The sequence below is a fragment of the Phyllobacterium sp. CCNWLW183 genome (assembly GCF_037203775.1).
In the GTDB taxonomy this organism is placed as follows: domain Bacteria; phylum Pseudomonadota; class Alphaproteobacteria; order Rhizobiales; family Rhizobiaceae; genus Phyllobacterium; species Phyllobacterium ifriqiyense.
Map to the genome: position 1 here is coordinate 115,343 of NZ_JBBCBN010000007.1, position 230,686 is coordinate 346,028.

Sequence of the window (230,686 nt, forward strand, 5' to 3'; positions counted from 1 at the left end):
TTATGGTAGCGGAGCTGGTTTATCTTCGCATCTTCCAGAGCCCTGACTGGGGACTTGGCGCCGCAATCAGCGTGGTACTGGTGCTGTTTATCGCGATTTTGCTGGCACTGCTGCGGCGCTTTATCAAACCCGCGCATATGGTGGGGTAGAGTCATGCAATCCTCACGCCCCGGTCCCGTACTTCTTATTCTTGCTACAGCCGTCGCACTCTTCCTGCTGATGCCGCTTGTTGCGGTGATACCGGTTTCATTCACCCCTGCCCGATTTCTTTCTATGCCAACCGGCAATCTCTCGCTTCGCCATTATCAGGCTCTTCTCGATAATCCGGCCTGGCTCCAGAGCATTCTGCTCAGTCTGCGCATCGGCATTGTGTCGAGCATTTTAGCAACAGCATTGGCGACCATGTTCGGACTTGGAATCTGGATGTTCCAGCCACGTTTTTCAGCCTTGCTGATCGGCTTCGTGCTGTTGCCGCTCATTGTTCCGCCAGTTGTTTCAGCCATGACGCTTTATTTCCTGATGACCACCCTGTCGAGCTTTAACAACTGGATCGGATATGATACCTGGCTCGGCGTTGCCCTCGCCCATGCTGTGATGATAACGCCCTTTGCGGTCGTCCTCATTCTTGTTTCCCTGTTTCAGGTTGACCGGCGCATAGATCTTGCGGCTCGCGGTCTCGGCGCCAATCTGGCCACCCGCGCATTCAAAGTCATCATCCCCAATATCAAATTTGGCATAGCGACAGCGGCGCTTCTGTCCTTTGTCCTTTCTTGGGAGGAAATCGGTGTCACCCTCTTCATTACCAGCGTCAATGCAATCACCCTTCCCCGGCTGATGTGGATGGGTCTGCGTGACAATATTGATCCATCCATTGCCGCGATTTCGGTTCTTCTGATCCTTGTCACTGCCGCCATACTTGCCTTGAGAATTATCATTGACCGGCGCAAGGCCACGGACCCTCAATGATACCCGAAAATATCCTTGCCAAACTTGAACTCATCGTGGGTGCCAGCGGGCTAAAGACCGGAGAAGCCCTCGCCATGATCCATCCGGGTTCCGACGAGCGTAATCTCGATGCCACCATAATGGTGACACCCCGAACCACCGGGGAAGTTTCTGCTGTCCTTCGTTTGTGCAACGAACAGCGGATTGCAGTTATTCCCCATGGCGGGCGGACAGGATTAGTGGGTGGAGCCGTATCCCTGGTTGGACAGATCATCCTCTCTTTATCATCAATGAACACTATCGAAATGGTGTCTGCATCCGCTGGCACAGCAATCGTTCAAGGCGGTGTCACATTGTTTGCGCTACAGGAAGCGGCGGCACATCATCATCTTTCCACAGGCATAGACATTGCATCACGCGGCACTGCCACGATAGGCGGAATGATCTCGACCAATGCCGGCGGCATGGAGGCTTTCCGGCACGGTGTCATGCGCCAGCGCGTACTCGGTCTTGAAGTGGTCCTCCCCGACGGGCGCGTCATGAGCGATATGGCGCAAGTGCCGAAATCAAATGAGGGATATGACCTAAAACAATTATTCATTGGCGCGGAGGGCACGCTCGGCATCGTAACGCGTGCGGTGATTAAACTTGCGCCTCCCGACGCATTGACCGCAACTGCGCTCGTCGCCTGCCAATCGGCGGCTGCCGCGGTTTTACTGTTCCATCAATTGCAAGCGAATCATGACGTGCATTTGCTGCGGGCCGAATTCATGGCGCAGGACTATTTCGTGGTGGCAGTCGATCATCTTGGACCGCCCTCGCTCGCTTCTATCGCGCAGGCTCCCATTTACCTGATCATCGAAACCGATGCTGCCGATCAGGCATCGGCGCAATCTGCTCTGGAAAATGCTCTGGCGCTGACCATAGAAGACGGCTTGGTTCTTGATGCAATTCTTGCGCAGAGCGTGAAGGAACGCCGTGAGATCTGGAACATACGCGAAGACAGCAGTGTCATTGATCGCGTCCACCCGAACGGTCACTGGTTTGATATTTCCGTCCCACTACAGCATCTGGAATCCTGGCTGAAACAATTCCACGAAGGAATTGCGATGCTCGGGCCAAATGTTCACGGTTTTGCCTTTGGCCATCTGGGAGACGGAAATCTGCATATTGGCGTCGCCGGAATATCCGACAAGAAAGCAGTAAAGTCGCTGATCTATGCTACCTTGCGGGAAATGGGCGGATCGTTTTCTGCGGAACACGGAATTGGACTGGACAAGAAAACGGAGTTGGCGAGGCTTGCTGATCCGGTCAAGCTCGATCTGATGCTTTCACTCAAATCTCTGCTCGATCCCAACGGCATCATGAATCCCGGCAAGGTGATCTGAATCAGCGGGGCTTATTAGCTTCACATTCGAGGCTGTTGGGCAATTAAACTTCGCTCGGCGGGCTCCTGCGGCACGCTGACCAACGCAAAGATCATCAAAACAATCCCTTATAACCAATTATTTTATTTATCTTTTTCTGCAAATTACAATCCTCCAGTTTAAGTCGCTCATCATCTACTTTAACTAAAAAGCCTAACCGATCAGAAATCCCAGTCCTCATCTTCCGTGGCGATCGCTTTGCCTATGACATAGGAAGAGCCGGAACCGGAAAAGAAGTCATGGTTTTCATCAGCATTCGGGGATAGCGCTGAAAGAATTGCCGGGTTGACCTTGCAGGCTTCCGCAGGAAAGAGAGCCTCGTAGCCGAGGTTCATCAGTGCTTTATTGGCATTATAATGAAGGAATTTCTTCACGTCCTCGGTCAGGCCGACGCCATCATAGAGTGTCTCGGTGTATTTTGCCTCATTGTCGTAGAGTTCAAGCAGAAGATCGAAAGCGAAATCCTTGATTTCCGAACGGCGCTCCTCACCAAGACGTTCCAGTCCGCGTTGAAACTTATATCCGATGTAATAGCCATGCACAGCTTCATCCCGGATGATGAGGCGGATCATGTCGGCAGTATTGGTCAGCTTGGCGCGGCTCGACCAGAACATCGGTAGATAGAAGCCGGAATAAAACAGGAAGCTCTCCAGGAACACGCTGGCAATCTTGCGCTTGAGAGGATCGGGATTGCGGTAATGTTCGAGGATCAGCGCGGACTTCCTCTGCAAATGCTCATTTTCCTCGGACCAGCGATAGGCATCATCAACGTCAGGTGTCGAGCACAATGTGGAGAAAATGGACGAGTAGGAACGGGCATGCACGGCCTCCATGAAGGAGATGTTGGAATAGACTGCTTCCTCATGGGGAGTGATCGAATCTTCCATGAGTTTTGGCGCGCCAATGCTGGTCTGGATTGTATCGAGCAGGGTCAGCCCCGTGAACACACGAATGGTAAGCTGCTGTTCCTCGGGTTTGAGTGCAGCCCAGGACGGAATATCATTCGACAGCGGCACCTTTTCCGGCAGCCAGAAATTTCCGGTAAGCCTGTTCCAGACCTCAAGGTCCTTGTCATCCTCAAGGCGGTTCCAGTTGATGGCGCGAACGGCTGCAGGAAGCTTTACAGCTTTATTCTTGATTTGAATGTTCATTGTTTCCCCGGAAATCAAAGCGTGCAGGATACGCAGCCCTGCACTTCCGTGCCGGACAGAGCCATTTGACGAAGACGGATATAGTAGATTGTCTTGATGCCTTTCTTCCAGGCATAGATCTGCGCCTTGTTGATATCGCGCGTGGTCGCGGTATCGCGGAAGAAGAGCGTCAGCGACAAGCCCTGATCGACATGCTGCGTTGCTGCAGCATAGGTATCGATGATCTTTTCCGGGCCAATCTCATAGGCGTCCTGATAGTAATCAAGATTATCATTGGTCAGAAACGCGGCCGGGTAGTAGACGCGGCCGATCTTGCCCTCCTTGCGGATTTCGATCTTCGACACGATCGGATGGATCGAGGAGGTTGAGTGATTGATGTAGGAAATGGAGCCCGTGGGCGGCACAGCCTGCAGGTTCTGATTGTAAAGACCGGATACCACCACAGCCTCTTTCAGTGCCAGCCAGTCGGCCTGTGTCGGGATCGCAATGCCAGCTGTTTCGAACAATTCGCGGACCCGCTCAGTTGCTGGCAGCCATTCCTGCGCCGTATACTTGTCGAAATATTCTCCAGATGCATATTTCGAGTTCTCGAAGCCCTTGAAGCTTTGGCCGCGTTCAACCGCTAGGCGATTGGATGCGCGAACGGCGTGATAGGTCACGGTGTAGAAATAGATATTGGTGAAATCGATACCTTCGTCAGAGCCGTAATAAATGCGTTCGCGGGCCAGGTAACCATGCAGATTCATCTGCCCAAGGCCGATGGCATGGCTGTCATCATTACCCTTTTCGATAGAAGGCACCGACGAGATATGGCTCATGTCCGAGACGGCGTTCAGCGCCCTGATGGCCGTTTCGATGGTTTTGCCAAAATCCATTGAATCCATTGCGGCGGCAATATTCAGCGAGCCGAGATTACAGGAGATATCCTTGCCCATATGGCTATAGGACAGATCGGCATTGTATTCGCTCGCCTCGCTGACCTGAAGGATTTCCGAGCACAGATTGCTCATGGTGATGCGCCCTGCAATCGGGTTGGCGCGGTTCACTGTGTCCTCGAACATGATGTAGGGATAGCCGCTTTCGAACTGGATTTCGGCCAAGACCTGAAAGAAGTCGCGAGCCTTGATTTTCTTTTTGCGGATACGCGAATCTGCGACCATTTCACGGTACTTTTCTGTCACCGAAATTTCCGTAAAGGCCACGCCGTAGACCCGCTCTACGTCATAGGGAGAGAACAGATACATATCCTCATTGTTCTTCGCCAATTCGAAAGTAATATCCGGCACGACAACGCCGAGCGACAGCGTCTTGATACGGATTTTCTCATCCGCATTTTCGCGCTTGGTATCGAGGAAACGCATTATGTCGGGATGATGTGCGTTCAGATAGACCGCACCTGCCCCCTGTCTTGCACCAAGCTGGTTGGCATAGGAAAAACTATCCTCCAAAAGCTTCATGACTGGAATGATGCCGGATGACTGATTTTCAATCTGCTTTATCGGCGCGCCCGCTTCACGGATATTGGTGAGCGACAACGCAACGCCTCCCCCGCGCTTGGAGAGCTGCAGGGCCGAGTTGATACCCCTCGCGATTGATTCCATATTGTCTTCAATTCGGAGCAGAAAGCAGGACACCAGCTCGCCGCGCTGTTTCTTTCCCGCATTGAGAAAAGTGGGAGTTGCAGGCTGGAAACGCCCGGAAATGATCTCGTCAACCATATCCCGCGCCAGGGTTTCATTTCCTTGCGCCAGCGTCAGCGCCACCATGCAGATGCGGTCCTCGTAACGCTCAAGATAGCGTTTTCCGTCAAAGGTCTTCAGCGTGTAGCTGGTGTAATATTTGAATGCGCCAAGAAATGTTGGAAACCTGAATTTCTTGGCATAGGCATGGTCAAACAGATCGCGCATGAAATTGAAGGAATATTGATCAAGCACCGCGCGCTCATAATAGCCTTCGGTTACCAGGTAATCGAGCTTCTCGCGCAAATTGTGAAAGAACACCGTATTCTGGTTCACATGCTGCAGAAAATACTGCTTCGCCGCCATACGATCCTGATCGAACTGGATGTTGCCCTCCTCATCATAAAGGTTCAGCATCGCGTTCAGCGCGTGGTAATCCAGCACTGGTTCGTTGGCTTTCACTGGTCGTTCGAGCGTGAGCGTGTCCAAAATCGTTCCAATCCATGTTTGACGTTTACGACATCCTGCTCCGTGCCGATCAGCTCGAACCTGTAAAGGTAAGGCACCTGGCATTTGGCAGAGATGATGTCGCCGGCAATCCCGAAGGTCGCTCCGAAGTTACTGTTACCCGCGGAAATCACGCCGCGGAGGTTTAAACGGTTTTCCGCCTGGTTGAGGAAGCGGATCACCTGTTTTGGAACGGCACCCTTGCCGCCATCGCCGCTATATGTTGGCACGATCAAAATATAGGGTGCGTTGATCTTCAGCTCCTCACGAGAGCTGATCGGTATCCGTTGTGAGGTGAAGCCCAGCTTGGAAACAAAACGGTGGGTATTCTCCGACCTGCTCGAAAAATAAACGATCCCACTCATGACACCCATCCCTGTCAGGCAAGGGTGCTAATCATATCCGGGCGGAAACCGGCCCAGTGTTTTTCGCCGGCGACAACCACAGGTACCTGGCGGTAGCCGAGGCTCTGAACCAGTTCGAGAGCATCCTGATCGTTGGAAATATCAATAACGTCATACTCCATACCCTGCCGGTCAAGAGCTCGGGTCGTGGCGGTACACTGGACACAGGCCGGCTTGCTGTAAACGACAATATTCATGACTTCCTCATTTGATTTTGGTCGTGATAACATGGTCTGGCAGCTCTGATTGCTGCCAGCTAGTTTGGTTTAAAACTGTATGACTTACTCAAGTGCCGCCCGATTTACGGCGGGTCACCCACAATCAATGCGCTGGATAGGTTTCTCATGCACTTCACCCTGTAGCTCGCTCGTGGAGGGGCAGGGAAGCGTTTTACACGGAAAATCCCCGTGCATTGGCGCGACCGCTCCGGCACCCCGCCGGTGGACTCATCAGATCAAGGCAGGTCTCCTGGCTCGCAGATCAACGCACTTATTCTTGCCTTCCCGGGGCCTAGAGCCCCAGTGACAGTATCGAACACGTGCTAGCCGCTTACAGTTGCGGGGGCAGCTCCGGCATCACAGTACCTTATTGGCACCACTCACCGTATTCCCGTCTTAGCTTCCCACTCTCGCGAATCGGAAGAACCTTGAACACTATATATAGTAGTGGATGTTAAAAATCCGTCAACAGCTAGATCAAACCAAAATTGAAACTATGCACAGCTGCCAATCAATTTGGCGCTGCGCACGAAAATGGAATGAGTGAGGAAGGGACTACACGTCCTGATTGTCGGTCTGACGATTCAAGCTGAGGGCTATAAGCGTGCACACAGCACCGGAGAGCAGATAGCCACCCGCAGCTATCAGGCCGAAATGGCTGGATAGCAGCAGCGCGACCAGCGGTGCGAAACCCGCCCCGAACAACCATGCCATATCGCTGGTCAATGCCGAGCCGGTATAGCGGAACTTCTTTGAGAACCGCGAGGCCACTGAGCCGGATGACTGGCCGAAGGACAGACCAAGCAAAATAAATCCGAGGATCATGAAGATCAGTTCGCCGATGTCGCCGCCATCAAGCAATTGAGGAGCAAATCCACTGAACACGGCAATGGCTATGGCGGTGCCGCCCAGCAGATTCCGGCGTCCGACGCGGTCGGCAATCGTGCCCGACGCAAACACGGTAATGACGCCCACAGCCGCTCCGAATGCTTCAATCAAAAGAAAGCGGGCCGGGCCCTGATCCGTAAACAGGAAGACCCAAGACAGTGGAAATACCGTTACCATATGAAAGAGCGCAAAACTCGCAAGCGGTGCAAAAGCACCAATGACCACGTGGCGACCTTCATGCTGTAATGTGTTGGCCACCGTCGTTGGCTGCAGTTCTCTGCTTTCATATAATTTTGCATATTGCGGCGTAACAACCATTCGCAACCGTGCAAACAGCGCCACCACATTAATAGCGAAAGCAACGAAAAACGGATAGCGCCAGCCCCAGCTCAGGAAGTCTTCTGCGGAAAGATTGGCAACGAAAAATGCGAACAGCCCGGCCGCAACCATAAGCCCCAAGGGAGCACCGAGTTGCGGTATCATCGCATACCAGCCACGGCGTTGCTTAGGTGCATTGAGCGCCAGAAGCGATGCGAGGCCATCCCACTCACCGCCTAGCGCAAGCCCCTGTCCTATCCGGAACAGTGCCAAAAGCGCTGCAGATGCCCAACCGACCTGGGCATAACCGGGTAGGAACGCCACCGCAACGGTCGAGCTACCAAGCAGGAACAGGGCAATCGTCAATTTTACGCCACGGCCATAAGTGCGATCGATCTGCATGAAGATAACCGTGCCGATCGGCCGCGCAAGAAAGGCCAGCGCAAAAATACCGAACGAATAGATCGTACCCGTCAGAGCATCAACATAGGGGAACACCAGTTTCGGAAAGACCAGCACAGAGGCAATAGCATAGACGAAGAAGTCAAAGAATTCGGACGTTCTGCCGATAATCACGCCGATGGCAATCTCGCCAACGTTAACGTCGTCATGTCGCGAGTGAAGGCGCGTTGCGTCCTGCTCAAGCGTTGTCGAAGATGCCGCTCCTGTTTTCGCGCTCATTGCCCGGTGCGCTCCTCGATCAAATATTGAAACCGTTCAGGTCTGCTCGTTTGCGGTCACTGCTAGCGTATCCTTTATCATTGTGACACACTACGGGAGGATTGGGCAAATTGTCCAATGTCGCTCTGACTATGGTGCAGCTAGTGATGGCGCAACTAGGCGCTGTTTCCATTGACAGGAAGTCTCTTGAACCGTTTTTTTGCCATCGCCCTGCTTCCACTGCTTGCATTGCTTAGCGCGTGCAATGCCGTTGTCATGAGCCCGTCAGGCGACGTCGCCGTGCAACAGCGCGACCTGATCATTATTTCTACCGTCCTCATGCTTGTCATTATCATTCCAGTGATGGTGCTCACCGTGTTCTTTGCCTGGAAATACCGGCAGTCAAACACGGATGCGCCTTATGACCCGGAATGGGATCACTCCACCCAGCTGGAATTGATCATCTGGGCGGCGCCGCTGCTGATCATCATCTGCCTTGGCGCGGTCACCTGGATGGCGACACATTTGCTCGATCCCTATCGTCCGCTTGGACGCATTTCCCCCGGCAAAGCAGTTTCCGAAACGGTCAAGCCATTGCAGGTCGAAGTGGTCGCGCTGGATTGGAAGTGGCTCTTTATCTATCCGGAATATGGTATCGCCAGCGTCAATGAAATGGCCGCTCCCGTCGATCGGCCCATCGCTTTCCGGCTGACCTCCTCGGCGGTGATGAACTCGTTTTATATTCCTGCGTTAGCCGGGCAGATATACACTATGCCGGGCATGCAGACGAAGCTGAGCGCCGTCATCAATCACCCCGGCGAATATGAGGGCTTTTCGGCCAATTACAGTGGCGCCGGTTTTTCCGGTATGCGCTTCGCTTTTCACGGCCTGCCGGATGAGGGTTTTGAAAAATGGATTGCCGACGTCAAGTCAAAAGGCACCACTCTTGATCGGATGACCTATCTGCAACTGGAACAGCCCAGCGAAAAAGTACCGGTACAGCATTATGCAAGTGTTGATCCGGAACTGTTCAGCGCAGTTCTCAACCGATGTGTGGAACGCGGCAAGATGTGCATGAGCGAGATGGATGAAATCGATGCCAAGGGTGGTCTTGGCATGGCCGGCATTTATAATACTCGTTCACTGGAATACGATAAGTACACAAGGCGTGGCGGCGCTGTCTTTGGCCCTGATCCTGCATTTGTTGTTGGCATCTGCACCACGGAAGAAGCTCTGCAGGCGAGCATGAATATACAGACGCTGCCGTCCTTGAATACCTCTCCGTTTATTGGTGCGGGCCTTCCCCGCCCTTCGTCCACCCAACTGTTCGGTCTACAGCGCCGACCGTCTAATAGCTGAACGAAACGAGCCCGATATGTTTGATAATCCCGAACTTATAAAGCTGGTTTTCGGTAGGCTCACGCTGGAATCCTTCCCGCTGCATGAACCTATCCTTGTTGTGACCTTTATCGTGGTCGCGCTCGGAGGCATCGCCGTGGTCGGCGCGCTTACCTATTTCCGCCTTTGGGGCTATCTTTGGCATGAGTGGTTCACAACAGTTGACCACAAGCGCATCGGCATAATGTACATGATCCTCGGCATCGTCATGTTGCTGAGAGGCTTTGCCGACGCCATCATGATCCGATTGCAACAGGCAATGGCGTTTAATGGGTCCGAAGGATATCTCAACGCCCATCATTTCGATCAGATATTCACCGCGCATGGCGTGATCATGATCTTCTTCGTGGCAATGCCTCTTGTTACCGGCTTGATGAACTTTGTTGTCCCATTGCAGATCGGTGCCCGGGACGTATCTTTTCCATTCCTCAACAATTTCAGCTTCTGGATGACTGCCGCTGGCGCGGCACTTGTAATGATGTCGCTGTTTGTGGGCGAGTTTGCCAGGACCGGCTGGCTGGCCTATCCGCCGCTTTCGGGTATCGGATACAGTCCGGACGCCGGTATGGACTACTACATATGGGCGCTGCAAATAGCGGGCATAGGTACGCTGCTGTCGGGCGTCAATCTGCTCGCAACCATCGTCAAGATGCGCGCGCCGGGCATGACCATGATGAAGCTTCCGATCTTTACGTGGACCGCTCTTTGCACCAACGTTCTGATTGTGGCCGCCTTCCCTGTCCTGACGGCAGTGCTGGCTTTGCTCACTCTCGATCGCTATGTCGGCACGAACTTCTTCACCAACGACTTTGGCGGCAATCCGATGATGTATGTCAACCTCATCTGGATTTGGGGTCATCCGGAAGTCTATATTCTCATTCTGCCCGCTTTCGGCATATTCTCCGAAGTGACATCGACCTTCGCCAGCAAACGTCTGTTTGGCTATACCTCGATGGTTTATGCCACCATCGTTATTACCATTCTTGCCTATCTGGTCTGGCTTCACCACTTCTTCACCATGGGTTCGGGTGCGAGCGTGAACTCGTTCTTCGGCATCACCACGATGATCATTTCGATCCCAACCGGGGCGAAAATATTCAACTGGCTCTTTACGATGTATCGCGGGCGCATTCGATTTGAACTGCCCATGATGTGGACGATTGCTTTTATGCTTACCTTCGTGATTGGCGGCATGACAGGCGTTCTGCTCGCGGTGCCTCCGGCTGACTTTGTGCTGCACAACAGCCTGTTTCTTGTTGCGCATTTCCATAATGTGATCATCGGCGGTGTTCTGTTCGGGCTTTTTGCCGGTATCTATTACTGGTTCCCGAAAGCTTTTGGTTTCAGGCTCGATCCATTTTGGGGCAAGATGTCTTTCTGGTTCTGGGTCGTGGGATTCTACTTCGCCTTCATGCCGCTTTATATACTGGGCCTGATGGGCGTGACACGACGCCTGCGCACATTCGAAGATCCGTCCTTGCAGATCTGGTTTATGATCGCTGGTTTTGGTGCATTTCTCGTTGCTATCGGCATTCTGTCATTCCTCATCCAGATCTTTGTCAGCATTCGTAATCGCGAAGCGTTGCGCGATTTGACTGGCGATCCTTGGGACGGTCGCACCCTGGAATGGTCCACTGCCTCACCCCCTCCCGCCTATAATTTCGCTTTCACGCCAGTCATTCACGATCTCGACAGCTGGTACGACATGAAGAAACGCGGGTACAAACGCCCTGAAAAAGGTTTCCGCGCCATCCATATGCCAAGCAATACGGGCACCGGAATAATCCTGGCCGGAATAAGCATCGTTTTTGGATTTGCGATGATCTGGTACATCTGGTGGCTCGCGGCAGTAACGGCTATCGCATTGGTGGCGGTATCGATTGGGCATACATTCAACTACAAGCGCGATTTCCACATATCGGCAGATGAGGTTGTATCGAGTGAAAATGCCCGTACCGAACTTCTTGCTGCAGGGCTGAAATCATGAGCAGAGCAGCCGCGCATGTGACCACTGAAGATCCTGTGTTTTATCTGACTGACGAACATGACCATGCCGAAGGCGGCAGCACCATGTTCGGCTTTTGGATTTACCTGATGAGTGATTGTCTCATCTTTGCTGTGCTGTTTGCGACCTACGGCGTATTAGGCGGAAACTATGCCGCCGGTCCTGCGCCAAAAGATTTGTTTGATTTGCCACTGGTCGCGGTCAATACGTCGATGCTGCTCTTTTCATCGATTACTTATGGTTTCGCCATGCTCGCCATGGCAAAAGGCCGGGTGGGTTCCACACAAGCGTGGCTCGCCCTTACGGGTCTGTTTGGTGCGGCATTCCTTTGCATCGAACTTTACGAATTTGCCCATATGATTCATGAAGGTGCCACGCCCCAGCGCAGCGCCTTTCTCTCTTCCTTTTTCACATTGGTCGGAACGCATGGGCTTCACGTCACCATTGGCTTGATTTGGCTTGTTACCTTGATGGTACAGGTTGCCCGCTATGGGCTGATCCAAGCGAACATGCGGCGCCTGATGTGTCTTAGCATGTTCTGGCACTTTCTTGATGTCATCTGGATTGGTGTCTTTACGTTCGTTTACCTGATGGGAATGCTACGATGAGCACAAAGGCAAAGACCCACCACGACAGCCACAATCACGATGAAGCCCATTCTCACGGCTCGCTCAAATCCTATTTGATCGGGTTTGGCTTATCCGTGATCCTGACTGCCGTACCCTTCTGGCTTGTCATGAGCGGTGCGTTGGATTCCAAGCAAACCACCGGCCTCGTCATTATGGCATTCGCCGTGGTGCAGATTGTCGTTCACATGATTTTCTTCCTTCATATGAATGTCCGCTCCGAGAATGGATGGACAATGATGGCACTGATCTTCACGCTTGTGCTGGTCATTATCACGCTCACCGGTTCGCTTTGGGTTATGTATCATCTGGATACGAACATGATGCCCAGCATGGATATGAGACAGATGCCATGAAAAAAGCCCTGACCGCGCGCGGGCTTGCCGCAAGCGGCGAGCGGGTCGGGGAGACAGACAATTCGCGCGAAGACGATAGGCGCCTGCCCTCAATCAAACTGGCATTGATCGGCGGCCTTGTCCTTTTCTGCATCATCGTGCTTACCAGCCTTGGTATCTGGCAACTGCAACGCCGTGTCTGGAAGCTTGATCTGATCAACCAGGTTGAGCAAAGAGTGAATGCTCCGGCTACGGCGGCCCCCGGCCCCGATATATGGGCCGGGATCAATGCCAAGGATTTTGCATATCGCCACGTCACGACCAGCGGAAAATTTCTCGACAAGCCGGCTGCGCTTGTACAGGCGGTAACAGCGCGCGGCAGCGGATTTTGGGTGCTGAGCCCTTTTCAAAGTACAGATGGATTTACCGTTTTCATCAATCGTGGCTTCGTTCCAACGGATAAAGCGCGTGATGAATGGCGGGCGGACCATCTGCCGCCAATCACCATAACCGGACTGTTGCGCTTAACGGAGCCCAAGGGCGGATTTCTGCGCAACAATGACCCGGTCGGAGACCGTTGGTATTCGCGTGATGTCATGGCTATGGCAGCAGCTCACAATATCGGCCCTGTTGCTCCATATTTTATCGATGCCGATGCAAATCCTGATCCAAATGCGCTTCCGATTGGGGGGCTTACTGTCACTTCCTTTGCCAACAACCATCTGGTCTATGCCCTGACCTGGTTTGGCATGGCGCTTTTGCTGGGCGCTGCCTCGACTATTATCGGGCGAAATGAATGGCGAGCCCGGCAGCGCCCAGAATACAGATCGGGTTGAAACCATGAGCGAGACCAAGACGACTCCTATCGCTACACTGCCGGATCAATCCGACATCAGTGCTTCTATTTTTCCTCCCGCCGATCACACAGCAAACTGGAAAAACATGACGCTGCTGGTGCAGCTGCGCTGGATCGCTGTCATTGGCCAGATCGTCACCATTACCGTGGTGCATTCGGCTATGAAAATAACCCTGCCCATTGTCCCGATGGGTGTCGTTCTGTGCGCTTTGGTCGTTCTCAATCTTGCAAGCATATTGTGGCTGCGTCGGCGTCGGAGCGTTACGGCGGCAGCCTTGTTCATTGCTTTAGTCCTGGACGTTGCCGCCCTCACCGTGCAGCTTTACCTGAGCGGCGGGGCAACCAATCCATTTATCTTCCTCTATCTTCTTCAGGTGACGCTCGGCGCAGTGTTGCTTGATGCAAGATTGACATCCGCCATCGTCGCCATCGCCAGCGTAAGCTTTGCCGGGCTGATAATATTCTACAGGCCATTGCTCTTGCCGGGTCATGCGCCTGATGAACTGTTCCGGCTCCATATATTCGGAATGCTTTTATGTTTCATACTTGATGCCGCGCTTCTTGTTGTCTTCATTGCCCAGATCAGTCGCAATTTGCGTGAACGGGACGCCAATCTTGCGGCGCTCAAACAACATGCTGCGGAGGAAGACCATATCGTCCGCATGGGCCTTCTCGCATCGGGTGCAGCGCACGAGCTGGGTACACCATTGTCTTCGCTATCGGTGATATTGGGTGACTGGAGACGTATGCCTGCTTTGTCCCGCGACCCTTCAATGTTGCAGGAGATAGACGAGATGCAGGCTGAGGTTCAGCGCTGCAAAGCAATTGTGACCGGTATCCTGCTATCTGCCGGAGAGGCGCGGGGCGAGTCTCCCAAAATCACGACGGTAAATACTTTTCTCGATGAACTTGTCAGTGAGTGGCGAGCAGCCAGATCCGGCGCGAGGCTGTCTTATGGCAACGCATTTGGGCTTGATATTGCCATTGTGTCCGACTCCGCATTGAAACAGGTCATCTATAACATTCTTGACAATGCCTTCGACGCCTCCCCCAATTGGATAGGTTTTATGGCAGAACGCGATGGCGATACCCTTGTGCTGCGTATCAGCGATGCCGGACCTGGATTTGCCGCCGAGATGCTGGCACAGTTTGGCAAGCCCTATCAATCAAGCAAGGGCAGGCTTGGCGGCGGGCTTGGTCTTTTCCTCGTGGTCAATGCGGTGAGGAAACTTGGAGGTGTCGTGTCCGCCAGAAATCTGCCGCAAGGTGGGGCCGCAGTAACAATGAGTCTGCCACTCGCCTCGCTTGCAATTGGAGCACGTTCCCATGTCCGATAAGCGTCGGTTGATTATTGTCGAAGATGACATCGCTTTCGCCAAGACGTTGAAACGTTCCTTCGAACGACGCGACTATGATGTCCTGCTGGCGTCCAGTCTGGAGGAGCTCACCGAGATTCTGAAAGAGAATTCACCCGGTTATGCGGTCGTCGATCTGAAGCTGGCGGGCGCATCTGGTCTGGCATGTGTCGAGGCATTGCACAGCCATAACGCATCAATGCTGATCGTTGTCTTGACCGGGTTCGCAAGTATTGCGACCGCTGTCGAGGCCATTAAGCTTGGCGCCTGTCACTATCTCGCCAAGCCATCCAATACGGATGATATTGAGGAGGCGTTCAGCAAGGCGTCGGGCAATGCCGATATAGCACTGACTGCTCGCCCCACCTCAATCAAGACGCTGGAATGGGAACGTATTCATCAAATGCTTGTTGAAACGGACTTCAACATTTCCGAAACAGCCAGGCGGCTGGGCATGCACCGGCGTACCTTGGCCCGGAAGCTGGAAAAACGGCGCGTGACCTGAACGGCGTCAGCAACATTTTTTGCGCTGTCGTGAAAATAATTTTGTAGCTTTGTCGAATCGGACCTTCCCCAAACGATTATGGGTGTTCAACAAGCTAACTGAAGGAAATCAGATTATGCGTTACGCCTGTCTCATCTATTACAATGCAAAAACACTCTTTGGCGGAAGTCCTGAAGCCAATGCCGCACTTTCCGAATGCGCCAACTATGATGAAAAACTGAAGGAAAGTGGCCATTTCGTCATGGGTGAAGCCCTTGAACTGCCTGAAAATGCCATGACCTTACAGGTCCGCGATGGCAAAATGTCAGCAGTCGATGGGCCTTTCATGGAAACCAGAGAAATGCTGGGCGGGATTATCCTTATTGAAGCCAACGATCTTAATGACGCGGTGCGTGCCGCATCGGGACATCCCTTGGCAAAGATCGGTTCCATCGAAGTCCGCCCGGTTGTCGACTTCAGCACGCCGCCGCCAGAACTGTGAACCGGCCGGGTGCAAACGCCGCCTTTGAAACCATCTATCGTTCCGAAAAGCGCCGCGTCCTTGCAACATTGATCCGTCTTCTCGGTGGATTTGAAGCGGCGGAGGAGGCTTTGCAAGAGGCCTTCACCGCCGCCGCAGAGCGTTGGCCGCGCGATGGTATTCCGCAAAATCCCTATGCCTGGCTCGTCTCTACGGGACGATTCAAGGCCATTGATCGCTGGCGCAAACAGGCGCGGCTCGCTGCTGCCATGCCCGAGCTTACTGCCCTTTCCGACGAACTCTATGAACCTGCAGTGCCAGAAGATATCAGCGATGATGAACTACGGCTGATCTTCACCTGTTGTCATCCGGCACTTGCTGCCGACGCACGTATCGCCCTCACCTTGCGCGAAGTTGCGGGACTGACGACGGAAGAGATTGCCCGGGCCTATATCGCTCCTGCCCCAACCATCGCCCAGCGTATTGTCAGGGCAAAGAGTAAAATTCGTGACGATGCTATTCCCTATGAAGTGCCAAGCCATGCCCAACTTCCAGAACGCCTCGAAAGCGTTTTGCGGGTTATTTATCTCATCTTCAACGAGGGCTATGCCGCTACTGAAGGACCGGGGCTGACACGGGCCGATCTCTGCGCCGAAGCAATTCGGCTCGGTCGACTTATGGTTGATTTACTGCCAGACCCGGAAGCTAGGGGCCTGTTGGCATTGATGCTTTTGCATGAAGCACGACATCACACCCGTATCGACCAAGCAGGAGATATCATATTGCTGGAGGACCAGGACCGGTCGCTCTGGGATCGTCGCCTGATCAACGAAGCTGGAGCACTGGTGGAGCAGGCATTTGCCGCCCGCAATATAGGTCCCTACGTCCTTCAAGCTGCCATTGCTACCGTCCACGCCAACGCATCGACAACCGAGGGCACGGACTGGGCGCAGATCGTTACGCTATATGATGTCCTGCTGCGTGTGGACCCATCCCCTATAGCAGCCTTAAACCGTGCTGCAGCACTTTCAAAACGTGATGGACCTGAAGCGGGCCTTGCTGCCATCGAAGCAATTATCCAACAAGGACAACTCCAGAATTATCCATTGGCCTATGCAGCCCGTGCCGATATGCAACGACAGCTAGGGATGGTGGAAGCCGCCGTCGATTCTTATCAGCGCGCCATAGCGCTGACGCGTCAACCTGCAGAGTTGCGCTTTCTCAAGTCGCGCCTCGCAGCCTTGTCATCAGGATAAATTCTCAAAACCCAAATGACTGCTGGGCTGCAGGTGGAACACCAAGATGGACGCCCTCCAATTCAAGCATATGTGCCTTCGCGACCGAACCGCCAGGCGCTGAAAAGCCACCGACCTTACCTCCGGCGGCCAAAACCCGATGGCATGGGATAATCAGAGGAATCGGGTTTTTCGCCATGGCCTGACCAACGTCTCTTGCGGCTTCCGGGCCTGCTCCAAGTTCTTTTGCGATTGTGCCGTATGTGGTGGTATTGCCCCAGCCAAGCCGTCTCGTTTCCGTATAGACCTGCTCGAAAAACGGCTCCTGATCACCAACGTCTACTGCAACACCGGAGAAATCTGTTTCTTCTCCCTCAAAGTATCGCTTTACAGCAGCAATTACTTTCGCAACCTGCGCTGTCGGTTCGCTGGATAGTGCTTGGGGCAAGCGACGAAGCAGAATGCGCTCTGTCGCCTCGGCGCTTTTCGTCGGCAACTGAAACCGCGTAATACCAATATCGTTCCAGGCGATACCGCAGAATCCGCCTGCGGTATCAAAAACACAATAGTGATGTATCGTCTCGTTCATGGAGGCAGCCTCAAACTTCGTTCTGCCTAAAGAATCGTGGACTTCGACAAGAAATTCAATCCGATTCTTGCATGCGCTGCCAGCAGACTTAGTCAGTCGGCAGCGGACATAACAATATCGCAGAGTCCTTTGCGCACGATTTTTTCCGACGTTACCTGCCCCTGCTGGATGTTGAACATGGCATCGACCCGTGTACCCGCGCCCTTCTTGCGAGCCACTATCCGCAAGGTTTGTTCGCGACCGGAGCCCGTGGTCTCTTGGTAAGCGTCAATTGCGCCCAAGGACTTGTCGACCTGTATTCCCAAAAAACCTTCCGCAGCTACCGCCTGAGCAAGTGTTTTCAAAACCTGATCTGCTTTGACCTTTGGAAAAACATATGAGGTTTTGTAATTCATTGCCGTTATTAAGGGAACTCCTGTCACCTTAAAGTTACTTTCGCAAGTTTGCGCATGACTTGCCGAAACACCGACTACCGCAAACAGTAAAGCCAGAACAACTTGTTTTTTCAATGGTAGGACTCCCCCGAGTATGATGAAAAAGCTTGCTAATCTCAATCTGAGAATTTTGCCCTAAAGTAAAGAAGCTTTTTCATCATTATACCAGGAAAGCAAAAACGGGATCGCTTCCCTGGTAACTCTATGGAACTGACGACACGTCAACAGCGTGGAGAAATGCCGCTTTTCCGGTTGCTTATGCTGCTTTGCGAGTGGCTCTCAGGGCATCGTCAAAACTTACATGTCCTGCAAAGCCACCAGCGGAGACTGCCTGTTCTTCATGCTCGATCGCATGGGCGAACCTTACGCCTGCATCAGCTTCCAATCTTTGGTGAAGTGCGCTCAGACCGGGATAGTTAGCGTAGCTTGCTGTCTTGTGAAAATCGCTCCAACGGGCGATTCCCATAAAGTATGCATCTGCCAATGTCCGGTTATCACCCAACAGCCATGGCCGGTTTCCAAGCAGGAGTTCCAAGTCCTCATGAGCCTTGGCTACCTTTGTCTTACCATAAGCAACCAGCACCTCCCTTTCGTTTTCATCGCTTGCATGTTCAAGTGCATACCAAAGCGATGCATATGCGTTGAAAAAGGTGGTGTTCAAAAACGCCAGCATCTGGTTCAGGCGATCAAAATCTTTCGTGCCCTGCCTGAAGGCTATTCCCTGTTCAACAGCTCCGGCTCCGATATGGTTGAGGATTGCCATGCTTTCGCTGATAAACTCGCCGCTTGCCGTACGCAGAGTCGGTGTCTCCCCAATAGGATTGATCTGCCGGTAAGCCTCGCTGGTAACGGTTTCCGGCATTGCAATGCGCGAGAGTTGATAGGGTTGCCCAGACCATTCCAGCGCGACAATCGAACCGAAAGAACAGCCCTCGGGTACCCCGTAAAAAAGTATTTGTGTCATGATTATTTCCTGTTTTTCCATTCAAGGCTCTTCCGCCTTCACGCCTATTAGTTATTATTATTGGACGATCTTTCGGTAGGCTGCAATTTTGCAACCTATCGTCTACATATGTGGACTATGGGTGATGCGGATGATGAATCTCAATGATCTTTATCTTTTTGTTCAGGCCGTTGAAGGCGGGAGCTTTTCGGAAGCCGGGCGACGTCTCGGTATTCCCAAATCGACAATCAGCAAGCGTATAGCCGAGCTTGAAAGGGAGCTGGGTGCGCGCCTCATCCACCGCACATCGCGCAGTTTTTCCTTGTCAGACGCTGGCCGTGACTTTTTTAATCATGCCCGTGGTGCGTTGATTGAAGCGGAAGCGGCAGAGAATATCGTTCGAAGCCGCATGGCCGAACCGAGCGGCACGGTAAGGCTGACGGCCTCCATTCCTGCGACACAGTTTTATCTGGCAGACTTCCTTCCTGTAATCGCCGGCAAATACCCCAAGATAAATCTGGAAATGCATGCGAGCGACCGGTTTGTGGATATTGTCCAGGAAGGCTACGATTTGGCAATTCGCAGTCATTTTGCACCCCTGCCGGATTCGGACCTCATTCAGAAACAGTTGATGCTCGAACCGATATTTGTCGTTGCGTCTCCCGGATATATTTCCGCACAAGGTGCTCCCGCCACCCCGCACGACTTGATCAATCACTTTGGTTTGCTAACTGCTCCCGGAGCAGAAAACTGGCACCTTGTTTCTGACACTGGCGTGGCGGTAACGGCAAAACCGATCCGGAGAATGATGGCCAATGAATCGATAGCCTTGATCAAGGCGGCTATTGCCGGACTGGGGCTGACATGTCTGCCCTCGTCAATTTGCGCCAGCGCAATCCGAAGTGGAGATTTGGTCCGCGTTTTACCCGGCTGGTCAGCCGGAACTGTGACAACCACATTGCTGATGCCCCATCGTCGCGGTCAATTGCCCAGCGTTCGGGCCGTCGTGGAGTTTTTGTCAGGTCAACTGCCGAGAAGCGTCAACTGACCAATCGCGAGCTGGCATTAGATACATAAACTCGTGAGCGCTCCAGTTCATAACGGATTTGCAATTGTTTCAGAGTACACAATGCCAGATTGCAGACTTCGGTTTGAAACCAGCTTTTTGATTGCGTTGAGTAGTGTCCATGTCCGTGTCCGGCAAATCAGAACAAAGAGAACTGGAACGCAAACGGACAAGATTGCGCTCGGGTAAACTTGTGAGCTTGGATGGACAATTCCTCACCGAGTGCCATTTTCAGGATCTGGCCAAAGGCGGAGCCCGCATAAGGATCATCGGCCAGTGCGACATACCTGAGCGCTTCTGGTTATTTGACGATCAATATTGCGGCGCGCTCATCACACACATTGTCTGGCGCAGGAATCTGGATATTGGGGTGCGGTTTGCGCCCGATTCAACCGTCGCTCCATTGAGCGAAAGCGTGCTTCATGCATTGTCGGGCAAATATTATTCACTCGGCTAAAACGAGATCAACCGCGGCTGATACCTTTGACGATCAATATTGCGGCGCGCTCATCACACACATTGTCTGGCGCAAAAATCTGGATATTGGGGTGCGGTTTGCGCCCGATTCAACCGTCGCTCCATTGAGCGAAAGCGTGCTTCATGCATTGTCGGGCAAATATTATTCACTCGGCTAAAACGAGATCAACCGCGGCTGATACCTTTGGTGTTTTGATCGCGGATTTCCTTGGATGAAATATAATTGAATTGCTGAACCAGGAGATCTTTAACAAGCGGTTCGGGGAAACGCGCATTGACCCCATCGATAATGGCCTGTTTTACGTCCTCGAACTTGACCGCCTCCACCTCCTTCACATCCGAGTAGTGACCGTAAAACTGCCGGAATATCTCATCATTGATGAAAAACGATACCGGTGTTTTGACGGAGGCTTTTACAGCGCTGTCGATCGTATAAATAAGCTGGGTCACGACATAGCCTTGAACGGCACCGTCGATAATAATTGGAACACTGAAAACTTCCGTTTTTCCGTCATCAAGCGGCTGAGCATCATGCGAAGTCACTGCGGCAGTGGCTGAATTTTGCTGGACAGCAAAATAAAGCGAGCCGAGAGCAACAGCGCATATCCATAATCCGATGATGACGATGCGTATCATGCGCCTAGGCCGTCCCGCATTTGCCGCGCCGTATAAGTGCCATCAGCTTCATGTGTTTCCAGCGCGTCGCGGATTATTCCCGTCAGCTCGCTGACAGCCCGCAGATGCAATTTCAACGCTTCACAATTACGCTCCAGCTTGAGCCTCAGACTGTCAAGAACCGGCTGAAGCGTCTTGAGCGCTGGATTATCGACCGATTTCACAGCCTTTCCCAGGGCCTTGTTAAAATCCCGCAATCCACGGCTTTTGCTTGCATTGATATCGGCAAGATCAACAGCCCCGCCTTCCATGAGCAGATCTGTCTCATACTCAATAACATCTTCCAATCGCTGGATGGCGATGAGAACAGGACCAAGCGATGGATTAAGACCTATATGCTGCTTGTTGTCGTTGACGGTTTCCATATTCATTCCTTCCAATCTTTCGGCCGCAGCCGTTCGATCTGGTAAAATACCGGGTTTCAACCCTGCTCTTTCGTAGAAATTGGCGAAGTGGTGCCAAGAGGCTGAGCCACTTCGTTTTTAATTCGTTTGGCACTTTGCTCTTCCAGCATGCGTGCAATTCCAATTCCGCCTGCGTCTGCCATCTGATTGGCAAGGGCTTCGGACATCATCGACTTCCAATATCCCCCTACGATGCCTTCGCCATAGACCGCTTGATTCTCGCCGGTGAACATTGATTCAATGAAGGATTGCAGCATGACGGCTTCAAACTTTTTGAAGGCCGGATTTGAAACAGGTGTGTTTGATTGCACACCCTCGGAACTGACCCTCCCTGCCTGCAAATGGGCAAAACTCTCGCCGGACAGCGGGGTTTGTGCCGCAGCCCGATCAGCAGCCACGCTTCGCAATCTTTCCATCGCTGCCCGCATGGCCTGCGGATCAGCGGCCTTCGTCGCATCCAACACCAAATCAGAAGGCGAATTAATAGACATAAAAGACAGACCCAAACTGTTTCATGTTTATGACACTAGCTGTTCAAACTTGACTGAGGCTTGAGCCTTCATTTGGGGCCTGTCTTTAATTTGCAGCTTTTCCGAGCAACTGGCTGATATATTCATCGATTTCGACAGTGGCATGGTGGCGTTGTTGTTCGCTTTCATGGGATCGCAACCGATCGTTCAGGACATCCAGCGTTCTTGAAATCTTCAACAGGTTCTTGCGTTGAACGGCCATCTGATCCGTCAGATGAATTGCTCTCATTCTGTTCGTTTCCAGTCGTCGTATGATGAGGTCTGGAGGAACCAGATCAGCGCCGGGTTTGAATCTGTCATCCTGCATTTTGAATAGCGCCTCGCTCTCATCCCCAATCGCCACTAATTGCGCAGTGAGACCGGCAATGGTCAGTTCGGACCGGGCCTTTGCCAGTTTCTGCAATCGGATCAAGGCAAGATATGAAGCACGCTTGCTGGTTGCCATCAAAATGTCCTCAGATAAGAGCCGGCTTCGCTTGTGAACAATCTGAGCAGGTCCGGCATGGCGAAATAGAGCAGCATGAGACCGCCAGCCAGAACGAATGGCATTGAGATAAAGTAGACAGGAATGGCAGGCGTCAGCTTGTTGATCAGCCCAACAGCAACATTCACGACAACTGCAAAAACAATGAACGGTGCAGCTATGCGGATGGTGCTCATGAACGCCTTTGAAAGCGTGTCTGTCAGATTGACCATGGCTGTGCCCGGCTGGAAAATGCCGTCTACCGGGATCGCCGTATAGGATGACAGGAGCGCGCGAAACACCTCCAGATGTAAATCCGTGATGAAGAAAAGACAGAGCGCCGATAGCGTAACAAAGCTTGCGATTGCTGCTTGCGGCTCCTCACCTTCAATCGACCCGGCCGGAGCCCCGGAATAGCCGACAGTCATTGCGATCGTATTGGCCATGAACTGCAAGGCCCAGAAATACATGCGGGCCAGCACACCGATCAGCCCGCCGACAATAATTTCCACCACAATGATCCGCATCAAAACGAGAGGAGCGGCCTTTGCTGCTGGAGCCACTTGGGTCAGCACCAATGGAACCACCATGAGCGAACATGCCAGGGCCAGAAAAAGCCGTATCTGAACGGGGATGCGCGGGCTGGAAATGCCCGGCATGATCAGCAGGCAAGCACCAACGCGCGCGAACACCAGAAATCCGGCAAGTGCCGTATCACTGAGCGGAAGCATTAGAGCTCACGAGATCGTTCCAAGGGAGCGGACCTCAACACCCCTGGCTATTTCCACATGGGAAAGAACCGATAGGGTTGTGAACAAGCGCTCGATGATCATGCGGATATAGGGCCGCGCTTCCGGCGAAGCGACCAGAACAAAACGCTCCCCCGCATCGAGATGTTTGCGAATTGCGGTGGTCGCTTCCGTTCCAAACTGTTCAAGCAAACGAGGGTCAATGTCGAATTCCGTGACCTCCCCCTTGGCATCCCGCTTGAGGCTTTGATGGAAAACCAGATCCCAGCGATTGCCCAGGCGCAACACGGAAAGCACGCTATTGTCGGCAAGATCTCCGCAAATCTGCTGTGCCATGCGCATACGCACATGCTCGACGATCATCTCCGACCGCCGGACATGCGGCGCCACTTCAGCGATAGCCTCAAGGATTAGATTGAGATTGCGGATCGAGACCCGTTCCGAGAGCAAAAGCTTCAAAACCGCCTGCAAGCCGGAATAAGTGAGATTGGCAGGGCAGATATCATCAAGCAGCTTCTTGTATTCCGGGCCAAGACGGTCGAGCAGCGCCCGCATATCTTTGTAGGACAGCAATTGCGAGAGATTATTGCGCACGATCTCGCTCAGATGCGTGAGCAGGACCGAAAGATTATCGACAGTCATATAGTTGTCGCGCTTGAGTTCTGCCGCGAATGTTTCGGGAACTGAGTAAGCCTTCATACCGAAAGCCGGTTCGCGCACTTCTTCGCCGGGAACGTGTGGCGGCGGCCGATCTCCGGGAATGACAAGGATCTCGCCGACGCGTAGCTCATGCGACGCCACTACGGTTCCGTGAATTTTGATACGATAGGTTTTCGGCGGCAGCAGAAAATCGTCCGTAACCTTTATTTCAGGCACGACAAAGCCGTATTCGACCGCGAATTTCTTGCGCATTTTGTTGACGCGATGCGCCAGTTCCAATTGCGAGGACATCAACCGCGAAGAAAGTTGCTTGCCAAGGCAAAGTTCGATTTGTGCTGTTTCCAGCGATGCCTTGACAGAATTGCGGTCTTCGTCCTCGGCGGTCTTCTGCTTGATCGCCAGTTCAGCCTGCGCTGCGGCGGCAACCCTGGCCAGCTTGCGGGGTACAGAAATGCCAATTGCGGTCAAACCGATGGCAAGGATAAAGAATGGAAATGCTGGCAGACCCGGCAATATACCGAGCACAAAGAGCAGAAGAGCAGCTACGAAAAGAGCTTTTGGATAGGCGCCCAACTGTCCGAACACAGCCTTGTCCGTCGATCCCCGGGTGCCCCCCTTGGAGACAAGCAGACCCGCTGCCAGCGATACGATCAATGCCGGTATTTGCGTAACCAGACCATCGCCGACAGACAGTTTGGTGAATACGTCAGCAGCTTCGCCGACTTCCATACCGTGCCGGGTCACACCGATAATGATGCCACCAAAAATATTGACTGCGGTTATGATCAAGCCGGCAATCGCATCGCCGCGCACGAATTTGGAGGCGCCGTCCATCGACCCGAAGAAGGCACTTTCCTCTTCCAATTCGCGGCGGCGGTGCTGTGCTTCCTTCTCATCAATAAGTCCGGAGGATAGATCCGCGTCAATCGCCATCTGTTTGCCCGGTATGGCATCGAGCGTAAAGCGTGCCCCTACTTCGGCAATACGCGTTGCACCCTTGGTGATGACGAGAAAATTCACGATGATCAAAATTGCGAAGACCACCAGACCGATAACGAAATCACCGCCCATGACAAATTGCGAAAAGCCATGGATGACCTGTCCCGCCGCGGCATAACCTTCGTCGCCGTGGGTTAGAATAACGCGGGTTGTTGCGATATTGAGCGAAAGACGCATCATCGTCGCGATCAGCAGCACTGTGGGGAATGCAGAGAAATCAAGCGGACGCTGTATCCACAGCGAAACCATCAGGATCAACACGGACAGGGCGATAGAAAAGGCAAGTCCGATATCAAGAACCATCGGGGAAACCGGCAGGAATAGTACCGTCAGAATAATGACGATGCCGAGCGCAAGACCGACATCACTGCCGGTCAGGTAGCCCTTATCACCCAGTCGTTTTACTGCTGCCTGCTGCACGGCATTCTCCTATTGTCGGGTGGACCATAGGAGACGAAGCTTACGCGAAGCCCGCGCGTTAGAGCTTTGGATCAAAAACCCTTTTCAATCCGCGAATAGGTCAGCAGCGTCAGCGTATTGATCTGCGAGCCGACAAAAGGTGCGGTCAGAGCAAGCACTGCCAGAATAACCAGTATCTTCGGCACGAATGTCAGGGTGACTTCCTGAATCTGCGTCAGGGCCTGAAACAGGGCAATGCCGACACCTGCAAGCATCGCTGCACCGACCGCCGGGCCGGCGGCTACGATAACCGTCCAGATCGCCTGATTGACAATATCCAGTGCATCAGCTTCGTTCATGGTCAGCTGATGACGATACCGGCCGTAATGATCAGCTCTGCCCCGCCTTTGAGCTTTGCTACCATGCCATCGCTATAGATACGCACGGATTCGACCACGCCAGAGACTTTGCCATCGGGGCTGGTCACGGTCCGTCCGATGATACCATCCGCTTGAGACAGTGACGAACTTGCCAGTAGCTGTTCAAGTTTGGCGTTCATCTGAACAGCTTGTTCAACACTGGAGAATTGCGCCAGCTGCGTTACCTGCTGCGTTGCGTCCATGGGCTTGGTCGGGTCCTGATTTTTCATCTGGGCCACGAGCAGCTTCAGAAAGGTCTGATAGTCAGCGCCAGCAACAGCTTTTGGTGTATTGGTCTGATTTGTTTGTTCCGTGCCTACGGGCGGAATAGTGGTCATGCTGTCGCCTCCGGCCTTATCTGGCCCGTTTGTGCAGGAATGGCAGCGCCTGAACCACCCGACATGATTTGTGCTTCCAGCGCGTAAAGCGCACGGATCGATTTTAACGCTTCGAAGATGCGGTCATTACAGACCACCTCATCGATGAGCTTCAGCTCTTTCAGCATTTGCTGGTTGGAAAACGTGCCGAGAAGCGCCGTCAGCATGCGCTTGAAAGCCAGGTTCGCCTCGTCCTTTGCCGATGGGTTGATCAGCATGATCTGCGCCGCGAAATAGAGCTGCCGCAGCGGCGTCGTTGTTTCGTCAGCCTGAAGCACATGGCTTCCCAGAAGGAAGCTCACATCATTCATGAATTCGAGCGCGACTTTGCGGTCAGCGCGCAGAACAGCCCCGTTCACATATATTTTTTCGCCAGCGCGCAAGGACACTTTCATGGCATTCAAATTCCGTCGCGAATGGTTTTTGTGATGTCGATTATGCTGTCATAATCGACCGACCTTTCCTGTCGGATGGCTTCCAGTTCCTTCAGAATGAATATGCCTATGGATATCAGCGATGCGCGCAATTCCTGGGGCAACTGGTTTGCCGGATCGCCAAGGTCTTCCATCACAATCATCCACAGACGGGACGTGAACTGGACGGCTTCAATTCCCTTGAACGAATAGCCGTCCTCGTCACGCGCTGCCTCAAGCATCATGATCGATTGATCGAATAATGACCGCTCACGCTCTTTGGCGCTCGTTGCACCGTCATTGATGATATCGTCGTATCGAGCCTGGTACATTGTCTTCTCAAAGTTTCGATGCATGCGGATTGCACGCAAGGTCAGGTCTATTTCAGGTAATTCAGCAAGCTCAGACTTTGCATCTTCACAGTCAGCGCATAGGAAGCATCAATCTGGGTTCGCAGTGCCTCCACCCTGTTGGCGGCTTCATAGGGGTCGACGCCCTCAAGGCCGATCACTGAGCTGTTGAGCACTTTCAACTGCACTTCCAAACGATCCGTTGCGTCTTTCGTTCGCGCCTGAGCTGTTCCGAGAACAGATTGCACGCCGGGCAACGTTGAATTGGCCTCTGTGGTTGTCTCGATCGCCTTTGTGATCACGGCATCAAAAGCACCCTGGTTCAAACCAATATTGGCGAACTCGGCAACCATCGTGTAGCTCATCATCATCTTGCGAAAACCGGCATTGTTTGCACTGACCGAGGTCTCGGCCAATTCGGTTGGCGCGATGCGGCTTTTCATGAGCGTATCGGAGGCAGATGACCAATTATCAGACCATGAGGCGGCATCAAACTCTGACGAGAATGGACCGTCCAGAAAGGCCTTCATATCGTTCGCGCTGATTGTTGAAACCTGAGGATCAGTAACCGGAAAGCCGAAATGGTCTTCAAAGGACTGCAGGACTGCCGCGCGTGCCGGATTGCCTGCTGCATCATAATCGCCAAGCGGCTTTACGTCAGTGTTGACGCCGGCAAAGACATATTCGCCGTTAAAACTGGTGTTGATCAAAGATGTCGCCGTCTGCATCAGCCCTTTTGCGGCATTAGCTGCAACCTCATGGCCCTGTCCGCTACCGCGCATGGCGATGATCGTTCCTAAAAAGCCCTGCGAACCCTTCATGGCATTGCTCAGCGCATTTTGCGATGTCGTCATACGCTCGGCCAGCAATTTATTGGAATCCGTAAGGACTGACAGCCGGTCATGTTCCTTTCGCAACGAAAGCGATTGCCCGGTGCGGCTGCCCAGCGCCAGACCGGTATCAAATACAAAGCCCGTCGTTGCTTCCTGTTGCGCCTTGACCAGATCAGCCTGCGCCTTTGAAATGATGCTCCGGGTTGCGTTTGCAAGGACGTATGAAGAGACCGATTGTGTTTTCATGTTTATGACGCCGCCCGGAAGAGTTCTTGGAACATGGAGTCTACTGTCGACAATATGCGGGCCGACGCCTGATAGGAGTGCTCCAGGTCCAACAGCGATTGCATCTCGGTATCGATGTTCACGCCGCTGACATTGGAAATCGCATCACTCGCTCTGGACGAGAGAATTTTGTTGTAATCGTTCGTATCCGTCACGGATTTGCGCTTTTCCTCAAGCGAGCTGATCGATGCGGCGGCGAAATCAAGCAGGCTTTTATTGTTGCCTGCTGCCGCATCAACGTCAAAAGTTCGCGGTGCGCCGATCGCCCCAATCAGACTTTGCAGCCGATCAGAATAGCCTGCAGAACCATCCGGATTCTGAACATAAGGTGTTCCTGCCGGGCCGCCATCGCGCAATAGCGCAGGATTGCCGCCTTCCGACAAAATATAGGCAGATGATACTTTAAGTGATCCCGCGATTCCCGGAAGGATCGTGGCATCGGCCGGCATCGCCGGTGCGCCCGAATAGGTAAACAGGCCAGGGACTGTCGGTACGCCTGTGCCTTTTTCAGCAAACATGCTGACGAGGCTGCGGGCAATTTCATCCAGTTGCTTTTGATAGGCCGGCGCAGTCTGGTCCCGCAATTGCAAGAGACCGCTCAGCCGTCCGGTGCCATAGGGTTGATCAAATGTGCCATGCGACAGCGGTACGCCGTCCACATAGACCTCATTGCCGCCCGTTGAAGCGCTAAACGCACTTGTCGGTGTAAACGTCACAGTTCGTGCAGATTTTTCAAAAAGCGTGACGCCTGACTCGGCGAAAATGACCATATCATTGTCATCACGCTTTAAGGTCGTGATACCGATTTCACTGGATATCTGCTTTAGCAGGCCGTCCCGTTCATCAAGGTCATCCGAGACATCAGACCCAGCCCTTGTGCCACTGACCACTCGATTGTTGACCGCCTCGAACTTTGCCAGGAGGTCGTTGATGTTGTTGACCGAGTCCGCAATATCATTGTCGGCATCCTGGCGAAGCTTCTGCGTTTCCTGCGTTCCCCGGTTAAGGCTATTGGCAAGCGACACGGCTTTGGCAACGGCGGATTCCCCCACCGAGCTATTGCCAGGCTGAGAGGCATAAAGCTGGAGTGAATCCCGTAAATCGCCAAGAAGGGCTCGCGGTGAATCAGACGCATTACTGGCTGAATAAATGCCCGAAAGGCGATCAAGGCCGCCTTTTAAAGTGTCGGATGCTCCCAGAAAGCTGTTGGCTTCCACGAATTTGGAAAGAAGGGCCTCATCTGCCGAGCGTTTCACCGACATATAGGTCAAGCCACCGGCACCGCTTACCACTGACCCTATGCGCCGCGCGAAATTTGGATCGTTGGCACCCGCAATATTGCGGGAGACGACTGCGGTCTGCTTTGACACGGTATTGAGAGCACTCTGAGCAGTAAGGAGCGCTGAGGTTAGTGACATGCCCTTTGTCCAATTCCCATTATAAGTTCAGCTATCGTTTCAGATTGACCAGCACGTCCATCAAGTCCGCACCGGTCTGAAAGACTTTGGAGTTTGCCGTATAGTTTCTCTGCGCTTCGATCATTTCCGTAAGATCCTGCGCAATATCCGCATTGGATTCCTCAAGGGCTTCTGACGTGATGCTGCCAAAGCTTCCCTTGCCGGCAAAGCCCACCTGAACTTCACCGGAATCGGCACTGGTCGAGAACACATTGCCTGACAGAACCTGAAGGTTGTCGGGGCTGGGCACATCCGCGAGCGCGATCTGGTAGATCGGACGGGTCGTGCCGTTCTTGTAGTTGGCCACCACGATACCATCGGCGCCGATCGTCACGTCTTCAATCGGACTGGGCGAATTGCCATCGATCTTGACCTGAATGGGATTGTAGTCGCCAGCCAGTTGCTTCGTGCCGGAAAAGTCGATTTCGAGCGGCTGGCCATTTGGAACGACAACGGAAATCGACTTGTCCGCCGATGTGAGCTTGCCTGTCAGGGCATCAAAGTTGAATGTCTCGGTTGTTAGCGGAGCCGCTGGCGTATAAGGGAACCCGCCCGTTGCCGATGCATTGGCCTTGTTATAAACGGCGGCTTCCCATTGGTTGTCCGCCGTCTTGGTGTAGTAAATATCCAGAACAACGACATTGCCCAGATTGTCATAGGTTTGAACCGACGATTTGGCGGTGAATTTTGCCGTAGCCGTTGTATTTGCAGGTGGCCGGTCGGCAGCGGGTATAATCTCAGCGCCTGCCGGCAAATTCGCCGTAAAGACGCCTTTGCGGCTCGGGTCAGCGATCAGATCGTTTTGCGAGAGATTGATCTTCTCCAGACCCTGATAGCCATTGGCTACCGGATTTACGTTGCCGTTGGTAATGGGATACCCCATCAGGTAAAACCCGGCAGTATTGACCAGATTTCCGGCAGCATCAGGAACGAACGAACCGGCACGTGTCAGGTAAGGCGTTCCATTGGCATTGCTGACGATGAAGAAGCCCCTGCCTTTCAAGGCAAGATCAGTGGAGGATGTCGTGAAACGCAGCGGGCCATCGTCAGAAATATGGTGGCGAACGGTAGTTTCGACCCCACCGGAATTGTAGGAGCCGCCGGAACTGGGAAGAACAAGCGAAGAAAACTCGGTGCTCGCGCGCTTATAGCCGGTCGTGCTCGAGTTGGCGATATTCTCGGATACCGTGGACAGCCGGTTGGCTTGACCGTTCATACCCGACACGCCGGTTCGCATCATTCCGTAAAGGCTCATTTCCGTCTCCTAAAGCGCGATTCAGTCCAGAATCGTTATGCCTCGATACTTGCGCGAAGCTGACGTGGGGAATCACTGAGAGAAGCTAAAAAAAATTCGATTGATCAAGATCGGCGGCACTCGCCGGTCTTCAGTCGAGATTTATGCAATAGCCAAGGAAGCGTTTTGAATCGATCGGATCATATCCAAGCTGCTCACGCAGTTTCTTGCGCAGCTTGCTGATATGGCTCTCGACAACGCTTTCTTCGACTTCACTATCGAAGATTCCATAGATCGCATTGAATATCTGGGCCTTGTTCAACCGCCGTCCGCGGTTGGCAATCAGATATTCAAGGATACGGCGTTCGCGGCGCGGCAAGGAAAAATCAACCCCATTGACCTGCGGATCGCGCCCGTCGGAGAAAATCTTGATCGGCCCGATCTGGGTTCCACTGCTGCCATTGCCGTAACGTCTACGAATTGCATTGATCCGGGCCAAAATCTCGCGAACATGCATGGGCTTGCGCACAACATCATCGACGCCAGCCTGGAAAAGCTCCAGCGTATTTTCCAGCGATTGGGTGTCGTTGACAGCGATCACGGGAGCCGAGCAACGTTCACGAATTTTATGTGGAAACTGGCTGCGGTTCGCGCACTCCCCTATCAGAAATGCTTCCACTGCCATAATATCTTGCTCCTGAACGGTGGCGACCCACTCACCAAAATCGTTCGGAGAAAACCCGGTTGTCGTTATGCCCTCTCGGGCGAACCATGCAGAATACCCACTCGTCACCAGACTTCGTTCGTCGACGACTACAATCACAACCCCACCTTCCGAATCAGTAACTTAACCCCAAGCACGACACACGTAGCGGTGGTAAGGAGTTGTCGACAATCCCCAACTAATTGTTCCTAATTAATTGGGAGTCGGAATGAAGTGGTATAATAGCTGGACTTGGGGGAAAAGCCGACACGGCGGCTGTAGCAAAGCTGACGCAATAAGTTTAACAAATTGCCAACAGGAAATAAAATTCACGTTTTATTACCGTGTATTAACGTGGTCCCTTATTGCAAAAGATGCGCATGCTAGGAGTCCAGTTTTTGCGCTCGCTTGCGTCATATGTTCCATTACCCGGCAAACATAATTTTTCTGCATGATGTTCATTGCCCGCCCCGCAATGCCTCGCTGCCAACTTCGTTTTTGGTGCAATCATGGCGTGCGCGCACGCAGCCTGGTCCCCACGGACTGGTGACGGCATAGGCAAACCGACAGTCAGGTGCGAATTAAACGACGAGCCCGCGCGAAGAACGAATTTGAGCGCCTGGCTTTGCCGGTAATTCGACATGGTCATCCGGTGCAACGTCTGCGGAAAAACTTTGATGGGTGGTTCGATCTTCCGGCGTATTCTGGAAACCCGATTGGCCCTGATTATTGCCGCGCGCGCCGAGCTGTTGCGGATCTTGCCCGTTAAGATTTTGCTGACCGGCTTGAGGGTTTCCAGCACCTGCCTGCGAGCGGTCTATAATGGATATTGTGACATTGGATGCATCATCCGTAACGCCCGCGCTGTGCAGCGCTTTGCCCAAAGCCTCACGATCATTGGATAGATGCTCGGCCATTGCAGTGCTCGCCGCAGCAATCTGGATATGCATTCCCTCGGATGTCAGGCGCAGTCTGGCGGTTACAGTGCCAAGTTCGACGGGCTGCAATTGAATGACCAGCGTCCTTGCAGCACCCGTGGTGCGATCAGAAACCACTTCTATGCCGGTGACAGCCGGTGAATTGACCGGTACCGCAAGCATCGCGATATTTCCCATCAAGGGTTTTGCCGTGGCTTGTGGCAATGAAGGAGCAGCCTGCTGGGATGTGTTCGTGTTAGACGCCGCAATCACGTCCTGCAATGTCTCCGTCACCGGATTGGGATTCTGTTTCTCCGGTTTTACCGCTTTTGACGCTATGGCAGAATTGGCGCGATCGATCTCCTGCTGCTTTGCGGAGACAAGAGTTGGCAATGCGGGCTCGAATGGGGCTTGTTCGGATTCAGGAGGCGCGGATGAGACGGAAAGTCTGCCTGAGCGCTCTGGCACTTGCTTCGGCGCCTGTTCTTTGTCTGCAAGAACATCTGCAGCATCTGTCTGTGGCGGGATGTCATCGTTTCCCAGCGTCAATTCAGCAGCATCCGAATCTGTCACGGACACTGCTCCTTGCAAGCCCTGCTGGTCAATCAAGGTATCGGGGGCAAAAGCGGTTTTATCACCTTGCCGCCTATCCAGCATTTGCTCCAACGCAATAATTGGTTGCGTGAAAGCACTCTGTGTAAGCGACATGGATTCCTCATCCCTGTGATCGGGCGGGCTGTCTGGCCCAGCGCTTTTTTCGTCACCAGGAATGTGGTTTAAAACGCTGTTCCGGTGTGGCTTGACGGCCTCCAAAAGCGATCCAAAATTAGGTTGCAGCTCTTTGGCTCCAAGCATTTCCTGGAAGTTGCCTTGCGTCTCTTCCTTTGTAGCCCGCACCGGCGTCTGCAACTTCAGCTTGAAAGGCATATTGGATCCGATCGTCATTTCCCGGCCTTTCCAAGAATTGCATCGATTGCATCGAGCTTCTTGCGCGTTTCTGTAATCATCGCATCTTCCGTATCGACGGCGGGCGGCTGGCGCGTCTTTTGCGGCGTCTGCGTGGCGATCTCTGGCGTGGGGATAGTTTGGGGCTCCATGGCAGCTGACGTCACACGCGGTTGTTCGGTTATTTTCCCCGCCATGGCCATGGCCGCTTCAAGTAGTTTTACGTCGCGGCCATGCAGACGATCCTTTGGCAGGCTGGACAATATTCTGCCCGCTTCTCCGGTCTCATCGGAACCGACATTGCTCACAGCAAGGTAAAGCCTTGCCTGTGTGTTGTCGGCTTTGAGCGCAGTGGCCAGTTCTTCCGCTTCCCGCGCGGCAAACCGGGCACGGACCAGATCACCATTAACAATAGAGCCACGGGCGAGGCGCAAGTAAAATGGCATCCGGGCGCCCGGCCAAGCCAGCACTGCCAGATCCTTGATTTCCTCCTCGCTGATTTTGTCCTTCAGCTTCAGTAAGGCGTCGACAAGCTGGCGATATAAATCTTCCGAATATGGTGATCGTTCAAAGCGTTGCAGGTAGTTTCTGGACAGATATAGCAGCTTGTCTTTCTCGCCAAGACCAGCGGCGATGCTGAGACCGCGGCGCAGTGCGGCCTCCTCCAGCAGCGTTCCCGGCGCATTCAGCCGTATATAGTCGAGGCGCTTGAGAGCTGTAATCGCATCAATCGAAGCGAGTTGAGATGCCGTTACCAAATAGATCGAAGCGTTGAGTTCTGCTGGCAGATTTGGCGGCAGTTCCTGAAAGTTCTCGACAAAGCGAAGCGCATCGCCATCTGCATAGGCCAATGATCCGGCGATAAGTTTAGGATTGATCTGATCAGGCTTCAGCGTGGCAATGATGCCGCGTACAACATCAGGATTGCCACCATTCAGCAGATAGATGAAAAGCGCATAGGCATTGGCCGGCTTGTCCCAAGCCTCCGGTTTGGCCTCTTTAAACTGACGAGAAACATGCGCAAGAACCCGGTTGAGCATCGGCAACGCTTCCGGCTTTCCAGATGCTACCTGGTCCTGCAACATGCGCATTGACCTCACCAGAAGATATGGCTCTGGTGCAAGCATATCCGCTCGCGCCTGTGCCTGCATCAAACCGAGCAAACCCAATATCAACACAAGATGATAGCGCCTCACTCTCATCTGCCAACCGTTTTAAGAAAAATATCGATCCGGCGATTTTGAGCTGCATAGGGATCCGACGCAATCTTTGGGTCGCGATCCGCATAACCGTCAATTCGAAGAATACGCTTTGCGTCGAGACCGCCCCGCGTCAGCATATAATAAGCCATATGGGCACGCGCCGAGGACAAACGCCAATTGTCATAGCTATCGCTCTTGAACGGTCGCGCATCGGTATGACCGCTGATGACAACATCACCCTTGCGGGAGGCGATGATCTTGCCGATCTCATCCAGCACCTGCACGACGCGCTTGTCAGGCTTTGCCGAGCCAATGGCAAACATGCCATAGTCAACTTTGTCAGTCAGCTGAATCATAACGCCTTCATTGGTGGGGACCACTGTCACCTCCGGCGCATTTTTCTCATCTGCAATGCCGGTCTTTGCGATTTCCGCAGCAAGCTTTTGGGCAATCTCAGCTGGACTCATCTCCCGCTTGCCTTCCGTGCCCGTCTGACCAGCAGCTTTCTTGCCCTCGACAGACTTGGCGGCGGGATCGGGTTTTATATCGCCAGCGCTCAACCGTTGTGCCAGCGATGCCTGTTCAATCGTTGCCGACTCCTGTTTGGAGGCGTCCTTTTTGACGCTAGCGCTTTTTTCATAGGATGGGGGTGGCACGGGCGGGCTATCCGTCAGAGGGAAAATTTCATCATCCGCCCGGTTAGTCCAATAGTTGGGATTGAAGGGATCCCGATAGGCCTCACCGCCTTCCGCACCGGTCATTGGACCAGCACGATTAATGCCACCGGCACCCGCGACGGACCGGTTCTGGAGGACACCAGAATCCGTGGCGATCTCCGCAAGCACCGCATAGGGATCTTTGAAGATCTGCCGCTCTTCGCGTTCTGGCTGCGTCTCAGTATCACGGTCGTTGCGAGAACTCTTTGTTTCCGCATCGGTGGAATCGGGACGTTCGAAGCGGACCTTGCCCTTTTCATCGTCAGAGTCCTGAATACCCTTTGGTCTGGCGTTACGGTCCATCAATTTTACGGGATTGAAATAGCTGGCAACAGCCGCTTTGGTTTCCTCGTTAGCAGCATTGATGAGCCACATGACGAGGAAAAATGCCATCATTGCCGTCATGAAGTCCGCATAGGCAATCTTCCAGACACCGCCGTGATGACTGTCTTCGCCATCGCCTCGGCCACGACGCACGATAACAATTTCGCGATGCGTTTCGGGATCAATGTTCATCGGATGTGATCTCTCAAACTATCGATCAGACGGCCAAGCCGTGTCTCGATAACCGTCTCGTCAAGCCGCAGGGACAGCTCTGCCTGGTTTGCCTCTGACAGAGAAAAACGCGTAAGATCAAAGCCGGGCCGGTTGCGAAGCACGTCCAGAAGATGCGATGGGCCGCTGATCTTCGCGGTCATCCCTTCATATCCCATGGTCAGTCGCTCTATTTCGCTTGCGAACGCACTTACCGCACGTTCCCGCATATTGACTTCAATCAGTGGAACAAGCACCGCAGCAAGCGAGCCGGAAAGATCAGACGCAATCGTCTTCAGCCCTTCATCCAATTGCGCTGAAATGCGCGCTCCCGTCTGCTCCAGAAACGTCACTTCAGCTCCGGCAAGCTGTTCTTGAAACTCCCGCTCCAGCCTGACCTTTTCAGCCTCGAACAGAACCGAAGCTTCAACCTGCCCCGACTCCCTGCCCGCAGCAAATGCCTCCTTGATCTTGAGTTCGTAGTCGATGAGTTCGACTACCTCTTCAGGAGTATCGTCAATATCGGTTTTGATTGTTATCCGCTCGCCAGGTGCGGTAAATACCGTCACGCGATCGGCAGGCACATGCTGCGGCGTGAAATCCGTCAGCATGCTGGCAATGGATCTGGGTTGGGATGCCGTCATGCCGCTTCATGCACCCATTGCTTGAGGATGGCAGCTACGCGCTCCTCATCCATGTCGATCATCTGCTCCAGCCTGTTCTGGGCCGGAACGCGCATGCGGCGTCTTAACTCGCTGAGATCATCATAGGGCGCACTTTGCTCGGCATTTGCAGCAGCAACAGCAGGAAGATTGTTTGCCGGTGCAAGACCCGGCACAGCGAAACCCGGCTCGTCCGCCAGCTGCAAAGCGTTCTGCTGATTGCTCATTTCGCGCATCAATGGACGCACGCCAAACCAGAGTACCAAACCGACCGCCGCAATCAGCGCCGCCGCATTGATGAGTGTGCCTGTCTGCCGGAAGATCAATTCCGATATGGGTGTTGAAGCCGGTTGCAGTTGCTCGTCGGCCGCTTCCAGGAAGTTCACAGCTGTAACATTGATCACATCGCCGCGCTTGGTATCAAGACCGGCGGCGGTTGCGACCAATTGCGTAATCTTGGCAATCTGCTGATCCACGAAGTTGGCCGGCGGCGGAGTCTCACCGGCAGTCGCCAGCAATCGCGCCTGATCAACCACGACCGCAATCGAAAGACGCTTGATCTGATAGCTGTCGCTCGTGGTCGAAACCGTCTTCGAGTTCAACTCGTAATTGGTCAGCTCTTCGCGCTTGTCGGTCTTTTCCGTGGCACTATCGCCATTTCTGCTGGCAATCTCTTCCTGTGGAATGTTCTGTTCCACACCTGTCGCATTGTCACTGGTGGAATTTTTCGAATCGCCACTTTCGCGCACCACGCGAACCGAGCGTTCGACGCGCGATTCAGGGTCGAACACTGTCTCATTTGTCTGACGCCGATCCGTATCCAGTGCCACCTGAACGCTTGTCTGGAAATGCCCAACGCCCAGATAGGGCGCAAGCGCCTTGCGGATATTCTCGTCAACAGATGACGAGACATTCTGCTCCAGCGTGGCGGACATGACTGCACCGGCATTGGTGCCGTCATCCTTGGAAGCCAGCAGCCTGCCATTCGTATCGAGGATCGTGACTTCCGAGGCAGTCAATTGCGGAACGGCCGCTGCCACAAGCTGGCGTATGGATTGCGCGGATTCAATTGCGAAATCGCCTTCGGTGCGGATGACAACCGACGCGGAGGGAGCTTGATCGCCGCGACGGAAACTGCCTTTCTCCGGCAAGACAATGTGCACTCGCGATGCCTTGATCCCGCGTATGGCCTGAATGGTCCGTGATATCTCGCCTTCAAGCGCGCGCACCCGCGTGATTTCCTGCATGAAGGATGTGAGGCCCAGCGAGCCCATATTGTCGAAAAGTTCGTAACCGGCATTGTTGCTTGTCGGCAGGCCCTTTTCTGCAAGGTACATACGCGCCTGATCGGCCTTGCCGAATGGCACCAGAACCGATGTTCCGTCTGACTTGACATCGAACGGTATGCCCGCTTCGCCCAAGGCCATACCCATGCGATTAACGTCATCGCGGCTCAGCCCGACATAGAGTGTCTCATATTGCGGCCGGTTAAGATAAAAACTAGAGGCAAGAATAGTGGCAAAAAGCGTCACACCGATGATGCCCAGCGCAATAAGCCGCCGGGCTCCAAGCTTTTTCAACGCTGCGCCCAGCTGCTCAAAAGTCTGTCTTAGGTTCTTTTCCATCAATTCCCACCGCAACACCTTGGGCCGACCATAGATGCTGAAGCTTGCGCGAAGTTAGAGTGGCGTTGCTCAAAGCCATTGCCAGAAAACAAAAAGGCCACGCGCGAAGCGTGGCCAATTGAGTTTTGCAGAACTGTTCTTATTAGCCGCGGAAGAGCGACAGGATGCTCTGGTTGCCGGAATTGGCAATCGAGAGTGCCTGAATGCCGAGCTGCTGCTGAACCTGCAAAGCAGACAGACGAGCTGATTCTGCGTTCATGTCAGCATCAACGAGCTGGCCTACGCCGCGATCAATCGCGTCCATCAGCGAGCTGGTGAAGCTTACCTGCGTGTCGATACGGGTCTTTGCGGAGCCGAGACCCGCAGCAGCAGCTTTCATCGTGTCGATGGCTGTACCGACGGTTGCCGATGTAGTAGCGGCTGTGAGAGCAGCTTCGAGATCGAATGCAGCAACAGCAATGGTTGTTACGCCAGTGCCAGCCTCGTAACCGGTAACGATGTTCTGGGCTGTGCCACCTGTCTTGAGCAGGTTAACGCCCTGGAATGTCGCGCCCTTTGCCATTTCAACGATCTGAGCCTTGAACTGGGCAATGTCGGCATCAATGATGGCGCCGTCTGTGCCTGGAGTTTCCTTGGCAACATATTTCGCCTGAATCTTCTGAGCGAGGTCGATAGCCTTCGTCAATGAAGTATAGGCAGTGTCGACGATGGAAGCACCAAGACCAAGACCGTCCTTAACAGCAGAAAGAGCCGAGTTCTGCGTGCGCATGCCGGTTGCGATTGACCAGTATGCAGCATTGTCGGAAGCTGTCGAAACGCGCTGACCGGTAGCAATACGGTCCTGCGTTGTTGCAAGGTTCTTGTTTGTTGCGGAAAGTGTCTGCAGCGCAGTCATTGCTGACGCGTTTGTAAGAATGCTAGCCATAGGATGAAGTCCCTGATGAGATACTATTTGGGACATACCGGACTGACCGGTATAACGGAGCGGCATCATGCCTATTGTCATTGCGACAACCCGTTATGTGCGTGATGAGTATGCCAAAAATGTTACGGTTTCAATAACGTTCATGATTAATTTTTCAAAGTTGGTTAGCGTACCTGTATCCGGCTAAGAATAGGAACGGATAAGACTGCCAACAAGGATGTTCCAGCCATCGATGAGGACGAAGAAAAGTATCTTGAACGGCAGCGACAGCACGGTTGGCGGCAGCATCATCATACCCATCGACATTGTAAGCGTTGCAACGATCAGATCAATCACCAGGAATGGCAGAACGATCAAAAAGCCGATTTCAAATCCGCGACGCAGCTCGGAGATCATGAATGCGGGCACAAGGATACGCAGGTCAACAACTTGATTCGCCTGTGTGCGAAATGATTCGTCGGCCAGGTCTTCGAACAATCGCAAATCCTTGTCGCGGACCTGCCGCAGCATGAATTCGCGAAACGGCGTGGTGATTTCATTGATCGCCACATCCTGAGTGATCTGGTTGTTGACCAGCGGCTGCACACCATTTTGCCATGCTCTGTCAAAGACAGGTGCCATCACATAGAATGTCATGAACAAGGCAAGGCTGATCATTACCAGATTGGCGGGCGTAGTCTGCAAGCCAAGCCCGGCCCGCAACATCGAAAATGCAATGGCAAACCGGGTAAAGCTCGTGACCATGATGAGAATGCCCGGTGCAATCGACAGAACGGTCAATGCCGCCAGCATCTGGATGATCTGGCCGCTGGATGATGCACTGCCTTGCGGTATCAATCCTTCAAGCAAAGACGCTTGTTGAGCCATGGCCGTTCCACCAAGACCAAATAATAACCCGGCCAGAAGCACCGGCGTCAGATAACGTCTTTTCATTCCATCACCAGCGCCCAGATGTAAACTTTATCGACTTTGCCTTCAGTCCGCATGCGCGCACGTTCCTGCAGATCAGTTCTCAAATATTCCAGTCCGGCTGGTCCCCGCAGCTGCATCAGGTTTACCGTGCGAAGGAAGGCCATGAAGTCGGCGGAAACGGCGGTTGTCAGCTCGTCGGAAATTGTTTCTCCCGGCCGGACAATCAATCCTGCCTCCAGCCTGATCCAGACATCCTGAGGGATTTTGACATTGGTGAGGATCGGCTTCAGTACGACAACACTGCCGTCGGGCATTGCCTCCACCGACGGAGTTTTTTTCTCCGCCGCACCGGAGGCAGCCACAGGTACCGCCAGACCCAGTTGACCACCAAGAAACCAGCCTCCCGCACCGGCAATGAGTGTCAACACGACGACGACAACTGCCAGGGCAGCCATTGAAGGCGCCTTGCGTGTCTGAACGGTATCTTCGGTGGCAGCGCTCATTGTGGGGCTCTAAATCGGCGAGACCGCATCAAGGACCTGCTGGCCCCATGGCGGCTGTTGCACTTCGCTTTGGCGACCACGGCCACCATAGGAAATGCGCGCTTCTGCAATCTTCTCGTAGGAAATCGTATTATATCCTGAAATGTCACGCGGCCTTACAACACCGGCCACATTGAGTACGCGAAGCTCGTTGTTGACGCGGATTTCCTGCGATCCGCGAATGATGAGATTTCCGTTCGGCAAAATGTCGGTCACGATTGCAGCAACCGACAGATCGATTTTCTCCGATCGTTCAATCTTGCCCTCGCCCTTGGTGCGGCTATCTGAATCATAATCGAAATTGCCGCCAATATTGCTTACCGAGATTCCGCTCCCACCCAGATCCGCCTTGGCGCCATAAATGCCCGAAGCGACGCGTGAGCGGTCAGACTTGTTGTCAAGCTTCGCCCGGTCATCAATCGAGATAACGACTGTCAGCACATCACCCGGATTAGTGGCGCGCGGATCGCGGAAAAAACTGGCCTGTCTGTCCTGCCACAGCGAGTATTTCTGCGGACGAGGCTGTACCGGGTAGTTTGATGGGTCGCTCACCGTAAAATTGTGTCCTACGCCCGTGCCGACCGGCGTCATCTCCGGCGGTCGATTAAAATCACGCGGATTCATTGCACAGCCTGAAACCAGAAGTACGCTTGCCAAAGCCATCGGCATTGCCGCTTTTTTCATTGTGCGGTTCTTTCTTTTGTCGTCACAACCCGCGAACCGACAATCACCCGCGCCAGCTTGGATGATTTCTCCGGGGGCATCTCGTTGAGAATAACGCTGGAAACCCGTGGGTTGAGTTTCAGCAGGAGCGCCGCGGCGGCTTCATCGCCCAGCAGTGCCATTTGCGCTGCGGCAGCGTCGGGCCGCATCTTGGATATGATGCCGACAAGTGAGTCTTCAGCCTTATCGATAAATTCGTCACGGCGTTTCAGCCAGACTTCATATTCCTGACGCTTGGCGTCGAGAAGTTCGATACGGCTATCTATATCCTCACGCAATTGCTGAAGCTCGCGTGTTTGCATCGCATAACGAGCATCGGCTGCCTTGTCGGTGATATTGGAGCAATACCGGTCAATCTCCTGTCCGGTATCATCCTGCGTTCTAGCTGTTTCCTGGGAAAAGCCGTAAGCCGCCGGCAAAAGCAGCGCCAGGCTGAAAGCAAGAGCTGCAACAGATGCTTTAAGAAATCCGGACACGTTCATTGGACCACCAGTTCGGCATGGAGGGCGCCGGCGGTCTTGATGCCTTGCAGAATCGCGATGATACCCTGTGGTTTCACTCCAATCTGGTTCAGCCCCTTGACAAGGCTTTCCAGATCGGTGCCCCCAAGCACCCCGATTTTCGATGTCTGGTTTACATCAATTTCGGTATTTGGCTCTACCGCAGTTTCGCCGTCCGAAAATGGTTCGGGCTGCACAATCGTCGGACGTTCAGTCACGCGCACTGACAGGCTGCCATGGCTGATCGCAACGCGGGAGATGCGCACTTTTTCGCCAATGACAACTGTCCCTGTCCGCTCGTCAACGACTACACGGGCGACTTCATCTGTGACGACCGGCAGACCCTCAATTTCGGCAAGAAAACGCGTCGCTGAAATGCTGGCAGGCTTACGCAGGCGGATCGATTTGGAATCCCGCTCTTTGGCAACAGCCTGCTTGTAGCGGCGTTTTGCAAAGGCATTGATCGTATCGGTAATGCGTACCGCGGTGGTAAAATCGGGTTCACGCAGCTCGACAATCAGCTCATCATGGCCAAAATTACCGGTGACTTCTTTTTCCACCAGCGCGCCATTGGGAATGCGGCCGCTTGTCGGCACTCCCTGTGTTATGGTTTCCGCTTGGCCCGAGGCCGTAAAGCCGGAAACGATCATATTGCCTTGCGCAACCGCATAGGTCTGGCCATCGGCTGCGGCCAAAGGAGTCATGACCAGCGTACCGCCAGCCAAAGAAGTCGCATCGCCCAATGACGAGACTGTAATATCGATCCGCGAACCACGCCCAGCGAAAGGTGGCAGATTGGCCGTTACGATCACGGCGGCAATGTTTTTGGTACGGGAGGCACCGGCTGGTGGGCTAATGCCCAGATTATCCAGCATGGCGCGCATGGACTGTTCGGTAAAGGGCGCACTGCGCAAGCTGTCACCCGTGCCGTTCAAGCCGATGACAAGACCATAGCCGACAAGCTGGTTTTCGCGCACACCCTGAATATTGGCGATATCCTTCAAGCGGGCGATCGCCCCACCCTCGCCAAGCTGTGATGAGGCACCTCCCCAGCGGCCATCATCAAGCTCTTTTTGAAAGGCTGCCCGCGCTTGCCCAGGCGTTTTGTAGTCCTTGGCATTGGCCGACGGCTCAGCTGCATAGCCAGCGGGTGATGCTGCAAGCATCAAGCCGACAAATGCCATGAGGACACGCAGCAGCTTCATTGCATACCAACCTGGATGCTTCCATTGGCAAGCACGGTTCCAGTTACAATAATGCCGCTATCAATGTTGCGGACCTTTACGAAATCACCGGAACGGCCCGCCTCCATTGGTATGCCTTTGGCAGTGATAACCAGAGCGCCCGTATCGTAGACGATTGGAACAGAAACTCCGCGCTGAACAAGATCCGGCTCGTTCACGGCTGTAACCAGAATGGGTTTTCCCGGAAGGAGGGTCTTGCGCGCGACCTTGCCGATCAGCTGATCGGCGGACAGGATATAACTTCCCGCCGCACTGGACTTGATCGTGAACATCTTTTCTTGCAGCTCGTTGCCGCCGATGGCCTGCCCGGGATAGATGATCTGCGATGGGACGATAAAAGTTATGCGGTCGGCCAGGGCCGACGACACCACAAAGAAGGCCGTGGCAAAAGCACTGGCCCGCAACAGATTCTTTATCGCTCCAATGGCTGTCATCATCACCCTCAACGCAGATTCTTCGAAACTACCGAACCCATTTCGTCGGCGGCCTGAATGACTTTCGAGTTCATCTCATAGGCCCGCTGCGCCGTGATAAGATCCGTGATCTCCTTCACCGGATCGACGTTTGAGCTTTCAAGATAATTTTGCTTCAACGTTGCAAAGCCCGGATCACCCGGAACACCCACAACGGGATCACCGGAGGCATCCGTTTGCCGGAAAAGATTGTTGCCTAGCGGCTCCAGCCCCGCTTCATTGGCAAAGTTTGCGATTTGCAGCTGCCCCAGATTAACCAGCTGGGTCTGGTCCGCCATTTTAGCGAACACTTGTCCACTCTCAGTGATCTTGACCTCAATCGCATCGGTAGGAACAACGATATTCGGTTCAACGAGATTGCCATCAAGGGTCACAAGCTGACCCGTCCCGTTGACGTTGAACGCTCCGGCGCGGCTGTATAAGGTGTCGCCTGCAGGGTTCTGTATCTGGAACCATCCACGGCCTACCAGCGCGACATCATAGGGATTTCCGGTCTGGTTGAGCGGCCCCTGTATATGCAGATTGCGCACCGCAGCTGTCTGCACACCAAGACCAACCATGGCTCCTTCGGGAACAATGCTTTGGTTGGCAGCATTGGGAACGCCGGCTGTCCGCTCTGCCTGATACAAGAGATCAGAAAATTCAGCCTTGGCGCGCTTGTATCCGGTCGTATTGATATTGGCGATATTGTTCGCAATGACTTCCAGATTAAGCTGTTGGGCATTCATGCCGGTGGCTGCGATAGTAAGCGCTTTCATTGGGATTCCTTATCCAGCTAAATCGGCATGCGGCTGATTTCGAGATAGGCCTGCACGATCTTGTCGCGAATGGCGATCGCGGTTTGCAGCGATTGTTCCGCGTCCATGACCGCATTGACCACGTCGCGGGTCGGCACGTCGCCCGTCATGCTTTTCATAGACACAGCTTCTGCGGTTTGCAGCTTGCCGCTCACGGAGCTGGCGAGTTCTGAAAGCACATTATCGAAGGATGGCTGACCGGGTGCGGCAACTTGCGATGCAGCAGAGGCGGCCCCCTGATTGACAGTCTCGGTCAGTTTGGAAAGGGCGTTACGGGTAGAAACGCTGAGAAGCTGGTCTATCATCAGGAATTCCTCAAAAGATCGACGGTCATGGCAATCAGCTCGCGCGCTTGCTTGACGACTTGGAGATTGGCTTCATAAGAGCGATTGGCTTCTCTCATATCCGCCATTTCAACGACCATGCTGACATTGGGATATTTGACATAGCCGCGACTGTCTGCCGCCGGGTGACTTGGCTCATATTCTTCGACAAAGGCGGAAGTATCCTTGCCGACCTCGGCAATTTTAATCGTTTCGACGCCGGTCGTACGATCAAGCTCGGTCGCGAAGGAAACCGTCTTGCGCCGATAGGGATCGCTGCCGGCTGTCTTGCCGGTCGATTGCGCATTGGCAAGATTTTCCGAAACGATGCGTAAACGTGTTGACTGGGCGGAAAGGCCGGATGCTGCGACTTTAAGGGCGGCCTGTAGCGGATCACTCATGCGCTTAAGCCTTCACAGATGACATCATCATGCGGTGAAACGCCTTGACGATGCTGGTGTTGAGCGCGAATTCGCGATTGATCTCGCCGGATTTCACCATTTCCATTTCGAGGTTAACGGTGTTCTTGGAGTGGTTTTGTTCGGTCACTGCGTCCTTGCGCAGGGCGGTTGCCGCAATGCCTGAGGCATCGATTTCCAGATGCTTCGGATTGGTGGCCGCCATTGTCAGTTGCGACTGGGCAAGGACGTCATGGAATGGTTCGACATCGCGAGCCTTGAACCCTGGAGTATTTGCATTCGCAACATTTCCTGAAACCGCTGCCTGCCTTACTGACAGCCACTCGGCCTGACGTGACGCCAGATCGAACAGATGAATTCCTTGCATGTGCTTCCCCGCAGCCGAACCGATTAACCCGCTCTTAATATATGTGGTCAGGCTTGCGTGAGACTTGCGGCAGCGTCAGCTTCAGTCGATCTGGCTAGAACGTCCTGTCGATCACAGTCCCGTCGGAGGTCTTGATATTCCAGCTTCCGGGCGCTGCTCCGCGCTGTATAGCCACCAATGTGCTGCCATCCGGCAGTGGTGAGCCCTTCTCGACGAACCAATATCCTGTTTCGTCCTCAATCATCACCAGTCCGCCTACAACTTCGCGGACAAGGAATTGCGGCTTACCCGGAAAAGGCTGTTTGCTGGCGTCCTCCATCTTCGCAAACCTGTCAGCTGTCAGCTCCGACGTTGTAGCTGTCGTCATCGGATCAAGCTCTTCGCTGGAATTGGGTGATGTTGAAGCAATCTTGCCCCGTGTCTCGCGTACAACCTTCTGGTTGGCACGGTTGAGAGGATCGCGCACCTGAATACCGGAAGCCTCGGGCTTTGGGCGCGCATCCAGAATATCGTAATACATGACGAATGGCAGCACGAAGGAGACCACGGCCAACCCGAAGCCTGCCGTTTTAAGATAGCCGTCAAAACGCTTGTCGCGTTGTTTGGGCGCTAGGGCTGTCTCGATATCGACCGATCCGGGTTTTGCCGCGTTTGCTTGTTGTTTTGTCATGATGGCTCCGTTGGCCGCAAGGCGGTGGCAAGGTCGCTATAAGGGTCCTGAGATAGTGGGGAGGCTGGCGTCTGCTGCATTGTCCCGTATATCAGCGGTACGAGATGGACGGCCTGATCAATCTGCGGATCGCTGCCGGTCTGATAAGCGCCGATCATCCGAAGATCGCGCGTTTCCTCGAACCTTGAAATCAGGCTGCGCAGACCCGTCGCAAGTTTTGCCTGATCCGGAGACCAATTATGGTGTGCCAGACGTGATATCGATCCCAGAATATCGACAGCCGGAAACCGCCCCTGAGCCGCTATGGTTCGATCGAGAACGATATGACCGTCAAGAGTACCGCGAATGGCATCCGAAATGGGATCATTGTGATCATCGCCATCGACGAGAACAGCATAAAGCCCGGTAATTGTGCCTTGGCCTTCAAGACCTGGCCCTGCCCGTTCAAGCAGGCGCGGCAGCTGGCTGAAAACGCTCGGCGGATAGCCGCGTGATACCGGCGGTTCACCGGCGGCAATGGCTATTTCGCGTGCGGCATGGGCAAAGCGCGTAATCGAATCCACGATCAAAAGTACATTGTCGCCGCGATCACGGAAATACTCGGCAATCGCAGTGGCCGTATTGGGAGCAAGCCGTCGCATCATCGGGCTTTCATCACCCGTGGCAATAACGGCAATGGTCTTATCCAGTTTGCCAGCCATTGTGTCTTCAAGCATGTCGCGCACTTCGCGGCCGCGCTCGCCTGTCAGTGCGAGAACGACTGTGTCGAAGTCAGCCGCTTTGGTCATCATGGCAAGCAGCGTGGATTTGCCGACGCCGGAACCGGCAAAAATGCCCATACGCTGGCCGAAACACATGGGCACGAAGACGTCGACGACATTGACGCCGGTGCGCAGACCTTTTTCCACCCGGTTCCTGTTCATCGCAGAAGGTGCTGCACAGTCCACAGGTACTGGTTCGGCTCCGGCGGTCATCAATCCCTTGCCGTCGAGCGGCTCGCCCAGCGCATTGATAACCCTGCCCTTCCAGTCTGGTGATGGTGCAATACGAAACTGGCCTTCGGGAAACACCGGGCTGTCGAGCGATGGCGTAATCCGGTCGTCAAATGGTTTGATCAATGTTTGAGTTTGTTCAAGCCGCACTACTTCCGCGGGATGAAGATGCTGATCACATCGGATCATCACGAGATCCCCAAGCTGCACCTTGTCCGAGATACCCCTTACACCGATTGCCGACCGCGATACTTCATTGACGTATCCGCCGACAGCAACAGACCCACATTCCCGGTTGGCCTGTGACAACACGCGCGCCAGGCTGTCGAGCCTCACCGTTCCGGTGTTCATGGTCTGTAGGGCACTGTTCAGCGCGGTCATGAATCGCAGGACATCAAGAGGACGAACCGAGGGTCTTGATGGCGCTCGTGAATGTCGCTTCACTGCCGCTGAGCAAGGCATTGACGCGTTCAAAGGCGCGCGTAACATTCATGAGCCGAGTCATTTCGCTGATCGCATCAACGTTTGATCCCTCAATTGCACCCTGAATGACACCTGCGTCCGGATTGTCGATTACTGGTTGGGCAGCAACGCTCGGTATGATTGCAGAATTATCGAAATAACTGAGTTTTGCACCAGGATCGATCGTGAACAATCCAATGGCACCGAGCTGACGACCATTTTGATAAACCGCACCATCCGAAGATATCTCCGGCGGGCCCCCATTCGGGTCGATTGTCAACGGCTGGCCTCCGGCGTCGAGGATTGGGTATCCCTTGACCGATAGCAGTTCTCCCGTGGTCGACATTTTCATTCTGCCATCACGGGTAAACACCTGACCTGCTGGCGTCTGCAATGAAAACCAGACATTTCCCTTGGCAGCAACATCAAGCGGATTGCCAGTCTGATTGATCGGTCCGGCCTCCGTCTTGATAAAGCTTTCGCCAGCACTGACGAAGCTCGAGTTCTCGGCGGCCTTCGAGACCATCGCATCGAATTTCATGCCTGTTGCCCTGAATCCGGGCGTCGACATATTCGCCACATTATGCGCCAGCACATCAAGCCGGCGTTCCAGCGATATTTGTGACGAAAGCCCCACATAAATGGAATTTTCCATCAGCGCCCTCCAAGTTTGAATGATTGCAGGGTTGCAAGAATGCTGGGCGATATGCCGATTTCCGCTGCCCCGCCAAACAACTGCACTGACGGCGCCATATTCGTGCTGGGATTGGCCATGTCGTACATGGCGGTAAAGCGGACAAGAAGTTTCTCGACCTTCGCCGGATCCTTCAAATCCTCGAGATCCAGTTTCTCTTCGACCATCTTGGCCTGACGATCAATGTCGAGTGCGGATGTCTGTTTGGGAATATTGAAGGTTGTCTGGAAGACTGCAAGCAGGCGCTTATCGCCAAGGATCTCATAAGCATTGGTAATGGACGAAGCCTTGCGGGAAAAATAAAGCGCCAGGCGCGCGCCGTCGCTTTGTTTACCGGTTTCCTGTTCAAGCGTCATCTGAACATAGCTGTCGACGACGGGCTTTAATACGGCCGAGCTTTCAGTCGTCTTGTCGCCCAGTTTGGCGAAGTTGAAAGCCGTAGCAAATTCCTTGTAGCGGGTATCAGTCAGCTTATTGGCAAAACTGTCCCTGTTCTCGACCCCTTCGGTCAAAACTTTTTTGATGAATGCCTTGGCATAGGCCATGTCTTCAAGCCCGAAGGCTTTCAACGCATAATTATATAGCTTGGTATCCTTCATCAGATCATCGATGGTTTTCACCTTGCCAATGTTCTTCAGATAATAGTCGCTGTCGCGCTGTACCATTGGTTCCTTGGCAATGCGCGCAAGTGAGCGCGGCAGATCCGCAGCAATCAAACGGTAGCTCGTCATCGTACTGGTCATGATGCGCCTTTCAGAAGCTTTTGCGTATTTGTCGCAAATCAAGCTTGCCTGAAGCTGATGGAGAAACGCCAGTTGACAGTGTGCGCGGGTTTGTCCTTCGCTCAGGAGGACTCACCATGAGGAAGAGAATTGATTGTAAGGAACTTGCCCTTGCAACACTGGCGACTGTCATTGCAACCCACTCTCTTTCATTTTAAGCGGTGCAAGCTAGCCCATGGCATGTAGCAAATGGCGTTCGGTGGCTAGCTGAGCCTCCTTGTCTTACTACAAAAGGAAGACATGCAGCTGCTTTTCGAAATCAAACTCCGTTCCGGCTGCAAGGTTCACGCAAGCCGACCTTGATAGCTCTGGAACACTGGCGAACATGCAGGAGCAGGTTTTGGGTATTCTGATCGGACTGGTCGTAACAATGGGTTGTCTGCTTGGTGGCTTTATCGCCATGGGCGGGCACGTTGGCGTTCTGATGCAGCCATGGGAATTTGTGATTATCGGCGGTTCCGCACTCGGCACTTTCCTGGTGGCCAATCCCTTCTCGGCAGTCAAGGATTCCGGTCGCGCCTGCATGGAGGCATTCACCAACAAGGTGCCAAAGCAGCGTGACTATCTCGATGTGCTCGGTGTTCTCTATGCCCTGATGCGCGAATTGCGCGCAAAATCGCGTAATGAGGTGGAAGTTCATATCGATAATCCGAATGAATCGACAATTTTCCAGGCATTTCCGAGCGTTCTCAAGAACCATGACCTGACGCATTTCATCTGCGACTATTGCCGCCTGATCATCATCGGCAATGCGCGTTCGCATGAAATCGAAGCTCTGATGGATGAAGAAATTCACACCATTTCACGTGACAAGCTCAAGCCTTATCATGCAATGGTCAGCGTGTCGGAGGGATTGCCTGCCCTTGGCATCGTCGCCGCTGTTCTTGGCGTCATCAAAGCCATGGGCGCGCTCAATGAGTCGCCTGAAATTCTTGGACATCTCATCGGCGCAGCACTTGTCGGGACCTTCGCGGGCATCTTCCTGTCCTACGGTGTCGTGGGGCCGATCGCCACCAAGATCAAGACAACGCGCGAGAAGCAAAACAGGCTTTACATCATCGTAAAGCAGACATTGCTGGCATATATGAATGGTGCTCTGCCCCAAATCGCGCTCGAATATGGCCGCAAGACTATTTCCGCCTATGATCGTCCATCCATTGACGTTGTGGAGCAGGAAACTCTCTCCCCAACGCCCCTGCAGCAAGCGGCTTAAGGTTCTGTGATGGAGGTCGAGGCCGAGCAAAAAAAACCTGACGCGCTGGCGGATAGTATCCTGCGGGCGGCGGGGCTTTCTGTCGATGATCTGAAATCATTCGAAACGGTATTCCGCGATTTGGCTTCGACATTTGGCGCAAGGATTTCCGCGCAAACCGATGCAGCCGTCACCGCTGAGTTCCTTAATATTCGTTCCCTCGAGAAAGAAGCCGTGACCGATGCAGTCCAGGGTTCGGCCTTGGTGGGAACGGTTTCCGTGCCCAAATGGGGCTCAAGAATCCTGCTGGCCGCCGACCGGAGCTTTGTCGACTGTGGAATTGAGGCTCTCTTCGGTTCTGGCGGAAGTTCCGAGATGGCGACGACGATTAGGCCTTTCACATCAGTGGACATGGGAATCGCACGGCAGACTTTCAGCGATATCACATCCTCGCTCGATCATATGTTCTCCGGCGGCGATCCGCTTTTCCAGATGGGCGAACTTAGCGAAGCTGCGCACCTTGCGCCGGGCACCGTTTCCGAGGCCCGAATGATTGCCTGCACTATCGGCTTGAATGTAACGGGCCGCTCCGGTCACGTCTCCATTCTGTTGCCGCGCTCCGCTTTCCGGCCGATGCAGGACGCAATCGCCCGCTTGTTGCGGCAGCCCGCACATCATCTTGATCCCAGCTGGGCAAAGAAGCTGCGACTGGAAGTCAGCCGCGCGCATATCGAGGTCGAGGCCTATTTGCAGCAAGGTTCAATGACTCTTGAGCAACTCGCTTTACTGCGCCCGGGACAAATTCTGCACTTACCCAAGGACGCAATTGATCAAGTCCGTCTGCGCAGTGGCGATCAGGCCCTTTACAAATGCCGTCTCGGCAAGGCGGGAAGCGTATTCACTGTTCGCATCACCGATCCCGTCAACGAAGAAGAGGACCTCCTTGATGAGCTTGCTGCTGGTTAATCTGATCTCACTGGGTTTGAGTGCCATTTCCTTGATCGTATTTTTTGCGGCGCTGCGCAAAGCGAGCAGACTGACAGCAATGAGCCGGCTGATGGCAAATCAGGTAGCAAGCTCTGCAAACAATCTTCAAAAAGCCTTGGCAATCCTTCAGGCAGAGCGGGAGATCTGCCGGGACGAAAGCATACGGCTTGAAGCGCGCCTGAAAGATTCTGATCGTGTGCGCTCTGAAATGGCCCGCGCAATGGAGCTTATAAAGCGAGCGCGGCTGGATCTTAATGAAGATGCACTTGTTGCCGCTGCCATGCAGCAACCGGCAGCTGCGTCACACGTAGCTCCACCGGAAGTCAAAATCAGTTCCATCAATCACTTTATGACGGATCAGCTCAAATCTGTAACGCCAACGCAAGTTGCTCCGTTCGAACCAGCGCGCCCCTTGCCAGTTTTTGTCAATCGTATCGTTCGTGCCAGCGACGTTGCTGGCGCCGTTCTTTAAACCTACTCCGCACTCGGGATCATTCGCATCATGGCCATATCCGACAAGAACTCGATCGAAGACGAACTGAACGAGGCCATCGAAGACCTCAAGCGCGACGAGCCGCAACCGGCCCGGAAACCGGCCGGATCCAAGCCCAATATCGACCTGATCATGGGTATCCCAGTTGACGTGCAGGTTGTTCTGGGAAGTACGTCCATGCCGGTCGCAAATCTGATGAAGCTCGGACGTGGTTCTGTCGTGACACTAGACAAGCAAATCGGCGATCCGGTCGATATTGTCGTCAATGGCCGCGTTATCGCCCGCGGTGAAGTGATCGTCCTTGAAGATGACAGCTCAAGGTTTGGCGTCAGCCTGACCGAAGTCATCGGCAGCGGCAATTAAGCGTGGCGAGATGAGCGATCACGCAACCGAAGAGGCATCAAGCGCCATCCAGGATTTGTCAGGACCTGAAAAAGTGGCGGCATTGCTCGTCGCCATCGGACGGCCATCCGCGTCCCGCCTCCTCAAGCATTTCACAGCGGATGATTTGCGTTCACTGGCGGTACACGCTCGCAAGCTCGAACCCATCACGCCCAGCGACTTCGAAGAACTGGTAAAGCAGTTCGAGAATGCATTTGCCGACGGTGCGCCGGTATCCGAAGCCGGGATGCGCTTTGAGGGCCTGCTGCGCGAATCCCTCACCGCCGATGAAGCAAGTGCCGTTATCGAAAACCGCCGGCCCGAACTTTTGGCTCAGGAGTCCGTTTGGGATCAATTACCGCGAATTCCCGCCGAGATCTTGCACGCCTATCTTGTTAATCAGCATCCGCAGGTCACAGCCTATGTGATTTCCCGCCTGCCATCCGATATCGCAGCAAAGTTGCTTATCCGTTTTTCACCAACGACGCGCAGCGCCTTGATCCAGCGCACGTTGCATATCCGCAAAGTTGCCCCAGCTGTCTCCGCCATGCTCGAAGCCATTCTTCAACGTGAGGTAACAGGAAAAGACAATACGGCTTCCGAAAAGAGCCATCACGGCACGATCGCGAATATTATCAATCAGCTGGAAAAATCCGAGATCGACGAACTGCTTGGAGATCTGACGGATCTCGGTGGGGACGACCTTGCAAAGATCAAGGCGAAATTGTTCACCTTCGAGGATATTGCCCGTCTGTCGCAACGCTCGAGACTTGTTCTGTTCGATGACATTCAGACCGATGTTGTTACCACAGCCTTGCATGGTTGCGAGCCGCAGCTCCAGGAACTCATTCTTCAGTCGCTATCGACACGCGGGCGCCGCATGGTTGAGACAGAACTCTCCAGCCCGAACAATATCAATGCCAATGCTGTAACGGAGGCCAGGCGCTCTATCGCACGTACCGCAATTGCTTTGGCTGAACGCGGCGATCTTCGCCTTGAGCCCGAGCAGGTCGGACCTTAACGGAGCAGTCCTGCTAGATGTCAGACGAGACCGACAAAGAGAGCAAAACCGAGGAGGCGACTGAAAAGAAAATCAGCGATGCAATGGAGAAAGGCAACCTGCCCTTCTCTCGCGAAGCACCCATCCTTGCCTCGATCATCGCGCTTATCATCATTCTGGTGTTTGTAGCGATACCAAGCGGCGCAAAACTCTCATCCTTCCTTTCTGAACTCTTTGACAAATCAGACGACTGGCATTTGAACAGCGCAGATGATGCGCGGCAACTGTTCGGAATAATTGGAGCAGCCGTCGGTCTTGCGCTGCTTCCCATTATGATCCTGATCCCCGGTGCAGGCATCCTTGCATCGGTTCTGCAAAACGCTCCGCGAATTGTTTTCAACCGTATCGAGCCACAAGCGTCGAGGGTGTCGCCCGCCAAAGGCTGGTCGCGTATTTTCGGGTCTGCCGGACGCGTTGAGTTTCTAAAATCAACCTTCAAATTTGCCGCGGCCAGCATCATTGTTTTCATGATTTTTTTTCGCGACAGCCATTTTTTTGTTGATGCCATAATCACTGAACCCGGGCAGCTTCCGGAGCTTATTAGGGCCCATATAACCCGCCTGCTTTCTTCGATAGCGATCGCAGTAACTGTGCTGGCAGCATTCGACATTGCCTGGTCGCGCATTCACTGGCGCAATGAACTGCGCATGACACGACAGGAGATCAAGGACGAACACAAGCAGGCTGAAGGCGATCCTTTGCTCAAGTCACGGTTGAGATCCCTCAGCCGCGATCGCGCGCGGCAGCGGATGATTGCGTCAGTTCCGACCGCCACTCTCATCGTCGCAAATCCGACACACTTCTCGGTTGCACTTCGCTACAATCCGGCAAAGGATCCCGCTCCCGTCGTTGTCGCCAAGGGTCAGGACATCATCGCACTAAAGATAAGAGAAGTTGCAGAGGCAAATGATGTGCCGATTTTCGAGAATGTCCTGTTGGCACGTTCACTCTACAAACAGGTGCAGGTTAATAATGTAATCGCGCCGGAATTCTACAAGGCTGTCGCCGAACTTATTCAATTTGTTAATACCCGCCGAAAATAGTATAATTATCGATAGTCGGATGAATATATGAAAAAAACCCAGTATTCCGCGACACGCGTCGAGATTCTAGAGCGGCATCTGACGGAGGTTATCAAAGACCTTCTGCTCGTTGACGTGGCCGACTATATTGCCTTCATCCGCTGTGAGCTTTTCGGCAATATTGCCGATATCGTAAACTCGGCCACCGAGTTGACCTTTTATCCCAATACGCTGACTTTCGGGCACGGAGGTGAGTATCACCTCGACTGGAACTCGACGCCCACGGTGACACTTGATCTGGAATTCAGCAACATGGGCGTCAATGCATATTTTCGCTTGATCCTCTCAGCCCATTCCACTGAAATTGACCTTCATCATTTGCGTTTTGCTGAAACGGGCCGAAGCCCGGCGGAAAACACGGCTTTGCTTGAAGCAGCTTTTGCAGATGCCCATTTGCCTCAATTCACAGCTTCCGAGAGCACCGACTAGAACCTGTTTGCGATAACAGGCATTTCGATAACGCCCAATGCCAAAGCAGTTGCTACGGTTGAGGTGCGATTGGCGCAACCAAGCTTGTTTTTTGCGTTTTGCAAGTACGTCACTACCGTCCAGCGCGCGATGTCAAGAATTTCGCCGATTTCGCCGTCCGTCTTTCCATTGGCAGCCCAATAGAGGCAATCCAGTTCTCGTTTTGTCAGCAGCTTGGCAACAACGGCAGCAAGGACCGGATTGCGATTTCCGTGGAGCGCGGTGTGCAGACGCGATGAGCATGCAACAAGGCGTTGGCGCATCCGCTCGATGAAGCCCGCCTGTTCAGATTTGCCGACGTTGAACGTAAATTCTGTAATCCCTTTGAAGCCGTGGGGATTGGAAGCACCTACTGCAAGAAACAGGCTACCAGTGTTTCGCATCTCGCGGTCCCAAAAGTATTTTTCTACCTCGGATGACAAGGCGACTTCATCTGCCAGATTTCGTATGCTTCCTGCTGCCTGGGCAGGGCGCCGAGGCATAACCACGGCATCAAGCAGCGGATCCAACTTGTAATAACCTTTTGCCGAATAGCGCATCGCCCAGCTGAAAGGCAGGGTTGTGGTAACAGAAACGTCTGGAGTTGAGCCCTTGTTGGGAGCGGTCTGGTTGGAGTAGCCGATATGGGTTATGTGGAGACAATCCAACTGCTCCCGGATATCAATCAGCATCTCGAGCACATCTCTCTTGGCAGAGATACCGAAAAATCCTTCCTGAAAATCCGGGAAATGGGCTAAATCAAAATGCATCGGATAACAAACTAGTCCCCCTGCGGGCACGATATGCCGGCATGTTATTAGCACTCTCAAGGAATGGCTCGATTTGATGGGCAAGAATCGGCAGCAGTTATATCGTTGCATACCGTTCACGGGACACACAAGCCGCGAACAATTGTATTTTCAACTTTTCACATATTTAACAGGCACTGCCGTTATTGTGCATTGAGCGGCCCGATGGATAAGTGTGCATCGCCTGCACAATCGGCCTGTGTTACTGTCGCTTATGACGACTGAAAAGAACGACAATTTTTTTGAGACATTGCCTGTTTTCGAGCAATTTGAAGGCGTTGCGGACAACGCCAATTACAAGGCGCTGCCCGCTGGCTGGGTGTTGGCCACTGCAGACATAGTGGGTTCAACCGAAGCCATAAAACAGGGACGCTACAAGGCCGTCAACGTGGCGGGCGCAAGCGTCATATCGGCTCTCCTCAACGCATTGGGGAAGCAAAACCATCCATTTATATTCGGAGGCGATGGAGCTTTGGTTGCTCTTCCTGCTTCAGAGGAGCTGGAGGCTCGCAAAGCACTTGCGGCAGTACAAGCCTGGGTGGCGGATGAATTGCAGTTGAACCTGAGAGCAGCCATTGTTCCAATGGCGGCGGTGCGCGCTCAAGGTCTGGATGTACGCGTGGCCAGATTTAAAGTCAGCTCGGAGCTCTCTTATGCGATGTTCGCCGGCGGAGGAGCAAGTTGGGCTGAAGCTCAAATGAAAGCGGGTAAATTTCTGATCAAACCAGCGCCCTCGGGCACGCGTCCTGATCTGACGGGCCTGTCCTGCCGTTGGAATCCGGTCCACGCCCACAACGGTGAGATTGTTTCCATTATTGCAGTGCCCGGGGCATCGGGAGCAGACGCCCGCTTCCAGCAATTGGTGGCTGATGTTGTTGCCATAGCTGCCGAGCAAGCGCGCGGCGCCCACCCAATTCCGGAAGAAGGACCACAGATTGAATTCACATTGCAGGGCATCAGTACCGAGGCAAGGGCAACTGCTCCGGCTGGGAAAAGGCTCTATAAAAAGTTTGCCATTTTCGCTCAGATCGGACTGACGATAATGCTGGAAAAACTGGGTCTGACAGCCGGTGGATTTGATCCCAAAGCGTATAAGCGCGAACTGGTTCAAAATTCTGATTTCCGCAAGTTCGATGATGGACTCAAGATGACCATCGACATTGATGCTGCGCGGTTGACACGTATTGAAGAGCGGCTGGAAGAAGCAGCCAAAGAGGGAATCTGTCAGTACGGTTTACACCGGCAAAGCTCGGCTTTGATAACCTGTCTGGTTCCCACGCCGCTGGCGCATGACCATATCCACTTCATCGACGGTGCCTCTGGCGGTTATGCAATGGCTGCAAGCAACCTTAAAGCCAAACTCGTCTGAGGGTGACGCGGCTTGGCTGTTGGGCACGGTAGCACTTATGATTTTATTATATGATCTGCCATGAGCCCGCGTTTCGTGAAAATATTGCGGGTATCAACGATTAACGGTGACCATGCGGCTATTGATGCATAATCAATGCAATCATGATCTGTCGAAATCAAAACCGCATCGTAAGACTGGACAGTTTCCTTTGTAAGATCGATTGATTGTCGACCTTTCAAAGCCATATATTCCCTCGTCGTGGGAATTTCAGCGACATATGGATCGTGATAATCGGCAGTGCCGCCACGCTCGTGGATAATTTCCATCAGTCGTAATGAGGGGCTTTCGCGGATATCTGGAACATTTTTCTTGTACGCCAAACCAATGATCAGGATGCGCGAACGGCTGAGGGCTTTCCCCTCACGGATATCCAGTGCTTCCGACAATTTGCTGATCACATAACGCGGCATAGCCGAGTTTATTTCGCCTGCAAGCTCAATGAATCGCGTCGGCAATTCATATTCCCGCGATTTCCAGGTCAGGTAAAAAGGGTCGATGGGAATACAATGCCCCCCAAGGCCGGGCCCAGGGTAAAATGGCATATAGCCAAAGGGCTTTGTCTTTGCGGCTTCGATTACTTCCCAGATATCGATCCCCATTGCAGCGTAAAGTGTCTTGAGTTCATTGACCAACGCTATATTCACGGCCCGGAAAATGTTCTCTGTGAGTTTTACTGCTTCAGCCGTCGCATTGGATGAGACGGGCACAACAGTCTTGACGGCTTGCCCATAGAAGGCCTGCATCAACTCACTGGCTTCAGCACCATCGCCAGCAACGATCTTTGGAATGCTGGACGTATCAAAGTCGCGATTGCCCGGATCTTCCCTTTCTGGCGAAAACCCTAGAAAAAAGTCCTGACCTGACTTCAACCCGGTCTTTTCCAGAATGGTTTTGACAATATCGTCCGTTGTACCGGGATAAGTCGTCGACTCCAACACTATAAGCTGACCCCTTCGAAGCGTGGCTGCAATTGAACGACTCGTTGCCTCAACATAAGAAAGATCAGGGTCCCGATGTTTTGTCAGGGGCGTCGGAACGCAGATGACAATCACGTCACATGACGCGAGTTGCCCGAAATTATCCGAAGAACGAAATCTTCCCGCTGAAGTCTCTTTGGCTAGATCGGCATTGCTAACCGCTTCGATATAGGAATTTCCGGCGTCCAACGCGATAATTTTTGCCGGGTCGACATCAAACCCAGTTACGTGGAATCCGCTGCGTGCAAGCGTAATCGCCAGGGGGAGTCCAACATATCCAAGTCCGATTACTCCGGCTTTTGCCTGTTGTGTCAGGAGTTTTTGCGAAAGGTCGGTAAAAGCAGTATTGGTCACGTGATATTCCAGTCTTATCTGGCCTGCGCCTTCGTTCGTAGATGGCTGCTATACGGATAGCTGTCAAGCGACCGCAACCTCACCACTTACGTCACAATCAAGTGACAACGCCCTATTGTTTCAGATTGGGGAAATGCCCATCTAACCAATGTCAATGTAATTAATTAGAGGGCGCCTGTCTGTTTACCTGCGAAAGTCCAGCGTAATTGGCGGATCGACCCCACAGGTGGATTGTTTGCCAGCGTTGACACTGCATCCGGATTCACTCATCCTGTTGTTATTATTCTCCTGTTCGAGCGTAGTTGACACGTTCGACAAATGGCATACGCGGAAAATGGACGTAGCTCGAATTTGTAAGGACGAGGGATGAGCGCGACCCAAGCGGATATTTCCACAATTCTTCTCGACAAGGTGGCAGACTGGGTTACAGAGTCAGCATTGGCTGGAGACAGCCTTGAAGTAATCGTGCGCGGATTTTGCGAGCGCATTGCAGCGGCGGGCCTACCAATAGCCCGCGTCAATCTTTCCTTTTCAATGCTTCACCCCCTTTACGACGCTCTCGGTTTTACCTGGAAGCGTTCAAGCGGCATGACTGTGGAAGGTTACCGCCACAATCCTGGTGAAAAACCCGAACGGTTTCTTCTCAGCCCTTATTTCTATTTGCTCAGCAACAATCTTGAGCATCTGCGGCGGCGCATCGATCTTGATGGACCATCGGAGTTCCCGGTTCTGGATGAACTCAGACTTGAAGGCATGACTGACTATCTTGCGTTTTTGCAGTCCTTTGGCGGCCAATCGACCCAAGGCATGATGGGATCGTGGGCAACTGATTCCAGTGAAGGCTTCAGCGACCCAATGATTGCCAAACTCTTGCGTTTGCAGAACCATCTTGCTGTTGCGGCAAAAATGGCCGTTCTGGGAAAACTCGCCGACAATATGTTAACCACTTACCTTGGTGGTAATGCTGGCAAGCGCGTTCTCAATGGCCAGATTCGCCGGGGTGATGGCGAGACTATTCGCGCCGCCTTGGTCATGGGCGACATGCGTCAATCAACAGTGCTCGCAGAAAAAGAAGGGCGGCAGGCCTATATTGATACCCTCAACCATTTCTTTGATGCGATCGCCGCGCCCTTCAACCGTGGTGGCGGCGAGATTTTGAGTTTTATGGGCGATGGATTTCTTGCCGTCTATCCTTGCGGCAGGCACAAGGACCCTTCCAAAGTCGCGTGTCAGTCCGCCCTGTCTGCTGTTTCCAAGGCTCAAGCACGCGTTGCCGAACTCAACATCATGCGGCAGCAAGAAGGCCTCAGCGCCATCAAATATGGAATTGGACTGCATGTCGGCAATGTCATGTTCGGGAATGTCGGATTGAAGGACAGGCTGACATTTTCGGCTTTCGGATCGGCCGTAAATGAGGTGCAAAGACTTCAAAGCCTAACAAAGAAATATGATCGTGAAGTCGTCGCCAGCCAGGCATTTGCCACATATTGTGGAGGCGATTGGACCACTCTTGGCGAGGAAAAATTGCGTGGTGTGGGTCAGAAGGTAACGGTTCTATTGCCAAAACCTGCAGGACAGACCGCGCAGCTTGACGATGCCTATGACGAAATAACTTATGATGGACTTTCGGAAGCCGAACAGGTCATGCTACTTCACAGAGATGCCAAGTCTACTCCGCCCAAACGTCCCCTCTTAGAGAAATTCATGCAATGACAGGAAGATACGTCGCTATGGCTTTTCTTGCGGCAGCTTTGAGTGCAACGGGTGCGGCAGCAGAACCCATAGGCGACGTTCTGATTGATGGTTTCGACGGGAAAGATTTCTCCCCCGCAGGTGGGCTTTATTACCGCCAAAACTTTGAACAGCAGGCTGGTAAAGTCGAGTTTCAATCCGAGATAAAGCAGACCGGTGCTGGAGCACTGAAGTTAAGCGTAAAGCCGTTTTGCCCCAAGGTGCGAAAAAACTGCAGCGAGCGCGCTGAAGTCTGGGAGAAAACCCAGCATCGTGTCCCCTATGATCAAGGCGTCTGGTATGGGTTCGCGGTAAAATTTGCCGATCCGATCCCGAAAGATGATCATCGCTATCTGATCGCGCAGTGGAAAAGGGAAATTGGGCCAGAAGCCGTGGGTGATTTCAGCCCATTTTTGGCATTGCGTCTCAATCATGGAAAACTTTTTGCGACGATTGAAACCAATTATATCGCGCCAACAAAGGCAGCAGGCCCAAACACTGTAAAGGCTTGCAGCGACAAACAGACGCCGGTTTGGTATCGACCTGACACCAATCAGATGCGTGCGCTTATCGCCACTGATGATAAATGGACCCCGCAAGACGGCAAGCAGTTCAACAGTTGCACTGATGCCATTGTTGTAACCGACAGGGGCAACAAGCTGCCTACGCCGGATTCGGGCTGGATTGATTTTGCCATATATACAAAACCAGGCCCGGACGGATCCGGCCATGTCGAGATTTTTGCCAATAATAAATGGATCGTGACCGTCAAAGGAAACATAGGCCATGGAGACAAAGGGCTAGGCGATAATCAATATTTCAAGTTTGGCCCGTATCGCGCGGCCGACAAAACTGAATGGGCGCTTTATTTCGACAATTTCCGCCGCTCCCCGCGCTGTTCCGATGTTCTTGATGCTTCCGTCTGTCCTGTACCGTAAACAAGAGTATGTATTTGATCTACATGGGCAATCGCCATTCAACCAACTGGACTCGGACAAGAGCGTAAGCTAGTCTCGTTCCAGTTGACAGAAAACGACAGCCTTTAAGGATTAAGTCGCTCGCATGGTGTCGGGAACGGATTTATTACGCATTGAGAACCTTGGCATCTCTTTTGCGATGCTTGGTGGACGAATGAATGTGGTAAAGGGCGTCAATCTTCGCGTCCTGCCAGGTAAAGTGACGGCTCTCGTGGGCGAGTCTGGCTCCGGCAAATCCGTTATAAGTCAGTCGGTTATGGGTATTTTGCCCAATACGGCCAGCGTTACAGGTAAAATTCTTTTCACCGATCCTCTAAACGGCAGAGCAAGCGACATATTGCAAATGCGCCCTGACGGCGCTGAGCTGCGAGATCTGCGTGGCAAGCGAATGGCTAAGATCTTTCAGGAGCCAATGACATCCCTGTCGCCATTGCATACTGTCGGCAATCAAATCAGCGAAGTTCTGCAAATCCATACACAGGCGACCAAAGAAGAACGCAGGGCACAGACTGAGGAGATGCTGGGCCTGGTAGGATTTCACAATCCTGCACGCACTTATGACATGTACCCGTTCGAGTTATCCGGAGGCATGCGCCAGCGGGCAATGATAGCGATGGCTTTGATCTGCCGCCCTGCCCTTTTGATCGCAGATGAGCCGACGACCGCCCTCGATGTTACCATACAGGCTCAAATACTTGAATTGTTGAAGGACCTTCAGCAAAAGTTGAACATGGCGATGCTGTTGATCACGCATGATCTCGGTGTCGTGGCCAATATGGCTGATGAGGTTGTGGTCATCTATCATGGCGAGATCATGGAAGCGGGTCCCGTCGATGCTATCTTTCGCAATCCGCAGCATCCGTATTTAAAAGGGCTGATGGCTGCCGTACCGCACTTCGACATGAAGCCAGGAGAACGATTGAAGGCTTTGCGTGAAGTTCCGGTCAATTCGGACACGCTTTGGGCAAAAAAGCCGAAGCCCGAAAACACGCCGGAGATTTTGCTGAGCGTGAAAAACCTGACAAAGACCTATGCCATTCGCAAATCCGGCATGTTTGGCAAGCAGGACAAGACACGCATAAAGGCCGTCAATGATGTCAGTTTCGACATTCGCCGGGGCGAGTGCCTTGGTCTTGTTGGGGAAAGCGGGTGCGGCAAAACCACATTGAGCAAAATTTTAATGCGTGCCATTACGCCCGACAGCGGGAGCGTGACTTTCAACGAAGGCAAGGGAGAGGTTGACGTTCTAGCGGCGCAAGGCGAAGCTCTGATGGAGCTGCGAACCCATATTCAAATGGTTTTTCAGGATCCAGTTTCTTCCCTGTCTCCGCGCATGACAGTCCAGAACATTCTGAGTGAGCCGCTGGAAATACATGGGCGCGGGGATAGAGCCTATCGCATGGAAAAAGTACGAGCCTTGATACAGGCAATCGGGCTTGATCAACGCTTTCTCAATCGCTATCCGCACAGTTTTTCGGGTGGGCAGCGTCAGCGCATAGGAATTGCACGCTCATTGGCGCTTGGACCGCAATTGTTGATTTGCGATGAACCCGTCTCCGCCTTGGATGTCTCCGTGCAAGCGCAGATTTTGAACCTGCTTAAGGATCTACAAAAGAAATTGGGCCTAACCTACCTGTTTATTTCACATAACCTTGCTGTGGTCGACTATATGGCTGATCGGATAGCAGTCATGTGTGCTGGTCGAATTGTCGAGTTAGCACCTTCCGCAATCATTCTGCGCAATCCGATACATCCCTATACCCGCTCCCTTCTCGCGGCTGTCCCTTTTCCCGATTTGGACCGCCCTCTTGATTTTAAAACCCTCAAGGCGAGTGGTGCCTCGGACAAACGAGCCTGGGGACCGCAGTTTTTTGACGAAACCGATTCTAACGATCTTGCCCAGGCTGATCTGGGTGGCGGACACCTTGTTTTGGCCAGACGCAATGTTGACGCCAGGGAGTTACGAGCGTGATAACGCGGCGCGAAGTGCTTGGTACAATCGGGCTTGGCGGACTGGGATGTCTGCTATCTCCGAATTTCGCGTCAGCGGCGGATCGCGATCTGGAGCCCGAATTCCTGTCTGATCAGTTGAGAGCGCGCAGCTTGCCGCCACTTGTCAAGCGATTGCCCACGCGCCCTCGCATTATTGGTCTCAAGGAAATGGGCCGCGTACCTGGCCGTTACGGCGGTACAATCCGCACTATAATCGGTAGCGCCAAAGACATTCGTTTCATGACAATCTACGGATATGCCCGGCTCGTCGGATATGATGAAAAGCTGACGCTGCAACCGGATATTCTCGAGGCATTTCAAGAAGAAAACGACACTGTTTTCACGTTTACCATTCGCGAAGGTCATCGTTGGTCCGACGGTTCGCCTTTGACGGTAGATGACTTCCGGTATTGGTGGGAAGACGTACTTCTCAACAAAGATCTAACCCCCGGCGGTGGATCACTTGATCTGCGTGTCAATGGCAAGTTGCCGCGATTTGAAGTCGTCGACAACCTGACCGTGCGCTATTCTTGGGATGCCCCGAACCCAAATTTTCTGCCGAGTCTGGCAGCACCACAACCGCTCGCTATTCATGGCCCCTCGGCCTATCTCAAGCAGTTCCACAAGAAGTACCAGGACCAGTTCAGGCTTTCTGCGTTGATGCAGGAAAACCGGGTAAAAAAATGGGCCGACTTGCACATCAAGATGGCGCGTGAATATCGTCCTGAAAATCCCAATTTGCCAACGCTATACCCTTGGCGGAACACGACAGCCCCACCTTCCGAACAGTTTGTTTTCGAACGAAATCCTTATTTTCACCGTGTAGACGAGAACGGCAGACAATTACCTTATATCGACCGCGTTATTCTGAATGTCAGTTCCTCTTCCATTATCCCGGCAAAAACTGGTGCGGGAGAAAGCGATCTTCAGGCAGCAGGCATTGATTTTAATGATTATACTTTCCTGAAAGATGCCGAGAAGCGCTATCCTGTAAAGGTCAATCTGTGGAAGATGACCCGAGGGTCGCGCGTGGCAATTCTGCCCAATCTGAACTGCAAAGACGAAGTATGGCGCGGTTTGTTCCGTGATGTGCGCGTACGCCGGGCACTGTCACTGGCTATTGATAGACACGAAATCAATATGGCGGTTTTTTACGGCCTTGGAACGGCGAGCGCCGATACGGTGCTTCCAGAAAGCCCCCTGTACAAACCAGAATATGCCAATGCCTGGATCGACCATGATCCGGATCAGGCGAATGCTCTGCTCGACGAGGCGGGCCTGCAAAAACGCAATGGAGACAATATCCGTCTGCTGCCGGACGGTCGCCTTGCTGAAATTACCATTGAAACGCCGGGCGAAAGTACACTGGACACCGATGTACTGGAACTCGTGACCGATCATTGGCGAAAAATCGGCATTGCACTTTATACTCGCACATCGCAGCGCGATATTTTCCGCAGCCGTGCACAGGCCGGCAGAATTATGATGTCGATCTGGTACGGCATCGAGAATGGCGTTGCCACTGCAGATATGAATCCGCAGCAATTGGCACCAACCTCAGATGACCAGCTCCAATGGCCCTTATGGGGCATGTATCACCTTTCGCTCGGCCAGAATGGTCAGGCCCCGGATTTGCCTGAAGCGCAAGAGTTGATACGCCTGCAAACAGGCTGGCGGGAGTCGAGAAGCATGGATGAGCGAACCGCCATTTGGCATCAAATGCTTTCAATTTTTACGAGCCAGGTTTTCTCGATCGGGCTTATAAATGGCACGTTGCAACCCGTGCTTCATTCGAACAAGTTGCAAAACTTGCCGGAACGGGGTCTCTATGGTTTTGATCCCACATGCTTTTTGGGTATTTATATGCCCGATACATTCTGGCTTGAGACGGAGCAAGTTTAGAGATGCTCCGTTATATACTCTGGCGCATTGCCGCCATGATCCCCACTCTGCTGATCATATCCGCGCTCGTTTTCGTAATCATTGAGCTGCCTCCAGGCAACTTCATCGATAGCCAAATTGCAGAAATGCAGGCTCAAGGTGAGACGGTGAACATACAGGATCTGGAAGAACTGCGCAGTCAATACGGCTTGGACAAACCTCCGGTGCTGCGCTATTTTTATTGGGTTGGGGGCATGTTGCAAGGCGATTTTGGTTACTCGTTCGAGTATCAATTGCCCGTTAGCGAAGTCATTGGCGATCGCATGTGGCTGACCATCCTCGTGTCCTTCGTCACTATTCTTTTCACTTGGCTGATTGCTTTTCCTATCGGCATGTATTCGGCGACACACCAATATAGCTGGAGCGACTACGGCTTGACGTTTCTAGGCCTGCTTGGCATTGCCATTCCCAATTTCATGCTCGCACTGATCTTGATGTATTTCGCCAATGTATGGTTCGGCACGTCCATAGGGCATTTGATGGACCAGCAATACCTCAATGAACCAATGAGTTGGGAGAAAGCGCGGTCCATTCTTTCACACTTGTGGATACCGGTTATTATCGTTGGAACGGCTGGAACTGCAGGAATGATCCGCCGTCTGCGCGCCAACCTTTTGGACGAACTGCAAAAGCAATACGTCATGACGGCAAGGGCGAAAGGGCTTCATCCATTCAAAACACTGATTAAATACCCACTTCGCATGGCTCTCAACTTTTTCGTCTCCGATATCGGATCCATTCTGCCAGCAATCATCTCCGGTGCGGAAATTACGGCGATCGTTCTATCACTTGAAACGACAGGCCCCATGCTCATAAAAGCGCTTCAAAGCCAGGATATGTATCTTGCTGGCTCATTTCTTATGTTTCTCGCATTCCTGACCGTTATTGGTGTCCTTATCTCCGATATCGCTCTTGCTTTTCTTGACCCCCGTATCCGGCTTGCTGGCAGGAGCACTAAGTGACGGATCAAATACCTCTCCCCGGCGCGCCCCTGCAGCATTTTGTATCGTCGGCACCGTTCGATCCGATGTCGATCGAGGAGATGACCGAAGCCCAGGCGAAGGTTCATCTCGCCTCTCAACTCAAATTGATGTGGTGGAAATTCAAGCGCCACAGAATTGCCCTGGCATCGGGCATATTCCTGCTGTTGCTCTATGGAATGATCATCATTGCCGAGTTTCTGGCTCCATATAATCTGCACACACGCAATGTCGATTTTATTCATTCCCCTCCCCAACGCGTCCATCTTTTCCAGGATGGCAATTTCGTTGGACCCTTTGTCTATGGCCGTGAAATGAGCCTGGACATGCAGTCGCTGAAACGGGTCTATACGAACAAAATGGACGATGTGCAGCCGCTCCGTTTTTTCTGCAGGGGCGATGATTACCGGTTCTGGGGACTAATACAGTCCAATATCCATTTCGTGTGTCCTGCCAAGGGCGGCCAGATGTTTCTTCTTGGTACCGACCGTCTGGGACGAGATGTTCTATCGCGCATCATCTACGGTGCGCGGATATCTTTGACCATCGGGCTGATCGGCATCACCATAAGCTTTGTTCTCGGCATCATTATTGGCGGGCTTGCGGGCTATCATGGCGGTGTCTTTGATCTGCTGGTTCAGCGTGTTATCGAAGTTTTACAATCATTGCCTAGCTTGCCGCTATGGATGGCTCTTGCAGCCATCATGCCGGTGACCTGGAGCCCCATACTGATCTATTTCGGCATAACCATAATTCTTGGCATGCTCGACTGGACGGGTCTTGCCCGATCGGTACGCTCCAAGCTGCTCGCTCTGCGCGAAGAAGATTATGTATTGGCGGCACAGCTTATGGGAGCCAAGAGCAGCCGCATCATCGGGCGGCATCTCGTTCCAGGCTTTATGTCGCACCTCATTGCAACTGCCACAATTTCCATTCCCGGAATGATCCTTGGCGAAACGGCCCTGAGCTTTCTCGGACTGGGCTTGAGACCACCTATAACCAGCTGGGGCATACTACTCACGGAGGCAAGAAGCGTCAGCGTTATAGCGTTCTACCCTTGGCTCCTTTTCCCGATGGTTCCAGTCATTCTTGTTATCCTGGCGTTCAATTTCTTGGGAGATGGGTTGCGCGACGCCGCTGATCCATACAGATAAGAGGCTGGTAGTTTGCAATTGATCGCCTATTTGAATGATATCGCGCGGGCCTGTCCGCAAAAAAGAAAGTTCCGACAATGATGCGTCGTTTCGAGGATGCACGAATCCTGATGTATAGTCACGATACGTTCGGCTTGGGTCATTTGCGGCGGTGCAGAACTATTGCACATTCGCTTGTTGAAGATTACCGGGGATTGAACATCCTGATCATATCGGGTGCGACCATTGCGGGTGCGTTTGATTATCGCGCGCGGGTGGACTTTGTTAAGGTGCCAAGCGTCATCAAATTGCGAAACGGAGAATATACATCTCTGGCTCGGCATATTGATCTGCACGAAACGCTGAAGATGCGGCAATCCATCATAAGACATACCGCAGAAACGTTTCAGCCTGACATTTTTATCGTCGACAAGGAGCCCATGGGCCTCAAGGGGGAAGTTGAAGAAACTCTAACCTATCTCAAGTCGCGAGGAACCACGCTCGTCCTTGGTTTGCGGGAAGTGATGGATGCTCCGCACCTTCTGGAAGCAGAATGGAAGCAAAATCAGGTTATCAACAAGATCGATCAGCTCTATGACACTGTATGGGTCTATGGTCCGCCGGATTTTTATGACCCATTGGTTGACCTTGAAGTACCGGAGACTATCCGGGACAAGATGAAGTTTGTTGGCTTTTTGCAACGCAGCGTATCGCATGAAGCTGCTTCCGTGCATGTTCCTGACGGCGATTATATTCTGGTCACCACGGGCGGTGGCGGCGATGGTGCAGACCTCGTTCACAATGTCATTCATGCCTATCAGCAAGATCCCTCATTACAACATAAAGCGTTCATCGTTCTGGGACCTTATATGCCTGCCAAACAACGGGCGAAGCTGGTAAAGAAAGGCAGTAAAATTCCATACATACAGGTTATCGAGTTTGACAACCGCATGGAGGAATTGATTGCAGGAGCGAAGGCAGTAGTCGCCATGGGCGGCTACAATACCTATTGCGAGATATTGTCATTCGATAAGCCCGCCTTGATCGTGCCGCGGATTGCTCCTCGTGAAGAGCAATTGATCCGGGCCAAACGAGCCGCTGAGCTTGGTTTGATTGAGATGCTGCTGCCTGAAGAAGCTGAGGATCCGTTAAGACTTGCAGAAGTGCTCAAGCGTCTTCCTGAACGGGCACCTCCCTCCCAAAGCGGCAAAGGTGAAGGCATGCGTCTCGAAGGGCTGGTGCACATCTCCGAAATAGTTGGCGAATGGTTGGAAGATCGAGAAAATCAACCGCTTCCTGCGGTCGCCGAGTAAGAGCAAGCATTTTGACTGTACGCCGTAAAACACTGGTTGTTCTGAAGGGCTATCCGCGTCTTTCAGAAACCTTCATCGCGCAGGAACTGCTTGGGCTTGAACGTGCGGGATTTGACCTCACCCTTATATCCATGCGCAAGCCCACTGATAAGAAACGCCATCCAATACATGATGAGATCAAGGCTCGGGTCGTCTATTTGCCGGAATATCTTCATAACGAACCGCTGCGGGTATTACGCGGCCTGATTGGTAGTTGGAAGCGCCCCGGATTTCGACCGTTGCTTCGTCAATTCTGGGCTGATCTCATGCGTGATAAAACCCGCAATCGTTTTCGCCGGTTCGGACAAGCACTGGTACTGGCCCATGAATGGCCAGACGCCGGCGAATGGTTGCATGCACATTTTATCCATACGCCAGCATCAGTGACTGCCTATACAAGCATTTTGACCGGCGTTCCGTGGACCTGTTCCGCCCACGCTAAAGATATCTGGACTTCACCAGACTGGGAGCTAACCGAAAAACTGGCAAAGGCACGCTGGAGTGTTACCTGCACCCGTTCCGGTTTCGAGCATATGCGCCAACTTACTGATCGAAAAGATGAGGTACATTTAAGCTATCATGGGCTCGACTTGACCCGTTTTGGGCATTTCGACCAACGAAGATCCGACCGCGACGGCACCGATAAGTCTGATCCGGTGCGGATACTGAGCGTCGGCCGTGCGGTGCCGAAAAAGGGTTATGATATCCTTTTACAGGCGCTGGCTCAATTATCGCCTGATATCAATTGGCAGTTCACTCACATCGGTGGCGGTGATGAACTGTCCAAGCTCAAACCGCTCGCCGAATCACTTGGCATATCAGATCGCATCTATTGGAAAGGTGCCCTCGCTCAAGAAGAGGTGCTGAGCCACTACCGGCAGTCAGATATTTTTGCATTGGCATGTCGCGTAGCTGCAGACGGTGATCGCGATGGACTGCCCAATGTACTCGTCGAGGCGTCAAGTCAAAATCTCGTCTGCATCTCTACCAATATTTCGGGAATTCCAGAGCTGTTGACCGGTGGAGAAAACGGCTTTGTCGTGCCACCTGAGAACCCCCGTCTTTTGGCCGTCGCCATTGAGCGGGCCATCCGCGAGCCAGATTTGAGACATCGACTTGGTCTGGCTGCAGGGCGCCGCGTTCGAGAGCATTTCGACCATACTTCCAGTATCCGGCAGCTTACCCGGCTCTTTGAAGATGAGTGGCAGAAATCATGAAATCACCACGCGTCTTTTTTTACGTCCAGCATCTGCTTGGAATAGGACATCTGGCAAGGGCGAGTCATATTTCGCGCGCGCTTGTCGATGACGGCTTTGATGTAAGCATGGTTACCGGTGGATCAAATGTGCGAGGATTTCCTGGACCCGGCGTAAAGCAGATCGCTTTGCCGCCCTTGCTCGCGGGAAATGCTGGTTTCAACGGACTTGTCGACGGGAATGGCAAGCCTGCCGACGACGATTATCTCAACAATCGTCGCAAGCTTCTGCTTGAAGCTTTCCACGAAGTGCAACCCGATATCGTGATAGTTGAAGCCTTCCCTTTTGGCCGACGACAAATGCGCTTTGAGCTTATGCCGCTGTTGGAAGCTATCAAGACCGCTTCTCCAAGGCCAATATTGTTGGCATCAGTACGCGATATACTTCAGGAGCGGACAAAGCCGGGACGCGATGAAGAAACCGTCTCGCTGATCAAGTCGCATTTTGATCACGTCCTGGTCCATGGCGATCCCAATTTTATAGCTCTGCCCGACACTTTTCCATTGGCAGAGCTGATTGCTGACAAGGTTCTTTATACAGGGCTTGTAACCGGACCGGCTCCCTCGCCTGCCGATGACAATTTTGATATTGTCGTCTCGGCAGGCGGAGGTGCTGTCGGTGCGGAACTTCTTCGATCCGCATATCAGTGCGCCGTCCAATCCGGTTTTAAGGGCAGCTGGTGCCTTATCGCTGGCCCCAATCTTCCCGAGCCTGATTTTGCAGCTCTATCCGCTGAAGCACCTGACAACGTCACCGTTGTGAGATTTCGTCAGGACTTTCCTGGTCTGCTTCAAAACGCACGACTTTCAATTTCCCAAGCCGGTTACAATACGGTTTGCGATATACTTCGCGCCAAATGCCGTTCGATCCTCGTTCCGTTCACCGCAGGGGGTGAAACAGAGCAAAGTGTTCGCGCTACGCGCCTTGAATCTCTCGGCTTGGCAATTGCACTACCGGAAGGCGGCTTGAACAGCGATATTCTTACAAGCGCCATTGCGTCTGCCGTCAACGAGGCGCATTGGCCAAAACACAACTTGGACTTGAATGGTGCTCAGCAGACCGCAGCATTATTGCGGCGCATGCTCTGAGACTGATTTGTCAGAATAAGCACCTACAGTGCCGTGTTATATGGCGTCATTGGCTTTGATGATGTAAGTTCAGGTGATTCAGCCCACAAGGTCATCTCCACCGCGCCGCCTGTTTCACGATCTAAATTACTGCTGACGTCACAGCTTACGGTTGTTCATGGAAAAAAGTTTAACTCGGTATATCTGGTCGAATACACGACTACAGCAGATATGGATTTTGATCGTTGTAGCCGTTTCAATGATCCCGTATTTCCTATCGTTCGATTTGCCAAAGCAGATTGTCAACGGTCCCATACAAGGTACCGGCTTTGAATCGCCTGGAGCGACGCAGACCTTTATGCGTATCCGGTACGATATTCCTTATGTGGGCGAAGTTACATTCTTTAACGGTCTCGAACTGACCCGCTTCGAGACATTGATGGCGCTCAGCCTGGTTTTCCTCCTTCTTGTCATCGTGAATGGGCTCTTCAAGCTTTATATCAATACCTATAAAGGCCGCCTTGGTGAGCGAATGCTGCGGCGTATCCGCTTTGAACTGATCGATCGTGTACTCCGGTTTCCCCCGTCTCAATTCAAGCGGGTAAAGTCGGCAGAAATTGCCACCATGATCAAGGATGAAGTTGAGCCGATGGGTGGCTTCACCGGCGACGCATTTGTGCAGCCTGCCTTGCTTGGGGGGCAGGCTTTAACCGCTCTTGTCTTCATCATCATGCAGAACTTCTGGCTTGGAATGATCGCGGCCGGGATTGTAGCCATACAGGGCGTCGTTATTCCGCGCATGCGCAAGCGATTGCTGGAGCTTGGACGGCAGCGACAGCTGACGGCTCGCGAGTTATCAGGTCGTGTGGGTGAAATTGTCGATGGCATTGGCACCATTCACGGCAATGATACCTCTAACTACGAACGCGCCGATATAGCGGCGCGTCTGGGACTTATATTCTCAATCCGGTACGATCTTTATCAATGGAAATTTTTGGTCAAGTTCATCAATAATTTTCTGGCGCAAGTCACCCCGTTTTTGTTCTACTCCATCGGTGGTGTTTTGGCTTTGCAGGGCAGACTGGATATTGGCCAGCTCGTTGCCGTGATCAATGCATACAAGGATTTACCTGGGCCATTGAAAGAGTTGATCGATTGGGATCAGGCGCGTCAGGATGTTCAGGTTAAGTACGCTCAGGTCGTCGAGCAGTTTAATGTGGACCGATTGGTTGATCCCAGGATTCAAGCTCTCGCGCCTACTCCGGCAGGTCGCCTTGAACATTCTTTGCATGCAGTCAATCTAACTGTTCTGGACGATAGCGGCGCACCCCTGCTCAATCATATCTCGGTTGAGATAAATCCTTCTGAAACTGTTGCCGTCGTTGGCAACAGCGCCAGTGGAGCTGAAGCCCTCGCGGAAGCGTTTGCCCGGTTGGTCTGGCCAGATCAAGGACGTATAACGATTGACGGAACCGATTTGCTTGAACTGCCCGAGTCAGTCACGGGCCGCAGGATCGCTTATGCCGCATCTGATACTTATTTCTTCCATGGAACACTTCGCGACAATCTTCTCTACGGGCTTAAACACGCCCCTTTGACGAAGGTCGAATATGAAGGAAAGCAGGCGATCAACTATAAATGGAACATCAATGAGGCACGCCGCGCCGGCAACCCAGAACTCGATCTCAACAGCGACTGGGTGGATTATACCTCTGCGGGTGTGACCGGTCCTCACGACCTTTTCAAAGTAGTGCGACCCGTTCTCGATGCGGTCATGATTTCGCAGGATATTCAGGATATGGCGCTGCGATCATTGGTCAATACCGCCACGCATAGCGATCTTACCGATAGAATCGTCGAACTGCGTGAAGCCCTTCGCAAACGGCTAAAGAAAGAGGGCCTCGAAGATCTGGTCGTTCCGTTCAAGCTGAAAGAGTACAACCCACAAGCGACCATCGGGGAAAATCTTCTGTTCGGCACGATGAAACGCCCCATGATGACCAACCGGAAACTTGCGGCTCATCCATACTTCCGCTCGGTTCTGCGAGAGAACGACCTTTATATTGATCTGTATTTCATGGGTCTGGAAATCGCTTCGAACGCCGTGGAGCTGTTCCAGGATTTGCCGCCAGATCACCCGTTCTTCCAACAGCTGACATTCATGACGGCTGACGACATTCCAGCCTACCAGATTCTTCTGCAGAAATTGCAGGGCCGTGGATTCGAAGCGGCCTCCCCAGAAGAACGCTCAAACATTATCCGGTTGAGCTTTTCTTATATCGAGCCAAGGCACCGCTTTGGTTTGCTGAATGATGAACTAATGGCCAAGATTGTAGATGCGCGGGCCCGCTTCCATGAAAACTTACCTGCGGACCTCAAGGAAGTCATCGAACGCTATGACCCAAAGAAGTTCATCTCATCCGCAACACTCTTGGACAATGTCCTTTTCGGACGAGTTGGATTTGCGCAAGCGGATGGTACCGACAAACTGCGCGATATAATGCGTGACATCTTCAATAAGCTCGGTCTTTTCGAGAGCGTTCTTTCCATTGGCCTTGATTTCGACGTAGGGTCAGGCGGCAAGCGCCTGACAAATGTTCAGCGTCAGAAATTAAATGTGGCGCGTGCCCTGCTTAAACGATCCGACTATTTGATTTTTAATCGCCCGCTTCCAGCACTCGACCAACGGATTCAGGATAAGATCACTCACAACATTATGGAGAATCTTCACGAAGAGGGCCATTCACCGTCGATCATTTGGGTGCTTTCCAATACGAGCCTGGCCAAGCTGTTCGACAGAGTCATAGTATTTGACAATGGGGCACTGGTGGAAGACGGAACGCATGCTACTCTTCTGGAGAAAAACGGTGTATTTAAACAATTGGCTTCATAAAATCCGATGACTGTCACAGGGGATGCTACGCATATGCTGCTCAAAGACGAAGTGGAAATGTTGCGGCGGGTGCCACTGTTTTCGGGCGTTGCTCCCGCAAAACTGAAACTTCTCGCATTTACATCGGAGCGCGTAAGCTACAAGTCTGGCCAAGTACTGTTCAATCAAGGTGATCCAGCTGATGCCGCCTATGTGATATTGTCAGGCGCAGCTGACATTCTCGCCGACAGCCCGAGCGGCGAGATAAAGGTCGCCGAGATCGAACATGATTCAATCGTTGGCGAGATTGCGATCCTTTGTGATGTCTCCCGCACCGCTACGGTCAGGGCAAACTCGCCGCTGGAGGCCCTGCGGATAAGCAAAGACCACTTTATCAAGCTCCTGAGCGATTATCCGGAAATGACGATCGAAATCATGCGCGTTCTTGCAGACCGTCTAAGCCATACAACAACCGAACTCAGTGAAGCTCGCAGCAAACAAAAGCAGCACGCTTCCAAGTAATTATTACCGCTATTGACGTATTACTTGGCCCGTCTGAAGCGAAACAGAGAAATTGCGGGACGGTAGCCCCGACATATATGCTGCCATCATTCGAAACATTGTGGCAAACATGCGTTTGGGTTCCCCGTCCTTACTGGTGTCGGATTTGTAGGCTTCGATCAACAATCGATACATCGCCATTCTGTCTGCTGATATCCAGTCTAAAGCCATCTCGCTGCCCATTCGCAAGCGATACCAGTCGCCAATCATATCGAGAGCTGGCACGGAATCCATTTTTCCCAGGGTTTCCGGCACCAAATTTGAGCAGGAACGTTCAGCCTTCAATGTCGGAATGATTTCGTCCCAATCCATGATCTTCTCGGACCGAGCCAGCAGAAACAGATCACCAAGATTCAACTGCCTAGCCACTTGTGCAAGTTTTGGCGGCCATTCCCGCTTCAAATAGCGATGTATGATCAATTGATCCACGTGAGCCGATAGAAACTCGCCATAGTCACTGGCATCCAGCATAGAGCCGACATTCTTTTTTGTGACAGCGATTTCAGTTCGGTACTGACGGTTGATCCTGTTATCTATTGGCACATCGCACAATGAAACTGTCTCGACATTCATCATTTCATCTTCAATCGTTAGAATCTTAAACGCTGGAGGAAATGCAACAAGGGAAGGTACACCTATATTCGTTAAAGTGCCTTTGATGTTCGAAACTCTGGCCGTGTCATTCACATGGAGATGGCCACTGAAATGTATGGACACTCCAGCTTCTATAACTGTGTCAGCGACCTTTCCGGACGGTGTTCGCCTGACAGAACTTGTCATACCAAACAATGTCTTTTCGTCTGCCGCAGTATTATCCATCATGTCGATCATTGGATAATGGGAGAAAGCCAGAAGTGTTTTCCCCTCAAGTCTGGCCCTTGCTGAAACATCTTTCATCCAATCCACGATGAAAGGTTTATGAACAAGCATAGCATTCCAGCCCGCATTTGTGCTGTCTATGAATGCAGCAGCACCTGCATTTGAAAGATCGCCATTGTTAGGTTCAAACACATTGGCATCTATCATAAGCAGCCAAAGATTTGGTACCGGTTCAACCAGATAGGATGCATCCATCAGTTGATATTCATTTTTCCCATCAGCGGAATAGGCATTATAAAGGCGGCTCTCCCAGTCGGTATCTCTTCCAAAAGGCGTTTCCCAATGGATGGCATCTGTTTTTGAAAAAAAGCCTAGATCGGGAAGCTCTTGCAAGCCTGCAGGGTATCCCAAACAGTACATTTTATCGCTGAACACCATCGCCTCGGCGTCTTCATCGATAAATTCACTGTCGCTGGCGACGGTCGTATAGGTGCCATTCGCGTTGAGAAATCGCTTGGCATGATGACGGCCGTTTTGGCCAAAAATGTCGTGATTTCCTGCCGTTCCGACGAAAACGAGGCCATGATCTTTGCTGTAACTGTCGAGCAATTTTTTAAGTGCTGAAATTGTACTGATTTGACCATCGTCGGAATAGTCGCCGAGTAAAACGACGAGGTTGATATCTCGGGCCACGATTTTATCAAGCGCACTCCTTAGTGCCTGGTAACTCTCATTGAAAACGCGGGTAGAGCGCATCGTATCAGTTAGCCTGCGGGCTATCATCCGACGGCCCTCGACCTCTATCCCCTCAAAATCATAATCGCCATAGAGATCGTGGAAATGAGCATCTGCAATAACGGCGATACGAGCAAATTTGGATGAAGTCATGAGCGAGCCGTTCAAGTGATAAACTATTCTATTTGTATTGGTTAATTGTCATAAACCTTAAAAAGCAAGTTGCTATCGCCTACATATCAACAGAAGCGAATTTTTAATGCGTAGCCTGTCAATAAAAAGGAATACAAGCCTCGCATAACGATCACAGTTTGACTACGATATCCCCCAAAATGGGGAACTAGGTGTAAAGAGCAGAATGAACGACCAAGTATTTCGGGTGAAATTCTGGGGAACGCGAGGCAGTGTTTCGGTTTCGGGGCCGGAGTTCGTAAGGTATGGTGGAAATACTGCCTGCATTGAAGTTCAGTGCGGAAACCGCCGATTAATTTTTGATACCGGCTCGGGTGTGCGGCAGGCTGGCGAAGCTTTGTCACGGGAAGGCGTCGAACAGCTCGATATCATTTATACCCATAGTCACTACGACCATATTATCGGCCTGCCCTATTTCACGCCTCTTTATAATCCCATGATGAGCGTCCGTCTCTGGTCCGGCCATCTGGCAGGGCAAATGACGACAGGACAAATGATCAAGCAGTTCATGCGTCCGCCATGGTTTCCGATAGAATCCGATATTTGCCAAGCCTGTATCAACTTCCAGGATTTTCGTACCGGGGACACTCTCACTCCGTTTGAAAAGGTTGTCATACGCACAGATAAACTCAACCATCCGGGTGGCTGTGTCGGTTACAGGATCGAATGGGCGGGGCGTGTCCTCGCGCTGATATTCGATACTGAGCATGTTGATGGCGAATTGGATCCCGCCGTTCTCGGGCTCATCCAGGATGCTGACCTCGTTGTTTATGACTGTACGTATACCGAAGACGAGATGCCGCGGCGCTTTGGTTACGGCCACTCAACATGGCAACACGGAGTCAAGCTGGCGGAAGCTGCAAAAATCGGCAAACTGGCCTTGTTCCATCACGCGCCTTCCCGGACGGATGACGAGATTGACGAATTTGAACGACTTGCAAAGGTGCGTTTCGAACAAACATTTGCGGCACGTGATTTTCAGGTCATTGATCTTTAGGGCCTATGCATCTGAAGCAGGAAGGCTTTAAATCAGTTCCGCTGCCGAGACCCAGCGGCATCCTCCTGTCTCAGTCGTAATTTCGAACAGCCGCTTCAAGAAAATCCAGGCGGATTCGTCGTGGACGAGGTGATGACCCAAAATACCAATGGTACTGTCATCACCTTCAAAACGTCCACGCATTTCCATGACTATCTCGGCGACCAGCTCATTGTGGTCCCGACAGCCGCGAGTGCCATGCCAATCAATCAAATCAATGTGGGTGTTCACGGCCGGAATATGCCCTTGGCCAGCGCTTCCCTTCCCAAAAACTGAAAGCGCCGCAAATCCCACACTGTTTAAGTGCGGTAGCAATGAAGAATCAATACGATTCCATGGCGGCACAAGTATCGGCAAAGCTTGTTTGGGGAACAACTTAGCGATGCGACTCCTTCCCTCATCAAGTTCGTGGAGCACTACTTTCAAAAGTCGATGATCACCCAGCTCCTGTTTCTTTTCGCCTTTCCCAGCATGGTTTTCGTGCGACCAGCCGTGTGTCGCAACGGCGGCAAAACGCTCGGGCTTTAACAGGTCGGCAAGCGGCGCACCAGCCAAAGACGGTATCACCGCCAATAGTACGGGGACCTCATACTGATTGCTCAGCATCAGCAAACGGTTCAGAGCATCGCTAGGCTCCACGGCATCATCATCGCGTAACCAAAATTGCACGCTCCGACTAGCATTTATCCAGCGAGACAGCTCGTCTCGCAACGGTTGCCAAACGGCATCTTCAATCATCGCTCTTGTTCCGTATAAGATCTCAACAGGAGATTTAACTGCGCTGATGCCAGTTCAAGCGAACGCTCTTTGAAAACAAATTGTCTTGCTGCATTTCCCATAACCAAGCGCTGCTCATTGTTAAGAGATAAATGCTCAATTGCTCTGCTAAAGGCAGCCACATCATTTTCTGGCGTAAGAATTCCTGTTACTCCGTTTTTTACAACTTCTGGAACACCTGCCACTGCTTGAGCTATAACCGGCAGGCCAGCTGCCTGTGCTTCAAGATAAGCAATTCCATAGGCTTCGCCAAAACCCGGCCAGACATATATGTCCGATTCATAGAGGATTTTCGTGACTTCCCGGGATTGTTGTTGCCCGAGCCATTCTATGCGATCTTCTCTTATACCGGCAAAACAAGCCTTCACCATGGCGCTGGCAGGGCCGTCGCCAATAATCCTCAATCTCCAGGGCATATCACCCAGAAGCGCCAGAGACGCTGCCAGCATCCGGTAGCTTTCCAGTTTGTCACCCGACCTCATCATGGCAACGGTAACAAGTTGATTGGTAGTAACCGCAGTTGGCTCATCCGAAAAAGCCGCAATGTCGATAAATGGCGGCAATCTTTTCAAGCGCTTTTTAGATACGATCTGCTCAAGTCCGACCTCATCTCTTCGCGTGAAACAGATGTTTACTGCGGCCTGCCGAACGCCATTGACAACATATGATTGCTGTTCTGCCCACTCCTCATCATCGCGGCGTTTGGAATATGAGGCCTCGGCAGTAATGTAAGGCAGTTCAAACATAGTCGCCAAACTCGGCCCCACCAGATCCGGTGCTTTATAATAGGGATGGTACGTAAACCATAGATCGGGCTTGTTTCCCAATTGCCATAGATCTGCGAGCCGACCGCGCTCCTGTTCTGCACCGCCGCGGATCGTGGATAGAAGAGTCTGATCAGGCGTTTTGGTAAAGCTTCTTAGTTCCGAGGCGATCTCTACGCGGTGGCCCGCCCTTTGCATTGCCCGGATTAAAAGCCGTGCCATGGCACGGTCCCCCGAAGGAACAGGATGATTAGGAGATTTCAACGGAGCATAAAAAGCAATGTGCATGTGCGAAGCAATATAACCTTCTCAACAAACCTGCCGCACCATGCGGGAAGATAAACTGCTTCACAAGGGCTCGGCCCCGATGCTGACGTTTGCAGTCGCTGCAAAATATCGTCAACGATTAAGGCTTTGTCTTGCCATTTTTAACGGGCAGAGCGAGTGCATCGCCCTACTCGCCAAACCACATCGGGTCAACTAAGCTAACCAGACAGAAATTGCTACGGATTTCATGACAGCTTTTGCCACCAATACAATCAGTTCCGAACGATCATTGCGCAGAATACGCTTGATCTCGGGGCTGATTATGCTCGCTTTTGTCATGCTTCATCTAGCCAACCATTCGCTTAATCTGATCTCTCTTAAAGCTGCGGAAGAGGGACGTCACTGGTTTCTCGCAATTTGGAGAAATCCGGTAGGCACAATCCTGTTTTACGGAGCTGCAGTCACTCACGTAGCGCTTGTCATGAGATCAATTTATCTGCGTCGCACATTGGTCATGCCATTGCGAGAAGCCAGCCAAATCATACTCGGGCTATTAATTCCCGCTCTGTTGATTGAACATGTCGTCAGCACACGCATCCGATATGAGATCGTCGGTCTGCACGACACATATGAATTTGTCATCAGAAGTCTATGGGTTGAATCCTCCGGCAACGCTTTAAGACAATCCTTGGCGCTTCTGGTTGTATGGGCGCATGGATGCATTGGCGTACACTTTTGGTTGCGGTATCGCGACTGGTATTCCCGAGCAGCTCCATTCTTTTTGACGCTAGCAATTCTGCTGCCGGTTCTTGGCCTTTTGGGTTTTGCATATACGGGGAGAATTCTTGCCAGCGAACCTGTCCAGTCGAGCTACGGCAGCGGTTATTCTCCAATTGGCTCTCACGGCGGCGGTATTGTCAGCCCAGCAGCAGCGCAGCAGCTGATGGTAATAAAGTTCATGTTCTATGGGCTTTTTGCTGCGAGTCTGTTGAGCGTGTTAACCCTGCGCCTTATCCGCAGTTGGCGCGAACGTTTCGATCAAATCGAGATACGCTACCCTGAGGGCCAAACAGTTCGCGTTCCCCGCGGCTTTAGTGTTCTTGAAGCAAGCCGGATCGGCGGTATCCCTCACTATGCAGTGTGTGGTGGAAAGGGGCGCTGCTCCACATGCCGAGTCCAAATAATCGAAGGTGGCGATACGCTGTTGAAACCGGACGCGACTGAACAGGCAACCTTGAACCGCATCAATGCCGACCCTGATGTTCGGCTCGCTTGTCAGCTGCGTCCCTTGAATAACATCAGCATTGTTCCATTGTTGGTGCCAACTCTGGAGAGCAACTTGCCTGCCAATAGCCAGCAAGTTAATCCTGGCCGCGAGCAAGAAATCGTCATTCTTTTTTGTGATATTCGTAACTTCACCACTCTTACCGAAGCGCAGCTACCCTACGATGTAGTTTTCCTGCTTAACCGCTATTTTGCTATCATAGGCCAAGCAGTGGAACAGGCTGGCGGCCGTTTAGACAAGTTTATCGGCGACGGCGCCATGGCTTTGTTTGGACTGCAAGGGCGACCGGAAGATGCATGTCGGCAAGCGCTCAAGGCCTGCGCAATTATCATTCGTGAGATAGACCGGCTGAGCGATGAACTTTCGACAGGTCTAGCTATCCCTCTGCGCGTCGCAATCGGCGTTCACTCGGGACCTGCAATTGTGGGCGCCATGGGCTACAGCAATGTGAAGAGCTTAACCGCAATAGGTGATACTGTGAATGTTGCAAGCCGACTTGAAACAATTGCCAAAGAGCTCAATGTAACGCTTGTTGTGTCAGAACCGACAATCGAGAAAGCCGGCTCCGATACCAGTCAGCTCGAAGGCCGTGAAATAACGGTGAGAGGACGAGCCGAACCACTCAGAATCTACGTTGTTACTCAACAGATGAGCGCCTCTTTCCTATGAAAAACCGGTGGGTCCGACGCTTTAATAAGTGGAAATTCGATCTTGTCGCCCGCTTCTTCGATACCAGGTATGGCCGCGAGCTCTTGATCAATACAATTGGTCCACGGGTCGTTAATTTGACCGTTAATTGTGGCGATCATCTTATGACAGTGTCTCCACACGACTACATTGGGAAGAAAGTTTTTCGCAAAGGCAATTTTGAGCGAGATCACGTTGACCGGTTACTTTCAACTCTCCGGGAAAAGAAGCTTTTGAGCGGTGAAAGTACTTTGCTTGAGATTGGCGGGAACATCGGAACCCAAACGATCTATTTTGCACTGAGCCAGGTATTTTCACGGATCATCAGCATAGAAGCCGATCCTCGCAACTTCGAACTGTTGCAACACAATATTTCTCAGAACCATCTGCAGGCTAAAATACTTCCAATACAATGCGCTGCTGGCGACGTTGAAGGCGAGATTGATTTTTTCCAACATCAGAACAATCACGGGAAAAGCAGTACTTCCAGGAAAAGCAAGCACGATCATAAAATCACCGTGCCTGTAAAACCCGTAGACACAATTCTCTCCGAAGCAAATATATTGCCGCAAGAAATCGGCCTTATATGGATGGATATTGAAGGATACGAACCGGTTGCTTGTAACTCCATGCAGACGCTATTAAAGAGAAAAATACCGCTCTATATGGAGTTTTCACCGATATTTTACGGCCGGGAACAATCCATCGCTTTCACGCAGTATCTGGGCCGCTTTTACGAGGATTGCCTCATTTTTCGCGAAGATCACGTCGAGGCAATCAAAGTTTCTGCTCTCCCGCTTACCGAACCTCAGTTTGACATTCTGCTACTCAACGCGCCGATATAGGAAATAACGACCTGGCTTTACGCTTGCAGGAAGCGGCAATTGTTCGAGTGCTGGATGACGCAGCTCAAGCCCGCTGGCCACAATTCCCTGCGGCGCCAAAAGCGCCACCGCCAATTGCGGCAGCCATGTCAGTGTCACAGCATCCTTCTCGTCATATCCGGTACCAATATCAGCATGAACAAGTGCCGCATCCACGCCGACGAATGTTTGTGCCGTGTCACGTATCTCGCCAATAATCAGGTTATCCGGCTGAGGCGTAGAACTCTTGTGTGATCCGACAGCACGATCAAAAGCAATAATTCTTCGGTCTGGAAATCTTTCACGGAGATGGTCATAAGTTCGACCATTTCCGAGACCCAACTCGATCACAGGCCCGTCCAAATACTTCACACCATCACAAATATGATTGAGGATATCGCGCTGTGCTGTCATCCGGCGGATAAAACTGTCGAGTCTGCTCATATTCTGTTCCGTCATTCCATCGAAGAGTGGCTTATCATGCCAATTGCAAATCCGTCGATCACCAAGCGATCATAAAAAATTGCTCGTACCCATCTTTATCCAGCCTCCGCCTCATGTTTGATTGTACTCGCCCGGAGTAAGCCCATCAGCAATGGACCTGACGAGAAGGAGCCGGCCCGGGCCTTATCTGTCAGCGCGCGCAGATATCCGCCCGGACTTAAAATACTTTCACCCTTTTGAAGGATCGCCGAAACAACAATTGCCGCTTCATTGGGACCGAATATCTCCATGGCCTGGTTCCAGGCATCAGGGCTAATCCCGAGGGTTACCCGAACAAGATTTGCGGTTTGTATGAGATCAGGCCAACTATTTATCCCGCCGAGTGCGTAATCGATTATGTCAGGGCAAGCTTTTAGGACCAGTCCCAGCGGAAAGGCTTTTGGCGGCTTTAAACCGCTGCGCATCGGTTGATGTGAACTGAGCAGTTCTTTGGTATCAGCTTCATCATTCCAATCCGGATGATCACCACGATCTGCTCCTTGGTCTTTTCTAAAGCCAGGTTCAAAATCAAATTTAGAGTCTGAGTTTTGATTCTGTATGTGCCGTTCATTTTGAACGTCACTGGCGGTTGATTTAGCTGAATTATTATTGAATTCCAATAACTTCTCAACATCTGCGCGCAAATCGGCCAGACTCACTGCCAATGCCTCGAGACCTACCCTGTCCAAACCTCTTAGGAGCGGGCGCGCAAGGGGCATAAATCTCTCGCTGAGGGCATCCCAAGGGCCTTCAAAAGCCTGTTCCTCAGCAAAGATAATCATCTTGGCAATATCTCTACGATGAAGACTTACCTGCTCTCGCAAGATGCGTCTTGCCAGATCCTCAGCGCGAATAGTTGCAGCAAGTTGCTCGTACTCGATTGCCTTTACCACCAAAGGCAGCAGGTCAAAGCCGAATGCGGTCTTCAACTCACCTTCCTGATCGCGGCGAACATAGCGCTTTCCATTCGGGCTATCGCGCCGAATGATCATTCCGGCCTCCACCAAGGAGGCAAGATGCCTGCGCAATGTAACTGGTGCCATCCCGTGGCAACGCAAGGATAGTTCCCTATTTGACGGAAAAACGATGAGATTCGCTGTGCTATCCAACTCATTCGGTTTGTGAAAACTGAGCAATGCGTGAAGCACCGCCAACGCTCGATCTGAAATGCCCAGCAGTGGTCGAGCTTCTGTAATCATGCGGAAAAGTTTCCATTTGTCCGCGACTACATTGACGTCACAATTCTTGACCTCCGTTTGCGCATCCAGCATGGCATACGACATTGGTCGGCGCCCAAAGGGCGTCGTTGTCATTTCCCTGTTCATTGCTTTCACCCTCAATCAGGCAAAAGAAATCTGCTCGCCGAAACGGCGTTAAACGCTTGACAGTGATTCTCGGAAATGCGATTCTCAAGTTGCTTAGACTTTGAGAGGGCTTCCGTGACGTCAGTTTCGGGGGCCTTTTCTTTTGCGATTTCTCTCCAGTTAGAGTTCTCTAATACGCGGTTCACTTTTTTCGCCGCGAAGAAAAGCGGCATAGATCTCAGGCAGATGTGTTATTAAATAATTCCCGAATTCAGGGGCCAGGGTTTCATCGATAGTCAGCTTCGTTTTGCCGTTGGCTTGTTCAATCTGCGCATAGGACAGGCCTTCTTTGGACTTCAATGGATGGATCGAAGGACCGGATTTTCGCGGCAACAGGCTTTTGAGAACCAAAGCGAAGCGGGCATCGCTATCAAGGCGAAGCAACCGCTCCACATCAACTCTGTCTCTCCAGGGAGTATTGTCTTTTTGCAGCAGCTGGGAGAGTTGTTCCCAACGAGGCCGCCCTACTTTCGGAGCAGGGCCGATTATTTGAATGAGATCTTCCGGCAGAGAATTTGCTACAGCGATCATTGTTGACAAATTGCCTTTGTGAACTGCAAGGGCAGCCATAAGGGCGTTGCGGTCAATGCCATGCGCTTCCAATTTTGCTGCAAACAGTGCACGCTCAATGAAGGAAAGGTCTTTTCTCTCCAGATTTTCCTTGCCTTGCGCGACAATCAATTCTTCATCGGAAAGATTGCGAACAATTGCTTTAACAGGCCTGCCTAGGGCACGAAGCGCTGCAAGGCGCCTGTGCCCATAGGCTACCTGATAACGACGTTCATCGAGTGGATTTGGGCGTACCAGAATTGGAACTTGCTGGCCGTGTTCTTCAATGCTGGCCTTAAACTCATTGAAGTCACCCGCATCGACATCATCAAGTCGATCACGAACAAACGAACCGTCGATCAGACTCGCCTCGATTTGGACGATATGCTCACCAGAAGCAATTTGATCACGCAATGCCTGCGCCTCATCAGCATCCTCCGACAGGCTTTGCAACGACAATCCCATGGCCTTCAGTGAGCCAGACTTTTGGGTAGGCTTGGCATGACGATGTTCGGTATGTGACGCATCATTGATGGGCGTCATCATAGCTTTAAGAGCGTCTCTACGTTTATTCACAGAGCCCTCCCCCATGCATCGCGCACCAGTTCTTCTATCTCAAGATTCACTGCATCGAGCGCTTCAATTGCCCTGTCATAGGTTGCACGCGTGAAATACTCCCGGCCAACCTCGTACAATGTCTGTTTCGTCAGTCCCGCATCCGAGATCGCAGTAGATTTCAAGAGTGCGTTCGTTAGAACCCGCTCGCCAAAAAGGCTTTTCAACAAACCAACAATCTGGCCTTGCGGACCATCGCTCGGTTCATATCGTGTAACCACATAGCGGAAAAAATCGTAATCGGCATCACCGCCAGCCTGCTCAACAACCTCAAGCAAACCTGCTGTCATGTGTAGAAACTGCGACATCGAAGCGACATCGAGCATTTGGGGATGAATTGTTACAAGCACACTTCGCGCCGCGCACAGAGCAGATAGCGTAAGGAAGCCAAGCGAAGGCGGGCAATCCAAAACAACAACATCGTAGCGATCGTCTACCGTTGCCAAAGCATTGGCTATGCGGGAAAAGAAAAGTCTTTCCGTTCCCCGGCGCCGCTCCGCAAGAATACGTGGCGTATCGTGCTCGAACTCCTGTAGCTCTAAATTGCCAGGAATGATGTCGAGCCCAGCGAAATAAGTTTTGCGGATAATGTCCGCAATCGGCCGCTGCTGATCATCATAGCGAATAGCACCATAGATCGTATCGTTGTCTTCCAAATCGAATTCAGGCTGAATGCCGAATAAAGCAGACAACGAGGCCTGTGGATCAAGGTCGATAGCCAGCGTTCGATAGCCTCGCATTGCAAAATATTGCGCAACATGAGCCGCGGTCGTCGTCTTGCCCGAGCCACCTTTAAAGTTCGTCACGGCAATGACCTGCATATGTTCGTTGCCTTGGCGAGACGGCAGATAACTCTTTTTTGACTTAGCCAAGTAGCGCCGTATCTCATGAACCTGTTCAAGAGAATATAAACGGCGACCGCCAGAGGTTTTTTCAGCCTCAGGTCCTTCGCCGGCCAATGACAGATGCCGGATATAGGCGTCGGTAATACCGATCAGGCGAGCAGCTTCACCTGACGTAAACTTTCTCAATTCTTTTTCTGCAGTTGGCGGGAAAGCACGCGACCGCAGCTCCTGTAGCTGCGCGCTAAGAAGATCTGCGTCCGCCTCGACCAATCGCGTAAGCGAGCGGACTTTCTTGCCGGTACGGTGGCTCTGGTCTTTTTCAGTTGGAGACAACATACACGCTTAAAACCCAATTTCTGATATCAAAGCGTAAATTCAACTGAGTCTGACTGAGTCGTCAAGTGATTTCAGATTGAGTCACAAGTTACTGGTTTTTATCGGATCTCCATCAGCCAAGAATTAAAGCGGTTTATCACGCGTGCTGCAGTCCGCCTGCACTCTCGATAAATCGGATAACTTCATCCAGCCCGTCTCTGCGCAACATGTCGGTGAAGACAAAAGGTTTCGGCCCGCGCTGGGTTTTTGTATCACTGGCCATGACGTCGAGATCGGCGCCAACATAAGGTGCCAGGTCTTTTTTGTTGACGATCAGGAGATCTGAACGTGTGATTCCCGGGCCTCCCTTGCGCGGTATCTTTTCGCCCTGGCAAACAGATATGACATAAAGGGTTATATCGGCGAGATCGGGTGAAAAAGTTGCAGCAAGATTGTCGCCGCCCGACTCAATAAACACAATATCGAGATCGGGATGTAGCTGGTTCATTGCCGCGATGGCCTGAAGGTTGATCGTTGCATCTTCCCGGATCGCCGTATGGGGGCAGCCACCAGTTTCGACGCCCATGATCCTGTCTTCCGGCAGCGCCTGCAATCTGTTGAGGATCAACGCATCTTCCTTGGTATAAATGTCGTTGGTGACTACAGCCAGCGAATAGCGATCACGCATGGCTTTACACAGCATTTCAGTGACAGTTGTCTTGCCTGATCCTACGGGACCGCCAATACCAACGCGAAGTGGACCATTCTTTGAAATCATGACCTGAAAACCCGGGAATATTGTGTTTCATGGCGCATCGCCATGATGTCGGAAATCACGGCACAGGTGCCAAGATTATCCAGTGTGGATTTTGCTGCCTTGCTTGAACAAGACTGTATCTCTTCTTCCAGTCCTGCCAGTATCGCGACGCCATCGCGCTGCCCCAAGGGGACGAGCCGCACCGCTCCTTGAATCAGATTGGATATAAAGCCGTGTAAGAAAGCACAAAGTGCTGCTTCAATCTCAATACCATGAGCTCCGGCTATCGCGCCTACGGCAACAGGACTGGCAACTCGGGAGGGCAACCTTTCCGACACTGGATTTGGCCATGCTTGCGCTGCACTCAAAAATGCTTCGCCCTGCAGCATTGTTTCCATGTGCCGCTCGCGGGAGCCAGCGAGTGCTTCCGCCAAATCCGCTATCTCTGAAAAATCGGAGCCGCTTTTGGCAATCTGATGGCTTTGAGCGAAAAGCACCGCATCATTCCATCCCGAGCCTTCATTTAAAATATCGATGAGCCAATCTTCAAGGCTCTGCCTGTCATGAACCAGCCCGTGATGAATTGCCTGTTCAATACCGTGGCTGTATGAAAATGCGCCCACCGGGAAAGCGGGGGAAAGCCAAGTCATCAAACGAAGCAGTGCCCCATTGTCAATCATGATGGTGATGTGATCCGTGGGAGTGATGATCGTGGCTATGTCCACTATGATAGGCACCCCGTAGGGGCTGAAAAGGAGCCGTAATCTCGCTTACGCGCGCACCAAGCCCTTCCAGCATTGCCTTGATCACATGATCCTGAAGAATGAGAATTCGAGATTCCTCAAATTGGGCAGCCAGATGGCGATTGCCCAGATGCCAGGCAAGTTCCGTCAAGTGCTTTTGATCGCGCGGCAATACTTCGTAGAGAGCTTCTTCCGCGGCGACAATCTCCGCAAGACTTCCATCTTCAAGAACCAGGACATCTCCGTGGGCAAACAGAACAGGCTCCGGCAGATCAACCAAAATCTGTTCGCCCTGCTGCAGCGTCAGGACCTTCCGGCGCAAATGTCGCTCATCATGCGCAAGAACAATTGTGTCGAAAGGTATCCCCTCAAAATGACCTGAATGGTCATGCCCTGTGACACGTCTCATATTTCGAACTCCTCAATAAAATCGTCATTCATGCGAATAAAGAAATCCAGCGATGGCGCAGCGCCTGTGAGTTGCGACAGAAGCGTATGAGCCTGCCCCCGATGATGCGTCTGATGATTGAAAATTTGTGTCAGGCACCGGTCGAGCGTCGAAGTAAAGGGCGCTCCATTCAGCATAACCCAGTGAAAAGGTGCGGAAATGTCAGCTTCTTCCATAGCTTGGATAACGTCAATAATATGCTCGTCAAATGCGATACGCGCGGTGCGCAGTTCGCCGAAGGTATCGTGTAGAATGACGTCATATGACGGCAATGCGTAGAGATTGCCGGTAAATCTGCCAAACCACAATTTGTCGACCGCAAGCAGGTGGTTCAAGGTGCCGTGCATTGATTTGAAGTAAGCCCGGCGATCTGCAAAGTAATCTTCCTTGTCTAACAGAGCGGCGGCCTCATAGATCTGCTTATTTGCCCATTGGTTATAGCGAGCAAGCCTTGTAAAATGATCTTTCATTGACGCGCTCAGAACAGAAAGTAACGCTGCGTCATAGGCAGCGTGACGGCGGCTTCGCACGTCAACAATTCACCGTCAGCCCGAACTTCATAGGTTTCGGGGTCAACTTCCACATGCGGCGTTGCCGAATTATGCACCATCGACGACTTGGAAATGCCTCCGCGCGTATTCTCGACCGCAACGAGCTCCTTTTCAACTTCCAAGGTCGATCGAAGACCATTTTCAACCGCTGCCTTACTGACAAAAGTCACAGATGAAGAAGTAACAGTCTTGCCGAAGGCCCCGAACATAGGGCGATAATGCACCGGTTGCGGCGTCGGGATCGAAGCGTTCGGGTCACCCATCGGAGCGGCAGCAATGGAACCGCCAAGCAGCACAAGGTCAGGTTTGACCCCAAAGAAAGCCGGATTCCATAAAACAAGGTCGGCACGCTTGCCAACTTCGATTGAACCAATATGACGGGAAATACCCTGCGCAATAGCCGGATTAATCGTATATTTGGCTATGTAACGCTTCACGCGGAAATTATCATTATCCCCCTGTTCCTGTGGCAAACTTCCGCGTTGGCGTTTCATTTTGTCCGCTGTCTGCCAGGTGCGGATCAGAACTTCGCCGACACGGCCCATGGCTTGACTGTCCGAAGAGATGATCGAGAACGCACCGATATCGTGCAGAATATCCTCTGCCGCAATCGTTTCCTTACGGATACGGCTTTCTGCAAACGCCACATCTTCGGGAATGGATGGAGAAAGGTGGTGGCAGACCATCAGCATGTCGAGATGTTCTGCAATGGTATTTCTCGTGTAGGGGCGTGTCGGATTGGTCGATGAGGGGATCACATTGGGAAGCCCACAAATCTTGATGATGTCGGGCGCGTGTCCACCGCCCGCCCCTTCAGTATGAAAGGCATGAATGGTGCGCCCTTTGAAGGCAGCAACCGTATCCTCGACAAATCCGCTTTCGTTCAGTGTGTCGGTATGGATCATCACCTGCACGTCATACTGGTCAGCAACAGTGAGGCAATTGTCTATCGCAGCAGGCGTTGTTCCCCAGTCTTCGTGCAGCTTCAAAGAGCACGCGCCTCCGAGGATCATCTCTTCCAGCGCTGCTGGACGTGATGCGTTGCCTTTGCCGGACAGACCAATGTTCATCGGTATCGCATCAAAGGAACGGATCATGCGCGCCATATGCCATGGTCCGGGTGTACATGTCGTAGCCAAGGTTCCGTGAGCCGGACCCGTACCACCACCGAACATGGTGGTTACTCCCGACATCAAAGCCTCATCAATCTGTTGCGGACAGATGAAGTGAATATGCGCGTCCATTCCACCTGCAGTGAGAATTTTTCCTTCGCCTGCAATAACTTCGGTTCCCGGCCCAACAATGATCGTTACACCTGGTTGCGTGTCCGGATTGCCAGCCTTGCCGATGCCGGCAATCTGTCCATCGCGCAAACCAATATCGGCCTTGAATATTCCCGTCACGTCGACCACCAGAGCATTGGTAATCACCGTGTCTACGGCGCCATCTGCTCGCGTGACCTGACTTTGGCCCATGCCATCCCGAATGACCTTACCGCCGCCAAATTTTACTTCTTCGCCATAGATTGTGAAATCATTCTCGACCTCGATAAAGAGTTCGGTGTCGGCCAGCCTAATTTTGTCTCCAACTGTTGGGCCAAACATCTGGGCATAGGCAGATCGTGTTATTCTGGCTGGCATCTCAGAGCTTCCCCATGATTTTCTGTTGGAATCCATAAACCACGCGGTCGCCGCCAAACGGTATCAATGTCACATCGCGTTCCTGACCTGGCTCGAAACGCACAGCCGTGCCGGCAGCAATATCCAGCCGCATGCCCCGGGTCAGTTGCCGATCAAAAACCAATGCCTCATTGGTCTCATAAAAATGATAGTGCGATCCGACCTGGATTGGACGGTCACCTGTGTTGGCGACTTTCAAGACAGTGACGGGGGCTCCGACATTCAGTTCGATGTCCCCTGCCACCGTTATAATTTGACCGGGAATCATATTCATGCTCCAAGCGCCAACCAAAGACCAATGAATGCTGTGCTCGCACCCGCTACGCGGATGATGGTGCGCCCGATACCGGCACCCAATAAAGCACCAGCAGCCAGCCCCGCAACGTGAAGCAAAGTTGTCGCAATCGCAAAGCCAAGAAGATAGCTGCCAGCGGTGGCCGTGCCCATTTCACTACCGTGGGCATAACCATGAAACAGTGCGAAAAAACCGACGAGAGCCATTGCCAACGACGTTGGAACCTTGAGTGCCACGGCAGCAAACAATCCGATAGCGACAACTGAAGCAAGAATTGCAGGCTCGGCAAATGGTAACTTCACGCCGGCGATAGCCAACAAGAACCCTGCAATCATTGTGCCAACGAATGCAGCCGGAACCAGCCACATGGCGCGTGCCCCAAGCAGTACGGCCCATAGCCCAACGGCTACCATCGCCAACATGTGGTCCGCGCCAGAGATTGGATGGGAAAAACCTGCACCGAACGAGCCGTGTTCCGCAGGGTTGATATGAGCAAGGGCAGGAGTGGTAGCTGCCAAGGCCAGAGGCAAAGTCAATAACAATATTTTCTTCATGAGTTTCTCTCTAAATACCAACTACCGGATTGGTTCGTGAACTGTGACAAGCTTGGTGCCATCGGGGAAGGTTGCTTCGACTTGAACGTCGTGAATCATCTCGGCAATACCCTCCATCACCTGACTACGTGTGATCACATGCGCGCCGGCTTCCATGAGATCCGCGACAGATCGGCCATCACGCGCGCCCTCAACGACAAAGTCGGTGATCAAAGCGATAGCTTCGGGATGATTGAGTTTCACACCACGCTCCAGACGGCGCCTCGCCACCATGGCTGCCATGGAAATCAGCAGCTTGTCCTTCTCGCGCGGCAGTAAATTCATCGTTTGATTTTCCTTTTATGTTGTCCATATTCGCGGCAGATCTTCGCCGCCATTCAGCAGGCCGAGCAGCGGGATGAGGCGCTTGCGCAGGTGGTAAGCGTCAAAATCTACCAAGCGAGCCACAAGCTTGCCCATCCATACTGATGCGCCTCCTCGATCACCTATGATTAGGCGCGCCGGATCAAGTAACCGCTCGCAATCCGGAGAAACTAAAAGTACCGTTGCTACAGCATGATAGCTTCCAAGCAGGGCTGGCCGTTTCAATGATGACCCAGCCTGAGGACCGATGGAAAAATTCTCGGCGTGGAGTAGTCTGCCGTCTTGCCGGATACGCCACTGATCAGAAAACTGCGCAGTTTCGATTGTCTCGCCAAAGGCCTTTCGCCCGAATATGGTGGATTCAACCAGCAAAGCCTGCGCACGCGCAGCAAGATTTACATTTAGCGTTCGCTTGAGATCGGCTTTTTCGAACAGAATGGTTTCTTGCGGTAGCCATGCAACATAGGAATCAGGTCCAACGTCAATTTGGGTCGAGACGGTGGCGACTGTCCCTGAAACAGCTTTATAGATTTTCTCGCAAGCCTGGGTCGTTATTTGAGCCGCGCAATGATCGCCGAGGGCAAAACTCCACTGCATCGCATCGCCGCCTGTAAGACCACCTGCACTGTTGATCATGACTGCTTCCAGATGGGTTCCAGAACTGACTGGAAAGCGCAGTTTCGCACACCCCTCCTGAAACAATGTGGAAATCCGCGTTTTTCCCTCTACCCGCCGTGCCGATAATCGTCCTGCCCCGGATGCGCGCTGCGCCCGGTTTTGAACAATCGTCGGCTGGCCGAGCATATCCAAAAATTGTAACCCCAATGGTCAGACCGTCAGATGCCGGCGCGCTTCAGTCGTGTCGAGAATTTCCGCAGCGCCCTCGGCGACGATCTCACCTCGATCCATGATGTAAACATGGTCCGCGAGTTCGCGACAAAAGTCGAGATACTGTTCGACAAGAAGTATCGTCATTCCGAAAGAATCTCGCAGGTAAACGATGGCGCGACCGATATCCTTGATTATCGACGGCTGGATTCCTTCGGTGGGCTCATCAAGAACCAGAATTTTGGGGCGCATGACCAATGCGCGCCCGATGGCGAGTTGCTGTTGCTGACCACCGGAAAGATCACCGCCACGACGCGACAACATGGATTTCAGGACGGGAAACAGGTTGTAAACATCCGAGGGGATATTTCGTTCGGAGCGGGGAAGCTGCGCATAACCGGTTTCAAGGTTCTCCTTAACGCTCAAAAGCGGAAAAATTTCACGGCCTTGCGGTACATAACCAATGCCATATTTCGCCCGCGTGTATGGGGCCATACCATTGAGTTCAACACCATCGAACATCACTTTACCCGCGCTGATATTGTGCTGACCGGTAATCGCTCTCAATAAGCTTGTTTTACCAACACCGTTTCTACCGAGCACGCAGGTGATCTTTCCAGCGTTGGCGTCCAGCGTAATCCCCCGCAAGGCTTGAGCCGCGCCATAATGCAAATTGACTTGTTCAACAGACAGCATGGCTCACCTCCCCAAATAGTTTTCTATGACTCGGGGATCATTACTGACGAAATCAAGTGATCCTTCAGCAAGTACCGAGCCTTCAGCGAGGCATGTGACCCGCACGCCAAGATCGCGGATGAAGCCCATATCGTGTTCAACAACGATGACCGCCCGGGTTTTCGCAATCTCTTTGAGCAGAGCGGCGGTTTCAGAAGTTTCCGCATCGGTCATTCCCGCGACCGGCTCATCAACAAGCAAGAGTTTGGGCTCTTGCGCCAGGAGCATACCGATTTCCAGCCATTGTTTTTGCCCATGGCTAAGATTAGCCGCCAGTTCCTCCTTGCGTGCGGTCAGTCGCACGGTTTCAAGAATTTCATCGATACGAGCGCTATCCTCTGGCGATAGATTGTAGAATAAGGTCGCAAAGGTTCCCCGCTTACGATTAAGCGCCAGCTCGAGATTATCCCAGACAGTGTGGCTTTCGAACACTGTGGGCTTCTGGAATTTGCGGCCGATGCCAAGCTGAGCGATATCAGCCTCGTCTCTGGTCGTAAGATCAATGTTATCTTCGAAGAATACCTCACCCTCGTCCGGCCGGGTCTTTCCAGTGATAATATCCATCATTGTCGTTTTACCGGCACCGTTCGGGCCAATAATTGCCCTTAACTCACCGGGAGCAATCACAAAAGACAAGGCGTTCAGTGCTCTAAAGCCGTCGAATGATACGGATACATTGTCTAGATACAACAGGCTCTTTGGTTTGATGTCAGACATGATCTACTCCGCAGCCAGTGGTTCAGCAGGGATATCAGCGTTCTTTTCGGCATTCTTGGCTTTAGGCAGGCGGTTAAAGGAAATCGCTCTGTTTTTATCGTTTCTGGATTTCAATATTTGCTGAATGGTCCCAACGATGCCTTTGGGCAAGAACAACGTGGTTGCAACGAAAAGTGCCCCCAGCGCAAAAAGCCAAATTTCCGGAAACTGTGCAGTGAAAATACTCTTGCCGAAATTTACAAGTGTAGCCCCAATGATAGGACCAATGAGTGTTCCACGTCCTCCAACGGCGGTCCAGATGACGACTTCGATCGAATTGGCTGGTGCAAATTCACCGGGATTGATAATCCCGACCTGCGGAACATAAAGCGCCCCGGCAATACCCGCCATCATTGCTGAAATGGTAAAGGTAACGAGCTTGTAATTTTCTGGCCGGTAACCGAGAAAGCGCGTCCTGCTCTCAGCATCGCGCAGACCAACCAGAACCTTCCCAAATTTTGATCGAACGATAGCTGAACTGATAAGCAGCGCGACTGCCAGCGCAAACGCAGACGCGGCGAACAGGGATGCCCTCATGCCTTGCGATTGAATGTTGAAGCCAAGCAAGTCTTTAAAATCGGTAAGGCCATTGTTACCGCCAAATCCCATTTCATTGCGGAAAAAGGCGAGCAGTAAGGCATAGGTCATCGCCTGCGTGATAATGGACAGATAGACGCCTGTTACACGCGAGCGGAATGCCAGCCAGCCGAACACAAAAGCAAGAATACCAGGAACGGCGAATATCATAATGGCGGCGAACCAGAAGTGGTCAAAGCCATACCAATACCAAGGCATTTCCTTCCAATTCAAAAACACCATGAAATCCGGCAGATTTGGGTTTCCATAGACGCCACGTGCGCCGATCTGGCGAACCAGATACATTCCCATGACATAGCCGCCAAGGGCGAAGAATGCGGCATGTCCAAGAGACAATATCCCGCAAAAACCCCAGACAAGATCAAGCGCCAGGGCTAGCAATGCATAGGTGAGATATTTTCCAAATAGCGACATCGCGTAGGTTGGAATATGAAATAGATTGTCGGCTGGCACTAAAAGATTAAGTGCGGGTACCAAGCATGCAATGGCCACAAGGATTGCAATGCAGAGGGAGACATTCCTGTCGAGCGATTTAAAAACGAACGCGCTGATCATGCTTCCACCGCCCTTCCCTTGAGTGCAAAGAGCCCGCGTGGCCGCCTCTGAATAAAAAGAATGATGAGAACCAGGATAAGAATTTTGCCAAGAACGGCACCGGTATATGGTTCAAGGAGCTTATTGACGACGCCGAGAGAAAGTGCCCCCACAAGCGTGCCCCAGAGATTTCCAACTCCGCCGAAAACTACAACCATGAAACTATCAATAATGTAGCTTTGACCAAGATTGGGGGAGACGTTATCAATTTGCGAAAGGGCAACGCCGGCAATCCCAGCAATGCCTGAACCAAGGGCAAAGGTAAAAGCATCGACCCAAGGGGTCTTGATACCCATTGATGATGCCATCCTTCGGTTTTGCGTAACAGCACGCATTTGCAACCCAAATCTCGAGCGCTTAAGCACGAACAGCAACGTCAGGAATACGCCTGCAGCAAACACCACAATCCACATGCGGTTATAGGTCAGCGTCATACCACCAAGTTCGAAACCGCCTGACATCCACGACGGGTTTCCGACTTCACGATTGCTGGGACCGAAGATGGAACGAACGCCCTGCTGCAGAATAAGCGATACGCCCCACGTTGCCAGCAATGTCTCCAACGGTCGCCCATAGAGAAAACGAATAATTCCACGTTCAATTATAAGACCAATGACACCCGTAATAGCGAACGCAACCGGGAGTGCAATTATCAATGACCAGTCAAAAAGATGCGGATAGGACGACCTGATTATCTCTTGGACCATGAACGTAGTGTAGGCGCCAAGCATCACCATTTCACCATGGGCCATATTGATGATGCCCATCACACCAAAAGTAATGGCAAGGCCGATAGCAGCCAGCAAAAGGACGGATCCAAGAGACAAGCCGTACCAGACATTCTGACCGACATCCCAAAGCGCCTGAGCTGACTGTAACGCAGTTATGGTATTGTCTATGTCTGTTCGAAGCTCGCCATCAGCGTTTGCCTGAACGGCACTCAAGATGCCAAGAGCATCTCTGTCACCACGCTCTCCGATTGTTTTTACAGCGGCGCGCTTGTCATCAAGCGAGCGATCTGACTTTAAAATAGCAGCAGCCCTCGCCTGCTCCATGACAGATTTGATATAGGTGTCTTTCTCGTTTGTTATTGCCGTCTCTATGAGCTCAAGCGCGTCTGTGCTCGGCGAGGAAAAAACTGAACTGGCCGCCCGAAGTCTTATCTCCCTATCCGGGCTGAGCAGCGTGAGCGCTCCAATAGCGGTTTTGACAGCGCGACGCAGACTATTATTAACCTTGATACGCTCGAAATCGGCTTTCGCCCCTTGTCCCGCTGACGCTCCGGTTACAGCATCAGACAGGTTCAGTTCACTACCATTTTCCTTGACTACAAAGACAGTCTTATCGGCTTTTCTCACATAAAGATCACCTGCTGCCAGCGCTTCAAACACTGGGACAAGCGCAATATCGCCAGTACGGGATAGTTCGGCGATCTTATCGGCAACCTGTGAAAAGTTACCCTGACCCAAGGCATTTATACCCAAGCGATTATTCTGATCGGCCCAACTTTCCGATACCGGAACAAGCATGATCAGACAGATGATGAGCATAAGTATTTTGATTGCGCGATACATGAATTTTGAAAGAGCTCTGTGGCCCTCTCCTCTAGTCGAGCAAATGGAAAGTCACGGGCTGGAGCGCCCGTGACTCAATTCAATCATTAGGAGCCTTTGCCGCCACATTTGCCGGTTGCGACATTAAAATTGCCGCATGACATTGGCTTGCGCCAATCAGAGATAAGATCTTTGGAATCCGGCAGATAGTCGGACCATTCATCCCCTACCAGCAATCCGGGTGTTTCGAACACGGTTTCAAACTGGCCGTCCGATTGAATTTCGCCGATGAGGACAGGCTTTGTGATGTGATGGTTTGGCATCATCGTTGAGTAGCCGCCGGAGAGATTGGGCACCGACACGCCGACAATGGAATCAATGACCTTATCCGGATCTGTGGTTCCGGCGGCTTCGACAGCTTTCACCCACATATTGAAACCAATATAATGGGCCTCCATTGGATCGTTTGTTACGCGCTTGTCGTCCTTGGTATAGGCTTTCCAAGTCTTGATGAATTCGGCGTTGGCCGGTGTGTTGACCGATTGGAAGTAGTTCCAGGCCGCCAAGTGACCGACGAGCGGTGTCGTATCAAGTCCGGCAAGCTCTTCCTCGCCGACAGAAAATGCTACAACCGGAATATCTTCAGCCTTGATGCCTTGATTACCGAGCTCTTTATAAAACGGAACGTTTGCGTCGCCGTTGATGGTTGAGACAACGGCCGTCTTCTTACCCGCGGAACCGAACTTCTTAATGTCTGAAACGATGGTCTGCCAGTCTTTATGTCCGAAAGGTGTGTAGCTCACCATGATGTCTTCAGCCGCAACGCCCTTGGCCTTCAAATAGGCCTCGAGTATCTTGTTGGTTGTGCGCGGGTAGACGTAATCGGTGCCAGCAAGGACCCAGCGTTCGACACCTTCATTTTCAGCAAGATAGTCGACAGCAGGAATTGCCTGCTGGTTGGGTGCTGCGCCAGTATAAAACACATTGCGCTCGCTCTCTTCACCTTCATACTGGACAGGATAGAAGAGCAAATTGTCCAACTCTTTGAAAACCGGCAACACCGATTTGCGTGATACGGAAGTCCAGCAGCCGAAGACGGCAGCAACCTTGTCCTTTTCGATGAGGTCGCGGGCTTTCTCAGCAAAAAGCGGCCAATCTGAAGCCGGATCAACAACAACAGCCTCAATTTTCTTGCCAAGAATCCCGCCTTTTTTGTTTTGCTCATCAATGAGCATCAACATGGCGTCCTTAAGCGTGGTTTCAGAGATGGCCATTGTTCCCGAAAGGGAATGAAGTATGCCGACTTTGATCGTATCTTCTGCGGCAAACGCGCCCTGAAGCGCTGTTGCAGAAAGCATGGCGGCTAACAGAGCGCCTTTAACGTGTGCTTTAATATTCATCATTATGTCCCCACTGTTTTGAACGACGCTGATTGCGCCTTGTTATCCATGTGCGGCAGAACAAATCCGCTGCGTTTAGGGACTATCTGCTAGCCAACAACGATCCCACATACGTTAAACGACGTAGAGACGATGACCTAAGTTGGCAGATCAGTGCTTTCTTCCGTATCGCATCCGGTGTTTAAGTAAGAAAAACACCATCCGGTCGGCGCTAGGATTTACACGTCGGACCATTGCACGGGGAAAACAGGGCGAATGGTTGCGCGCCAACGCATCGTTCCTATCAGACGCGACTATAATCGCTGGGTAGCGGATCAGACCTTGGAAGATTACGCCCTTCGCTTTACTGCGAAGAGCGCTCGCCGTTATTCATCGCAACGCATTGCCCAAACAGCAATTGGCGCAATTTCATTTCTCGCGCTGGAGGCTATCGGCGGCGCCGTCACGTTATCCTACGGCACCACCAATGCTGTAGCTGCGATCGCTGTTGCCTGCCTCGTCATGCTTTGTGTGGGGCTGCCAATAAGCCGTTACGCCATCCGCCACGGTGTCGATATCGACCTTCTGACCCGTGGGGCAAGCTTTGGTTACATCGGATCAACAATCACCTCTTTGATATATGCAACGTTCACCTTCCTGCTCTTTGCTATCGAAGCGTCGATCATGTCCGGTGCTCTGGAGTTGGCTTTCGGAATTCCTTTGTGGATTGGGTATATTATCAGCGCCGTGGTTGTGGTTCCTCTAGTCACCTACGGCGTTCGGATGATCAGCAAGTTTCAGCTGATTACACAACCTTTCTGGATCATATTGAACATCCTCCCTTTCGTCGTAATTGCTTTCGTGGATTGGGAAAAATTTGATCTTTGGCGGGCTTTTTCAGGTGTCGATGTGCCGGTCGCAATTCCTGGAACAAGCGCCCCTTTTGTGCTGGCGCAGTTCGGTGCAGCCAGTGCAGTAATCTTGGCTCTGATGGCTCAAATCGGCGAGCAAGTGGACTTTCTGCGCTTTTTGCCGCCCAAAGGGCAGCGAAAACTGCGACATCGCATTGCGGTATTTCTTGCCGGTCCGGGCTGGGTCCTAGTCGGTGCCCCGAAACTTCTCGCCGGATCGTTTCTCGTGGTGCTCACACTTAGCAGCGGCGTGTCGGTCGATCGCGCGTCAGACCCTTCACAAATGTATCTCACCGCATTCGGTTACGTCACGCACTCCGATACTTTAGCGTTGATGCTGATGGTTGGTTTTGTGGTGGTATCGCAGCTTAAAATCAACGTGATGAACGCCTATGCGGGTTCATTGGCCTGGTCGAACTTCTTTTCCCGGCTTACGCATAGTCATCCCGGTCGCGTGGTTTGGCTGCTGTTCAATGTTGCAATTGCGCTTTTGCTGATGGAACTTGGCATCTACAGATTGCTCGAAGAAACCTTAGGTATTTTTTCGCTTATTGCTATGGCTTGGCTTTGCGCCATATCTGCTGACCTTTTTGTCAATAAAAGACTAGGACTGGCCCCGCCCGGCATAGAATTCAAGCGTGCTCATCTTTACGATATTAACCCGGTGGGCCTCGGAACGATGGCTGCGGCGACAATGATATCGCTGATCGCGCATTTCGGTTTCTTCGGTGAAATGGCCTCCGCGCTCGCACCATTCATAGCGCTTGTTGTAGCTTTCATTGTCTCGCCACTGCTCGCGTGGCAGACCAAGGGAAAATACTATCTGGTGCGGAAGCCTCGGCGGGCTTGGAAAACACTGGAGACACTCAAATGCTCGATTTGCGAGCACGATTTTGAACCTGAGGACATGGCTTGGTGTCCCGCCTATAGCGCTCCGATCTGCTCGCTTTGCTGCTCCCTCGACAGCCGCTGCCACGACATGTGCAAACCTAACGCAAATTTCAACGCACAGGTCGCTATCGTGGCTCGCTCTTTTTTGCCGCAACGCATCATCCAGGCACTTGCATCGCGACTGGGACGGTACGGAATCTCTGTTATCATCGCTCTAACGGCAATCGGCATAATTCTCACCATGATAGCCCATCAGGCGGGAGGGCCATCTGAAACGTCGGGCGTTGTAGACCGAACGCTGTTGATCGTATTTTTTGTATTTGCAGTCGTAACAGGAATTGCCTGTTGGTTCTATGTGCTGGCACATGACAGCCGTGTTGTTGCTGAGGAAGAGTCTTCGCGTCAGAATACCCTTCTGTTAAAGGAAATAGCCGCTCATAAGAAAACGGACGCCGCTCTTCAGGACGCAAAGGACGCGGCCGAGGCCGCCAACCGCGCAAAAAGCAGGTATGTGATCGGTCTGAGTCACGAACTGCGCACCCCCTTGAACGCCGTGCTTGGCTACGCACAAATACTGGAACGAGACGAAACAATCCCTGCTCCACGCCAGTCCGCAATTCGCGTTATCAAGCGAAGCGCCGATCATTTGTCAGGCCTCATTGACGGACTACTCGACATCTCACGCATCGAAGCCGGCCGGTTGCAGGTCTTTTCCAACGAGATCAATCTTAGCGACTTTCTGGACCAGATCGTGCAGATGTTTCAACCACAGGCCGATGCCAAACAACTCATCTTCAAGCATAAACGTTCAAGCAATTTGCCGCCCTATGTCCGGACGGACGAAAAGCGCCTTCGGCAAATCCTCGTTAATCTCTTGTCCAATGCGATCAAATTTACGACAAGCGGCAGTGTCCTATTCGATGTGACCTACCGCAGTCAGGTCGCAACATTTACGATTTTGGATACCGGTCGAGGAATTTCAGACTCAGATCTTCCGCGTATCTTCGAGCCTTTTCAGCGAGGAGAAGCCGAGAACATCCAACCAATGCCAGGCCTCGGCCTTGGCCTCACAATCACCCGTCTGTTAACAGAAACGTTGGGCGGCGAGATTTTGGTTTCCAGTACCTATGGGCAAGGATCTACGTTCAAGATCAGGCTGATGCTTTCTGCCATAACACCCTCGCATCAACAGCAGCCCTTGCCACGAAAAATTCGCAGCTACACCGGGCAGCGGCGCACCATCGTTGTTGTCGACGATAATGAAGATCATCGCGAATTGGTGCGAGAGATTCTCGTTCCCCTCGATTTCATCGTGTTAACTGCCGCCAGCGGACCAGAATGCCTTACTCTTATCGAGGGGGTCGTCCCTGACCTGTTCCTGATTGATATTTCCATGCCACAAATGGATGGTTGGCAATTGGTAAGACGACTGCGTGAAGCTGGCGAGCTTTCGCCTATTATTATGCTTTCAGCCAATATAGGCGATGCAGCGCCCACAGGCGGGCCAACTGGCCACAATGACACACTCGCAAAACCTTTTGACCTTCGGCAGCTTCAAAACAAGATCGCACAGCTTCTGGGCTTGGAGTGGGTTTACGCTGATGCGACATCGCCCTCATCTCTCATACCGCGTAAACTGGTCAGTCCTGGTGAAACGCATGTACGTGAATTGATCAATCTTGGCGAGATTGGGTACATCCGCGGCATTGAGACAAAGATTGCCGAGTTGGCGAAAATCGAAGACAACCGGGCGTTTACCGAGGCACTGGGGCAATTCGTTCAGATGTTCGATCTGGCAGGATATGACCGTTTCCTTCGCACATTCGAAAATCAGGAAGAGGCGATCAGAGGTGAGTGAGCCAACCAATCCGCGCGATATTGTCCTGATTGTCGACGACTCGCCGCAAACCCTTGGGTTTCTGACGGACGCGCTGGAGCAATCGGGTTTTTCTGTTTTGATTGCAACGTCGGGCCACGCCGCACTCAATGTTGTCGAACGTATAACACCCGATATCATCTTGATGGATGCGATAATGCCGGAGATGGACGGATTTGAAACCTGCACACGAATCAAAACCACAGCTTCGGTTACCCAGGTGCCGGTTATTTTCATGACAGGTCTTTCCGAGACCCAGCACATCGTCCATGCACTTGAGTCCGGTGGCGTGGACTATCTGACAAAGCCGATCAATATTGATGAACTACAGGCAAGGATCAGAGTTCACCTTGCCAATGCTCGCGCCGCCCAAAATGCGCGCATAGCGCTGGATGCCGCGGGTCGCCACCTTCTTGCAATTGGAAAAGATGGCCAACTGCGCTGGTCCACTCCGCAGGCAAACCACCTGATAGAGCTGACCATGGGCAGCACACAAGCCGGTTATAAGGCACTTTCGGTGAGCGTCGCGGCATGGCTGACCAGGCAACAAAGTCACAAAGACGGCAACCCCATTACAATCCCTGGAGAGCAAGGGGGACTGCAGTTGAGCTATCTTGGTGCCCTCACCTCTGATGAATATTTGTTCCGACTAACCCTCGCCAATCAGGCCAGCCCAGAGGAACTGCTGCGCCAGCACTTCGGATTGACCGCACGGGAAGCTGAGGTTCTTTTATGGATTGCAAAGGGCAAATCAAATCGAGACATTGGTGATATTCTCGGATTGAGCGCCAGGACTGTCAACAAACACCTGGAACAAGTCTATATCAAGATGGGTGTCGAAAACCGTGCCACTGCTGCCGTCAAAGCCGCCCGAATATTGCACAGCACCTAACGGCTCTTACTGAACTTTCATAGTCGTACGACGTCAACCTCCTGCCGCGTTCCGACAGGTGGAACCTTCCCTCATGTGAGTTGTTTTCCAATTCGAAGGGAGAGCAAAAGGAGGAAGACCATGAAACGCACAATTATAGTAACGATTTCTGCCCTGCTGTTGAGTACCAGTCCGCTATTTGCGCAAGATACGGTTATTGTGGAAGTGCCCCAGACTGCGCGTGATTATGTGATCGCACATCCGACCGACCCCATCGTGGTTGAAGAAGACCTAACTATGGGCGCCGCTATTCCAGAGGATGTCGAGCTTGTACCCATTCCGGATGCCCCAGACTATAGTTACGTCTATGTCGATAAACGGCCGATAATCGTATCGACCAAAGACCGCAAAGTTGTGTACATGTCGCAGTAAAAATCAGAGGCGCCCATGCAACTGCATGGGCGCCTCTTGATGGGATAGGCATATGACCGGCCAAGCGGAAAATTTACACGGCGGCCGCCTCGGCGGGATATCGCGTTGTTGCAATCGAACGCACCTACTTATGTCATTGCGACATGTGCCGTCGTACAACCGGAAGTGCACTCGCTGTTCTCAGTTGGATTAAAGCAGACAATCTCCATTGGGTGTCAGCGCAACCCAAACAGCGCCGATCCTCCCCTTTTCGCAACGAGAGGCTTGTGTTTTCCCGCGGCACGCCGCTGGTACTGATTTACGATAAGTCCGATGAAGCTGCTCTATATGGAGGGCTCTGGATGAATTAGAACTCGCAGTTCCCACATATAATCGCCCGAATCCAAACCGGTTTCGGCAAGTGATACTGACACAGGAGCGTGACGGGCTTTCAGCCATAGACACAGCGGGATAACATCTACGAGGCTGAAGCATCGACGCCCCGTAAACGACCACTACGATAGATCGGACTTACCACTGCAATAGCCAGCGACAGCGAGTATGGAACATTAGATTGTCTTGTTCGTTGGATGAAGTGGAGGACTTCATGCCTGTATTGAATTTGGACCAAGCGCAGTACGTCTTGCTCAAAAGATTATATACTGAAGCAGCACAACGGCTCGCCAGCAGCGACGATCCTCGACATATTCGAGCGCTTAAGCTGCTGCCCATAATCGGTGACGGCACTGCTGAGCGCTCCATCCCACTCAGTCGCTCCGATCTCGAGAGCATGGCGATGGTGGTCGACCTGGCACTAGGTTGGCATCTTGCTGCAACACCGGCAGCCTTATCTTCCGAAGAGCTCTCCCTTGGGCATGAAATCCAGGCCAAGCTTTTGCAGGCAAACCGAACTTGAATTGATCATGGGTTGTGCGTGAATTTTGCATTGCCAAGCCCCGTTCCAATCGTCAGGATTCCCCAATGGCGGACATCCTTCATGAACGGTATCTGGGAAAGCCCCTGAACGACTGCATCATTATGGATTACCACGAACGTGTCCTTGCCCTGGATTGCTGGAATCGAACTGGTAATTTCCCGCGCCAAGTTGAAAGATTCTCCCTCCCAGTTACCCGGCAGATTTTGACCGCCCGAGGTGATGGACCCATCGCTTTCGATGAGTCCAGGGCAAGCAATTCCAATAATGGGAGCGACAATAATTTTCTCTTTTTCAGCATCCTCCAGTAAAGCCTTTATCATTTTAACCAAACGCTTTAGTGCTTTGCCACGGGATGGTTCTTCGTCACCATGCCGCCAGAGGTCCATCTTCCAAACCTCTGCTTTCGCGATGTTCGGGCTTTTCTTTCGCGTCTCCCATGTGACTATTCCTGCTCTGATATTTGTACCTCCTATGTCGACACCAACCATGGCGTCGTGACCCTTCAGCATCCACGCAGGCACGAGATGGACGGCACCAATCAGGCCCGCCTCGTCAGGCAGATGTTCGATCGGTCTCAATTCGATTTTCCTACCCAAGGAATTTAGTCGCAGCATCGCTTCGGCAATGGCAAATTGTCCGGCTGCACTTTCGCTAAGCCCCCCTCCAACGGCAATCCGTTCGGTTTTTTCCCATTTTTTCTCCTTGAGAAACCGGTTGATTACATCGGACAAGTCGATTGCGAAATCATGAATGGCCGACCAGATGATCGCCTGAGCTAATTTGTCGTCACCGGCGAGTATCTTATCGATATCGGTTTTGGAGATGTCCGACATTTTGAGCCGCTTTGCGGCTGCATGACCGTCAACCTGTTTGCGCCAGTAATCAACTTTCTCCAGAAACGCCGCCTTGTTTGCTTTGTCGCCAATAAATCCGTCTTTATCGCGGATGCGAAGATTGTAACTGTCGATTTTTACTGAGGGTAATATACTCGCGCCATGTTTGAGGGGCATATGGGATTGTTTAAGGGGACTATCATCAGGTTTCGACATTCGGCGCTCGCATACAATGGAAGTGATATGTGAACGTTGACCGGTTCTAACAAGTTCCCGCGACGCGTTCGATTCAGCATTCCCGGTATTCCTAATTCGGGCCGTTCACTTGCATTATAGAATTCCCAAGGATGCGCGCATGCACGGGTCTGCTTCACGTCACGGTGCTTTCGGTCTATCCTGCTCTCCCAATAGCGGCACGAACCTGACAGCCCCAAGAGACTCTTCTTCGAATTGATCGAAGCTGATACGGGTCATCCTAACAAGCTCCTGAGGCTGAAATTCGCCGCCGAGCGGAATGATGAGTCTGCCGCCTATCTTCAATTGTTCTTTCAAGGCTTGTGGCGCTCTCTGTCCGCTGGCTGCAACAATTATCGCATCGAACGGCCTAGCTTCTGGCCACCCTTTCGTCCCATCATCAATTCTGAGCTGAATATTGCTATAGCCAAGTTTTTCGAAGCACTTTCGGGCTGCCTCTCCCAACACCGCATGCCGTTCGATTGTGTAGACCTGTTCTGCAATTCTACTCATAACTGCGGCAGCATATCCTGAGCCGGCGCCAATCTCGAGCACGCGGCTTTCCGGCTTGATGTTGGCAGCCTCAAGCATCAAAGCAACGATGTATGGCTGCGAGATCGTTTGTCCCTCCGCAATCGGTAACGGCCTATCTTCATAGGCGCTTTCCTTAAGCCAAGCGTCTACGAATTCCTCGCGTGGGACTTTTTGCATGGCCTGCAACACATGATGCGAACTTATATCTCGGCCCGCGATATCCGCATCGACCATCCGCTTACGGGCACGTACAAAATCAAACATGACTGCCTCACGGGGTTTCCGTTCTTTCCAATGATTCAAGCAATGACCAGTTCCGTGATCAAACTTTCGCTTGTCTAATGAAGGAACTGAACAATTCTCTGAATATCTTCAATACAACCAAGCCTTTGCTGCTCCTTTTCGACCCGATCTATGTAGCCGCATGGCTGAGTACCCCATAACAGTAGCCACACGTCGGAGCATCGCCTAGTAAACATTCGCCGACACATCTTGTCAGCATTAGCCAAAACCTCGCTGACAAGTTTGCCTCCCAGGAGCCTGAGAGGTTCAGGCTTGCCTTCCAACCTTGAAGTCCGGACTCGACTACAAACAAATCTATTGTTATGCGGGATCGCGGCAGCGGGCCAATCGGGAGACAATTATGAGAAAATTAATTACAGCCACAGCGATTTTAGGTGCGTTGATCGCTGCGGGATGCGGAACTTACAATTCCTGGACTCCCAGGAAGGTTAATCTCGACCCCGCCGCCAAATCATGCGCATCGGGATATTATCAGTGCAAGTCAGGCAGTATGGATCACGATAAATCCGGGCTCTCACAGTAATATAACCGGCCATTGCGATAATCACCAGTTCCGCAATGGCTGCACTGATGAAGGCGACTTTCGCACGCGCTTTACCGTTTATGCTACCGTCGCATTTCACCAAGATGGCTTCAAGAGCTGCAAAAGTTGCCACATGAAGCCCATATTTGCGCAACATTTCTTAACATTACAAAATCCCTGAAAATACCAAATGGGGTATTCCTGATGAATGAGGGCAGACGGCCGCGAGTTGGGCAATACCCCTCTGAAATCTCAGGAGCGGTTTTGTATGCCAATCACCAAAGAAGTTTATTCTGACATTCGACTGACACTCTCGGTCGCCGTGATGGGTATTATCAGCTTGTGTCCGTTGCAGGCAGCAGCCGAAACCTTCGACGAAGTCAGCCCGGAACGTATCAATCCAAGTCGCTTCGAGAAAGTCAAGGATCGCCTTAACAAATGGAATGTTGTAATCGGTGCAGGTGGTATCTATGCGCCGAAATTTGAAGGGTCGGATGAGTTTGAAGTTCAGCCCTTTCCAATGTTTTCAGCAACCTTTGGCGAGCATGTGACCGTCGATCCCCGCGGAATTTCCATCGACGTTTACCGCTATCAAAACTTTAATTTCACGACAAAGATCGGATATGAGGCAGGCCGACAGGAAGATGACAGCGATCATCTGAAAGGGCTGGGCGACGTCGATGCCGGAGCCGTAATTGGCGGAAAGTTGGCGTACGAGCTAGGGCCTGTTGAACTGTTTACATCTTTCGATAAAACAATTGGAGGTAGCGATGGTCTGGTAGGAACAGTTGGCGCAAGTGTCTCGCACTCCTACAAGCAATTCCTTTTCTCGGCTGGCGCCTCAGCGACCTGGGCTGATGCCAATCATATGGAATCATATTTCGGGGTGACCTCAGCGCAGTCAGCCCGATCGGGTCTTGCCGCATATGATGCAGGCGCAGGTTTCAAACGTGTCGACTTTGAAGCCTCCGTTACTTATGTCACGGAGAAAAGTTGGCTCATCCAAGGGCAGATAGGCGTGGGTTATCTAGTCGGTGACGCGGCAGACAGTCCAATCGTACAAGATGCATTCCAACCGTCAGCGATGCTGATGCTTGGCTATAAATTCTAGTCCAGAGATGACAAAATTATTCAATGTCACGGTTCCGAGGCTCGCGCGTCGACATGATTTCCATCCTAATTTTCAACGCAACCAAATGTGGCTCCGAATGACACCATAACGCCATTCATGGGACATTATTTACCCTCACACCGAATTATGGTTTTGGGGGCTGGGGAATGAATATTCACATGCGTGTGACAGTCTTGGATCAGTCTGCAAGAGTGCTTCTCGTGGAAGATGACCCCGAGATCGCGAACATGGTCATAGAAACCTTGTTGGACAATGGCTTTAACGCTGTTGCCACGGGTTCTGCGGCGGAAATGGAAGTTTTGCTTCGCGAGCAATCATTCGATCTTATTATTCTGGATGTTATGCTCCCCGGTGAGGACGGTTTCAGTATTTGTCGCAGACTGCGTGCACAGGCGACAACTCCCATCATAATGCTAACGGCCCTCAGTGATGATATTGATCGTATCGTTGGCCTTGAATTGGGCGCTGACGACTATATTACCAAACCATTCAACTCGCGCGAACTTCTGGCGCGGATTAAAAGCCTGCTTCGACGCTCGTCGTACACTTCTGCAAGCCCCCAAACACAGGACCCCTTGCAATTTGAAGGATGGCGGATTGACCCGATATTGCGGCGGGTACGTGATCCCAATGGGGTCCACATCTCAATGACAACGGCGGAATTTGACGTGCTGCTCGCATTTTGCCGGAATCCCGGCAAGGTGCTTACCCGCGAACAACTCTTAAGTTTGACGCATGCCGGTGCTGCAGGCCCTGTCGAGCGCAGTATCGACGTTCATGTCAGCAGGGTGAGGCAAAAAATAGAGCCAAATGTTCGAGAGCCTACTCTCATCAAAACGGTCCGGCTTGCCGGTTATCTTTTCACGCCAAAAGTGGAGCGTGTATGATGCTGCAATCGTCCAATCTCGACACCATTCGCGGACAGATCATCGCGCTGGCAATTGCACCTATTTTGATTGCTTGCGCGATGGGGGTCGTTACAGAGCCCCTGGTGTTTGACGATTCAGTTCCTTATCACCGTTCAACCGCTATCAGAATCGAAACTGTGGTAAATCAGTTTCTGGCAGCAAAAACTCCCGAGAACCGCAATATAGTTTTGCAGGTGACAGCCAACAGCGACATACCGGTCGAAAAAGTTAGCAATGCTGAGTTTGAAAAAGCAGCCTCAAACATGGATCAGACAACCGGTCTTGGCACGCGAGTCCGCGACGCGCTGACAGGCAAGTTCCCCACGGCGCTGAGATCGTCAGACGTGGACAATGTCCTGCTGGTCAAAATAACTCCCACTGAATCCTTAGCCTTTGCAATCCGCCCGGAACCAAAAGAATTCTGGTCGCTGGAAACGCGTTTCAATTCTGTTTTGAAAGTTTTGGCAATTGTGGTGCCGGTAATCCTTCTGGCTTTTTATGCCGGATGTATGATCGTCGCTCCCTTGTCGCGTTTTTCCGCGGCCGCTTTGGTATTAAGCGCAGAAGAGGGTCCTGATCGACCTTTCGAAGAGCGCGGTGCACAAGAAGTTGTTGCACTGGCCCGTGCTCTGAATGACATGCGTAGCCGGTTGCGCAGCATGATGAATGATCGAACCCGGATGCTGCGCGCCATTGGCCATGATCTCAGAACCCCGCTCACTCGCTTGCGGCTTCGCGTCGAGCGCTCAAAAGACGGCGCTTTACGCGAATTGATGTTAAGTGATATCGCCACGATCAATGGGATGATGAGGGAAACCCTCACCTATCTGAGCAAGGAAGTATCTTCCGAAGCGCCGTTGCGCTCAGACTTGCCCAGTCTTCTCAGTACCGTCTGTTCTGATTTCGCAGATGTGGGCTTCAATGTAAGCTATTCAGGCCCAGACCGTCTGGCCTATCTCTGCAAGCCTCGCGCTTTAAGCCGCGCCATTACCAACCTGGTAGACAATGGGACCAAGTTTGGCACGCATGTTGTTGTGTCACTTGTGTCATCAGGAGATGGTGCTTTGGCAATCGAGGTTTCGGATGATGGTCCGGGGTTACCAGTGGAGCTTCAAACCACAGTGTTCGAACCGTTCTTCAAAGTCAGTCCCGCTCGTTCTACGAGTGGGTTTGGTCTCGGCCTTTCAATTGTGCAGGATATTGTCAAAGGTCATGGCGGTTCCATTTTTCTGAAGAACAAGAGTACGTCTGGCTTGGTCGCTCACATAAGTCTGCCATGTGATCCGGGAAAACTTGAAAAGAATCATGTTTTTGATTCAAAACAACGTCGCCTGCGTGCGATGTATCAGACAGTATCAGACACAAGCTTCTCGTAGCTTCCAGCAACTTGTCGCCACTTGCTGCTAAAATAATCTTAGTATCACACAATTGTTTTCGGCGCCTCCTGATTGGCGACTACGAAATTACTGTTCGGCTATAAAACCTGTCTGCGGGCCGAAACAAATCCCTACATCATGAAATATATCTAAATAAAATCTCGCGAAAGAAGCCTGCTTCCAGCCGGATACTCATCAAAAGGCCACCCTGTGGCGACTAAAAATGGTGAGTAAAAATGACAAATCCCAGACAGCCACTTTGCAGCAGATATCAGCGCTTCACCCGGCAATCTCGATCTAGCGCAGATCCAGCGCCACCGCTCGGATCAAAATAGCGCGCCGCGTCAAATCATTCTCATCGCCAAGTTTCGCATTGCTCCCGTGATGGAGTCGAAGATCAACGAAGCATGTCTGCCGTCCTTTACTGAGTCCAAACAACATGAAGCATATTCAACCTGTCTCTATTATCATTCCCACACTCAATGAAGTCGACAATATTGACTTGATATTGTCGGCGATTACCTCCCAGCCTGCCGCGGATACAATATATGAAATTCTTGTCGCTGATGGCGGTTCAACAGACGGGACATTGGAGCGCGTTCGTGCTTGGGAGCCCGACTATCCGGTCAAGCTTATCTGCGGAGATGGTATGCGAGGATTGGCGGGGGACGTATTGGCAGCATCACGCCAGGCCAATGGTAGTATCATTGTAGTAATGGATGCTGATCTCAGTCACCCGCCAGATCAGATTGCCAATATGATCGGCCCAATTATAGCAGGCACGAGCGATATGGTTGTCGGCAGCCGTTATGTGTCCGGCGGAGCCACGCCGGGCTGGCCCGGATCACGTCGGCTTTTATCACGTCTTGGCGGCGCATTAGCTTGGCCGATTACCGAATTAAGCGATCCAATGTCCGGATTTTTCGCGGTTCGAAAGGAACATCTTTTAGCGGTAGATCCTGACGCTACGGGTTTCAAAATCGGACTGGAAGTCATCGCAGCTGGCGGGCATACTTTGCGCGTTAGCGAGATACCCATTATTTTCCATGACCGAACTTTAGGGCAATCGAAGATCGGCCTTAATCATTTGATCAGCTATATGCGCCGTCTGCTGGTCTTGGGAGGCGGTAATATTTCGTTTGGCACCGCCGGGCGTTTTGCAGGCGTAGGGCTGATCGGGTTCGCAGCAGATATCTTGCTGTTCCAAGTTTTGATTGCCTACGGCTTTAGTCTTGGCCAGTCTCACGCGATCAGTTTCGCTGCCGCTGCAATTATCAACTATAATCTCAATTCCCGTTGGGCCTTTTCTCCAAGCGTGAAGCAGGATTGGACCCGCTTTGCCCGGTTCGCGGCTATCTGCCTGCTGGCTTTCTCGCTACGAGGCGGCATCATCGCCTGCGCCGTTCACCTCCTCGATTGGCCTCCTTTAGCCGGTTTAATCCTCGCTATCGGAGTTGCTGCAATTGTAAACTATCTCGGCAATGCTTTCTTTGTTTACCCATCCCCTACATCCCGTTTGGCGCCGGATATCTCATGGCGCGTAGCCGCCATTGGCATTGTGGGATACGCCCTTATGCTTCGACTGACGTTCCTCGGAGTTGTGGATCTCATCCCGGAAGAAGCTTATTATTGGAATTATGCGCAACACCTAGATATTGGATATCTCGATCATCCTCCAATGGTCGCCTGGTTGATCTGGTTGGGCATGAGTCTATTTGGCAACACCGAATTTGGTGTACGCATCGGCGCTTATGTTGCGTGGATCGCAACAGCTACCTTTGTCTTTCTATTGACACGAAATCTGTTTGGAAAATCTGCCGCGCTCGTCAGCTTACTTCTCATATCAACGCTACCGTTTTTCTTTTCAACCGGCATCATGATGATGCCCGACGCACCTCTTACGGCCGCCTGGGCTGGAGCGCTTTATTTCTTGGAGCGATCTTTTTTGGGTAACAAACGTGGCGCATGGTTTGGCGTAGGTGCCTGTGTTGGTCTTGGAATGCTCTCCAAATACACGATTGTTCTGCTCGGACCTGCCACCCTCGCCTTCCTGTGCCTGGACGTTGTCTCTCGGCATTGGATGCGACGACCAGAGCCCTACATCGCGGCAGCTATTGCTGTGCTACTCTTCTCACCCGTAATCATTTGGAACGCGACAAATGAATGGGTTTCCTTCTCTTTCCAGAGCACGCGGCGGCTGGAGAGCCCGTATAATTTTTCATTTCCCGCCTTGATAGGCAGCGTCGCAATCCTGCTCACTCCGTTCGGGCTGGTTGCGACAATTTTCACCCTCATAAATCTTGAATTTCGATTTAAAAGCAAGGGTTTGATAAGTATCCGCAGGTCTTTCTTCGTTTTAGCATATACGCTGGTTCCGCTTTCAGTCTTCATTGCATTCAGCCTCTTTCACAGCGTCAAGTTAAACTGGACAGGGCCAGTCTGGCTCGCGATCGTGCCGGCAATCTCTGCTGCAATCGTCAAACCATCTACTGACGGATCTCGGTTTGCAGTGACGCTACGGCGATTGTGGGCTCCCACGGTAGCTTCGACATTCGTCATCTATGGGTTGGGCCTGCATTACCTGGCTATCGGATTGCCCACGACCCATTCCATCGGGACAATTCGTACCCTTCCCGTAGCGTGGCAGGAGTTGGGGCATGAAGTTGGACTGATTCAAAACGCGGTTGAATATCAGAGCGGCAAACCCGTGCTCCTTATTGGCATGGACAGATACTTTCTTGCCAGCCAACTCGCCTTCTATAATCGCCTGTCAAAAGACCCGATAAAAAGTTCGGTTGGCAGCGGCGTCCTGGGTAAAAATAGCCTGATGTACAATTATTGGTTTCGGCCGAAAGATTTCCAGGGAAATAATGCGATCCTCATCAGCTTGAAACGGCATGAACTGGAGCAAGATTCTCTGAGCAAGCGATTTTACAAACTGACTGAAATCCAGCAACAAAACCTAGTCAAACAGGGTGTTTCTGTTGGCAGCTTTTATTACAGGGTAGGTTATGCGTTGCGCGATTGCACCCCGATCACAAAATGTAATGGCCGTACGGCCCGCACTCGAACAGGCCATTGATCGACGATCGCCATGCAGTGTTCCATTCAAACGGGAAAGCTCAGAACTACCCCGTCGCACTGAGAGTTGTTACGGCCACTGACTGGCCGATAAAAGGCCGTGCTTCTTCAACCGCTTGGTCGATCCGCGCGTGGATATGTTCTGAAATGATCTCATGATTGAGGAAGTCGCGATCGACAGCAAAGACGCCAGTCGGAAGCGTATGAGCCATAAAGAAACCAAACAAGGGTCGCAGCTGGTGTTCGACGATTAGCGCATGCCGATCGCTACCACCAGTGGCCGTAAGCACTACTGGCTTGCCTTTCAGGGCAAGCGGCTCGAGTAAATCGACGAAATGTTTAAAGAGCCCGGCATAGCTGCCCTTATAGGTCGGTGTGCCTACCACAAGGATATCAGCCGCTATAATTCTGTCGAGAATTTTTCCGGCTTCAGAACTGAGCTCGCTGACATGGCGGGCGGATCCAAGAGAGTCTCCCAGATCGATCAGGTCGTAAATTTCAGCCGCCAGGCCATATTGCCGACTGATCCGATTGACGGTGTTTGTGACGAGCAATCTTGTTTTGGAAGGGCGGTTGAAGTTGCCGGAGAGACCAACAACAATTGGATTGGGCATGAGCGATATCCTTGATATGTACGCGCCGCAAGAATGGCTGATGACTCCAAGACTACCAAAAGCATTGCGATTAAAAAGAACGTAGAGGCTGAACTGAACGCCGATACTGGTAAATCTTTCTCAATCGCTGCCGGAAGATAGTATGTGCGTGGTCGCCCCTCCTCAAGGGACGACGCGTACGACCGGCGCGCTCAGGTCTGCTCTCAGCCAAAGATATCTCTCCGGTGCAAAGACAAACCCCGGACTCGGGGGCGGAGACTAAGCTCACATCGCGCTGGAATCATTGTTTGAATGCAATGTTTTCGAATCTTCATTTCGTCGCTTGACTTAGAGTATACTCTAACCCCTACCCTCCAATGCGTCGTGGTGAAGAAGGTAATAATGAAGATTGGCGAACTGGCGAAGCGTTCGGGACTATCGACCCACACTATCCGTTACTATGAGCGGATTGGGCTGCTTCCGTATGCGGATAGAGACCAATCGAAGCAACGGGACTACGACGCAACAATCCTGATCTGGATTCAGTTTCTTGGTCGCTTGAAAATGACTGGAATGACGATCCGGGACATGCTGCATTACGCAGCTTTGCGGGAGCGGGGTGTCGAAACAGAAGCGGAGCGTTGCAAGCTGTTGGAACAGCATCGCGATCGCGTTCGCGTCCACGTTACCGATCTCCAAGCCTGCCTTCTTATCCTCGACACCAAGATTGCCGGATACGCCGGCAAGGAACAGAGGATGAAGGAACATGATACAGCACTCCCAGAACGCCGGCGAAAGCCGACTGGAACGCGGACAGCGCGCACTCGCTGAGATCGACGGTGAAGCCGGAAACAATGTCATCGCTGCCTTGGCGGATATAGCCCCCGATTTTGCGCGCTATATTCTCGAATTTCCTTTCGGAGACATATATAGCCGCCCTGGCCTTGATCTGCGCGCTCGCGAAATTGCCACCATTGGCGCGTTAACGGCGCTGGGCAATGCCAATCCACAATTGAAGGTTCACATCGAGGCCGGATTAAATGTCGGACTGAGCCGAGATGAAATTACCGAAATCATCATGCAAATGGCCGTCTATGCCGGTTTCCCGGCAGCACTTAACGGGTTGTTCGCCGCCAAGGAAGTATTCGCCCGACGCTTCCCCAAAACGCAGGAGCGCACAGCATGATGAAGCTCATTCGCCCTTCTGTAATTGGCTATTTGGCGCCTCTCGCCATAGTTGTTTTGCTTTTGCAGATAACGGCAACTTCCACCTATGCAGACAAAGCTGCACCTGTGAAGCTCTGGGAAGGGTTCAGTTCGCCAGTCGGCATGGCTTTTGATGATACAGGAAACCTGTTCGTGGCAGAATGGGGAGCAGGACGCGTCTCCCGGGTCGACCCGGCCGGCAATCGTACAATCTTCGCTGATGGAATTTCCGGTCCATCCGGGCTGACGATCGCACCCGACGGATTTATCTATGTTGCATCCTATTCCGGCAATGAGATCTATCGTTTCACGCCAGCGGGAGAACGAAGCACATATGTAACAGGCCTTGCGACACCAGCCGGAATCGGCTTCGACAGATCAGGACAGCTTCTAATTGCCAATCGCCGTACCAATCAAATACTCGCGGTGAATGACGACGGTCGACTGGAGCCCATCATCGAGGGCTTGCGAACGCCGGTGGGAGCCGTTCAAACACCGGACGGCGGCTATGTTGTTTCCAACATCGACGGTGACATCACGCTCGTGCGCCCGGACGGTTCCCGCATTCAAACAGGTAAGGCTTTGGGCGCACCCGGTCCTGGCATCGCAATGACGAAGACCGGCCGTGTCTTTGTGGTCGACTATGGAGGAACAACCGTTCAGGAAATATCGCCCGAAGGGAAATTACGCGTCGTTGCCGATGGACTGAGAAGTCCGGTCGGGTTGGTCGTGGCACCTGACGGTACATCCTTGCTCACGGCCACGTGGGGTGATGGAGCGATCTATCGTATCCCCATTCTGAATCAATAGCAGAATTTTCTATATCTACCGGCGATAGTTACTCCTGTAATAGGAGTTACGCGGCAAGTAGGAATCCATACGTCAGGTGCGGTTGGTCGGTAAAATTGATCCACCGCTCCTGCTGATTTGGAGTAACGAAATCCAGCTCAGAGCGCCGTTTGAATATCTTCAATTTCAATCGTGCTATGGCTGTTGCGCGCCCGTCGTTGTCACATAGATTGAGTAGAGCGACTGCGTTGCAGTTATAAACAAACGATTACGCTTTGTCCCGCCGAAAGTGAGGTTTGAAACTGTCTGTGGGACCTTTATTTTGCCGAGCAGCGTCCCGTCACTACTAAAGCAGTGAACACCATCAGCAGCGCTTGACCAAAGATTCCCATTCAAATCAACGCGGATGCCATCGGGAATGCCGTTATCGATATGAGCAAAGACGCGACCGTTGCTCAAGGTCTTCCCGTCCACAACATCGAAGACGCGGATATGCCTTGGGGCGCCATCTGTATGGCTTGCACCGGAATCCGCCACATAGAGCAAGCTTTCGTCGGGCGAAAAAACAAGACCGTTAGGTTGGAGGAAATCTGTCACCACGGCAGATAGGTCACCACTCGCAGGATCGAGCCGATAAACATTGCGTGACGATTGTTCGGGTTCAGATTTGTAACCCTCATAATCTGAGAGTATTCCGTAAGTCGGGTCGCTGAACCATATAGAGCCATTCGAATGAACAACGACATCATTGGGAGAATTAAGGCACTTGCCGAGATAGCGGTCGGCCAAAACGGTAATTGTTCCGTTCACTTCCGTGCGCGTGACACGGCGCGTGCCGTGCTCGCACGATATGAGGCGGCCTTCCCGGTCCCGTGTATTGCCATTGGTAAAATTGGACGGTGACCGGAAAACCGAAACGCCACCGTCAGGAATCCACCGCAACATTTGTTGGTTCGGGATGTCGCTCCATAAAAGGCTGTTGCTATCATTGAACCAGACTGGCCCTTCAGCCCAACGGCAAGATGAGTACAGTTCCTCAAGCACCGCACTACCTACAATAAGGCTGGTAAAGCGTTGATCATGAACTTCATAAAGCGCTGTATTGATCATTCCAGGTACACCAGTTTTAACGTTGTTCAGAGTTGTGGCCACCGGCAAGAACGATAACGCCGATGATGATAATACCGGTCATGATCAGGCGAATGCCGGCGTCAAACCCGTAGGTGTTGAGCATCGAAACAACGAGAAACATGAAAAGTGAGGCACCCCATATGCCCGGAACGTTGGAGTTTCCGCCAGCAACTGCTGTTCCACCAATAACGACGACGGCGATGGACATCAGCAGATATTCCGACCCCATATTGAGCGCGGCTCCACCCGAAAAATTTGCTAGCAGGAAGCCACATACCGAGGCCAGAACCGCGCACAGAACATAGGTAACAATGCGCACGCCGTCGACCGGGATCCCGGTCATGCGGGCCGCCAGTATATTCTGTCCGATGGCAGAAACCCACCGACCGTAAATCAACTTCTGCAAAAGCCAATAGGCAACGATGGAAAGACCGAGCGCAATCCAGGCAACGTTGGGAACACCCAGCGTCATGGATGTGGTAAAATCAGCAAGAATCGCTGGTGGTTTGATCCGCAGTCCGCGATTGGCCCAGATTGCCGTCGACTGCACAATAAAACTCATCGACAGCGTAGCAATGATTGGTGGAATACGCAGTAATTTGATCAGACCATAATTGCCCACGCCAACAGCGACACCGATTGCAACGGCGACGAGCAAACCCGGCACCACCATGGAATCCGCGCCGCCCATGAGCTTTAATGCAATCGTACCTGAAAGTGTCATCGTTGCCGGGACGCTGAGATCAATATTGCCTGGTCCGAGCGTGATGACAAACATCTGGCCGATGCCGACGATAATTGAAAATGCCGCGAAGGTAAGCGCGGCTTGCGAGAGCCCATATGCGCTTGCTCCACCAGTGAACATGATAGTGACAAACCAGACGATTGCCGCTGCGACGAAGGACCATATCCATGGCTTTTCCAGCAAGAGCTTAATCGAAATCATGCGGATTTTCCTCGCCGTTCAAGCCGGTTGAACAACAATCGAAGGGCCAGAACAATAATCAGGATCATGCCTTGCGCGCCAATCTGCCAGTCCGACGATATTCTGAGAAAAGACAGGAATGAACCAGCCAGTGTTAACGTCAGCGCGCCAATAACGGCCCCGATTGGAGAGACCCTGCCACCGACGAACTCGCCTCCGCCCAAAATAACGCCAGCGATTGAGAGCAATGTATATCGCAGGGCAATATTGGCGTCGGCTGAGGTTGTAAGACCCACGAGCGCCGAGCCGGCAAGAATGGCAAAGAAGGCTGCAAGCGCATAGATAATGGCGCGAGCGCGTACAATGGACCAACCTGCCCTTTCAACGGAACGAAAATTGCCGCCCACCCCGCGCAAGACCACACCGAGTGAGGAGCGCATAATGAGAAAATGGGTGCAAACAGCAACGAGAATACTGGCGATAATTGCCAAGGGCACCAAAGGCGGTTTGGAAACCATCAATGCCCGCAACCAAACCGGTGACTGTCCACCAGGCGCAGGCAGAATCAGAACTGCTAACCCACCCCAAACAAAGCTCATGCCAAGCGTAACCACGATAGAAGGAAGGTTTCTCACATGAATGAGAACACCAAGAGCGGCATAGGCAAGAATCGCTGCGGCCAGGATGGCAATACCGAGAAAAGGGTTTGTATTAAGAAACGTAGCCACAACGCACGCCACAAAACTGACAAAGGCGCCCATGGAAAGATCAAGGTCGTTGACTGTCATGATAAGCATCTGAGCAATCGTGGCTAGCGCGATCGGCACAGCAAGATTGAACAACAGATTTAATCCATTGTAACTCATTGCACGTGGCTGCAGGTAAAAGATGACAAGTAGAAGAAGGGTAAGCGACAGCGCGGGAATCAGCAGTCTAATGGCGTCGCGTGTGAACCAATTTGTCATGCTGCCGCGCTCCTGAATGACGCAGCAAGAATATTCTTCTCCGTTACCCGATCTCCGGTCAATTCTGCAACAATCACACCACTGTTGAACACGTAAACACGGTCACACAGACAGATTTCATCCATCTCAGTGGAATACCATATGAAGGTACGTCCCTTGTCCGCTTCCGATCGCAAGATTGAATAGACTTCCTGCTTGGTCCCGATATCGACACCGCGAGTCGGATCATCCATCAACACCGCGTCCGCCCGTGTCGCAAGAGCACGGGCAAACAGCACCTTTTGCTGGTTACCTCCCGATAGCGACAGGATGCCGTTTTCCACATTTTTGGTGCGTATTTCGATCTTGGATTTCCAATTTTCGACGAGCTTAGCTTCGTCCTGCCGTCGGATGAAACCCTTTGTTGAAAGGTCTGGCAGATGACCGATCGACATATTCTTGATGATGCTCCATAAAGGAAATACACCGTTGAGGCGGCGGTCCCCAGCGATAAAAGCGACCTTTGGTGCTCGCTCACGCACCCAATTGCCGCTCTGCTTGAGATAAATATCGATTAGAGTTTCGGTCTGGCCGTGGCCGCCAAGGCCCGCCAATCCGATGATTTCGCCCCTATGCGCCTTGAGTGGCAATCCTTTGCCTGCGCGCCTTGCCGCTGAAAGGACAGGTTCGCCGGTGTTGATGTCTCGAATGGACCTTGCGGACGGTCCTTTTACCACGCTGCCCATGGATTCGACCAAACTATGTTCCGTGCATCCTTCTGACGGTCTGGCTGCAACCACCTTGCCATCCTTCATAACGACGATCCGGTCGCAGGTTGAAAGTATTTCGCCGAGGATATGCGATATGAAAATGACCGAACCACCGGTTTTGACAAATGCGCGCACGAATGCCAACAATTGCGCGGCAAGCCCTGCGTCAAGAGATGACGTGGGTTCATCCAGTATAATAAGCCTTACCTTTTGAATCACTTCGGAAAAAGCCGTAGCGATTTCCACCATCTGTCTTTCCGCAATGGTCAAATCGCCAACAAGCGCCCCAACGGGAATGCGGTGGCCAGGGAAAATCTCATCAAGCTTTGCGCGAACGACAGCACTTGCTTTTTTCCGCCAGCCCCAACCTGCGAGGCTCCGATGCATGATACGGGTATTTTCGGTAACGGTTAAGTTGGGGCAAAGCGACAGTTCCTGAAAGACGCAACGTACCCCATGATCTCGGGCCACCTTGACATTATATTTTTCAATAAACTTACCGCCAAGCGCAACGCGTCCTTCATGCGGCGTGAGACCGCCATTAATGACATTGACGATGGTGGATTTTCCCGCGCCGTTATGGCCGACCAGCCCAACGCATTCACCGGGCTGAATTGCAAGCGTTACACCATCAAGGGCTTTGACTGCACCAAAGCTTACTCTGGCATCCCTCACTTCTATCACAGCGTCTTGCGGTCTAGTATTCGTCACGCGGCAAAATCCTCAATACTGCGAAAGGCTCGGCCTGATATAAAAATCAGGCAGAGCTAGTTTTATCGTATGACGAAATCTATTTGGTTGACGCAATTACCTTTTGCGCGTCCTCAAGCGAATACTCCACATTGGCGACACCGCCCTCTTGGGTCGTTTTCAAGCTGGCTTCCAGATCGTCTTGATCTATTTGGAGGAACGGTACGGTCAATTCCTTCTTGACTTCTTTACCATCGAGTATCTGCTGCGCGACCCAGAATGCCAATGTCGACACACCGGGCGCAATCGACACCGACATGGTTTCATAATTGCCAGCATCCTTTTGTTTTTTCCACCAGACAAGCTCATCCTGGCGATTGCCCATGACAATCACAGGCGTAGGGCGTTTAGCGGCCTCGAATGCCTGCGCCGCTCCATAACCGTCGCCACCTTGTGTGACAACACCGACGATCTCAGGCAGGCTTGGAAGAATACCGGCAACAGCACGCTGGGCTACATCCTGCGCCCAGTCTCCATGCACCGATCCAACGATTTTGAATTTCGGGAATTGTTTGACACCCTCGTGAATCCCGGCTGAAATTTCATCATCGACAGAAACCCCAGCGAGACCACGAATTTCCAGGAGATTGCCGCCATTGGGTATTTTACTGGCAAGGTACTCGACCTGCTTGCGACCCATTTCCTTGAAGTCTACCGCAATGCGCCAGGCGCACGGCTCCGTTACGATACCATCGAAGGAAACCACCGTGATGCCAGCATCACATGCCTCCTTGACGGCACCATTTAGTGCCGTGGGTGATGCTGCATTGATGACGATGGCATCGTAGCCCTGCAAGATCATGTTTTGAATTTGTGCTGCTTGCTCCGTCGCCTGATTTTCGGCAGTCGTGAATGGATCAGCTGCAGCAACAACACCGCTTTTGGCCGCGTCACCAGCAACTTTCGCCCAGCTCGTCAGCATGGCCTGCCGCCAGGAATTGCCGGCATAATTGTTTGACAAGGCAATTTTCTTGGCCGAGGTATCTGCAATTGCCAGATTTGGCACTGCAGTACATACGAGCGCTATCGTCGCCAAAAGAACATTGGTAGTTTTCATTTCTCTCTCCCCAGATTAAGCTAGTTCTTCGAACAGATCCCGATCAGCGTTTCTTCTGATCGAAACTCCTCCTGTCGAATTCTTCTCCCTTTGATCCTGCAAGATGAGTTACGTTGTCGGGCTTGTATAGGCGTTTTACGGCAGGCATTTTGCGGGATATGCCGAAAAAGATGCGGGATCACGCAAGACGAGTTCATATGACTTGGCGCTTTATGTAAGTGAATATGGTGTTCGCTATAGCCGGTGGGCCACGGAGGAATACATTTTCGGGAGGGAATGCAGAATGTTGAAGATGGCACCAGCGGCACTGCTTGATCACTATATCGGAATTTCGCGGTTGCTGGCGGGTCAGCTGGAGTTTCATTCCGCGATTCGCGCGGTGGCAGTAGAGATCGCTCATATCATCCCGCACGATCATCTTGATGTCTGCATTATTATGCATGGAGGAAAATACCACACAGCCTATGAGACCGGACTGGAAACGGCATGGGGAACTCATCCGCCTGCACTTGTCTCCCAAAGCCCTATCCGCGCCCTCTTGTGGGGTGAGGTGCCCTTTATGCTGACCGACGACGCACTGACGGATGCACGATTTAATTTCAAGGGCGCATTCATTCAACCCGCCTTCGAACAGGGGTTACGAAGTCGCATCCACCTCCCTCTCAAAGTTGAAGGGGATATTATCGGAGCGTTGAGCTGTTCTTCCCATCAAAAACACTTCTATACAATGGAAGACGTCGACAATGCGCGATCCATCGCCGATCTTTTATCTGCCTATTTCTTTGCGTTGCGTGCTGCCGATCAAGCGCAAAAATCAGCGATCGTGGAGGCTGAAGCAAGGGTCCGGGAAGAGGCCCTGCGTCTCGGTGCTCTGAACCTTACGGAGGCATTGGAGCGCGAGCGCCAACGCATTGGCATGGACTTGCATGATCAGACATTGGCCGATCTCACCCGCTTGGCGCGCTGGTTAGAGCGTCTGGCTGGCGAACAGGTCGTGTCCGGTGACGAACTTGAATCGGTTGCGCGAAGTTTGCAGCACAGCATGCAGGATCTGCGGCAAATTATAGAAGAGGCAAAACCCTCGGTTCTTCAGCTTTTTGGTTTCAGCCAAGCTATAGAAAATCATCTGGACCGCTCCATCCGTGACAGTGGCTCCGGGCTTCGGCAGCAACTGGTCGACGAGACGAATGGTGTTATCGATCAGTTGGATCAGACCGTTTCTATCGCTCTCTTCCGCATCACCCAGGAAGCGATCAACAATGTTATTCGCCACGCTCGTGCAAATAACATTGTCGTACGCTTGCTGGAACAGATCGACGGCATCTCAATAGAAGTCGTGGATGACGGCTGCGGTCTAAAAACGCGCCGTCGCGCGGGCGGTGGTATCAACAACATGAAGACAAGAGCCCGGCTGATTTCTGCAAAGTTCTCGATCGGACCCAACCAGGACAATGCGGGAACGCGAGTCGTCGTTCATCTGCCAACCGCCGCTGTACCTGATCGCGAATTTTAAGGAGAATGGGATGCAAATACTAATCGTTGAGGATGACTCACTCCATCGATCTTATCTGCGAGATGCGGTCAATGCTGCCCTTCCGGAATGCAAAGCCATCTTTGAGGCTGACAACGGCATGATCGGTGAGAGAATGGCACGCGACCATAAGTCAGCTCATATTGTCATGGATCTTCAAATGCAGACCAGAAACGGCATCGAAGCAGCCCGCACTATTTGGAAAGAGCGGCCCGACACGCGGATTCTTTTCTGGTCCAATTATTCAGATGAAGCCTATGTGCGCGGTGTTGCTCGCATAGTTCCGGACGGCGCTGCCTTTGGCTATGTGCTCAAATCTGCATCGGAGGAACGCCTGAAGCTGGCACTTCGCAGCATTTTTATCGAGGCCCAATGTGTCATTGATCGCGAGGTGCGCGGAATGCAGCAAAAAAGCCTTGGTCAGGCTAAAGGCGTAAATGATATCGAGTACGAAATTCTCATTGATGTCGCCTTAGGACTGACTGACCGGGCAATAGCCGCTCGTCGCAATATTTCACTGCGTAGCGTGCAAAACCGACTTCAGCAACTTTACGAGAAGCTTGGGGTTTATCAAACATCCGGAGACGGCCGTGATGGGCGATTCAATCTGCGTGCGCGCGCAGTTGCCGTTGCCCTTATGCGAAAGCTGATCAATTACAATGGACTGGAGCGTTCGGAGGTTGAATTGAACGAATGGCTCGATGCTGATTGACCGGTAATACCGAACGATGGCGCCGGCTCATGTACAAACCCATTCGCGAATTTTGCATTTAGCGCCATCGGCTTCGCAAATACGCATTGCGGCATCCACGGCTTCATCGCGGGTTACAGCGGATTTCGCCCCCCAAACCGTAGTCAGTTTTTTCTCCTTGGCCACCGCGAGCGCGCCGCAATGATTGTAGGGAAAGCCGGTATCGTCGTCATCATCCCAATGGCGATGGTTGCGGAAAACCTCGACGACAACGCAATCTTTGCCGCCATCGTTCTCGCAATGTTCGAGCGCAATGTCCGAAGCCTCTTGGCGCTTGTCCGCGCCCCAGAAGAAGCCATGGACCCCATCGGCCTCGGAATAGGCGATCGCCGCCCAAATGCCGCGCTCCTCGACATCCGGAACCGGCACCTCGGGCACGATCAGGTCCGCCGCGGCCAGATGGGCCGTCGACAGCAGCAGCGATCCAATGACGCCGATGGCAAAACGAAATCTCATTGCTTGCCTCCATTTGTTCCGGCCGCAGAGGCGACGGAAATTACAACGCAGCTATTTCCGCTGGGCAGCAGCATCGCATTGCCGCCATTGTTCGGCAGCTCATAGACACTGACCTGAGCGAGATTGTTGGTGAGCTTGCTGCCCTGCGGCAGCCGGGCCGGCATGTCCGCGCATGGCACGGGGAAAGGCGCTACCCGCACCATCGAGCCTTCGCAATCGGAACCGGTCGGCGCCGCGACGACGACACCCGCCGCGATGCCGGTATATCCTTCGGTGGCGTAGTTCATGCCGACAAGCGCCTGGACTGCATGATGGTCCGGGGTCTCGTTGTTCCAGATCGACTGGACGCCATATTGTGATCCGCCTGTCAGCAGCGCTCCAAGGCCGGGAAAGACATTCGAGCAGGCAAGCAGGCCCGCCTGTTTGGCATGTTGTCGGAACGGTGACTCCACAGTATTGGCGCCTGGCTGCGGCGTATCGGCGACGGCAGGGGGTGAAAGGACGATGTCTAAAATGCCGTAGCGCGTCGCACCATAGCCCGCGGCTCCGAGCGCCGCGATGCCGAGCAGCGAAAGCGTAACCTTCTTCCACCAGTTGTGCGATGGTACAGCGGCGATGGTGGCCGGCGCCTCGGCATTTGTCTTTCGCGACATTATCCTGTCATGGATCGATTGCTGGGTCATTCCTGGTACCTTTCAATTGATCGCCTCGACGGCTGCGGAAAGGCCGCTTAAGGGCGCAACCAAACTGATTGTTTTGCCTGTTCTGGTCGCATAGGAAATCGTCGGGGAAGACTTCTTCGATATCTGGTCGCGCATGATCGGGCCAACCGGCAGCATGCCGACGCAGACGGCCTGGTTGCAGCCGTCGAGCCGTATCTTAACCGGTTCCTTGCGGCCCTCAAAGGCCAGCGCCAATGGCGCATCCGCATCCGCGATCGGCGCAGTGCGCACGATCATGTATGGGCTGCCTTCCTTCGTTGCGGCGAGCGACCAGCTGAAGGCGACCTGCCCCAGCTGGTTTTCGATGGTCTGTGTGACGTTGCAGACCCTCTGGCGAGCCTTGACTTTCTCGTCGCAGATCAATGTCCAGTTTTCGAAAGGACGTATGGTTCGCTGATAGTCGCCCAGCTTGACATCGGCTGGCGGCACCACGTCTGAAGGCTTGATCCGGAAGCCTGCCTTAGCCTCCTGCCCTGCCGCAACCGGACAGGACAGGCTGGACAGCGCCAGCGAAACGAGGAGCCAGAATGAGCTACGTCGCAGCATCATTGCCTCAGTTCAACGTGAAACTGAGACCGGCTCCCACACCCCAATGGCCGCCGGCCGTAGTACCTGAGAGATTTGCACGTACCCGGCCGTTTTCGCTTGTGTACCCTGTGCCAAAGGCGAGAGCACCGGCATCGCGCCAGTAACCGCCGCCCACCGCCACACTGACCTTTCCGGGCCTATCATCATAACGCAATGAAGCAGCGGCGAGACCGATGGCTGCGGCTTGGCGAGCTTCGTCGCGGATCGAGTCGAACTCCTGATTGAGCTGCCCGAATTTCTGATCCGTGTAGCTATTGGCCTCATTCAAAGTTGTTGTTGCGACGCTATCTGTATAGTCGTTCGATGTCTTAATGGCGTAGGTCACATTTTCCTTCAGCTGCGAGACATTGACGGCATCATTGTCGGCAACGCCTTTTCCAACATTGGAAATGACAACCGGTGCATTAACATCACCTCCTTGGAGGGTGATATTATTTGTTTTTTTGCCGTCTTTGATATCGTAAAAGACGGCATTGTTGTTGATACTACCAATTCCGCCTTCCAAATCCTCAATCGCGGAGTTGGTAGCATGCAATTGCGATCCATTGATCGCATCTGTACTGTCCGCAGCAATGCGTCCCGCTGCTACGTTTGTGATTGTCCGTTCCGCTCCGTCAGCGCCGACACTGACGGTCCCCACAGGCGTCGTTCCAGCAAAATCATACTGTTTGCCGCGAATGGTGGTGCCGGCGGTTCCGACAGCCGTCTCCGTGACAGATCCAGAGCCGAGGGCGACATCATTGGCATTGTTCGCCTGAGCGCCTTCGCCGAGCGCCACGGAGCCCACGCCGGTTGCTGCCGCGCCATGGCCGGCCGCAAGGCTGTCGGTGCCGGTAGCGATGCTTTCCGGACCAATCGCCACGCTGTCCGTACCCGTTGCCGATGAATCGGCCAGTGTGGAATTGGCGTGGAAATATTTGATGCCGCCGCCATTGTTGATCTGGTTGTTGAGATTGGTGATGCTTGCATCGACGGCGGTGAACCCATCATAGACGGTCGTATAGCTGCCGCCCTGGATATTATAGGTCGGGCCAGTGATCGTGCCGTCGGGATTGACGACGGCACCGCCACCGAGATTGTTGGTGATCTGCGTGCCCAGACCGCGCAGCTGGCTGACATTGACCGCATCCGTTTCGGCGGAACCGGCCGCGAGATTGGTCAGTTTGCGTTCCGTGCCCACCCCGCCGATGGAGACTTCGCCGAAGGAAGTCTGCGGAGCCGCAAGCGCAAAAGCCGTATAGCCGGTCTGCGCTCCGACAGTCGTCACCGACTGCGCGCCGAGGGCGACGCTGTTGATGTGATTGCTGTCGGCACCGGCTCCGAGGGCAACCGACTGGATACCGGCTGCCGTGGCCTGGGTGCCGAGCGCAATGCCGTCGGCGAGGAGCACATGCGCGCCCTGGCCGATGGCCGTTCCACCCGGTGCCGTTTGATCGACGATCGCGCCATTGCCGATGCCGACGCCATTATCGCCATTGACGACGGTGGTCGGGCCGACGGCGATCGATTCCGCACCGACGGCGAGAGAGTCGCCGGCGACCGAATTGGCGTGGAAATATTTGGACGGCGTTGCAGCAACCGAAGCGATGGCGCCTTGGAGCTGGCGTATTGTCACGGCGTCCTGCGAGTCCGTACCATCAGCGACATTGGTGATCTGGCGGTAGGATGTGGCCGTGCCGACCGAAACCGCGCCGAGCAGCGACTTGTCGGTAGTGTTGTATTCGATGAAGTTCGTCGGACCCGCCGCGATCTGGCCCGTTGCAGGCGCCAGCACACGGTCCGAGACCGACCCGGAGCCGAGGGCCACACCGCCGAGGATGGTGGACTGGCTCTCCCGTCCAAGTGCCAGCGAACTTTCGGCAATCGCCGTGGCATTGTAGCCGACGGCGGTCGAACCAACCCCCTGGGCCGACGAGTCGCTCACCGCCAGCGTCCGGTCATTGGTGCGGACATAGCGGATGCCGTCGCCATTGGCGTCGGTATAGGCAGTGGAGGTATCGCCCGCGATATTGTTGATCGTATCGCCGATGTCGCCGATGGAGGCGCCGAGATTGGCGATGTCGGTCGTATTGGTCGTTACCTGCTGGTTGGTCGCGAAGAGCTGCGAACCGTTGACGGCATCCGTGGAGGCGCCGGAGAGCTGGCCCGCCGCGACGTTCTGCACCTGGCGTTCCGCGCCCGCGGAACCGACGGAGAGCGCACCGGCCGGCGCGCCTCCGGCAAATGCATAGTTCACGCCGCCGATAGTGGTGCCGCCAACTGCCGTCGTCACGCCGCTTACCGAATTGAGGCCTATCGCCACGTCACCGGCATTATTAGCCACGGCATTTGGACCTATCGCGACGGAATCCGTGCCGATTGCCTGCGAGTCGGGCAGCGTCGAATTGGCATGGAAATATTTGATGCCGCCGCCACTGTTGATGTTGGTGATCGTCGTGGCAACACTTTCGACTGCCTGGTTAGTCGCAAATAGCTGCGAGCCGTTGATGCCGTCGGTGGAAGCAGCACTAATGCGACCGGCAGCCACATTGGTGAGTGTGCGCTCTGCGCCAGCAGCGCCGATGCTTACGGTGGAGGAAGGAGTTGCAGTTCCGGCAAAGTTATATGTGGTGCCTGCGATCACGGTACTGGCGGTCCCCACCGCCACGTCGGTGACTGAGCCCGATCCCAATGCAACATCGTCTGCATTGTTAGCGACGGCTGTATCACCAAGTGCGACAGCACCAGCCGCGCCTGCACGGCTCGTATTACCCAGTGCGACCGAACCCTGGCCAATCGCCACGTTACTGTTGCCGATTGCTACCGCGCCATTGGCCATATTGGCTGCTGTAGCGCTTGCCGTGCCATCCGCATTAGCGATGTTGTTTGCGCCGCCGGTGAAGGCGCCGGTGCCGCTGGCATAGCTCGGATCGCCGATTGACACAGCGCCGTCGCCATAAGCGACATTGTCCGCGCCGATAGCCACCGACTTGCCCCCGCCTGCATTGGCTCTGGTGCCGATTGCGACGGCGTCGTCAGAGGTTGCTATTGCAGTATTGCCCATGGCGATCGCGCTGGCTGCCGTCGCCTGGCTTGCACGTCCCATCGCGATTGCGTCATTCTGCGATGCGGTCACGTCCGTGCCGATGCCGATGGCACTCGCCCCGCTGGCGCCTGTTCCAACAGTGCGCGCGCCGAGATAGACAGAGTTTAATCCTGATGCGGATGCGGCGATGCCGAGCGCCACGGCATTCTGGCCATTGGCAACCGCGCTGACGCCGAGAGCAGCGCTATTGATTCCGCTGGCGGCTGCGCCCAGTCCCAGCGCGATCGAATTCAAGGCAGTCGCTGTGGCATTGTTGCCGAGCGCCGTGGTGGAGGTGGCGGTAGCCTGCGCTCCCGAACCCGCCGCAAGAGCGCCGACACCACTTGCGAGGGCCTGATTGCCGAGCGCTGTGCCGAAATCGGCCGTTGCATTTGCGGCAGTGCCGATTGCGGTACCGGCGGTGCCGGATGAAACGGCATTGGTGCCGATCGCAATGCTGTTGGGCAGAGCCGTGTTGGCCTGAACGCCTGCGATTGCACCAAGGCCGAGCGCGATGGACTGATTACCCCAAGCGCTGGCGTTCCGCCCCATTGCTGTGGCACTTGTACCCGTCGCCCGGCTTTGGCGACCAATCGCAGTGGCATCGACCTGAGATGCCAATACGTCCGTGCCTATGGCAATGGCGCTCTCCTGAAGGGCGCCCCCTCCTGCAACAGTTCGGTTGCCGAGATTGACGGCGTTGATTGCGGTGGCGGTCGCCTGGAAACCAATGGCGATGGCGTTCTGATTGCTTGCGACAGCGGAATTGCCTTGGGCAATGGCATCCAGTCCGGAAGCGGTTGCCCCAAACCCAAGCGCGGTGGCGCGCAGTCCGGTTGCCCTGCTGACATAACCAACCGCCGTTGAGTTCACGCCGTCCGCCCGGGCGTTGAGGCCCAAGGCGGCTGCACCGGCGCGCGCAACGGAGTTGACGCCGATGGAGGTTGCTCCATCCGCTGTGGCCTGGGCGTTGCCGCCGATGGCGAGAGCGTTGACGCCGTTCGCGCCCGCGAAGACACCTATGCCGATCGAATTGAGGCCATTGACAGTCATCGAATAGCCGATAGCAATTGTCGCGTCACCAGTTGCGGAATTCGCGGTGCCGAGCGCCACGCTGTTATTGCCATTCGCTGTGGCAGTGTTACCGATGGCGACGGCGTTGCCGCCTGTCGCCGAACCGCCGCCAGCTTGGTACTGCGCATGGGCAGCTCCGGAAAAGCCAAGTGCGATGCTCATCGTCAGCGCGCCGAGCGCCGTGGTCGAATGCAGATTGCCGCCTACGCCCAACGTCCCAAGGCCTAAACCCTTGCGCTGAACACCAAGAACGCGATGCGCCAGGCGAAGTATTGCCATTAACCGGCGACGATGCGACCGATCCCCGGATCTGACCCAGTTTTGGTCTTCAGCTTGTATGAGATGAGACATAGGCTTAATAGAACGATTCATGCATTCAATCATGGCTTTTCCTCGCTGTTGACCAGGCGTTCCGGGGGACTGGAATTCGCATTTTCGCCTGCAGTTTCCTCAGTGTTGTGCGCGCGATCCAGCAACGCACTTCCTATTGTTGCGCCTTTGCTCTCGATGAGTTGCCGGGCACTTTCGACCCATGGCTGTGAAGCCTGTGGTACAGCATGAAGCGCAGCCTCGGTGCGCTCCGGCGGAAGCTTGATCGAAATCAGCGACTGGCAGATTTGATAATGGGAAGCAGGTTCGGTCTCACCAAACCGCGGTGTGGTGAGACCCAGCACAAAACATGCAAAGAGATGATCAAGCTCTGCTGCGCTCATGCGGCCCGCATACTGCTTATCAATCACAGACCAAACCGCTTCGATTTTGGGAGCAAAAACTTCGATGTCAGGAGACTGCATCTGACTCATCTTTGGCAAAGCCAATTGGAATCATGATTGCAGAAACCTGTCATACGCCCCCCATCGCAAAGCGAAATTCCTCGCAGTCCATTATGGCCGCCAAGAGCTATTGACAGGTCAATTTTTGAACAAAGTCATTACACAGAAAAGCCGCAATTGCAGAATCGTGCGCAAATAAGCCTTTCGAATGAGGTATTTCTAACTAATTCGATGTATCTGGTAACAAATATCTCACTCGGTGAACCCGGTATTACCGGCGGCCCGAATCTGGCCGGGCGTGAGATTTTTAAGCCGTTTCATGGTATTCGTGAGATGACTCTGGCTTGAAAATCCTGATCGATGTGCAATTTCAAAGATTGGAAGATTGGTTTGCGTCAGCAACGTTTCCGCTTCCTCAAGACGAACCTTTGTAAGATATTGATGTGGAGGCATACCGAGAGTGAGCGTAAAAGCACGAATGAAGTGACTGGGTGAAGACTGAACAACCCTGGCCATCGAAAGTATCGTGAGATTTTCTGCCATATTTTGATGAATATATTCGCGAATGCGCTTCACATGATGTCCGGCTAGCCGCGCCTGCGTCATTGGCTTTGCAATTTTATGTGCAGAGTAAGTTCGGATGATATGAACGGCCAGCACCGTCATTAAAGCGTCTAGATACACCGGATTGACGGCGGTGCTGGATAATTCCTTTGCCATCGCAGTGCCAATGCGAAGTGCTCTAAGATCAACGTGACCAAATTTAGGAGGGCGGAGATCCCAACTATTGCCGTCAAGTTCGGTGGCTGCCAAGGCTGCATAGGCAGCCCGTCCAAATGCCACTGCAACATTCTTTTTTATGCCTGACCAGCGAAGGGTTCGGTCAATCTCCGCAGGATTAATGACTACAGCCCCCGCAGGCGCATTAAATTGATATGTCCTGTCACTTGCAAACGCAGCTTCCATGCCAGGCGACGGTGAAAGCATAATACTGGCAAAATCCACGTTGGTATGAAAACTCATCGAGCCGGCTGATCTGGTAGCTTTGATAACTGCGCCAATGGCTGTCTCAAATCTGGGTCCGACGCTCTCTGGAATTGCGGTTAATATTCCAGACGAATTCGAAAGGTCGAGCTGTACAAGCGAATGAGAAATTATCGGCGTATTCATGTAATACTATGCACCGGAGTTTGTATTCAATGATATGCGAAACCCTTGCCGGAAAGGACAAGAGATACGCAACTCTTCATTGAGCAACGTTGATTTGTAATGTCTTGGTTAAATGCATCGTAAAGTTCGCCAACTTGTCAGCGTTCGGACGCTTCAGGCCGGTGACACTCTCCATGCCAACTTCAAGCCGAAAAAATCATATAAACCATAAGTTGTAAATGTCGGAAATTGTTAGCGCTGAGTTGAAATGATTAAGAAAAGCTGCGTCAAAGATTTTGCGGCCATCATAAACACCTATAAAACATATAATTACTTATGAACATTGAGAGAGGCTGACATTCCCTTCGCTAACGTCATTTTCGAGATTTTATAGCAATAACTTGCAACAAAAATAGTTTTCTGCAACATCTCGAACAGCGGTAAAGGATCCATTTAAAACGTGGCATCATTATTTTGCTACCGCCGTCGCATCAGCGGCAAACTATAAGCTCTTGATAGTCATTGGCGAATTAAAGGACCTCTCTTCCTGTGACGCAGACCTACCCAAGAGATGTTCCAGAATTTCTTTCACAATTTTCGGTTCGAACGGTTTAGCCAATACTCTCACGCTCGGTGGCAAACCTGCCGGAATGATAGCTTCTTCAACGGTAACAATGAGAGCCAGCTGCGGAAACTGCGCAGCTATCATTGTTATGTAGTTTTCGTCTGTGGTTTTTCCTGTTGATTCATACTCCGCAATAACGACACTTATCTCCGCGCGCGCTTTCAGTAGGACCATGGCTTCTTCCATGGTGGCCACATCAAAAACTTTGAGACCGGACGCTTCTAGGTATTCGCAAATGAAGAAATTCAGGATGACGTCTGGCTGTATAAGAAGTACTGTAATGGGCTGCCTCAGTTCCGATTTAAACTCGTTCATTTAGCCCTACTGCCTACAAAAGAGTGAATGCTGAACGCGCACCCGGCAAAATTCAAATTAAATTCATAGTATCGTCCACTGCCGTTAAAATATAGTCTCGTTATTCAAACAAGTACTCTGGCACCAATGGCGCTGTATAGTGCTTTCCTGTGGAACGACAGAACCGATGAAAATGTGCAAATCTGCCGCGGGCATGCAGATTATTTAACGCTACGAGCCGCTTCCTGTGCCGTGGAAAAAGCCCTGCCGCTAATATCCGATGTTTCGTAGTCGGAGCCGGCCAAATAGCCAAATCCTATCAAAACAGCGATGCAAGCAGCCAATAGTAATTTATGCCAGTTATACACCTCACCCCCCCACGATCATGTCACAACAAGAACGATAAAAACCGCCCCAGTGTTGTCGAAGATATTCGCGGATGCATATCGATCTATATGTCATTGATCGGGGCTGTTAAAGCCCCGTGCCACTATCAGCGACTTCGCTCAATAATATACCGCTGTAAAATGTAACGATATCCAATTGTAAGTCATTGGCTAAACATTTTCAGTCGGGGCCGTGCAATATCACGAACGACGCGTTCTCATTAGCACAATAAAATAGGGACCGCCCACAAGTGCAGCCAGAAGCCCGGCAGGAATCTGCCACGGGAAGATAAGCATTCGGCCGGCCCAGTCCGCAAGCATCAGCATGAGTCCGCCAAGGAGCCCCGCGGCGGTAAGTTGAGGCAAGGCCCTTTGAAACCCGAGGACACGCGCCATGTGCGGTGCCATCAAACCAACAAAGCTCAGCGGTCCAATAATCAAAGTCGACGCCGCTGTTGATGTTGCGATCAAAACGAGCAGGATGATTCGTACCCGGTTAGCCCCAAGACCTACTCCTCGCGCAGCGGCTATGCCTAGCGGCAATATCTCCAGCCAGCGCGCGGTCAGCGGTGCAATCCCCACAAGAATAACCGTGATGATCCCCGCGATGATGGCATCATCTGTTGTCGCCGTGTAGGTCGAACCGGATAACCAGGCTAACAATATACCCAGTCGCGGATCTCCGCTGGCCAAAACGATCGCCGATGCCGCCGATGCCATTGTTGCCACGGCAACACCGCTGAGCAGCAGTCGCTCGGGGGCTAACGCCTTTCGATAACCCATCGGTGCAATCAGCAGCAGGCTAACAAGCGCCCCCGCCAATCCAGCCAGGAACATTGCCGGACGACTAAAACTCGCCATTGAAATAAACAGCAAAAGCACGCCGAGGGCAGCGCCGCCTGAAATGCCCAGCACCTCAGGTGCCGCCATTGGATTACCGGTCATGCGCTGGATGAGTACACCTGCAAACGCCAACATAATACCCGCCGACAGTGCCACAACAACCCGTGGCGCCCTGAGGGGCAAGAGATAGCCAAGTTCATCGGATGTAGCCCAATACCAGCCATTAATATCACGCCCGGCGGCAAGGGTCAGACAGAGGAAAAACCCGAGTACTAAAAGGCCGGCCAACAACCAGGGCAAAGCATTGCGCCGGCGGAACACTGATGACGCATCTCCGTTTTTGTGTGGTGCGATGCGCAACTTCGGTAGCAGCAGCAACAGCAACGGCGCACCAAGAAACGCTGTTGCAGTACCGGCAGGAATTTCCGACAAAAATGGCAATATCTGCACAACCCGATCAGTCAGCCAAAGCAGGGAAGCGCCTAAAAGCGGTGCCCAGATCATGCGTTGGTGCAGCGTTCGCGCACCGGCAAGCCGAGTCAGAACGGGCGCTGCCAAGGCCACAAAGCTGATGACACCAACAGCCGCTGTGGCGATAGCGCTAAGAATCACTGCAACCGCCAATCCCGTCATCCGTGTCAAAGTCGGGTTGTTGCCCAGGCTCGACGCTCCCTCGTCAGCCAGATCAAGGATTTGTAATGGGCGTACGAGCAGGAAGGCCGCTGCCGCGCCCGCCAACAACCAGGGTGTCAGCGCAAAAGCCGTGGCATCGCCATTCTGTATAAGTGATCCACTCTGCCAGATGTACAATTCCTGGGAATATTCGCGATTGGCAGCCATCAAGAAGGCACTTGCAGAACTGAAGGTGAGGCTGACGATCAGCCCCCCGATAATGATCCTTATTGGAGAAAAACCGCGTCCCGACGCCAAGGAGAAAACGATCAGTGTACTTATTGTGCCACCGGCGATAGCCACCCACTCCCGTCCATGTTCCAGCATCCACGGCGCATAGAGGGTCGCAAGAGTTAAGGCGACACTGGCGCCTGCATTGGTGCCAATTGTTGTCGGTTCGGCAAGAGGATTGCGCAGGATTTGCTGGAACAGCGTGCCGGCAAGCCCGAGTGCAGCCCCAACCAACAGGCTGATTGCAAGACGTGGCAGGAAAGCATGGCGGTAAAGCAGCTGCCGGGGATCGGTAAAGTCGGCATTGCTGATCGCACGCCCCCAGAACTCGGTGGGCAGCAGTCGCAGAAGGTCGGATATGGTGAGGGATGCGGCGATGAACGCGGGAATGCCAACGAGCAAAGGAAGAAGCCATATTCCAGTGTTCCGCCGCGTTGTTGTTTTTGTCAGTTGCATGACCGTCATGTTTGCGCAAGCAGCGTGGCGAAACGGGCGGCCGCAGCCAGCCCGCCGAACGGCCAGACAGGGGGAATTGTTGTAACATTGCCTGCCCTGACGCAAGGGAGGCTCTTCCAAAGCGTACTTTGTTCGATTCTGATCTTCACATGCGGCGGAATCGGGTCGAGCGAGATCAGCCGCGCGTTACCGATCGCCACAAGTTCCTCGATACCCATCGTCGAAAACCCCCAACTTCCGGTTTCTCCGGTCCACGCATTGATAAGCCCAAGCCTATCCAGCACGTCCTGGAAAAGACTTGACCTACCATAGACACGCACATGCCGATCGTCGAACATGCTGACCACAGCGAGGGGACTACCGCCTTGGTCCGCCAGCATCTTTTTGGTCCTGGAAATCGTAGCCGCCGTGCTTTCAATCACCTCATGCGCTTGCGTTTGCCGACCAAGCCTCTCGGCCAATCTCAGCGTCTCGCTCTCGGCCTGACCATATGGTGTCCCGCCGGTGCCGTCGTAAAGTGCTACCGTATGCAGCGGTGCAATCTTCGCAAATGGACCTCCCTCGAGTCCGTAGCCATGAGCGCTGACGATCATATCAGGATTGAGCTTGAGCAAGACCTCAAGATTGGGCTCACCACGGGAGCCTAAATCAAGACAGTCATCAGACAGCCGGGGTGCCACAACCCAGTCACGGTAACCTTTAAGATCGGCTACCGCTACAGGCTGGATACCCAGCGAGACGACAAGTTCGGCCGAGGCCCATTCAAGACAAGCCACTCGCGGCATATTTGCTGCACGCGCGACCGGAATTTGGGCAACCAACATTGTCGCAAGCCCTCCGATACATTGCCGCCGTGTTGGGTATTTGAGGCAAATGGATCGTTTGTTATATGTTCGTGTCCCGTTCACCAGCGATACTTCACCGAGCCCGTAATCTTGCGGCCCTCTCCATAGAAGCAACCGGAGGTGCGATTGAAGCAGGAGGCAACATATTGCTTATCGAAAAGGTTGCTGGCATTGAGCTGGAATTTCATGTTCTTCCAGTCATAGTGGATGGCGGCATCGACCAGTGTTGCCGACGGCACCTTGAAAGAATTGTCATCATCGCCAAAGCTTGATCCGATATAGCGGGCGCCGACACCCGCGCCGAAACCTTCGAGCACGCCAGTTTTGAACGTATAGTCGCCCCACAGCGACATTCGGTGGCGCGGCACGCCGGAAGGCATATTGCCACCTGTGCCTTCGCCATCATCGCGAATCTCCATATCTGTATATGCGTAAGCGAGTTTTATATCCCAACCGGAATCGAGGCTGGCAACGCCTTCAACTTCAATACCCCGCGAGCGAATTTCTCCTGTCTGGAAACGCTCATTGCCAATAGTGCGAGAGACATTCTCACGGGTAAGATCAAAGGCAGCAACGGTTACGAAGCTGTTCCAGCCTTTTGGCTGATATTTGATACCGACCTCGTACTGCTCACCGGTCCCTGGCTTGAAGGTTTCACCGCCGCTTCCCGTGCCCAATGTCGGATAAAATGATGTTGAATAACTGACATAGGGCGCCAGGCCGGTGTCGGAGAGATAAACGAGGCCAACCCGGCCCGTGAATGCACTATCAGACTGCTCGCTTTCGCTGTGCGAAAGCTTGTCGAGTATTGTGCTTTTTGTCCAATCCTGTCGACCGCCGAAAGTAAGCGCCCAATTATCATACTTGATCTGATCTTGCGCGTAGAGACCGGCCTGCCACTGGCGAGTGTTGGTATCCTTGTAAGAAATGATATCGGACACCGGGGCGCCGTAGACGGGATTAAAGATATCATCAAGCGGTGCAACTGTTCCCGAGCCACCCCAATCCTTGTAATCAGTGTACTGGTAGTCGAATCCCATCAGCAGCGTGTGTGCAAGCGGCCCCGTGTCGAACTCGGCCTGGGCCTGATTGTCGACCGAAAAATTGCCGAGCGTTGAGCTCCCGGCGTCGACATAGCGGTGGTAGGTATGGCCGTCCGGATCAAGGCCAGGAGAAAGATCAGGATTGGGATTGGCCCCGCCGCCGAACACGCCAAGCTGCTTATCATTGCTAAGATAAGAATAGCGAAGGTTCTGCCGAACGAGCCATGTGTCATTCATCCGATGCTCGAACTCATAACCCGCCATGGCAAGTGTTGGAGAAAACTCATCGAAACCCGGTTCGCCAACAAAGCGGCTGTTCGGCAAACGCTTGCCGTTCAGCCCCGGAAAGACAGTGCCATCGGCGGGTAGAAATTGGATACCCCAGCCTGTTTTGTCACGTTGGTAGGTGGCAAGCAGCGTCAGGCTGGTGTCGGCATCGGGCTGCCACTTCAGCGAGGGCGCTATAAAGATGCGGTCGTCGTTGACAAAATCTACACCGGTTTCACCATCACGAAACAAGCCTGTCACCCGATAACTCAGCACGCCGTCCTTGTCGAAGACACCTCCCATATCAAACTGGGTCTGATAGCGGTTGAAGCTACCGGCACTGACTTCGATTTCCCGGAACGTTTCGCCAGTTGGGCGCTTGCTCACATAGTTGATAATGCCGCCGGGACTGTTCTGGCCATAAAGGACAGAGGCCGGGCCATGCAATATTTCCAGGCGTTCGGCACCATAGGGGTCAAGTGACAGGAAGGTGGCAAAATCCGTTCCCTTCAGCCGCAAGCCATCCTTATAAAAAGCCTCGTCCGATACACCAAATCCACGAATTTGCAGACCATAACCACGCGTGTCATTACCCCACAATTCTCCTGCGACACCGGCAGTGTAACGAAGCGCATTGCCCAGGCTCTCCACCCGCTGTGCCTTCATCTGATCCGCCGTAACGATCGAGATCGACTGCGGGTTTTCGATCAGCGGCGTATCGCTTTTGGAACCAGTCGCACTGCGGTTAGCAACATAACCATCGACGGGCCCCCAGGCATTTTCGACGCGCAGCGTGATAGGGTCAAGGAGAATGGTATCACTTTCTTGCGCCTGTGCAGAGGAGATGGCAATAATCCCCGATCCCAACATCGCCCGGGATAGGCCTAGTAACCGTCGTTTAATCGGACTTAGACGAGAAACAGAAAAGGCTACGCATGCGCGCCGATCCTTGCGGCGATCAGCATCGAAACTCGCGAAAACAACCACGTGAAAAATCCCCAGCTTTTGACACTACGCGTCTGCCAGCGAATCCCCCGCCGACTTTTCTTGACTAAGATACTCATCTTTCCTAGTCAACCTTAAGTTGAGTAGGGTTCTGGGCAAAAGTTGCGTCGTTTTGAGAACTCTGGGTAACGGTGCTAGGACTTCGCATTACTCGGACGCTAAAGCGTACCGTTGCGGCATCACGCTTAAAAAAAGTGGAGATCAAGCAAAGCCAAAGCGACTTGTGGCACGGCTAAGTACCTTAATAGCATACTAAAAAGAGTGCTCGAAGGACTAAAAATCCATCAAAAACATTTCGCCCGCATACCATAGCCAGATTAGCAGACATGTTGTGCCTGCGAGGACGTTGCCTATTCTTAAACGGCCTGTGGCATGCCATGCCAATACATAATTAAGAATGACAATAATCGGAAGGAGTACTAGAACAGGCATAAACTTTCTTTCATTATTACGTTGCGTTTTCGACTGCACAATACCTATGCTTAGAGCCAAATATTATGGCAAATGCGATAGCTGCGATTATTGCGGCGGTCGGCCTGCATTGGCACCTATAATATTACTGAAGATACAAGCCACCGAAGCTTGTCGACGGGAAATAATTAGCTGTCAGGCCAAAGCTTCAAAAGTTTGTCCGTTCATCACGCGACTTTGTGCACTGCAAATCGTTTTTCTGTTTCGGGGTCAAATAGGTGCAGTTCGTGAGCAGCAACATCTATGCCCACAACATCACCTTCCTTGATGGCGGTAGCCGCGGGTACAGCAATGCTGATCTCATGGCTATTGTTGCGCAATGTCACAAGTCTCGTCTCTCCGTGAAACTCGTTACGCTCGACTCGACCGCGTAACCCACCCCCTTCATCAGTCAGTTGAAATGCTCCTGGTCGGATCCCTACGGTAACGGGGCCAGGTCTGATCGCGAAAGGCGCCTTGAACCTGGCACCAGAATCGCCAATCTCACCATTAAGCGCCTGTAATTGCATGAAGTTCATGTTTGGCGTTCCGATGAAGCCGGCGGCAAACAGGGTGGCTGGAGATTGGTAGATTTCTTCAGGCGTGCCCATCTGCTCTATACGCCCGTCCTTCATCAAAACGATCTTGTCAGCAAGTGTCATCGCTTCGAGCTGGTCATGCGTAACGTAAATGCTCGTCGTCTTTAGATCCCGGTGCAGGCGCGCAATCTCGACACGCAAGCTACCGCGAAGCTTTGCGTCTAGATTAGATAATGGCTCGTCGAAGAGAAACACCTCCGGAGTTTTGATCATAGCACGCGCGATCGCCACGCGCTGTTGCTGGCCGCCCGACAGTTCAGTTGGTTTGCGGGACAGGTAGATGCCAAGACCGAGTGCCTCGACAACCGGAGCAAGGCGTTCGTTGATCGCGCCTTTTGCAATGCCGGCACGTTCCAGACCGAATACAATATTTTCCCGTACGCTCATATGTGGATAGAGCGCGTAATTTTGAAAAACCATAGCGATACCGCGATCTCCAGGGTCGTGGTCGTTCATACGTTGACCACCAATTAGAAGGTCACCGCTCGATATTTCTTCGAGACCGGCGATCATGCGCAGCATCGTTGACTTGCCACAACCTGATGGCCCGAGAAAGACGACGAATTCATGGTCATCTATCTTAAGGTTGAAATCGTGCATGACTTCCACCGAACCATAGACTTTGCGGATTCCACGGCATTCAACGGTCGCCATCAGTTCCCCTCCCCGTCCAGGATGATTTGCAGCTTCACATCTTCCGGACGCCCTTCGGCAGCGCGCTTGAAGGCCGCAATAGAGTCCTCAAATGCGAACGTGCCCGAGACGAGCGGCTTCAAATCGACCTTTCCGGCGGCGATGAGAGCCAAGGCGCGATCAAAGACGTTAGCATAGCGAAACACGGTTTCTATCCGACACTCGCGTGAGCATGCAGCAGCAATATCCATCGGGACGGGCTCAACTGGCAAGCCCACGAGGACCACGGTTCCACCAGGTCTCACGATTTTGAAAAGATCGGCGATAGCGGCCGACGCACCGGAGCATTCGAATACTATATCGGCACCCCAGCCACCTGTGGCAGTGTCAACTGCATCGACGAGGTTCGTTTCTCGTACGTTGATGCCACTGATGCCGTCATAAGTTTCCGCAAGTTTCAATTTGATCGGGGAAACATCCGAAATCAGCACCCGCGAGCAGCCGCCGGCCAATGCTGCCAGTGCAACCATGATCCCGATTGTGCCGCAACCTGTTACAACTGCCGTGTCGCCAGGCGTAATGCGGGCACGTGCTGCGGCTTGCATGCCGACGGCGAAGGGCTCGACCATCGCTCCTTCGGCAAAGGACACATTGTCTGGCAGCTTGTAGGTAAATCCGGCTGGATGAACGGTTTCCGGGCAGAGCACACCATGCACCGGCGGTGTTGCCCAAAAAGTAACGGCGGGATCGACATTGTAGAGCCCGAGGCGCGAAGCACGCGACGAGGGATCGGGAATTCCCGGCTCCATGCACACCCGGTCACCGGCCTTAAGATGCGTGACGTTGGCACCGACTTCGGTCACGGTACCTGCGGCCTCGTGCCCAAGAACCATAGGCTCATTGAGCACGAAATTACCGATGCGGCCGTGGGTGTAATAATGTACGTCGCTGCCGCAAACTCCGACGGTATGGAGATGGACGCGTACATCATCTGGTCCCATCGTTCGGGCCAGATCGATATCGCGCAGCGTAAGTTCACCAACGCGCTCCAGGACAAGTGCTTTCATGAGATTTAACCTTGATCAGTTTTTTTGGAAAATGCGGCATTAAGTCCGCTCGCCATTACCCCAAGCAAAATGAGAGGTGGCAAGGACAAGAGAACGACGGCCGCGTTGAGAATGCCCCAAGGTACATTCATGCCGAGCTGTGACATTTCAGATGCAATGATTGGTAGGGTCTTTGCCTTGGATGTAGTGAGCATCATGGCGAGAAGAAACTCGTTCCAAACAAGCACAAAGGAAAAGGCAACGGCACCGAAAACCTGAAAGCGGACAATCGGAAGAGCGATGCGGAAGAAAGTGGCGTAGGGGCCTAATCCATCGACTCTGGCGGCCTCTTCGACATGCAGGCTAACACCTTCAAAAGCCGGAATCGACAACCAGATAGTGATTGAAGTCGTGACAATCAAATAGGTGACGATCAGGGACAGGCGGGTATCGTAGAGATCGAGGCCCAGCCAGATAACCAGCATCGGAATTGCAATTGCCACCGGTGGCAGAAAGCGCAGCGACAGAACAAAAAACTGCGCCTCAGCTGTGAGGCGGTTTTTGAATCTTGCAATAACATAGGCGGCAGGAATGCCAAGGACGGCCCCAAGCACGACGGCGCTCGTGCAGATGATGAGTGAATTGGTGAGCGCGCGAGCGACCGAGCGCCGGTTCAGCACGTAGCTCATATTATCCCAGACCGGCTGGAAGAAGAGCTTTGGCGTGCTGACCAGCAGGTCGGCATTGGTTTTAAAAGCGTTGAGCAAAGTCCATAGTAACGGCAGGACCACGAAGGCAGCCGCTAATATCAGCATCAGCCTGAGGAGCAATGTGGACAGTTTCACCGGTTCAGCCTCTTCCAGGTAAAGGTGAAGGTGACGATGGTCAGTACCATCATGATGACTGCCATTGATGAGGCATATGAGATTTTGCCGGATTCGATGAAACCTTGGGAATAGGCATACATGTCGAGTGTTTCCGTCGAGATGCCTGGGCCGCCCCGTGTCATGACATAAACCAGATCGAAGGAGCGCAGGCTTTCGATCGCCTTGACCAGAAGCAGGCTGATAAGCGGAGCCTTCAGCATCGGAAGTGTGACGTAGCGATGGACTTCCCAGCGCGTCGCGCGATCGATGCGTGCGGCTTCTAGAGGCTGCGGAGGAAGCGATTCCAGAAGCTTGAGAATAATTACCGCAAAGAAAAGCCCCCACTGCCAGACGTCGACGAATGCAACTGCAAACAGTGCCCCGAGCGGCGTGGAAAGGATATCTGGTGTACTGCCCGTGAGTTCGCGTACAGGCCAGGTCAAAGCGCCATACAAAGGATGAAAAGAGAATTTCCAAACAAAGGCAGCGCAGACGCGTGGCAAGAGGACCGGAATTATAAACAAGACACACAGGATATTCCGCACCCGCGGACCAGTCGCCTCAAACATGGCGATACTGAGCGCGATGCCCGTCAACATAGTTGCTGTGACGCTTACAACTTCCCATTTGAGCGACACCCACAAAGCATTGAGAAAACGGGCATCGGAAAACAAGGCTATATAATTGGCGAACCAAACGTAATCGGCCTGCGGCTGTGCCAGGGTTCTGTTCTGCAATGAAATATTGATTGCATAGATCGTCGGCACGAGCGCCAGAACAATCAGTATGACCAACGTTGGGCCGAGAAAAACGTAAGGCAGCGAACGCCTGCGGCGCATGGCAAAAATCCTCAACTGACAGGGTCGGGCGCGTCGTCTACGGCGCGCCCTTGGTAAAGGCTGACGGGTATCAAAGCTTGGTGGCGAAAGCCTCAAGCTCGTTGAGGGTTGCCTTGATATCCTTGCGGCTACCGGTGATGAGCTCTTCGAGCATGATCCCCCATTGATTACCCAATTCTTGCCAGCGCGGATCTTGCCAGAAGGTTACCTGTGTTCGGCTTCCCGTTTGAGCCATCGCGTCAGCAAGATTCTGACCAAAGGTCGCGGCATATTCCGGACTCTGGTAGGTGCTGGTGCGCGTCAACTCACCCGGTTGCCCCGCCGCCAGACGGCGCGCTTCCTGCTCTTTGGAAGTCGCCCAAGCAATGAACAGACCGGCGCAGGCTTTTTTCTCCTCGGTTGCATTGGCTTTTGCGGCGATGGCAAAGCCATGGGCATAACCGCCACCTGGTAGCGGCGTTGGGGGCACAGAGAAGGCTACTTTATCAGCCACCTGACTTTGCGCCTTGTCTACCGACATGCCGCCAAGGGGGGCGGATTCAATGATAATGGCGACCTTGCCAGCGCGGAATGCACCAGTCGATTCGTCCCAGGATCCGGTCTGCGTTCCGGGAGCGGAATATTTGAAAAGGTCCAAATAAGTCTGTGTAGCTTTCAGTGCGGCCTCTGAGTTAAATGCCGGCTTTCCATCTTTGAACCACTCCCCGCCATATGCCTTAAACAATGGCATCCAGCGCCAGACATTGGCACCCGAGCCCCGCTGTCCCCGCAGAGCCGTTCCGTACACGCCATTGTCGGGGTCGTGCAGTTTTTTGACGGCAGCCAGATACTCTTCCCACGTTTTTGGTGGCGCGATACCAGCTTTTTCCAGAAGATCCGTCCGATAGACCATCAGGTCGCCACCGCCCTGTATGGGTGCGAACCATTGCTTTCCTTCATAGGTCGCGGCTGCTCGCATACCCGCATCGAAATCATCATAGTTGTAGTCGGCGGGATAGTAGCCATCAAGCGGCACGATCCAGCCAGAAGAGGCGAATAGGGCGAGATTTGCCTCATCGACATAGTAGACGTCAAAGCTACCGACGGTGGATGCGTCAGCCTGCGACTTTGCGCGACGGTCGTTTTCGTTAAGGTAGCTGATTTCAAATCCTGCGCCGGACAATTTCTCGAATTCGTCCACATGCTCTTCCAGCAGCGTTAGTCCATCGCGTGGCTGGGCGAGGACGCGCACATCGTCGCTGCACTGAGCAGCGGCAAAGGCGTTGGACGCCGTAAAGATTGCAATTGCCGCGCAGCCAGCGCGGAGCCTGTTGAATGTCATAGTATCCTCCCTCGAACGGCAAAACTCCCTCGCCGTCTACGGGACCCATTGTGACTGGACTTGTCATCGGAACTAGTTTGCTTTTTGACTGAGAACTAATACTATTTTGACATTCTTCGCATATAAGGTGACTTGATGAATGCCAATTGCATCAGATTTCCCACATTCCGTTTCGGATACGTTCACTGCCACCCGAGAGCAAATCACTCTGCCTGGTGGCATGTCCTACCTCATCCGCCGGGATGACTATCCAAATCCGATCTGCATTTGGAATTATCATCCTGAATGGGAAATCCACTATATCCCTGACGCTTCGGGCTTTGCCTATGTCGGTGACTATATCGGTCCTTTTAAACCGGGGCATCTGATGCTGACTGGTACGAACCTTCCGCACAACTGGATCACACCAGGCGCGCCGCATCTGCCGGGACGCGATCTGGTGCTGCAATTCGATGCAGAAGCGCTAATGAACATACGCGCGGTCTGTCCGGAGTTTGATGTTCTCCACCGTCTGAAACCACTTGCCGCACGCGGTATCGAAATCATGGGGCCTGCTGCTCTGGAAATCGGTAGAAGAATCCTTGACCTTCACGAACATGAAAGAGCAGCAGGGCTTGGACTCTTCATCGAAATACTGAACAGCATTGAGAACGCCCCACAAAAGCGGCTTCTTGCCAGTGAGCATTTTATCTCATTCTACAACCAATTGTCCGACAGGCGTCATCGCAGGATCGATCAAGCCATCCAGATCATGCAATCCAGTCCTAGCGCGAAGATGCACGAGGTAGCCGAGCGTGTGGGTCTCGAGCCTTCCGCCTTTTCCCGCGCCTTCGGACGGCTGACAGGTATGAATTTCTCCACCTATAGCCGCTCGGTGCGTGTCTGGCGCGCCCGCACTTTGCTGGCGGAAACTGGAATGTCGATCACGGATATCTGCTTCGAAGCGGGCTTCAATAATCTGTCGAATTTCAACCGATATTTCAGAATGGAAACCGGCCTCACTCCACGATCCTATCGAAAGGCAGCAAGGATCAGAGCCAGGTCCATGATCACACGGCCATAACCATGGGGATACGCAATCAGTAGAGCCGAAAGCGCTTCACCTATTAACAGTCAGAAAATCACAACAGAATTCTAGTCTGACAAGCGGCCAGTCTACCATCGGCGACATGAGCAAGCATCATGGCTGAAGGGCCAAAGCGACGGTCCTCACAGCCATGATCCAGAATATGGCTGATCTGCTGGGCAGGCGCTGTTCCGCTCTTGCCTGATGTGAAGCCCACGCCGAACACTGATTTGTTGAGGGTCGCATCTTTGTTGACCGCTATCGGATCACCGTTACGAGTCGCGCCTCGATCCACGGCCGCGCTATATGACTCATCTTTAACAGGGTCGAAGATGACGCCAAGCATTAGCTTACCCTCTATGGTAGCACCGACCGACACACACCAGCTCGGACGATCGCGCATGAAGTTCGAAGTACCATCGATGGGGTCCAGAACCCAAACTACAAAATGGCGTGATGGGGAAATGCTTGATGCAACCTGTTCCGGATCAGCAATTCGACTGATTTATCAACCGCTATCACAAAGTCTTGCGGTCCCTTGGTTTCAATTTCCAAGGGTCCATTCTGCTTCAAATATGACATGACCAGCCGTCCAGCCGCCGGTGCCGTCGCTTCGGCTACAGCTTGCATCATCACAAAGTCATCGTCTTCGTTTGCCACTGTTCCGTCCCCTTCATTTGCTTTCACAACCTAGCGTCTCATGGCTTGGTCGAACGTCAGTTCATCGGCGGTTAAAATGTGCGAAATCTGTACTCCGTTACCTGTCGATAAGTTTCATTCGGCCGCAACACCGCGCCGACGAAATGACTTCGATTAGGGCTATCCGGGTAACGCTGCGGTTCCAGGCAGATACCGCAATGCCTTCCATAGCGAGCTCCATCGAGACCCACGGCCGGGCCATTGAACGCTTCGCCATCATATAATTGCAGGTGTGGCTCGGTCGTATAAACATCCATGGCCATGCGTGTCTTGGGCCCGGACAACGTTCCTGCATGTATCAGTTTTTTATCTGCGGAGACCGTCTCTCTTAGAACGAACCCCAGGTCGTAGTTGACCTTCTGTTGGTTTCGTAAAGGTCTTGGCTTGTGAAAATCAAAAGGCGTTCCATAAACCGAGCGTATCTCGCCGGTTGGAATTAGATCGTGATCAACTGGAGTGTAAAAGTCGGCTTCTGCTAAAAACTCATGATCAATTGCGCTTGGTACGGGAGCGTTTTTGAATCCAACTGGCAACTCAAGATTGAAGTAACCATGGCTGGCAAGATTACAGAGCGTTGGTGCGTCCGTCGTGGCAGTCAACTCGACTTCCAAGGTCCCGGGGTCCAACAATCGATAGACGCACTGAACATCCAGGTTGCCGGGGAAACCGGCATCACCATCCGGAGATTGAAGTGACATCGTTACCGATGACGCGTCGTGCGCCTCAAGCTTCCAAGGCCTGCGGCTAAAGCCTTGACCGTCACCACCGCCGTGTAGCGTATGCTTTCCATCTTGATTAAGTGGCAATTGATAGTCTTTGCCATCCAGTTCAAAACGGCCTTGTGCAATCCTGTTGGCAAAACGACCAGCGATTGTGCCGGCATGAGCAGTATCGGCGGTATAGTCGTCAATTGTATCAAAGCCGATGACAACCCGTTGTTTTCCCAGAGGCGTGGGGATGAGCAAATCGCGCACTGCGGCCCCCCATGTCAGGATCTTTGCCTCCACACCCCCATCCGAGCGTAGAGTGACCTCATGGATATCGACACCGTTGACTTGCCCAAAAATACGATCTTGCATTTGTTCTACCATCTAATTTGTGTTCGAAGAGTTCGCCGAACCGCAGGAAGTGCTGATTTGAACATGGGCTCAGCTCAAATATTTATTGGTGTCTGCATCGCTTTTCGGTAGCAAGCTACCATCGATCGAAGTTGCTTCCGATTCATGCAGCACCAAAGCTTGAATCGAGGCTGCGGCAATCGCATCGTCATCGTTATCGTTATCGTCATCGTCATCGTCATCGTCATCGTCATCGTCATCGTCAATGAACTCGTCCCATACGCCCGGATCTGCAACACCAACGTGCAAAAACCATCTTGCCGACTCCGTCGGCTTGTGGATCGTTGCTGTCATGCTACCCTCCATTATCAAGAACATTCCGATATTGGCGCTCAACACTTTTAAGAAGAAACCGGACGGGTGGACTGGCGCCGTCTCCCAACCACCTGCGTGGTTTTCAATTTTTTCATTCGTGGAGATGGAAATCCCAACCCAGATACTGACGTGAAGCGTCGATTATGGCCTCACTGACGGAAGAAAAATTCGCCGCCACATGATGCTCAAAGCCGTTTTCGCAAATATAACGCAGCAACTTTTGCATATTGGGAATTTCAACAACGCCAGCGCCACCAAACGTTTCCAGCGGATCATCGGTGAACTTTCCTTCTCCGACGTAACCACAAATGCGCCCGGATGTGTCATCCGTGCTCACACGAATATAGGTCATGTGCCCCGACTTTATTGAGCCGTCCACCGTTCCATAGGTATTGTCTTTGCCAACCGTCCCGGCAATGATTTCCTGAAAGTCCATTTTGTAGTTTTTAAAGAATTCTTTCGGCAGGTTGCTGCAATGGAAACACACGGCTTTATTAGCGTTCGTTCCATAGTTGTTGTTCCAGTCGAGAAGCGCGCTCGGCGTCCCGGACGCAAGTGCCAACATATGCATGCCTATGAGGCCACAGACATCAACTTCACATGCACTGGACATCAATTTGGAACTCATCAGGCTCATCATTGTGCAAGGCACGACGCCATAGTTTTCTTCCAATGACGTCCAACATTGAATTGCGCTGATTGAAACATCGACCTCCCGCATCCACTCTTCTGTCACCGCCGCAAGCTTGGCTTGTCTGAGGATGGCCGGATGAGGCACACCTTCAACTGTAATGTAGTTTTTGATCGCATTGACCTTGTCTGTGACGATCGAAGCGCCATCATCAAGGCGAGACACCCGCCCCAAAATCTCTGAAAGATCGAGCGTGATGACCGAAATTCCGGCCGCCTCGAGAAGTTTCTCGCTGTAACGAACTGTATTGAAGGCTTGTGGCCGTGCGCCGATTGCGCCTATCCGCAAGCCCCGCAAACCACCAACAATACGGCAGGTCGCCGAAAAACGCGCAAGATCATCTTGAAACTCATCGCTGAGCGGGTCAACACAGTGGGATTTGGTGAGAGAATAGCGAATGCCGTACTGTCGCAGATTATTACAGGCCGACATCTTTCCGCAAAAGCTGTCGCGGCGCCACTGGATCGACATTTTTTTCGGATCATCTGGGGTGGCCTGGATTAAGGTAGGAACCTTCAGTCCCGACAGGCGGATGGTGTCGGCGATTGGCCGCTCTTCCCCGAAGTTCGGAAGCGTGACGATTATTCCATCAATATCATCACCATGCTTCTTGAACAAAGCTGCGCATTTTCTAGCATCTTCAAATGACTGCACGGCACCATGCTGGGTGTCTTCGAGGCCAAGGACGATGCTCTTATGGCCAGCCTTTTCAACAGCACTGATCATATGATCACGACCTGTAGCCGCAAGGTGACCTGGGAAAAATCCCCGGCTTCCAACTACAATACCAAACGTCATTGACATTACTTCTGCTACCTTCCTGGTTTTCATGCGCATCAGCAATTCATATTGGGTACTGGTGCGCAGTTCGAATGGCTGTCAGCGGCATGTGAGTGCGGGAGAATCCGTCACTCACCTCGCTCGGTGACCGCCTTTAAACATTTAAGATTGTCTCCGGCTCACATCCCAGGACGGCGTCCGAACGTTTCCCTAGCGTTTTCAACAGTCAGATTGTTGTTCGTCAGCATTGCAATTATCTTAACCATCACTTCCTCCCACGATATACAAATTGCATGATTTTAGAGAGCTGGTGCGACAATCACTGAACGCAAACAAAGCTTACTTTCGAACCCACACTGGACGTTGCCCGCTCATCACCAAGACGAGCAAGTGGAAAACCTGATTGCGCCGGTCCGTTGTTTTTTCAATCCACAAAATGATAATTTCGCTAACCGCACCAACCGCCGGCCCTCCTACAGCCCGGTACGGATTTCAGAGACACGGCTTTGTGCATCTGACTCCCAAGAAGCCTGATCGATTATCTCACAGCAGCAACATGCCGGAAGTCACACTCTCTCCTCAGAATGCGCTCTATCCTCCCTGACACGTCCAGCAAGATCAACCGAACGGCACCATATTGAGGTACGTACCTCTTTATATTTAACGCGTCAATCCCTTAGAGGCAGAAAGTCGTTTTATGTAAATGCCTCGCAAAGCTAACGATTGCGTTATTTTTCAACGTCAATTCGCTCAACCTGGGGTTATTTTGCCGTGGGGCAATGAAAATACCCTCAACTAATTTTAGGCTGTGAAGATAAGATTAGCCCTATTTGAGGTACGCCAGTCATACGTGCAAAGGACAGATGACGTAATGTATCCATCGCTGTTTGAAGAATGCGAGCTTCGTTCGGCTACTTCCTCAAGCGGTTTCTTGGCGATACCGTTCAGGACAAATTTTCATTTAGGTAAATTTCAATTCGAATGGTTTCCTGGCCGGCAAGCAAAGGTGTTTTATCAATGCGTGCTTTCAATATACGTAGAGCGCTGCGCACCTCATGACCGGCATCTTGATGAATGATGGCATCCACAATGCCAGCATTAAGGGCACGTCGTGTGTGCTCCGTCAATTCATGGGCAACAACCACGCGCTCCTTGCTAGCCCCGTTCTTTGACAAAACCTCAATGAGACCGCGATTGCCCGCGCCCATATTATATACGCCGACGACATCACTATGCATCCTCAGGCATTCACTAAGATATTTTTGGACCAGTTGGCTGTCATCCTTGCCCTCGATTACCGGCAAGCATTCCAAACGCGTATAATCGCTACGAATGACCTGCTCAAATCCCATGCGGCGTTCCACGTGATCCCGAACCAGCATTGACCCCGCAACCAGCGCAATCTTTCCCGACTTTTCACCTAAAAAATTGCCCATGAGTCTGGCAGCAGTGCGTCCAGCTGCAACATTGTCAATGCCAACATACGCATCACACTGGAAAGAAGGTACATCTGAAACAAGTGTAACGACTGGAACGTTGTTCCGGCGCAACCGGGCCAGCGCATCTCTTACAGCCACAGCTTCCGTTGCAACAACCGCCACGCCGGAGTAACGAGCGGGGTCCAGGCCATCCAGCGTAGCCGCCAGTGCCCGCCCATCAAAAGGGGGGACTTTATAAATCGAAATCTCCGTACGATCATTTGCTGAATGTTGCTTTACTGCTTCGATTTCGGCCTCCAATCCCCGCATGAAGCTGTTAGCTCCCTCTGGTATTACAAACGCGAAGCGATAAATCTGCCGCTTTGCCAAGTTCGCAGCAGAGACGTCTCTGATATAACCGAGCTTCGAAATCGCAGCTTCAACTTTTGCAATCGTTTTCTCGCGCACCCCAGGGCGTTGATTAAGCACTCTATCAACTGAAGCAAGGCTGACACCGGCCTGTCTCGCCACATCCTGCACTGTAGGTCGCACGTTTAACCATCCCGTTCCGAAAACAAATTTAAGCTAACTCAATAGCGCCGACGAACGATATCCGGAAGGCCAAAGAAGCGCTTTGCCTTACTCTTTTGCTGGCACCATCGATCATCGGTTTGTGGGTGGAAAAGTTGGTCTGGTCCCGTTTACACTGCGGTGGCAATTTTACTGGGCACATTGAGCTTAATGTCTCATAAACAGCTCCCGTGGATGCCAACTATACGGGTATTAAATCAGCGATCTGACGTGTTGCACGGCACTTAACGGAACCCCAACCATTTATTGACGTTTAAATGGTCCAGGTTTGGGAAATTGATATGCAGCATAACGCAGTTATACACCGATATGCCGAAATTGGCGGGCACAGAATTTTCTTGCGTGAAGCGGGACCGGCAGATGCTCCAGCCTTGCTGCTTCCGCACGGTTATCCTTGTTCATCCTATCAGTTTCGACGACTGATGCCAGCCCTGTCCGATCAGTGGCGAACGATAGCTTTCGACTGGCCCGGATTCGGTTATAGCCATACACCGGAACCTTCTTCATTTGGGTATGATTTCGATGCATATGCCGAGGTTCTTGAACAGGTAGCCGATGCTCTTAACCTGCGCCGCTATACCTTGTGGCTTCACGATTACGGATCGCAGATCGGCCTACGGCACGCGATCGCGCATCCCGAAAGGATAGCAGCCCTTATCATTCAAAACGGCGACATTTACGAAGACGTTTTGGGACCAAAATACTCGACAATAAAAGCCTGGTGGAATGACAAATCTGCCGAAAACCACCGCGCACTCGAAGAAGCCGTCAGTGAAGAAGGCTTTCAAAAAGAGTTTATTGGCGAAGTGTCAAAGGAGGTGGGCGCGAAAGTGCCGCCGGACCTTTGGAAACTGCACTGGCCGTTAATGGACACGCCCGTTCGCAGGGCTGTGTCGGTCGCGCTTATGGAGAAGCTGGAGCATAATCTGGAGTGGTTTCCACGTTACCAAGCTTATCTGCGTGAATACCAACCCCCTACCCTGATTGTCTGGGGACCACAGGACGGATACATGCCCAAGGAGTCTTGCCTGGCCTATCAACGCGATTTACCGAACGCTGAACTGCATCTCATCGACAACGCCGGTCACTGGCTGCTCGAGACACATCTGGACGAAGCGATTCCACTTGTCCGTGACTTTCTTTCGCGCGTATCTCTACAATAGGCGGATTAGACAAATTAAGTTGGTCCACAGCACTTAATGGCGAAGTGGGTCAACGGAGTGTGCTCGCAAACCCACTTGTCTTCCGGACGTTCGGCATATATATCAATTGAATGCTTGATTATCCGTCCCGACCACCTTCACCATCGCATATCCCCATGGATGCGCTGAGCGAAGTCTTGCAGGATTTCCGCTTGAGTGGCGTAAACTACGGTCGCTGTGAACTACGGCACCCATGGAGCATCGCTTTTCCGCAGCAGCCCCTGCTCCGCTTTCACTTTGTCAGCCAAGGTCCGTGCTGGATCCACACGGAAGAGCAAGGCTGGCAGGAGTTGCACGATGGCGATCTGGTGCTGCTGCCACAAGGCATCGCCCATCGGCTGGCCAGCGCGCCAAATGTGATGGGTGACTCGCTTAAGGGTTGTCAGGTAACCAAGTTGGGCAGCAATGTCTGCGAAGTGGTGCGGGAAGGAACAGGCGCGACGAGTACCCTTTTTTGCGGGTCCATGACTTTGGGCGCCTGTGCGCTTAGTCCCTTGATCAGTTTGATGCCACCAATCATCAAGGGGTGCGACGTGGCCGGCAATGACCCTATTGTCGGTCCTTTACTCGCAGCTATGACAGTGGAGGCCACACAACCACAGATGGGTAGCGCCACTATCTTATCGCGCATGGCAGACTTGTTAACTGCTAGACTTATTCGCTGCTGGGTCAACTGTACGGGTGCATCGACAACGGGTTGGCTTGCCGCCATTCGCGACCCCCACATTGGCCGCGTTCTGGCGGCGATGCACAGAAACCCCGGTCATAACTGGACGTTGGAGAGTCTCGCAGGCTTGGCGGGGCAATCACGTTCAATATTCGCTGAGCGCTTCAGCGCTGTCTTGGGCGAAGGCGCCGCGCATTATCTCGCTCGCCTGCGCATGCAGCTTGCCGGCGAATTACTCGCGCAAAATGGTATGTCGGTTGCCGAGGTCGCTACTCGCTTGGGCTACGAATCAGAAGCCTCCTTTGCTCGCGCGTTCAAGCGCATCACCAATGTCTCACCCGGCATTGTGCGTCGCACAATTTCCGGACGAATGGACATGGATTTCGGATTTTAGGATACATATCATCCGAAAGAAATTGGCTATTAGTATCTCCAAACATTGGAGATACTTTAATGACAGACACAACATTACAGTTTGAACGCTCAGCGATAGATATTGATAGCGCTGCGCCAACTGCCTGGACCCCAGCAACTTGGTTTGCGGTTCTTTCCATGGCGGCAACCAGCTTTGCATTGGTGTCAGCTGAGTTTCTGCCAGCGGGTCTTTTGACGCCGATGGCGCGCGATCTTGGCATCAGTGAGGGGACTGCCGGTCAGGTCGTTACAGCAACTGCTTCCGTTGGCGCTGTGACTGCCTTGTTGAGCAATGTTCTCATTGGACGCCTGAATCGCAAGACCGTCTTGGTGGGCCTTAGCGCCCTTGCAATTGGCTCCAATATCCTTGCAGCGGCAGCAACCGATTTTTGGCTCCTATTGCTCGGCAGAGCTGGCCTAGGCATCGCCCTTAGCGCGTTCTGGGCGCTTTCAGTTGCTGTTGTTGCCAGATTGGTGGGGGCCAATGCAACAGGTCGAGGTATGGCTATTGTCACCCTCGGCGTGTCGCTCGCTACGATTGCCGCACCGTCAATGGGGGCGATAATCAGCGATTGGATAGGCTGGCGCAGCGCCATGGCCATGACAGCGGGGCTTGCCGCGATTGCCATGTTGATGCAGTTTCTAAGCCTGCCAACGCTGCCTGCCAGCACAAGCAACAGTCTTGCGGATGTCTTTCGGTTGACACGGCGACGCGGCATTCAACTCGGCATGCTTGCTATCCTGCTGCTCATGACAGGACATTTTGCTGGCTCGGTCTATGTGCGCCCATTCCTTGAGCAGGTAACCCTCCTTGCAACCGGTCCGATCGCCCTGGCACTACTTGGATTTGGCATCGCCGCTGTTGTCGGTAACATTGTTGGCGGTCGCCTGGCAGATACCAATATCCGCATGGCGCTCGTCGTCACTGCCGCTTTAATGGCGTTTGCGGCACTCGCTTTGGTGCTTTGGGGAGTGCATATCGGTGTTGCCTTTGGCTTTGCTACGCTTTGGGGCCTGGCCTTCGGCATGGCGCCAGTGGTGTTGCCAACCAATCTATCTCGCGCAGCACCCGACGCGTTGGAGGCAGCAGGCAGTCTGATGGTTACCTCGTTCCAGGTCGCCATCACTATTGGCGCTGTTGCCGGCGGCTATGTCGTGGACACCTATGGCGCAACCGGCCCGTTGACCCTTACCGCCATCCTTGCCGCTTCGACCGTTCTGCTGGCGCTATTGCAGCCCCGCGACTGATCCTTGCACCGGGGTGGCAGGAACAAACTGATATAATACAAGGCAGCAAACGAATGCTGTCTTGTATTACTATTTGCAGTCCACGGACGCATACAGCCACTCCATGCAAACTGGACGATGTCTGGAGACTGCTTTATCCGCATACAATCATTTCCCCGGAAGCTCGATCCGGATAGGGCGTGTACCGAGCGGAGCACCTGTTCCTCGATCAATAGTGAGGGGATCAATTTCTGTCCCAGTCTCCGCATCGAAGAAGCGGGTCACCTCGCCCCCGCCGCGGTATTTGCGGCCCCATGCGCCAATTGCGAACAGCACCGGAAGAAAGTCACGTCCGGCTTCCGTCAGCACATATTCGTCTCGTGGCGGTCGTTCCAGGTAGCGGCGTTTTTCTAACAACCCTTCGTCGGTGAGGGCTGAAAGCCGTGCAGTCAGCATCGTTGGAGCGATGCCAAGACTCTTGCGAAACTCGTCGAAGCGCGTGAGGCCAATATGGGCATCCCGCAGGATGAGCATACTCCAGGCATCCCCCATAAGGGCGAGGCTGCGAGCTATAAGACATGGCTGGTCTGAAAGTTTTTTCATGTTAGTATCTTTTTGATAGTGACTTACTACTAAATTCATAGTAACTGAATGCTCATTGATGTTCCATAGCAAAATGAAGGCTGAAGAAAATGAGCAAAATAGAGCACCGGGTTGCCCTTGTTACAGGTGCTTCCTCCGGCATTGGCCTGGTGACAGCCCAAGCGCTACGGCGCGATGGCTATCACGTGTTCGGGACCAGTCGAAAACCCATGCCGAACACGCCGGATGGCATTACAATGCTGATTTGCGATGTAACGGATGATTCATCGGTGCAGACACTTGTAGACGAGGTCCTCAGTCGCACTGGTCAGATTGACCTCCTGGTCAACAATGCCGGGATCGGATTGCTCGGTGGGGCTGAAGAATCTTCTGTCACTCAGGCAAAGTCTGTGTTCGATGTGAACGTGTTCGGCGTGCTACGTATGACAAATGCCGTTCTGCCCATTATGCGACGCCAGGGCAAAGGGCGGATTATCAATCTGAGCTCTATACTTGGACTTATTCCAGCGCCCTATAATGCTCTTTATTCATCCACCAAACACGCTATTGAGGGCTATTCGGAATCGCTCGATCACGAAATTCGAACACAAGGTATCCGCGTTGTTCTTGTGGAGCCGGGGGTCACTCGCACGTCTTTCGAAGAAAACATTACCCGGCCAGACCAGCCACTTCCCGTTTATGATACTATCCGTGCTTACGCCGAAAAATTGATGCGCGAAATCATCGAGAAGGGTGATGCACCAGAGAGCGTCGCAGCAGCAGTTGTGAGCGCCGCCAATGCCGTATCGCCCAAAAGACGCTATATTGTTGGTAAGGCTGCGCGACAGGTTCGCTTTATACGCCGCTTCCTGCCGGAGTCGTTCGTTGACAAAAACTTGCGGAAATTCAATCGACTTCCAGCTTGAATTTCAGCCGCACTGAAGAAAGCTATTTTCTATGAAATCGTTTGTTGCCGATCAATACGCAAAGGGCGGCGCCCTACGGTTCACCGATAGTCCGATGCCGGAACTGCGGGACAATGATGTGATGGTGGAAATCCATGCCGCCAGTGTGAATGTTCTGGATAGTAAAATTCGTGATGGCGAGTTCAAGCTTATTTTGCCATATCGCCTCCCGCTGATCTTAGGCAACGATGTGGCGGGCGTGGTAACCCGAGTGGGGCCGAAAGTTCGCCACTTCAAGCCTGGAGATGAGGTCTATGCACGACCAGCACAGGATCGCATCGGAACATTTGCGCAATATATTGCCGTCAATGAGTTAGATTTGGCAATAAAGCCGAATAATCTGACAATGGAGGAGGCTGCGTCCGTTCCACTCGTCGCCTTGACGGCATGGCAGGTGCTTGTCGAGCGCGCTAATTTACAAAAGGGTCAGAAAGTCCTGATCCATGCAGGCTCCGGCGGCGTGGGTACGATCGCCATTCAACTTGCCAAACATCTCGGAGCATATGTGGCAACAACCACAAGCACGGCAAACATTGATCTCGTCAAAAGTCTCGGCGCGGATGCCGTGGTCGATTATAAGAAGGATAAATTCGAGGACGTGTTGCACGGATTTGACGTCGTCCTAAACAGTCTTGGTAAAGACACGCTGGAAAACTCCCTCCGAGTATTGAAACCAGGAGGAAAACTGATCTCGATTTCGGGTCCGCCTGATCCAAATTTCGCAAAACAAAATGGGCTCAGCTGGCCGCTTCAACAAATCACGCGCCTCCTGAGTTTCGGCATTCGCAGGAAAGCGAAACGTCGAAACATAAGCTATTCTTTCCTTTTCATGACCGCCAATGGCGAGCAACTCAGTCAGATTACCGCATTGATTGAGGCAAATGTCATTCGCCCTGTTGTGGATCAAGTCTTCCCGTTTGAGAAAACCAACGAGGCACTGGCTTATGTCGAGACAGGCCGGGCAAAGGGCAAGGTAATTATTGCTATGAAGTGACCGTTAGAAGGCGGTGGGTCCAATATAAGATGCAGAGGCACCATAGCGCTCCTAAACGGTGCTCAATAGCATGACCACATGAATGTTGCAGTGGTCAGCAATGTGCCTTTGTACGGCGCGGCAAGTACATTCTTCGAATTTTCGACGGTGCCGAGCGATTCTGATCTCTTTTTGCGCGCCAGAATAGAACGCAGTTGTGTTGATCGGTTTGGTGGTTGTCCTTAGCCTGTCCCCATCATGCAAGAGAAGCAGAAAGCTTCACCGCAGTCCCTTCGCTCGATGGAGAATTCATGAAGGCCCTTAGCTTTGCGACATTGAGCAACCAATTTAAGCGTCAAAGAGCTCTCGGTGCGGCATTCGGTATTGTTGCCATGCTGTTGGCGGGGCAGGCTGCTGCCGAAGGCTCCATCAGGATCGCCCAGCAGTTCGGAATAGCCTATCTGATCCTGGATGTCGTTCGCGACCAGGCTTTGATTGAAAAGCACGGAAAGCAAGCTGGTGTTGATATCAAGGTTGAATGGGCAAGCATTTCTGGTGCAACCGCAATGAATGAGGCACTGCTCGCCAACAATCTGGATATTGTGTCAGCAGGAGTTCCACCGGCATTGACAATGTGGGACCGGACCAAGGGTAAGCAGGACGTCAAGCTGGTCGCCGCGCTCGGCTCATTACCGAACTACTTGCTAACGACTAACCCGGATGTCCACGAACTCAAAGATTTCAGCGATAAGGATAGGATAGCCGTGCCTGCTGCCGGCACGGGTTTTCAGTCGCGAACGCTACAAATCGAGGCAGCCAAGATCTTCGGCGCCGACAATTTCCAAAAGCTTGATGAAATTTCCGTCAGCTTACCGCACCCCGACGCGACCGCAGCGCTAATCTCGGGCGGCACCGAAGTGAATTCTCATTTTTCCTCTGCACCGTTTTATTATCAAGCCTTGCAGGCAAATAAAGCGGTACATAAGGTCATTAGTTCCTACGACATTTTAGGCGGATCAGCGACCTTCAACGTGCTTTATGCCAGTTCAGCATTCCATAACGACAATCCCAAAACCTATGCTGCCTTCTATGCCGCTCTGCGCGAAGCGTCGGACTGGATCAATGCAAACAAGCAAGAGGCTGCACAGACGTTTATCCGTCAGCAGGGTTCCAAGCTCTCCCCTGAATTGATTTTAGAAATCATCAACGATCCTGAAAATGATTTCACCATCGTCCCCCAGAACACCTTCGTTTATGCGACGGAGCTTCATAAGCTTGGCGTCCTGAAAAACAAAGCTAATTCCTGGCAGGATTATTTCTTCCCAGAGGCCGCTGGTGAGAACGGCAGTTGAGTGAGCTTAACATCCCGGCGCAGAAAGCAGATCGCTCAAGCGATCTGCTTTTGAGTCGTGAATCAGATGGAATTGAGAATGGACGGCATGACTGAATTTGCTCCGGAGAATTTCGGGCCGCCCGCTCCGCCCCTTCTTTCGGTCGAGAACGTCACCCTCGAGTATAAGACGCCGGGTCGTGTGGTGCGTGCAACGCAAAATGTCAGCTTCGACGTGTGGGAAGCAGACCGTTTTATCCTGCTTGGAGCCTCCGGTTGTGGAAAATCCACCCTTTTAAAGGCTGTTGGCGGGTTCATTGCGCCGCGCAAGGGTCGGATAGTGTTGGATGGACGCACGATCCAGGGTCCGGGCCCAGACCGTGTTGTTGTTTTCCAGGAGTTTGATCAATTGCCTCCATGGAAAACCGTCCGCGAGAACGTTGCGTTCCCGATGCGAGCGTCGGGGCGGGTCGGTCGCAAGGAAGCTGCCGAGCGCGCCGAGCACTATATCGAAAAAGTAGGCCTGAGCCGTTTCGCTGATGCCTATCCTAATACACTTTCGGGTGGCATGAAACAGCGAGTAGCCATTGCCCGCGCGCTAGCCATGGAGCCGCGTGTCCTACTGATGGACGAACCATTCGCAGCACTGGATGCGCTCACCCGGCGAAAGATGCAGGAGGAACTTCTGGCGTTATGGGAAGAAGTTCGCTTCACACTGCTCTTTGTGACGCATTCCATCGAAGAAGCCTTGGTGGTTGGAAATCGGATCGCGCTTTTGTCGCCACATCCTGGGCGGATGAGAGCCGAGATCAACAGCCATGAATGGGATCTCAGCAGCGGTGGAAGCTCGCAATTTCAGGCAGCCGCAAATCATATTCACCGACTTCTTTTCGAAGAGGCCGTCGCCGTCCATGGAGCAAATGATGAGTAAAATCCTGAGCTCCGGCAGCAAAACAAACCCGCGCATAACCCCGCCGGTTCGACCGGAATACGAGCTCCCGCTCGAGCCCCTTGCCCATGCCACGAGCGGGGAAGGGTTGCCCGTATATAACCGCCTTTGGCAACACACCTGGATAAGGAAAGGCCTGATCCTGTTTTGTCTTGCCTTGCTATGGGAAATCGCTGCCAGACTTCAGGGCAACGAGTTGCTGCTGCCGCCGTTCTCCGCGGCGGTCAAGGCGCTCGTCGATGACGTTGCCAGCGGCGTCATTCCAAGCCGAGCTTTTAATTCACTGGATGTTCTGGTCAAGGGCTATGCTATCGGTGTCGTTCTGGCTTTCGTGCTCACCTCGCTTGCCGTTTCCACCCAGATCGGACGTGACCTGCTGTCTACCCTCACCTCCATGCTCAATCCATTACCACCGATAGCCTTGCTGCCATTGGCGCTGCTGTGGTTCGGACTAGGCCAAGGAAGCCTCGTCTTTGTGTTGATCCATTCGGTGCTCTGGCCGCTGGCGCTTAACATGTATACCGGCTTCACCGGCGTGCCGGAAACCTTGCGGATGACCGGCCGCAATTATGGGCTGCGTGGCTTGCGATATGTGCTTTTGATCCTCGTACCAGCCGCTCTTCCATCCATCATTGCAGGACTCAAAATCGGCTGGGCTTTCGCTTGGCGCACCCTTATCGCAGCGGAGTTGGTCTTTGGTGCATCCTCCGGTAAGGGCGGGCTGGGCTGGTATATTTTCCAGAACCGCAACGAACTTTACACCGACCGTGTCTTTGCCGGACTGATTACGGTTATTCTTTTTGGCCTTCTGGTCGAAAACGTCCTGTTTCGTCAGCTCGAGCAACGTACGGTGACAAAATGGGGAATGGCGCGCTAGTGCCAACGGGACAAAATGGCAGATCGCAAGAAATACGTGGTTGGAATAACCGACCACATGATCGGCATGCCCGATCTTGAAGCGGAAGTGCTTGGCGATGATGTCGAGATAGACTTTTTCGCCAGCACAGATGAGACGGCATTCGCTCCTGATCGCCTAAAAAGACTCGACGCGCTCATGGTTTGGGGTGCCCGGATCGGACCAAAAACCATAGTTCATCTGTCCAGCTGTAAGGGCGTGGTACGCTATGGCGTCGGCTATGAGAAGATCGACCTTGCCACTCTGTCCGGCGCTGGCATTCCATTTGCCAACAACCCAGACTATGGCACAGAAGAAGTGGCCGATCATGCACTGGCGATGATTTTATCGCTGCACCGCCGGCTTTGGCAACATGATGCTCTCGCTCGCGGATATAGGTCTGGATGGCAGATTCATAGCCTGAAGCCACTTTCCCGTTCGAACCAGTCAACGGTCGGTGTGGTCGGCGTGGGCAGGATCGGCACAGCAGTGATCAACCGCTTAAAACCCTTCGGCTTTCGGATTCTCGGCTATGATCCTATCCAGCCGCCAGGGCATGAAAAAGCAATAGGCTATGAGCGCACAGAAGAATTAAACGAGCTTCTTGCCCGATCGGATATTGTCACTTTGCATTGTCCAGCAAACAAAGAGACGCGCGGCATGATGAACGCCGATGGACTGGCGAAGCTGAAGTCCGGAGCTATTATCGTCAATACCGCGCGCGGTGAGCTGATCGAAGATCTTGATGCGCTTGAGGCTGCTCTGCGGAGCGGGCACCTCGCCGCCGCCGGAATCGATACGCTGGTCAAGGAGCCCCCCGGCGACCATCCGTTGCTGGCCGCATGGCGTAATCGCGAGGACTGGCTTGCGGGACGGCTGGTGATCACCCCGCACAATGCCTTTTATTCCGATCATGCAGCCGCTGAGATGCGCCGCAATGCAGCCAGAACGGTTAGAATACTCCTCGATGAGGGCAAACTTCGAAATCAGGTAGCAGACAAATCATGAGCAGCCATTCCGAATTTCTCTGGTACATTCCAAACGACATCAAAGCTGGTCACCGCGGCGACGCCGCTGGCGAAAATCACAATAGTCTGGACACACTCACGACACAGGCGAAAGCTCTGGAAGAGCATGGCTGGAAAGGGGCGCTGATCGGCACTGGTTGGGGCCGCCCCGATACTTTTACCATCGCGACCGCGCTTGTCGCCCGCACGACTTCCTTTGAACCACTGATTGCGGTTCGGCCTGGCTACTGGAAACCTGCAAATTTCGCCTCCGCTGCGGCTACGCTCGATCACTTGAGCGGTGGGCGCCTACGCGTCAATGTCGTTTCCGGACCAGATCAGCTTGCTGCCTATGGCGATCAGGAAGGTAAGCAGGTGCAGCGTTATGCCCGAACCAAAGAATTCATGCGGCTGATCCGCAGACTGTGGACAGAAGAAGACGTCACCTTCAGTGGCGAGCATTTCCAGGTCGCAAATTCAACTGTTGTGCCGCGGCTTGTGCCGGTCGGTGATCGCCTTCACCCCCAGCTCTATTTTGGAGGCGCTTCAGAGGCGGCTGAACGCGTCGCGGCAACCGAAGCCGATGTGCAACTTTTCTGGGGTGAACCATTGGATGGCGTACGGCAACGGATCGAGCGCCTGAAGGCCCTGAGTAAAACCCTTGATCGCGACTTACAACCATTGGAATTCGGACTGAGGATCACGACCCTTGTCCGTGATACAACTGAACAGGCTTGGGCGGACGCCGAAGCGAAGGTCGCTAAAATGGCTGAAGGCGCCGCAGGAAGCTGGCAGGATCACAGACATGGGGTTGCTGTCGGCCAACAACGCCTTCTGGATCTGGCAAGGCAAGGTGATGTGCTGGATGACAATCTCTATACAGCGCCAGGAAAATTTGGTGGCGGTGGTGCGGGAACTACATGGCTGGTTGGATCAGCCGCGGATGTTGCGCGCTCACTGCGCAAATATGAAGAGCTTGGCATCACTCACTTCGTGCTTTCAGACACGCCTTATCTCACGGAAATACAACGACAGGGGAGTCAGCTACTGCCTCTTCTTCTACCGTAAAAACTTTCCAGAAGCAGAACTATGCTTTCCGACCACGGCTGCGCGCGCAATAGACCTTCCGTGTTCGCTAAGCAGAGCTCTCAAGGGACTTGATACAATGCGTCGAAGGAACATCCCGTGCGTTCGACGCAAAGGGTATTGGGTTTAAATTTTTGGTTCAGCTATTAGGCAGTCCGGGAGGATTTGTTGCCGCTTTATCGATGGCTTCTGAACCGAGATTCCAGCGATCAAGAACTTGTTTATATTTGCCGTTCGCAATCAAGTCATTTAGCGCCTGTGTGATACCTTCAGCTGCCCCGCTTCCTTTGCGCGTTGTTACGGCAACTTCAGCGGTAATTGGCCAGCCTCCGCTTACAGTACCCACAAGTTTGGTTTTTCCATTGACCTTGGCCTTATAAGCCTGAGTTGCATTCACGCTGAATACAGCATCAGCCCGTCCCGATTCAATGGCGAGATATTTTACCGCCTCGTCATCGTAATACTGAACCTCGATAGGCTTCAACCCGTTATCGACATTCTGCTTATCCCAAGCCAACAGGATTTTCTCCTGATTGGTGCCCGGATCGGTTATAATTTTTAGACCGGCAATGTCCTTCGGCTCCTTGATCGAAGTGATTAATCCGGATGATTTTACGTAAAACCCGAGTTCATCCTTGCGATAGGTGGAGAAATCAAACTTCTCCTTGCGCTGTTCCGTCACCGTCACATTGGAAATGACTGCATCGAACTTTCCAGATTGAAGACCAAGCGGCCAATCGGCCCAAGCGACTGGAACAAGCACGAGCTGGCGTCCAAGACTGTCGGCAACCAGTTGTGCGAGGTCAACGTCATATCCGACAACAGTCTTTGCATCAGTTGCATAGGTGCTGAGCGGAGGATTGCCCGGCGCAAGACCGATCGTTAGCTTTCCATCATCAATAAATTTGAAACTCTTCGATATTGCCTCAATGGCAGGGGCGCTTTTTTCGGCTCGCACCCGGTCCTTTTGTTCCGGACTAAGATCGAACCCGCCATCGGCTGCGTGCCCGGCCCCTGCCAGTACAGTAAGAAATATGCCTGCAAACGCAGCTGAAAAACCCGTTTTCCGTATCATGCCTGACCCCTTTGTACGTGCGTTGAATAATGATCGTTGTTGGATATCTTTTTCCAGCCGAGCTCCGGAGCAATGCGTGTTACGAAGTCGGAGAGAATTTGCTCATACTCATGCGTCTTGAATTCGTAGGGTAGTTCAAGGCGCAGTTCTTGAACCCCCGCGAGCACGGGGTCTTTGAAAAGCTGTTCCAAGATCTGGTCTGAAGTTCCGACCAGATCTCGAGGGAAAAGCGTTCGCCGTTCGCCTTGCGGCTTCAGAGTTCTCTGATGACGGCCAGCGGCATAAACCCTGTACTTCTCTCTTGTTTTGGTTTCGGCGCTGTCGGTAGGGACGATGACGCGACCCACAGAGATCCGTTGCTTGCCGGGACGTATCGCGCTGATTTTAAAAGTGTCCAGCTGGCGTGACTGAGCCTCGAAAAAGTTATCCGTGCCCTCCCCTGCCACCACATTGCTTAGCATGAGATTGAACCCGTTCTCGCCTGCCCAACCACTGGAGCGCAGCGACCCGCCGCCGTACCAGAGCCGGTCGATCAATCCCTTTGCATAGGGTTGGAGCCGCGGGCGCTGACGCCCGAACGGCGTCGCAATATATGTATCTGCTGGACCGAGAAATTCACCCCGAAGATGATTTGCAAAGCGTTTTACTCGCTCGTGGGACAGGTCGTAATCTTTCCAGTCACCATCAAATACCAAGGGAGCAAGCAGATCGGCATGGGCCGGTGCGCCAGCGCTTACGCCGATATTGAGGCGTCCGCGCGAAAGAACATCGACGGTCGAAAGGTCTTCCGCCAACCGGTATGGGCTTTCATATCCAATCTGGATGACGGCCGTTCCTATCTGAATCCGCTGTGTTCGCTGGCTTGCAGCTGCAAGAAATACGCCTGCAGAGGAAATCCCGTGTTCAAGATGGCGCTGGCGTACCCATGCACTGTCGAAACCCAGGCCTTCACCGGATGCAAGAAGCTTGAGCGTGTTCTCCAAACCCGGATAGGGATTGTTATCGTCATAATTTCCGGGCGTAAGAAAACCGATATGATTTATTGTGATATTGGACATGACGTGCTCCCGGCTGCGGTTCAGATTTTCGGCAAGCCTGGGGGATTGGTACGCGATCGTTCAAGCGCTTCAGGCGTCAATTGCCAGCGCTGCAGCAGCTGCGCATATTTTCCGTTATCAATCAGTTCATTGATAGCCGCGGTCAGGCTTTCAGCTATCCCACTTCCCTTGCGTGTCGTGATGGCGACATCCGCAACCAGTGGCCATCCTGCGTTCACCGTACCCACGAGCTTGATCTTCCCCTCACTCGCTGCACGAAAAGCCTGTGTTGCATTGGGATTGAATTCTGCATCGGCACGGCCAGACTGAATGGCAAGCGCACTGACAGCTTCGTCATCGTAATATTGCAATTGCGCCGGTTTCAGTCCTTTGGCGAGGTTTTGCTTGTCCCACTCGAGAAGGATTTTCTCCTGGATTGTGCCGGAACTTGTAATGATTCTAAGGCCCGCAATATCTTTCGGTTCTTTGATGGACGTTATGGAACTATCGGACTTGACATAGAATCCATGCAGGCCCTGCCGATAGGTTGAAAAATCGAACTTCTCCTTGCGCTGTTCAGTTACGCCCACATTCGAGATTACAGCGTCGAACTTGCCTGACTGCAGGCCAAGTGGCCAATCGGCCCACGCAACGGGAACGAGCTCTAATTTTTTGCCAAGCGTGTCCGAAACCAGAAGCGCAAGATCAGGGTCATAGCCGACGACAGTCTTCGCATCAGTTGCGTAGGTAGCAAGCGGTGGATTATCCACCGCAATGCCCACGGTGAAGGTGCCGTCCTCAACGAATTTAAAGCTTGCGGGTATCGCCGCAACGACCTTTTCACTCTTCTCGCCTCGTAATCGCCCTGGTTGTTCAGGACTGAGATCGAGTGCCCTTGCATAGGTCGACAATCCGATTGCCACGATAAGAGCGGGCAAAAGGAGGCGTGGCAGAAGGTTGGAGTACTGCTTCATATCGAAATCCCTGATTATAAAACTTTTGCAAGAAATTCGGCTGTCCGCGGGTTTGCGGGCCGATTGAGCACCTGATCAGGTGCTCCGGATTCGACGATTTTCCCGGCATCCATGAAAATCACTGTGTCTGCAACTTCACGAGCAAAACCGATCTCATGGGTAACAATGACCAAGGTCGTTCCTGAGAGCGCCAGTTCCTTGATCACATCAAGAACCTCGCCAACAAGTTCAGGATCGAGCGCTGATGTGGGCTCGTCGAACAGCAGCACTTTAGGGCGTAGGGCAAGTGCCCGCGCAATGGCCACACGCTGCTGCTGGCCCCCAGACAACTGCCTTGGATATGCATTGATCTTGTCGCTGAGACCAACACGGACAAGCAACTCGCGCGCGAGGTTGATCGCTTCGGGTCGGCTCAGGCGATTGAGGGATACCGGCGCTTCGATGATGTTTTCAAGGACGGTGAGGTGCGGAAAGAGATTGAAGCTCTGGAACACCATGCCGATATCGGCGCGGCGCTTGAGAATTTCCTTCTCCTTTAGCTCATAAAGTGTCCGGCCACTTTTGCGATAACCGACAAGTTCATCGTCCACGGTGATGAAGCCGTCATCCACACGCTCAAGGTGGTTGATCGTGCGTAGGAGCGTGGACTTGCCAGAGCCGGAAGGCCCTAGAATGGCGGTTACGCTTCCAGCCTTGATGTCCAACCGGACATTGTCCAGCACTTTCAACAGTCCGAAACTTTTGGACACACCATGTATCCTGATCGCTCCGGGCGCTCGCCACTGGGTAAACGATGATTTCGATGTACCAGCCTTCGGGACGGAGGTGCCGCTGAAAACTGCCGGGAACGAAGGGCGTGCGAGGATTGGCGCACCGAAAAGTCGGCGGAGCAGCGGTCCGAACAAAGGTGCAGGTGCGTTACGCAACGCGCCTTTGGAGAAATGACGCTCGATGTAATACTGCGCGATTGAGAGAACCGTCATGATGATCAGGTACCAGACAGTCGCAACCATCAGCAGCGGTACAACCTCTAGGTTACGGCGGTATATTACCTGTACGGTATAAAACAGTTCCGGCAGCGCGAGAACGTAGACCATGGACGTTCCTTTCGCCAAGCCGATGATCTCGTTGAAACCCGTAGGCAGAATTGTACGCATCGCCTGCGGAAGCACGATGCGGAAAGCTTGCCGTCGACGCGAGAGCCCGAGGGCAGCAGCGGCTTCCAATTGTCCCTGATCGACAGAAAGGATACCCCCACGGATGATCTCCGACGAGAACGCCGCCTGATTGAGACTGAGCCCTATGAGGGCCGCGGCAAATGGACTTAAGATTGAGACCATTGGATATTGGGCAAAGCTGATATCCGTGTAAGGGACACCAATTCTTACGGTTTCGTAGAGGTAACCGAGATTATTGAGGATCAGCAGCAGCACGATGAGAGGGATGGACCGCAACAACCAGATATATGCCCAGGAAAGACCGGATAGCAGGGGCGATTTTGATACACGCGCTAACGCCAGTGCAGTACCAAGAGCAAAGCCGAGAACAGATGCCAATGCAGTGAGCAGCAATGTTCTCACTAAACCCGCAAGCACTGGTTCCGCAAAGAACCATTCGGCAAAGACATCCCACCCCCATTTCGAGTTGGTCAGTATTGATTGCAGCATCGCGATAATCACGAATGCTGCAAAAAGTGTTCCAAAGAAACGGGTCGGATATTTCGCCTTTACAATTTTATAGTGATTGTAATCTTCGCCAGAGCTTGGAGTTAATTTCAAGGAATTAGCGCTAGAATAGTCTGTCGCGATCGCCATATGGTTGCGTTCCTCTTAAAACCACTTTTGCCGAGAATCCAACACGATAAGAATATTTCGATCGGATTATTTTTTACTCGACTGATTTAGTAGTTTTTAGAGATTATAGTCAAAGATGGTTGCTGCGTATGAGGTGGATAATGGGAAGCTTTGTTGCAAAGTTTGTCGTTTCTTGAGTATGAAATCCCATTATCGCGGTAAGCGCGGGATGAGCTCCAAATCCCGCTCTCAGGCAGCTTGTGTTGTGGTTTTGGAAAGTTTGTCGACGATTGGCAACCCGCCAATCCCCAGATGACTGATGTCTTTCTCGAAAGCCAAGTGACCGTAGATTTCCGGGTCGACATCAACATCAAATAGCGCCGTGTAGCCGGATCTCAGATAGAGCTGAGTGGCCTCTGGTTGTCGAAACCCGGTGGTAAGATAAATGCGCGAATAACCTTGACGTGATGCCTGCGCCTCAAGTTCATAAACGACTTTTCGGGCCAAGCCCTGCTTGCGCAGATCGGCATGAGTCCAGATGCGCTTTAACTCGGCGGTACGTTCGTCATAGCGCTTGAAGGCACCCCCGCCAATGGTTTTGCCATCGCGCAGGAGCAAGAGAAATGCACCATCCGGTTGTGCGAAATATGATGCTGGATAGCGGCTGAGTTCGTTGCGGGCGGGCTCGCCGAAATAGTTTCCATACCGGCCTTCATATTCCTCAATAAGGGCTTCGATAAGTGGCTGTGAACGCTCGTCGTCTGGGGTGGTGTAAACAAACACGTCAGTCATGGCTGGCGCCTTTCGCAGTTCAAGTTGGCTTCTTGCTGAGGTAGTCTTCAGTCAGCTTGACCCAGTAGCGGGCAGCCGGAAGGATGATGTCGTCATTGAAGTTGTAGTGGGAGCTATGGAGTGGCGCACTGTCGCCGTTACCGATAAAAAGATAGCTACCGGGCCGCGCTTCAAGCATGAACGCAAAATCTTCGCTTGCCGATATCGGGCGGAAATTGCTTTCGATCCGGTCCACGCCGAAATGGTTGATTGCTGTCTGGCGCGCAAATTCCGTCTCGGCGGGGTGATTGACAAGAACCGGATAGCCGCGGGGGTAATCTACTTCGGCGGAGGCGCCATAGCTTTCGGCCTGTGACCGAGCCAATACCGTAATACGTTTCTTGATGTGCTCTCGCACGTCGGCTCGGAAAGCCCGTACGGTCAGCTCGAGCTCGACGCTATCCGGGATGACGTTTGGCGCTATGCCAGCATGAATGGTCCCAACTGTGACAACAGCAGCATCCAGCGGATCAATGTTGCGCGAAACGATGCTCTGCAGCGCAAGAATAAATGACGCACTGGCCACGACTGGATCTATCGTTTCCTGCGGTCGTGCTCCATGACCGCCTTTGCCAACGATACGGACTTTGACCAGATCGACGGAGGCCATGGCAGGTCCAGTGAGAAAGCCAAATTGGCCTATAGGGATTCCAGGCCAATTGTGCAGGCCGAAGACAGCATCACACGGGAACCTTTCAAAGAGCCCTTCCCTGATCATACGGCGAGCACCTGCACCACCCTCTTCCGCTGGTTGAAAAATAAGATTCAATGTGCCTGAAAAATTGCGTGTTTCCGCAAGATAACGAGCGCTATGAAGAAGAATGGTCGTGTGACCATCATGGCCGCAAGCATGCATTTTTCTCTTGAAGGAGCTGGCATAGGGAAGGCTTGTTGCTTCCTCTATCGGCAATGCATCCATATCAGCGCGTATGCCTAAAGTTTTCGGTCCATTGCCATTTTGCAACTTTCCCACAACGCCAGTACCACCAATGCCGGTTGTGACGTCGTAGCCCCACGCACGAAGTTTACCCGCGACAAGTTCGCTAGTGCGATGCTCCTCATAGGCCAGTTCGGGATGACGATGGAGGTCATGGCGCAGCTCGATTGCTTCACCAAGCGCGTGCTCCAATGCCTCCTGAACGCTATCCGGAACCGAAGTCATTTAGACAGGTTCCTTCACAGCTGGACTTGTCGTCACGGCAACAGTTTGTTTGGCGTAACGACTTCGGCGAAACGGCAAACCGAGATGGTCACGCAAGGTACTGCCCAGCAGGCTTGAACGATGATAGCCTCGAGCTTCCAGGATCGGCAGAACTTCGCGAGCAAAATCATCAAGCCCGGTGGCAAGAATCTGGAAACCCAGAATGAAACCGTCGGCGGCACCATTCTCTATCCAGCGGATCAGTTCGTCCGCCACTTTTTCTGGTGTTCCCGTGAAACCGTTGCGCGGAGTGGTAACTTCGAGAGCAACCTCGCGCAGGGTTTGAGCTTTTGCCTTGGCATCACGCTTTATCCGGTCCGTGGTCGAGCGGAAATTATTCTTGCCAATATCGCCAAGTTCGGGAAACGGTGCATCAAGGGAATAAGCGCTGAAATCATGATGATCGAAGAAGCGACCCAGATAGGCGAGCGCCTCATCTATCGTAACTAGATCTCGAATTTCCCGATATTTGGCTTCGGCCTCTTCTTCTGTCGATCCAACGATCGGCGCAATACCCGGGAAAATGAGGATTTCATCGGGGTTGCGTCCACTGGCGACAGCGCTTTCCTTCAACTGTCGGTAAAGAACCTGCGCGTCTTCAATAGGCACAAGATTTGTGAAAACACCGTCCGCATGCTTTCCAGCCAGCTTGATGCCATCGTCAGAGGCGCCCGCCTGAAAGACGACCGGCTGCCCCTGCTTTGAACGTCCAATGTTTAAAGGTCCTTCCGAGTTGAAGAAGCGGCCATGATGATCCAGCTTGTGCAACTTGGTGCGATCGAAAAACTGCCCGGTTGTTCGATCGCGCGTAAAGGCATCATCGTCCCATGAATCCCAAAGCCCCTTTACGACATCAAGATGCTCTTCGGCTATTTCGTAGCGCAGCGCATGATCGGGGTGATCTCGCCCGTAATTCTTGCCGGATCCCTCAAGCGGGGATGTCACAGCGTTCCAACCCGCACGGCCATTGCTGATCTTGTCAATCGAGCCGAACTGCCGAGCTACTGTAAATGGATCGCTATAGGACGTCGATAATGTTCCAACGAGTCCGAGCTTTGTCGTGGTGGCTGCCAGCGCTGACAGGATGGCAATGGGTTCGAAACGATTGAGAAAATGCGGGATGGATTTTTCGTTGATGTAAAGTCCATCCGCGATGAACGCAAAGGCAATACCCACACTTTCCGCCTTGCGTGCCTGTTCGAGATAGAACGGAAAATTCACGCTTGCATCCGGCGGCGAACTTGGATGTTTCCAGGAATTCATATGGCCACCCGGACCTTGCAGCATGATGCCGAAATGGATTGGCTTCTTACTCATTGCAACTCTCCAGGATCACGCAGCAAGCGCATATTGTGCTTGAGCCAAAATTTTTATTGACGAAAGGCGCTTGGCGGCATCGCGTATGGGCGTGTCTATGATAAATTCGCCGATACCGAAGCGTTCGTGCAGGCGATCGAGCTCTCCAAGCACCTTATGCGCAGAGCCGCGAATGACATTTGGCGTTTTCTTCTCGATGCGATAATTGCTCACGCCAGCTTGTCGTGCATATTCCTCAGCTTGTTCGACACTTCCGACAGTTACGCTTTGGCCACCGTCCACATGCACCTTAAAGTGCTTGATATCACCTACAAGCCGTTCCGCTTCTCTATCGGTTTCAGCGGCAACAACACCAATGGCCAGCAGCGGTTTTTGCCCCCGCGCCTTTTCCACATAAGTATCCAAAGTCCGCTTCAACACTTCTTCGTCGCCGTTCAAATGGCTGGCGAATACGAAGTCCCAGCCTTGTTTGGCCGCCAGCGCAGCACTGTCGGGGCTTGCTCCCAGCAGAAACCGTTCAGCTGCATGTGCCGGGATAGGCGTTGCTCTGACGCTTGCCAAAGGATCGTTTTCCGGCAAACCTTCCTTGAGGAACGCACTCAATTGTTCAAGTTGCGCCGCAAAATCCTGCTTTTCTGTGCGTGGGTTCAAACCTTGTAAAGCTCGGGTCGAAAACGGAAGACCTCCCGGGGCTTTTCCGACTCCAAGATCAATGCGGCCCGGCGCAAGATTCGCCAACACATTGAAATTCTCGGCAATCTTGTATGGGCTGTAATGCTGCAGCATGACACCACCCGAACCAATACGAATCCGGGACGTGTGTGCAGCAATGAAAGCGATTAGTATTTCAGGCGATGAACTGGCGACGTCCGGTGTATCATGATGCTCGGCGACCCAAAAACGACGAAAGCCCCACTCTTCTGCCTGCCGGGCCAAAGCGACAGTCCTTTTCAGAGCAGCACTGGATGGCTCACCGTTAAAAACCGGACTTTTATCGAGTAGACTGAGTGCATAGCCCATTTTGAGAAAGTGCCTCCATTGCAAAAAGACGACCTTCACACGGAAGACCATCTAGTTTCAGAGCCACCCAGATTTTCCCTTAACTGTTGAACCGTCAAAGAACGGCTTGCTAAAAATTCGGCGAACTACAGAAATAACTGTCAGTGTTCCATCTCTGTGGAAAATGACAGGCATTGATGTGCTCGCGGTGTGTGTTTTAACGAGGATGCTTGCTGATTGATAATGAGCGGCATGATCTGACCTTGAGTTACAAACCGCCCGCCCTTGGACACGGCGCTTCATTTATGCGGACAAGACAATCAATCGCAGTATTAAGCTAAATATTAGGTACTAACTACCCGTGCACAAATATATTGATCCCATAACAAGTTACTTGACACTGATTTTTACGAAGAGTTTACTAAAATTCCAAGCAATATCATAATATATGATACCGCAGCTTTAATTTATACTTGTGTCCGGCTCAACAGAGTCCGAAAAGGTGTACCGTGTCAAACAGCAACATATCCTTGCTTGAAAGTACTGCTCCACATGAAAACCGGGCTTTCATCGACCGACATCCCGTGGTGGATCAGTGCCGATCCGTATGGCAAGAATTTAACCTGCGCATCCCTCAAATAGCATTCTATCCTGACACGGTCATTCCACATTCCCGCTACTTTCGCGAAGTATTTTCCGTCGTCGATAATAATGACATTGATGCAGTTTTACTTACGAACGAAAGACAATCATTCGGTCTGGAAAGATTTCGAAGCGCAAGAGATCTGTTTCTTGTTCCGGTGGTGAACATTTCCGGCAAACCAAGCGTAGTTGCTGACGTGGATTTTAGCCTGAAGGATCCCAAATCATGGGTTGAGACTGCAAGCTGCATTAGAAAATTTCGCGACCGCCGCGCGCGCTTATCAAGCAGATTTCTGTCGCCCACCGCACCCGCCGTAAGAATGATGGCTTATTTGTTCGTTTCCGGAGAAGATCTAACCCCGGTCAGACAGCCCAATTCGCCGTACTATTACGCATATAAGGGTTTTTCTAATACAGCTTCTGCAACCATGGTCGCGGAGGCACTCGCCAACAAAGGATGGCTTGAGCGCAGTTTTTTCGAGAGATACTATAAATGCGCCGGTTGCCAATCCCACCGATTGACTGTCAGGGAAGAATGCCCTGCCTGTCGATCGCCACAACTAGCAGAAGCAGATCTGATCCACCACTATAGCTGCGCCCAACTAAGTCCTGAGGCAGAATTCCGCCGCGGAACGGCGCTTATATGTCCCAAATGTAGCAAGCAATTACGCCACTATGGCAAGGATTATGACAAGCCGGGACAGATTCAGGTGTGCGCCCGGTGCAAGAACACGACTTCCGAGCCCGTCATTGGTTTTCTGTGCCAGGATTGCGGGATGCATGTCACCGGCGATGCGGTCAGCGTAGCGGATGTATTTTCCTATTCTTTGTCCAACCAATCCACTGCCCTGCTTTCCAACGATGGCGAAGACATCAATCGATTTCCGATTGCTCAACTTCGTTATCTTCCGGAAGAGCTGCAAAAGAAGATTGCGCAGCTTTCTTCCTTAACCGGCGCAGCATCGGATTTCACGCTGGCTGAGGTTCAATATGATTGCCGTGACCATGTGCTCAAAACGCGAGGTGAAAGCGACTTCATTGCGATGCGGAAACTACTTGCAGATAATCTTCAAGGCATTCTTGGCGAAGTGGCATCGGTATATTCGTCCCGCGAGCGGGAGTACGTCCTCTTTTTCGGATGCGACGAATCCGGTTTTACAGCCTATTTGAAAGAGGCGCTTGACCATGCCGAGTCTGTTCTTTCCGATAAACTGAACCCCACCCTGCTCGTTTTGTGGGGCACACGCGAAAAAGCACTGTCGTGACCGATCTTGAAATCGGCGTGTCATTTCTCCTGGCCCAAACTGGCTCGAGTTTGGTTACCGTCTTCTGGTACACGCTCATATTCGACGTTCCCCGATATGTAGTGCCCTTTGCAATAGCTGCCATGAGCTTGCGGCATCAGGAGAGTGATAACAGAGACAGGTCTCTATCCCGATCGACCAGCGTCAGCGTCGTCCTTATTGGCCACAACGAAGCTGACTCAATCGGCGCCTGCGTCAATTCCTTGATGGAGCAGTCATTTCTTGATTTCGACATCATTATAGTCAGCGACGGTTCAACAGACGGAATGAACAAAGTCGCCAGTAAAATGGTTCAAAAGGGTTTGGGATCTTGTATTCTTTCTACCGGAATTCGCGGGGGTAAAGCAAGCGGGACCAATTTGGCATGCTCCATAGCCCATGGGGACATTATTATTAACATCGATTGCGATTGTTCATTTGACCGTTTTGCAATTGAGCGCCTGTTGGAGCCGTTTGCCGACGAACGGATCGGAGCAGCGTGCGGAGACATTGCGCCACGTAACGGCGGTGTCAGTCTTGTTTCACAGTTTCAGGAAATAGAATATCTGGAGTCAATTTCGGTTGGAAAGCGGTTCAGCGCAGCAATTGGTCAAATAACCTGCGCATCCGGCGCTTTCAGCGCTTTTCGCAGAACAGCTCTTGATGAAATCGGCGGCCTTGACGTCGGCGGCGGCGAAGATCTCGATGTCACGCTGCGGCTTCGTCGGGCTGGATGGCACATCGGATATGTGCCAAATGCCGTGTGCTATACAGATGTGCCGGCAACTTTTTACGCCTACATCAGGCAGCGGCTGCGTTGGGAGCGTGACGCAGTATGGATCCGGTTTAGAAAGCACCGTCGGCTGCTTAATCCGTTTGACCGCAAGTTCAAATGGGCCGAAGCGTTTCATCAATGGGATTTTCTGGTATTCGGCGTGGCTGGCACGGTCATTTTCCCGATCTATTTATCGTGGCTGGCAATCAACTTCGGTGCACTTGCCATTCCGATTCTCGTCGCGATGCAAATCGCCTTGCTTGTTCTGGACGCCTTCATGCTTGCTCTGGCGTGCTGGACAACGGGGCGCGCAAGGTTCTGGCGCAATCTTCTGTTCCTTCCTGGTTACTCCATCTTCATGTCCTACGGCATGCGTTCGGTGCGCTTGCTGGCTTATATCGATGAGTGGTTTTTTCGAGGTTCACATCGCGATAACTACACGCCGGAAAAAGTGCGCCATGAGCGTGCGTGGTAAGGTGACACAATGAAGTACATTCGCAAACGCCCGCGCATTGACAATCTCGATCGGCAACAACGAAAGGGATCCGGCCGCCTGAGCAGATTTGTCTATCTCTTGATGTTGGCAACACTGGTGCTAACGCTCGCGAACTACCTTGTCGGCGGCATGTTTATCTTGTCGGCCGACGGCATCGTACTGGCAGAGCGCTACATTGTATCTGCCAGCTATCCTGCCACAGTGGACAAGGTGTTGGTGAGTGAGGGCGATAGTGTGACGCAGGGAACCCCTCTTCTTCAGCTCACCTCATTCGACATGGTGAAAGAGATCGCAGAGCTCTCGGTACGCACAAGTGAACTCGCAGTGCGAGAGGGAGAACTTCGAGGGAAGGCAGCCAAGAACAAATCACTATTGCCTTTGGCAGAGCGGTCAGCACATGAAAGCAACGATGCAATCTTGCGGCTCGATCGGGTATCGACGCGAGGACTTGTGCTTGCAAATCGAAGGGATGAAGCCTTGACGGCCAACTACAACGCCGCAGAACGCTATGCTCAACTTCAAGCGGAGTTACAGGTCACTGCAAACGAACTCCAAGTGGTTGGTGAGTCACGACAGGTTGCGTCCAACGCAGTTCACAAGATGAAAACAATCTATGGAGACGGCAAGGTAACGGCAGCAGTTTCGGGTGTAGTGGGTTCAAAAGTTCCTGTTCCGGGCCAGGTCGTCCGTCTGGGCGATGAAATGCTGCAAATCAATGGTGGGAAGGCTTACCTGTTTGCTTATTTGCCAGATGAGTATCTCTTTCCTGTTACCAAGGGCATGAGGCTTCAGGTAAGTGGCGGCAGCGAGCGGTCGATAGGAACTGTTGAAAAAGTATTGCCGATTGCCGACGCTCTACCGGCAGAGTTTCAAAATTTATTGCGCCCACGCGATCGATCTCGGCTGATCCGGATTGCGCTATCTGAAAACCATCCCTTTGCAGTAACCCAGAAGGTCGTCATCAAAGGATGCATGTTCGGTTGGTGTTGGGTTCGCTAATTGCAGATATGCATAAGCCCATTTGTTTCTCGAACAATGAGACAATCCACGCCGAAGACAGCAACATGAATGTTATCATTCAGACGAAGCTGTCCAACAAAGCGGTTTGGTTGCCATTCACAAACGGAATGGGCGCTATAAAACAAATTTGCTCTAGCGGACTTCCTTAACGTAGATGTCGGCTTCAATCGCCGCCTCAACAAAGATAAGTCTCGCTGCTTCCACCGAAGCAATCCCCGTTTGGGCTTCGTAGCATAGGACACGGGCCTCCATATAAAGAGAGGCTTTCTTCTTCGGCCACCCGGACAGTAAAAACGATGCAGCATCACGTATGGATGCAATCGTCTCATTTCTGCCAAAGTGATTACTTTCCACAATTACCGGCTGAAAGGTAAGATTTGTCATTATGCCCCTGCCAATGCTATGCGCGCTATCGTCGAACGACGCGGCTCATGATTTTTATTTAATAATTAATTAATATCTTGGTCCCCGTGACTCCGGCGTGACATTGTCAAATGCGCACTTGCGTTGACGGAACTGGCAATTCTCAAATCAAGCTGCTTTCCAAAATTGCAGCGTCTTCCCGACGATCGCTTCTGGTGCATCCTCCTGCACCAGGTGCTTTGCATTCGGCACTGGCGTTAATGATACATTCATGCGGCGCGCCAGCTCATGTCCGTCGGCAATCGGAATCCATTCATCTTCCTCGCCCCATATTATTATTGCCGGACAGCGCATTTCTGCGAAGCGCCATTCTATTTCCTCGCTGTATTTATCATCCATCTGGGCGACCTGCCGCCAGAATGCTTTCTGGCCATTGTCCCCAAGCCATGGCGCCAGATAGAGCTGCATCTCGTCCTCACGCAAAGTATTGACGACAGCGGTGCCGATATAGGCTCGCAGCATTGCTTCGTGCAGATATGCTGGCAGTCCGGCAAATATCTGCTCATGCGCCTTGGCAGCCTGCACCAGGGGCGAGCCCTGAGGGCTTATCGCAACTGGATCGATCAGAACGAGCGATCGATAATTTAATCCATTCAATAGCTGCGCGCGCAAGGCCGTCGAGCCACCGAAGTCATGGGCAACGATATCGGGTAAATCAATGCCCCAATGATGACGAAGAGCGGCAAACAACTCATTTTGCAGCCGCGTGATACGTCGGCATCAGGTTTGTCGGAATGGCCGTAGCCGAGCATGTCGAAGTAAAATATACGCCGTTCATTGGCGAGCCATGGTACGATGCGACGCCACACAACCGAAGAAAACGGTGTGCCGTGAAGGACTACCGCTGGAGGACCGTTTCCGAGCACACCCCAAGCAATGGAATGTCCATAAAAGTTAAATCGTTCTGGTAATCGCCAATCACTGACAGACATTTTCTAATCCCGTATTCGGACTGCGTTTCATAAACGTAGCGGGCAACAGCAAGTTCCGTGTATAGTCCGTTCCGGTGTCTAATGAGCCCTCGAGCATAGATGTAAAAGCAAGAATTTGCATAAAATTGACACGATAGTTCGAGCGGAACATTAAATCCTGTTGATTAGAGTAGGCTCCAGAATAAGAACATTGGAGGCTACCTAATGATATTTTCCATGACTCGCCAGAATACTCTAAAATGGGTAGTGGCAACAGCAATCGGGCTGACAGTTTCTGTTCTCAGCCTAAATGCACAAGCCGGAGAAATCCGCAAACCAAAAGAAGAAACCCGGACAGTTTATCTCGTCAAATATCGGGTTAACAACGAAGTACGTTATGCGAAGAAGCCTATTGGCAAAATCATAAAGGTATCTGCTTCGCGATATATGAACAGCAATCCGTATGTGTGTACACCAAGCGGCTTTGGACAAAAGTCGCGCTGCTACAATCCAGGTGTTTTCAAGCGACCAGACGCATAAGCGGACTTTGCAACAGGGCAGTCGCGCCTAGAGCCTTTCTTGTTTAAATAGAAGCAACAAAGGCTCAAAGCATGCGCGCAGCAAGATATTTATTGTCAGCGAATGCCCTTGAGACGAAACACTTCCTTGCTCACCCGATCGCCTTCGACCAGTTTGAGCGCTTCATCGCCTTCTTGAGCGGGATTGTGCCGGAATACATACCAACTGCCGCCCAGATTTGGCTTTTGATAGATGACGCCATCCTTTTCCCGATGCAGGAAACATGTGACAGCACCACTTCCTCCCTCTTTACTGGACCACAGAGCCCGCAGGCAGAGTTTTCCTCCGTTGGTAGTATACCAACGTCCCTCGCCATAGGACCATGCTGCGCCCTTACGCGACCATGCAGCAAACTTCTTTTGATCATTGGAAAAGAAACCGCCACCGGTTTTCCATTTCCACGTATGCCCGGCATAAAGCTTTTCGAGCGCCGTGGCCTTCATCGGCGACGCTGCAGTGGCAAGTTTTGCCGTCGCGTCGTCAGTTTCTGCTTTGGATGCAGCGCCGGCATTGCCTGCCAGCAATAGAACGGAAAACGCCGAACTTACGATAATTGAACGGATCGGATACATTTTATTTTCCTGACTAACAGATCGGATCCCGCGAGAGTCTTAAGGCTCCCTCATAGGAATCGCATGAACACAAAGGTGGAAGCGGATCGCCGACAGATAAAATCGTCGAACCGCCATGTGACCGTCGGCGATCAATCCAACGGATGGTTGGCGACGCGCCAATCAGGCCGACCAACATTTCTCGGCCAATTGTAGACTTCACGATCATTGAAGTAGACAACTGCTGTCATGGCAGGAAACTCAGCATGCGGCTTGTTTGCTTCCGCAGCCCAATTGCGAACATACTCGTCATCGCCTTCATAGCCTAACTCCGCGATAGCGATTGGTTTGCCTAATGCTGCCACACGAGCATATCCAGGGCCTGTACGCTCAACAAATGTTGTATCGTGACCGACTTCCAGTTTGTCATAGGGCTGATATCCAAAGACGGACAGACCAATAATGTCGACATATTCATCGCCCGGATAGTAGGCTTCCAAACCTTCCTCTCCTTTCGGCGACCACATATATTTGGCTGACGGGAGTTCTTTTCGGCATACATTGTTTACATGTCTGTATGCCTTTACATAACCATCAGGCTTCCAGAAGGCCCAAGTAAACTGTCCGTCATTATCCTCCATTTCCTGCGCCCAACGAATGGTAACAGGGCTTTTCAATTTCGCTGCAGCTGAGCAGACCGCAGACATGTTTGAGTCATACCGTCCAGCGAGAATCCCGCTAAGCAAATCCTCCGGGCTGACGCGCCAGTCGCGTGCCCACGACCAAGGCTCGACAGTGATTAGCAGCGACCTTCCCCGCTCACGCGCATAAGTGTCTGCGGCACTGAGCGTCGCAAGATCCACGTCCTCCCAAGGAAGAAACAGGTGTTCGATCTTGGAGTTGGTATCATTGGTAAAGTCTCCATGAGGATCATACGCACCTGGCGTCACAGCATCAGCCGCGATGACGGGCCGTTTGTCGTGAAACGGATTGCGGCTATCGATACTTGCTCCTGAGACCCCGCTGGCAGCATAAACGCCACCGGAAACGCACGCACCGCACAACAAAGCTGCGGTTAATTTAAAGAGATGTTTCATCTCCCCCTCCTTTTCTTATTGTTTGGATAATTGTTCCGCGCCAAGCGCGGTTTTAATGCTGTCACGTTTTTGAGAAACGAGATCGGCGGAAATCAGCTTACTCGCTTCATCGTTTTCGCGGGCTTCGGTGTGCCTGAATACATACCATTCACCATCTGGCTCGCGCTTCTGGTAGATTGTTCCATTGCCGACACGATGTGAAAAACAGGACTTGGCCGGAAACGAGCCCTGTTTGGAATGCCATGTTGCGTTGAAACACAACAGGCCTGTCTCAGAGATAACCCAACGCCCTTCAGCCCAGGATTCGCCTTTTTCACCATCGGCCCATGCACTGAATTGCCGTCCTGCATCGGTCATATGACCGGCGCCGTCGTCCCACTGCCAGCTCTTGTTTTTATAAAGATTGTAGATTTCGAAAGCCATCATGGGGCGAGTTCCCGGCTGTTCAGACGCTCGCGCTGCAGTCGCTGGCGTGGACACCCAAGTCAAGGCGCAGACAATTGCTGTTATTGTGCGAAAGCCTGTCCGAATCTTTCCAGTTCTAGCGATTGTCATTGGAAACTCCTGCTATCTCGAGATGAGGCTTTTCCGCTTTGCGTCCTTTATGAATCGCGGCGGAAGTATTTTTATCAAATCGAGCTGTCGTCGATCGACCGATGGCTGATACACGAAACCCAATTTGCTCAGCGACGCCCTGTTCAAAAGCATTTCTGAGGTCGATCAATACTGCCTGACGCATTGTCTGCTTCAGACGTGCAAGATCAATTTTGCGGATGCTATCCCATTCCGTAATGACGACGACCGCATCGGCGTTGTGTGCGCATTCATAGGCATCGTCAAAAAACTCGACATCTGAGAGGATGCGACTGGCATTTTCCATACCCACAGGATCATGGGCGCGAATAACAGCGCCAAAACGTTGCAGGGTTTCGATAAGTGGAACCGAAGGTGCGTCACGCATGTCATCGGTATCAGGTTTGAAAGTAAGACCTAGAACCGCTATCGTCCGGCCTTCGACATCACCGTCCAGAGCATCAACAACCTTCAAGGCCATGCGACGTTTGCGCGCCTCATTGGCGGTGACCGTTTCTTCAACAATGCGGACAGCCACACCATAGTCTTGGGCTGTACGTAAAAGCGCCATTGTATCTTTTGGAAAACAAGAACCGCCATAGCCAGGCCCTGCATTGAGGAAGCTTGTTCCAATGCGCTTATCGAGGCCCATGCCTAGCGCCAATTCACTGACATTACTGCCAACCTGCTCGCAAAGATCAGCAAGTTCATTGATGAAGGTGATTTTTGTCGCAAGAAACGCGTTGGCGGCATATTTGATCAGTTCCGAAGTCCGGCGCTGGGTGACCACGATGGGCGTCTTGCGTGCTTCGAGCGGCGCACTATAAAGTTCCATGAGGACCTTGCGGCCACGCTCATCTTCGACTCCGATCACGACACGGTCTGGCTCGAGAAAGTCACGGATAGCGACGCCCTCACGCAAGAATTCAGGATTGGACGCAACTGAGAAAGTACCGGTTTTGCGCACCGACTCAATGATCTTTTGCACAACATCCCCGGTTCCCACCGGGACCGTTGATTTGACGACCACGACAGCATCGTCATCAATGAGTGGCGCCAGTTCCCGAGCGGCCATGTAAACGAAGGACAGATCGGCATCCCCGTGGCCAGCGCGCGGCGGTGTGCCCACTGCAATGAAAATAATCGATGCCCCCGCCAACGCTTCCGCTAGATTACACGTAAATCTTAACCGGCCCGCCGCTGAATTGCGTTCCACCAACTCGTCCAGACCCGGCTCGTAAATCGGTACGATTCCGCGTTCCAAATTGTTTATTTTCTGTGCGTTCTTATCGACGCATACCACCTCGTGGCCCCAGGCGGCGAAGCAAGTCCCGCTGACCAATCCAACGTAGCCTGTTCCTATGACTGCGATTTTCATGTGTTGACTGCCTTTACTGTTGTTTCAAGTTGTTGCGGTCGTTGGTGCGCCAACGCGGATTGAATATGGTCTTGTGAACATCGCGTCCGCCGACACCTGCGCCGGCAACGGCAAAGCGGTCATCAAATAGAGAGAAGCTTTGGGTTCCCCATGCGAGCGCCTCAACGCCATCGCGGCCCCGTTCAATGGTTGCAAAGCTTGGCAGAGCCAGAAGAGCAAGAAGGCTTGCCGCAACCGCCGGGCGATAAACTCGCGTACGGTAACGGACGGTGTTCTCCCGCGCATGCTGCAAAACGATAACAAACAGGAGCAACGCATAAATCACGGCGTTGATGATGGCGAACACATAGAAGCCACGGCTGCTGTCACTTGCATCTGGGATGAGTATTACTGGCAAGATGGAGAGAACCGCCAAGAACCCATAAGGAGCCAGAACACGGAATGGCAGTGGATCGACTTCGGAAGCTCCCTTCGGCGTGACGCGGAAATCCACGAATGAGCCGGTTGACCAATCCCGAAGTGCCGCCAGGGTTCCAGCGAGCGCCCATGGCCAGCGCGCAAACAAGAACAAGGTCATTTCCATGCTCAGTATTTTTGCATCATACGAGCGGAACGTGCCAGACGCGCGCCAGCGATAAGCCAGAACAATCAGCATGATCGCCTGAGGCAGAAAATGGTCCAGGAAGGCAGGATAGGTGACTGCAACGAAGCTGTCTCCTACCATCAGCGCAATGATCGGCAAGACAAACATTAACGCCATGAAAAGGGAAAATAGCGGATACCAGAACTGCGAGAACAAAAACTGGAACTTCAATCGCGGCGGTAACTTGCCAACCAATTTTGGTGAATACTGGAGCAGAATCATCATGAGACTGCGCGACCACTGAAACTCCTGCGTGATGAGATCGGCAAAGGTTCGCGGCCCGTCACCATGTGCAATAGCGTCAAGTGCATGCACGCCGCGCCAGCCATAGGCATTCATCATCAGTGTGGTCGAGTGATCCTCTGCCAATTCCGGTCCAAGACCGCCAATTTCTTTAAGCGCCGCCGTGCGCACCGCATAGTGCGAACCGATGCAAAGCGGAGCCAAACCATTATTGTAACCAGCCTGCAATGATCCGTGCATGCTGGCTTCAGCATAAAGTCGGCCGCGCGCTGACCAGCTCTCACGCGCATTGCGATCGCAAATGCTGGGCGCTGAAACATAGCCTACAGCCTCATCGGCAAAGGGGCGCAGCATGTGGAACAGATAGTCTGCCTCGGGTACGTGATCCGCATCGAGTTGCACTACGAAATCGTAAAAATCATAACCGTAATGGTCGTAAAAGAAAGCGAGATTACCTTCTTTGCAGCGCGTGCGTCGCGGCCAAGTTTGGCGATGGTAGTCCTCGCGTCCCTTACGTGTGGAAACAAAAACACCATGTTTTTCGCACCAAGCGAGAGTTGCAGGAGATGGATCCTCATCGGCAAGCCATGTGTCATGCGGAACATCTTGAGCCAGCATGGCGCACAAAGTCTCGGCCACAATTTCAAAGGGTTCCGACGGCGCCTTTGTCACCACCATAGCGATGCGGCTTAGCGCCGGTAGCTTCAACGGACCATTGGGACGACGTGCCCGAAAAAACAGAACGATGAAGTAAGCAGGCAGTAATGTTACCCAGGCCAGAATGGCCGTAACCAGAATTGAGCCTGCAAGATTTACATGATTGGCAGGATCAAACCACCAGTACCAAAAATAAAAAAGCGCCGCAGCCCACAACAGTGACCCGAACAAATATTCCACCCGCCGCCAGCCGGTAAAAACAGGAACCATCAAAGGCTCGTCTGGGGCAGCCTCAAATATTGTCCGATGGGCTTTCATGCCAGCACCTTCAAGCCGAAGAAGGGCGCTGCGGTGCGGATGATCGTATCAAGATCGGAGTAAAACGTCTGAAAACCAAGCTTTTCTGCTGCAAGCGCTGGGTCAGCATAAAGAGCCGGAGGATCGCCAGCACGACGAGCACGCATTTCAACCGGTACGTTGCGTCCCGTCAGACGCTTGATTGCATCGAGAATATCCTTGATTGACGTTCCGTGCCCGGTGCCAAGATTGATAGCGAGATTGCTGCCGCCATTGACGAGATGTTCGACTGCCAGCACATGCGCGCGCGCCAGGTCGGAGACATGGATGTAATCACGAATGCAGGTGCCGTCAGGCGTGTCATAATCACTACCAAAGACTTCCAAAAAGTCGATACTGCCCGCTGCAGCCATCATGGCTCGCGGAATGAGATGCGTTTCCGGATCATGTTTCTCGCCGATTTCGCCGTCGATGTCCGCTCCGGAGGCATTGAAATAACGCAGCGCCACATATTGCAGGTCATAGGCAGCCGAATAATCGGCGAGCATTTGCTCCACAATCAGCTTGGTTCGGCCATAAGGATTTATGGGGTGTTGCACCTCGGCTTCACGAATGGGCAATTGATCGGGGATACCATAGGTTGCACAGCTCGACGAAAAGATGACATTGCGTGCACCTGCGAGACGGCAAGCATCCAGAAGCGACTGCGTTCCACTAACATTATTGCGATAATATTTAGCCGGATTTTCGACGGATTCACCGACATAGGCAGAGGCGGCGAAATGAATTACGGCGATCGGGTCGTGATCTTCGATAACGTCGGTAAGCTGCTGCGTGTCGAGAATGTCACCTTCTATGAAGGTGCCCCAACGTACGGATGCAAGATGCCCTGTCGAGAGATTGTCATAAACCACAGGGTTGTAACCCTGCCTCGACAGCAGCTTGGCGGTATGACTTCCAATAAAGCCTGCTCCGCCAACGACGATGACGTTCTTTGCGTTCATCATGCCACCTCTGCAAGTTCCCCATTGGGTCTGACGAGCTGGCGTTCGAAATAGGTTATTGTCGATTTCAGACCTTCCGTCAGCGCAATTTTCGGCGCCCACCCGAGGTCCCGCTCCGCCAACGTAATATCAGGACGACGTTGGCGAGGATCGTCTGTAGGAAGAGGGTGATAGACGATTTTGGATGAGGAGCCTGTCATCGCGACAATCTGCTCGGCCAATTCACGCACGGTGAATTCACCAGGATTACCAATATTAACCGGCGTATGAATGGCGCGAGGGCTATACATCAACCGGCTAAAGCCATCAATGAGATCGTCAACGTAACAGAAGGAACGGGTCTGAGATCCGTCACCATATACGGTTATATCTTTACCCCGAAGCGCCTGTGTGATGAAATTTGATACGACTCGTCCGTCATCGGGACGCATGCGTGGTCCGTAGGTATTGAAAATGCGCACGATACGGATGTCGACGCCATGTTGTTTATGGAAGTCGTAAAAAAGGGTTTCGGCACAACGCTTGCCTTCATCATAACAGGAGCGCGGGCCGAAAGAATTGACATTGCCCCAATAGCTCTCTGGCTGTGGGTGCACATGCGGGTCGCCATACACTTCTGAAGTAGAAGCCTGAAAAATCCGGGCCTGATAACGAGCGGCGAGTTGGAGAAGATTCAGTGAACCAATCACATTGGTCTTCATCGTATGGATTGGATCTGCTTGATAGTGCGGCGGTGACGCCGGACAAGCGAGATTGTATATTTCGTCGACCGGAAGATCGATCGGATCAATGATGTCGTGGCGCACATAGCTGAATGTGTCAAAGCGCAGCAGATGACGGATGTTTTCCAGTCGTCCTGTAGAGAAATTATCGACACAGACTACCGTCCGGCCTTCCCTCAGCAAAAAGTCACAAAGGTGAGATCCCAGAAACCCAGCACCGCCAGCGACAAGAACCCGCGCTTTTGAGGCACGATCAGAAGGAAAGTTTGATGAATTGAACACGATACCCACAGAGCTCTCCCAACATTTGCGGCGGATAGCTTTAATTATCGTGCAGGCCCCCTCCTATCGATATCGAGGAATCCGGAAACTATTCAATACGTCCATATTTGCATGTGCTGCGGGCATTAAGCATGAATTAGATTGCCAACGGATGTGGCGACGCGCGCGCATACAAAGGCTGCCAAGCCTTGCGGGAATACTTGTTCATTCCTGGTTCAGGATTTGGCGGGCATCAAAAAGGCAATCGATTGACTTGGTGCGGAGGAATTCACATGTGCTACATGAAAGAGAAAGTTCTCTATGTAAAATTCCTAAAGCGGCAACTTAAATCTATGAACAACTCAAAGTAAAATGACAGCGGAACATGCGACAACTAGATTTCCTGATCCTTTCACTTGGTGTTTTTGAGTTTGTTTACTGTCTGCGTGATAGGGATGGCGTGTGAAGCGATCTTTCAAGATGACGAACCCTGCAGATTTGGCAGACGAGCTGAGACACCTACGCAATATCTACCATCGTAGTGATAGGTGGCGGCGTTCGAACTTCGCGTCTCGGCTGGGAGGCAGTAATGTCTGACAATGGTGATAATTCCCAACCAAAGCAGACGTCGATGGAACGACGTCGTTGGCCACGCGTGACGGAAGATCCCGTCGGCGAAGATGACTTGAAAACGCCTGCGTTGCTTCCATTGCGTTTTGAGACGGAAAAATTAACGGCACGCGAGCAATTTCCTGCCTGGCAGGAATATATGGCCCCGCTGGCCGATACGCGTCTGCCGGATGATGTTGATCTAGCAGACGGGTTTGTCGCTCGACAAATTGTGTGGAATTTGGGCGGCATGTTGTTCCTGCAGCAAACTGCACCAGCTTTCAGTTATGAACGCTCGCCGGATACGGTACGATTCAGTTCAATTGACCATTGGCAGATCACACTCCTTCGTGCCGGTCGCACCTGGACCGGCGTTAATGGACGGGTTGCACAAAATGAACCGGGAATGATTGAAATACGGTCACTCGGCCATCCGTTCGGCGGGCGTGCGTTGGCAACGGATTCGCTCAGTCTGATCATTCCGGTCGACGTATTTGCCGTTCGAGGAGGCCTGACGACGGCGAGGAACAACATCGTTTTGGGTGGACATCGAGCCAGACTCTTGATTGATCATATGTTGAGTGTCGAAGCCAATCTCGATCGTTTCACTTATGACGACCTCCCGGGTGTCAAGGAGCGCCTCCAAGAGATGGTGTTTGATGCAATCACTCCTTTGGTAGACCATGGTGGCGTCAGCGATCAGATTTCGCAAATTGGATTAATAACGCGAGCCAGACGCTTCATTTTGAACAATCTTGCGTCGCCTGAATTGACGCCGGATGCTCTTGGACGGGAACTGGCGATCTCGAGAACACGGCTTTACGAACTTTTCGAAATGTCCGGCGGCGTTGCGAACTATATTCGGCGGCGACGCCTGTCTGCAGCACATGCCATGTTGGCGGATCCCACAGATACAAGAAAAATCGCCGAAATTGGTTTGGCAATCGGCTTTGATTCAGCTGCGAACTTCAGTCGCGCCTTTACGCAGCAATTTGGCTATAGCCCTAGCAATATACACAAGCGAGCGTCAATGGACCCCACGCGCCCGGTTTGGCAACCGGACAAGCAGCCAGAGATCACATTCGAAAGTCTGTTGCGAACACTCGGGCTGTCATGAACGGGACCGGCCGACCTGCAGCACGACAGCAACCTTATAAATCTGCAATTGCTGGAGATTGCCGATCCAATGATTCCTCACCGCCCATAATGGAACCATGCTCGCGTTCACCACTTCTATATTCTAGCGAATATTTTTGGAGCGTAGGATGGACACCGGCAATCTTCAAATACAAGGCATATGCCTTGCGATAGCTTCCCTTAATAAACTGCTTATTGCCAAGGGCGTTCTTTCAGCCGGAGAAATTGAAAATGCTCTTCAGGCTGCAGAAGTTGCAGCCTCCAGCGACGAGCGTTTTTTTGAGAGCCTCACGCCTCCCCAGCGCGATGCAGTCACTTTCCCAATTCGGTTTCTTCAAGAAGCCAATCAACGCGGTGACGATCTGTCTTTCAGCGCCCTTGCCAAAGCAGTGGGCGAAAACAAGAAGCCGTATAACGATCAAATCTAATTTCCAAGAGGAAGCGATGCAAAACGACCCAACAGTACCGATACCAAATCTCGTCGACATTACCGCCCGCTCGGAGACGCCTCTCACCGACGAAGTACTTGGCAAAGTCGATGAGTCTCTCACTGATCGCCGCGGCGCAGATACTGAACTTGGGTTTCGCCTGACAGCTCTGAAACATGAGATCGAGCGCTTAAAGGAATCGGCAATGCTTCCATCGTCCGGCGCCAGAGATATTGTGGTTGATTCACCGTCATTGGCACAGGAAGAACTCAGGAGCCGTATTCGAGCTAACCCTCTGCCATACATGGCTTATGCTGCAGGCGCGGCTTTTCTTTTAGGCAGATACTTATCACGCTGATGGAATCGTCTTGAGCAAAACCACAGGGGAATATGCATGGTAAAGATTATGGAAACTATCGTCAGGCAAAGCGCGGAGCATCGTAATCAAAGGACCGTGGGATTTATCACCGATGATGCAAATCACGTCGAGGTAGGTTTGGAACACCCCAGCGATCTGGTCGATAGCGAGATTATCGCACGAGCAAGACAGTTGCTGGTGCAGTACTCACGCCTGATGACAGCAGCACCGTCACATATTGGAGAAGCCGAACAACCAGCAGGTCCAGTCCCACCCGCGGATCCTCTCCTGAAAGACTATCGGCCAGATGGTGAACTGGTTCCTGTTCCGCTGGAAGGAATGATCGAGCCGGGTTCACGTGATAACGACAATGAGGAGGCCGAAATGCAAATTCTAGGTACATTGGTAACGCCAGATGCAACGGAAGGGCTTACACGGATAGAATTCCTTGGCGAAGGCAGAGAATCTGTCGTTGTTACAGTTAAGGGCACGCAGGGCGATGATGGTGATGCACTCATCGCAAGGGCCAAGGCGATGCTGGTACAAATCGCAGCATTCGGAGAAACCGCCGAACCCGCACCACAAGGCAGACGTACAGCTGGACGGGCAGAGGATGCCGACACGCTGAATGAACAGTTGGATGAGGGACTGGAGCAAAGTTTTCCCGGGAGCGATCCGATCTCTGTCACCAATACATCCATTCCGGGGCAACCCAAGCCCGCGTGAAAGCTGGAATGCAAGCCGTCAGTGCTGTCACCCGTCGCTGTCGGCGAACCGGACTGTCTATCGCGAACTGGTGCCGCCCTTCGTTGCCACGATGGCGTAGCGATGTTGCGTGATACGCGCCACGCCTTTCCAGAAGCCAAGATGCTTGGCCTGGGCGCGAAATATCCGGCGCAGATTGCTGTCAATCTGAACCGATTCGAAGCCAGCTTCGACCAATAGCTCGGCAACTGCGCCAGCCCGTGCACCCTTTGAGAAATGAACGCGCGAAAGAATGTGCCGGTGGGTTTCAATAAGCTGGGGTGACATTTTCGCAGTTTCTGCAGAAGCAAAGCCCAGTCGCTGGAAGAATGTGGAGAGCTTCGTCACGATCTGTTCCTTGAGGCTGACGTTTACGAAATCGCCATCAACGATTAGGAGCTGACCGCCCGGTTTGAGGATTCGGTACCATTCTGCAAATGCAGCTGGCGGGTCAACCAATGTCCAAACCAGATGACGATTTGTAATGACATCGTAATGGCTGTCCGGCTCCATGGTATTTTCTGCATCGCCCAATCTGAATGTTATGTCCCGTCCCCTGCTCGCAGCTTTTGAACGGGCACGTTTGAGCATCGGCTCGGCCCAATCCATACCGGTTACCGAGAAGCCGAGATCGTCAAGCAGATGGGATACGACTGCAGTTCCACATGCAAGATCCAAAGCCGCTCGACCTTCACCGCGCCCCAGATGCCGGGAAATCAGATCATGCCATGCGGCCCGTTCTTTTTCCGAAAATATCTCGTGACCGGGCGACAAATCGAAGGTTGATGCACGCTCCGACCAGTATGCTTTGATTTCGTCCCGCAGATTATAGTTTGTTCCATCGACAAGGCCGTTTGCCATCTGTGTCCCGTACTGCATCAAGTGCTAATGTTGCGAATGGCGCATCTTATATGTTGACTTGCGAAGTCATAAAATAATAGAACGCCTGAGTTTTCATGGAGTACGGGCGATGCGTTTGTTTGGCAAGGTGGCTTTTGCCGCCATGGGTTGGTCTGTGATTTTGTCGAGCGCGGCGCTCGCAGACAAAATATCGATTAAAGACATTACCGGTCGTAATGTGGAAGTCAATGTTCCTGTCGAGCACGTCATTTTAGGTGAAGGTCGACAGGTATATTTCACGGCAATCCTGGATCGTGACAATCCATTCAAGCGTGTCGTAGGCTGGCGCGACGATTTACCCAAAGCCGATCCCGAGAGTTATTCGGCCTACCTGGAAAAAGATCCTTCAATTGCCAAGATTCCGACTTTCGGCGGCATGAAAGACGGGACATTTGACGTCGAGCAGGCTGTCTCCTTGAAGCCTGACGTCATCATCATGAATGTTGATGCCAAGACCGCCACTGAAGAGGCTGGTTATATTGAAAAGCTTGGCAAGGTGGGAATTCCGATCGTCTATATCGATTTCCGCGAAAAGCCGATGGAAAATACCGAAGCAAGCATCCGTATTATCGGCAAGCTTTTCGGTAAAGAAGATAAGGCCGAAGAGTTCGTCAAATTCCGGGCTGACAACATCGCAAAGGTTACGGATGTGCTGGCAAAGGCCAATGCCCCGAAGCCCTTGGTGTTCATAGAGCGCGCTGGCGGCTATTCGGATGATTGTTGCATGTCGTTCGGCAATGAGAACTTCGGCAAGATGGTTGAAACGGCTGGCGGCATCAACATGGCGAAGGATATTATCCCGGGCACCTTCGGAAACGTCCACCCTGAACAGATTATCGCGTCCAATCCCGATCAGATCATTATTACTGGCGGCAATTGGGAAGGGTATGTACCTGGCGGTAACTGGGTCGGCGTAGGCTACGGTGCCGACGAAAAGGAAGCACGGCGCAAGCTTGATGCCCTGACAAAACGCCCTGCATTCACGGGTGTCAAGGCTGTCAAAGAGGGCAATATTCACGCCATCTGGCATCAATTCTACAATAATCCCTATCAGTTCGTCGCGATTCAGGAAATTGCGAAATGGCTGCATCCAGATCTTTTCGCAGACCTCGACCCAACGGCGACATTCAAGGAGCTGCACACGCGCTTTTTGCCGCTTGATTATAAGTCCGGTTATTTCGTTTCGCTTAAAGACGGGCAATAGATCGGATGGTTGCTATTATCGCCGAGAACCCCGCGCATACGGGGCAGGCAGCATATCGAATGTTGGTTCTACGCCGCACAGTGCTCATTGCTCTGTTGGTCGCAGGCCTATTTCTGAGCGTGTCCGTTGATATGGCTCTTGGGCCTGCGAATTATTCGCTTTCGGAGGTATTGGCGACCCTTTTTAGTCCCTTCGCCGCTACCGACCAGCTTCGTGTGGTTATATGGGACATACGCATGCCGATTGCGCTCATGGCGCTGACGGTGGGTGCCTCGCTTTCCGTGGCTGGCGCACAAATGCAAACAATCCTTGCCAACCCACTTGCCAGCCCCTTTACCTTAGGCATCTCGGCCGCAGCTGGCTTTGGTGCGGCGCTCGCACTAGTCGGAGGGGTCGCCGTGTTTCCGCTGGCGACGCAATTCATGGTGCCGATCAACGCTTTCTTGATGGCTATGCTCGCAGCTTTGTTTATCCATTTTGCCTCTACAATGCGCGGCGTTGCCGTGGAAACAATTGTGCTGCTCGGGATCGCGTTGGTCTTCACATTCAACGCGCTTCTATCACTGCTCGAATATCTTGCCTCCGAACAAGCATTGGCGGCTGTGGTGTTCTGGACGATGGGTAGCCTGACCAAAGCAACCTGGCCCAAAGTCGCGATAACCGCTGCCATCGTAATTGTCGTCATGCCCCTCTTTGCAAGACGTGCCTGGGCGCTGACGGCATTGCGTCTGGGAGAAGACAAGGCAGCAAGCCTTGGCATCAATGTGCGTCGCTTGCGTCTGGAAACCATGATGACAGTCAGCCTTCTGGCAGCCATTCCCGTTTCGTTCGTCGGTACCATCGGTTTTATTGGCCTGGTGGGACCTCATATTGCGCGTATGCTGGTCGGTGAAGATCAACGCTTCTTTCTTCCCGCTTCCGCCCTCTGCGGGGCACTTCTCTTGTCGGCAACGTCAGTTGTAAGCAAGACATTGATACCTGGCGCCATGCTGCCGATCGGGGTCATGACAGCTTTGGTCGGCGTGCCGTTTTTCTTCGTGCTCATTTTCACACATCGGAAGAAGTCATGGTAAGCATTGCGCTGGAACAGCTGGGTGCGCAATATGGCAAGCATAAAGTACTTGCCGATGTCACCACCGATGTTTTGAAGGCTGGCAGTATGACCGCTGTTATCGGGCCGAATGCCGCGGGCAAGTCAACGCTATTCAAACGCATTGCCGGTCTTATCTCCGGAGCAGGTCTGGTTCACTTGTCTGATACGGAAAAAGGTTCGGAAACGATCTGCTACATGCCTCAGGATACCGGAGCCAATGCGGTTTTAACTGTCTATGAGTCCATACTACTGGCCGCCAAGCAGGGTTCCGGCTGGAAAGTCCACGACAGGGAACTTCGCGAGATCGACCATATCCTAGCGGCGCTCAAGATCGAAGCGCTCGCCTTCAAGGGTCTTGGCGAACTATCAGGTGGACAGCGTCAGCTTGTTTCGATTGCACAGGCCTTGATCCGCAAACCCGAGGTGTTGCTGATGGATGAGCCCACTTCAGCGCTTGACCTTTTCAGACAGGTCGAAGTTCTTGGTTTCATGAAGAACCTTGCTGCGCAATCGGGGCTCACAGTCATGATCGCGTTACACGATCTCAACCATGCTCTGCGCTATTGCGACCAGACGATCGTGATTGCTGATGGCTCAATGATTGCAAGCGGGCCGACTCATGACGTGATATCGGAAGTACTTCTTCGTGATATCTATCGCGTCGAGGCGCGCATTGAGAACTGTTCCAAGGGAAGGCCTATGGTTATTGTCGATGGGGCCGTGGTTTGACTGCGGAGTAATTTCTGGCCTGTGACGAACTCCAAACTGCGCACAATCGCGCGCAGAACCACGGATGCGAGAGCGGTAGGAGCTTAATTCAGCAGTCTGCTTTCACGAAGTCGCGTTACTGCCAGCTCCACGAAGGCCCTTACCTTTGCTGGAGCCTGGCGCCCCTCGGGATGAAGAACGTGAATGGGCAGCGGCGCTTCCTCATAATCGGCAAGCACAATTTGCAATTTTTCTTCCAATAAGGCTGGGCCAATCTGATAATGGAGCACGCGCGTAAGGCCGAAACCGGCCGCTGCGGTTGTGATGGCCGCCTCGTTTGTATTGGATTGTAACCATGTCTGTATGGTTACCCGTTGATCATTGGCGAAGCGCCACTCCGGCGATGCCCAGGCGCCTGTCGAAGCAATAATGCGATGATCCTTGAGGTCGGCAGGCGTCGACGGAATACCACGCTCCCTGAAATACGCCGGAGCTCCACAAACGACCCGCCGCACCAAACCGACTTTGGTTGCCGAAAAGCCTGAGTCTGGAAGATGGCCAATGCGAACCGCAACGTCGATCCCCTCTTCAACGATGTTGACCGGACGATCGACAAAAAGGATGCGGCCGTTGACCGCCGGATAGCTGCCGAGATACTCGTGCATTATTGGAAGGACATACATCTGACCGAACAGCATCGATGCGGTAACAGCGAGTGTGCCCGACGGTTTCGCATAGGAACCCGCAGCTGCGGCCTCCGCCTCGACTATGTCAGACAAAATTCGGCGGCAATCTTCCAGATAGCGATTTCCCGGCTCTGTCAGTTTTACTGAACGTGTGGTGCGAACAAAGAGTCGTGCACCAATTATATCTTCTAGAGCAGCCACTGCACGCGTTACGGCCGGTGGACTCATGTGCAATTGACGTGCTGATTCAGCAAAACTTTCGGTCTCTGCCACTTTTACAAATATTCGCATTGCCTGCCAACGGTCCACCATCTACCTCGTCCTTCGAGTAATCACGAAGGATCGTGCAAGAACTGACGGTTGGGTACAAGTGTGCTAGGCAGCACATCACTGAAATAATGAAAATGCCACCCGTATGGGCCACCGAGGAGTCTTAAAGCGCGATCTGTAATCCACCAGCGCCTTCATTTCCGACAGATGCCGGATAGGCACTGCATATCAGGACCTCGCCATCGCCTATCGCAGCTTCCGGAGGCTTTTTGTATGCCACGTTTCCTTTGACAAGTTTAGTCACGCAAGTTCCGCAAGTTCCGCTCCGGCAGCTAAATTCGGGAGTCAGACCCCGTGCTTCGGCAAGTTCCAGCAGCGTTCCGCTTTCAGGGAGCCATCGGGTTTCCTTGGCAGATTCAGTAAAAATGACCGGTACGGAGACCGTCGAGGGAGCCAGACTTTCATTTCCGTCTACCCTATCTGCATCCGCTTGTCTGGAGATTGATCCGGGACCGAAGCTCTCGGCAAAAATGCGTTTGTCAGGCACATTCAAGGATCGCAAAGCAGAGTAGGTGTCCTGCATGAAAGCGGACGGCCCGCACAGATAGAAATCGAAATCGTCGAAGGGCAAAACTTTTTTAATCAGCTCTATATTGATGCGCCCCGCTTCATCGAAGTCGACGCCGTGCGTCGCATCTTCGGTCGCTGAAAGGACTTTTACGAGACGAACTGCTCCATTGGCTTCGAACACCAAATCCGCAAGCTCGGCGCCAAACCCTTGCTCGGCCTTTGTGCGAGCGGAATAAATCATCCAGGTTTTGCGCATTCTCTGTTTTCTCCGACCCTCATAAACAAGGTGCCGAAGCATTGCCAACATTGGCGTGATGCCAATACCAGCTGCCAACAACACAACTGGTCGTGGCTCCAGTGGATCAATGGTAAAGCCGCCCGCAGGTGTGCGAGCCTCTATGATAGATCCAACTTTCAATTGATGCAGAACCCCGGATATCCGGCCATCCTTTTTCACACTGATCCGGTACACTCCGTCCGATGGTGCAACCGAAAGCGTATATGTCCTGATAAGAGGGGCGCTTTCTTTATCGATGGATATGCGTACAGGAAGATGCTGGCCCGCGGCGTGAGGAATCAACCCTGCCCCGTCGTTCGGCGAAAGATAAATGGACTTTATAACCGAACTTTCATCGACGATCCGATCTACTCTAAAAGGCCGCCAGGCCTTCGCAAGTTCGGTGGCCCTCTGGCGATTGGCTGCTTGGTGCCAATCACCTGTCATCGTTGAAAAGGGGCTTTCACCATTTCGTCGGGTTGCCCAGCGCAGTGGCAGCGCCTCGCGTCTTCTCACAATGCGTTCGGGGTGAAAATTCCATAATCGTTCAGCGCCCTGAAAGGCGGCAATTTCGGGAGAATCGAGAATGACCTCGGCTCGCCCACTCATCTGCAAAACTTCCCCTGTATCAAAGCTTGCAAACACCAGTCCGGCGCGACCATTCAAGGCAATGTTGCCCAGCGTGTTGAAGAACAGATTGCCGTTAAAATCGGGAATCGTGAGAAGACCATCTGGTCCGATACGAACGAAACCAGGTTTTCCGCCCCGATGCGATACGTCGACCTGGCGATTGGCTTCGACCTGTGCATAAGAGGCAACAAAAAACGTATCCGCCTTCAAGATCAGATCTCTGGCTTCCTCATCAAGCCCGTCAAGCACTTCCGCAGTGGTGTGGAATTCAACGGCTGGATCACGAACGAACTCATAATCCCGATACTGGATATACCGGGGGCAATTCCCGAAACTATGCACAACTTGAAGATCGATTTGCGCGTCAGTGCAGTTGGCGACGATACCATTCAGCCGGTTTCGGCGTCGCGTATGAAGTTCTATGCCCAGAATACCAATGGAATCCCCATCATTCATACCGAAAACGGCCGGATCACCGGGATCGCGGAGGGCAGCAATTTTAAGACTGTGCTCATTTGTGGCGCTCATGAACCCGGGCTTACCTGCCAAAAACGTAGCCCATGGATCACCATTGCCATCTACGGCACCGACAACCACAAAAGGCAGTTGTGGATAAAAATTTCGGTGCTGTTCGATCAAGCGGTCCCGGATGAATCGCCGCCCAATATCTTCCATTTTATCCAAAACACCGACAGCGTTCTGGAGTTTCTTTTCGCCTTCGTGCCATGGCGATACCGCCAGCTCATATACAACTTGGCCGTTGACCGACATGGCTCTCTCCTTTTCCCTCAGGCGGCAAAACCGACGGGCGTTTTGGCAAAATCAACAAAACCGGGAAGCGCTTCAATACGCTGTAGCCAAGCGCGCAAGTTTGGGTATGCAGAAAGGTCAACATTTCCTTCAGGCGCACGGGCAGTGTAGCTGTAGATAGCAACGTCCGCGACCGTAATATGATCGGCAGCCAACCATTTCCTGACAGTTAGTTCCCCTTCGAGAACCTTGTAGAGTGCGTGCGCGCGTCCGATGACTTCTTCAGCATTGAACTTTGCTCCGAATACTGTGATCAGTCGGGCCGCCGCAGGACCGAAGGCAAGTTGCCCAGCTGCAACAGAGAGCCAGCGCTGAACTCTGGCACCGCCAACCGCATCTTCTGGAAACCAGTCGGTTTTGCCAAGCTTCCTGGCGACATAGACCAGAATTGCGTTGGAGTCCGAAATGACCGTTTCACCGTCTACAAGGACAGGGACCTGTCCGAAGCTGTTGAGCTCGAGAAATTCCGGCTTTTTATGTTCGCCTTTTGCCAGGTCAACCTCAATCAACTCAAAGGATTGGCCAAGGAGAGATAGAAAAAGTCGGGCCCGGTGCGCATGGCCGGAAAGGGGATGGAAATAAAGCTTCATGACGATGTCTCCGTTTGTAAAGCGATTCCATACCGACCGCCTTCAACGGGAAAAATGCACGAGCTGTTCAATCAGGAGAAGACGGTTTTAAGGAAAGGCAGTGTTCCACAAAATGGTAGCAATCGGCGAGGTCGTTTTGCCCGGTTGCAAGCCGTGATGACTGTGCTCGATGCAAGCGTCAGCCAAAGAAACCTAGCAATTAGCGATAACACAGCGCCGGAAGTCCTGCCCGCTTGCCGTTGCGTAGGTTTAATAAAATGGCCGCTCGTTAAGCGGCCATTTGGGATTTTTTGACCTAGGCAGCTTTAGCCACGTCGTTGCTGTGCCTGATCTCCGTGCCAAGCACTTTAAGACATTCTCTGATGAAGGCCGCAAGCGCAGTCCATCCTTTAGCGGATACCATTGTACCATCGACATAGGCTTCTGTGGGCGAAAGATCGATATAGGTGCCGCCCGCTAAAGTGACTTCAGGTTCGCAAGCTCCAAGTGCTGCAACCTTCTTGCCACGAACAACGCCATCCACGGCGATTAGTATTTGAACGCCGTGACAGATTGTGAAGATCGGTTTTTGTTTCTCGTGAAAGTGCCGGACAATAGCCTGGACGCGCTTGTCTGTACGGATGTATTCCGGGCCGCGACCGCCAGCGGCGTATACTGCGTGGTATTGGTCAAGCTGCGTTTCGGCCTCTGAAAACGTCTTGTTGATCGTAAAGAAATGTCCAAGCTTTTCGGTGTAAGTCTGGTCGCCCTCGAAATCGTGCAGCGACGTTTTGATGAGGTCGCCTGCCTTCTTGTCTGGACATATGACGTGAACCGTATGCCCGACCGCTTCCATCGCCTGCTGATAAACGAATATTTCGTATTCCTCGGTAAACTCGCCTGTCAGCATAAGTATTTTCTTGCCTGCCATGTCTTGCTCCTCTTATCTCATGCATTGGGACGGCACATGCCGCCCGGTTCATCGTTGTTGGTTAAAACGGAGAATCGGGGAAGTAGTATTCCTTTGCATTCTCTTGTGTGATCAGTGGTGCATCGAGCTTGACGGTCCCGCGAACGGGCGCCTGACCAACGAGATTGGCTATTGTCATATAAATTGCGGTCTTGATCATTGCGGGCGGGTATGGTGTTTCGACCGGAGTCATCGCGTCACCATCCATAACCTTCTTTACAATATCCTTCATGCCATTCCCGCCGAGTGCAAGTTTGATGTCCTTGCGCCCGGATTCCTTCACCGCCTCAAGCACGCCGAGCAGCATGTCGTCATCGTTTGCCCAGACTGCGTCGATTTGAGGATATTTGGCGAGGTAGTCCTGCATCAGCTTGAACGCTTCATCGCTATTCCAGTTTGCATACTGAATATCCAGAACTTTCAGCTCTGTGTCTTTAATGGCGTCATTGAAGCCCTGGATCCGTTCGTCATCAATAACTGTTGGAATTCCGCGAAGAACAACGAGGTTGCCCTTGCCCCCTAGTTTTTCAATCATGTACTTTGCCGTGTTTCGACCAACCGCGATATTGTCACCAGCAAGATATAGATCCTGTATAGAGGCATCGCTCAAACCCCGATCAACGACGGTAATAAACGTTCCGGCATCTTTGACCGCCTTGACCGGTGTGGTCAGTTCTTCCGAAGAATACGGCAGGATTACAAGCGCATCGAGCTTTCGACCGGCGGACAGATCCTCCAGGGCACTAACTTGAGCCGCGGCCGAGGGCGACGTTTTGACAACGATTTCCACGTCCGGAAATGCGGTGTTAACTTCCTTTGCGGCAGCTTGGGCATGGTAGACAACACCGGCAGTCCAGCCGTGGTCAGCCGCCGGTATTGAGACCGCGATCACTTTCTTATCGGCAGCCAGCGCCTGACTTGCGATCAGAATGACGCCTATGGCTACAGGGGCAATCCATCTACTCTTAAACATACATTCCTCCCAGAATTGGACCTGAAGTTAATGATCCGCGTGGTCCCGACGCGGATTATTTTGAGAACCTTTGAATGAGCATAGCGATGATAATGATTACGCCTTGAACGCCTGCCACCAGATATTCAGAGACGAAATCCGACAGCACCATCAAATTAGCTATGAGTTCGAGGATTACAGCACCTGCGACCGTGCCCCATACGTGGCCTTTACCACCACGCAGGGCCGTTCCACCGATGACGACGGCAGTGATAACCTGAAGTTCCCACAGGACACCCGTTGTTGGCGTTGCAGCGCCAAGGCGCGGAACGTAGCATATCGCTGCAATTGCTACGCAAGCGCCTTGCATTGCGTAGGCGATCGTGCGTGTTTTGACTATTGAGATACCGGAGTAGCGCGCGACGTCTTCATTTGCCCCAACCGCAGCGCACTTGCGCCCATACTTCATCTTGTAGAGAATGAAGGACGCCACAGCGGCCACCGCAATTGAGATCAGGATTGGCAGCGGTATCCCCCCTACCGTACCGAAGTAAACAGGGCGGTAGGCCTCACGCAGGCTCCGATCAATCGGGATCGTCCCGCCGTCGGACATGTAAGTAATCAATGCCCTGAAGATACCCATTGTGCCGAGCGTGGCGATGAATGGCTCGATTCTCCCTACCGTAACGATCAGACCGTTCATCAGACCACAGCCGGTTCCCACGATCACGGCCACGGCCATCCCGGCGGGAATTGCCCAAACTCCCCACTCTGGTGCCATACTATTCATGAACATTATAGTGATGCCCGTGATGAACGCCGCCATCGCACCCACGGAAAGGTCCAATCCCCCTGAGGAAATTACAAATGTTGCGCCGACCGCTATAATGGCAATGAAAGCACTACGCGTGATGACATTCCCCAGGTTCGTAGCGGAAAGAAAGTCGGGGTTGACGAGGAAGCCGACCACCAGGAGTGCCAGGAGTGCCAAAAATGGCCCAAAATCGGTCCAGCCGATATTCCAGTCCCGCTCCTGCCGAAGTGCTGCTGAGCCTGTAATAACACTCATGTCATTCCTCCCTGCTCGCCGCTGTCGTCACATCACTGGTTGCCAGCAGCGCAATTTCATGTTCCGTCATCTTCTCGCCTGTCACCTCGCCGGTAATGCGTCCCTCCCGCATCACGAGAACTCGATCACAGATGCCAATTAGTTCCTGCATTTCGGAAGAAATGACGATGCAAGTTTTGCCCTCTTCCGCCAGGCGCTGGATGAATGCGTAAATCTGCGCCTTGTTTGCAATATCTATGCCCCGCGTGGGCTCATCGATAACAATGATTGACGGATTGGTGAGGAGTATTTTTGCAAGCAGCAATTTCTGCTGATTGCCTCCGGAAAGTTGCCCCGCCTTTACGCCAAGGCTCTTGAGCCGGATATCGTAATCTTCCACGGCTTTAACGAGGGCGGCTTGCTCACGAGCTTTGCGCATCATCAGGCCTGGATGAAAGCGTGTGAGTGCGGAAAGTGTCAGATTTGGCGCGAGCTTTTCGTTGAGCAAAAGTCCCTTACCTTTGCGGTCTTCGGTAAGGTATCCAATACCTCCATCCATGGCAGCGCGCGAATGACGGATATCGATGATACGGCCATTCAGCACGACAGATCCATGTGCCGGTCGCAAACCCATGATGCCTTCAAATACTTCCGTCCGCCCAGCACCGATCATGCCCGCAAAACCCAGGATTTCTCCCTTGTGTGCAGTGAAGAAAATGTCCTTGGCGTAGCCCGACACGACCAGATCCCGGACTTCCAGTGACGGCACGTTCGAAGCTTTGATGCGTTTGACTGGATAAAGCGCCGCCAGATCGCGCCCGACCATAAGGCGGGCCATGTCCATTTGCGTCAGACCTTGAGCAGGATAGGTTCCAACCATCTTGCCGTCCCGCAACACGCTTACCTGATCAGCGATCCGCTGCACTTCATCGAGACGATGGCTAATATATAGAACTGCGGCACCCTGCTCTTTTATCTTCAGGATAATTCCCAGGAGTCGCTCTACCTCATCTCCGGTCAAAACCGCAGTAGGTTCGTCAAATATAACAAGTTTATAGTCATCAAGAAGTGCACGCGCGATCTGAACAAGCTGCCGATCGGCAAGCGCGATGTCACGAACCAGCGCATTGGGCGATACCCGGCATCCCAATTCCGAAAGTTTTTCGGCAGCTATGCGGCGCATGGATTGATCGTCGACCATTCCATTCCACATAAGCTCACGTCCGAGGAACAGATTCTCGGCAACAGTTAGTCCTTCTGCAAGCAGGATTTCCTGGTGAACGAGAACAATTCCTGCCTGCTGTGCATGTTCGGGCCTTGAGAACCTGACGTCGTAACCGGCTATAGAGAGCGTTCCTGCAGTTGGCTCCGCATATCCTGCAAGCAATCGCATAAAGGTTGATTTTCCTGCGCCATTTTCTCCGATGATGGCATGAATTCTGCCGGGTAGCACATCAAGCCAGACATCGGACAAGACCGTGACTGGACCATAATCTTTTGACATCCCTTTGGCTTGCAGAACCGGTCCACAAGTGTCGCCACCGGCTGCCTCATCGCTCTCCTGTTGAAATCTTGAAGCAGCGAACATTGGCCGGCCTCAGTCGAATGCCGGGAGCAGACGATCACGCGAATGCTGGAGGTGCATACGCATTGCCTGTTTTGCAGCAGAAACGTCACCTGCTGCAAAGGCTGCGAGCAACGCTTCGTGCTCATCCAAAGCTTCTTCGGTTACGCGGGAGTGGAACATCAGACGGAAAATATGAAAATGTGCGTGCTGGTGATTGAGTGTCTCGCGGATAAGCTCGTTCCCAGCAAACTCCATGATCTTGTCATGAAATACTGAGTCCTGACGGGCGAATGTCGAGTAACGGATGCGCTCGTCCGTGCCGTCTCCGCGCCCCATGACACCCGCCGCTTCCTGAAGTGCTGCAAGCTTCGTCTCATCCATCACGGCGGCAGATTTCGCCGCACCATCCGGCTCAAGCAGCAGGCGCAGTTCGTACAGTTCGTCAAATCTGCGGCGGGTGATCTGCGGTGCAGCGCTATAGCCGATCAAGTGGGTCTTCACCACGAGCCCCTCTCCTTCGAGCCTGCCGAGCGCTTCCCTGATCGGCGTCTGCGAAACGTTCAACTCACGCACCAAATTATCGACGGTTATGCGGGCTCCCGGCGCGATTTTCAGTGACATTAACTGTGCAAAAATGGCGTCATAAACGCTTCCCGCCAAGCTGTTGCTTCTTTGGATGAAACCACTTTGATCAGGTGCTTCGGTTAGGATCATAGAATTTTTCTTCTGCATAAGTTGCCTCTTGACATAGACCCTCACTAGCATGATGGTTCCGTATATGCAATCCCATATCCTATACGATTTTATATCCCCTTTATGTAAATGCCTCCAAGGAAATGGACGATGACCCTTTTTGCTGCACTTCGGCTCCCCAGTGAAATTCTCTTTGGCAAAGGACAGCGCCATGCTTTGCCGATGGTTGCCGCAAGACTTGGAAAGCGAGCGCTGATCTGCACCGATGAGCGGTTCGCAGCGACGGCGATATTTGCGCAAATCCACGAGGCGCTAAACGCAGCCTCTATAGAGGTCTTGATCTACGACGCGGTTCAGCCGGACGTGCCAAGTGAGACGGTGTCGCTTTGCGTCGATGATGCGCGGGAGTTTGGTCCTGACATGGTAATCGGCATTGGCGGCGGAAGCTGTCTGGACATGGCAAAGTGCGCGGCTCTCCTGCTTAGCCATGGCGGGGAACTGGAGGATTATTATGGCGAGTACAAGGTTCCCGGCCCTGTTCTTCCAGTCATTGCCGTTCCAACGACGGCTGGAACGGGATCTGAAGTAACGCCGGTTGCAGTCATCTCCGACTCTGGGCGGACCCTTAAGGTTGGAATATCCAGTCCTTACCTGGTCGCAACAACGGCCATTTGTGATCCGGAACTAACAATGACCTGCCCGCCCGGTTTGACAGCAGTTGCTGGCGCGGACGCCCTCACCCATGCCATCGAGGCTTTTACAGCAGTTCCCCGCTGCGCGGATCACACATTGGCGCAGAACCACGTCTTCATCGGCAAAAGCGCACTGACCGATCATTTTGCATTGCTGGCAATCAAGCTGCTGGGCCGCAGTTTGGAAAAGGCCTGCAAGGATGGGTCGAATGAAGATGCAAGAGCAGATGTGATGATGGGCGCACTGGCAGCTGGCTGCGCGTTCGGCACAGCAGGAACTGCCGCAGCCCATGCAATCCAGTATCCCGCCGGAGCACTCACGCACACGGCTCATGGCCTCGGGGTGGCAACCATGATGCCTTACGTCATGAATTATAACAAACGTGTCTGCGCCGCTGAAATGGCCGAGATCACCACAGCTCTCGGCCTCGCCAGTGGCTCGGATATTGAAGAGAATGCAAAAATTGCAATCGAAGAAATCCGCAGGCTTTTCGCATCGATCGGCATAACACCCACGCTGGCTGACCTTGGTCTGCCTTTAGACAAGCTCGATTGGACTGCCGAGCAGGCGTTCGGTATCGACAGATTAATCAAAAACAATCCCCGAACCTTCGATCTGGACGCGATGAAACGTCTTGTAAGAGCAGCCTATGACGGCGACTTCGCCGCTTCTGCCATTTAATCACCGAGGAACAACACATGACCGTTGCACAGAAAACGCTGACGCCTGACGTCAATGGACCCGATATCGGCGCCACCACTCGTGGTCTGTATATTAACGGAAGCTGGTGGCCGGCTTGCAGCAACCAACAGATTGATGTCATCGATCCGTCAACAGGCAAACGAATTGCGGCTGTGGCCGACGCGACGGTAGAGGATGCGCGCGCATGCATCGATGCTGCCGCCGCGGCAGGCCCCGCATGGCGTGCAACTCGCCCTCGCAAGCGATCCGAAATCTTGCGACGTTGCTTTGAGTTGATGATTGAACGTTCTGAGATGCTGGCCACACTCATATCGATGGAGAACGGCAAGGCATTGCGCGATGCTCGCGGTGAAGTGGTCTACGCTGCGGAATTCTTCCGTTGGAACGCAGAAGAGGCCGTACGCATCTCAGGAGAATTTGGGATAGCGCCATCGGGTACCAATCGGATCATTGTTGACTATCAGCCCATAGGGATTTGCCTGCTAATAACGCCTTGGAACTTTCCGGCGGCTATGGCTACTCGCAAAATCGCACCTGCCTTGGCCGCAGGTTGTACGGTGATCTTGAAACCAGCAAGTGAAACGCCACTGACCGCCTACGCCCTGGCCTCCATCTATGAAGAAGCCGGCTTACCATCAGGTGTCGTCAACGTTCTGACAACAAGTAATCCTGGCCCCATCACCGCTACAATACTGGCGGACCCGCGTGTGAGAAAGCTCTCATTTACGGGTTCGACCGGCGTCGGCCGCCTTCTTTTGGGCGAAGCAGCCAAGCACGTTATTTCCTCCTCCATGGAACTCGGCGGCAATGCCCCATTTGTGGTATTTGATGACGCCGATCTTGAAGCCGCACTCGACGGAGCCATGATCGCCAAGATGCGTAACGCGGGAGAAGCATGCACCGCTGCCAACCGCTTCTATGTACAGTCTGGAATATATGATTCATTTGCCGAAGGCCTTACGCGGCGGATGGCGGCTCTGAAGGTTGGGCGAGGCGTTGATGAACAGACGGAATGCGGCCCGATGATAACGCGAAAAGCTGTTGAAAAGATTGATCGATTGGTCCAAGATTCGATAAGCAAGGGTGCCCGCGCTCTATGCGGTGGCGAAATATCCGCTGGGTCCGGTTTCTTCTACCCACCAACGGTTTTGGTTGATGTTCCAGACACTTGCGAGATAGCGCACGAAGAAATCTTCGGCCCCGTCGCGCCGCTTTACCGTTTTGAAACGGAAGAAGAGGCAGTCAGCTGGGCCAACAACACGGAGTATGGACTGGCCGCCTATGTCTATACGCGTGACCTCGCCCGCGGGCTTCGTGTTTCTTCCGGCATAGAAGCTGGAATGATCGCGTTAAACCGGGGGCTGGTTTCCGACCCGGCCGCTCCCTTCGGCGGAGTCAAGCAGAGCGGACTCGGGCGCGAAGGCGGTCAACATCATGGCATTGCCGAGTTTATGGAAGCAAAGTATATCGCAACAAGCTTCTGAACCGGGAGACTGATCTTGGAAACTGATCCCTTCCGCATCCGCGCTCATGTCGCAGATTTCGATATTATCGTGGAGGACATTATTGCAGCCAGTGCCAGAACCCGCGATAGGCTCAACGCCAAATTGGACGTCCCATATGGGACTGGCACCAATGAAACGCTGGACATCTTCCTCCCCGAGGGCGCACGCGAACGCCGTCCGGTGCACATATTCATTCATGGAGGCTACTGGCGGATGTTCTCCAAACGAGATTACTCCTATATTGCCGACACAGTGACTAGCGCCGGAGCGATCGCCATTATTATCGATTATGCGCTTATGCCCGGCTTCAGGATGGCCGTGCTCGTGGATCAGGTGCGACGCGCGAAGCAATGGGTGATCCAACACATCGCCGATTATGGTGGTGATCCGTCTCGGATTACTGTGAGTGGGCATTCTGCTGGCGCCCACCTTGCAACATTCCTGTTTCACAAACCGGACGGCACTTCGAATATTGCCGCAGGGCTTTTGCTGGGTGGGATCTACGATCTGAAGCCTTTGCAAAAATCTTTTCTCGCTTCCGAAATTGGCATCACCGATGCAGAAGTCGAGGCATTCTCGCCCATTTCACATCACTATGACAAAGGCTGCGAAGTGCTTATCGCCGTCGGAGCCAACGAAACACCTCCGTTCCACCAGCAAGCGGCGGACTTCGCCACTCTCTTGGCTGCCGGGGGGCAGAAAGTGGCAACCAGAAACATCGCTCAAGCTGATCATATGAGCAGTGTTCGCGATCTCGGACGTGAAGATCGTCCCTCAGCGACCCTTCTGAAGGACCTTATTTTAAGACATCGGTAAAAGAAACTCACGAATGCCTGTGGTGGTCGACGTAACGTCTGTGACAACTGCCCGCTCAGGAATAATCGCACCGGCATAGGTCCGGGTGCAATCATTCCTTGAAGACGTGACGAGTAAATCCTGAAATTTATTGCGGGAAACAGTTACTCGAACATCGCAGGCCGGCTCACTCTCCGGCGCTGACACGTCGCCGACTGCGCCACCTTGCAGCATAAGGCAGTGCAAACATGTACAGGCCACTGAACAGCATCAAGAAAAGTGGGATCAAAGGAGAGTAGACTACCCACATGGGACGATCACTGTCATCCATTCCTAAGAGAGCGAAATTTGCAATGACGGTTACCGTAAAGACGATAGACAGCCATCGGTGAGCCAGCCGAATCCAAACATTTATATTCAATGGAATCCCCTTATGTTGCGCCTGATGACATCCGATTATTTGCGCCGGTCGGCTTCACTCTATCGATGCCAAGACCTTTTCAAGGGCATCGAAAAATTTCGGCCATCCATCCCTGGCACCATGGTAGGCCTGCTCCTGATCCGGTCGGAATCCCGACTGTTCCATGCGCAGCCTCGTCCCCGTACTCGTCGGAATGAGTGTCCATGTGACGACACTCTCAAGACCATACGCAGCCCATGTATATGACAGCCTCCTGTCCTGCTCGATTGCCGTTACCTGGCAGTTAACCGAGCCCCAATCTGCGTTAAGACTGAACCGGTGATCGACAACAGGCTTGAAGTCATTTTTCATAAGCCATTCCTCTATGAGGTATGGTTGCGTCAGAGCGCGCCAGATCTTTTCCGCTGGATAAGAGATTTCACGCTCGACAACTACGGAGCGTGTTTGCGTAGAGGCTTCGGTCATTAGTCCATCCTTTTGAGCAGGTTTTCGAGGTCATCAAATCGGTCTTGCCAGAAGCCGGTCATTTGGCTTGTCCAGTCTATCAGCGGTGCCAGAGCAAAGAGCTGAGCACTATAGTGCGTCTGGCGACCTTCCTGCCGATCGCGCACCAGCCCTGCCCGCTTCAATACTGCAAGGTGCTTTGAGACCGCGGGTTGCGATATTCCGGCCTGGGCCGTCAGCGCCCCAACCGTCTGCTCTCCTTCTCGGCACATGCGCTCGAAGAGAGCCCGCCTGGTCGGATCGGCGAGCGTTTTGAACAATATGGTGTGGCTCGGCAGCAAAACATATATCTCCATGGTTATGATTAAACGTATAACCATTGAGCTATGCGTTAGTCAAGCGAGCTTCTCCGAAACACCCTACGCAAGCGTCTCCGTCATGATAAATTGAACGCTTCCTTCAAGTGACATTATGAAATGCGTAACCCAATGCCACTTGACCTCGCCCTTAGGGCAGGCCTTAGACAGGTGACATGACTCATTCTCATCTGCTTGCCGGTCGCTTCAGCGCGGCCACGCGCCTTTCTTCCAAGGCATTGCGGCTCTACGCTGAGCAGGGCCTGCTTGTACCAGCCTATGTCGATCCGCAGACAGGCTATCGGTATTATTCGGTGCAACAGGCGCCCCGTGCCCGGCTGATTGCCAGATTGCGACAGCTTGGTCTGCCTGTGGCACGCATCGCTGTATTGCTGGAACTGCCACCAGAAGCGCGTGCAATCGAATTGCGCACGTGGCTGGACGCGCAAAATGCCCGTCTCGCCGTCCATACCGAATTTGTTGAGGCAATGGCCTTCCAAGCCGACCTCACACATCCTGCTCTGTCGATTGCGTTGCGCAAGGTTGACGCCACAAAAATCGTCAGCCGTCAGCGAGCGGTGACAGTGACCGGCCTTAATGGCTTTATGGCGGAAGCCGAAGCGGATATTCGCAAACATCTTGCCGCTTCAGGTCTTGCCCATAATGGCAGGATGAGTGTGCATCATCACAACCTCACCACACGTGACGCTGATGGTCCTGTCGAGGTTGCGATAACCTGCGATGGCCCCGTTGAGCCAGCCAGCGACTTGATAATCCGTCTGCTGCCTGCTCGGCGTGAGGTCTTCACGCCGGTACCCGCAGACCAACAGAATTTCCCCTTGGTGCTGTCCGTCTACGACGCAATTGAAACCTGGATCGACCGGCAAGGCCTTACCATCATCGACAGTCCTTATGAAATCTATCCCGGTAGCGACAACGCGCCTTTCGACATCGTCTATCCAGTCAATCCCTGAAGAAAGTGCCTAAATATGAATATCCCCTATGTCGGCTCCGGACCTTATTGCTACGCCAATGCCTTTGCCATGATGTTTGGTGCCGCTGCGCCCTCGACGGCCGTGATCGAATTCTCCACGGCAAGCCCGTTCGGCATGCAGCTGATTGGCGGCAGATTGCCCTTCTTTGACCCTTATGGCTGGGATCCGGAACGAGGTTTTGACGACGCGCTTGCTGCTCTCGGCTGGTCATCTGATGTCGCAAGAGGCGGAACGGCTGAGGAGGCGCTTTCACGCTTAAAGTCGGCGCTGGCCCATGGGCCCGTCTGGGTGGGTCCGGTCGAAATGGGATATCTGACCCACCAACCTGGCATGAAAGAACCCATAGAGGCTGACCATTATGTTGTCGTGCTGGAGGTCGATGAGGAGCGCGTGCTGATGCATGATCCCCAAGGCTACCCCTTTGCATTGCTCCCTCTGACCGATTTTATGGCTGCTTGGGCTGCGAAGACAGTAGCTTACGGAACGCCCTACACCATGCGCACCAGATTCGTACGGCAACGAAATGTAACGGAGGTCGATATCATTAAGGCTGCGATCCCGGCAGCAAAACAGTGGCTGTCGATGGAACACGCGCCTGTTATGCCCGCAGGCAGTTTGGGCAATAGCAGAGCGGCCGAAGCACTGGCAGAACTGGTCGCCGACAACTGCGATGATGCCTTGCGCGGACACCTGATCCATTTTGCGGTTCGGGTAGGTGCCCGCAGGACCAGCGATGCCGCCGCTTGTCTCGCCCGTATCGGCAGTGTAGATGCCGCTGTCATCGTTGCTGAACAGGCCCGTCTGATAGGCAGTTTGCAACATCCCCTTGTCGTTGGGGACGACAGGAGAGCCGCAGCCGCGCTTATGAACCTGGCACCTACCTATGACCGGCTACGTGCGGTTTTGTAGTTTGAATTCACAGTTTGGCCGCCTCGCTGCAGGACCAAGACAGTTTTGATGCTCGTTGCTTACGGTGTCCGAATGACTTTGGCCTATCACTCGGACGAGGAAAAAAAAGCCAACAATGCTTCAGCAAGCCGTTCAGGCGCTTCTTCGGCGACGTGATGTCCACTGTCGATGCCGTGGCCACGCAAGTCTGGCGCCCAGGGTCGCCACACGCCAAGCACATCGCCATAAAGTAGCTCGAGATCATCCCTGAGCGACCACAGAACAAGGGTAGGACAGACTACTGTGCGACCGCTGTCCCGGTCGATGCGGTCATGATGGGCGTCGATCGCTAAGCCGGCTCTATAGTCGCCGAGCATCCCCCTCACCGTCTCTGGGTTGGTGATCGCCGCCAGAAAATCCGCGTGGTTCTCGCTTCCCATTGCTTCCTCAGACCCGCCATACCATGCAATCGGATCAGCGAGAATAGCCTGCTCAGGCTTACCTGCCTGGGCGAAGAAAAACCAGTGCCACCATTTTTCCGCAAATAGCGCATCACAGCGTTCCAAAGCCTCCAAGATCGGCACCCCGTCTAGAATCGCCAAACGTTCAACCCGTCCGGGGTGGTCCATCGCGCAGCGGAATGCGGTGTAACTTCCTCGGTCGTGACCCGCTATCATAAACCGCTGGTGGCCAAGCGCTTCCATCAACCGAACGCAATCATCGGCCTTTGCTCGCTTGGATGCCTGCGAATGACTCGCCATGTCCGGCGGCGACGAGGACTGCCCGAAGCCGCGCAAGTCAGGGCACACCACGGTAAATTTTGCTGCAAGGATTGGCGCAACGCGGTGCCATGTCGTGTGTGTACGTGGGTGCCCGTGCAGGAGAAGAAGGGGCGGACCTGAGCCGCCGTGCCGCACTCGCAACACGGCATCGCCGACGTCGATCCGATCCAGTGCGAAGCCTTCGAACATTTCCCTCACTCTATCATCAGCGAGGGCATAGTAAAGTTTTTCCCTCGCAGCTGCACAAAGGATCTTGGTCGTTCTGACAAGACTATCAGGGGGAGCCTGCCTCCAACGAGCCACGACGGCCTTTGGTTGTCCAGATTTTTATATTTCATTGCAAAGTATCAAAGGCAACACCAGAACCCGAGCGCGCAATAGAAAGTTTGCCGATACTGGAGCCTAGATGACACTACCACCGCGGGCTTTTGATCACCAGGAACTGCTTTCCTGCTAAAAGTGTTAAATCTACTGTCCCATGGTAAGTGATTGGGAATAGCATACGAGACGCGAGGCACAAGGTGCCAATCAAGCACGGTGTGAAAACAACTTTTGGGGACATCATATGGGACGAGCCACTCAGCCAGGTCTATGAGACTGTGGGACAATGCACTCCTGAGATCGAGTATAGTGTCTCTCAGTTCGATAACCATGAACACGAGGTGTCGCTCGACAGATGGTGCGCCTGGAAATCCGATAATCTTGACGCATACCACTACTGGTGGGTGACAGTTGCGGAGAGGCCAACAAGAGATAGGGATGGGCACGGTTAATCCGATTGCCAATCAATGGCACAGAACCCCACGGCCCCCAATCTTCTGTAAAATACCGGCCACGGCTAGCGTTCCTTGAAGGTATAAAAAGATCATTTGGCATTCGGATTGCTGCCCTGCTGATACAAGACCTGCATCATGGCAATGAATTTTTTATAAACACTCAAATGATGGAAGGAGCCTCTACCGTTTATTTAAACGGCGGACGGAGATCGGTTAAAACAACATTTGCAAGCAATCCGCGAGCCACACAGCGCAATCCCGTAGGTTCAAACAAAACTATAGGTTTCTCGCCGAATATGGCTGACAAGGCTGAACGGATATATCGTGTGCCATACCCTGCCCTCGTCGGTTCCTTCACAGGCGGCCCCCCACTTTCAATCCATTCCAGCGTCAAAATCGGCTGGGCGTCATCGGATATCTTCCAGATTACACTTATACGTCCTTCATCCGTGGACAAAGCGCCATATTTGATGGCATTTGTGACCAGTTCATGCAGACATAGTGCAAGTGTGGTGCCAGCGTCGCGGTTGAGCAGAAGCTCCGGGCCATCGATTTTCAGCCGCTTTGCTTTGTCCGCATAAGGTTTTAAGGTCAGATCAACGATTTCTCGCAGGTCGACCGTGTCGCCACCTTGTTCGAAGACAGCCGAATGAACATTAGCCAAGGCTCCCAGGCGCCCCTCAAAGTCCGCCACCAGCGTGTCAATCGTATCTGCTGCGCGACGGGTCATTCTGAAGATAGAGCTTACGCTCGCCAGAATATTCTTGACCCTGTGATTGAGTTCGAAGCGGAGGTCGCGCTCACGCTCGATCGAATCTCTGACTTCACGCTGCCGTAAACGCACCAAAAATGCAGATTGAACAGCGGTTACCAGTTCGAGAGATATGACGGGTCTTTGAAAATATATTTGCCTTGCTTGCGGCCATAGTCTTTCCAATTCCGCACGGATACGGGCATGCGGGGCCTTTCGGTCCAGAAGAACGAAAATGGGCAGGTCTGACCAATTCGGCTGTGCCGACAAATGTACCGAAATGGCTTCTATCGTCCTGGGTGTCAACGACTCGTGGGTTACGAGAATAACGCCGGGAGATTGCGCCAGCATCTCAGCCAAATCCTCTGTGCTGGCGCATACCCTGACGTTCATACCATTTTCAACAAGCAAAATCTCGATAAACGCGGCGTCCTTGCGGTATGGAGCAAGGACGAGCGCCCAATCAAGTTCGCTCTGGTTCTCGTCGTGCATCAGAGTTCAGGAAGGGGATTATAAGGAACAACTGACACGCCCGAACTCTGGATCAAAAGTTCCCTAACGTCCAGGTCATGAGGACCATGGCGTTTTTTTACCACCGTTATACTGCGCCTGAGTTTTCCCTCATGTTCTGATATTCTCAAAAGCAACACTGTATCGCCGAGAAAACTGACGTCGACATCAATTCCAACATTTTGGCCCAGCAGCCCGTGTTGAGCCACGATCAACATCGTCAGGACGCCCGACCGGGCAAGGTATTTCAGCAGCGACTGAATATCTCGCACGGCCTTTTCACGATGCGGGAGGGAATTCAGGTATCCGGTGAAGCTGTCGATCACAACCACGCGGGATTTTTCGCGGGTGACGACTTCCTGAGCGATTTTGCCAAACTCCCCCGGCGATATTTCGTTGGGATTGAAATCACGGATGATCAGCTGACCCTCTTTGTGGAACTGGCGCAAATCCATCCCCAGTCCCTCTGAGCGCCTGAAGAAAGTTTCCAGACGTTCTTCAAAAAGGAACAGCGCAACGCTTTCACCGCGTTTCAGGGCGGCAGTAGCATATAAGGAGGACATGGTGGATTTACCCGTGCCGGATTGGCCGATCACGAGCGTCGTGGTACCGGATTCCTGACCGCCCCCAAACATCTCATCAAGCGCGGTGACGCCCGATTTGATCAGTTGCGGTTTGACGGTCTCAGATGCGGTACCCGGAATGATCCTCGGATAGACGATGACGCCCTCTCCCTCACGTATCGCCATGTCGTGATATCCGTCGGCAACGGGTACGCCGCGCATTTTGCTGACTTCTATACGGCGACGAACCCCGCCATATTCTTCAAGAGACTTGTCGAAGCGGATTACACCATGCGCGATACCCTCGACCTCTTCACCATTGCGCTCGGAGGACCCACTGGTCTGCGTATCCAGCAATAATGCAATGACACCATGTTTGGCCAGAAACGCCTTGAAGCCAAGCAGCTCCCGGCGGAACCGTGGCGAATCGCCCGTGATCAGCCGGATTTCCAAAAGCGAGTCGTAGACAAGCCGACTGGGCTTATGATCCTCAATGGCTTGCTCAACCGCTTTACGGGTTTCGTCCAGCCGAAGCTCCGTCGTCTGGAAAATCGACTGATCAGACGCGCCATTCACAGCGTCTGATGCCGACAGCTCCTCGATCCTGATACCGTCGAGTTTCCAACCGTGAGAGACAGCAATGGATTTCAGTTCCGCCGTCGTTTGGGACAGGCTGACGTAGAGACAGCGTTCGCCATTTTGAGCACCTGCAAGCAGGAATTGCAGTGCGGCCGTGGTTTTGCCAGATCCGGGCGCTCCCTGGAGAATGTAAAAATTGGAGGCGGGCAGCCCTCCCCTCAGGATTTCGTCCAATCCGGTGATACCTGTTTTGACAACCGGCGGTTTTTTTGGCGTAGCCATGCAAGGAGTTCCATTCTTGGAATACAGGAGCGGCGGGTACGCCGACCGCTTAAAGCCGAACAAGCCTCAGGCTTATATTTCATGGCTGTGATCGTCAACATGGCGCCCTGTTGAGGATTGCGATTTTGCCCGGCATCAATCAGCCGCGATTCACTATTTGCCTCTGTACAGTTCGTGGCCGCCTTGATGATATGGTCGGGTGGGATTGCTTGTGATAAATCGACCCTCGATCGGAAGGGTTTTGTTGGTTGTCTGTCGGTGCCTGAGGCCGGCATAAAGTTGATAGGGTCAATACGCGAACGGCGGCAGCCAGTTTGTGACCTTCCCAGATCTGCATTATGATCAGGGAAGGTCACAAGGTTCCATATTTTCTCATGGTGGACAACAAAGTCCTTGTTGAACAATGCGCGTCACGTCCCCAAAATTCTATTGACCTCCATTGGATGGAACGAGACCTTCGAAAGGATGTGGGAACGGAAGCGCGCTTGGGTAGTTTACTGAGATGAGGGAAGCAATTCTAATGACCGAACTGCGCAACAATCCAATTGAAAAAACAATACAATCTTCTCGTCGCGATGACCCTGGCATTTTCTCGATTTTGACGACGCGATCGGTTTCGAATGTTTCCAGTGGGCTACATCTGGCCAACAAAGGCCAGGTGTGATGTCGATTGTGAAGAACGACCTTGCTGACAAGAGTTTAAACGATCCACACAGACTGCTTCGTAATATGATTGATCAGGTGCCGGACTACCTGTTTGTCAAGGATCTGGATTGTCGCTTCATCGTGGCAAATGAGGCAGTTGCCCGTATTCACGGATTTGAAAGTCCGGATGATCTGACCGGAAAGAACGACTTCGACTTGCATGATGCATCCTCCGCAGCAAGATTCTCCCAAATCGAACGTCAGGTCATTCGTACTGGTGTTGCAATGATAGGGATGGAGGAATGCGTCGTTGATGCTGCTTCTGGCAAGGAGAGGTGGTTATCCACTTCGAAGGTCCCGCTAAGATCAACAAATGACACTGTCGTAGGGCTGGTTGGAATCTCGCGTGACATTTCTGCTCGCAAAAGAGATGACTTTCTCAGGGATGAGCAGACAGCGATACTTGAGATGATTGTTGTAAATTCACCTCTGCATGCAGTTCTTGATCGCCTGGTTAGACTTATGGAAAGACAGCTGGTCGGTGTATACGGTTCAATTTTGTTACTTGACGACGGTGGTACTCACCTCAAGCATGGAGCCGCGCCTACGCTATCGCAAGAGTATTGCCGGGCGATCGACGGTCTCCCCATTGGACCTGGTGCCGGATCGTGCGGGACTGCTGCCTGGCTTGGCGAAAGTGTGATCGTTGCTGACATCGCCAGTAATCCACTTTGGAAGAATTACCGCGATCTGGCTTCCCGTCATGGTCTGAAATCCTGCTGGTCGGCTCCAGTATTGTCTCACGATGGCATCGTCCTTGGCACGTTCGCACTTTACTCGGCCGGAGTACGCCATCCGGAGCCGGCAGAGATCAACCTGACACAAATCGCGACCAGAATCGCAGCAATTGCGATCGAACGGAAACATGCCGAGGATAAGATCCGCCATATGGCTTACCACGATATGCTGACTGGTTTGCCAAATCGTATTCTCCTGACGGATCGCCTCACGCAGGCAATGTTACAGACGAAACGGCACAACCCATGGGTCTCGGTCCTTTTCGTCGATTTGGATAATTTCAAGTTCGTCAACGATAGCCTCGGCCACACTGCAGGCGATGAACTTTTAAAGACGGTTGCCCGACGTATGGAGAATTGTATACGGCCGACGGACGCGGCAGTGCGTATGGGCGGCGACGAATTTGTTATCCTGTTGACAGATCTACCGGAAAACACCGACGCGATTGCTGCCGCAATGCACAAAATCCGAGCAGCGATCCTGGAGCCAATGATTATCAGAGGCCGAGAGTTCCACATCACTTGCAGCATAGGTATCGCCACCTATCCCCAAGATGGAACAGATGCTGAAACCTTGATCGCAAATGCGGATATTGCCATGTATAAGGCAAAGGAAGCAGGGCGGGACGGATTTCGCTTTTTCACGCCGGAACTTAATATAAAAGCCCATGAAAGGTTAGCCCTCCACGACGGAATTCGCCGAGGCATTGCTCAATCCGAGTTTCACCTTTTGTATCAACCTCAAGTGGAACTGGAATTCGGACGCATATTCGCTGTGGAAGCCTTGGTCCGGTGGAATCATCCGCAATTGGGACTGATAAATCCCAACGAATTTATTCCGTTGGCAGAAGAAACGGGGCTTATTGTGCCGCTTGGCGAGTGGGTTCTTTACGAAGCGTGCAAGCAGAACAAAAGATGGCAGGACGCCGGGTTTGAACCAATTACCATGTGCGTCAATGTCTCGGCTCGTCAGTTTCACGATCAGAATTGGACGAGCCGTGTCATGCACGCATTGGGCGAAACAGAATTAGATGCCAAGTGCCTTGAACTTGAGCTTACTGAGAGTTTGGTAATGCGGGACGTCAACGAAGTAATTGCCACAATGGAGGAACTGCGCAAAGTCGGTGTCAGTTTTGCCATTGACGATTTTGGTACGGGATATTCAAACTTAAGTGCCTTAAAAAGCCTCCCGGTTTCACGGTTGAAAATAGATAGGTCGTTTTTACGAAATTTGGTTGAGGATGACGATGACAAAACGATTACCGCAGCCGTCATATCGCTTGCGCAAAAGCTCAACATGAAAGTGATCGCAGAAGGGGTTGAGACCCACGAGCAGCTGACATTTCTGCGTGAAAATCATTGTGACGAAGTGCAAGGTCATCTATTCAGTGAAGCAGTATCTTCCACCGAAATAGGCAAACTGCTCCAGAACCAACAATCGAAATCAGGGCTGGCGCCGGCATGAGGTGCTGCTGCAATAAAACCCTCCGCACAGGCAAGCCAGCCGGGAGGCTGTCGGTAACTCTACCGCTTTGAAATCCACAGATCGGATGTCCGGCGAGCTGTCTCCCCGGTCTGACGGTGTCGCGAAAGAATCACTCAGGTGAAACCGAGGCTTTATTGGATGACCTGGGTGCATTCAGCGATGGAGTTGAGTACTGCTCAGCTTTCACCAGCTGGCTGAAATTCGATAAATTTCGTGTCGAATAGCAGGCTGGCCACCGCCAGCACATTGCCATCCGATTTTCTGATTGTAAGCCAAATTCTACCATTGCCGCATTCCACCAGTTCGTCACGTGCCAGGTCGGTTACAATCCTTGAAGCTTCTTTAATGGCGCCGGCATTGTCAGGAAGTTCCACCCCTTCATCATCGCGGGTCCTGCCGTCGCCATTGTCCAAATCGAAGTAATATCGGCTCATGCTTTTTCCTCTTCTGGAACATAAGCCTCTTTGAAGGATTAGGTTCCTACAGGTGCCGATAAAATTTCAACACGCCCTCTGGAGTACGTTTCTTTGATTGAATCCTTGCTACTGAAACTTGAGAGTCACGATGTCGTATCAGTTGCGGAAAAGTCATTGCTGCAATCAATGATAACCCAGGACAAGAATTTTTCCGCGGATGAGGATCTTGTCGTCGAAGGAAGCCGTCCGAGGTATAGTACACTTCTGGTGGAGGGCTTTGCTGCTCGCTACAAGGTACTTGAAAATGGGAGTAGGCAAATTACATCTCTGCATGTTCCCGGCGATTTTGTGGACCTTCATGCCTTTCCTTTGAAGGTTATGGATCATGGCATTGTTGCACTCACACCTTGCCGCATAGCTCTTTTCGATCACAACGATATCATCATGGTTACCGAGAGGTTTCCCCATCTCACGCGTTTGCTGTGGCTGCAAACCCTTATCGATGGCTCTATTCACCGGGAGTGGATCGTGGGAATGGGACGGCGACCCAAGAAAATACATCTCGCCCATTTGATTTGCGAGCTTTTCATCCGTCTGCAAGTGGTGGGCCAGACACGGGATAATTCGTTTAGCTTTCCTCTCACACAAGCCGAGCTGTCAGATGTGATGGGCATATCAGTGGTCCATCTGAACAAAAGCCTGCAAATGTTACGGCGGGAAAATCTCTTCAAATGGGCGGGTAAGATCGTGACTATTCTCGATTGGGAACGTCTTAAAGAGTATGCCGATTTCAGTCCTCTTTATCTCAACTTAAGTGTCGAACCACGCTAGTTCCAGAGGGGGTCTGCCTTCAAACAGGATCATTCAAGTACGCTGGCACATAGAGGAAGCCCCTTCTTGGTCCCCGCATCTCTTTAATGAACACGCGCGATGTGCCGCAGGTGAGCGCAGAAAACCGACTATAAACCACCGATCAGTCTAAGGACCGCATAGGCCGGATATTATCAACGCTGATATCGCCAACAATGACCCCTCGCGTCAGATCGGTTCTACCGCTTTCAATCTCGATGACCGTATAGAGCTTGTCATCGCGGAAGGCACTTGCATTGAAAGTGGTAACATCATCGGCAGGTGCCGCATCGACTTCCATAAAATCAAGCTCGCGGCCCGCGGCTACAATTCTTGCATCGCCACTGGTCCGTGCAGCCACCACGACCTCTCCTTGAAACGGCGAGTTCTCCCATCGGGGATCGTCAGGTGAGGCGGTCGGCACAACCCTATAGACGTGAAGTCTTTCGCCTTGGCCAACAAGGCCGGACGAGCGGCTCGCAGCATCGGCAATCTGCGCTTCACTTTCTACGGATTGTCCGAAGGATGTCGGGCTGCTCTTATCGAAAGCAGGATTGCCTCCGGATCCATCTTCATTTGACATTGGGAACCTCCCTGAGTTGTCGTTGGAACGAGCTGGCAGAGTTTTCGTTCCCCAAGCTTCCAGCCTAAAGAAGATTTTTGGCGTCAGCCTGTTCCCGCGTGAAGTCGATCACCGGCCACTCCTGCGTTGTTTCGGCTTGTACGGGCCGCTCGAGATAGGTCGACAGCACGACATAGCTTCGCGTCGCCTTCACACCTGGCGTTGCGTACAGTTGCGCCAGCAAATGTTCAAGAGCTTGAGTCCCGTTCGTGCGAACCTTGAGTAGCATGCACGCGTCGCCCGCTACCGAATGGATTTCCTCCACTTCCGGGTACTGGCTTATTGCCAGCAAGGTCGGTGTTTTCCCCCAGCCTGTTGTGTCCACATGGACAAACGCCAGAAGCGATTTTTCTACACTTGCGGGGTCTATCAGTGTTGAGACGCTTTTGATCGCTCCCCGCTGCCGCAAGCGTTTGACACGCTCATGTGCCGCCGGGGCCGAAAGGCCAACTCTCTGTCCAAGTTCAGCATAGCTGAGGGTCGCATCCCCCACCAGTTGACCTAACAATTTTCTGTCCATTGGGTCTGCCCTATGCGCCTCCCCTTTATGGTGCAGAATACCATCTGTTTTTTTCACGACCGTAAACTCCCTGGTTGCCGCCGAATAACATTCGAATATTGTGAGCTTATGCAGAATGATAATCACGTAACAAGCGAAATTTCATCAATGTCGGTTCCCGCAATAGTCTGGGCCCTGACGGGATGCATTGGTCTGATCGGCTCAAATTCACTTGCACTGGGTCCGATTGCGCCGGCAATTGCCGATGGGTTCGACGTAGAAGTTCAGGACATTATGCTGGCATCGGCTGCCTTTGGGCTTGGAACCGCGTTGGGGGCCATCGCTCTGGGGCAACTGATAGATCGGGCGGGCCCTCGTAGAACGCTTGCCTATGTCATGTTGATAATGGCGATCGGTTTTATCAGCAGTGGTGTGGCTCAAGGCGCAGTCGTCCTGACGATTTCTCAGTTTCTCGTCGGCATATCGGCCGGTGTCGCCCTGCCCGCAATTTATACTCTTGCTGCCGTCGTTGCTTCGCCCGGACATGAAGGGCGCACGATTGGTATCGTACTCACGGGTTGGACGATCAGCATGGTGGCGGGTGTACCCCTTTCGACGTTGATCGCTGACGGTCTTGGCTGGCGTGCATTTTACATCGCAATCGCCGCAGCGGCTCTCATTGCTGGAGCGGGATTATCGGTGAACGGGCAGCAGCATGAAACACAGCGCAAGGGTGTTGCATCAAGAACGCCAATCACCGCCCTGACGATCAAAGGCGTACTGCCGCTTCTGGCAGCCTGTGGGTGTTTCATGGCGGCTTTTTACGGCGTCTATGCTTATGTCGGCGATCACTTGCATGTGAACCTGGAATATCCTGTGCGAGCCACCGGGCTTGCGGCGATCTTCTACGGGATCGGTTTTGGAAGCGCCGTATTTCTGGACCGTTATGTTGACGCCTATAGTGGCCGTCGCGTTTTGCTCCCCTTAATCTTTCTGATGGTCGCTGTGGTTTACGCCGTGATGTCGCTCGTATCAGGCACCTACACCGGGGTTCTTGCCGTCATGGCAATCTGGGGGCTCGCAAATCACTTCGGCCTGAACGTGCTGATTATGCGACTAACGGCCCTGGAACCTTCACAACGTGGGGCAATAATGGGTCTCAATAGCGCGGTAACCTACCTTGCACTGTTCGCTGGGACTATCGTCATGGGTGAAGTCTACGCGGCCGAGGGGTTTGTTTACATTACTCTATGCGGGGGCTTGCTCAGCTTGCTCGCAAGCGTTTTTTCGCTCTGCGCGGCCTATATGCAGAGCCCGAACTAATTGCAGCGGGAACGGCTGGCGTATGTCTCTGCACCGCCTTGAGTATTGAGCAAACGAGTGTTATGTTCTATCTTTGTTCCAAGCAGAATCAGAAATAGGAACCAGTTTTTCGATGAGTGTTGCGCATCTTGATAAGTTGAACGTTGCACAACGCAAGGCCGTAGAATTTGCTATCGGACTACCCGATGGTCAGACTGGCGGACCGCTTCTTATCATTGCGGGAGCGGGATCGGGAAAAACCAATACGCTGGCACACAGGGTTGCACACCTCATTGTAAATGGTGCCGATCCTCGCCGTATCCTTATGATGACATTCTCGAGACGTGCGTCCGCTGAGATGTCCAAACGGGTCGGCCGTATCTGTACGCAGGTGCTTGGGCAAAAGTCCTCGATCATGACTGACGCCTTGGATTGGGCGGGAACATTTCACGGGATAGGCGCACGGCTTTTACGTGACTATGCCGAACAGATTGGGCTTGACCCGAACTTTACTATCCACGACCGGGAAGATTCGGCCGATCTCATAAATCTGGTCCGGCACGAACTTGGTTTCTCCAAAACCGAAACCCGCTTTCCGACCAAAGGAACTTGCCTTGCGATCTATTCTCGCGTCGTCAATTCTGAACGCCCACTCAACGAGGTTCTAAAGGATGTTTTCCCTTGGTGCGCCATGTGGGAGACAGAACTTCGCCAGCTTTTTGCCGGTTATGTCGAAGCCAAGCAAGCACAGAACATTCTCGACTATGACGATCTACTCCTCTATTGGGCGCAGACCGTTTGCGATCCGCTGCTTGCAGAAGATATTGGTGGCCGCTTTGATCACGTCCTCGTCGACGAATATCAAGATACCAATCGCCTACAATCAACCATTCTGTTGGCCTTGAAGCCCGGAGGACGCGGTCTGACGGTAGTCGGTGATGACGCGCAATCTATTTATTCGTTCCGCGCTGCTACCATTCGCAATATCCTCGACTTTCCAAGCTCATTCACTCCACCGGCGGATGTCATCACACTTGACCGCAATTACCGCTCCACACAGCCGATCCTGAGTGCGGCAAACGGCGTGATTGATCTGGCATCCGAACGCTTCACAAAAAATCTCTGGACGGAGCGACAGTCTGCGGAAAGGCCGCGACTCGTCTCTGTGCGCGATGAAAACGAGCAGGCAAATTACATCGTCGAGCAGATATTGGAGACCCGGGAAACCGGAACAACTTTGAAACAGCAAGCGGTGTTGTTCCGTACTTCACATCACAGCGGACCCTTGGAAGTTGAACTGACCCGGCGCAACATTCCTTTCGTCAAATTTGGTGGATTGAAGTTTCTCGACAGCGCCCATGTTAAAGACGTATTGGCCATGCTTCGCTTTGCGCAAAACCCGCGTGATCGTGTTGCCGGATTCCGCCTCATGCAGATACTTCCAGGCGTTGGTCCTGCTTCGGCACAGCGCGCACTTGAAGACATGGCGATAGATGCGGACCCATTAAGTGCCCTCACCCAGCATCCGGCACCTCCGCGCGCCGGTGACAATTGGTCGGACTTCGTTTCGACCGTTCAACAACTGAGCGCCAGAAGGATGGGCTGGCCTGCCGAGATCGAGTTGGTCCGGCGTTGGTACGAACCGCATCTGGAGCGTATTCACGAAGATGCGCAAATGCGCCAGGCCGATATTCTTCAGCTTGAGCAAATTGCCAGCGGCTATCCTTCGCGAGAGAGATTTCTGACTGAACTCACTCTTGATCCGCCGGACGCGACAAGCGATCAATCTGGCGTCCCATTGCTGGATGAGGATTATCTCATCCTATCGACGATCCATTCAGCCAAGGGACAAGAATGGAAATCGGTTTATCTGCTCAATGTGGTAGACGGCTGCATGCCGTCCGACCTTGGTACCGGCTCAACTGCAGAGATCGAGGAAGAGAGGCGCCTGCTCTACGTCGCCATGACAAGAGCAAAGGATAGGTTGCACCTTGTCACCCCTCAGCGGTTTTTCACGCATGGCCAGAACGCCAAAGGCGATCGGCATGTTTACGCTTCCCGCACACGGTTCATTCCAGCCACTCTACTGCAATATTTCGAGTGCTGTTCATGGCCGATTGCACGCCCTGAGAACGCGAGGCAAACTGAGGCCCGTGGCGTTCGGGTTGATGTAGGTTCACGCATGCGTGCCATGTGGAGTTAGTTCCCTCACCGAGCCTTTGGCCACACAGTCAGGCTGTCACTCAATCGGCAAATGTGCTTGTCTTACCAAATCTGCCTTGAGTCGCGCGGTTTCCATTCCAAGTTCAATGAATTGGCGAGCATGTTTTGCAAGGGCCAAATTATCATCCCAAAGGTTACGCCAGATTGCGGTCTTAAGTGACAGATTTTCATCAACTATCGTCGTGGAAAAGGACTCAAAAGTTAGGTAATCGTCCCAGCCAATTGCGATCAATGAATCAAAGATAGCGCCGAAATCGATGCTGCCGGTGCCAAGATAGCCGCGATGACTTTCACCAATATGAATGTATCCAATTTTCTCGGCAGCATGCCGGATAGCTAATCCGACATCAGCTTCCTCAATATTCATGTGGAATGTATCCAAATGCAACAAGACATTCGATGCACCGGTGTCGTGAATATAAGCCAGACCTTGAGCTGCTGTATTGAGCATATTGCTCTCGAAACGATTTACGATCTCGAGATTGAGCGTCACGCCTGCTGCTTTCGCATGGTCGGCGACTTTTGAAAGCGCCGTAACGCTGTTATCCCAGCCCCGTTTTGTCAAAGCATGTTCTTGCTTCCCATGCGCTGAAGTCAATATTCCCGCAAGCTTCGATCCGCCCAAGTCGCGGACAAGAGCAATCGCCTTGTCCAGAATATCCGTTCCATTGCCAACGATGGCCATATCGGAACTTGATATATCGCCATCAGGCGGCAAACCCATACTGATCGCTACATCGAGCCCAAGGTCTTGAATGCGCCCGGCCAGCCACTTTACATCGACCTGTCTTGGATCAAGATATGAAAATTCGATCAGCTTATAGCCCAGTTCATGCGTTCGGTTGAGCGCGTTTTCCAGATCGCCTTTAGATGAGCCTGCGCTCCAAACGAATGAGTGAACACCGATTTTTGACATGGAAGACTTTCTGGCAATTGAGAAGGGTTAAAAAAGACCTGCCCGCATCATTATCGCGGACAGGTCTTCACGAAAAACTCTACCGAGCGGCAGTCCAACCTTTGTATTCCTTTATATTATCGGCAGTAATCAACTTGGGATCGAGAAGAACTGTCGTTTCGGCAGGTTTGTTTCCGTTCATCAAATCAACCGCCATCTTGAGGGAATCGCCGGCCATAACATAAGGATCCTGGGAGGCCGAAGCCTTGATCATCGACTTTCCACTGGCGAGAGACTTCTCAATATCCGGCGCACCGTCGACGGCGGTGAGGAAGAATTCGCTGCGATTCAGCTGCTTTGCAGCCAATTCTGCGCCGATTGCCGTCGGATCATTGATTGCAAAAACGGCATCGATCTTGTCAAATCGTGTAAGAAGTCCCTGCATGACGGCAAGGCCACCATCGCGGGAACCCTGGGCATTTTGATCGTCCGACAGGATTTTAATTTCCGGGTTCTTTGCCAAAACACTCTTACAGCCTTGAACCCGATCTATGATTGAAGACGAAGCCGGACCGTTGATGATCACGACATCGCCCTTTCCTTTGAGCTGATCTACAATGTACTGACAGGCTTCCTCGCCGGCTTTTATATTATTGGTCATGACAGTAACATCGGCGCCGGGAGCCGACACATCGAATGCAGCAACAATGACTCCTGCTGCCTGAGCCTTTTTCACCGCTGGTGCAATTGCCTTGGCATCCACTGCATTTAGCATGATGATGTCCACGCCAGCGGCAACAAAGCTGTCCATCTGCGAGACCTGCTTGTTAAGATCATAATCCGCCGAAACAGACGTTACCTGTACGCTTGGGTTGATCTGTTTGGCGCGATCTTCAATGCCCTTGATCGTCGCTACAAAGAATGGATTTCCTAGAAGGCCGACCGAAATACCGATCTTTTGCAAGTCCTTGGCCGCAGCAGGCATGACAAGCGAAGCAGCAAGCGCTGCTCCCATAAGCAATTTCGAGATAATTTTCATTTTTTCCTCCATTTATGACGCTCCCAGCGTCTTGTTGCCCGGCCAGCCGGGTTTGGTGGACCACACGTCAGGTGCGGCTCAATCCTTTCAGTCGGTACCGGTCGAGACCGACCGCGACAATGATGACAAGGCCTTTTATGATGTACTGCCAAATGTCCGAGACGCCTACCAAGATCAGCCCGTTAGAAAGGACCGCGATAATGAGAGCGCCTACGAGAGTTCCCCAGATCGAGCCGACCCCTCCAACGAAGCTGGTCCCCCCCAGAATGACTGCCGCGATTGCATCGAGTTCGTACGACTGACCAAGCTGAAGGCCATTGGCAGCATAAAGACGTGCCGCAGACATGACGCCTCCAAGGCCCGAGAGCAGCCCGGAGACGCTGTAAACAAAAAGCAACACTAATGGTACTTTTATGCCTGTCAGGCGTGCCGCCTCAATGTTTCCCCCCACCGCGTATATCCATGTGCCAAGGACTGTGCGTTTAAGCACAAACCACGAAATCAGGATCGTCGCCAATGCTATGATTGCCAGCCAAGGGACGCCAAGAAAATTTCCATTTCCTATGAAATCAAAAGGCAGGTCTGCATTGAATATCGTTGTGTCGTTGCCAAGCAACCGCGCGATACCGCGCATAGCAGTCAGCGATCCAAGGGTCACGATGAAAGGTGGAAGATTTAAAAAGGCAATGATGCTCCCATTCACCAGACCACAGGCAAGTCCAACCGCGATCGCAGCTGGAATACCCAGCATTCCAATATCCGGAAAAAGCGAAACGATTACGCCGACCATTGCAGAAGCGGCCAGGATTGAACCGACTGACAGATCAATTCCGCCTGTCAGAATGACAAAAGTCATCCCCGCAGCGAGTACGGTGTTAATTGACGCCTGTTGCATCACGATCGAAAGATTATTGACGCTCAGGAACCGTCCGCTCAACAGGTGAAAGCCGATCGCAAGGATTATCAGAACCGGCAGCATCCCCAAGGCAGTGAGCGTCGATCGAAATCTGGCCTTGTCCTGTTCTTTATCTGTCAATGTCGCGGTCATTGTTTCATCCGTTTCCGTTCTTCGGCACAGTCAAGCTCGACCGGCAGAAGAGCCGGTCGAGAGGGCCATTATTGCTTCCTGATCTATAGGTTTGTCTGGCGTAGCTCTGACTTCGCCCGCAATTTGCCCGTCCCGCATGACGAGCACGCGATCGGCAATCCCGATGATCTCTGGCAGATCACTGGAGATCACCACAATAGCGATGCCGGTTAGGGCAAGTTCATCGATGATGCGGTAAATTTCGGATTTTGCGCCAACGTCGACGCCACGTGTAGGCTCGTCAAGAATAAGCACGCGCGGTTTGGTTTCCAGCAACCTTGCGATCAACGCTTTTTGCTGGTTGCCTCCTGACAAGGCTCCGACATTTATATTGGCGCTTCGCGTCCTGATTGACAGCGAGGATATGGCGCGATCTGCGCGCGCTCTTGCGGCGGCAAAATTAATGACCCCGCCCTTCGCCGCGTCAGCGGCCATCACACCCATATTAATGTTCTCGCTAATTGTCATGTCGAGGAAGAGACCCAGCCCCTTACGATCTTCTGTCAGATAGGCGATGCCTGCAGCGAGCGCATCGCTCGGATTTGAGATGGAAAGCTCCTTGCCAGCCAGTTTTACAACGCCGGCCGTTTTCACATCGGCTCCAAAAATCAGCCTAGCAAGTTCCGTCCGTCCAGAACCGACCAACCCAGCAATACCCAGAACTTCACCCGCGCAGGCATCAAAAGAGCAATCATGCACGCGGCGCGCATCACCAATATTCTGCACCGAAAGCACCGTCTCCATCTTGCCGTCAGATGCGTGATGTTCCTTCTTGTAAAATGATGACAGATCGCGGCCAACCATCATTGATACCAGTCTGGAAGCTGACAATTCCTCTCGCTCGAGGGTTCCAACGTACGCACTGTCACGCAGAACACTCACCCGATCGGCAAGCTGGTAAATCTCTTCCATCCGATGACTGATATAGATGATTGCAATACCATGTGCCTTTAGACTTGCTATAACTTCAAACAGGCGATCAGTTTCCCGCGAAGTCAGCGAAGTTGTTGGTTCATCCATGACAATTATGCGTGCATTGGTGGTCAATGCTCTCGCAATCTCGACCATCTGCCGCTCGCCAAGGGACAGTTCGCCGACCCGTCGCGAAGCAGAAAAATCAATTCCCAGGCGCCTGAGTATCGGTTCTGTTCGCTCGCGTATCTGGACTTTGTCTACCACACCAAACCGCGAAGGTTCCGCACCAAGGAACATGTTTTGGGCTACCGTCAGATTTGGGGCGAGAGATAGTTCCTGATAAATTACTGAGATGCCACTGGCCTTTGCCTTAACTGGGTCGCCCGCCACAACAGGAAGACCATCAATGTGAATACTCCCGCCAGGGTCAGCCCTATAGGCTCCCGACAGAACCTTCATCAGCGTTGATTTCCCCGCACCATTTTCGCCCATAAGCGCATGCACTTCACCTGCATGAACGGTCAGCGACACGTTGGACAACGCGCGTATGTTGCCGAACGTCTTGCTGATGTTGCGCATCTCCAGCACAGGAGCGGAGACTGCGAGAGACGAAACGGTCATACCAGCAATTCCTTGTGATCTACTTGCCGACCTGACGGGTGACCGCTTTCGACCATGGCGCGCCACGCGTCGCGATAATCCGTCAAACCGGCAATTACAGATGGCAAAGCTTCTCGGGTGTCATTGGAGAAGGGGTTTGAGCCAACTTGACCGTATACGAGTGCTGCTGCACCAAATGCGCTGCCCTCCGGATTTTCGCTTGAATAGATTCGCTGGTCTTGCCGCAAGCTGGCCAACAAGTTTGCGTACAGTCCAGTTTTGACCAAACCGCCATCAACCACAATTGCGTTGGTTGACTGGATGAGATCAAGTGACAGATCTGTCATCAGTGCAACGTATAGCAGAGCCGCACCAGCGCGCTCCTCGCCGTCGACAGACGGCCCTGTGAACCGACCCGTTTGATTTTGAGCGGGCCCGCCCGGCGCAAAGGAGGGAAGAACAAATATGCCCTTGGCTATGACCGATATTAGTGCGTCAACGGATATGGCGTTATTCCAGCCGCCACTTGCAACATCATATTCACGCCCTCCCATAAATCGGATGGTTGCGGTCGGTTGGTGATCTACAGTTACGTTGGCCAACATATCACGCCGCGAATCGAGCACCTCGAGCGGGCAAGACGAATTAAAAATGATGATCCAAGTGCCGGTAGAAACCAGGGTGAAGTCTTCAAAGCCAAGCGATCGATAATAATAAAGTGCAGCATTACTGTCATGGACGCCATTGTGAACCGCAACTTCAGCCGATGTCCCATTTTCCAGCTCAACGACATATGTTCCAATCCAATCACCTGCCCTTGCCAGCTCCGGCATTTTTTCCCGCCATCCCTGAGACGTCACCAAGCTGCTAAAGTCATCTGCGAGCGGTGCCCAAAGATGGGAGTGACAGCCAAGATAGGAAACTTCTGAAACCTTGTGGCCGGAAAATTTCCATGACCAAAATTGAGGATATGAAAGGATTGCATCCGCCTCGTGGATTAAGTCGGGATTGCGCTCCTTCAACCAGAGGATATGGCGTCCATAATTAAAGCCGAGTGGCAACGCTGGAGAAAATGTCTCGGAGTATTTTGGTATCAGTGTGTCGATTTTTCCAGCAATATCCGTGGGCGGTTCCTGCTCATAGTCCAGTATGGGGTGGATTAGCTTCTCTCCGCGAACTAATGCAAAGGTACAGCCATGTCCTGAAAACATAATGCTGTTGACGCCATGGTCGCAAACTGCTGCCCTCAACGAAAGCTTTACCCACTCAAAAAGGGCCGCATCGTCGAGAACACGGAGGTCGCCGACATCATTCCAAACGGGTCTGGTGCGGGCTTGTGCCACTACTTTTCCCATGGCCGTCAAAACAAACAGCTTGGAATTTGTTTTGCCTAAATCAAAGACTGCGATGACGGGGTGATCTGTCAATTCTGCGACCCCATTCTTGCAATCAGGATCGTGATTCCGTGATCCTCCAACATCTTTGCACCCGCATCCGACAATCCGTCATCGATCACGATGGTCCCTATTCGCGAAAGCGGCAGCACGATATTGCGGGGTGCGATGGAAAGTTTTCGGCTATCGGCCAACAGGACAATTTCATCAGCACAGCGGCTTAGCTCACTTATCGCCTTGGCGAGCAGTGGATGAGACTCGAGCAAGCCATCATTGTTAATTCCCTGAGTTCCAACAAAGAAGCGCGAGGCAAAAAAATCAGGCACGCTGGCAGAGGCATCATGAATTATACCGGGCTCGCGGTATAATACGCCACCTGCAAGCGTCAAGTTGCATGTACCATGCTCGCCCAAATAGGCGGCTAGAGGCATCGAGTTTGTGTAAAGACGTACATTTCGCCGCGCCAGCTGGATCCCCAGCTGGAAGCAAGTTGATCCGGCATGTACGATGATTGAATCTCCATCGCGCACGAGGCTTGCGGCCTTTTCGGCAATGGCCCGTTTTGCCTCTACTGCAATGTCGCGGTTTTCATCGTAAGGACGAGCTGAAAGACGCGCACCGGTGCTCACCTCATTTGCGGAAATTCCGCCGTAGACCTTCCGGGCACTTCCAATTTCATGAAGCTTGTCAATATCGCGACGAATGGTGGCGGGCGATACGCCCAAGCGCTCCTGCAGGTCGCGGACCGAAGCAAACGGCGTCTCCTGCAACAAATCAATAATCTGCTTATGGCGCTCAGAATCGTTCATTCAACCTCCCGGCGTCTCCCAACACCAATGACGCAAGATAATCATACAACCGGGTAGCCTGCAAGTTTGATAGATGGAAAAACCTCATCATTGACGATTTACAATCAAAACTCTAAGTTTCGATAGAAACTTTGATCACCATGGCTTGATGCCTTCCAAGTCAAAACGTAAGTGAAGCGCGCAACGGTGGTATTGATGTATTCGAGCAAGACCCTGACGAACACCTTTGAGCAGTTCCTTGATCTCTCAAGCCAGATCGGCAATGACATCCTCAAAACGCAAGGAGCTGGCGGCAACACTTCGTTGAAAGCAGAGGGGGTCATGTGGATCAAAGCATCCGGGACGTGGCTCGCCCATGCGAAGGAGCGGGACATTATGGTACCTGTGCTGGCGGCACCCTTAGTGGATGCCTTGCGTTCTGGCGACTCTCGTGCCGATAAAGCGACCGATTTTATAGTCGGCAGCATGAACACCAGCAGCCTTCGGCCTTCCATAGAAACGAGCTTTCATGCGGCCCTTCCCAGCCGGGTTGTTGCGCATTATCATTGCGTCAATACGATCGCGCTTGCAGTCCTTGAGCAACGTGAGAAGGTGCTCGCGGCACGCATGGCTAAAATACCGGATCTGAAGTGGGAGATGGTCCCTTATCGCCGACCGGGAACGCCGCTTGCACGGCAAATCGAAAAGATCGCGCACAGGACGCCCGATGTCCTTATTTTGTTTAATCATGGCATAATCGTCACGGGCGACACGGCAGAAGACGTTGCCGGAAAAATTGGACGTGTCAGCGCTGCTCTTGCCACCGATCCACGCAGTACAGGTGCGCCCGACATTGCAGCTCTGTCGGCTATTGCAAAGGACTCTGCGTTCCGCCCGGCCCCCGATATGGAAAGCCATAAGACAGCTCTTTCGCCGTTAAGCATGGCTTACGCACTTGGTGGGTCCCTATATCCGGACCACGTCATTTTTCTGGGCACGGAGCTTGGCGTTGTCGATCCCGAGGGCTCGATTGAGGCAGTACTCAATAAATACAGAAACCGCAACAAAGCTGCACCGAAGCTGCTCCTGGTCTCCGGAAAAGGTATTCTACTTTCAAATGAACTTGCCCAAGGCGGAGAAGTTATGGCCCGTTGCCTTGCAGAAGTTACTGCACGGATCCCCGAGGGAGAAAAAATTGCCTACCTGAGTGAAGATGATGAACACCAATTGAACCATTGGGAGGCAGAACAATACCGCCAGACGCTGGACCGGAGAGCGCCAGCTGTGTTTCCAACCATCGCGCCTTAAATTGGTGGCGCTCCTGCGAGTCCATCAATCGCGCGCGTTCGATCTCAACAATCTTGTCAATGCCCCCCAACGAATGGTGGTGACCCGCCCCTGTGAGGCGGGTCGGGTTCGCGATTTAAAAATCCATCCCAGCACCTGCTGGTAGTGCAGGAGATGTTTCCTTCTTCGGCTTTTCAGCGATCATAGCTTCCGTTGTCACCAATAAACCGGCAACGGAAGCTGCATCCTGAAGCGCCGTGCGTACAACCTTTGCCGGATCGATGACGCCCTGGGCGTAAAGGTCGCCATATTCACCCGTTTGGGCATTCCACCCGAACGAGAACTCAGATTTTTCACGCAGTTTGCCCACAATAATCGATCCTTCGGCACCCGCATTCTCCGCAATCTGGCGCGCTGGCGCTTCGATCGCACGGCGAACAATTTCGACACCGACTTGCTGGTCTGAATTGGCCATATAGATGTTGTCCAGCGCGTTGACAGCACGCAGCAGGGCTACACCACCACCCGGCAGAATGCCTTCTTCAACGGCTGCTCGCGTAGCATGCAGTGCGTCGTCGACCCGGTCTTTCTTTTCCTTAACCTCGATTTCCGTGGAGCCACCAACGCGAATAACGGCAACGCCGCCTGCCAGCTTTGCCAAACGTTCCTGCAGCTTTTCACGATCATAGTCAGACGTGGTCTCTTCAATCTGCGTGCGAATTTGGCTGACGCGACCCTCGATCTCGGCTTTTGAACCGACCCCATCGATGACGGTGGTATTTTCTTTTTCGATCACAACCTTCTTGGCTCGGCCGAGCATATTGAGCGTCACGTTCTCGAGTTTTATACCCATATCCTCGGAAACCACCGTTCCGCCAGTCAATATGGCAATATCTTCGAGCATAGCTTTGCGGCGATCGCCGAAACCGGGCGCCTTGACAGCGGCTATTTTCAGGCCGCCGCGCAACTTGTTGACGACCAACGTTGCCAACGCCTCGCCTTCGACATCCTCGGCGATAATCAAAAGGGGTTTACCAGATTGCACGACTGCTTCCAGAACCGGGAGCATGGCCTGCAAATTGGAAAGCTTTTTCTCGTGGATAAGAATATAGGGATCTTCCAGTTCGGCCCGCATTTTGTCCTGGTTGGTGACGAAATACGGCGACAGGTAGCCTCGGTCAAACTGCATGCCCTCAACCACCTCCAATTCGGTCTCGGCGGTCTTGGCTTCTTCAACGGTAATGACACCTTCGTTGCCCACTTTTTCCATTGCTTCTGCCAGGTATCGGCCGATCTCTTCATCGCCATTTGCAGAAATCGTGCCCACTTGGGCAATTTCCGCGTTTTTGGAAATCTTGCGAGCATTGTTTTTCAGTTCGCCGATAACGGCATCAACCGCAATATCAATCCCGCGTTTCAGGTCCATCGGATTAAGGCCCGAAGCAACGGCCTTTGCGCCTTCCCTGACGATAGCCTGAGCCAGCACGGTTGCCGTTGTTGTGCCGTCTCCGGCAAGATCATTGGTCTTGGATGCTACCTCGCGCAGCATCTGAGCACCCATATTCTCGAACTTGTCCTCAAGTTCTATTTCCTTGGCGACAGAAACACCGTCTTTTGTGATGCGCGGTGCACCGAAGGACTTGTCAATCACAACGTTGCGCCCCTTGGGACCCAAGGTCACTTTTACAGCATTTGCAAGAATATCGACACCGCGCAGCATACGCTCACGCGCGTCCGTGTTGAATTTTACTTCCTTGACAGCCATTTAATTGCTCCTTTTTTCACGCAGCAGTTTATAATGATACGTCCCGCTCACGCAGCCTTCCTCTCGATCGTCTGAGCCTCTACAATGCCCATTACATCACTTTCCTTCATGATCAGCAGTTCTTCGCCATTGATCTTGATTTCGGTACCTGACCATTTGCCAAACAAGATACGGTCTCCGGTCTTAAGCTCGAGGGGCTGAATTTGGCCGGCTTCGTTTCGCGTGCCAGGACCGACGGCCAATACCTCGCCTTCCTGCGGTTTTTCCTTGGCTGTGTCAGGAATGATGATGCCGCCGCTTGTCTTTTCTTCATACTCGACGCGGCGGACTAGAATACGATCGTGTAGCGGTCGAAATGTCATGTTTTCCTCCATGGACAAACAAATCATGTTCAATTTCACTCCCGGACCGAAAGGCCAATCCGGAGTGGGCGCTATCCTTGTTCAAGCGATAGCGGCTATCGATCTGGTTTCAGCAAGACACAGTTTCAATATCTCAAATCAAAAAAATTAGCACTCTCTAACGCCCGCTGCTAACACTATGTAAAGAAACAATAATTTTACCATCAGCGCCCTGTTTTCTGTTGATTTCTGCACGGTTGTGGACCAAACTTGGTTATCGTTACGCAATGGAGATGAAGCATGCAGTATTCATCGCAATTGGAGCGCCAGCTTGACGGTTACGGCCTGACAACAGCTCATATTCTTTATCGCATTCCCGATTTTGAATCCGTCCTGCAGACTTTCGTCTGGCAGGACTATGATGTAGCGCCGGAATTTCCGGTCATGAGGAAGTTTCTTGATTTCTGGCAAGACAAACTCGACGGCCCCCTGCATTCCATCCGCTATACCCACAGGCGTCTCATCGGGGCTAATGAGTGGCGGCTTGTCAGCGGCGAGATCAACATTCACTGATCCCGGTAATAAGAGAGCTCTGGGCTCGGATTTGCCAGCTGCTCGACAGTGTTGCGATGCTGGAGTTTTGCATGCGTAACTCAATGCCGCCAAGCGCGGCGGCTCCATTTGCTCCCAGCGCCAGCAAGGGGCATTCGCTTCCCGTGTTAGACACGGCCGGGCGCATCGTTCCACGCCAGGCAAGATTGAAAATCCCGACATCCTGCACAGGAAGACCGACGAATAGCGACGAGTCATCACCGTCTCGGAGGAGGCGCGGGGCGTGCGCAATCGCGATCGTTCTGCC

General features: G+C 52.7%; 223 protein-coding genes, 1 pseudogene and 1 riboswitch (1 of these 225 only partly in view). Of the genes and pseudogenes, 85 read left to right on the forward strand and 139 right to left on the reverse strand.

Annotated features, from left to right (window positions below; all coding sequences use genetic code 11):
- The 3 genes in view from V9K95_RS16515 to V9K95_RS16525 are tightly spaced (at most 4 nt apart) and all read left to right on the forward strand, a layout consistent with a single transcriptional unit that may run on beyond the window.
- A protein-coding gene (locus tag V9K95_RS16515) for an ABC transporter permease (RefSeq protein ID WP_336441469.1) crosses the window boundary here: on the forward strand, positions 1-149 show its 3' end. It extends 679 nt beyond the left edge of the window; the window shows 149 of its 828 coding nt (coding positions 680-828); its start codon lies off the left edge, out of view; the stop codon is at positions 147-149.
- A 4-nt stretch (positions 150-153) separates the two neighbouring features.
- The gene (locus V9K95_RS16520) at positions 154-966 is read left to right on the forward strand and encodes an ABC transporter permease (RefSeq protein WP_336441468.1); all 813 of its coding nucleotides are present in this window, start codon (positions 154-156) and stop codon (positions 964-966) included.
- Entirely contained in the window at positions 963-2,333 is a 1,371-nt protein-coding gene (locus V9K95_RS16525) for an FAD-binding oxidoreductase (RefSeq protein ID WP_336441467.1), read from the forward strand. Before V9K95_RS16520 ends, V9K95_RS16525 begins: the two co-directional genes overlap by 4 nt.
- A gap of 200 nt (positions 2,334-2,533) precedes the next feature.
- On the opposite strand, the gene nrdF is transcribed toward V9K95_RS16525, so the two are convergent.
- The 5 genes from nrdF to V9K95_RS16550 form a co-directional block, all read right to left on the reverse strand.
- Entirely contained in the window at positions 2,534-3,523 is a 990-nt protein-coding gene (gene nrdF / locus V9K95_RS16530; RefSeq protein WP_115055017.1) for a class 1b ribonucleoside-diphosphate reductase subunit beta, read from the reverse strand.
- A 14-nt stretch (positions 3,524-3,537) separates the two neighbouring features.
- Positions 3,538-5,691, reverse strand: coding sequence for a class 1b ribonucleoside-diphosphate reductase subunit alpha (gene nrdE, locus V9K95_RS16535; protein ID WP_435530242.1), 2,154 nt, complete (start codon positions 5,689-5,691; stop codon positions 3,538-3,540).
- Entirely contained in the window at positions 5,661-6,074 is a 414-nt protein-coding gene (gene nrdI, locus V9K95_RS16540; RefSeq protein ID WP_336441466.1) for a class Ib ribonucleoside-diphosphate reductase assembly flavoprotein NrdI, read from the reverse strand. The genes nrdE and nrdI overlap by 31 nt, the downstream gene beginning before the upstream one ends.
- A 14-nt stretch (positions 6,075-6,088) precedes the next feature.
- On the reverse strand, positions 6,089-6,310 hold the full coding sequence (gene nrdH, locus V9K95_RS16545; RefSeq protein WP_307277369.1) for a glutaredoxin-like protein NrdH: 222 nt from the start codon (positions 6,308-6,310) through the stop codon (positions 6,089-6,091).
- Positions 6,311-6,554: 244 nt separating this feature from the next.
- A riboswitch (cobalamin riboswitch) is annotated at positions 6,555-6,777 on the reverse strand.
- A gap of 109 nt (positions 6,778-6,886) precedes the next feature.
- Positions 6,887-8,218, reverse strand: a complete 1,332-nt coding sequence (locus V9K95_RS16550) for an MFS transporter (RefSeq protein ID WP_336441465.1) — start codon at positions 8,216-8,218, stop codon at positions 6,887-6,889.
- Between the two features lie 186 nt (positions 8,219-8,404).
- On the opposite strand from V9K95_RS16550, the gene cyoA reads away from it, so the two are divergent.
- The 9 genes from cyoA to V9K95_RS16595 all read left to right on the forward strand — a co-directional run bounded on the left by cyoA (position 8,405) and on the right by V9K95_RS16595 (position 16,993).
- The gene (gene cyoA, locus V9K95_RS16555) at positions 8,405-9,556 is read left to right on the forward strand and encodes a ubiquinol oxidase subunit II (RefSeq protein ID WP_336441464.1); all 1,152 of its coding nucleotides are present in this window, start codon (positions 8,405-8,407) and stop codon (positions 9,554-9,556) included.
- 16 nt (positions 9,557-9,572) lie between these two features.
- The gene (cyoB, locus tag V9K95_RS16560) at positions 9,573-11,582 is read left to right on the forward strand and encodes a cytochrome o ubiquinol oxidase subunit I (protein ID WP_336441463.1); all 2,010 of its coding nucleotides are present in this window, start codon (positions 9,573-9,575) and stop codon (positions 11,580-11,582) included.
- Positions 11,579-12,208 (forward strand): cytochrome o ubiquinol oxidase subunit III, encoded by a 630-nt coding sequence (cyoC, locus tag V9K95_RS16565; RefSeq protein WP_115055011.1) that lies wholly within the window; start codon positions 11,579-11,581, stop codon positions 12,206-12,208. Before cyoB ends, cyoC begins: the two co-directional genes overlap by 4 nt.
- On the forward strand, positions 12,205-12,582 hold the full coding sequence (cyoD, locus tag V9K95_RS16570; protein WP_336441462.1) for a cytochrome o ubiquinol oxidase subunit IV: 378 nt from the start codon (positions 12,205-12,207) through the stop codon (positions 12,580-12,582). The genes cyoC and cyoD overlap by 4 nt, the downstream gene beginning before the upstream one ends.
- Positions 12,579-13,397 carry an SURF1 family protein gene (locus tag V9K95_RS16575; protein WP_336441461.1) on the forward strand — a complete coding sequence of 273 codons (819 nt, stop codon included), beginning with the start codon at positions 12,579-12,581 and terminating at the stop codon, positions 13,395-13,397. Before cyoD ends, V9K95_RS16575 begins: the two co-directional genes overlap by 4 nt.
- A gap of 4 nt (positions 13,398-13,401) precedes the next feature.
- Positions 13,402-14,754, forward strand: coding sequence for an ATP-binding protein (locus V9K95_RS16580; protein WP_336441460.1), 1,353 nt, complete (start codon positions 13,402-13,404; stop codon positions 14,752-14,754).
- A complete protein-coding gene (locus V9K95_RS16585; RefSeq protein ID WP_307277347.1) occupies positions 14,744-15,277 on the forward strand; it encodes a response regulator transcription factor in 534 nt (177 codons plus the stop codon). The genes V9K95_RS16580 and V9K95_RS16585 overlap by 11 nt, the downstream gene beginning before the upstream one ends.
- A gap of 115 nt (positions 15,278-15,392) precedes the next feature.
- Positions 15,393-15,758, forward strand: a complete 366-nt coding sequence (locus tag V9K95_RS16590; RefSeq protein ID WP_307277344.1) for a YciI family protein — start codon at positions 15,393-15,395, stop codon at positions 15,756-15,758.
- Positions 15,755-16,993 carry an RNA polymerase sigma factor gene (locus V9K95_RS16595; RefSeq protein WP_336441459.1) on the forward strand — a complete coding sequence of 413 codons (1,239 nt, stop codon included), beginning with the start codon at positions 15,755-15,757 and terminating at the stop codon, positions 16,991-16,993. Before V9K95_RS16590 ends, V9K95_RS16595 begins: the two co-directional genes overlap by 4 nt.
- 4 nt (positions 16,994-16,997) lie before the next feature.
- Here V9K95_RS16595 and V9K95_RS16600 read toward each other — a convergent pair whose 3' ends face one another.
- The 3 genes from V9K95_RS16600 to V9K95_RS16610 all read right to left on the reverse strand — a co-directional run bounded on the left by V9K95_RS16600 (position 16,998) and on the right by V9K95_RS16610 (position 18,959).
- The gene (locus V9K95_RS16600; protein WP_336441458.1) at positions 16,998-17,561 is read right to left on the reverse strand and encodes a methylated-DNA--[protein]-cysteine S-methyltransferase; all 564 of its coding nucleotides are present in this window, start codon (positions 17,559-17,561) and stop codon (positions 16,998-17,000) included.
- Between the two features lie 92 nt (positions 17,562-17,653).
- On the reverse strand, positions 17,654-18,070 hold the full coding sequence (locus V9K95_RS16605; RefSeq protein WP_336441457.1) for a hypothetical protein: 417 nt from the start codon (positions 18,068-18,070) through the stop codon (positions 17,654-17,656).
- 181 nt (positions 18,071-18,251) lie between these two features.
- Entirely contained in the window at positions 18,252-18,959 is a 708-nt protein-coding gene (locus tag V9K95_RS16610) for a glutathione binding-like protein (RefSeq protein ID WP_115055119.1), read from the reverse strand.
- A gap of 124 nt (positions 18,960-19,083) precedes the next feature.
- Here V9K95_RS16610 and V9K95_RS16615 point away from each other — a divergent pair, with 124 nt between their 5' ends.
- Entirely contained in the window at positions 19,084-19,986 is a 903-nt protein-coding gene (locus V9K95_RS16615) for a LysR substrate-binding domain-containing protein (RefSeq protein ID WP_336441456.1), read from the forward strand.
- Positions 19,987-20,125: 139 nt separating this feature from the next.
- Complete coding sequence (locus V9K95_RS16620) at positions 20,126-20,461, forward strand: PilZ domain-containing protein (RefSeq protein WP_337345115.1); 336 nt, start codon at positions 20,126-20,128, stop codon at positions 20,459-20,461.
- Between the two features lie 185 nt (positions 20,462-20,646).
- Here V9K95_RS16620 and V9K95_RS16625 read toward each other — a convergent pair whose 3' ends face one another.
- The 34 genes from V9K95_RS16625 to V9K95_RS16790 all read right to left on the reverse strand — a co-directional run bounded on the left by V9K95_RS16625 (position 20,647) and on the right by V9K95_RS16790 (position 48,818).
- Entirely contained in the window at positions 20,647-21,117 is a 471-nt protein-coding gene (locus V9K95_RS16625; RefSeq protein WP_336441454.1) for a hypothetical protein, read from the reverse strand.
- Positions 21,114-21,521 (reverse strand): flagellar protein FlgN, encoded by a 408-nt coding sequence (locus V9K95_RS16630; protein WP_307277325.1) that lies wholly within the window; start codon positions 21,519-21,521, stop codon positions 21,114-21,116. Before V9K95_RS16630 ends, V9K95_RS16625 begins: the two co-directional genes overlap by 4 nt.
- Positions 21,522-21,577: 56 nt before the next feature.
- A complete protein-coding gene (locus V9K95_RS16635; protein ID WP_336441453.1) occupies positions 21,578-22,051 on the reverse strand; it encodes a rod-binding protein in 474 nt (157 codons plus the stop codon).
- Between the two features lie 85 nt (positions 22,052-22,136).
- Positions 22,137-22,535, reverse strand: a complete 399-nt coding sequence (locus V9K95_RS16640) for a hypothetical protein (RefSeq protein ID WP_336441452.1) — start codon at positions 22,533-22,535, stop codon at positions 22,137-22,139.
- Positions 22,535-23,284 (reverse strand): flagellar biosynthetic protein FliR, encoded by a 750-nt coding sequence (gene fliR, locus V9K95_RS16645; RefSeq protein WP_307277319.1) that lies wholly within the window; start codon positions 23,282-23,284, stop codon positions 22,535-22,537. The genes V9K95_RS16640 and fliR overlap by 1 nt, the downstream gene beginning before the upstream one ends.
- Positions 23,285-23,290: 6 nt before the next feature.
- A complete protein-coding gene (flhA, locus tag V9K95_RS16650) occupies positions 23,291-25,381 on the reverse strand; it encodes a flagellar biosynthesis protein FlhA (protein WP_115054997.1) in 2,091 nt (696 codons plus the stop codon).
- A 71-nt stretch (positions 25,382-25,452) separates the two neighbouring features.
- Positions 25,453-25,719 (reverse strand): flagellar biosynthetic protein FliQ, encoded by a 267-nt coding sequence (locus V9K95_RS16655; RefSeq protein WP_115054996.1) that lies wholly within the window; start codon positions 25,717-25,719, stop codon positions 25,453-25,455.
- A 2-nt stretch (positions 25,720-25,721) separates the two neighbouring features.
- Entirely contained in the window at positions 25,722-26,117 is a 396-nt protein-coding gene (gene flgD / locus V9K95_RS16660; RefSeq protein WP_115054995.1) for a flagellar hook assembly protein FlgD, read from the reverse strand.
- Positions 26,114-26,551 carry a flagellar biosynthesis repressor FlbT gene (gene flbT / locus V9K95_RS16665; RefSeq protein ID WP_336441451.1) on the reverse strand — a complete coding sequence of 146 codons (438 nt, stop codon included), beginning with the start codon at positions 26,549-26,551 and terminating at the stop codon, positions 26,114-26,116. The genes flgD and flbT overlap by 4 nt, the downstream gene beginning before the upstream one ends.
- 5 nt (positions 26,552-26,556) lie before the next feature.
- Positions 26,557-26,901: a flagellar biosynthesis regulator FlaF gene (gene flaF / locus V9K95_RS16670; protein WP_115054993.1), complete on the reverse strand. Its 345-nt coding sequence runs from the start codon at positions 26,899-26,901 to the stop codon at positions 26,557-26,559.
- 47 nt (positions 26,902-26,948) lie between these two features.
- Positions 26,949-27,998, reverse strand: coding sequence for a flagellar hook-associated family protein (locus V9K95_RS16675; RefSeq protein ID WP_115054992.1), 1,050 nt, complete (start codon positions 27,996-27,998; stop codon positions 26,949-26,951).
- Between the two features lie 2 nt (positions 27,999-28,000).
- Positions 28,001-29,455, reverse strand: a complete 1,455-nt coding sequence (gene flgK / locus V9K95_RS16680; RefSeq protein ID WP_336441450.1) for a flagellar hook-associated protein FlgK — start codon at positions 29,453-29,455, stop codon at positions 28,001-28,003.
- Between the two features lie 31 nt (positions 29,456-29,486).
- Positions 29,487-30,749, reverse strand: a complete 1,263-nt coding sequence (locus V9K95_RS16685; protein WP_115054990.1) for a flagellar hook protein FlgE — start codon at positions 30,747-30,749, stop codon at positions 29,487-29,489.
- A 130-nt stretch (positions 30,750-30,879) separates the two neighbouring features.
- Entirely contained in the window at positions 30,880-31,551 is a 672-nt protein-coding gene (gene ftcR / locus V9K95_RS16690) for a flagellar transcriptional regulator FtcR (protein ID WP_115054989.1), read from the reverse strand.
- Positions 31,552-32,012: 461 nt separating this feature from the next.
- Positions 32,013-33,293 (reverse strand): flagellar hook-length control protein FliK, encoded by a 1,281-nt coding sequence (fliK, locus tag V9K95_RS16695; RefSeq protein ID WP_336441449.1) that lies wholly within the window; start codon positions 33,291-33,293, stop codon positions 32,013-32,015.
- Positions 33,290-34,489 (reverse strand): chemotaxis protein MotC, encoded by a 1,200-nt coding sequence (locus tag V9K95_RS16700; protein WP_336441448.1) that lies wholly within the window; start codon positions 34,487-34,489, stop codon positions 33,290-33,292. The genes fliK and V9K95_RS16700 overlap by 4 nt, the downstream gene beginning before the upstream one ends.
- 2 nt (positions 34,490-34,491) lie before the next feature.
- Positions 34,492-35,727: a MotB family protein gene (locus tag V9K95_RS16705; RefSeq protein ID WP_336441447.1), complete on the reverse strand. Its 1,236-nt coding sequence runs from the start codon at positions 35,725-35,727 to the stop codon at positions 34,492-34,494.
- The gene (locus tag V9K95_RS16710) at positions 35,724-36,389 is read right to left on the reverse strand and encodes a hypothetical protein (protein ID WP_336441446.1); all 666 of its coding nucleotides are present in this window, start codon (positions 36,387-36,389) and stop codon (positions 35,724-35,726) included. The genes V9K95_RS16705 and V9K95_RS16710 overlap by 4 nt, the downstream gene beginning before the upstream one ends.
- Positions 36,386-38,032, reverse strand: coding sequence for a flagellar basal-body MS-ring/collar protein FliF (fliF, locus tag V9K95_RS16715; RefSeq protein WP_336441445.1), 1,647 nt, complete (start codon positions 38,030-38,032; stop codon positions 36,386-36,388). Before fliF ends, V9K95_RS16710 begins: the two co-directional genes overlap by 4 nt.
- Positions 38,033-38,174: 142 nt before the next feature.
- Positions 38,175-38,957 carry a flagellin N-terminal helical domain-containing protein gene (locus tag V9K95_RS16720; protein ID WP_115055116.1) on the reverse strand — a complete coding sequence of 261 codons (783 nt, stop codon included), beginning with the start codon at positions 38,955-38,957 and terminating at the stop codon, positions 38,175-38,177.
- Positions 38,958-39,140: 183 nt separating this feature from the next.
- Positions 39,141-39,890, reverse strand: a complete 750-nt coding sequence (fliP, locus tag V9K95_RS16725; RefSeq protein WP_115054984.1) for a flagellar type III secretion system pore protein FliP — start codon at positions 39,888-39,890, stop codon at positions 39,141-39,143.
- Positions 39,887-40,372 (reverse strand): flagellar basal body-associated FliL family protein, encoded by a 486-nt coding sequence (locus tag V9K95_RS16730; protein WP_336441444.1) that lies wholly within the window; start codon positions 40,370-40,372, stop codon positions 39,887-39,889. Before V9K95_RS16730 ends, fliP begins: the two co-directional genes overlap by 4 nt.
- A 9-nt stretch (positions 40,373-40,381) precedes the next feature.
- Positions 40,382-41,095, reverse strand: a complete 714-nt coding sequence (gene flgH / locus V9K95_RS16735; protein WP_115054982.1) for a flagellar basal body L-ring protein FlgH — start codon at positions 41,093-41,095, stop codon at positions 40,382-40,384.
- A complete protein-coding gene (locus V9K95_RS16740) occupies positions 41,092-41,616 on the reverse strand; it encodes a MotE family protein (RefSeq protein WP_307277272.1) in 525 nt (174 codons plus the stop codon). Before V9K95_RS16740 ends, flgH begins: the two co-directional genes overlap by 4 nt.
- Positions 41,613-42,839: a flagellar basal body P-ring protein FlgI gene (locus V9K95_RS16745; RefSeq protein ID WP_336441443.1), complete on the reverse strand. Its 1,227-nt coding sequence runs from the start codon at positions 42,837-42,839 to the stop codon at positions 41,613-41,615. Before V9K95_RS16745 ends, V9K95_RS16740 begins: the two co-directional genes overlap by 4 nt.
- Positions 42,836-43,312 carry a flagellar basal body P-ring formation chaperone FlgA gene (gene flgA / locus V9K95_RS16750; RefSeq protein ID WP_336441442.1) on the reverse strand — a complete coding sequence of 159 codons (477 nt, stop codon included), beginning with the start codon at positions 43,310-43,312 and terminating at the stop codon, positions 42,836-42,838. Before flgA ends, V9K95_RS16745 begins: the two co-directional genes overlap by 4 nt.
- 8 nt (positions 43,313-43,320) lie before the next feature.
- Complete coding sequence (gene flgG / locus V9K95_RS16755; protein ID WP_336441441.1) at positions 43,321-44,109, reverse strand: flagellar basal-body rod protein FlgG; 789 nt, start codon at positions 44,107-44,109, stop codon at positions 43,321-43,323.
- A 17-nt stretch (positions 44,110-44,126) separates the two neighbouring features.
- A complete protein-coding gene (locus tag V9K95_RS16760; protein ID WP_115054978.1) occupies positions 44,127-44,453 on the reverse strand; it encodes a flagellar hook-basal body complex protein FliE in 327 nt (108 codons plus the stop codon).
- Positions 44,453-44,872 (reverse strand): flagellar basal body rod protein FlgC, encoded by a 420-nt coding sequence (flgC, locus tag V9K95_RS16765; RefSeq protein ID WP_336441440.1) that lies wholly within the window; start codon positions 44,870-44,872, stop codon positions 44,453-44,455. Before flgC ends, V9K95_RS16760 begins: the two co-directional genes overlap by 1 nt.
- Before the next feature lie 4 nt (positions 44,873-44,876).
- Positions 44,877-45,257 (reverse strand): flagellar basal body rod protein FlgB, encoded by a 381-nt coding sequence (gene flgB, locus V9K95_RS16770; RefSeq protein WP_115054976.1) that lies wholly within the window; start codon positions 45,255-45,257, stop codon positions 44,877-44,879.
- 94 nt (positions 45,258-45,351) lie between these two features.
- On the reverse strand, positions 45,352-45,927 hold the full coding sequence (locus tag V9K95_RS16775; RefSeq protein WP_307277253.1) for a hypothetical protein: 576 nt from the start codon (positions 45,925-45,927) through the stop codon (positions 45,352-45,354).
- The gene (gene fliI / locus V9K95_RS16780; RefSeq protein ID WP_336441439.1) at positions 45,924-47,300 is read right to left on the reverse strand and encodes a flagellar protein export ATPase FliI; all 1,377 of its coding nucleotides are present in this window, start codon (positions 47,298-47,300) and stop codon (positions 45,924-45,926) included. The genes V9K95_RS16775 and fliI overlap by 4 nt, the downstream gene beginning before the upstream one ends.
- 13 nt (positions 47,301-47,313) lie before the next feature.
- Positions 47,314-48,039 carry a flagellar basal-body rod protein FlgF gene (gene flgF / locus V9K95_RS16785; RefSeq protein WP_336441536.1) on the reverse strand — a complete coding sequence of 242 codons (726 nt, stop codon included), beginning with the start codon at positions 48,037-48,039 and terminating at the stop codon, positions 47,314-47,316.
- Complete coding sequence (locus tag V9K95_RS16790; protein WP_336441438.1) at positions 48,036-48,818, reverse strand: DUF1217 domain-containing protein; 783 nt, start codon at positions 48,816-48,818, stop codon at positions 48,036-48,038. The genes flgF and V9K95_RS16790 overlap by 4 nt, the downstream gene beginning before the upstream one ends.
- 379 nt (positions 48,819-49,197) lie before the next feature.
- Here V9K95_RS16790 and motA point away from each other — a divergent pair, with 379 nt between their 5' ends.
- The 7 genes from motA to V9K95_RS16825 are packed head-to-tail and all read left to right on the forward strand — an operon-like array spanning position 49,198 to position 54,481.
- Positions 49,198-50,070, forward strand: a complete 873-nt coding sequence (motA, locus tag V9K95_RS16795) for a flagellar motor stator protein MotA (protein ID WP_115055114.1) — start codon at positions 49,198-49,200, stop codon at positions 50,068-50,070.
- Between the two features lie 9 nt (positions 50,071-50,079).
- A complete protein-coding gene (locus V9K95_RS16800) occupies positions 50,080-51,015 on the forward strand; it encodes a FliM/FliN family flagellar motor switch protein (protein ID WP_307277242.1) in 936 nt (311 codons plus the stop codon).
- Positions 50,996-51,508, forward strand: a complete 513-nt coding sequence (locus tag V9K95_RS16805) for a BAB2_0123 family type IV secretion system effector (protein ID WP_307277239.1) — start codon at positions 50,996-50,998, stop codon at positions 51,506-51,508. The genes V9K95_RS16800 and V9K95_RS16805 overlap by 20 nt, the downstream gene beginning before the upstream one ends.
- 30 nt (positions 51,509-51,538) lie before the next feature.
- On the forward strand, positions 51,539-51,892 hold the full coding sequence (gene fliN / locus V9K95_RS16810; protein ID WP_336441437.1) for a flagellar motor switch protein FliN: 354 nt from the start codon (positions 51,539-51,541) through the stop codon (positions 51,890-51,892).
- Positions 51,893-51,902: 10 nt separating this feature from the next.
- Positions 51,903-52,931 (forward strand): flagellar motor switch protein FliG, encoded by a 1,029-nt coding sequence (locus V9K95_RS16815; protein WP_336441436.1) that lies wholly within the window; start codon positions 51,903-51,905, stop codon positions 52,929-52,931.
- A 17-nt stretch (positions 52,932-52,948) separates the two neighbouring features.
- A complete protein-coding gene (gene flhB / locus V9K95_RS16820) occupies positions 52,949-54,013 on the forward strand; it encodes a flagellar biosynthesis protein FlhB (protein WP_336441435.1) in 1,065 nt (354 codons plus the stop codon).
- Positions 54,014-54,040: 27 nt separating this feature from the next.
- Positions 54,041-54,481 carry a hypothetical protein gene (locus tag V9K95_RS16825; protein ID WP_115054967.1) on the forward strand — a complete coding sequence of 147 codons (441 nt, stop codon included), beginning with the start codon at positions 54,041-54,043 and terminating at the stop codon, positions 54,479-54,481.
- Here V9K95_RS16825 and V9K95_RS16830 read toward each other — a convergent pair.
- The gene (locus V9K95_RS16830) at positions 54,478-55,269 is read right to left on the reverse strand and encodes a helix-turn-helix transcriptional regulator (RefSeq protein ID WP_162802621.1); all 792 of its coding nucleotides are present in this window, start codon (positions 55,267-55,269) and stop codon (positions 54,478-54,480) included. The genes V9K95_RS16825 and V9K95_RS16830 overlap by 4 nt on opposite strands.
- 253 nt (positions 55,270-55,522) lie before the next feature.
- Here V9K95_RS16830 and V9K95_RS16835 point away from each other — a divergent pair, with 253 nt between their 5' ends.
- Positions 55,523-56,677: a DUF3095 domain-containing protein gene (locus V9K95_RS16835; protein ID WP_336441434.1), complete on the forward strand. Its 1,155-nt coding sequence runs from the start codon at positions 55,523-55,525 to the stop codon at positions 56,675-56,677.
- Between the two features lie 35 nt (positions 56,678-56,712).
- Here the strand turns inward: V9K95_RS16835 and V9K95_RS16840 are convergent, their stop codons facing one another.
- Positions 56,713-58,050, reverse strand: coding sequence for a nucleotide sugar dehydrogenase (locus V9K95_RS16840; protein ID WP_336441433.1), 1,338 nt, complete (start codon positions 58,048-58,050; stop codon positions 56,713-56,715).
- Between the two features lie 366 nt (positions 58,051-58,416).
- Here V9K95_RS16840 and V9K95_RS16845 point away from each other — a divergent pair, with 366 nt between their 5' ends.
- From V9K95_RS16845 to V9K95_RS16895, 11 genes are all read left to right on the forward strand, one after another.
- On the forward strand, positions 58,417-59,763 hold the full coding sequence (locus V9K95_RS16845; protein WP_115054963.1) for an adenylate/guanylate cyclase domain-containing protein: 1,347 nt from the start codon (positions 58,417-58,419) through the stop codon (positions 59,761-59,763).
- Positions 59,760-60,719, forward strand: a complete 960-nt coding sequence (locus tag V9K95_RS16850; protein ID WP_442958575.1) for a polysaccharide lyase — start codon at positions 59,760-59,762, stop codon at positions 60,717-60,719. The genes V9K95_RS16845 and V9K95_RS16850 overlap by 4 nt, the downstream gene beginning before the upstream one ends.
- 124 nt (positions 60,720-60,843) lie before the next feature.
- Positions 60,844-62,730 (forward strand): ABC transporter ATP-binding protein, encoded by a 1,887-nt coding sequence (locus V9K95_RS16855; protein ID WP_115054961.1) that lies wholly within the window; start codon positions 60,844-60,846, stop codon positions 62,728-62,730.
- Between the two features lie 26 nt (positions 62,731-62,756).
- On the forward strand, positions 62,757-64,652 hold the full coding sequence (locus tag V9K95_RS16860; protein ID WP_442958578.1) for an ABC transporter substrate-binding protein: 1,896 nt from the start codon (positions 62,757-62,759) through the stop codon (positions 64,650-64,652).
- Between the two features lie 2 nt (positions 64,653-64,654).
- Entirely contained in the window at positions 64,655-65,653 is a 999-nt protein-coding gene (locus tag V9K95_RS16865) for an ABC transporter permease (RefSeq protein ID WP_115054959.1), read from the forward strand.
- Positions 65,650-66,825, forward strand: coding sequence for an ABC transporter permease subunit (locus V9K95_RS16870; RefSeq protein WP_115054958.1), 1,176 nt, complete (start codon positions 65,650-65,652; stop codon positions 66,823-66,825). Before V9K95_RS16865 ends, V9K95_RS16870 begins: the two co-directional genes overlap by 4 nt.
- 77 nt (positions 66,826-66,902) lie before the next feature.
- Entirely contained in the window at positions 66,903-68,117 is a 1,215-nt protein-coding gene (locus tag V9K95_RS16875) for a glycosyltransferase family protein (RefSeq protein ID WP_115054957.1), read from the forward strand.
- A gap of 11 nt (positions 68,118-68,128) precedes the next feature.
- Positions 68,129-69,373, forward strand: a complete 1,245-nt coding sequence (locus V9K95_RS16880; protein ID WP_336441431.1) for a glycosyltransferase family 4 protein — start codon at positions 68,129-68,131, stop codon at positions 69,371-69,373.
- Complete coding sequence (locus V9K95_RS16885; RefSeq protein ID WP_336441430.1) at positions 69,370-70,500, forward strand: glycosyltransferase family protein; 1,131 nt, start codon at positions 69,370-69,372, stop codon at positions 70,498-70,500. Before V9K95_RS16880 ends, V9K95_RS16885 begins: the two co-directional genes overlap by 4 nt.
- 157 nt (positions 70,501-70,657) lie before the next feature.
- Complete coding sequence (locus V9K95_RS16890; RefSeq protein ID WP_336441429.1) at positions 70,658-73,372, forward strand: ABC transporter ATP-binding protein; 2,715 nt, start codon at positions 70,658-70,660, stop codon at positions 73,370-73,372.
- A 33-nt stretch (positions 73,373-73,405) separates the two neighbouring features.
- Entirely contained in the window at positions 73,406-73,873 is a 468-nt protein-coding gene (locus V9K95_RS16895; protein WP_115055113.1) for a cyclic nucleotide-binding domain-containing protein, read from the forward strand.
- A gap of 9 nt (positions 73,874-73,882) precedes the next feature.
- Here the strand turns inward: V9K95_RS16895 and V9K95_RS16900 are convergent, their stop codons facing one another.
- Positions 73,883-75,619: a metallophosphoesterase family protein gene (locus V9K95_RS16900; RefSeq protein WP_336441428.1), complete on the reverse strand. Its 1,737-nt coding sequence runs from the start codon at positions 75,617-75,619 to the stop codon at positions 73,883-73,885.
- Between the two features lie 205 nt (positions 75,620-75,824).
- On the opposite strand from V9K95_RS16900, the gene V9K95_RS16905 reads away from it, so the two are divergent.
- On the forward strand, positions 75,825-76,655 hold the full coding sequence (locus V9K95_RS16905) for an MBL fold metallo-hydrolase (protein WP_115054952.1): 831 nt from the start codon (positions 75,825-75,827) through the stop codon (positions 76,653-76,655).
- Between the two features lie 27 nt (positions 76,656-76,682).
- On the opposite strand, the gene V9K95_RS16910 is transcribed toward V9K95_RS16905, so the two are convergent.
- The 3 genes from V9K95_RS16910 to V9K95_RS16920 all read right to left on the reverse strand — a co-directional run bounded on the left by V9K95_RS16910 (position 76,683) and on the right by V9K95_RS16920 (position 78,841).
- Entirely contained in the window at positions 76,683-77,432 is a 750-nt protein-coding gene (locus V9K95_RS16910; RefSeq protein WP_115054951.1) for a polysaccharide deacetylase family protein, read from the reverse strand.
- The gene (locus V9K95_RS16915) at positions 77,429-78,523 is read right to left on the reverse strand and encodes a glycosyltransferase family 4 protein (RefSeq protein WP_336441427.1); all 1,095 of its coding nucleotides are present in this window, start codon (positions 78,521-78,523) and stop codon (positions 77,429-77,431) included. Before V9K95_RS16915 ends, V9K95_RS16910 begins: the two co-directional genes overlap by 4 nt.
- 192 nt (positions 78,524-78,715) lie before the next feature.
- Positions 78,716-78,841 carry a hypothetical protein gene (locus V9K95_RS16920; protein WP_336441426.1) on the reverse strand — a complete coding sequence of 42 codons (126 nt, stop codon included), beginning with the start codon at positions 78,839-78,841 and terminating at the stop codon, positions 78,716-78,718.
- Between V9K95_RS16920 and V9K95_RS16925 the strand changes: the two genes are divergently transcribed.
- Complete coding sequence (locus tag V9K95_RS16925; RefSeq protein ID WP_336441425.1) at positions 78,825-80,456, forward strand: adenylate/guanylate cyclase domain-containing protein; 1,632 nt, start codon at positions 78,825-78,827, stop codon at positions 80,454-80,456. The genes V9K95_RS16920 and V9K95_RS16925 overlap by 17 nt on opposite strands.
- Positions 80,453-81,319, forward strand: coding sequence for an FkbM family methyltransferase (locus tag V9K95_RS16930; protein ID WP_336441424.1), 867 nt, complete (start codon positions 80,453-80,455; stop codon positions 81,317-81,319). The genes V9K95_RS16925 and V9K95_RS16930 overlap by 4 nt, the downstream gene beginning before the upstream one ends.
- On the opposite strand, the gene V9K95_RS16935 is transcribed toward V9K95_RS16930, so the two are convergent.
- The 18 genes from V9K95_RS16935 to urtA all read right to left on the reverse strand — a co-directional run bounded on the left by V9K95_RS16935 (position 81,299) and on the right by urtA (position 97,361).
- Positions 81,299-81,781 (reverse strand): class I SAM-dependent methyltransferase, encoded by a 483-nt coding sequence (locus V9K95_RS16935; protein WP_115054948.1) that lies wholly within the window; start codon positions 81,779-81,781, stop codon positions 81,299-81,301. The two genes, V9K95_RS16930 and V9K95_RS16935, sit on opposite strands and share 21 nt — an antisense overlap.
- Before the next feature lie 95 nt (positions 81,782-81,876).
- On the reverse strand, positions 81,877-83,145 hold the full coding sequence (gene repC, locus V9K95_RS16940) for a plasmid replication protein RepC (RefSeq protein ID WP_337345116.1): 1,269 nt from the start codon (positions 83,143-83,145) through the stop codon (positions 81,877-81,879).
- Between the two features lie 159 nt (positions 83,146-83,304).
- On the reverse strand, positions 83,305-84,309 hold the full coding sequence (repB, locus tag V9K95_RS16945; protein WP_336441423.1) for a plasmid partitioning protein RepB: 1,005 nt from the start codon (positions 84,307-84,309) through the stop codon (positions 83,305-83,307).
- A complete protein-coding gene (repA, locus tag V9K95_RS16950) occupies positions 84,306-85,529 on the reverse strand; it encodes a plasmid partitioning protein RepA (protein ID WP_336441422.1) in 1,224 nt (407 codons plus the stop codon). Before repA ends, repB begins: the two co-directional genes overlap by 4 nt.
- 136 nt (positions 85,530-85,665) lie before the next feature.
- On the reverse strand, positions 85,666-86,286 hold the full coding sequence (ureG, locus tag V9K95_RS16955) for an urease accessory protein UreG (protein ID WP_115054944.1): 621 nt from the start codon (positions 86,284-86,286) through the stop codon (positions 85,666-85,668).
- Positions 86,283-86,945 carry an urease accessory UreF family protein gene (locus V9K95_RS16960; RefSeq protein ID WP_115054943.1) on the reverse strand — a complete coding sequence of 221 codons (663 nt, stop codon included), beginning with the start codon at positions 86,943-86,945 and terminating at the stop codon, positions 86,283-86,285. Before V9K95_RS16960 ends, ureG begins: the two co-directional genes overlap by 4 nt.
- A complete protein-coding gene (gene ureE, locus V9K95_RS16965) occupies positions 86,938-87,417 on the reverse strand; it encodes an urease accessory protein UreE (RefSeq protein WP_336441421.1) in 480 nt (159 codons plus the stop codon). The genes V9K95_RS16960 and ureE overlap by 8 nt, the downstream gene beginning before the upstream one ends.
- Positions 87,414-87,926 (reverse strand): DinB family protein, encoded by a 513-nt coding sequence (locus V9K95_RS16970; protein WP_336441420.1) that lies wholly within the window; start codon positions 87,924-87,926, stop codon positions 87,414-87,416. Before V9K95_RS16970 ends, ureE begins: the two co-directional genes overlap by 4 nt.
- Before the next feature lie 8 nt (positions 87,927-87,934).
- On the reverse strand, positions 87,935-89,647 hold the full coding sequence (ureC, locus tag V9K95_RS16975; protein ID WP_115054940.1) for an urease subunit alpha: 1,713 nt from the start codon (positions 89,645-89,647) through the stop codon (positions 87,935-87,937).
- Position 89,648: 1 nt separating this feature from the next.
- Positions 89,649-89,954, reverse strand: a complete 306-nt coding sequence (locus V9K95_RS16980) for an urease subunit beta (RefSeq protein ID WP_115054939.1) — start codon at positions 89,952-89,954, stop codon at positions 89,649-89,651.
- A gap of 2 nt (positions 89,955-89,956) precedes the next feature.
- Positions 89,957-90,535 carry a HupE/UreJ family protein gene (locus tag V9K95_RS16985; RefSeq protein WP_336441419.1) on the reverse strand — a complete coding sequence of 193 codons (579 nt, stop codon included), beginning with the start codon at positions 90,533-90,535 and terminating at the stop codon, positions 89,957-89,959.
- A gap of 21 nt (positions 90,536-90,556) precedes the next feature.
- Positions 90,557-90,859, reverse strand: a complete 303-nt coding sequence (locus V9K95_RS16990; protein WP_008121015.1) for an urease subunit gamma — start codon at positions 90,857-90,859, stop codon at positions 90,557-90,559.
- A 15-nt stretch (positions 90,860-90,874) separates the two neighbouring features.
- Positions 90,875-91,702, reverse strand: coding sequence for an urease accessory protein UreD (locus V9K95_RS16995; protein ID WP_336441533.1), 828 nt, complete (start codon positions 91,700-91,702; stop codon positions 90,875-90,877).
- A 24-nt stretch (positions 91,703-91,726) separates the two neighbouring features.
- Complete coding sequence (gene urtE, locus V9K95_RS17000; RefSeq protein WP_115054936.1) at positions 91,727-92,422, reverse strand: urea ABC transporter ATP-binding subunit UrtE; 696 nt, start codon at positions 92,420-92,422, stop codon at positions 91,727-91,729.
- A 3-nt stretch (positions 92,423-92,425) separates the two neighbouring features.
- Positions 92,426-93,181 (reverse strand): urea ABC transporter ATP-binding protein UrtD, encoded by a 756-nt coding sequence (gene urtD, locus V9K95_RS17005; RefSeq protein WP_336441532.1) that lies wholly within the window; start codon positions 93,179-93,181, stop codon positions 92,426-92,428.
- Positions 93,182-94,369 carry an urea ABC transporter permease subunit UrtC gene (gene urtC, locus V9K95_RS17010; RefSeq protein ID WP_336441418.1) on the reverse strand — a complete coding sequence of 396 codons (1,188 nt, stop codon included), beginning with the start codon at positions 94,367-94,369 and terminating at the stop codon, positions 93,182-93,184.
- Positions 94,366-95,982 carry an urea ABC transporter permease subunit UrtB gene (urtB, locus tag V9K95_RS17015; protein WP_336441417.1) on the reverse strand — a complete coding sequence of 539 codons (1,617 nt, stop codon included), beginning with the start codon at positions 95,980-95,982 and terminating at the stop codon, positions 94,366-94,368. Before urtB ends, urtC begins: the two co-directional genes overlap by 4 nt.
- A gap of 86 nt (positions 95,983-96,068) precedes the next feature.
- On the reverse strand, positions 96,069-97,361 hold the full coding sequence (gene urtA / locus V9K95_RS17020) for an urea ABC transporter substrate-binding protein (RefSeq protein ID WP_307278912.1): 1,293 nt from the start codon (positions 97,359-97,361) through the stop codon (positions 96,069-96,071).
- A 255-nt stretch (positions 97,362-97,616) separates the two neighbouring features.
- Between urtA and V9K95_RS17025 the strand changes: the two genes are divergently transcribed.
- The 5 genes from V9K95_RS17025 (at position 97,617) to V9K95_RS17040 (ending at position 103,216) form a co-directional block, all read left to right on the forward strand.
- Positions 97,617-101,000, forward strand: coding sequence for a hybrid sensor histidine kinase/response regulator (locus V9K95_RS17025; protein WP_336441416.1), 3,384 nt, complete (start codon positions 97,617-97,619; stop codon positions 100,998-101,000).
- On the forward strand, positions 100,993-101,910 hold the full coding sequence (locus tag V9K95_RS17030; protein ID WP_115054930.1) for a response regulator: 918 nt from the start codon (positions 100,993-100,995) through the stop codon (positions 101,908-101,910). The genes V9K95_RS17025 and V9K95_RS17030 overlap by 8 nt, the downstream gene beginning before the upstream one ends.
- 120 nt (positions 101,911-102,030) lie before the next feature.
- A complete protein-coding gene (locus V9K95_RS17035; RefSeq protein WP_336441415.1) occupies positions 102,031-102,321 on the forward strand; it encodes a DUF1236 domain-containing protein in 291 nt (96 codons plus the stop codon).
- 113 nt (positions 102,322-102,434) lie between these two features.
- Positions 102,435-102,671: a GFA family protein gene (locus V9K95_RS23735; protein ID WP_443147277.1), complete on the forward strand. Its 237-nt coding sequence runs from the start codon at positions 102,435-102,437 to the stop codon at positions 102,669-102,671.
- Positions 102,672-102,907: 236 nt separating this feature from the next.
- Entirely contained in the window at positions 102,908-103,216 is a 309-nt protein-coding gene (locus V9K95_RS17040) for a hypothetical protein (RefSeq protein WP_115054927.1), read from the forward strand.
- Positions 103,217-103,221: 5 nt separating this feature from the next.
- Here V9K95_RS17040 and V9K95_RS17045 read toward each other — a convergent pair whose 3' ends face one another.
- Together V9K95_RS17045 and V9K95_RS17050 are read right to left on the reverse strand one after the other, a co-directional pair.
- The gene (locus V9K95_RS17045) at positions 103,222-104,286 is read right to left on the reverse strand and encodes an ROK family protein (protein WP_336441414.1); all 1,065 of its coding nucleotides are present in this window, start codon (positions 104,284-104,286) and stop codon (positions 103,222-103,224) included.
- Between the two features lie 159 nt (positions 104,287-104,445).
- Positions 104,446-105,102, reverse strand: a complete 657-nt coding sequence (locus V9K95_RS17050) for a protein-L-isoaspartate(D-aspartate) O-methyltransferase (RefSeq protein ID WP_115054925.1) — start codon at positions 105,100-105,102, stop codon at positions 104,446-104,448.
- 830 nt (positions 105,103-105,932) lie between these two features.
- Between V9K95_RS17050 and V9K95_RS17055 the strand changes: the two genes are divergently transcribed.
- The 4 genes from V9K95_RS17055 (at position 105,933) to V9K95_RS17070 (ending at position 112,162) form a co-directional block, all read left to right on the forward strand.
- The gene (locus tag V9K95_RS17055) at positions 105,933-106,775 is read left to right on the forward strand and encodes a MipA/OmpV family protein (RefSeq protein WP_336441413.1); all 843 of its coding nucleotides are present in this window, start codon (positions 105,933-105,935) and stop codon (positions 106,773-106,775) included.
- Positions 106,776-106,942: 167 nt separating this feature from the next.
- Positions 106,943-107,683, forward strand: a complete 741-nt coding sequence (locus tag V9K95_RS17060) for a response regulator (protein WP_115054922.1) — start codon at positions 106,943-106,945, stop codon at positions 107,681-107,683.
- On the forward strand, positions 107,680-109,080 hold the full coding sequence (locus tag V9K95_RS17065; protein ID WP_336441412.1) for an ATP-binding protein: 1,401 nt from the start codon (positions 107,680-107,682) through the stop codon (positions 109,078-109,080). The genes V9K95_RS17060 and V9K95_RS17065 overlap by 4 nt, the downstream gene beginning before the upstream one ends.
- A 439-nt stretch (positions 109,081-109,519) precedes the next feature.
- The gene (locus V9K95_RS17070; protein WP_336441411.1) at positions 109,520-112,162 is read left to right on the forward strand and encodes a glycosyltransferase family 39 protein; all 2,643 of its coding nucleotides are present in this window, start codon (positions 109,520-109,522) and stop codon (positions 112,160-112,162) included.
- Positions 112,163-112,208: 46 nt separating this feature from the next.
- Here V9K95_RS17070 and msuE read toward each other — a convergent pair whose 3' ends face one another.
- Positions 112,209-112,775: an FMN reductase gene (gene msuE, locus V9K95_RS17075; protein ID WP_115054919.1), complete on the reverse strand. Its 567-nt coding sequence runs from the start codon at positions 112,773-112,775 to the stop codon at positions 112,209-112,211.
- Positions 112,776-113,156: 381 nt separating this feature from the next.
- Here msuE and V9K95_RS17080 point away from each other — a divergent pair, with 381 nt between their 5' ends.
- Genes V9K95_RS17080 through V9K95_RS17090 form a run of 3 tightly spaced genes read left to right on the forward strand, consistent with a single transcriptional unit; the run spans position 113,157 to position 114,770 of the window.
- Positions 113,157-113,585 carry a MerR family transcriptional regulator gene (locus V9K95_RS17080; protein ID WP_336441410.1) on the forward strand — a complete coding sequence of 143 codons (429 nt, stop codon included), beginning with the start codon at positions 113,157-113,159 and terminating at the stop codon, positions 113,583-113,585.
- Positions 113,521-113,940, forward strand: coding sequence for a carboxymuconolactone decarboxylase family protein (locus V9K95_RS17085; protein ID WP_336441409.1), 420 nt, complete (start codon positions 113,521-113,523; stop codon positions 113,938-113,940). The genes V9K95_RS17080 and V9K95_RS17085 overlap by 65 nt, the downstream gene beginning before the upstream one ends.
- Positions 113,937-114,770 carry an NHL repeat-containing protein gene (locus V9K95_RS17090; protein ID WP_336441408.1) on the forward strand — a complete coding sequence of 278 codons (834 nt, stop codon included), beginning with the start codon at positions 113,937-113,939 and terminating at the stop codon, positions 114,768-114,770. Before V9K95_RS17085 ends, V9K95_RS17090 begins: the two co-directional genes overlap by 4 nt.
- Before the next feature lie 174 nt (positions 114,771-114,944).
- Here V9K95_RS17090 and V9K95_RS17095 read toward each other — a convergent pair whose 3' ends face one another.
- From V9K95_RS17095 to V9K95_RS17115, 5 genes are all read right to left on the reverse strand, one after another.
- Positions 114,945-115,859 carry an SMP-30/gluconolactonase/LRE family protein gene (locus V9K95_RS17095; RefSeq protein ID WP_336441407.1) on the reverse strand — a complete coding sequence of 305 codons (915 nt, stop codon included), beginning with the start codon at positions 115,857-115,859 and terminating at the stop codon, positions 114,945-114,947.
- A gap of 16 nt (positions 115,860-115,875) precedes the next feature.
- Positions 115,876-116,826 carry an ABC transporter permease subunit gene (locus V9K95_RS17100; protein ID WP_115054915.1) on the reverse strand — a complete coding sequence of 317 codons (951 nt, stop codon included), beginning with the start codon at positions 116,824-116,826 and terminating at the stop codon, positions 115,876-115,878.
- Positions 116,823-117,770: an ABC transporter permease gene (locus V9K95_RS17105; RefSeq protein ID WP_336441406.1), complete on the reverse strand. Its 948-nt coding sequence runs from the start codon at positions 117,768-117,770 to the stop codon at positions 116,823-116,825. Before V9K95_RS17105 ends, V9K95_RS17100 begins: the two co-directional genes overlap by 4 nt.
- Positions 117,767-119,230, reverse strand: coding sequence for a sugar ABC transporter ATP-binding protein (locus tag V9K95_RS17110; protein ID WP_336441405.1), 1,464 nt, complete (start codon positions 119,228-119,230; stop codon positions 117,767-117,769). Before V9K95_RS17110 ends, V9K95_RS17105 begins: the two co-directional genes overlap by 4 nt.
- Positions 119,231-119,309: 79 nt before the next feature.
- Positions 119,310-120,326: an ABC transporter substrate-binding protein gene (locus tag V9K95_RS17115; protein ID WP_336441404.1), complete on the reverse strand. Its 1,017-nt coding sequence runs from the start codon at positions 120,324-120,326 to the stop codon at positions 119,310-119,312.
- Positions 120,327-120,609: 283 nt separating this feature from the next.
- Between V9K95_RS17115 and V9K95_RS17120 the strand changes: the two genes are divergently transcribed.
- Both V9K95_RS17120 and V9K95_RS17125 read left to right on the forward strand, forming a co-directional pair.
- A complete protein-coding gene (locus V9K95_RS17120; RefSeq protein WP_336441403.1) occupies positions 120,610-121,839 on the forward strand; it encodes a GAF domain-containing sensor histidine kinase in 1,230 nt (409 codons plus the stop codon).
- A gap of 10 nt (positions 121,840-121,849) precedes the next feature.
- On the forward strand, positions 121,850-122,569 hold the full coding sequence (locus V9K95_RS17125) for a response regulator transcription factor (protein ID WP_336441402.1): 720 nt from the start codon (positions 121,850-121,852) through the stop codon (positions 122,567-122,569).
- 27 nt (positions 122,570-122,596) lie between these two features.
- Here V9K95_RS17125 and V9K95_RS17130 read toward each other — a convergent pair whose 3' ends face one another.
- From V9K95_RS17130 to V9K95_RS17200, 15 genes are all read right to left on the reverse strand, one after another.
- Positions 122,597-123,064 carry a DUF4189 domain-containing protein gene (locus V9K95_RS17130; protein ID WP_336441401.1) on the reverse strand — a complete coding sequence of 156 codons (468 nt, stop codon included), beginning with the start codon at positions 123,062-123,064 and terminating at the stop codon, positions 122,597-122,599.
- Positions 123,061-123,747, reverse strand: coding sequence for a hypothetical protein (locus tag V9K95_RS17135; RefSeq protein ID WP_336441400.1), 687 nt, complete (start codon positions 123,745-123,747; stop codon positions 123,061-123,063). The genes V9K95_RS17130 and V9K95_RS17135 overlap by 4 nt, the downstream gene beginning before the upstream one ends.
- A gap of 12 nt (positions 123,748-123,759) precedes the next feature.
- Positions 123,760-124,332 carry an invasion associated locus B family protein gene (locus tag V9K95_RS17140; RefSeq protein ID WP_307278904.1) on the reverse strand — a complete coding sequence of 191 codons (573 nt, stop codon included), beginning with the start codon at positions 124,330-124,332 and terminating at the stop codon, positions 123,760-123,762.
- Between the two features lie 7 nt (positions 124,333-124,339).
- A complete protein-coding gene (locus tag V9K95_RS17145; protein WP_442958574.1) occupies positions 124,340-128,791 on the reverse strand; it encodes a YadA-like family protein in 4,452 nt (1,483 codons plus the stop codon).
- A gap of 101 nt (positions 128,792-128,892) precedes the next feature.
- Complete coding sequence (locus tag V9K95_RS17150; RefSeq protein WP_336441399.1) at positions 128,893-129,306, reverse strand: hypothetical protein; 414 nt, start codon at positions 129,304-129,306, stop codon at positions 128,893-128,895.
- 231 nt (positions 129,307-129,537) lie between these two features.
- Entirely contained in the window at positions 129,538-130,308 is a 771-nt protein-coding gene (locus V9K95_RS17155) for an AraC family transcriptional regulator (protein WP_336441398.1), read from the reverse strand.
- Positions 130,309-130,936: 628 nt separating this feature from the next.
- Positions 130,937-131,374 (reverse strand): hypothetical protein, encoded by a 438-nt coding sequence (locus V9K95_RS17160; protein ID WP_336441397.1) that lies wholly within the window; start codon positions 131,372-131,374, stop codon positions 130,937-130,939.
- A 566-nt stretch (positions 131,375-131,940) separates the two neighbouring features.
- A complete protein-coding gene (fhuB, locus tag V9K95_RS17165; RefSeq protein ID WP_336441396.1) occupies positions 131,941-133,941 on the reverse strand; it encodes a Fe(3+)-hydroxamate ABC transporter permease FhuB in 2,001 nt (666 codons plus the stop codon).
- A gap of 5 nt (positions 133,942-133,946) precedes the next feature.
- Entirely contained in the window at positions 133,947-134,765 is an 819-nt protein-coding gene (locus tag V9K95_RS17170; protein WP_336441395.1) for an ABC transporter substrate-binding protein, read from the reverse strand.
- A gap of 80 nt (positions 134,766-134,845) precedes the next feature.
- Entirely contained in the window at positions 134,846-137,083 is a 2,238-nt protein-coding gene (locus V9K95_RS17175) for a TonB-dependent siderophore receptor (protein ID WP_336441394.1), read from the reverse strand.
- Positions 137,084-137,739: 656 nt separating this feature from the next.
- Complete coding sequence (locus V9K95_RS17180) at positions 137,740-138,804, reverse strand: ABC transporter ATP-binding protein (RefSeq protein WP_336441393.1); 1,065 nt, start codon at positions 138,802-138,804, stop codon at positions 137,740-137,742.
- Positions 138,804-139,850 carry an NAD(P)-dependent alcohol dehydrogenase gene (locus V9K95_RS17185; protein ID WP_336441392.1) on the reverse strand — a complete coding sequence of 349 codons (1,047 nt, stop codon included), beginning with the start codon at positions 139,848-139,850 and terminating at the stop codon, positions 138,804-138,806. The genes V9K95_RS17180 and V9K95_RS17185 overlap by 1 nt, the downstream gene beginning before the upstream one ends.
- A 5-nt stretch (positions 139,851-139,855) precedes the next feature.
- Positions 139,856-140,674, reverse strand: a complete 819-nt coding sequence (locus V9K95_RS17190) for an ABC transporter permease subunit (RefSeq protein WP_115054905.1) — start codon at positions 140,672-140,674, stop codon at positions 139,856-139,858.
- Positions 140,671-141,534: a carbohydrate ABC transporter permease gene (locus tag V9K95_RS17195; protein ID WP_115054904.1), complete on the reverse strand. Its 864-nt coding sequence runs from the start codon at positions 141,532-141,534 to the stop codon at positions 140,671-140,673. Before V9K95_RS17195 ends, V9K95_RS17190 begins: the two co-directional genes overlap by 4 nt.
- A 70-nt stretch (positions 141,535-141,604) precedes the next feature.
- Positions 141,605-142,855 (reverse strand): ABC transporter substrate-binding protein, encoded by a 1,251-nt coding sequence (locus V9K95_RS17200; protein ID WP_336441391.1) that lies wholly within the window; start codon positions 142,853-142,855, stop codon positions 141,605-141,607.
- A 139-nt stretch (positions 142,856-142,994) separates the two neighbouring features.
- On the opposite strand from V9K95_RS17200, the gene V9K95_RS17205 reads away from it, so the two are divergent.
- Positions 142,995-143,918 carry an AraC family transcriptional regulator gene (locus V9K95_RS17205; protein ID WP_336441390.1) on the forward strand — a complete coding sequence of 308 codons (924 nt, stop codon included), beginning with the start codon at positions 142,995-142,997 and terminating at the stop codon, positions 143,916-143,918.
- Positions 143,919-143,976: 58 nt separating this feature from the next.
- Here the strand turns inward: V9K95_RS17205 and V9K95_RS17210 are convergent.
- The 5 genes and pseudogenes from V9K95_RS17210 to V9K95_RS17230 form a co-directional block, all read right to left on the reverse strand.
- Positions 143,977-144,554: pseudogene (locus V9K95_RS17210) on the reverse strand (inositol monophosphatase family protein).
- A gap of 98 nt (positions 144,555-144,652) precedes the next feature.
- A complete protein-coding gene (locus V9K95_RS17215; protein WP_336441389.1) occupies positions 144,653-145,699 on the reverse strand; it encodes an aldose epimerase family protein in 1,047 nt (348 codons plus the stop codon).
- A 69-nt stretch (positions 145,700-145,768) separates the two neighbouring features.
- Entirely contained in the window at positions 145,769-146,032 is a 264-nt protein-coding gene (locus V9K95_RS17220) for a hypothetical protein (protein ID WP_336441388.1), read from the reverse strand.
- A 112-nt stretch (positions 146,033-146,144) separates the two neighbouring features.
- Positions 146,145-147,542, reverse strand: coding sequence for an L-fucose/L-arabinose isomerase family protein (locus V9K95_RS17225; RefSeq protein WP_336441387.1), 1,398 nt, complete (start codon positions 147,540-147,542; stop codon positions 146,145-146,147).
- Between the two features lie 926 nt (positions 147,543-148,468).
- A complete protein-coding gene (locus V9K95_RS17230; protein ID WP_115054898.1) occupies positions 148,469-149,494 on the reverse strand; it encodes a substrate-binding domain-containing protein in 1,026 nt (341 codons plus the stop codon).
- A 296-nt stretch (positions 149,495-149,790) separates the two neighbouring features.
- Here V9K95_RS17230 and V9K95_RS17235 point away from each other — a divergent pair, with 296 nt between their 5' ends.
- The 3 genes from V9K95_RS17235 (at position 149,791) to V9K95_RS17245 (ending at position 153,064) form a co-directional block, all read left to right on the forward strand.
- Positions 149,791-150,696, forward strand: a complete 906-nt coding sequence (locus V9K95_RS17235) for an alpha/beta fold hydrolase (protein WP_442958573.1) — start codon at positions 149,791-149,793, stop codon at positions 150,694-150,696.
- Between the two features lie 110 nt (positions 150,697-150,806).
- Positions 150,807-151,796, forward strand: coding sequence for an AraC family transcriptional regulator (locus V9K95_RS17240; RefSeq protein ID WP_115054896.1), 990 nt, complete (start codon positions 150,807-150,809; stop codon positions 151,794-151,796).
- A 59-nt stretch (positions 151,797-151,855) separates the two neighbouring features.
- The gene (locus V9K95_RS17245; RefSeq protein WP_336441386.1) at positions 151,856-153,064 is read left to right on the forward strand and encodes an MFS transporter; all 1,209 of its coding nucleotides are present in this window, start codon (positions 151,856-151,858) and stop codon (positions 153,062-153,064) included.
- 147 nt (positions 153,065-153,211) lie between these two features.
- On the opposite strand, the gene V9K95_RS17250 is transcribed toward V9K95_RS17245, so the two are convergent.
- On the reverse strand, positions 153,212-153,646 hold the full coding sequence (locus V9K95_RS17250; protein WP_336441385.1) for a winged helix-turn-helix transcriptional regulator: 435 nt from the start codon (positions 153,644-153,646) through the stop codon (positions 153,212-153,214).
- An 89-nt stretch (positions 153,647-153,735) separates the two neighbouring features.
- On the opposite strand from V9K95_RS17250, the gene V9K95_RS17255 reads away from it, so the two are divergent.
- From V9K95_RS17255 to V9K95_RS17285, 7 genes are all read left to right on the forward strand, one after another.
- Entirely contained in the window at positions 153,736-154,551 is an 816-nt protein-coding gene (locus V9K95_RS17255) for an oxidoreductase (protein WP_336441384.1), read from the forward strand.
- Between the two features lie 31 nt (positions 154,552-154,582).
- Entirely contained in the window at positions 154,583-155,584 is a 1,002-nt protein-coding gene (locus V9K95_RS17260) for an NADP-dependent oxidoreductase (protein WP_336441383.1), read from the forward strand.
- Positions 155,585-155,874: 290 nt separating this feature from the next.
- Complete coding sequence (locus V9K95_RS17265) at positions 155,875-156,915, forward strand: ABC transporter substrate-binding protein (protein WP_336441382.1); 1,041 nt, start codon at positions 155,875-155,877, stop codon at positions 156,913-156,915.
- 87 nt (positions 156,916-157,002) lie between these two features.
- The gene (locus tag V9K95_RS17270) at positions 157,003-157,824 is read left to right on the forward strand and encodes an ABC transporter ATP-binding protein (protein WP_336441381.1); all 822 of its coding nucleotides are present in this window, start codon (positions 157,003-157,005) and stop codon (positions 157,822-157,824) included.
- Positions 157,817-158,719 carry an ABC transporter permease subunit gene (locus tag V9K95_RS17275; protein WP_115054889.1) on the forward strand — a complete coding sequence of 301 codons (903 nt, stop codon included), beginning with the start codon at positions 157,817-157,819 and terminating at the stop codon, positions 158,717-158,719. The genes V9K95_RS17270 and V9K95_RS17275 overlap by 8 nt, the downstream gene beginning before the upstream one ends.
- A gap of 15 nt (positions 158,720-158,734) precedes the next feature.
- The gene (locus V9K95_RS17280) at positions 158,735-159,745 is read left to right on the forward strand and encodes a C-terminal binding protein (protein ID WP_336441380.1); all 1,011 of its coding nucleotides are present in this window, start codon (positions 158,735-158,737) and stop codon (positions 159,743-159,745) included.
- Positions 159,742-160,812: an LLM class flavin-dependent oxidoreductase gene (locus tag V9K95_RS17285; RefSeq protein ID WP_336441379.1), complete on the forward strand. Its 1,071-nt coding sequence runs from the start codon at positions 159,742-159,744 to the stop codon at positions 160,810-160,812. The genes V9K95_RS17280 and V9K95_RS17285 overlap by 4 nt, the downstream gene beginning before the upstream one ends.
- Positions 160,813-160,969: 157 nt before the next feature.
- On the opposite strand, the gene V9K95_RS17290 is transcribed toward V9K95_RS17285, so the two are convergent.
- From V9K95_RS17290 to V9K95_RS17325, 8 genes are all read right to left on the reverse strand, one after another.
- Entirely contained in the window at positions 160,970-161,905 is a 936-nt protein-coding gene (locus V9K95_RS17290; protein WP_115054886.1) for a transporter substrate-binding domain-containing protein, read from the reverse strand.
- Positions 161,902-162,963 (reverse strand): LLM class flavin-dependent oxidoreductase, encoded by a 1,062-nt coding sequence (locus V9K95_RS17295; protein ID WP_336441378.1) that lies wholly within the window; start codon positions 162,961-162,963, stop codon positions 161,902-161,904. Before V9K95_RS17295 ends, V9K95_RS17290 begins: the two co-directional genes overlap by 4 nt.
- A gap of 20 nt (positions 162,964-162,983) precedes the next feature.
- Positions 162,984-163,916: an ABC transporter substrate-binding protein gene (locus V9K95_RS17300; RefSeq protein ID WP_336441377.1), complete on the reverse strand. Its 933-nt coding sequence runs from the start codon at positions 163,914-163,916 to the stop codon at positions 162,984-162,986.
- Between the two features lie 14 nt (positions 163,917-163,930).
- Positions 163,931-165,730 (reverse strand): amino acid ABC transporter permease/ATP-binding protein, encoded by a 1,800-nt coding sequence (locus tag V9K95_RS17305; RefSeq protein WP_336441376.1) that lies wholly within the window; start codon positions 165,728-165,730, stop codon positions 163,931-163,933.
- Positions 165,731-165,958: 228 nt separating this feature from the next.
- Positions 165,959-166,501 (reverse strand): GNAT family N-acetyltransferase, encoded by a 543-nt coding sequence (locus tag V9K95_RS17310; protein ID WP_115054882.1) that lies wholly within the window; start codon positions 166,499-166,501, stop codon positions 165,959-165,961.
- Positions 166,502-166,520: 19 nt separating this feature from the next.
- Positions 166,521-167,702, reverse strand: a complete 1,182-nt coding sequence (locus V9K95_RS17315; RefSeq protein ID WP_336441375.1) for a M20 aminoacylase family protein — start codon at positions 167,700-167,702, stop codon at positions 166,521-166,523.
- Positions 167,703-169,058: an LLM class flavin-dependent oxidoreductase gene (locus V9K95_RS17320; protein ID WP_336441374.1), complete on the reverse strand. Its 1,356-nt coding sequence runs from the start codon at positions 169,056-169,058 to the stop codon at positions 167,703-167,705.
- Between the two features lie 15 nt (positions 169,059-169,073).
- A complete protein-coding gene (locus V9K95_RS17325; RefSeq protein ID WP_336441373.1) occupies positions 169,074-170,078 on the reverse strand; it encodes an LLM class flavin-dependent oxidoreductase in 1,005 nt (334 codons plus the stop codon).
- 782 nt (positions 170,079-170,860) lie between these two features.
- Between V9K95_RS17325 and V9K95_RS17330 the strand changes: the two genes are divergently transcribed.
- The 3 genes from V9K95_RS17330 to V9K95_RS17340 are packed head-to-tail and all read left to right on the forward strand — an operon-like array spanning position 170,861 to position 174,252.
- Positions 170,861-171,964 (forward strand): hypothetical protein, encoded by a 1,104-nt coding sequence (locus V9K95_RS17330; RefSeq protein WP_337345117.1) that lies wholly within the window; start codon positions 170,861-170,863, stop codon positions 171,962-171,964.
- Positions 171,961-173,232, forward strand: a complete 1,272-nt coding sequence (locus tag V9K95_RS17335; RefSeq protein WP_336441371.1) for a glycosyltransferase — start codon at positions 171,961-171,963, stop codon at positions 173,230-173,232. Before V9K95_RS17330 ends, V9K95_RS17335 begins: the two co-directional genes overlap by 4 nt.
- Before the next feature lie 9 nt (positions 173,233-173,241).
- Positions 173,242-174,252: an HlyD family secretion protein gene (locus tag V9K95_RS17340; protein ID WP_336441370.1), complete on the forward strand. Its 1,011-nt coding sequence runs from the start codon at positions 173,242-173,244 to the stop codon at positions 174,250-174,252.
- Positions 174,253-174,405: 153 nt separating this feature from the next.
- On the opposite strand, the gene V9K95_RS17345 is transcribed toward V9K95_RS17340, so the two are convergent.
- The 3 genes from V9K95_RS17345 to V9K95_RS17355 form a co-directional block, all read right to left on the reverse strand.
- A complete protein-coding gene (locus tag V9K95_RS17345; RefSeq protein WP_115054876.1) occupies positions 174,406-174,657 on the reverse strand; it encodes a DUF982 domain-containing protein in 252 nt (83 codons plus the stop codon).
- Positions 174,658-174,804: 147 nt separating this feature from the next.
- On the reverse strand, positions 174,805-175,386 hold the full coding sequence (locus V9K95_RS17350; protein WP_336441369.1) for an alpha/beta fold hydrolase: 582 nt from the start codon (positions 175,384-175,386) through the stop codon (positions 174,805-174,807).
- A complete protein-coding gene (locus tag V9K95_RS17355) occupies positions 175,290-175,628 on the reverse strand; it encodes an alpha/beta fold hydrolase (protein WP_336441368.1) in 339 nt (112 codons plus the stop codon). The genes V9K95_RS17350 and V9K95_RS17355 overlap by 97 nt, the downstream gene beginning before the upstream one ends.
- A gap of 204 nt (positions 175,629-175,832) precedes the next feature.
- Between V9K95_RS17355 and V9K95_RS17360 the strand changes: the two genes are divergently transcribed.
- On the forward strand, positions 175,833-176,147 hold the full coding sequence (locus V9K95_RS17360; RefSeq protein ID WP_115054875.1) for a hypothetical protein: 315 nt from the start codon (positions 175,833-175,835) through the stop codon (positions 176,145-176,147).
- Between the two features lie 95 nt (positions 176,148-176,242).
- Here the strand turns inward: V9K95_RS17360 and V9K95_RS17365 are convergent, their stop codons facing one another.
- From V9K95_RS17365 to V9K95_RS17395, 7 genes are all read right to left on the reverse strand, one after another.
- Positions 176,243-176,758 carry a DUF995 domain-containing protein gene (locus tag V9K95_RS17365; protein ID WP_336441367.1) on the reverse strand — a complete coding sequence of 172 codons (516 nt, stop codon included), beginning with the start codon at positions 176,756-176,758 and terminating at the stop codon, positions 176,243-176,245.
- Positions 176,759-176,889: 131 nt separating this feature from the next.
- Positions 176,890-177,834 carry a glycoside hydrolase family 26 protein gene (locus tag V9K95_RS17370; protein ID WP_336441366.1) on the reverse strand — a complete coding sequence of 315 codons (945 nt, stop codon included), beginning with the start codon at positions 177,832-177,834 and terminating at the stop codon, positions 176,890-176,892.
- A 15-nt stretch (positions 177,835-177,849) separates the two neighbouring features.
- The gene (locus tag V9K95_RS17375) at positions 177,850-178,389 is read right to left on the reverse strand and encodes a DUF995 domain-containing protein (protein WP_115054872.1); all 540 of its coding nucleotides are present in this window, start codon (positions 178,387-178,389) and stop codon (positions 177,850-177,852) included.
- On the reverse strand, positions 178,376-179,785 hold the full coding sequence (locus V9K95_RS17380; RefSeq protein WP_336441365.1) for a UDP-glucose dehydrogenase family protein: 1,410 nt from the start codon (positions 179,783-179,785) through the stop codon (positions 178,376-178,378). The genes V9K95_RS17375 and V9K95_RS17380 overlap by 14 nt, the downstream gene beginning before the upstream one ends.
- Before the next feature lie 13 nt (positions 179,786-179,798).
- Positions 179,799-181,646 (reverse strand): glycosyltransferase family 2 protein, encoded by a 1,848-nt coding sequence (locus V9K95_RS17385; protein WP_336441364.1) that lies wholly within the window; start codon positions 181,644-181,646, stop codon positions 179,799-179,801.
- Entirely contained in the window at positions 181,643-182,629 is a 987-nt protein-coding gene (galE, locus tag V9K95_RS17390; RefSeq protein ID WP_336441529.1) for a UDP-glucose 4-epimerase GalE, read from the reverse strand. The genes V9K95_RS17385 and galE overlap by 4 nt, the downstream gene beginning before the upstream one ends.
- Positions 182,629-183,642: a UDP-glucuronic acid decarboxylase family protein gene (locus V9K95_RS17395; protein ID WP_336441363.1), complete on the reverse strand. Its 1,014-nt coding sequence runs from the start codon at positions 183,640-183,642 to the stop codon at positions 182,629-182,631. Before V9K95_RS17395 ends, galE begins: the two co-directional genes overlap by 1 nt.
- 559 nt (positions 183,643-184,201) lie before the next feature.
- Between V9K95_RS17395 and V9K95_RS17400 the strand changes: the two genes are divergently transcribed.
- The 4 genes from V9K95_RS17400 (at position 184,202) to V9K95_RS17415 (ending at position 186,870) form a co-directional block, all read left to right on the forward strand.
- The gene (locus V9K95_RS17400) at positions 184,202-185,338 is read left to right on the forward strand and encodes a helix-turn-helix domain-containing protein (protein WP_336441362.1); all 1,137 of its coding nucleotides are present in this window, start codon (positions 184,202-184,204) and stop codon (positions 185,336-185,338) included.
- A 148-nt stretch (positions 185,339-185,486) separates the two neighbouring features.
- Entirely contained in the window at positions 185,487-185,786 is a 300-nt protein-coding gene (locus tag V9K95_RS17405) for a hypothetical protein (RefSeq protein ID WP_336441361.1), read from the forward strand.
- A 16-nt stretch (positions 185,787-185,802) separates the two neighbouring features.
- Positions 185,803-186,144, forward strand: coding sequence for a hypothetical protein (locus tag V9K95_RS17410; protein WP_336441360.1), 342 nt, complete (start codon positions 185,803-185,805; stop codon positions 186,142-186,144).
- A gap of 36 nt (positions 186,145-186,180) precedes the next feature.
- The gene (locus tag V9K95_RS17415; protein ID WP_336441359.1) at positions 186,181-186,870 is read left to right on the forward strand and encodes a hypothetical protein; all 690 of its coding nucleotides are present in this window, start codon (positions 186,181-186,183) and stop codon (positions 186,868-186,870) included.
- Between the two features lie 57 nt (positions 186,871-186,927).
- Here the strand turns inward: V9K95_RS17415 and V9K95_RS17420 are convergent, their stop codons facing one another.
- A complete protein-coding gene (locus V9K95_RS17420; RefSeq protein ID WP_336441358.1) occupies positions 186,928-187,749 on the reverse strand; it encodes a class I SAM-dependent methyltransferase in 822 nt (273 codons plus the stop codon).
- Between the two features lie 109 nt (positions 187,750-187,858).
- On the opposite strand from V9K95_RS17420, the gene V9K95_RS17425 reads away from it, so the two are divergent.
- Genes V9K95_RS17425 through V9K95_RS17435 form a run of 3 tightly spaced genes read left to right on the forward strand, consistent with a single transcriptional unit; the run spans position 187,859 to position 190,814 of the window.
- Complete coding sequence (locus tag V9K95_RS17425; protein WP_336441357.1) at positions 187,859-188,992, forward strand: ABC transporter substrate-binding protein; 1,134 nt, start codon at positions 187,859-187,861, stop codon at positions 188,990-188,992.
- Positions 188,993-188,997: 5 nt separating this feature from the next.
- Positions 188,998-190,065, forward strand: coding sequence for an iron chelate uptake ABC transporter family permease subunit (locus tag V9K95_RS17430; RefSeq protein WP_115054864.1), 1,068 nt, complete (start codon positions 188,998-189,000; stop codon positions 190,063-190,065).
- Complete coding sequence (locus tag V9K95_RS17435; RefSeq protein ID WP_336441356.1) at positions 190,059-190,814, forward strand: ABC transporter ATP-binding protein; 756 nt, start codon at positions 190,059-190,061, stop codon at positions 190,812-190,814. The genes V9K95_RS17430 and V9K95_RS17435 overlap by 7 nt, the downstream gene beginning before the upstream one ends.
- 83 nt (positions 190,815-190,897) lie before the next feature.
- On the opposite strand, the gene V9K95_RS17440 is transcribed toward V9K95_RS17435, so the two are convergent.
- The 3 genes from V9K95_RS17440 to V9K95_RS17450 form a co-directional block, all read right to left on the reverse strand.
- A complete protein-coding gene (locus V9K95_RS17440) occupies positions 190,898-191,788 on the reverse strand; it encodes a LysR substrate-binding domain-containing protein (RefSeq protein WP_115055104.1) in 891 nt (296 codons plus the stop codon).
- Positions 191,789-191,912: 124 nt separating this feature from the next.
- A complete protein-coding gene (locus V9K95_RS17445; protein ID WP_336441355.1) occupies positions 191,913-193,997 on the reverse strand; it encodes a 2Fe-2S iron-sulfur cluster-binding protein in 2,085 nt (694 codons plus the stop codon).
- A gap of 17 nt (positions 193,998-194,014) precedes the next feature.
- On the reverse strand, positions 194,015-194,626 hold the full coding sequence (locus V9K95_RS17450; RefSeq protein ID WP_115054861.1) for a glutathione S-transferase family protein: 612 nt from the start codon (positions 194,624-194,626) through the stop codon (positions 194,015-194,017).
- On the opposite strand from V9K95_RS17450, the gene V9K95_RS17455 reads away from it, so the two are divergent.
- Positions 194,609-194,920, forward strand: a complete 312-nt coding sequence (locus V9K95_RS17455) for a hypothetical protein (protein ID WP_336441354.1) — start codon at positions 194,609-194,611, stop codon at positions 194,918-194,920. The two genes, V9K95_RS17450 and V9K95_RS17455, sit on opposite strands and share 18 nt — an antisense overlap.
- A 1-nt stretch (position 194,921) precedes the next feature.
- Here the strand turns inward: V9K95_RS17455 and V9K95_RS17460 are convergent, their stop codons facing one another.
- The 5 genes from V9K95_RS17460 to V9K95_RS17480 all read right to left on the reverse strand — a co-directional run bounded on the left by V9K95_RS17460 (position 194,922) and on the right by V9K95_RS17480 (position 199,856).
- Positions 194,922-195,536, reverse strand: coding sequence for a DJ-1/PfpI family protein (locus V9K95_RS17460; protein WP_115054859.1), 615 nt, complete (start codon positions 195,534-195,536; stop codon positions 194,922-194,924).
- 61 nt (positions 195,537-195,597) lie between these two features.
- Positions 195,598-196,548 (reverse strand): substrate-binding domain-containing protein, encoded by a 951-nt coding sequence (locus tag V9K95_RS17465; RefSeq protein ID WP_336441353.1) that lies wholly within the window; start codon positions 196,546-196,548, stop codon positions 195,598-195,600.
- 55 nt (positions 196,549-196,603) lie between these two features.
- Positions 196,604-197,596, reverse strand: coding sequence for an ABC transporter permease (locus tag V9K95_RS17470; protein WP_336441352.1), 993 nt, complete (start codon positions 197,594-197,596; stop codon positions 196,604-196,606).
- Between the two features lies 1 nt (position 197,597).
- On the reverse strand, positions 197,598-199,079 hold the full coding sequence (locus V9K95_RS17475; protein ID WP_336441528.1) for a sugar ABC transporter ATP-binding protein: 1,482 nt from the start codon (positions 199,077-199,079) through the stop codon (positions 197,598-197,600).
- Positions 199,080-199,172: 93 nt separating this feature from the next.
- The gene (locus tag V9K95_RS17480) at positions 199,173-199,856 is read right to left on the reverse strand and encodes an FCD domain-containing protein (protein ID WP_162802627.1); all 684 of its coding nucleotides are present in this window, start codon (positions 199,854-199,856) and stop codon (positions 199,173-199,175) included.
- Between the two features lie 129 nt (positions 199,857-199,985).
- Between V9K95_RS17480 and V9K95_RS17485 the strand changes: the two genes are divergently transcribed.
- The 3 genes from V9K95_RS17485 to V9K95_RS17495 are packed head-to-tail and all read left to right on the forward strand — an operon-like array spanning position 199,986 to position 203,551.
- Positions 199,986-201,209, forward strand: coding sequence for an iron-containing alcohol dehydrogenase (locus V9K95_RS17485; protein ID WP_336441351.1), 1,224 nt, complete (start codon positions 199,986-199,988; stop codon positions 201,207-201,209).
- A 17-nt stretch (positions 201,210-201,226) separates the two neighbouring features.
- The gene (locus V9K95_RS17490; RefSeq protein ID WP_336441350.1) at positions 201,227-202,714 is read left to right on the forward strand and encodes an NAD-dependent succinate-semialdehyde dehydrogenase; all 1,488 of its coding nucleotides are present in this window, start codon (positions 201,227-201,229) and stop codon (positions 202,712-202,714) included.
- A gap of 15 nt (positions 202,715-202,729) precedes the next feature.
- Complete coding sequence (locus V9K95_RS17495; protein WP_336441349.1) at positions 202,730-203,551, forward strand: alpha/beta hydrolase; 822 nt, start codon at positions 202,730-202,732, stop codon at positions 203,549-203,551.
- A 166-nt stretch (positions 203,552-203,717) separates the two neighbouring features.
- On the opposite strand, the gene V9K95_RS17500 is transcribed toward V9K95_RS17495, so the two are convergent.
- From V9K95_RS17500 to V9K95_RS17510, 3 genes are read right to left on the reverse strand one after another with little or no spacing between them, the layout of a single operon-like run.
- Positions 203,718-203,951 carry a hypothetical protein gene (locus V9K95_RS17500; RefSeq protein WP_115054851.1) on the reverse strand — a complete coding sequence of 78 codons (234 nt, stop codon included), beginning with the start codon at positions 203,949-203,951 and terminating at the stop codon, positions 203,718-203,720.
- Positions 203,952-204,005: 54 nt separating this feature from the next.
- Positions 204,006-204,416, reverse strand: a complete 411-nt coding sequence (locus V9K95_RS17505) for an SRPBCC family protein (protein ID WP_307276880.1) — start codon at positions 204,414-204,416, stop codon at positions 204,006-204,008.
- A complete protein-coding gene (locus V9K95_RS17510) occupies positions 204,416-204,751 on the reverse strand; it encodes an ArsR/SmtB family transcription factor (RefSeq protein WP_307278875.1) in 336 nt (111 codons plus the stop codon). The genes V9K95_RS17505 and V9K95_RS17510 overlap by 1 nt, the downstream gene beginning before the upstream one ends.
- A 176-nt stretch (positions 204,752-204,927) precedes the next feature.
- Here V9K95_RS17510 and V9K95_RS17515 point away from each other — a divergent pair, with 176 nt between their 5' ends.
- The gene (locus V9K95_RS17515) at positions 204,928-205,725 is read left to right on the forward strand and encodes a MerR family transcriptional regulator (RefSeq protein WP_336441348.1); all 798 of its coding nucleotides are present in this window, start codon (positions 204,928-204,930) and stop codon (positions 205,723-205,725) included.
- Between the two features lie 15 nt (positions 205,726-205,740).
- A complete protein-coding gene (locus V9K95_RS17520; protein ID WP_336441347.1) occupies positions 205,741-206,655 on the forward strand; it encodes a hypothetical protein in 915 nt (304 codons plus the stop codon).
- Between the two features lie 86 nt (positions 206,656-206,741).
- On the opposite strand, the gene V9K95_RS17525 is transcribed toward V9K95_RS17520, so the two are convergent.
- From V9K95_RS17525 to V9K95_RS17535, 3 genes are all read right to left on the reverse strand, one after another.
- The gene (locus V9K95_RS17525) at positions 206,742-207,605 is read right to left on the reverse strand and encodes an alpha/beta fold hydrolase (protein WP_336441527.1); all 864 of its coding nucleotides are present in this window, start codon (positions 207,603-207,605) and stop codon (positions 206,742-206,744) included.
- A 774-nt stretch (positions 207,606-208,379) separates the two neighbouring features.
- Complete coding sequence (locus tag V9K95_RS17530; RefSeq protein WP_336441346.1) at positions 208,380-209,435, reverse strand: sensor histidine kinase; 1,056 nt, start codon at positions 209,433-209,435, stop codon at positions 208,380-208,382.
- Positions 209,435-210,877 carry an ATPase domain-containing protein gene (locus tag V9K95_RS17535; protein WP_336441345.1) on the reverse strand — a complete coding sequence of 481 codons (1,443 nt, stop codon included), beginning with the start codon at positions 210,875-210,877 and terminating at the stop codon, positions 209,435-209,437. The genes V9K95_RS17530 and V9K95_RS17535 overlap by 1 nt, the downstream gene beginning before the upstream one ends.
- Before the next feature lie 520 nt (positions 210,878-211,397).
- Here V9K95_RS17535 and V9K95_RS17540 point away from each other — a divergent pair.
- Complete coding sequence (locus V9K95_RS17540) at positions 211,398-211,541, forward strand: hypothetical protein (RefSeq protein ID WP_336441344.1); 144 nt, start codon at positions 211,398-211,400, stop codon at positions 211,539-211,541.
- On the forward strand, positions 211,541-213,784 hold the full coding sequence (locus V9K95_RS17545; RefSeq protein ID WP_336441343.1) for a sensor domain-containing protein: 2,244 nt from the start codon (positions 211,541-211,543) through the stop codon (positions 213,782-213,784). Before V9K95_RS17540 ends, V9K95_RS17545 begins: the two co-directional genes overlap by 1 nt.
- 197 nt (positions 213,785-213,981) lie before the next feature.
- Here V9K95_RS17545 and V9K95_RS17550 read toward each other — a convergent pair whose 3' ends face one another.
- The gene (locus tag V9K95_RS17550) at positions 213,982-214,239 is read right to left on the reverse strand and encodes a DUF6894 family protein (protein WP_307276858.1); all 258 of its coding nucleotides are present in this window, start codon (positions 214,237-214,239) and stop codon (positions 213,982-213,984) included.
- Between the two features lie 93 nt (positions 214,240-214,332).
- Here V9K95_RS17550 and V9K95_RS17555 point away from each other — a divergent pair, with 93 nt between their 5' ends.
- The gene (locus tag V9K95_RS17555) at positions 214,333-215,052 is read left to right on the forward strand and encodes a Crp/Fnr family transcriptional regulator (RefSeq protein ID WP_336441342.1); all 720 of its coding nucleotides are present in this window, start codon (positions 214,333-214,335) and stop codon (positions 215,050-215,052) included.
- Between the two features lie 142 nt (positions 215,053-215,194).
- Here the strand turns inward: V9K95_RS17555 and V9K95_RS17560 are convergent, their stop codons facing one another.
- A complete protein-coding gene (locus V9K95_RS17560; protein ID WP_336441341.1) occupies positions 215,195-215,653 on the reverse strand; it encodes a hypothetical protein in 459 nt (152 codons plus the stop codon).
- Positions 215,654-215,717: 64 nt separating this feature from the next.
- Positions 215,718-216,212 (reverse strand): Lrp/AsnC family transcriptional regulator, encoded by a 495-nt coding sequence (locus V9K95_RS17565; RefSeq protein WP_336441526.1) that lies wholly within the window; start codon positions 216,210-216,212, stop codon positions 215,718-215,720.
- Between the two features lie 147 nt (positions 216,213-216,359).
- Here V9K95_RS17565 and V9K95_RS17570 point away from each other — a divergent pair, with 147 nt between their 5' ends.
- Positions 216,360-217,514 (forward strand): MFS transporter, encoded by a 1,155-nt coding sequence (locus V9K95_RS17570; RefSeq protein WP_336441340.1) that lies wholly within the window; start codon positions 216,360-216,362, stop codon positions 217,512-217,514.
- 112 nt (positions 217,515-217,626) lie between these two features.
- A complete protein-coding gene (locus V9K95_RS17575) occupies positions 217,627-219,696 on the forward strand; it encodes an ATP-dependent helicase (protein WP_336441339.1) in 2,070 nt (689 codons plus the stop codon).
- 36 nt (positions 219,697-219,732) lie between these two features.
- Here V9K95_RS17575 and V9K95_RS17580 read toward each other — a convergent pair whose 3' ends face one another.
- The 6 genes from V9K95_RS17580 to V9K95_RS17605 all read right to left on the reverse strand — a co-directional run bounded on the left by V9K95_RS17580 (position 219,733) and on the right by V9K95_RS17605 (position 226,455).
- Complete coding sequence (locus tag V9K95_RS17580) at positions 219,733-220,632, reverse strand: sugar phosphate isomerase/epimerase family protein (protein WP_307276843.1); 900 nt, start codon at positions 220,630-220,632, stop codon at positions 219,733-219,735.
- 79 nt (positions 220,633-220,711) lie between these two features.
- Positions 220,712-221,650, reverse strand: a complete 939-nt coding sequence (locus V9K95_RS17585; protein ID WP_336441338.1) for an ABC transporter substrate-binding protein — start codon at positions 221,648-221,650, stop codon at positions 220,712-220,714.
- Positions 221,651-221,717: 67 nt separating this feature from the next.
- A complete protein-coding gene (locus V9K95_RS17590) occupies positions 221,718-222,698 on the reverse strand; it encodes an ABC transporter permease subunit (protein ID WP_336441337.1) in 981 nt (326 codons plus the stop codon).
- 30 nt (positions 222,699-222,728) lie between these two features.
- On the reverse strand, positions 222,729-224,273 hold the full coding sequence (locus V9K95_RS17595; protein WP_336441336.1) for a sugar ABC transporter ATP-binding protein: 1,545 nt from the start codon (positions 224,271-224,273) through the stop codon (positions 222,729-222,731).
- Positions 224,270-225,679: an FGGY-family carbohydrate kinase gene (locus tag V9K95_RS17600; protein ID WP_336441335.1), complete on the reverse strand. Its 1,410-nt coding sequence runs from the start codon at positions 225,677-225,679 to the stop codon at positions 224,270-224,272. The genes V9K95_RS17595 and V9K95_RS17600 overlap by 4 nt, the downstream gene beginning before the upstream one ends.
- Positions 225,676-226,455, reverse strand: coding sequence for a DeoR/GlpR family DNA-binding transcription regulator (locus V9K95_RS17605; protein ID WP_336441334.1), 780 nt, complete (start codon positions 226,453-226,455; stop codon positions 225,676-225,678). The genes V9K95_RS17600 and V9K95_RS17605 overlap by 4 nt, the downstream gene beginning before the upstream one ends.
- Before the next feature lie 195 nt (positions 226,456-226,650).
- On the opposite strand from V9K95_RS17605, the gene V9K95_RS17610 reads away from it, so the two are divergent.
- Positions 226,651-227,742: a class II aldolase/adducin family protein gene (locus tag V9K95_RS17610; RefSeq protein ID WP_336441333.1), complete on the forward strand. Its 1,092-nt coding sequence runs from the start codon at positions 226,651-226,653 to the stop codon at positions 227,740-227,742.
- Positions 227,743-227,857: 115 nt separating this feature from the next.
- Here the strand turns inward: V9K95_RS17610 and groL are convergent, their stop codons facing one another.
- On the reverse strand, positions 227,858-229,486 hold the full coding sequence (gene groL, locus V9K95_RS17615; protein ID WP_336441332.1) for a chaperonin GroEL: 1,629 nt from the start codon (positions 229,484-229,486) through the stop codon (positions 227,858-227,860).
- A gap of 47 nt (positions 229,487-229,533) precedes the next feature.
- Positions 229,534-229,848 (reverse strand): co-chaperone GroES, encoded by a 315-nt coding sequence (locus V9K95_RS17620; RefSeq protein ID WP_336441331.1) that lies wholly within the window; start codon positions 229,846-229,848, stop codon positions 229,534-229,536.
- A 279-nt stretch (positions 229,849-230,127) separates the two neighbouring features.
- Here V9K95_RS17620 and V9K95_RS17625 point away from each other — a divergent pair, with 279 nt between their 5' ends.
- Positions 230,128-230,400, forward strand: a complete 273-nt coding sequence (locus V9K95_RS17625) for an usg protein (protein ID WP_336441330.1) — start codon at positions 230,128-230,130, stop codon at positions 230,398-230,400.
- The last annotated feature ends 286 nt before the right edge of the window (positions 230,401-230,686 follow it).

What these genes read in the sequence shown, in the direction of transcription:
- V9K95_RS17255 (WP_336441384.1), top strand. Translation starts at nt 153,736, where the DNA reads ATGAGCAAAATAGAGCACCGGGTTGCCCTTGTTACAGGTGCTTCCTCC.
- V9K95_RS17205 (WP_336441390.1), top strand. Translation starts at nt 142,995, where the DNA reads ATGCCAATTGCATCAGATTTCCCACATTCCGTTTCGGATACGTTCACT.
- V9K95_RS16730 (WP_336441444.1), bottom strand. Translation starts at nt 40,372, where the DNA reads ATGAGCGCTGCCACCGAAGATACCGTTCAGACACGCAAGGCGCCTTCA.
- V9K95_RS17415 (WP_336441359.1), top strand. Translation starts at nt 186,181, where the DNA reads ATGGTAAAGATTATGGAAACTATCGTCAGGCAAAGCGCGGAGCATCGT.
- V9K95_RS16930 (WP_336441424.1), top strand. Translation starts at nt 80,453, where the DNA reads ATGAAAAACCGGTGGGTCCGACGCTTTAATAAGTGGAAATTCGATCTT.
- V9K95_RS17450 (WP_115054861.1), bottom strand. Translation starts at nt 194,626, where the DNA reads ATGAAGCTTTATTTCCATCCCCTTTCCGGCCATGCGCACCGGGCCCGA.
- flgB (WP_115054976.1), bottom strand. Translation starts at nt 45,257, where the DNA reads ATGCAAGGAATTCATCTGTTCGATCTGGCGTCACGTCAGGCCGAGTGG.
- V9K95_RS17475 (WP_336441528.1), bottom strand. Translation starts at nt 199,079, where the DNA reads ATGTCAAAAGATTATGGTCCAGTCACGGTCTTGTCCGATGTCTGGCTT.
- V9K95_RS17470 (WP_336441352.1), bottom strand. Translation starts at nt 197,596, where the DNA reads ATGAGTGTTATTACAGGCTCAGCAGCACTTCGGCAGGAGCGGGACTGG.
- V9K95_RS16620 (WP_337345115.1), top strand. Translation starts at nt 20,126, where the DNA reads ATGTCCGTGTCCGGCAAATCAGAACAAAGAGAACTGGAACGCAAACGG.
- V9K95_RS17105 (WP_336441406.1), bottom strand. Translation starts at nt 117,770, where the DNA reads ATGACAAATTGGTTCACACGCGACGCCATTAGACTGCTGATTCCCGCG.
- V9K95_RS17420 (WP_336441358.1), bottom strand. Translation starts at nt 187,749, where the DNA reads ATGGCAAACGGCCTTGTCGATGGAACAAACTATAATCTGCGGGACGAA.
- V9K95_RS17400 (WP_336441362.1), top strand. Translation starts at nt 184,202, where the DNA reads ATGTCTGACAATGGTGATAATTCCCAACCAAAGCAGACGTCGATGGAA.
- V9K95_RS16615 (WP_336441456.1), top strand. Translation starts at nt 19,084, where the DNA reads ATGCGGATGATGAATCTCAATGATCTTTATCTTTTTGTTCAGGCCGTT.
- V9K95_RS17410 (WP_336441360.1), top strand. Translation starts at nt 185,803, where the DNA reads ATGCAAAACGACCCAACAGTACCGATACCAAATCTCGTCGACATTACC.
- V9K95_RS17310 (WP_115054882.1), bottom strand. Translation starts at nt 166,501, where the DNA reads ATGACTGACGTGTTTGTTTACACCACCCCAGACGACGAGCGTTCACAG.
- V9K95_RS17180 (WP_336441393.1), bottom strand. Translation starts at nt 138,804, where the DNA reads ATGGCGACCGTTGAATGCCGTGGAATCCGCAAAGTCTATGGTTCGGTG.
- fliK (WP_336441449.1), bottom strand. Translation starts at nt 33,293, where the DNA reads ATGACGATCGGATCCAATATGCCTTTCAAGCTGAAGTTGCAGACGCCG.
- V9K95_RS17195 (WP_115054904.1), bottom strand. Translation starts at nt 141,534, where the DNA reads ATGCGCCGCAGGCGTTCGCTGCCTTACGTTTTTCTCGGCCCAACGTTG.
- nrdI (WP_336441466.1), bottom strand. Translation starts at nt 6,074, where the DNA reads ATGAGTGGGATCGTTTATTTTTCGAGCAGGTCGGAGAATACCCACCGT.
- V9K95_RS17130 (WP_336441401.1), bottom strand. Translation starts at nt 123,064, where the DNA reads ATGAGATTTCGTTTTGCCATCGGCGTCATTGGATCGCTGCTGCTGTCG.
- V9K95_RS17215 (WP_336441389.1), bottom strand. Translation starts at nt 145,699, where the DNA reads ATGCAAGATCGTATTTTTGGGCAAGTCAACGGTGTCGATATCCATGAG.
- V9K95_RS17055 (WP_336441413.1), top strand. Translation starts at nt 105,933, where the DNA reads ATGCCAATCACCAAAGAAGTTTATTCTGACATTCGACTGACACTCTCG.
- urtB (WP_336441417.1), bottom strand. Translation starts at nt 95,982, where the DNA reads ATGTATCGCGCAATCAAAATACTTATGCTCATCATCTGTCTGATCATG.
- V9K95_RS17435 (WP_336441356.1), top strand. Translation starts at nt 190,059, where the DNA reads ATGGTAAGCATTGCGCTGGAACAGCTGGGTGCGCAATATGGCAAGCAT.
- V9K95_RS16520 (WP_336441468.1), top strand. Translation starts at nt 154, where the DNA reads ATGCAATCCTCACGCCCCGGTCCCGTACTTCTTATTCTTGCTACAGCC.
- V9K95_RS16830 (WP_162802621.1), bottom strand. Translation starts at nt 55,269, where the DNA reads ATGCATTTTGATTTAGCCCATTTCCCGGATTTTCAGGAAGGATTTTTC.
- fhuB (WP_336441396.1), bottom strand. Translation starts at nt 133,941, where the DNA reads ATGCAACTGACAAAAACAACAACGCGGCGGAACACTGGAATATGGCTT.
- V9K95_RS17035 (WP_336441415.1), top strand. Translation starts at nt 102,031, where the DNA reads ATGAAACGCACAATTATAGTAACGATTTCTGCCCTGCTGTTGAGTACC.
- V9K95_RS17300 (WP_336441377.1), bottom strand. Translation starts at nt 163,916, where the DNA reads ATGAAGCAGTACTCCAACCTTCTGCCACGCCTCCTTTTGCCCGCTCTT.
- V9K95_RS17060 (WP_115054922.1), top strand. Translation starts at nt 106,943, where the DNA reads ATGAATATTCACATGCGTGTGACAGTCTTGGATCAGTCTGCAAGAGTG.
- V9K95_RS17425 (WP_336441357.1), top strand. Translation starts at nt 187,859, where the DNA reads ATGCGTTTGTTTGGCAAGGTGGCTTTTGCCGCCATGGGTTGGTCTGTG.
- V9K95_RS16920 (WP_336441426.1), bottom strand. Translation starts at nt 78,841, where the DNA reads ATGACAAAAGCGAGCATAATCAGCCCCGAGATCAAGCGTATTCTGCGC.
- V9K95_RS16590 (WP_307277344.1), top strand. Translation starts at nt 15,393, where the DNA reads ATGCGTTACGCCTGTCTCATCTATTACAATGCAAAAACACTCTTTGGC.
- V9K95_RS16980 (WP_115054939.1), bottom strand. Translation starts at nt 89,954, where the DNA reads ATGATTCCCGGTCAAATTATAACGGTGGCAGGGGACATCGAACTGAAT.
- V9K95_RS16905 (WP_115054952.1), top strand. Translation starts at nt 75,825, where the DNA reads ATGAACGACCAAGTATTTCGGGTGAAATTCTGGGGAACGCGAGGCAGT.
- V9K95_RS16600 (WP_336441458.1), bottom strand. Translation starts at nt 17,561, where the DNA reads ATGAACGAGACGATACATCACTATTGTGTTTTTGATACCGCAGGCGGA.
- V9K95_RS17575 (WP_336441339.1), top strand. Translation starts at nt 217,627, where the DNA reads ATGAGTGTTGCGCATCTTGATAAGTTGAACGTTGCACAACGCAAGGCC.
- urtE (WP_115054936.1), bottom strand. Translation starts at nt 92,422, where the DNA reads ATGCTGTCTGTTGAACAAGTCAATTTGCATTATGGCGCGGCTCAAGCC.
- cyoB (WP_336441463.1), top strand. Translation starts at nt 9,573, where the DNA reads ATGTTTGATAATCCCGAACTTATAAAGCTGGTTTTCGGTAGGCTCACG.
- V9K95_RS17295 (WP_336441378.1), bottom strand. Translation starts at nt 162,963, where the DNA reads ATGTCCAATATCACAATAAATCATATCGGTTTTCTTACGCCCGGAAAT.
- V9K95_RS16875 (WP_115054957.1), top strand. Translation starts at nt 66,903, where the DNA reads ATGATGCGTCGTTTCGAGGATGCACGAATCCTGATGTATAGTCACGAT.
- V9K95_RS17465 (WP_336441353.1), bottom strand. Translation starts at nt 196,548, where the DNA reads ATGTTTAAGAGTAGATGGATTGCCCCTGTAGCCATAGGCGTCATTCTG.
- V9K95_RS17120 (WP_336441403.1), top strand. Translation starts at nt 120,610, where the DNA reads ATGTTGAAGATGGCACCAGCGGCACTGCTTGATCACTATATCGGAATT.
- V9K95_RS17200 (WP_336441391.1), bottom strand. Translation starts at nt 142,855, where the DNA reads ATGACATTCAACAGGCTCCGCGCTGGCTGCGCGGCAATTGCAATCTTT.
- flgC (WP_336441440.1), bottom strand. Translation starts at nt 44,872, where the DNA reads ATGAGTGATCCGCTACAGGCCGCCCTTAAAGTCGCAGCATCCGGCCTT.
- V9K95_RS17570 (WP_336441340.1), top strand. Translation starts at nt 216,360, where the DNA reads ATGTCGGTTCCCGCAATAGTCTGGGCCCTGACGGGATGCATTGGTCTG.
- V9K95_RS17260 (WP_336441383.1), top strand. Translation starts at nt 154,583, where the DNA reads ATGAAATCGTTTGTTGCCGATCAATACGCAAAGGGCGGCGCCCTACGG.
- V9K95_RS16855 (WP_115054961.1), top strand. Translation starts at nt 60,844, where the DNA reads ATGGTGTCGGGAACGGATTTATTACGCATTGAGAACCTTGGCATCTCT.
- V9K95_RS16815 (WP_336441436.1), top strand. Translation starts at nt 51,903, where the DNA reads ATGAGCGATCACGCAACCGAAGAGGCATCAAGCGCCATCCAGGATTTG.
- V9K95_RS17530 (WP_336441346.1), bottom strand. Translation starts at nt 209,435, where the DNA reads ATGCACGACGAGAACCAGAGCGAACTTGATTGGGCGCTCGTCCTTGCT.
- V9K95_RS16740 (WP_307277272.1), bottom strand. Translation starts at nt 41,616, where the DNA reads ATGAACGTGTCCGGATTTCTTAAAGCATCTGTTGCAGCTCTTGCTTTC.
- V9K95_RS17250 (WP_336441385.1), bottom strand. Translation starts at nt 153,646, where the DNA reads ATGAAAAAACTTTCAGACCAGCCATGTCTTATAGCTCGCAGCCTCGCC.
- V9K95_RS17455 (WP_336441354.1), top strand. Translation starts at nt 194,609, where the DNA reads ATGGAAATAAAGCTTCATGACGATGTCTCCGTTTGTAAAGCGATTCCA.
- repC (WP_337345116.1), bottom strand. Translation starts at nt 83,145, where the DNA reads ATGAACAGGGAAATGACAACGACGCCCTTTGGGCGCCGACCAATGTCG.
- V9K95_RS16625 (WP_336441454.1), bottom strand. Translation starts at nt 21,117, where the DNA reads ATGATACGCATCGTCATCATCGGATTATGGATATGCGCTGTTGCTCTC.
- V9K95_RS17490 (WP_336441350.1), top strand. Translation starts at nt 201,227, where the DNA reads ATGACCGTTGCACAGAAAACGCTGACGCCTGACGTCAATGGACCCGAT.
- V9K95_RS17305 (WP_336441376.1), bottom strand. Translation starts at nt 165,730, where the DNA reads ATGGCGATCGCGACAGACTATTCTAGCGCTAATTCCTTGAAATTAACT.
- V9K95_RS17405 (WP_336441361.1), top strand. Translation starts at nt 185,487, where the DNA reads ATGGACACCGGCAATCTTCAAATACAAGGCATATGCCTTGCGATAGCT.
- V9K95_RS16580 (WP_336441460.1), top strand. Translation starts at nt 13,402, where the DNA reads ATGAGCGAGACCAAGACGACTCCTATCGCTACACTGCCGGATCAATCC.
- V9K95_RS16805 (WP_307277239.1), top strand. Translation starts at nt 50,996, where the DNA reads ATGAGCTTGCTGCTGGTTAATCTGATCTCACTGGGTTTGAGTGCCATT.
- flbT (WP_336441451.1), bottom strand. Translation starts at nt 26,551, where the DNA reads ATGAAAGTGTCCTTGCGCGCTGGCGAAAAAATATATGTGAACGGGGCT.
- V9K95_RS17520 (WP_336441347.1), top strand. Translation starts at nt 205,741, where the DNA reads ATGAATATCCCCTATGTCGGCTCCGGACCTTATTGCTACGCCAATGCC.
- V9K95_RS16850 (WP_442958575.1), top strand. Translation starts at nt 59,760, where the DNA reads ATGACAGGAAGATACGTCGCTATGGCTTTTCTTGCGGCAGCTTTGAGT.
- V9K95_RS17585 (WP_336441338.1), bottom strand. Translation starts at nt 221,650, where the DNA reads ATGAAAATTATCTCGAAATTGCTTATGGGAGCAGCGCTTGCTGCTTCG.
- V9K95_RS16900 (WP_336441428.1), bottom strand. Translation starts at nt 75,619, where the DNA reads ATGACTTCATCCAAATTTGCTCGTATCGCCGTTATTGCAGATGCTCAT.
- nrdF (WP_115055017.1), bottom strand. Translation starts at nt 3,523, where the DNA reads ATGAACATTCAAATCAAGAATAAAGCTGTAAAGCTTCCTGCAGCCGTT.
- V9K95_RS17550 (WP_307276858.1), bottom strand. Translation starts at nt 214,239, where the DNA reads ATGAGCCGATATTACTTCGATTTGGACAATGGCGACGGCAGGACCCGC.
- groL (WP_336441332.1), bottom strand. Translation starts at nt 229,486, where the DNA reads ATGGCTGTCAAGGAAGTAAAATTCAACACGGACGCGCGTGAGCGTATG.
- V9K95_RS17115 (WP_336441404.1), bottom strand. Translation starts at nt 120,326, where the DNA reads ATGAAAACTACCAATGTTCTTTTGGCGACGATAGCGCTCGTATGTACT.
- V9K95_RS17320 (WP_336441374.1), bottom strand. Translation starts at nt 169,058, where the DNA reads ATGAGTAAGAAGCCAATCCATTTCGGCATCATGCTGCAAGGTCCGGGT.
- V9K95_RS17480 (WP_162802627.1), bottom strand. Translation starts at nt 199,856, where the DNA reads ATGATCCTAACCGAAGCACCTGATCAAAGTGGTTTCATCCAAAGAAGC.
- V9K95_RS17275 (WP_115054889.1), top strand. Translation starts at nt 157,817, where the DNA reads ATGAGTAAAATCCTGAGCTCCGGCAGCAAAACAAACCCGCGCATAACC.
- urtC (WP_336441418.1), bottom strand. Translation starts at nt 94,369, where the DNA reads ATGATCAGCGCGTTCGTTTTTAAATCGCTCGACAGGAATGTCTCCCTC.
- V9K95_RS17460 (WP_115054859.1), bottom strand. Translation starts at nt 195,536, where the DNA reads ATGGCAGGCAAGAAAATACTTATGCTGACAGGCGAGTTTACCGAGGAA.
- V9K95_RS17380 (WP_336441365.1), bottom strand. Translation starts at nt 179,785, where the DNA reads ATGAAAATCGCAGTCATAGGAACAGGCTACGTTGGATTGGTCAGCGGG.
- V9K95_RS17135 (WP_336441400.1), bottom strand. Translation starts at nt 123,747, where the DNA reads ATGACCCAGCAATCGATCCATGACAGGATAATGTCGCGAAAGACAAAT.
- V9K95_RS17290 (WP_115054886.1), bottom strand. Translation starts at nt 161,905, where the DNA reads ATGATACGGAAAACGGGTTTTTCAGCTGCGTTTGCAGGCATATTTCTT.
- V9K95_RS16710 (WP_336441446.1), bottom strand. Translation starts at nt 36,389, where the DNA reads ATGACGGCATCCCAACCCAGATCCATTGCCAGCATGCTGACGGATTTC.
- V9K95_RS17605 (WP_336441334.1), bottom strand. Translation starts at nt 226,455, where the DNA reads ATGAACGATTCTGAGCGCCATAAGCAGATTATTGATTTGTTGCAGGAG.
- V9K95_RS17355 (WP_336441368.1), bottom strand. Translation starts at nt 175,628, where the DNA reads ATGTCTGTCAGTGATTGGCGATTACCAGAACGATTTAACTTTTATGGA.
- fliR (WP_307277319.1), bottom strand. Translation starts at nt 23,284, where the DNA reads ATGCTTCCGCTCAGTGATACGGCACTTGCCGGATTTCTGGTGTTCGCG.
- flhB (WP_336441435.1), top strand. Translation starts at nt 52,949, where the DNA reads ATGTCAGACGAGACCGACAAAGAGAGCAAAACCGAGGAGGCGACTGAA.
- V9K95_RS17540 (WP_336441344.1), top strand. Translation starts at nt 211,398, where the DNA reads ATGACCGAACTGCGCAACAATCCAATTGAAAAAACAATACAATCTTCT.
- V9K95_RS17270 (WP_336441381.1), top strand. Translation starts at nt 157,003, where the DNA reads ATGACTGAATTTGCTCCGGAGAATTTCGGGCCGCCCGCTCCGCCCCTT.
- V9K95_RS16865 (WP_115054959.1), top strand. Translation starts at nt 64,655, where the DNA reads ATGCTCCGTTATATACTCTGGCGCATTGCCGCCATGATCCCCACTCTG.
- V9K95_RS16745 (WP_336441443.1), bottom strand. Translation starts at nt 42,839, where the DNA reads ATGAAGCTGCTGCGTGTCCTCATGGCATTTGTCGGCTTGATGCTTGCA.
- fliP (WP_115054984.1), bottom strand. Translation starts at nt 39,890, where the DNA reads ATGAAAAGACGTTATCTGACGCCGGTGCTTCTGGCCGGGTTATTATTT.
- repA (WP_336441422.1), bottom strand. Translation starts at nt 85,529, where the DNA reads ATGTTGTCTCCAACTGAAAAAGACCAGAGCCACCGTACCGGCAAGAAA.
- V9K95_RS17590 (WP_336441337.1), bottom strand. Translation starts at nt 222,698, where the DNA reads ATGACCGCGACATTGACAGATAAAGAACAGGACAAGGCCAGATTTCGA.
- V9K95_RS16835 (WP_336441434.1), top strand. Translation starts at nt 55,523, where the DNA reads ATGACGACTGAAAAGAACGACAATTTTTTTGAGACATTGCCTGTTTTC.
- V9K95_RS16885 (WP_336441430.1), top strand. Translation starts at nt 69,370, where the DNA reads ATGAAATCACCACGCGTCTTTTTTTACGTCCAGCATCTGCTTGGAATA.
- V9K95_RS17050 (WP_115054925.1), bottom strand. Translation starts at nt 105,102, where the DNA reads ATGTTTGATTTTGTACGTGCCCGTAAGCGGATGGTCGATGCGGATATC.
- V9K95_RS17515 (WP_336441348.1), top strand. Translation starts at nt 204,928, where the DNA reads ATGACTCATTCTCATCTGCTTGCCGGTCGCTTCAGCGCGGCCACGCGC.
- V9K95_RS17485 (WP_336441351.1), top strand. Translation starts at nt 199,986, where the DNA reads ATGACCCTTTTTGCTGCACTTCGGCTCCCCAGTGAAATTCTCTTTGGC.
- V9K95_RS17265 (WP_336441382.1), top strand. Translation starts at nt 155,875, where the DNA reads ATGAAGGCCCTTAGCTTTGCGACATTGAGCAACCAATTTAAGCGTCAA.
- V9K95_RS17090 (WP_336441408.1), top strand. Translation starts at nt 113,937, where the DNA reads ATGATGAAGCTCATTCGCCCTTCTGTAATTGGCTATTTGGCGCCTCTC.
- V9K95_RS16985 (WP_336441419.1), bottom strand. Translation starts at nt 90,535, where the DNA reads ATGAAGAAAATATTGTTATTGACTTTGCCTCTGGCCTTGGCAGCTACC.
- V9K95_RS17360 (WP_115054875.1), top strand. Translation starts at nt 175,833, where the DNA reads ATGATATTTTCCATGACTCGCCAGAATACTCTAAAATGGGTAGTGGCA.
- V9K95_RS17280 (WP_336441380.1), top strand. Translation starts at nt 158,735, where the DNA reads ATGGCAGATCGCAAGAAATACGTGGTTGGAATAACCGACCACATGATC.
- V9K95_RS17140 (WP_307278904.1), bottom strand. Translation starts at nt 124,332, where the DNA reads ATGCTGCGACGTAGCTCATTCTGGCTCCTCGTTTCGCTGGCGCTGTCC.
- V9K95_RS17225 (WP_336441387.1), bottom strand. Translation starts at nt 147,542, where the DNA reads ATGACGTTTGGTATTGTAGTTGGAAGCCGGGGATTTTTCCCAGGTCAC.
- V9K95_RS17315 (WP_336441375.1), bottom strand. Translation starts at nt 167,702, where the DNA reads ATGACTTCGGTTCCGGATAGCGTTCAGGAGGCATTGGAGCACGCGCTT.
- flgK (WP_336441450.1), bottom strand. Translation starts at nt 29,455, where the DNA reads ATGTCACTAACCTCAGCGCTCCTTACTGCTCAGAGTGCTCTCAATACC.
- V9K95_RS17385 (WP_336441364.1), bottom strand. Translation starts at nt 181,646, where the DNA reads ATGAAAGCCCATCGGACAATATTTGAGGCTGCCCCAGACGAGCCTTTG.
- V9K95_RS17370 (WP_336441366.1), bottom strand. Translation starts at nt 177,834, where the DNA reads ATGAAACATCTCTTTAAATTAACCGCAGCTTTGTTGTGCGGTGCGTGC.
- V9K95_RS16640 (WP_336441452.1), bottom strand. Translation starts at nt 22,535, where the DNA reads ATGGCAACCAGCAAGCGTGCTTCATATCTTGCCTTGATCCGATTGCAG.
- V9K95_RS16925 (WP_336441425.1), top strand. Translation starts at nt 78,825, where the DNA reads ATGCTCGCTTTTGTCATGCTTCATCTAGCCAACCATTCGCTTAATCTG.
- V9K95_RS16845 (WP_115054963.1), top strand. Translation starts at nt 58,417, where the DNA reads ATGAGCGCGACCCAAGCGGATATTTCCACAATTCTTCTCGACAAGGTG.
- V9K95_RS17240 (WP_115054896.1), top strand. Translation starts at nt 150,807, where the DNA reads ATGCTTGATTATCCGTCCCGACCACCTTCACCATCGCATATCCCCATG.
- ureE (WP_336441421.1), bottom strand. Translation starts at nt 87,417, where the DNA reads ATGAGACGTGTCACAGGGCATGACCATTCAGGTCATTTTGAGGGGATA.
- V9K95_RS16525 (WP_336441467.1), top strand. Translation starts at nt 963, where the DNA reads ATGATACCCGAAAATATCCTTGCCAAACTTGAACTCATCGTGGGTGCC.
- V9K95_RS17430 (WP_115054864.1), top strand. Translation starts at nt 188,998, where the DNA reads ATGGTTGCTATTATCGCCGAGAACCCCGCGCATACGGGGCAGGCAGCA.
- V9K95_RS17085 (WP_336441409.1), top strand. Translation starts at nt 113,521, where the DNA reads ATGATACAGCACTCCCAGAACGCCGGCGAAAGCCGACTGGAACGCGGA.
- flgH (WP_115054982.1), bottom strand. Translation starts at nt 41,095, where the DNA reads ATGAAAAAAGCGGCAATGCCGATGGCTTTGGCAAGCGTACTTCTGGTT.
- V9K95_RS17025 (WP_336441416.1), top strand. Translation starts at nt 97,617, where the DNA reads ATGGTTGCGCGCCAACGCATCGTTCCTATCAGACGCGACTATAATCGC.
- V9K95_RS16685 (WP_115054990.1), bottom strand. Translation starts at nt 30,749, where the DNA reads ATGAGCCTTTACGGAATGATGCGAACCGGCGTGTCGGGTATGAACGGT.
- V9K95_RS17625 (WP_336441330.1), top strand. Translation starts at nt 230,128, where the DNA reads ATGCAGTATTCATCGCAATTGGAGCGCCAGCTTGACGGTTACGGCCTG.
- flgA (WP_336441442.1), bottom strand. Translation starts at nt 43,312, where the DNA reads ATGACAGCCATTGGAGCGATAAAGAATCTGTTGCGGGCCAGTGCTTTT.
- V9K95_RS17375 (WP_115054872.1), bottom strand. Translation starts at nt 178,389, where the DNA reads ATGACAATCGCTAGAACTGGAAAGATTCGGACAGGCTTTCGCACAATA.
- V9K95_RS16705 (WP_336441447.1), bottom strand. Translation starts at nt 35,727, where the DNA reads ATGAACATTGATCCCGAAACGCATCGCGAAATTGTTATCGTGCGTCGT.
- V9K95_RS17170 (WP_336441395.1), bottom strand. Translation starts at nt 134,765, where the DNA reads ATGTTGGTTGCCCAAATTCCGGTCGCGCGTGCAGCAAATATGCCGCGA.
- V9K95_RS17580 (WP_307276843.1), bottom strand. Translation starts at nt 220,632, where the DNA reads ATGTCAAAAATCGGTGTTCACTCATTCGTTTGGAGCGCAGGCTCATCT.
- fliF (WP_336441445.1), bottom strand. Translation starts at nt 38,032, where the DNA reads ATGGAAAAGAACCTAAGACAGACTTTTGAGCAGCTGGGCGCAGCGTTG.
- V9K95_RS17525 (WP_336441527.1), bottom strand. Translation starts at nt 207,605, where the DNA reads ATGTTCGAAGGCTTCGCACTGGATCGGATCGACGTCGGCGATGCCGTG.
- V9K95_RS17565 (WP_336441526.1), bottom strand. Translation starts at nt 216,212, where the DNA reads ATGGACAGAAAATTGTTAGGTCAACTGGTGGGGGATGCGACCCTCAGC.
- V9K95_RS16800 (WP_307277242.1), top strand. Translation starts at nt 50,080, where the DNA reads ATGGAGGTCGAGGCCGAGCAAAAAAAACCTGACGCGCTGGCGGATAGT.
- V9K95_RS17045 (WP_336441414.1), bottom strand. Translation starts at nt 104,286, where the DNA reads ATGTCGAAACCTGATGATAGTCCCCTTAAACAATCCCATATGCCCCTC.
- fliN (WP_336441437.1), top strand. Translation starts at nt 51,539, where the DNA reads ATGGCCATATCCGACAAGAACTCGATCGAAGACGAACTGAACGAGGCC.
- V9K95_RS16790 (WP_336441438.1), bottom strand. Translation starts at nt 48,818, where the DNA reads ATGACCAGTACGATGACGAGCTACCGTTTGATTGCTGCGGATCTGCCG.
- V9K95_RS16915 (WP_336441427.1), bottom strand. Translation starts at nt 78,523, where the DNA reads ATGCACATTGCTTTTTATGCTCCGTTGAAATCTCCTAATCATCCTGTT.
- V9K95_RS16550 (WP_336441465.1), bottom strand. Translation starts at nt 8,218, where the DNA reads ATGAGCGCGAAAACAGGAGCGGCATCTTCGACAACGCTTGAGCAGGAC.
- V9K95_RS16655 (WP_115054996.1), bottom strand. Translation starts at nt 25,719, where the DNA reads ATGAACGAAGCTGATGCACTGGATATTGTCAATCAGGCGATCTGGACG.
- V9K95_RS16990 (WP_008121015.1), bottom strand. Translation starts at nt 90,859, where the DNA reads ATGAATTTACTGCCGCGCGAGAAGGACAAGCTGCTGATTTCCATGGCA.
- galE (WP_336441529.1), bottom strand. Translation starts at nt 182,629, where the DNA reads ATGAACGCAAAGAACGTCATCGTCGTTGGCGGAGCAGGCTTTATTGGA.
- V9K95_RS17150 (WP_336441399.1), bottom strand. Translation starts at nt 129,306, where the DNA reads ATGCAGTCTCCTGACATCGAAGTTTTTGCTCCCAAAATCGAAGCGGTT.
- V9K95_RS17620 (WP_336441331.1), bottom strand. Translation starts at nt 229,848, where the DNA reads ATGACATTTCGACCGCTACACGATCGTATTCTAGTCCGCCGCGTCGAG.
- V9K95_RS16585 (WP_307277347.1), top strand. Translation starts at nt 14,744, where the DNA reads ATGTCCGATAAGCGTCGGTTGATTATTGTCGAAGATGACATCGCTTTC.
- V9K95_RS17325 (WP_336441373.1), bottom strand. Translation starts at nt 170,078, where the DNA reads ATGGGCTATGCACTCAGTCTACTCGATAAAAGTCCGGTTTTTAACGGT.
- V9K95_RS16720 (WP_115055116.1), bottom strand. Translation starts at nt 38,957, where the DNA reads ATGGCTAGCATTCTTACAAACGCGTCAGCAATGACTGCGCTGCAGACA.
- flaF (WP_115054993.1), bottom strand. Translation starts at nt 26,901, where the DNA reads ATGTACCAGGCTCGATACGACGATATCATCAATGACGGTGCAACGAGC.
- V9K95_RS17365 (WP_336441367.1), bottom strand. Translation starts at nt 176,758, where the DNA reads ATGTATCCGATCCGTTCAATTATCGTAAGTTCGGCGTTTTCCGTTCTA.
- cyoC (WP_115055011.1), top strand. Translation starts at nt 11,579, where the DNA reads ATGAGCAGAGCAGCCGCGCATGTGACCACTGAAGATCCTGTGTTTTAT.
- V9K95_RS16630 (WP_307277325.1), bottom strand. Translation starts at nt 21,521, where the DNA reads ATGGAAACCGTCAACGACAACAAGCAGCATATAGGTCTTAATCCATCG.
- V9K95_RS16825 (WP_115054967.1), top strand. Translation starts at nt 54,041, where the DNA reads ATGAAAAAAACCCAGTATTCCGCGACACGCGTCGAGATTCTAGAGCGG.
- V9K95_RS17235 (WP_442958573.1), top strand. Translation starts at nt 149,791, where the DNA reads ATGGTCCAGGTTTGGGAAATTGATATGCAGCATAACGCAGTTATACAC.
- V9K95_RS16960 (WP_115054943.1), bottom strand. Translation starts at nt 86,945, where the DNA reads ATGATTGACAATGGGGCACTGCTTCGTTTGATGACTTGGCTTTCCCCC.
- V9K95_RS17160 (WP_336441397.1), bottom strand. Translation starts at nt 131,374, where the DNA reads ATGAACGAGTTTAAATCGGAACTGAGGCAGCCCATTACAGTACTTCTT.
- V9K95_RS17095 (WP_336441407.1), bottom strand. Translation starts at nt 115,859, where the DNA reads ATGATCAATACAGCGCTTTATGAAGTTCATGATCAACGCTTTACCAGC.
- V9K95_RS17125 (WP_336441402.1), top strand. Translation starts at nt 121,850, where the DNA reads ATGCAAATACTAATCGTTGAGGATGACTCACTCCATCGATCTTATCTG.
- V9K95_RS16995 (WP_336441533.1), bottom strand. Translation starts at nt 91,702, where the DNA reads ATGCTCGGCCAGCCGACGATTGTTCAAAACCGGGCGCAGCGCGCATCC.
- V9K95_RS16610 (WP_115055119.1), bottom strand. Translation starts at nt 18,959, where the DNA reads ATGACACAAATACTTTTTTACGGGGTACCCGAGGGCTGTTCTTTCGGT.
- V9K95_RS17080 (WP_336441410.1), top strand. Translation starts at nt 113,157, where the DNA reads ATGAAGATTGGCGAACTGGCGAAGCGTTCGGGACTATCGACCCACACT.
- V9K95_RS17340 (WP_336441370.1), top strand. Translation starts at nt 173,242, where the DNA reads ATGAAGTACATTCGCAAACGCCCGCGCATTGACAATCTCGATCGGCAA.
- V9K95_RS17185 (WP_336441392.1), bottom strand. Translation starts at nt 139,850, where the DNA reads ATGAAAGCACTTGTCCTGGAGCGCGTTGGTGAACTTACGCTGCGCGAT.
- nrdH (WP_307277369.1), bottom strand. Translation starts at nt 6,310, where the DNA reads ATGAATATTGTCGTTTACAGCAAGCCGGCCTGTGTCCAGTGTACCGCC.
- V9K95_RS17245 (WP_336441386.1), top strand. Translation starts at nt 151,856, where the DNA reads ATGACAGACACAACATTACAGTTTGAACGCTCAGCGATAGATATTGAT.
- V9K95_RS16910 (WP_115054951.1), bottom strand. Translation starts at nt 77,432, where the DNA reads ATGATTGAAGATGCCGTTTGGCAACCGTTGCGAGACGAGCTGTCTCGC.
- V9K95_RS16935 (WP_115054948.1), bottom strand. Translation starts at nt 81,781, where the DNA reads ATGAGCAGACTCGACAGTTTTATCCGCCGGATGACAGCACAGCGCGAT.
- V9K95_RS17065 (WP_336441412.1), top strand. Translation starts at nt 107,680, where the DNA reads ATGATGCTGCAATCGTCCAATCTCGACACCATTCGCGGACAGATCATC.
- V9K95_RS17560 (WP_336441341.1), bottom strand. Translation starts at nt 215,653, where the DNA reads ATGTCAAATGAAGATGGATCCGGAGGCAATCCTGCTTTCGATAAGAGC.
- ureG (WP_115054944.1), bottom strand. Translation starts at nt 86,286, where the DNA reads ATGATTTCAAAGAATGGTCCACTTCGCGTTGGTATTGGCGGTCCCGTA.
- V9K95_RS16635 (WP_336441453.1), bottom strand. Translation starts at nt 22,051, where the DNA reads ATGTCTATTAATTCGCCTTCTGATTTGGTGTTGGATGCGACGAAGGCC.
- V9K95_RS17545 (WP_336441343.1), top strand. Translation starts at nt 211,541, where the DNA reads ATGTCGATTGTGAAGAACGACCTTGCTGACAAGAGTTTAAACGATCCA.
- V9K95_RS17510 (WP_307278875.1), bottom strand. Translation starts at nt 204,751, where the DNA reads ATGGAGATATATGTTTTGCTGCCGAGCCACACCATATTGTTCAAAACG.
- V9K95_RS17145 (WP_442958574.1), bottom strand. Translation starts at nt 128,791, where the DNA reads ATGGCAATACTTCGCCTGGCGCATCGCGTTCTTGGTGTTCAGCGCAAG.
- urtA (WP_307278912.1), bottom strand. Translation starts at nt 97,361, where the DNA reads ATGAATATTAAAGCACACGTTAAAGGCGCTCTGTTAGCCGCCATGCTT.
- cyoD (WP_336441462.1), top strand. Translation starts at nt 12,205, where the DNA reads ATGAGCACAAAGGCAAAGACCCACCACGACAGCCACAATCACGATGAA.
- V9K95_RS16760 (WP_115054978.1), bottom strand. Translation starts at nt 44,453, where the DNA reads ATGATAGACCAGCTTCTCAGCGTTTCTACCCGTAACGCCCTTTCCAAA.
- flgD (WP_115054995.1), bottom strand. Translation starts at nt 26,117, where the DNA reads ATGACCACTATTCCGCCCGTAGGCACGGAACAAACAAATCAGACCAAT.
- msuE (WP_115054919.1), bottom strand. Translation starts at nt 112,775, where the DNA reads ATGCCCAATCCAATTGTTGTTGGTCTCTCCGGCAACTTCAACCGCCCT.
- V9K95_RS17345 (WP_115054876.1), bottom strand. Translation starts at nt 174,657, where the DNA reads ATGACAAATCTTACCTTTCAGCCGGTAATTGTGGAAAGTAATCACTTT.
- V9K95_RS17220 (WP_336441388.1), bottom strand. Translation starts at nt 146,032, where the DNA reads ATGACAGCAACGATCCACAAGCCGACGGAGTCGGCAAGATGGTTTTTG.
- V9K95_RS17595 (WP_336441336.1), bottom strand. Translation starts at nt 224,273, where the DNA reads ATGACCGTTTCGTCTCTCGCAGTCTCCGCTCCTGTGCTGGAGATGCGC.
- V9K95_RS17285 (WP_336441379.1), top strand. Translation starts at nt 159,742, where the DNA reads ATGAGCAGCCATTCCGAATTTCTCTGGTACATTCCAAACGACATCAAA.
- V9K95_RS17505 (WP_307276880.1), bottom strand. Translation starts at nt 204,416, where the DNA reads ATGACCGAAGCCTCTACGCAAACACGCTCCGTAGTTGTCGAGCGTGAA.
- V9K95_RS17100 (WP_115054915.1), bottom strand. Translation starts at nt 116,826, where the DNA reads ATGATTTCGATTAAGCTCTTGCTGGAAAAGCCATGGATATGGTCCTTC.
- V9K95_RS17040 (WP_115054927.1), top strand. Translation starts at nt 102,908, where the DNA reads ATGCCTGTATTGAATTTGGACCAAGCGCAGTACGTCTTGCTCAAAAGA.
- V9K95_RS17155 (WP_336441398.1), bottom strand. Translation starts at nt 130,308, where the DNA reads ATGAGTTTTCATACCAACGTGGATTTTGCCAGTATTATGCTTTCACCG.
- V9K95_RS17070 (WP_336441411.1), top strand. Translation starts at nt 109,520, where the DNA reads ATGAAGCATATTCAACCTGTCTCTATTATCATTCCCACACTCAATGAA.
- V9K95_RS16575 (WP_336441461.1), top strand. Translation starts at nt 12,579, where the DNA reads ATGAAAAAAGCCCTGACCGCGCGCGGGCTTGCCGCAAGCGGCGAGCGG.
- V9K95_RS16675 (WP_115054992.1), bottom strand. Translation starts at nt 27,998, where the DNA reads ATGAAAACACAATCGGTCTCTTCATACGTCCTTGCAAACGCAACCCGG.
- fliI (WP_336441439.1), bottom strand. Translation starts at nt 47,300, where the DNA reads ATGACCGCGCTGAACAGTGCCCTACAGACCATGAACACCGGAACGGTG.
- V9K95_RS17445 (WP_336441355.1), bottom strand. Translation starts at nt 193,997, where the DNA reads ATGTCGGTCAACGGCCAAGTTGTATATGAGCTGGCGGTATCGCCATGG.
- V9K95_RS17610 (WP_336441333.1), top strand. Translation starts at nt 226,651, where the DNA reads ATGTATTCGAGCAAGACCCTGACGAACACCTTTGAGCAGTTCCTTGAT.
- V9K95_RS16970 (WP_336441420.1), bottom strand. Translation starts at nt 87,926, where the DNA reads ATGAAAGATCATTTTACAAGGCTTGCTCGCTATAACCAATGGGCAAAT.
- V9K95_RS16890 (WP_336441429.1), top strand. Translation starts at nt 70,658, where the DNA reads ATGGAAAAAAGTTTAACTCGGTATATCTGGTCGAATACACGACTACAG.
- flgG (WP_336441441.1), bottom strand. Translation starts at nt 44,109, where the DNA reads ATGAAAGCGCTTACTATCGCAGCCACCGGCATGAATGCCCAACAGCTT.
- V9K95_RS16775 (WP_307277253.1), bottom strand. Translation starts at nt 45,927, where the DNA reads ATGACAAAACAACAAGCAAACGCGGCAAAACCCGGATCGGTCGATATC.
- V9K95_RS16895 (WP_115055113.1), top strand. Translation starts at nt 73,406, where the DNA reads ATGCTGCTCAAAGACGAAGTGGAAATGTTGCGGCGGGTGCCACTGTTT.
- ureC (WP_115054940.1), bottom strand. Translation starts at nt 89,647, where the DNA reads ATGCCAGCCAGAATAACACGATCTGCCTATGCCCAGATGTTTGGCCCA.
- V9K95_RS17535 (WP_336441345.1), bottom strand. Translation starts at nt 210,877, where the DNA reads ATGGCTACGCCAAAAAAACCGCCGGTTGTCAAAACAGGTATCACCGGA.